We start from the raw sequence: 173,670 nt of genomic DNA on the forward strand, positions 1-173,670 counted from the left end.
CACCACGTTGCGGCAGGCATCGATGACGAGCGTATCAGAAGCAAGCAGCGCCTCGACCTCCTGAAGCTGCAACAGGCGTTGCGTGCCGCTATCGATCAGCCGGGCGGCGGGCGCTTCCAGAACCTTTGCGGCATCTCGCACCTCGACGGCAAGTGCCGGTATGTCTGCTTTCCGCGCCGCTTCGGCCGCATGAGCCAGTGCCTGGCGCGCCGGCTCCGTGCGCAGCCGGCGGATTGCGACACCGGCGACGGCAAGCTCATGGCCGGCGCGGGCGGCCGGCGGCAGCGGCGAGGGGTCGAGATCGGCGAGCAGCTTTTCGGCGGCATCGAGATGGCCGATCAGGAGCAGGCGGCGGATCTGCAGGTTGCGGGCATGGGCGGCGTTGATGCGGTCGCCGCGCCTTTCGAGCGTCAGGCGCGCGCCTTCCAGCGCCTTTTCCGGCCAGGTGAGATCGCGCGAAACGAGGGCAATTTCGGCCTCGGCCACAATGCAGCGGGCGCGGGCCACAGCCTCGCGCGGGCCGAAGGCATGAGCAGCGCTCTTCAGCAGTGCCTTGGCGCGGATGAGATCGCCGAGCTGGGCCATGGCGATGCCGCGAAGGGCGAGAGCCGGCGGGTCGTCGCGCAGCGCCACGCGCTTCATCGCGCCCAGCGCATCGCCCACGGCCAGCGCCTGTGCAGCAGCTGTTATCAGCGAGTCCATCGGAATCCCGTCACACTTGTAACTCCCACCCCTCGGGCATTCAGACCTAGTTTATTCCCCATCGGCAGGCAACGGCCCGCCGGCTTAGACGTTTCAATGCAAATGAGGAGAAGACCAATGATGATGCACAAAACCGGAACACGGGCGGAATGGCTGCAGGCGCGGCTGGCGCTCTTGGACGAGGAAAAGGATCTGACACGCCGCAGCGATGCACTGGCCGAGCGCCGCCAGGAGCTGCCGTGGGTGAAGATCGACAAGGACTACCGGTTCGAGACCGAAGCCGGCATCGTGCCGCTGTCGGCACTCTTCAAGGGCCGCTCGCAGCTGCTCGTCTATCACTTCATGTTCGGGCCAGACTATACGGCCGGCTGCCCATCCTGCTCGGCGATCGCCGATGGCTTCAACGGCGTCACCGTGCATCTGGAAAACCACGATGTCGCCTTTACCGCCATCTCCCGCGCGCCACTGGCCAAGCTCTTGGAATACAAGCGCCGTATGGGCTGGACCTTCGACTGGGCATCGTCGGCCGGCAGCGATTTCAACCATGATTTCAATGTCGTGTTCACGCTGCAGGAACAGCGCGACGGCAGCATCGACTATAACTACCGCCGCGAACCACCGATGCCGGATGCGCAGGCCGGCAAGAGGGTACAGCAATGGGAGCTGCGCGGCGGCGAGGGCCCGGTGGCGCAGATGGCCGCAACGACGGGCACCGATATCTCCACCTACACTCGCGACCGCCCAGGCCTCAGTGCCTTCGTCCTGCAGGACGGCGAGATCTACCACAGCTACTCTTCCTATGCCCGCGGGCTGGACGGGATCTGGGGCATGTACCAGCTGCTCGACCGTGCACCGCTGGGGCGCAACGAAACGGGTGTCTGGTGGCGTCACCACGACCGTTACGGGGCAGGGCAATGAGCACGCCTTCGAAGATGGGGGCCGGCAATAGCGCCGGCCCGCTTCTGCCCGGTATCGCGCGCGGGCTATCGCTTGCCGCGGCACCCACCTTTGCCGTGATGGCCGCGCTCTCGGCAAGCGACCCGGCGGCGGATATGATCTGCTCGATGGGCGGGATGCCGATGCATGGCGCATCGGCCTTCAGCGGCATGGCGGCCATGTATGGACTGATGAGCCTGTTCCATGTCGGGCCGTGGCTGAGGCTGATGGGCGGTGAGGGAGGCTTTCACCGCTCGTAAGGTGACACGGACTTGGGCTCCTGCGTCCGCTGCTGAAGACGCTAAGGCCTGCCGCGTGGCACCCCCTCTGGCCTGCCGGCCATCTCCCCCACAAGGGTGGAGATTGGCTGGGAGCACGGGCTTCCCCAAACAATCAACGTTGCAAATTGCACGACATTAGTGATGCGCGAAGGTCGCGCCGCTTGTCGATCTCCACCCTTGTGGGGGAGATGGCCGGCAGGCCAGAGGGGGGTATCCTACGCGCTAACGCTCAAAGCCACGCATCCCCAATCGCGCCGATGTGATGGAACCCAGTCAGCAACCCTGACGTTTCCGCACCGCTGTCTCCCGGCAGCGAATGCCCACCCTGGGCACCCCTTCCGACGGCATCCGGAATTGCCCCGCCTCGCCGCCGCTTTCGGACGGAGGAATGCTTATGTCCGCATTGGCAAGTCTGCGCGCGCTGACCCCGCAGCAGCGCAATACCGTCATCGCCAGCTATCTCGGCTGGACGCTCGACGCCTTTGATTTCTTCATTCTCGTTTTCGTTCTCAAATATATCGCCGAGGAGTTCCATACCGACGTTCCCGCGGTGTCCGTGGCGATCTTTCTGACCCTTGCCATGCGGGCGCTCGGTGCCCTGATCTTCGGGCTTGCGGCAGACCGTTACGGGCGGCGCATCACGCTGATGGTGGATGTGCTGCTCTATTCGCTCTTCGACTTCCTCACCGGTTTTTCGACCGGGCTCACCATGTTCCTGGTACTGCGCGCGCTTTACGGCATCGCCATGGGTGGGGAGTGGGGTGTCGGCGCCTCGCTCGTCATGGAGACGGTGCCGGAGGAAAGCCGCGGCATCGTTTCGGGCATCCTGCAGGCGGGTTATCCCTCCGGCTATCTGATCGCCTCGCTGCTGTTCTTCCTGCTCTTTCCTGTCATCGGATGGCGCAGCTGCTGCTTGCCGTCTCCGGCCTCGTCATTGCCGATATCGTCATCCGCAATGTGGTCTTCGTCTTCATCGTGCCATCCTATGGCGGCCACGAGGATTTCATTTCGTCGCAATATGCCTTCACCATGCAGGCGGCGGCTTCCATCCTGGTGCTGATGTTTGCGCTTTCGGCCCTTGCGGCAACGACGCTGGATACGATCGCCGCGCATCGCGATGCCGCAGAGCGCGATCCGATGACCGGCATGCTGAACCGGCGCGGCTTTGACCGCATGGTCGGGGAGCGCGGCCGGGTGGAAGGCGCAGTCATCATCTGCGACATCGACAATTTCAAATGGGTGAACGACACGTTTGGCCACGGGCCCGGCGACGAGGTGATCCGCGCCTTTGCCGAGATGCTGCAGGCGCGGATGCCGGAGGGCGGCTTTGCGGCGCGGTTCGGCGGCGAGGAATTCGTGATCTTCCTGCCGGCAACACCGCTGGCTTCGGCTGCCGATTTCGCCAACCGGGTGCGGCTTGCCTTTGCTGCTATCGACCGCAAGCCGATCGGTTTCGACGGCGAGCCGATCGGCTCCGACGGCAAGATCACCGCAAGCTTCGGTGTCGCCGGCGCCAATCCGGCCGATCATTCCCTCTATGAGCAGATCGCGCGGGCCGACAAGGCGCTCTATGCCGCCAAGGAGGCCGGGCGCAACAGGGTGATGGTCGAGGGCGAGCAGCCGCGCGACATGTCCAGCCCGCGGGTGGTGTCTGTCGCGCGCGGCTGCTGAGCCAAATGACAACGCGGTCAATGGTGCCGTTCCACAGGCAATTGACAAACCCACCCACAAGTAATGGCGTGACGCCACCGACAACTCGAATCCAACGATTTCAATAGATTACAAATCGTCCATGTCGGAAAATCGCCGCATTTCCTACACCTTGCCGTCGCAATTGGCTGAGACCTTGTCACCATCAGGTGATGAGGAGGTGAGTGGTCATGAGCCTGTCTTTTCCGACGATGGCGGCGATCCGTTTCGGTTACGGGCTGCGGCCGGGCGAGGCCTTGCCGCAGACCAAGGATGATCTGATCGGGCAGGTGACGCGCGGCGCGAATGGCGTGCCGGACTTTCCCGTGGGCGGCGTCGAGGCGCGGCATACTGCGATCCTCGACCTGCAAGACAGGCTGAAGCAGATCCGGCAGGCCGATGGCGACGATCTCGATCGCCGGCAGCAGCGTCGGCTTCTCCAGCGCCGGGCGCAGGTGCTCTTCCAGATGGATGCCAATGCGCGGCTGATGCAGGCGGTGCTTTCGCCCGATGGATTCAACGAGCGGCTGGCCGCTTTCTGGACTAATCATTTCTCCACGAGTGCTGCTAAAAGCCTGCCGATGCGGCTGATTGTGCCGCTCTACGAGGCCGAGGCGATCCGGCCTTACATGGGAGCCAAGTTTGCGACGCTGCTGCGCAGCGCCACCGAGCATCCCTCCATGCTGATCTATCTCGATCAGGCGCAGTCGCTGGGCCCGGATTCCAAAGGCGGCATGCAACGCAACAAAGGGCTCAACGAAAATCTCGGCCGTGAGCTCCTGGAGCTGCATACGCTCGGCGCGGGCAGCGGCTATACGCAGGCCGATGTGCGCTCGGCGGCGATGGTGCTGACCGGACTGACCGTCGACCAGCAGGCGATGGAGACGGCTTTTCGTCCGCAGATCTCGGAGCCCGGCGCACATGAGGTGCTCGGCGTCAGCTATGGCGGGGCCAAGCGCACGCGCAAGGATTATCTCGCGATGCTCGACGATCTCGCAGTCAATCCGAAGACGGCCGAGCATATCTGCCGCAAACTTGCGGTGCATTTCATCTCTGACCAGCCGCCGCAGGAGATGATCCGGGCCATGAGCGAGGCGTGGAAGAAGACGGATGGGGAACTGCCCGCCGTCTACCGCGCCATGCTCGACCATCCGGCCGCTTGGGCGGACGAGGGCGCCAAGGCGCGCCAGCCTTTCGATTTTATCGTCACGGGCCTGCGGGCGCTGAGCAGCGGCGCGGGGGCGGGCGATGTTGCGGCCTTCATGCAGGCCTATCAGCAGGACGATGCCGACAACGACGAGATGATGGCGATGCCGAAGAAGGATGCAGCGCCCGCTACCGACGGGCAAGCGATGATGCAGGCGCCGCCGAGCCCTGAAGACGAGGTGCGTATCAAGCGGCGCAAGGCGTTCCAGATGGCGCGCGCGCTCGGGCAGGGCGCTCTTCGCCGCATGGGCCAGCCGACATGGCTGCCGCCGAGCCCGGCCGGCTTCGAGGAGAGTTTTTCCGCCTGGATTACCGCAAGCCAGCTTTCCGAGCGGCTGTCCTGGGCGCGGCGCGCCAGCGCCCAGTTCGGCAAGGATGTCGATCCGCGCGAATTTCTGAAGGCGACGCTTGTGGACGCCGCCCGCGACGAGACGATCCGTGTCGTTTCCCAGGCGCCGAACAGGGTGAGCGGGCTGACGCTGGTTCTTGCGTCCCCCGAATTCAACCGTCGATAGCGAATATCCGTTTTCTTCGAAATACGAACATTCTCTATCTCTCTGTTTCACGCAATTCCGGACGCAAAACCGCTACTCACTTTTGCTGGAATTGCTTTAGGAGCCCGTCATGACAGAGTTTATGCTTTCGCGCCGTGGTTTTCTGACATCGGCTTGCTGCCTTGCCGCGGCCCCCATTTTCACACCGGTGACCTTTGCCGCCATGCCCGGTGACAAGCGCTTCGTGACGATCGTGCTGCGCGGGGCGATGGACGGGCTCGATCTGGTGCAGCCATATGCCGAGCCCGGCTTTGCGGCCCTGCGGCCGACCTTGGCGCTGACGCCGGACAGGGGGCTCATCGATCTCGATGGGCATTTCGGGCTCAATCCGGCGGCCGCCGATCTGATGCCGCTGTGGAGGACGAAAGAGCTTGCCTTCGTGCATGCGGTCTCCACGCCCTATCGCGACCAGCGCAGCCATTTCGACGGGCAGGACATGCTGGAATCCGGTGGCGAGCATGTGGCCGAGGAGAAGACCGGCTGGCTCAATCGGGCGCTTGCCGTCATCCCGCGTTCGGATGCGCGCAAGGCGATCGACGTCAACACCTCCACCGAGTTGATCCTGACCGGGCCGAACAATGTCGATGTCTGGGCATCGGACTCCAATCTCGGGCCAGCCAAGGACGAGATGCAGTTCCTGATGCGGCTTTATGCCGGCGATCCGCCCTTCGCCAAGGCAATGGACGAGGCGATGCGCGCGAACAGCGCTTCCATGATGGCGGAGCCCTCCGGCCAGCGCGGCGAGAAGATCACCGATGTTGCGGCGCTGGCCGGCAATATGCTGAAGGGCGATTACCGCATCGCCAGCTTCTCGATTACCGGCTGGGATACGCATGTCGGCCAGCTCGGTCAGTTCAAGCGGCCGGTGCAGGATCTGGCGCAGGCGATCACGACGCTGAAAGTCACGATGGGCGCCGATCTCTGGTCGAAGACGGTGGTGCTCGCCGTGACGGAATTCGGCCGCACGGTGCGTGAAAACGGCTCGGGCGGAACGGATCACGGCACGGGTGGCTGTGCGGTGCTGGCGGGCGGGGCGATCGATGGTGGGCGTATTCTCGGCAGATGGCCGGGGCTTGCCGATGGTGCGCTGCTTGATGACCGGGACCTGATGCCGACGGCGGATGTGCGGGAGCTGGCGGCGGCGATGCTCTACCGGCAGTTCGATGTATCGGCGGAGGATCTGACGGGGAAGATCTTTCCGGGGCTGAGCTTTGACAAGGGATCGCAGTTTTTGCGGGCTTGATGGCGCGGGCAGAGACCCTTGGGATGTGGTCCCGGACGCGGTCCAGTGGACGGCTTCGCATCAAAAGCAACCATTGCGAAGCCGTGCATTAATCGAGGTCGAAAACATTGCCGATAGGCGTCCCGCCACCCTTTTTCACAATATGCCAACTCAACCATGTTGGTTCGTTGATCGCGCCGCGGCTTCTTAAAGTATCAAATAAGTTTTGGGCCAGTCGCTTCGGTTCGGAAACAAATTTGACATTGGTTACAACGCAGTCGAGTCGTTGGTGGGGGAAGAAGCCTTCGGCTGGGACTCTTGCTTTCGTGATGAAGAAAAGCGCGACTTCATTGTTTATGGAACCGCCCCATTTGTTCCTTTTGATGTGGAAGATTTTGCCAGAACTGAAGTCCTGATTTGCGGACCATTCGATATAAAAGTCCGGCGACAGGTCTAGGTCGTTCATCTGAAATTTCCGATTCTCAAATGAAATCATACAGCCGGAAGATCCACGTGATCTGGTAGATGAGGCCAGCGCTGACGAACACCGCATGAAACCGCCGGTTCGCCGTCCAGGCCCCCACGATGCACAGCACGATATAGACGGCATTACGCACCGGATATTCCCATCCGAGTGCCGCCAGATACGCCTTGCCCTTCAACAGCGTATCCAGAAAATCCACCACATAGGTCACGGCCAGCATGCCGAAGAACCATCTGCGCCGCGAGATGAAATATTCCTCGTAGCCACCGTAATCCTCGATCGTCGTCGGGAAGATCAGCACGCAGAGGAAGAAGAACAGGCAGCAGAAACTGATGAGGAACAGGTAGACGCCGAAGGAGATGACGGCGAGCGACTGCAGGCGATATTCCCACCACCAGAAATGGATGATGAAGAGGAACATCGAGGCGACCCAGCCGAGATGCACCCAGTAGACCCTGAACTTGCCGGGCGACTGCACGATGCCGCCGAGGCCAGTCAGCAGGCGGGCGAGCGAGAGGCCGATCACCATCGACATCACGGTCCGGATGTAGACGTAGACTTCCGGTGTCGCGGCCGCCTGCATCATCTCACTCCTGCGGAACGACCTTGGGTTTGCCGTCTTCGTCGAGCGCCACCATGATGAAGGTGCCGGCGGTGACCTTTTCCTGCTGATTGTAGCGCGAGCGGTGCGCCCAGGCTTCCACGCGCAGCGTGATCGAAGTGCGCCCGACCCGCTCCACCTCGGTATAGATGGACAGCGTATCGCCGATCTTGACCGGCAGTTCGAAGGCCATTTCTTTCACCGCCGCGGTGACCACGCGGCCCCTGGCGCGCTCGGCGGCGCGGATGCCGCTTGCAAGATCCATCTGCGCCATGACCCAGCCGCCGAAGATATCGCCGGCCGGATTGGCGTCCCCGGGCATGGCGAGCGTACGTAGCGTCAGTTCGCCTGTCGGCTTGGCGGCATCGGTCATCAGGGGCTCTCCGTTTGGCCGGTGATTCATCTGGAATCACCCTAATGCAAAGGCCAGCCGGTGGGAAAGGGCGCAAAAACACAGGTTTGCGCAACGCCTGTAAAAAATATCAGGCGGCTGCAGAAGAATCTCAACCGTTAAAATTCGGTTCGAATTCAAATGCTTGATCTTGCAGCGGGGCTGCGCCCGATTGCCTCACGTAGCGTTATTTGATCACATTCTAATCAAGTTTTACCGTCCGGTAAGCGGCTCATATCAGTATCTGATGATTGTCACACATGAGAGCTGCCGGAACCCCATGCGCAACATCAGGATTTCAACCCGCCTCTACAGCCTCGTCGCGTTCGCGCTTGCCGTGCTTGCCGCGACGATGATCTTCTTCCTCAACTATTCCTATCGGGAGCTGGAAGCCGAGCGTAAAGCCGGGCTGGCGCAGATGGATGCGACGGCGCTTGCCATCTTCGACAAATATTACAAGCTGGAGCAGGCGGGCACGATGACCCGCGAGCAGGCGCAGACGGCGGCCAAGGAAGTGATCGCTTCCATGCGCTATGGCGGCGGCACCGGCTATTTCTGGATCAATGACATGCATCCGACGATGGTGATGCATCCGGTCAAGCCCGAGCTCAACGGCACGGACTTGACGCAGAACAAGGATCCGAACGGCAAGTTCCTGTTCGTCGAATTCGTCAATACGGTGAAGGTGAGCGGGCAGGGTTTCGTGGATTACTACTGGCCGAAGCCGGGCGCCGACCAGCCGGTACTGAAATACTCGCATGTGGCGGGCTTTCAGCCCTGGGGTTGGATCGTCGGCACCGGCGTCTATTCGGATGACCTTGCAGCGCTCTATCGCCAGAACGCGATCTGGACGGCCGTGGTCGGTCTCATCGGCGCGCTCGTTACCCTTGCCATCGCCTATGCGATCGTGCGCAGCGTGACGGCGCCGGTTGCGCGCCTGAAGGCGGCGATGAATGCGATTGCCGATGAGAATGCTTCGGTCGATATCACGGATGCCGACCGGCGCGACGAGATCGGCCAGATGGCGAAATCGCTGATCGTGCTGCGCGACTCCGTTGCCGAGCGCGCCGAACTGCGCGTTCGTGAAGACGAGCGCCAGCGGGAGATCGAAAGCGAACGGCGCGGCAACGAGGCGAGCCTGCGCTCGTCCTCCGAACGCCAGACGGCGGCGATGCACGTGCTCGGCGCCGGCCTGGAGCGGCTTGCGGCCGGCGATCTGACGGTCGCGATCGACGATCTCGGTCATGATTATGCGAAGCTCCGCTCCGATTTCAACGCGGCGGTCGATGCGCTCAACGGCGTCATCCATGCGATCGCGGAATCCAGCCATATCGTCAATGACAGCGCCCGGGACATCAGCGATGCGACCGGTAATCTTTCCAAGCGCACCGAGCAGCAGGCCGCAGCGCTCGAGGAAACCGCCGCTGCGCTCGACGAAATCACCGCGACGGTCCGCACCGCCTCCGAGCGTGCCAACGAGGCGCGCAGCATGGTGGCGGAGACGAAGACGAGTGCCGGCAAATCCGGCGAGATCGTTCGCAATGCCGTCTCGGCCATGAGCCGCATCGAGGATAGTTCGAGCCGCATCAACCAGATCATCGGCGTGATCGACGAGATCGCGTTCCAGACCAACCTCTTGGCTCTCAACGCCGGCGTGGAAGCAGCGCGTGCCGGCGAAGCCGGCCGCGGTTTTGCCGTCGTGGCGCAGGAAGTGCGCGAGCTTGCCCAACGCTCTGCCAATGCGGCCAAGGAGATCAAGACGCTGATTTCGAGTTCGGCAGCCGAAGTTGAAGGCGGCGTGGCGCTGGTGCGCTCCACGGGTGACGCGCTGGTCGAGATCGAGGCGCTGGTCAACCGCGTCAACGCCCATGTCGACTCCATCGCGACTGCCGCCCGCGAACAGGCAACCGGGCTGCATGAGATCAACACCTCCGTCAACCACATGGACCAGATGACCCAGCAGAATGCCGCGATGGTCGAGGAGACCACAGCTGCCAGCCAGACGCTGGCGGAGGAAAGCCAGCAGCTGCGGACGTTGTTGTCGAAATTCCGCCTGCGCGATCAGACGGGGCAGGGTGCGCGATACGGCCGGGCTGCTTGATAGGCTGGTGACGATCTGACGAGAAAGGGCCGCGGCATTGCGCGGCCCTTTGTTTTTCCTCCGAATGCAGATCAGGCCTGGCACCAGGCGTCAGCCAATACCGTGTTTGCTTCAAGAGCGCCTGCTCGTCACCTGAAACCCAGCCGAAGACTTTCGCCTCTCCATCCAAAACCTGCACGAGGTAGTGCACATCGAAGTCGATTTTCGCGTCCGGCTGGTTCTTGCGGGCGTAAGTCGCCCTCCAGGCGACATGCGCCACACAGTGCCTCTCATCGATTGGCGAGAGACGGATATGCCGAAGCGTCATCTCCTTGGTGCCAATGGCGCGATAGCGCTCATAACCCTGCGCCATCATCCGCTTGAGCTCATCGTCATTCTTGCCGAGACATGACCCCGGCAGGCGAGGCGGCGATGATGTCTGAGGCATAGAGGGAGGTGACCTCATCCATATCGGCTTTGCCGGCGAGAGCCTGCCGGAAAAGGCGTTCATAGCGCTCGAACAGTTTGCTTACCGCTGCTTCCATCGGCGACTTTCCAGAGTAAGGACCGGGCTCATGGTGCAGTAGTTATGGTGCTGGCTTGAGATGCCAATAGGTCCGAAAGCAACGACCAGCGTTTGCCGGATCGCCAGAGCTCAATCGGCAATCAGCTGCGACGCTATAGCCGGGTCGGCGTGCCCTGGTGGAAGAGCATCTGCCATCGCCGTCCATCGTGTTTCCAGATGGAGCTGCGCAGCACATGCCGCTCCGATCCATCCGCTTGTCGGCGCCAGGTGCGATAGGTCAGCAGGGCAGCATCGGCCGAAATCGGCGTCAAGGCATAGTCGTCGGAATGCAGTTCGTCGTTGTCGGCGCTGTCGTCTTCCTGCAGCAGAAGCCCGATCATAACGTCGCGGCGATAAACCGTTCCCGACGCGCCGAATTCGCCAAAGCGATCTGCCAGCAAGTCTTCCAGAGCTTCGCGGGAGCGACGTATCTCCGGCCGATGCAGGGATTCTTCAAGCGCGCGGAGGTCTTCTATGCGGATCTCGGGTGGGGTCATAGGGTCTGTGCCTCTCGAAGTTTGCCGGAAAGCTAGAGCAGGCCGGCTCATGGCAACAGCTCTTATGTGCTGGGATACGTTTTAATACCGCGGTGTGGAGATACCTCTCTAACGAGAGCAAACGCCCTTCGATCTTCCAATCTCCACACGTAAAGCTTTCATTCACCGTTTTTAATTAAATTTGAATCGAGGTTTTCCGATCACAGGCCGCATGCGGAAGCGATAAGTATGGCGTTTCTTTCCCTTCTCCGGCGTACTGCCCTGCCAATCCTGCTTTCCACGGCGTTGACGACCTGTTCGATCAGCGATGGGCTGGTGCCGCCTGAAAATGTCGATAGCAGCACGCGTGTCAGCTCCATTTCGCCGGTGCGGGGCGGGGCCATGCGTATGGCTCCGGTCCAGAGCCAGCAACCCTATCCCGTCGCCAGCGCGCCCGTCGGCAATACGCAGGGGCAGATCGATTATCTCGATACGCCAAACCTTGCCGGAACGGGCCAGCAGATGCGCGCGCCGGCACAGCAATCGGCGCCCATGGCCACGCCGCAGCAGGGGCAGAGGCGCCTGCCGATGATCGATAGCGATGAAGCCTTGGCGCAACAGCGTCAGCAACAGGCATCCAACGGCAACTGGGGCGGCGTGCAGCCGCTCGCCGTTCCCCAGGGCGGCGTCAACATGGATGAGGAGCTCGGCGCAGGGCCGGGCAATCAGCCGGTCGTCGGCCTGGCGCAAGAGCAACAGCAGCAGATCGCCGAGGGCAATGCCACCGAACCTGTCGTCGACGGCATCGGCACGGAAAATCCCACCCAGCTCAACCAGCGGAACATACCGCAGCCGGTCGCCGCCACGCAGATGAGCCGCGCACCGGTGCGCGCCGCGCGGGGCAATGGTCCCCGGACCTGGAGCGACGGCAGCCCGGTTCTGGCGCCGACGCGCGTGCCCGAGGAGGATGAGCCGGAAGAGGTCGCCATGCTGCGGCCGAACAACCCCATGATGAGCGAGCCGGCAGCGCCCATCGATCCCGGCGCCATGCCGGCCTCGGAACTCTCCTGCCGGCGCGAGCTGAAACGCATGGGGGTGATCTTCGAGGATCGCCCGCCGATCTCCAACGGGCCGGCCTGCCAGGTGCCATACCCGGTGTCGCTGAAGGGCCTCTCCGGCAACATCGGCGTCAAGCCGGCGGTGATCCTGAATTGCCAGGTGACACTCGCCTTCGCCAAATGGGTGAAGAACGAGCTCGCACCATCGGCCCGCTTCCGTTACTGGACCGGCATTCAGACCATCGAGCCGCTCGGCGGCTATTCCTGCCGGCGCATGAACAACAGCCGCCAGAGATACAATCCGATTTCGGAACATGCGAAGGGCAATGCCATCGATGTCGGCAAGTTCGTGCTGAAGAACGGCCACAAGATCGATGTGCGCAAGAAGGGGCTGTTCTCCTTCCGCGAAGGGCGCCTATTGAAGGCCGTGCGCAGCGATAGYTGCAATTATTTCACGACGGTACTTGGCCCGGGCTATAATCCCGAACACTGGAACCATTTCCACTTCGATCTCATGTCGCGCAGGGGCGGACGGGCCGTGTGCAAATAGGCGGAGATTACCGGAAGATCTGCGTCACTGCGATGGTCCCGACGATGGCGGCGTTGAAGCTGTCCATCTTTTCGGTCGGTATCCGGTATTCGAGATGCGCCCGGCCGCCGGCTTCCCGATGCCTTATGGCATCTTCGTGGTGGCGGTCGTTTGCGGTCCCCGCGACATCGAAAATTGGCTCGACTGACAACAAGCCCTTCGAAATTGAAGCGCTCGCTCAAGCCCCTTGCAGACGGCGGTGCAAGCGGTCAGATTGCCGGCATAGCTTAAGCAATATTATCGAAGTTGTGCTCTCATGATCGGCATTTTCCTCCTGCTCATCGGCTTTCCCGGTACCGGCAAGCTCACCATCGCCAAGCGGCTGAGCCCGCTCATTTCGGCAAAAATCATCGACAATCACTGGGTCAACAATCCGGTCCTCGGCGTTCTCGATCACGATCTGACAAAGCCGCTGCCAGAGGCTATCTGGGAGCAGACGGGAAGGGTGCGGCAGGCGGTGCTGGATACGATCGTCGCTTTCAGCACACCGTCAGTCAATTTCATCTTCACCCATGCCGGCATTCAGGGCGATGAGCGCAGCCACCGAACCTTCCGGCAGATTGCCGAAGCTGCCGAAGGGCGGGGCTCATTGCTGGTGCCAGTGCGATTGCTTTGCGAGGCGGAGGAGTTGGCGCGGCGGGTGGCGATACCGGAGCGGCGAGAGCGGCTGAAATCGGTCAATGCAGAGGCCTCGCTGGAGCGCAGCCGGACGCTGCAGGTGCTCGATCCCGAGCATGCGAATACGCTCAACCTAGATGTTACCTCGCTCTCAGCAGAGGAGGGTGCGGATGCCATTCATCGGCACGTGCAGGATCTCCTGAGTCTGCTGTGCGGCTGAAAGCGCGGAGCCGGAGGCTTCGGCAAGTGCTCACCGGAAGGCCCGGCTGGAAACCTGGATCGAGTTCTGGCAGGGGTCCTTTGCATTGGCGTAGACATAGCCGTCCGCCTTGTGGATCGGCCCGAATGTCAGGCCGTTGCGGACGCATTCGGCACAGAAGGATTCGACGTTCTCGACATCGAAGACCAGTTTGACGGTGGACTGGCCTCGGCGCTGCCCCTTGGCGGCCTGATGCAGCATGATATTGGCGCCGCCATCCTGCGCGACCAGCTCGACGATGCGGTCGCCGGTCAGCCGCATGGGCTTGAAGCCAAAATGTGTCTCGTAGAATGCGGCGGTTTCCTCGACATCGCCGGCGTAGATCACCAATCGGTTCAGTGGCAAGACAGCCTCCAGTGACGTCATGTTCGATGCGCCTGCACCGGCGCTCGCGGCGGAGTTTGCCATGGGCCGTCCTGCCGGAACAGACTGCTTTTGCCTGCTCTGCCGCAGGCCGGCCAGATATTTGCGCAGAAGACCATTGCCGCGGTGAGTAGGCACGGTCACTCAGCCTGATGGATTCGACCTTCCCATCCGTCGCCCCAGCTCCGAATCGGGGAGCCGATTGACTTGCTTCCGCGAAAGATTAAGCTTTGAGACGTAGCAACCACCATCTGCGCACGAATGTGAGCGGAAGGTGTGAGTGGCTGGGCGACCTTGAGGAGGATGAGGTTTGCCGTGTATTACCGTGTTGTTCTGCTGATCGCTGCATCCGTGTTTGCCCTTTCCCCTGGTAAGTCAGGGGCGCAGGAGGGCGATGCCAATGCGGGCGCCGTTGTTTTCAAAAAATGCGCGACCTGTCATATCGTCGATTCCGATACGAACAAGGTCGGTCCGTCGCTGAACGGGGTGCTTGGCAGGAAGGCCGGGACGCATCCCGATTTCGCCTATTCAGCTTCGATGAAGGCGGCCGGCGACGGCGGGCTCGTCTGGGACGAGGCGACGCTGCGCGATTATCTGCACAATCCGAGAGTGAAGGTGAAGGGCACGAAAATGGCCTTCGTCGGCCTCAAGGATGATCAGGAAATCACCGATCTCATCGCCTATCTCAAGCAATATTCCAAATGACGGGCAAGATTCCAGATGACGGCAATACTCCGAATGGCGGGTCGCGGACTATGTGGCCCCTGCCTAAATCGCCGTAATTGCCGATATTTTCTATCTGTGCGATAATAAATACGGACTTTTGCGGAATACGGTTTCACGGTCGACTGCTCAGGGAGGAGCGGAAATGGCTGTCGTGCTGATCCTCGTCCTTGTTGTCGTCGGCTCCGTGCTGTTTCATGTGCTGAGCCCGTGGTGGTGGACGCCGATCGCGTCCAACTGGAGCTATATCGACAGCACGCTCGTCATCACCTTCTGGATCACCGGTATCGTCTTCGTGGCGGTGATTTCCTTCATGGCCTATTGCGTGTTCCGCTTCCGGCACAAGCCAGGCAACCGGGCGCATTACGAGCCCGAGAACCGCAGGCTGGAAGTCTTGCTCGCCTCGGGAACGGCGGTCGGCGTCGCCGCCATGCTGGCGCCCGGCCTCATCGTGTGGAAACAGTTCATCACGGTGCCCCCAGATGCCGCATCGGTGGAGGTCGTCAGCCAGCAATGGCTGTGGAGCTTCCGCCTGCCGGGCGCTGACGGAAAGCTCGGCCGCGCCGAGACGCGCGATGTCACCGCCGAAAATCCACTCGGCCTCGACAAGAACGACGCAAGCGGCCTCGACGACGTCATCATCGAGGGCGGCGAGCTGCACCTGCCGATCGACAAGCCGGTGCACATATTGCTGCGCTCCGTCGATGTGCTCCACGATTTCTACGTGCCGGAATTCCGCGCCAAGATGGACATGATCCCCGGCATGGTCACCTATTTCTGGCTTACGCCGACACGGACGGGAACCTTCGAAATTCTCTGTGCCGAACTTTGCGGCGTCGGCCATCCGCAGATGCGCGGGACCGTCGTGGTCGACAACGCCGCAGACTATCAGACCTGGCTCGATCAGCAGCAGACATTCACCCAGCTTACGGCATCATCGGGAGATCCACCGCCGGCAAACTGAGCCGGCGAAGAGGGTTGGATGCCGCCGGCCGGTTAACCGGCGGAAGACGGCCGGAGGCCGCATCGGGAAGGAAAGGGAAGAGAGATCATGGTCGAGATTCCATCCGGCAGCATCCCCTCCGCCGAAGTCGAGGATGTCGAGCTTTATCATCCGCACAGCTGGTGGACCAAATATGTGTTCAGCCAGGATGCGAAGATCATCGCCGTGCAATATTCGATCACCGCCATCTCGATCGGCCTGGTGGCGCTGGTGCTCTCCTGGCTGATGCGGATTCAGCTCGCCTTTCCCGGCGCTCTCTCCTTCATCGATGCCGATCATTATTACCAGTTCATCACCATGCACGGCATGATCATGGTGATCTATCTCCTGACCGCGCTCTTCCTCGGCGGTTTTGGCAACTATCTCATTCCGCTGATGGTCGGCGCGCGCGACATGGTCTTCCCCTACGCGAACATGCTGAGCTACTGGATCTATCTGCTTGCGGTGCTGATCCTGGTCGCGGGCTTTTTCGTCCCCGGCGGCCCGACAGGGGCCGGCTGGACGCTTTATCCGCCGCAATCGGTTCTGTCAGGCACGCCAGGCGGCAAGGACTGGGGCATCCTCCTGATGCTCAGCTCACTGATCGTCTTCATCATCGGTTTCACCATGGGCGGCCTGAACTATGTGGTGACGGTGCTGCAGGGACGGGCGCGCGGCATGACGCTGATGCGGATGCCACTCACCGTCTGGGGCATCTTCACCGCGACCGTGATGGCGCTGCTCGCCTTTCCAGCGCTCTTCGTCGCCTGCGTCATGATGCTCTTCGACCGCGTGCTTGGCACCAGCTTCTTCATGCCCGCCATCGTCGAGATGGGCACGCAGCTCCAGCATGGCGGCGGTAGCCCGATCCTCTTCCAGCACCTGTTCTGGTTCTTCGGCCATCCCGAGGTCTATATCGTGGCGCTGCCTGCCTTCGGCATCGTTTCGGACCTGATCAGCACGCATGCGCGCAAGAACATCTTCGGCTACCGCATGATGGTGTGGGCGATCGTCATCATCGGCGCGCTGAGTTTCGTCGTCTGGGCCCACCATATGTATGTCAGCGGCATGAACCCGGCCTTCGGCTTCTTCTTCGCCACCACGACGCTGATCATCGCCGTCCCAACGGCGATCAAGGTCTATAACTGGGTGCTGACGCTGTGGCGCGGCGACATCCACCTGACGCTGCCGATGCTCTTTGCGCTCGCCTTCATCGTCACCTTCGTCAATGGCGGGCTCACCGGTCTCTTCCTCGGCAACGTCGTCGTCGACGTGCCGCTGTCGGATACGATGTTCGTCGTCGCGCATTTCCACATGGTCATGGGGGTCGCGCCGATCCTCGTCATCTTCGGGGCGATCTATCACTGGTATCCGAAGGTGACGGGACGCATGCTGGACGAGACGCTCGGCCAGATCCACTTCTGGATCACCTTCCTCGGCACCTATGCCATCTTCTTTCCGATGCATTATCTCGGCCTGCTCGGCGTGCCGCGCCGCTATTTCGAGATGGGAGAGACGGCTTTCGTTCCTCCCTCGGCCCATACGCTGAACATATTCATCACCATCATGGCTCTGGTCGTCGGGGCGGCACAGATCGTCTTCCTGTTCAATCTGGCCTGGAGCCTTTTCCGGGGCAGGGAGGCAGGCGGCAATCCGTGGCGGGCAACGACGCTCGAATGGCAGACGCCGCAGACGCCGCCTGCGCACGGCAACTGGGGCAAGGATCTGCCTGTCGTCTATCGCTGGGCCTATGACTATAGCGTGCCGGGCGCGGCGGAAGATTTCATCCCGCAGAATGTGCCGGCAAGCGATGGCGTCACCCGCGAGGTTCCGGCATGAACGTCATCCTGCTTTTCCTCGCCGCCATCGCCGCCATCATCATCTGGTGGCTGGCCGGGCAGCGGCTGACCTCGAAGCCGTGGCTCGAAACCGGCTCGGTGCAACTGCCGGATCGTCATGGCGTCGACCGGCCGCCGGTGCCGGCGGTGAAGATCGGCCTCTTCGTGTTTCTCGGCGTCGTCGGCGCGATCTTCAGCCTTGCCGTCAGCGCCTATTTCATGCGCATGGCCTCTGCCGACTGGTGGGGGATGCCGGTTCCCCGCCTGCTCTGGGTAAACACCGCAGCACTCGCCTTGAGCAGTGCCGCGCTGCAATGGGCCAAACGCGAAGCCCGGCACGGCCGCCTGGAAAGCCTGCGGCCGGCGCTTGTGACAGGCCTTGCGCTTGCGGTCTTCTTTCTCGTCGGGCAGATCCAGGCATGGCGGGAGCTTGCGGCAGCCGGCTATGTGCTTGCCGACAATCCCGCCAACAGCTTCTTCTACATGCTGACCGGCCTGCACGGCCTGCATATTCTGGGCGGGCTTGCCGTGCTCACGCACACGACGGTCAGGGCATTTTCAGCCGACGTTCAACCGGAAAGGCTGCGGCTCAGCGTCGACCTCTCGGCCATCTATTCGCATTTCATGCTCGCCGTCTGGCTCCTGCTCTTCGCGCTCTTTGCCGGCTGGGCGAATGATTTCGTCGATCTCTGCCGCACATTACTGAACTAGGAGATTTGCAGATGGCACATCCTGTCCAGACACACGGCGAGCCCGGCCTCAGGCCGGCGGGTCTTCGCGGTGTCGCGGCCGATTTCAGTTCGGATCAGCGCGCCTTCAAGACAGCCTCCTGGGGCAAGGCGATGATGTGGATCTTTCTGCTCAGCGACACCTTCGTCTTCGGCTGCTTCCTGATCGCCTATATGACGGCCCGCATGTCGACGCCGGTCCCGTGGCCCAATCCGAGCGAGGTCTTTGCGCTGCATATCGGCGGCCAGGACGTTCCGCTGATCCTGATCGCGATCATGACCTTCGTGCTGATCTCGAGCAGCGGCACCATGGCGATGGCGGTCAATTTCGGCTATCGCCGCGACCGCCGCACGACCGCGATCCTGATGCTGCTGACGGCGGTTCTGGGCGCATGCTTCGTCGGCATGCAGGCCTTCGAATGGACGAAGCTTATCACCGAAGGCGTGCGCCCCTGGGAAAACCCGTGGGGGGCGGCGCAATTCGGCTCGACCTTCTTCATGATCACGGGCTTTCACGGCACGCACGTGACGATCGGCGTCATCTTCCTCCTCATCGTCGCCCGCAAGGTTTGGCGCGGCGATTTCGACGTGGAACGGCGCGGCTTCTTCACCAGCCGCAAAGGCCGCTACGAGGCCGTCGAGATCATGGGCCTCTACTGGCACTTCGTCGACCTTGTCTGGGTCTTCATCTTCGCATTTTTCTATCTGTGGTGAGGTCGTCATGAGCGAGACAACGGCGCATGCACAAGTCCAAACGGCGCATGCACAGGCACATACCGGACAGCAGCACCCGATCCGGCTCTATCTCCTCGTCTGGGGCCTGCTCTTCGTGCTCAGCGCGGCCTCCTACATGGTCGATTATCTCGGCATCCAGGGCTATCTGAGGTGGACGCTGATCCTGCTGTTCATGATGCTGAAGGCCGGCCTGATCGTCGCCGTCTTCATGCACATGGCCTGGGAGCGGCTGGCGCTCGTTTACGCCATCCTGCTGCCGCCGCTGCTGGTGCTGGTTTTCGTGGCGCTCATGGTATCGGAAGCGGACTATACGATCTTCACCCGGCTCGCCTTTTTTGGCGCCGGGCCGTAGAACACGCGGGTCCGAACTGCTGTCCTGACAGCAATAGTGAAATGCATTTGTTTTCCCTTAAAGGCGACTGCAGGGTCGCTTGCAGGCCCTGAAACGGGGCATAATGACAGGCTCCCAGGAAAATTTTTGCGTCCTGTATTTTGTGTGGAACTCTCTGCCTCTCTGCGCGTTTGGCAGCATCTTTATGGAGCGATCAGGAGGAGATCATGCAACCGAAGATCGGGGCGGATGCGCCTGCGGACCGCTGGATTGGTGCTGTGGAGCTTGCGATCGTGCAGAAGGCTTTCGACAAGCTTTGCGCGGAGCGCGGCTGGTCACGCGACTGCGCAGAGGCGCGCGAACTCGCTCGTATAACAATCGACCTTTACCGGCAGGGTGCTGACAGCGAATACAAGCTGCACACCATGCTGTCAGGCTCCGATTTCAAGACACCGGCCCTGTGAGGGGCCCATGAGCAATGTCGTAACATTCCCGCGCCGCAACCTCCGACCGCAGCGGCCATCCTATGTCGGCTCGGCAAGGCAGGTGGAGGGAAGGATCGCCATTCTGGAGACGATCGCGAAGATCACCGTTCGCGACAGCGCCTTCACGCCCTATGAACAGGCTGCCCTGCTGGCGAAGCTGAGAACCGCCATCCGGGCGGAATGCGTTGCGCACAAGCTGTCGCCGGAAGAACAGTTCGAGACGATGCGCTATGCCGAGCGGCTTCTCGACGATATCCTCGAAAGCGTCAACGACTGAACCGGCTGCCTTCACGTCATCTTGTTCCGCCGCACCCTTCCAGGCACCATGCCGCAGTTGCAGAGCGCCATCTCCTCATGCCAACATTCGATCATGCTGATCCGACCTGCCAGAGCGGAAGACCGCAGCGCCATCTGGATTATCCTGGAGCCTGTCATCCGGGCGGGTGAAACCTATACGCTCGACCGCGACATGAGCGAGGCCGATGCGCTCGGCTACTGGCTCGGTTCCGACAAGGAAACCTTCGTCGCCGATGACGGCGGCAGCATCATCGGCACCTATTATATCAAGGCCAATCAGGCAGGCGGCGGCAATCACGTCTGCAATTGCGGCTATATGACCGCGCCCGAAGCGGCGGGCCAGGGTGTGGCGCGCATCATGCATCAGCACTCGCTTGCCCATGCGCGCCAGCGCGGCTTCCGGGCCATGCAATTCAATTTCGTCGTCAGTTCGAACGAGCGGGCAGTGCGGCTGTGGCAGTCGCTCGATTTTCAGGTGGTCGGCCGGCTTCCGGGTGCGTTTCGCCATCCCACACTTGGGTTTGTCGATGCGCTTGTCATGTACAGGGATCTCTGAGGGCGGGAGCCCTTTGTTACAGCGACGATATCGATCATGGAAGCGTCTGTCCGCCGCGTTGCGACGCATTGCGCCCAATGATCGCGGCGATCACCACGAAGAGCACTGCCGTGCCGAGGTTCCAGCCGAGCACCATCACGGTCGCGTCCAGCGGATGAAACATCGAGAGTGCCGAGGAGGTGATGCCCGAGACGGCGAGGCTGCCGATGAGTGCGACGGAGACCGGCCGCAGGAAGGCGACGTAGCGCAGCATGATCAGCATCAGCAGAGAGAGTGGAATGCTGGTGACGATGAGCGTCAGCAGGCAGCTCGTGGCGGCCTCGACGGTGACGGCGGCCGGCGGTAGCGCCACCCAACCGGCAAAGCACTGATAGCCGATATTGGCCATCCAGATGACGAGCGTGGGAAGCGGAAGCAGCATCCACAGACGGGATTTGTCGGGCAGGCTCATCATGAATGTGGCGATTGCCGCGAGAATGCCGGTCGCGAGCGAGGACAGCATGCCCGTCAGGAAGACGGGATCGGCCATGCGTTCGGCAAATTGCGGGCGCAGGCCATGGATCATCGTCAGGATGCCCATCAGCGCGAAGGCGAGCGCCAGCCAGAGGGCGGCGCGCAGCAGCGGCGGCCGCAGCCGCCTGACGGGTGTGACATTGTCCGCGAGAGACCGGATGAGATCGGAGGTCTCCATCACGGCTCACCATGATCGAGAAGGATCTTGCGAAGGCTTTTCAGCGCCCTATGAGTGGCTACCTTCAGCGACGTGACGGACATCCCGCTCTCTCTGGCAGCCTCCTTCAGCGACATTTCCTTCAGTTTCAGCATGTTGATCGCCTGCTGTTGCGCCGGCGGCAGGTCGCTGATTGCGCCTTCGAGATGAACCCGGTTGGCAGCTTCCTCGATATCGTTACTGGTTGCAACCGCGTCATGTTCGCTCGACAGCGGAAATTCATGGGCGCGCTGGCGTCCCTGCCGGCGCAGCCGGTCGAAGGCGCGCCGGTTTGCAATGCCGACGAGCCAGGGGCCGAAGGGCCGGGTCGGGTCGTAGGTTTCGCGGATCGAATGAATGGTCAGCAGGATATCCTGAACCGTGTCCTCCACGTCTCTCGGGTCGCGGTGATAGCGCACCGCCAGCGAGCGCAAATAGGGCGTGATCTCCTGCAGCAGGCGAAGATACGCGGCAGCATCGCCATCCTGGGCGCGGGCCATCAGGATCGTCCAGTCGAGCTCGCGATGGCGTGCGCGCCTGATGTCAGAGCCCGCCGGCCGGGAGGAGACGAGTTTCAGTCGGTCGCCGCGCTCCTCGCTCATGCGGGCGCGCTCCTTTTCCGCGGGCGGGCAAACAGGCGTGACATGAGATAGTCGAGCGACAGCGGGCCGGGGCCGAGCGCCATGACGGCGAGCGCAAGGGCAGCCCAGTAGAGGTGAAAATTCACCCAGCCGTCTGGAAAGACCAGCTGGATGATGCCGCTCATGATCAGCAGAGCAAGGCCGACAAGGCGCGTGGCAAAGCCTGCCAGCAGCAGGACCGGCAGCGCGATCTCCGCACAGCCGACGAGAAGGGCGACCGTATCGGGGGCGGGGAAACCGTAGAGATTGCCGAATATATGCAGCTTGAACTGGTCTTCGAACAGGAATTGCGTGCCGACCGAGAGCTGCAGGAAGCCGTCCCAGCGGGTCAGCCCCGAGCGCAGGAAGGGCAGCGCAAGCGCAATGCGCACGACCGGCGGGGCGACGGCGAGGCCGATCAGGCTGACGATGTCGAGAAGCCGCAGATAAAGTGCGGCAGGCGTAAAGCGGGTGTCCGTCATTTGCTGCCGCTCCCGAATGCGGTGAAAGCGCGTGCCGTCATCAAGCCAGAGAGGCAGGCAGGCAGGTCGAAACGGGGACTGTCCTCCAGCGCCTGTTTCATCGCGTCGATCATCGTCCGCCCCTTGCCGAGTGCGATGATGAAGGCGGCCGCACCCGGCGGCAGCGCGCGCGCTTCGACATCTGCGCCGGGGCGCAGCAGCAATATGTCTTCGCCGCCGGCGGATATATCCACTTCGGCCGGCTGCCCGTCCGCAAGGTTCATCCGCCAGATTGTCAGCGCCGGGAAGGGCGAGCGCACGATGCGCAGCGAGGGATGCAGCACGACGCTGAGATGCGGCAGGTCATCGGCCTTGATTGCGGCAAAGGCCCCGGACGCGATCGGCTCTGCCTCGGCGGCATGGTAAGCCTCCACCCAGGCCCGTTCGATGCGCGCCACGTCGGCGAGATAGGGAAGGCTTGCCGCGGGTTCGAAAGTCTCGATGAAATCGGCAAAGCCCCGGCCATAATCGAGCATGATCGGGGAGGTGGGCGGATCGAGCGCGACATAGATCCGCCCCATGGCAAGGAAGAACTCGTCGCCAACGATGCGCGCCACGGCCGGAAACGCATCCTTCAACGTCGCCGTCAGTCCGGCGATGACGTTGTTGCGGTAAACGTTGAAGCGCCTCAGGCTGGGCCGGCCATCCGGCCCGACCAGACCTTCGGGCAAGGGTTGCGCGGGGTCCAGAAGGGCTTTGGCGAAATCATGCTGGCGTTTGGCGGTCGAAGGTGCCGTCGGCATCAGCCGATCCCCCGTGTGACGACATTGCGCCAGAACCGGCGCAGACTATCGAGACCGCCGGCGGTCGAACTCCAGAGTGTGGCAACGCTGCCCATCGGGGCGGCAATTTCCCGCGATCGATCCCAGGCATAGTAGATGGCAACTCTGTGGCCGGTCATCTGGGGCTCCTCATTCGGCGGCCGCGCGTGGATGGTGCAAGGCCGCCTCGCGCATCAGCCTTTCGGCGCGCGCCGCTTCCTCGGCCAGAACAGGCCATTCCGGAAGATCGGCATCCCATTCGATCAGCGTCGCCACCGGTCCGGCACGGGAGAGCGCATGGGCGTAGAGATCCCAGACGATGGCATCGACCGGGCGATCATGCGTGTCGATGAGCAGCGGCCGGTCTCCCTCGTCAGCTTCGCCCGCGTGGCCGGCCAGATGGATTTCGCGGACATACTCCAGCGGATAGGCGTCGATATAGGCGACGGCGTCCCAGCGCTGGTTGGTGGAGGCGACGTAGACATTGTTGACATCGAGCAGCAGGCCGCAGTCGGTGCGCTGCACGATCTCGGCGATGAAGTCGATCTCAGACCAGGTGCTTTCGGAGAAGGCCAGATAGGTCGAGGGGTTTTCGAGCAGCATCTGCCGGCAGAGCGCCTGCTGCACCTCGTCTACGTGATCGGCGACGCGAGACAGCGTCTCGTCTGTGTATGGCAGCGGCAGGAGATCGTTGAAGAAACCGGCATCATGCGACGACCAGGCGAGATGTTCGGAAAAGAGTGCGGGCCGGTAGCGCTCGTTCAGCGCCTTCAGCCGGGAAAGATGCTGCCTGTCGAGCGGCCGGTCGGCGCCGATCGACAGGCCGACGCCATGCAGCGACAGCGGATAATGTTCGCGCACGGCGGCGAGATAACGATGCGGCGGGCCGCCTTCGCCCATGTAATTTTCCGCATGCACCTCGAAGAAACCGATATCCGGCAGGGTCTCGATGATGTGGCTGTAATGCTCCGCCTTGAGGCCGACACCGGCGCGGGCCGGCATGTCTTGATCAGTGAAGGCAATGTCTGGATTTTGCATGGGGCACCTGGCATCGGTCGGGTGGGACCGGCCCGCGCAGGAGCGGGCCGGTCTTTTCGGGAGGCAAGTCTTCGGAGGATGTCGGTCCTCGGGGCAGTCTTCCGGCGGGCGGTCATCCGGTTCTGCCCGGAGCAAGCCTCCCGAATCGGCGTCGGATCAGGCCTTGGGAGTGAGGCTGCCGGTGCCCTTTGGCGTGGACATGGTGGTGCAGGTGCCCGTCGGAACGAGCTTGAAGGCATTGCCCTGGTAATCGACGGTGCTCGTGCCTGCGCAGGTCGTGCCGGCGCCGGCATAGCAATCGTTCTGGCCCTTCAGCGCCGTGCCGAAGCAGGGCTCGACCTTGCCGGATTTCACCAGGGCCGTATGTTCCGCCTGGATCTTCTTCTGCGCGTCGGTGAATTCTTCCGCACCGGCCGGCAGGGCCGTGAGGGCACCGATGGCGCTGGCGAAGGCTCCGACGACAAGCGTGGACAAGATGCGATTGGACATTGTTATTCTCCGGTTTTCGATGATGGCCAGAAGACTGTTCAGTCGCCTGGGGCGGTGCGATCCGCCTGTCTTGAAGTTCGCTGCAGCGGTCGAAAGGTTACCTGCTCCTGCTGCCTCTTTTGTTCTGCGCAAGACGCTCACATCCTGCCTTTGCCGGGCGCGGGTTTGCGCGTAACGATCGTTGCGGGATGGATGGAGGGCGGCTCGGCGAGCAGCGGCGGAACACTCCCAAAGATCAGCTTTGCCGCTTCGCCGCTCATATGCGCATTGCGGCTTTCGTGATCGGTGAAGAGATCGATGAGGAAGATCAGGTCGGGATCGGCTTCAGAGCGCAGCACGAGCCAGGTCGTCGTGCCGGCCTCGCTTTCGACGTGCGGCAGCGCGCCTGCAATCAGGCGCGCGACATCCTCTCCGTTTCCGGTCCTGGCGCGGAACGGAATGACGGCGACAAGTTCGTTCATCATAAATTGCCCTCAATGGTCTGTCCGAGCCATTAAGGGTGAAAAATCCGGGCCAGTATTGAAGGGTGTTGCGGCTCTTGGTACCGCCTTGCTACCGCCCGACGTTCAGCTCAGGCGGGAATCCCGTAAACCGGTATTTCGCCGCTGAGCCCCCGCAGGAAGGCCGTGGTGCCGTGCAGGCTGCGGCCGCGCGCGGCAAGCAGCGCACGCGCGTCCTCGTCCTCGACCACTGGTGTCGTTGCAAAGATCATGTCCGGGGTGGCGATCGTCTGCAAGCGCGAGGCGACATTGACCGTCTGGCCGAAATAATCCTGCCGCTCGTTCATCAGCACAGCAAGGCAGGGGCCGCTATGCAGGCCGACCTTCAGGAACAGGTCGTCGCGGCTGTCGCGCCGGTTGAGTTCATCGATCACCTTGCGAATGTCGAGCGCGGCGGCCACGCCCTGCGCCGGGCTCGGAAAGGTTGCCATGATCGCATCGCCGATCGTCTTGACCACTGCGCCGCCATGGGCGGAAACGACCTGATGCATGAGCTGGAAATGCGAGCGCACCAGATCGAAGGCCGCAAGGTCGCCGATCCGCTCGTAGAGTTCGGTCGATCCCTTCAGGTCCGTGAACAGGAAGGTCAGGCTGGTGATCCTGAAGCGCTGATTGATATCGAGAACATTGGTGCGGTAGATATCCCGGAAGGTCTGGTGGGTGAGCAGCCGCTTGGCGGTCAGGACAGGCACGCGCCGCGTAAGGATCGCCTCCAGCGCCTCGCCGGCGATCCAGAGGATCGGTATTATCCTGCGGTTCGTCCGATTTTCCAGATCGAGCGTCAGAAGGCCGGGCGCCACCTGCAACGTTTCGCCGGCCTGGTGCGCGTCATCGATCTCGATCGACAGGCGCTGGCCGTCGGTTGGTTCGCCGGTCACCTCCAGGAAACGCGAGCTGTGCGTCACGGGATCGAAGAGGATGGCCACACCCTCACTCATCTCAACCTGGCGGCCCATGCGCGCACCCGGCGCAATCTCAAACGCGTCGAGAACGACTTCGCCGACGATGGGGGCAAGATGTTCGGGCAGATCGCTGCCGGAACTCCAGAAAATCTGGCGCGTATAATCCCAGAGCGGCAGGCTGTCGGGATCGTGGGCGGCGATGTGGCGGATGCGCGGGTCGACGGTGAAGGTGATCTCTACGGTTTCGTCGAGCGTCGGTTCGCAATCGAGCGAACAGAAGGAACAATTATAGTGATGCTGGTCGATGCCCTGCAGCGATTCCGCCTGATAGAGCACACCGCCGCAGCTTTGACAGACGACGTTCCAGGAGAGTTCGAAAAGGCCGAACTGGGTGGCATGCAGGAAGGCTGCGATACTCTCCTGTTCGCCGAGCCCGTTCGCCCGCGCAAAGGCCAGCGGATTGACGCGGTTCAGGCGAAAATCCGGCGCGTCTTCGATTAGATGCGCCATCGCGCTGGCAACGGTTTCGTCGACATGCTGGCGCACGGCCATGACGCGGTTGGTTATATCGGGCATCGCTCATCCCATCAGATAGGGCTCAAAAACAGGGCCGAGAGGAACAAAATAGGGCGGTGGCGGCAGGCAGGCGAGCCGTTTATTTTTTCGCCTTAAAGTAACCTTTTGCGTACCGGAGCGAAACAGCTGATCGCTCCGTGCAGGCGGCCGCTTGCTTCGCGCAAAACCTGGCCCTAATTCGGCGGGCGCCGCCGCAGCCGACGTCCGTGCTCGCGTGCAAAAGCGGCGGGCGTGCCACCCGTCAGGCGGTGGAAACGCCGGGTGAAATGGCTCTGGTCCGAATAGCCGGTCGCAAGGGCCACTTCCGCCAGCGACGTATCGGTTTCGGCAATCAACACCCGGGCGCGCTCGATCCGGCGCTGTTCGACGAAATTGATCGGGCTTACGCCGGTGCTCTGCTTGAAAAGCCGGGCGAAATGAAAGCGGCTGACATCGACGAGGGCCGCCAGTTCCGCAAGCCCGATCATCCGGTCGAGATTGTCCTCGATATAGTCGGTGATGCGCTTGATTTCGGCCTTGCCGAGGCCGGGCAGCGTGCGGCGCTCCGCAATGCCGAAGGCGTTATAGGCCCTCAGGAGATGCGCGGCGAGGGCGGCAGAGACCTGGTCGACGATCAGCGCCTGGGCGGGATGGGCCTGCTGCTCCAGTTCAGCGAGCAGCACGAGCGCCATATTTTCGATCAGCCTGTCGCGGGTTTCGAATATATTCCTGATTTCGATGCTTGCCGCGCGCGACCCAAGCTCTTCGCCCGCGGCTGCCACCAGCCGGGCCGGAACACGCAGCCGCGCCGATGTTGGCGTGCGGCCCTCCCACGTCGATACGCAGCCCGCCGGCATCAGAAGCGACATGCCGGCCGAAATCGTGCCCTCGTGGACGACCCCGTCGCGCCGCTGGATCAGCCGGGCGCGGCCGGAGGGGCAATAAGAAATCAGGTGGTGATCGAGGGCCGGATAGGTCTGCGAACAATCGAGCCGCGGCCGATAAAGATCGACAGTCACTCCGCTCCATCCCCGATCCCGCGTCGTCGCCATCGGCCGTCGCGGCTTGATGTCGACGATCTCTTCGATGGAGACGAGCTTTTGTCCTGACGGCGAAATGGAGTGCAACTCGTTCATGACAGTTCGGCCAATCCAGGTTGTGCTGATATCAGGGTAGAGGTTTTTGGCGGCGGGTTGAAGTGTTCCGGTGGTTGAAATGAGGCTGCTGCAGGCAGAATGCTGCACGCTGGAGACCTTGTTTCGTTCTATCGGTTCTCGTCTGCAGGGCAAAAAGAAAGCCGGCACAGGGCCGGCTTAGACGAACGCGGCTGAACAGGGGATACTGAGCCGGTTCCTTGCATTTCGTGACTGACAATAAATTTCACTACAATGCCGAGGTCAGCAGAGAAGGCGTAACGAGATCGCCATAAGGGCGGCTCCGCAAAGGGGTGGGCGGCGGGCGGAGACCGGTGCTGTCCTCAGGTGTGTTTATGAGGGAGGAACATCACCGATTGATGACATCGCAAACCGGGCGGTGATTTTCTTTTCATAGGCCCGATCTGTCCTGTGGATGGACGTCCGAGCCTGACATTTTAGGCGGATACCCGGATCGTGTGAATGCTGTGTTCAGGCCCTTGCGGATGTCAAAGCTTCACAAAGGGGCTATATAGCGGGCGAATTCGATCTGATATCCGCAAAGAGCCCCATGGCACCGATCATTTCCATCCAAAATCTCACCAAGACCTATGCAAATGGCTTCCAGGCGCTGAAGGGCATCAACCTCGAAATCGAACGCGGCGAAATCCTGGCGCTGCTTGGGCCGAATGGGGCGGGCAAGACGACGCTGATCTCGATCATCTGCGGCATCGCCAATCCAAGCGGCGGCGCGGTCATCGTCGACGGGCATGATGTGGTGAAGGATTTCCGCGCCACACGCACGCTGATCGGGCTCGTGCCGCAGGAGCTCACGACCGACCAGTTCGAGACGGTGTGGAATACGGTGAGCTTTTCGCGCGGGCTGCACGGCAAGAAGGCCAACCCCGCCCATATCGAAAAGGTGCTGCGCGACCTGTCGCTCTGGGACAAGAAGGACAACACGCTGCGCCAGCTCTCTGGTGGCATGAAGCGGCGCGTACTGATCGCCAAGGCGCTGTCGCACGAACCCTCGATCCTCTTCCTGGACGAGCCAACGGCGGGCGTGGACGTGACGCTGCGCAAGGACATGTGGCATGTCGTCGAGCGGCTGCGGGCCTCCGGTGTGACCATCATCCTGACGACGCACTATATCGAAGAGGCCGAAGAGATCGCCGACCGCGTCGGCGTCATCAATGGCGGCGAACTGCTGCTCGTCGAAGACAAGCAGGCGCTGATGGCCAAGCTCGGCCGCAAGCAGCTCATCCTCGAACTCAACGAACCGCTGGAGAAGCTTCCGGACTGCTTTGCCGGCAACGGCCTGTCGGTCGAGGCCGAGGGCAACCGCCTCGTCTATGAATTCGATACGCACAACGAGCACGAGAGCGTGGCATCGCTTCTGACGCGGCTTGGCGAAAACAATATCCATTTCCGGGATCTCTCGACGCGCCAGAGCTCGCTCGAAGATATCTTCGTATCGCTGGTAGGAGGCGCAAGATGAACTTCGAAGCGATCAAGTCGATCTATTACTTCGAGATGGCGCGCACCCGGCGCACGCTGCTTCAGAGCGTAATTTCGCCCGTCATTTCCACCTCGCTCTATTTCATCGTCTTCGGGGCGGCCGTCGGCTCGCGCATCCAGCAGGTGGAGGGCGTTTCCTACGGCGCCTTCATCACGCCCGGCCTCATCATGCTGACGCTGCTCGGCCAGTGCATCGGCAACGGCTCCTTCGGCATCTATTTTCCGAAATTCACCGGCACGATCTACGAGATCCTGTCGGCCCCCGTCGCCATGACGGAAATCCTGATCGGCTATGTGGGGGCGGCCGCAACCAAGGGGCTGCTCATCGGCGTCATCATCCTGGTAACGGCCAATATCTTCGTCGATGTTCGGATCGAGCATCCGTTCATGATGGTGCTGTTCTTCCTGCTGACGGCGATCAGCTTCAGCCTGTTCGGCTTCATGATCGGCATCTGGGCGACGAATTTCGAGCAACTGAATCTCATCCCCATGCTGGTCGTGCCGCCGCTGACCTTCCTCGGCGGCAGCTTCTACTCGATCAACATGCTGCCGCCCTTCTGGCAGGCGGTCAGCCATTTCAACCCGGTGCTCTATCTGGTCAGCGGCTTCCGCTGGAGCTTCTACGGGATTGCCGACGTCAACCCGCTGGTCAGCCTCGGGATGATCTCGCTGTTTCTGGTGATTTGCCTCAGCACGCTCGGCTGGATCTTCAAGACGGGGTATCGGCTGCGCAACTGATGAGTGGCCGCCGCCACCGGCAAAATCCGAGTAGGCGGCCACAAAAATCGTTCACATTTTGTTCGCAATTGCTAGTCTGGCCTCGCTGTCATTTGCGGAGGAGGAGAGTCGTGGCGGAGCAACAGGCGAAGTTCGAGCGGTTTAAGGCATTGCATCAGCGGGATGCGGCATTCGTTATACCGAACCCGTGGGATGCCGGCTCGGCCCGGATTTTGACGAGCCTCGGTTTCGAGGCCTTGGCGACCACTAGCGCCGGCTATGCCTTTTCCAAGGGCAAGCGGGATTCCTTTGCGAGCCTGAAGCGCGGCGAGATCCTCGACAATGCCGCCGAGATCGTCGGAGCGACCGATCTTCCCGTATCGGCCGATCTCGAGGACGGGTTTGGTGCGGCGCCCGAGATCTGCGCCGAAACGATCCGGCTGGCCTCTGCGATTGGGCTGGTCGGCGGATCGATCGAAGATGCCACCGGCAATCCGGCAAGGCCGATCTATGATCTCTCGCAGGCCGTCGAGCGCGTACAGGCCGCGGCGGAGGCGGCGCGGAAGCTGCCTTTCCTGCTGACGGCGAGGGCGGAGAATTTTCTCTGGGAGCGGCCCGATCTCGATGACACGATCAAGCGGCTGCAGGCTTTCTCGGCAGCCGGTGCCGATGTGCTCTATGCGCCCGGTCTGCCTGATATCGACGCCATCCGAACCGTCTGCACCGCCGTCGACAAGCCCGTCAATGTGGTGATGGGCCTGAAGGGGCCGCGCTATAGCGTTGCCGAACTCTCGGCGGCAGGCGTGCGCCGGGTGAGTGTGGGCGGGTCCTTTGCGCGCGCTGCACTTGGCGCACTGCTGCGGGCGGCCGAGGAGGTAAAATCATCGGGGACCTTCACCTACGCCGCCGATGCAATGCCGGCAGCCACGCTCAGCCAGCTCATGTCGCAGGAGAAACGGGGCGACCGGCAGTAAGGCAGGAAGCCGGTGGGGGGCGGGTTCGATATAGCCTGCGGTCTGTGCTCCTCACTTCCCCGCCGGCTGCGGTTCCGGAAATGTCCAGCTTCCATCGAGGATCGGCTGGCGTGGGCGGTAGAGGCGGACGGTGTAATTCCAGCCCTTCATTACGGGCAAGCAATTGGCGATCTTGCCGTCGCAGCCGCCGAATTGCACCTTGACCGCGCCGTCTGCTTCCTTGTCAGCGGTGATATTGTTTAGCGTATAGGCATTGAGCTTGTTCTTCTCGTAGTAGCCTTTGCCATTGTAGACGCTGACCGACCAGAAGCCGTCGACGGGAACATCCATGACGGAGAGCCGGTAGACCATCTTGCCGTCGTTCTTCGGTGGTGTCTCGTTCAGGTAGATCGCGTCCTTCTCGGGATTTCCGCCCCAGCCGACGGCGCTGCCGATGAGATGGCGGATCGGGTCGACCTGATCTTTCGCCCCGAAGGCGCCCTTGAAATCCGGAATGGTCGTGCCCAGCACGATCAGCGCGTCACGGACCTTCTTCTGGCTCGCCTTGTCCCAGTCCGGGATCTCGAACGTTCCCGCATTTGCCTGGCTGATGGTGAGAGCGTTCTGGAGATTATGGACCTGCTTGACATCATCGGGGTCGTTGGGATCGACGAGGGTCCTGATGCCGACGAGGATGTAGCGCGTGCCGGCCGCTGCCCGATCATAGGTGTAACTGCCGGCGTCATATTTCACATCGCCGACTACGTAATGGTCTTCGTTGATGATCTGCATCGAGCGGAAGCGTTTGCCGGCGTCCGGAAGCGTGATGGTGACCGGCCCGGCATCGAGATCGATGACAGCGGATGAATAGAGCGTATCGCGGTTGGCCCGGATCACGGACTGATGATCGATGTCCATCGGTTCGCGATGATGGTTGAAGATACCGGTCTTGCCGCCGCCGTCCTTCACGGCATTGCTGAAATAGAGATCGGATTCGGCGCGGGCGAAATTGTCGACGGTGACCGGCTTGGCCGTCTGCGCCCCGGCCTGTGAGGCGAGCGCAAGTGCCAGCGTGGCGATGGCGGCACGGCAGGCAATGCGGACAGGCACTAATGCAGGTGCAGGCTTTGACCACCTCATGGCTCTCTCCCGTTTCGGTCAATTTTCCGAGGAAAAGCCTTTCACAGGCCCGATTTCGGGAGAAGTACGTTACCGTAAACCACGCCGTAAATGGCGGGCAGCAACACCTGCGGCTCAGGCCTTTTTCCTGCGCTGCCGCTTGCCGTGCCGCGGGTGAAAATCGACGAGCAGGGATTTCAATTCGAGTTCGCGCACGCGCCGTGCCGCTTCGTCAGGGCTCACCCAATCCAGCATGCGCTGGCCGGTTTCGCGAAACTGCCCGTGTGTATGCTCGACTTCGATCTGGAAGATATCGACGATGCAGGGCGCGACGTCGCCGTCATCCAGCTCCTTCAGATAGGTGTAGCGGCCGACCGGCTGCTTGCTCACCGTTCCGCGCACGCCGGCTTCCTCCCAGGCCTCGATGGCGGCTGCCTCATGCGGCTTCTTCTTTTTCATCGGCCAGCCCTTGGGAATGATCCAGCGGCCGCTGTCGCGCGTGGTGACGACGAGGACTTCGATTTCGGGGTGATCAGTCTCGGGACCGCCGTTTCGGTAACGGAAGCAGAGCGCGCCATATTGCTGGCGAAAGGCGCCTGAGAAAAGCTTCTCGGGTCTTTCTGCAAGCTGCTTCAGCAGGGGCTTTGAGGGTCCGGCGTAGGATTTTGCGCCTTTTTTGCGGGATTTCATGACATCTAGCATTGTCAGATTTTACTTTTTCGATCAATTGCCTGCGACGCTTTATGACAGATTTATGACAGTCTTCTACGACAGTCCCCGGTTCAGGAAGGATCGCCCGAGATGATGAGCGTGTTTCGCAAGATGATGCCGCGGGAGGACCGCTTCTTCGATATGTTCTGCAGGCATTCGGAAACGGTCGTCGCAGCCGCCCATGCTATGGAAAAGCTGTTGAAGGGCGAGGCGGTTCAGGAGAATTGCGACAAGATCATCGCACTGGAAGACCAGGCTGACGACATCACCCGCGAAGTGCTGGTTGCTGTCCGGCGCAGCTTCATCACGCCCTTTGACCGCGGCGACATCAAGGATCTGATCCAGTCCATGGATGATGCGATCGACATGATGCACAAGACGGTGAAGATCATCCGCCTGTTCGAGCAGACGAGTTTCGACCCGCTGATGCAGGAGATGGGCGGGGAGATCGTCAAGGCGGCGGCCCTGATGGAGGAAGCAATCCCGCTTCTTAACAAGATGGGTGCGAATGCGCAGCGGCTGGCTGTCATCGCCGAAGAGATCACCCGGGTCGAAGGCCGCTCCGACGAACTGCATGACGAGGGGCTCAAGGACCTCTATCGCCGGCATGGCGCCAGCGGCAATGCCATGGCCTACATGATCGGCAGCGAGATCTACTCCAATCTGGAAAAGATCGTCGACCGGTTCGAGGACGTGGCCAATGAAATCAGCGGCGTCGTCATCGAGAACGTCTGATGGAAGCCTCTCTTTCCCTTCCGCTGCTGATCGGGTTGATCGGTGTGGCGCTATTCTTCGATTTCCTGAACGGGCTGCATGATGCGGCAAACTCGATTGCGACCATCGTTTCCACCCGGGTTCTCAGGCCGCAATATGCCGTCGGCTGGGCGGCCTTCTTCAATTTTATCGCCTTCCTGTTTTTCGGCCTGCATGTTGCCGAAACGCTCGGCACCGGCATTATCGATCCGGCCATCGTCTCGCCGCAGGTGATCTTTGCTGCACTGATGGGGGCGATCGTCTGGAACATCGTCACCTGGCTGTTTGGCATTCCCTCTTCGTCTTCGCATGCGCTGGTCGGCGGGCTTGTCGGGGCAGGATGGGCGAAGGTCGGTTTCAGCTCCATCGTCTGGGGCGGCTTGTTGAAGACGGTTGGCGCGATCTTCATGTCGCCGGCGATCGGCTTCCTGCTTGCGCTGTTCTTCGTCCTCGTCGTCTCCTGGCTCTTCGTGCGCCAGACGCCCTTTGCTGTCGACCGCACCTTCCGCTTCATGCAGTTCGTGTCGGCCTCGCTCTATTCGCTCGGACATGGCGGCAACGATGCGCAGAAGACCATGGGCATCATCGCCGTTCTTCTCTTCAGCCAGGGGCAGCTCGGCCCGAGTTTCCATGTGCCGCTCTGGGTGGTCATCTCCTGCCAGTCGGCCATGGCGCTCGGCACGCTCTTCGGCGGCTGGCGGATCGTGCATACGATGGGCTCGAAAATCACCAGGCTCAACCCGATGCAGGGGTTCTGCGCCGAGACCGGCGGGGCGCTGACGCTGTTTGCCGCGACCTGGCTCGGCATTCCCGTGTCGACGACGCATACGATCACCGGAGCGATCATCGGTGTCGGCGCCGCGCGACGCTTGTCGGCCGTGCGCTGGGGTGTTGCGGGCAACATCGTCATCGCCTGGGTGATCACCATGCCGGCTGCCGCTGCCATCGCGGCCGCCTGCTATGGGATTGCAAGCCTGTTTGCCTAAGGGCAGGGGTCCGCTCGATGTATCGGATACCCTAATTTTAGGGGTCGCCATTTTCGATCGGATGTTGYGCTCTATTCTCCATGCAAGGAGAAGGAGACAACGAGCGGACCATGCATTTATCCAGGCATTTATCTGAATTGAATGAGGAAACCCCGGCAAAGACAGGCCGCCGCGAGATCGACCAGTGCCGCGCCATTTGTTGCCGCGTCGAGAGAGGCGGAAGGCTGAGCGTATTGCTCGTCACCAGCCGCGATACCGGACGATGGGTGATCCCGAAGGGCACTCTCGGAAGAAAGGAAAGGCCCTATCGCTGCGCCCAGCGCGAGGCTTTCGAAGAGGCTGGCATCATCGGCAGGGTCAGGAAGAAGCCGCTCGGCTTTTACACCTATCTGAAGGATCACGAGACGCCGCTGACGGTTTCTGTTCATCTGCTGCGGCTGGAGAGCGAGGCCGCGCATTTTCGCGAATATGCCGAGAGGCAGAAGATCTGGATTTCTCCGGCGGAAGCAGCGTTACTTGTCGAGGAGCCGGAGCTGCAGGCGCTCTTCCGGTCCATCGATGCGGATAATCCCCTGACATCGCAGGACCGGCTGAAGCCGCGCCGGATTGCCGGGCGGCGGCCGGTGCATGAGGCGGCGGTATCGCTCGCCACGTCGCCGGCATCGCACTGACGTCCGTCAGTTGCGCGGAATGGACTTTGAAATGACGAAGGCCCGGTATACGGGCCTTCGCGTTACAGGCTATCGGGGACTGCCGGTCGCCAGGGGTCCCCAGGAGAGCTCGCGATCCGCGATGGTCGCAAGATCGATCACCACTTCGATGCCGGTCCTGATACGCCGCCGCAGGATGTCGGCGCGATCGGAATTCGTCCGGAGCAGACCTTTCTCGTGCAGTGTCTGGAGCCGCGTGCGCGAAAGCTTGAGCTCGGATGCCAGCAGACGGTCGAGACGTATGCCCGCAGGCAAGGGCACCGCCAGTTCGATCTCCAGCCGCGTCCAGTCGGCGGCCTCGCGCAGCACCTGCTTGCCGATCTCGAATTCAGGGAATTCGTCGACGCGCTGCGACTTGCGTTTCAATGCGTCGAGGTTGAAACTTTCGGCGCGGATCCATTTGACATCGTTGGACTGGAGTGCGTCGAGCGTTGCTGGATCGATGTCGCGGACATTCTTGCGCTCGAAGAGCGGCCGGTTCCAGGTCTTGTCGCAGGCCAGGCATTTATAGATCAGCCAGGCATCCAGCTTGCGGCCATTGGCGTTCAGCCGGATCTTGCCGCTCGATTGAAAGGCTCTCAATCCGCCGCATCCGCCACAGGCAATCCAGGGCTGGGGGGCGGTTTTCGGGGTAATGGTCCATCGGACCCGAAGTGCACAGCACATAGTATCTTGGTCTTCCGTTCGGAAGTCCACCAAGATGGCGCGTGAGAAAACCCATGAGGGCGCGGCGTGGCGATGCTTTCGGGTGGGTGAAGAGCAGAGACAGCGGAGCTGCACTGGCGTTCGGAACAATGCCAAACCGGTCTCTTGCCGCCACCCGATGAACGTGTTCAACCGCCGATAGCCCGCGGCTATCCGGCGATAGGGGTGAAACTGGATTGAGACCGGTACTTACTTAGGCAAAGTCTACCTCGATACGCCTACGCTCTTCGCGGATACGGATAGCAAATGATCGGCGCAAAGGGGAGAGCGACGCCGCAGCCCGATGATATCGGCTGCGGCATTGCGGCATTTATGCAACTTTGTGCTGAAGGTTGCTTCGTCTGCCGTCAGAGTTCCTGCGCCGTCGGCCGGAACAGGATCTCGTTGATATCGACATCGTCAGGCTGGGCGATCGCGAAGGCGACCACCCTTGCGAAGCTCTCGGCCGGGATGGCGTAGCGTTCGTAGAAATCGGCAATGCCGGCCGCGACATCGGCCTCGGTAATGCTCTGCGGCAGCTCGGACTCCACCGCGCCGGGCGAGACGATCGTCGTGCGGATATTGTAGGGCTTCACCTCCTGGCGCAGGCCTTCCGAGATGACGCGGACGGCTGTCTTGGTCGCCGCGTAAACGGCACTGCCGGGGCGGACCTTGTGGCCGGCGACGGAGGAGACGTTGATGATATGGCCGCTCTTCTGTTCCTTCATATGGGGAAGGGCGGCGGCAATGCCGTAGAGCACGCCTTTGAGGTTCACGTCGATCATCCGGTCCCAGTCGTCGATCTTGCCGCGCTCCAGGGGCGAGTGCGGCATGAGGCCGGCATTGTTGACGATGACGTCGATGCGACCATGCAGGCGGACGGCCTGATCGACGAGGTGCTTGACTTGATCGGCCTGCGTCACGTCGGTTTCGATGGTGGAACTTTCGGGCAGCCCAAGCTCGGAGGCCAGCGTCTTGAGACGGTCGATCCGGCGGGCGCCAAGCACGACCTTGGCGCCGGCATTGGCAAGATGACGGGCGGTCGCTTCGCCGAGGCCGCTGCTTGCGCCTGTGATGACAACCGTCTTTCCCTTGATATTGTCGGTCATGACAACTCCTTTCAAGGCCGGCAACTTAGCGGCCGACGCGGGCCTGCAGGTGCGCCGGATAGCGATCTCCCTGCACGGTGACATCAGCTAGGGCGGCCTCGATCTCTTGTAGGTCCTCAGCGGTGAGTTCGATTGCCGAGCCCCCGATATTCTCCTCCAGCCGGTGCAGCTTGGTGGTTCCGGGGATCGGGGCGATCCACGGTTTCTGGGCGAGCAGCCAAGCGAGGGCGATCTGCGCCGGGGTGGCCTGTTTGCTCGCAGCGATCCCGCTCAGCACTGCGACGAGGCCTTGATTGGCCTTGCGGTTTTCTTCCGAAAAGCGCGGCACGACACTACGGAAATCCGTCTTGTCGAAACTGGTGCTCTCGGTGATCGCGCCTGTCAGGAACCCCTTGCCGAGTGGGCTGAAGGGCACGAAGCCGATGCCGAGTTCTTCGAGCAGCGGCAGGATTTCCTTCTCGGGCTCGCGCCACCAGAGAGAATATTCGCTCTGCAGGGCGGCAACGGGCTGCACCGCATGCGCCCGGCGGATCGAGCCGGCGCCGGCCTCGGACATGCCGAAATGCTTGACCTTGCCTGCGGCGATCAGGTCCTTCACCGCACCCGCGACATCCTCCATCGGTACTTCGGTATCGACGCGATGCTGGTAGAAGAGATCGATGCAATCCGTGCGCAGCCGCTTCAGAGCAGCATCGGCGACCTCACGGATGCGCTCGGGGCGGCTGTCCTGGCCCTTGCTGACATCACCGTCGCGAAAGCCGAATTTGGTGGCGATCACCACCTGATCGCGGAAGGGTTCGAGGGCTTCGCCGAGCAGTTCCTCGTTGGCGCCCTGGGCATAGGCCTCCGCCGTATCGAAGAAGGTCACACCGCGGTCGAAAGCGGTGCGGATGAGGGTGATGGCGGCCTGCTTTTCCGTTGCCGGGCCGTAGCCATAGCTCAGCCCCATGCAGCCGAGGCCGAGGGCCGAGACTTCGGGGCCATGCGTTCCGAGTTTGCGCTTCTGCATTATCGTGTCTCCATCAGGTGATATTGTTCGTCCGTGACCTTCTCCATCCAGTCGACCGGACTGCCGTTGAGCTTTTCAGCGATGGCGATATGGCTCATGGCCGTGCTTGCCGTGGCGCCGTGCCAGTGTTTTTCGCCGGGTGCGAACCAGACGATGTCGCCCGGCCGGATTTCTTCGATCGGGCCGCCTTCGCGCTGCGCCCAGCCGAGGCCGGAGGTGACGATCAGCGTCTGGCCGAGCGGATGGGTGTGCCAGGCGGTGCGTGAGCCCGGCTCGAACGTCACCGTGGCGCCGCCGACGCGGTCGGGATCATCGCTGTCGAAACGGGAGTCGAGACGCACGGTTCCGGTGAAATAGGCTTCCGGACCGGGAACGGAGGGTGCGAAGCCGCTTCGCTTGATCTGCATGTCTGATGTCCTTGCCTGCGGATAATTTCTGCCGATCTTCATTTAGCGGCTACGCAGTTCTGCGATTAGACGCTAAAACCGGCATGAACCTATTAGGGCAACTTATGAATGAGCCGGACCAACCTTGACGATATTGCCGCCTTCCTGACCGTCGCGCGCGAGGGAAGTTTTACACGGGCTGCCGCCATGCTCGGTGTGTCCCAGTCGGCGCTCAGCCAGACGGTGCGCGGCCTCGAGGAGCGGATGGGGCTGCGTCTGCTCACGCGCACAACACGCAAGGTTTCGCCGACCGATGCCGGCGAGCGGCTGATCCAGTCGGTCGGGCCGCGGCTGGATGAGATCAACGCGGAGCTCGCGCAACTATCGGCGCTGCGCGACAAGCCCTCGGGCACAGTGCGCATTTCGGCAGGCGAACAGGCGGCAGAACTGATCCTCCTGCCGGCCGTGGAGAGGCTGCTGTCGCAATATCCCGATATTGCCATCGAAATCCTCGTCGATAACGGCCTGACCGATATCGTCGCCGAACGCCTCGATGCCGGCGTGCGGCTCGGCGAACAGGTTGCGAAGGACATGGTGGCCGTCCGCATCGGCCCGGATGTCAGGATGGCTGTCGTCGGCTCCCCCGGTTATTTCGCGGGGCGAGATCGCCCGCACACGCCGCATGACCTGACGGAGCATAATTGCATCAATCTGCGGCTGCCGACGGCTGGCGGTTTCTATGCTTGGGAATTCGAGCAGGGTGGCCGAGAGCTGCGCGTGCGGGTGGAGGGTCAGCTCGCGGTCAATACCGGTGCGCTGGCCGTCAAGGCGGCTCTTGCCGGCGCGGGTCTTGCCTTCGTGCTGGAAGACCGCATTGGCGACGATCTCGAGGCGGGCCGGCTGACTCGCGTGCTCTCGGACTGGTGCCCGCCTTTTTCAGGTTTCCATCTCTATTATCCCAGCCGGCGCCAACCGACGCCGGCCTTCGCTGTTGTGGTGGATGCGCTGCGCTATCGCGGCTGAACAGTCGCGGTGCTCAGAAGCCCAAGCGCTTAAGATCTTCGGGCAGGAAATTCTGGCCGCTGCGGTTCCTGACGGCGGGCAGATCAGCCATGCGTGCCTGCCACTGCGCCAGCGCATCGAGGCCTGACGGGACGATGCCGGCAACTTCGGCAAAGGCGAGGCCGGCGAGCAGCGTGATGTCGGCCATCGAATAGGTCTCGCCTGTCAGGAAGGGCTGCCTGGTGAGGATCTCGTTGAAATAGCGCAGACCCTCCTTTGCCTTCTCGCCCTCGCGCTCGCCCATTTCGGTGCGGCCCGGCCAATGCGGGCTCTTGAAGGCCTGCAATGCCGCGCCGAGGCCGGGTGTGGCGTGATGGAAGTAGATGCCGACGGGATCGAGCACATAGGCCTCGGCGCGGCGCTGCATCATGTGGATGAGCGCCTTTTCCCGCGGGGTGCGGCCGGTAAGCTCCGGCTTGCCATCGAGATTGTCGAGATATTCGGTAATCGCCGTGCTTTCGGAAATCAGCGTGCCGTCATCCAGCTCCAGCACCGGCAGGACGCCCGACGGATTCTTCGCGAGGAAGGCGGGCTGCTTGTGCTCGGCGGCGATCAGGTCGACCGGCACGAATTCGATTTCGGAATCCAGGCCCTTTTGCGCCAGCACGATGCGGATGCGCATGGGGTTGGGAAAGCCCGGTCTGTCATAGATTTTCATGGAATTCTCTTTCGTTTGGGCAGGCGTGAAGGCGCGCCTCTTCGATCGAGAGGACACCGAGCCCGAGGGATTGCCGATCAAGGTTTGGAAGGGCGGAGAGCTGTTGGCCGCGCTTCTTGCCAAGATATGGCATGCGGCCTATTGTTTGATAATAATCCCCTATCTGATCACGCTGTAAAGCAAGGCTACACAATGGATCGAGCGGAACTGGACGGCCTTGCGATATTTCTGGCGGTGGCCGAGCAGAACGGATTTCGCGCAGCGGCACGCCAGCTGGGGCTGACCCCATCGGCAATCAGCCAGGGCATCCAGACGCTGGAACGGCGGGTGGGCGCTGCGCTGTTTGCGCGAACGACCCGCAGCGTGCGGCTGACGGAAGCGGGCCAGAAGCTGCTTGCGCATGCCAAGCCGGCAGCGGCGATGTTTCAGGCCGGCGTGAACGCCGCCCGCGATCTCGGCGAACAGCCGAGTGGCAATTTACGCATCAATGCGCCGCGCCCGGCGGTTTCACTGCTGATCAACAGCCTCCTGCCTGACTTCCACGAGGCCTATCCCGGTATCACCCTGGAGCTTGTCGGCGACGACGAGTTCACCAACATCGTCGAGCAAGGGTTCGATGCCGGTATCCGGCTCGGGCATACGATCGAGCTCGACATGGTCTCGACCTGGCTGACGCCGCCGGACAAGTTCGTTGTCGTCGGCGCGCCGAGCCTGCTCAAGAAATATCCACGGCCCGGCCATCCACGAGAGTTGCAGGGGTTGCCCGCTCTCTTGACCCGGAGAGGCGGGCAGGTGTCGCGGACCTGGGAATTCGTCGATGGCGGCGAAAGCCTGAAGGTTGCTGTCGATGGTCCGCTCATTCTCAACGATTACGAGGCCTCGATCCGGGCTGCCCTTCGCGGCGTCGGCTTCCTCTACACGGTCGGCTCTGTTGTCAGGCACTATATCGAGCAGGGAAGTCTCATCCCGGTGCTGGAGGATCACGCCCGCGATGTGCCGGGGCTCTGCCTCTACTACCCGAGCCGCAGCCAATCGCTGCCCAAGCTCAGGGCCTTCGTCGATTTCGCGACGAAGCGCATGCGGCAGGGAATGACGTCGGACGCGTTCTCGGTGCAGCCGCAGCGGCCGCCAGAAAGCTGAGGGCCGGCGCCCAATCGACACCGGCCCTGGCTTTACGATTTAAGCCACGTGCTGAAGCTGGACTTCGCGATTGTGGAGAAAGCAGGCTTTGCTGAACAGCGTGAGGTCAAGCCGGTTGGGCAGGCGCACATCCGACAGATCCGGCAAGCCCTTGCCGTCAGCCTCGAAGGATCGGTCGATCTGCGAGATGAAGGCCAGCACGATACCGGTTTCGTGAGCGAAGGTCTGGAGTGCAGACACTTGTTCCGAAAGGCCGGGCTTGCTGCGCTGCTGATCGAGGATCTGCAGATAGTCGATGACAGCCACCGTTCCGCGCGGCGCACCCGCGAGATGCCGCATGACATAATCGGCGCTGATCTCGTCCGAGGTTACGATCTCGATCTTCTCGCCAAGCGCTTCGCCTTCCGGCAGAGCATGAATACGCTTCATGGTCTGCTGTTCGGTATATTCGAGCGTGAAGAAGGTGGCCTTACGGCTTTCCCTGACGGCATCGAGCAGAAGCTGCAGGCCGAGCAGGGTCTTGCCGTGGCCCGGACGGGCGGCGATCAAAAGCAGATCGCCTTCGGCAAGCTGCGACAGCATGGGTGTGGCCGGTAGCAGCGTCTCATGCTGGGAAGCAAGCAGGCTCCAGGCCGTAAAACCTTCCTCCTGCGCGATACGGTCCAATGCCTGGTGAAGCGGGATCGTATCCGTACGCGCCAGCAATTTCGCACGACGCTTCAGCTGATAGATGGGTGCAGACAGTTTCATTCAAACCTCCATTGCGAGCCGGAAACGCAACCCCTCCTTATGCGGTGCTCGAACAGATGGTTCGATGGTGGATAAACCCCGCATGGACGATGCTTTCCCGGCTGGAGGGAGGAGGCCTGGGTCGGGCCTTGTCCAAGAGGTAGCGGGCGTTGCGATTCGCGACAAGTGGGAAGTTGTGGGGTCGTTCGGATCACGCCAGGCCCGCAACCAACTTAACCTGCTGAACAGGTGCGAGCGTCCGGTAATCCCTTGATGAAGGCGAACTCTTGAAGAGTTGCGGCTGTGTCTTGCTCATTATCTCGCTGTCCTCTTGCCGCCCTAACAGCGTGTAGGTCGAGCAATAAATAACGGAGGACAGGCATGCTGATCAGACGCTATAATCCGCATAAACTTAGAAATGGGATTTATGAATGAGAAAAGGTGATTTCAGCGAGCTGGCGGCATTTATTATGGTTGTGGAGGAGGGAAGTTTCACGCGCGCGGCCGCGAAGCTTGGCCTCTCTCAGTCTGCACTGAGCTATGCTGTTCGAATGCTCGAGCGACGTCTGGATGTGCGGTTGATTTCACGGACGACGCGCAGCCTTTCGACGACAGAGGCCGGAGAACGGCTGTTTCACAGCCTGCGTCCGGCATTTGATCATATCGACAGTGAAATCGCCGCGCTCACTGCCCTTCGGGATAAGCCCGCAGGCACGATTCGTATCACTACCTTTCGGCACGCCGCACGAATGGTGCTCTGGCCCGCACTGCTGAAGCTCGTGCCTGAGTATCCGGACATCGTCGTTGAGATCAATGTCGACGAAGGACTTACCGATATCGTCGCCGGCCGATTTGACGCTGGCATACGCCTCGGCGAGCAGGTCGAGAAGGACATGGTAGCAGTGCGGGTGAGCCCTGATGTTCGAATGGCGGTTGTTGGGTCGCCCGCTTACTTTGCCAACCGTAAGCGCCCGGAAACGCCACGTGACCTGCACAACCACGCTTGCGTAAGCTATAGGCAGAGCAGGGGAGGTGGTCTCTATGCTTGGGAGTTCGAACGTGACGGCGTTGAGCTGGAGGCGCGCGTCAGCGGATCGCTCATCCTCAATGATAACGAGATGCTGGAAAACGCAGCCCTTGATGGATTCGGGCTGGTTTATGTCTTCGAAAGCCAGGTTTCCCATCATGTGGCCGAGGGACGGTTGATCCGAGTTCTGGAAGACTGGTGCCCACCATTCCCAGGCTATCACCTCTACTATCCAAGCAGGCGACAACACACACCGGCCTTTTCCCTTCTGGTGGAGGCACTCCGTTACAGGGGACCGTAGCGGTCGATTTGCGTCGTAGATATGCTGGTGCGGAACCACTGCCTCAAGTCGATCAGAAGTTCTAAACCTCCATTCACCGCCAGTATTTATCAATCCCATTTCTAACCCCATGCAGAAAATGGGGCCTAATCGCTCATTGCTGCGCTGCTTATCTCCCTCCACGAGGACGGGCATCAAACCATTGTGCCGTCGGAGTGATCGAGCTCGCTTGAGTGCAAGGTGAACTGACACGGATCGTCCTCCTTAAATGAAACGACGGCTTCGCCGCCAAATTTCAGGAGACAAGGCATGGACAAAAACAATCAAAAGGCGCGCCCGAATGCTGCCAAGCACTTCGGCCTTGATCGCCGTGATTTTTTGATTAACGCCGCGCTCGCCGGTGCGGTGTTGCCCGCCGTATCGGCGGCCTGGGCGGCCTCACCGGATCAACGGCAGGGATACCAAAGCGTTCTCCATACAGGACAGGGGCAGATGAAAACGCGAAAACTCGGAACGCTGGAAGTCTCGGAAATAGGAGCTGGGTGCATGAGCATCAGCGCCAACTATGGCCCACCCGCCGATAGAGCCCAGGGTATCAACACTATTCGCACCGCCCACGAAAACGGCGTCACATTCTTTGATACCGCCGAAGTCTATGGTCCGTATACGAGCGAAGATCTCGTTGGAGAAGCATTGGCACCCATTCGCGACCAAGTGAAAATCGCCACCAAGTTCGGCTTTGCAATTGACGGGACGATAGGCCTAAACAGCCGCCCAGAGCGGATCAAGCAGGTGGCAGAAGCCTCGCTCAAACGGCTGAAGACCGATCGCATCGACCTCTTTTACCAACACCGCGTCGACCCCAAGGTGCCGATCGAAGATGTGGCTGGTGCGGTCACAGACCTGATCCAGGAAGGCAAGGTTCTGCATTTCGGTCTATCGGAGCCAAGCGCCAGGACAATTCGCAGGGCGCATGCTGTCCAGCCTGTAACGGCGGTCCAGACCGAATACTCCGTGATGGAGAGAAGCCCTGAGCGCAATGGCGTTCTTGCCGCATGTGAAGAGCTTGGCATCGGCTTCGTCCCTTGGGGTCCAGTAGGAATGGGATATCTCACAGGGAAAATGGACGCGAGCACAAGGTTCGACACGAAAACCGATCTTCGACCGACATTCGATCGTTTCAGCCCTGACAACCTGGCGGCCAATATGCCGTATGTTGAATTGCTGAAGCAGTTCGCCGAAAAGAACAGTTCAACACCCTCGCAGATCGCCTTGGCGTGGCTGCTGGCGCAGAAGCCGTTCATAGTTCCCATCCCAGGCACGCGCAACATCGATCACCTGAGTGAGAATCTGGGTGCGCTTCGGGTTGAGCTGACGCCTGAAGACCTTCGCGAGCTCGGAACTGCCCTCTCGGCACTGACCGTGCACGGGGGCCGCATGAATGAAATGCAAATGGGGCTCGTTGACCAGACAGCCTAAGCACCAAAGCGATCGCGGCCGCAGTTCTTTGGCTCTGCAGCCCCGCTGCCAGCTTTGCGCTCGGGTTGCTCTGCTGGTGGATGGTGGTTTTACAGCGCACTGAGGCTTTGCCACGTTCGACATCGGAACGGGGATACTTCGCTCCGATGCCTCACAGAAATTGCGCGAAATCTATGGCTACCCAAAGCTGATCTGAGACCGCTCAAGCACTCTGCCGGCGCTCTTCGATGATTGCCGGATTTAGAAGTCCGCTTTCTAAGCCCATGCAAATACCCCCACCTACTCTGATCGGGTTCGCCAGAATACGGTGATCTCGATTACGTGTGCCAAATCCTGCCCGGCGGGCAAACGAAGGGAATCCTAAATGGCCAAGGCCAGACCCGAAAAGACTAATGTACCATCCGCTTCGATCGTGCGTCTTGTGTTTATCGTGGCCGCTTTCGTCTCTTTCGCCTGCCTGTTCGGCTCTTCGGCAGTGGCGCAAGCAACCGGAAATCGGGCCACGTTCCCTAAAAACTTCGACGAGTATGTGCTCTATGCGACCTACGACCGCGGCTCTTCCAAGGAGGAAGCGTTTGCAACCCGCGAAACCCTGGAGATCGCGAAATCTGGCCGACCGCTTCCACCTGGTACGCAATTGGTCCTGGGCATCTGGGCGGACTACAAACTCACTGGCTATTTCGTTATGGAGAAAGGTGTGGGCTGGGGTCTCAGCGTCCCTCAGGAGCAGCGCACCGGCGACTGGCATTTTCAGCAGTTCGATACCAACATGCAGGTCAAGCGGACGGCGTTCGCTGAGCGGTGCCAATCGTGCCACGGGTCCCAGACAGACAATGACTTCATGTTCACAACCGACAGAATGCGGGCTTACATCCCTTGAAGCCGCTGTTTTTCTTGCGGTTGATCCTCGATTTCTTGGCGGCCGGCTTCTTGCTGGCCGCCTTGGCTTACGACTGGCTCGGCAATGCGGTGCACGAGATCATCGGCACGGGCATGTTCCTGCTGTTGATCAGCCATAACATTTTCAACCGCCGTTGGTACGGCATGATCACGAAGGGTTGGCGCGAGCCGCGCAGCTTTATCACCAAGATGATCAATCTCCCGCTTCTAGTCACCATGCTGTCTCTGCTGGTGACCAGCGTAATCATCTCGCAGACCGTCTTCAGCTTCCTGCCGTTGACCAGCACCTTCACCGTGCGCCAGATCCACGCTCTGACGGCTTATCTGGCGCTGCTGATAGCAGCCATCCATCTCGGTCTGCACTGGTCGATGATCATGGATGTGGTGCGCGGCAGGTTCGGCATCACGACCAAGAGCAGACTGCGTACCTTTGTCTTACGAACGGCAGCTATCGTGATCGCTGCCTGCGGCGTTCGGAGCCTGTTCGTGGTCAATATCGGGCCAAAGCTGTTCATGCAAACGAGCTTGGAATTCTGGGATTTCCAGAAGGCGGCGCTAGCCTTCTTCCTGCATCACACCGCGATCATCGGACTGGGCGTGTTTCTCGCTCACTACGGCTTGAGATTGATCAGAGACCTGAGGCACCGGGCAGCATAGCCCCGGCCGCAAATCCGGCGTCTATTTAGAAATGCGCTTTCTAGCTTCATGCAAATTATGCATTCTAATCAAATAGACTGAGCCAGCCTATCTTCCTGTCTATCGAAACAGGAAGTTCAGCATGAGCAAGGCTTGGTGCGAGCAGCGGCATCGAAAACTGCCCCAGCGGCATACGAGCCCATAGCGAACTGTCCAGATCGACGGATCGGCTCTCCAATCCATCTCAACTCAAAACCAAAGGACCTCAGACAATGAAGAAATTCATTTTCGGCGCGGCCGCTGCCATGGCGCTGGCTCTCGCCTCAACCGGTCATGCCCAGGATTCCCAGGCTCCCGGCTACATGATYGCCAACTACACGATCAAGGATCAGGCCGGCTATAGCAAATACATGGAAGAGGCCGGTCCGCTCGCGCCGAAATTCGGCGGCAGGATCATCGTATTCAACCTGAATGCCACCGCGGTGGAAGGCGAGCCGAAAAAGGTCATGGCCATAGCCGAGTTCCCAAGCATGGCCGACGCGCAACGCTTCTACAATTCTCCGGAGTACACGGCCGCCCGGAAGTTCCGCGTCGCCTCTACCGAAGGCTCGGTCATCATCACCGAAGGTTTTGTTCCTCCCAAGCAGTGAAGACCGGATGGGGCGAGGCGCGATGATATGTGCGTCTCGCCCCCGAATTCCAGCTGAAATCAACGTCCCAACATCTCCCAAGGAGCCTGACATGGGCAATCAGCATGACACTACCGTTCAGCATGAAGGTGCAGCCTCAAATAGCCGGCGCCAACTTCTGAAAGCCGGCGCGGCACTCGCCGCTCTCCCGATCATGGCGGCCACCTCCGCGAGCGTACAGGCCGCGGACAACCAAACAACAACAGGTGCGATTGTGACCGACGCGAAAACCGAAGAATTCATCAACGGCATGGCCGACCTGATGGCACACTCTACCCGCACGCCTATCTTGCGGTGGCCGAACGAATACGGCATGGAATACGAAGAGATCTTCTTTCCCGCGATGGACGGCGTGACGATCGAGGGCTGGTTCATTCCCGCCGATTCTGACAGGTTGCTCATCTTCAACCACCCCATGCCCTGCAACCGCTATGGTTATCCCGGCCATCTTGATCCTTGGAAGAATTTCGGTGGCTTCGAGGCGAACTTCCTGCCGGAATACAAGATCCTGCATGACGCGGGCTACAACATCATTACCTACGACATGCGCAACCATGGCCGCAGCGGCACCGGCAGCGGTGGCGTCAACGCGCATGGTACGCTGGAATATCGCGACGTCATCGGTTCTTTGCGTTACGCCAAGTCGCGGCCCGACACCAAGGACATGAAGACCGCCCTTTACAGCCGTTGCCTGGGCGCCAACGCCACGATCGTTGGTATGTACAAGCACCCGGCGGAATTCACCCACATCAAGGCGATGATTGCACTGCAGCCCGTGACGCCGGCGGTCTTCGTCCAAACAGCGATGGAAAATCAGAAAATCGCAAATGGCGTCGAATTGTTCGACGCCGCTTACTGGAAGCGGACCGGCTATCACCTCGCGGACGTCTGGCCGATGGAATATGCCAAAGCCGTGACGGTTCCGACACTGGTGGCGCAGGTCCGCAATGATTTCCTGACCAAGCCGTCCAATGTGCAGGAGATCTACGACACCCTTTCCTCAAAGGACAAGAAACTCTTCTGGATCGAAGGCACTGACCAGCGTTTCGAGGGATACAACTACTTCGGACGAAATCCGCAGCTGGTGCTCGACTGGTTCGCCACGCACATCAATGTTGCCTAGCCAAAGAAGTCGCACGCCATAAACACGGACTTGAAGATCCAATCCTCCTGATAAAGGAGGATTGGATCTGGCGCGATTTACACTCAGCGACAGGAGGGTGACGGCCGGCGCATTCATAAATCCCATTTCTAAGTTCATGCAGATAGTATCATCTAATACTGCCCTGGCAGGTGATCTATCTTCGGTTCATCAAGAACAGGAGTTAGACATGAGCAAGGTTTGGTTTATCACAGGTGCAGGCAGCGGTATCGGCGCTGCAAGTGCCAGAGCGGCCCTGAAGGCTGGCGACAGCGTCGTCGCGACCGGCCGCAACCTCGGCAAGGTAACGAAGGCCCTCAGCGATATCGCGAGCGAGAACCTCGCGTTCGTGCAGCTGGATGTCACCAACGAGGCCGAAGCGAAAGCCGCCGCCGCCGAGGCAGCGAAAGCCTTCGGCCGCATCGACGTTCTATTGAACAATGCAGGCTATAGTCTGCTTGGTAACTTCGAGGAGCTGACCACGGCCGAAATCGACGGACTGATTGCCACCAATCTTTACGGCGTGGTCCACGTCATGCGCGCGGTGCTTCCCGTCATGCGCAAGCAACGTTCGGGCCGGATCATCAATATCAGCTCGCTTGCCGGCGTCATTGGTTTCAAGCATTGCAGTGCCTACAGCGCTGCCAAGTTCGCGGTCGAAGGACTGTCACAGGCTGTGGCCCAGGAAGTCGAACAATTCGGGATAAAGGTCACGGCCGTCGCGCCCGGCTTTTTCCGGACGGACCTGCTCGACTCGCAGAACGCCAAATACGCGACCAGCTCGATTGAGGACTATGCCGCCGAAGGCACGGCGGAAGCCATGTGGTCTGGCTATGACGGCAAGCAGCAGGGCGATCCGGCCAAGCTTGGCGATGCTCTCGTCAAGATCGCCGCCGTGGACAATCCCCCAAGACAGTTCCTGGCGGGAAGCGACGCCTTTGAGGCATACAAGCCCGCCCTCGAGGGCCAGCTCGAAGAGCTGCGCGCGTATGAGGCCTTGTCCAGGTCGACAGATGGTGCCTTCTGAAAATCGACCGGGCGACTTCGAGCCATGAGCTGAACGGCGCGCTGCAACAATATGCTGGCGCGACCGATAGGCGGGCTTGTTTCCGGCACGACCGGCTGGGCGGCGCGCTCGGTCGTGCTGGATGTTCCGGCCGACGCGGCCAGCATCCATTACGGTTTCCTGTTGAGGGGACACGGAAAGATATATGCACGGGGCTTCCGGCTCGAGAGGATTGCCGATAGTGTCGGCACGACCGAGGTCGCGCCCGATGTCACCGAACGGAAACATTTGCCGAAGCAGCCGGTCAATCTGGATTTCAGGCCTGTCGTGGGCTGATGCCACAGGATCGGCCCGAAAATCGGAATCGATTTTCGGAAAGCCTGATGAGTAAAATCAAAAGTTAAAACGTCTTTTGTGCGTCCGAACGGACGCACGGCTCTCTAACCCCCAGGGAGCCGATGTCGCGGCGTCGGCTCCCAACCCCGGACAAAGGCCATGTTTCACCTCAATCAATGCGCCCCTGACCATCTTCCTCAATGAAGTTGATCAGCATGAGACCAGCGCATTGGCTGAGCAGCCTGTCGCGCTCATCGCCAAGATCGTCTTGGAAGCGCCGATAAAGACGCTCATAGCTCAAGCGGAACGGGGAGCTGGGCAGATATTTGGCTTCCATGCGCAGGCACGTTTCCTGCAATCCGGCGATGTGCGCATGGCTGGCATCCTCTTCATGCGTTAAGGAAATGAGAAGGACATTCACGATGTCAAATACACCGGTTACATGCGAGGTGCGCTATCGCCTCGATCCGCAAAAGCTCGCGGAATTCGAAGCCTATGCGCAGATCTGGATGGGGCTGATCGAACGCTGTGGCGGAAAGCATCACGGCTATTTCCTGCCGCGCGAAAGGCCCGATGGCACCGGCATGAGCTTTCCCGCTGCCGGGTCGGATGGAGCGGGCGATATTGCAATCGCACTCTTCACCTTTCCGGATGAGGAGAGCTATCTCAACTACCGCAGCAGCGTCGCCGCCGATCCTGAGGGTATCGCGGCCAATGCGCGCTTCGGAGACAATCCGCCCTTCAAGAGCTATGAACGCCTGTTTCTGCAGCCGCTGCCGCGCGAAGATTAGGCAAACTGAAGCTACAGTCGCCGACAGCAAACAGACAGCTTTGCCGCGCTACCCGATTGTTCGTCGCCCGCAAGGGGCAACAGCAAAAGGGTAAAATCATGAAGCTGAAACTAATCACTGCTATCGCAATCCTGTCATTCACGCCGGCTTTGGCGCTTGCAAGTCCAAGCTGCACCGGCGAGCCGAAATCCAAATGGATGCCCGAGGCGGCCATGAAGGCGAAGATCGAAGCCATGGGCTATAAGATCAAGACCCTCGAAATCACCGGCAATTGCTACGAAATCTACGGCCGCGACAAGAACGGCGAACGCGCCGAAGTCTATTTCAATCCGGTCTCCGGCGAGATCGTCCAGAAGGGCGATTGAGCGATGACGGCTATCTCGTCGAAGAAGGAGGGCGCTGAGCCCTCCGATACCGCCCGCCAGACGATCCGGGTCTGGGACCCGGTCGTCAGGCTATTTCACTGGACCATCGTTACCGCCTGCACGCTCAACCTCTTCATTCTCGAAGAGGGCAAATACTGGCACCGCTTCACGGGTTATGTCGTTGCTGCGGCAATCGTCATTCGTATTCTCTGGGGTTTCGTCGGTACAAAACACGCTCGCTTTTCCGATTTCCTGCCGACGCCGCGCAGGGTCATGGAGCAGATCCTCGATATGATCGATGGCAATGATAAACGTTACCTTGGTCACAATCCGCTGGCATCGGTTATGATGCTGCTCCTGATGGCACTGCTGGCGGCAACGGCGCTGACCGGCTGGATGACCACCCTCGACGCCTTCTGGGGCGAAAAGTGGCTGGAGAAACTGCACGGCACCATCGCAAACGGCATCATGGTGCTTGCCTTCGTCCATGCCGGTGCGGCCATCGTCGAAAGCTGGAGGCACAGGGAAAATCTCGTCTGGTCGATGGTCACGGGTCGAAAGAAGGCATGAGGATACTGCTGATCGAGGATAGTCCCAGGCTTCGCGAACTGCTTTGCGAGGCCATCCGCGATGCCGGCTGGAAGATCGATGCCTTCGCGCTCGCGCAGGAGGGGCGGCTTGCGTTGCAGGAAGCGGAATACGACCTGCTGCTTCTCGATCTCGGCCTGCCTGATGAGGACGGGATCGCCTTCCTGAGGTCGCTCCGGGCGACAAGGGTGCAGATGCCGGTTCTGGTGCTGACTGCGCGCGGGGCGATCGACGAACGCATTGCCGGGCTCGATGCCGGCGCTGACGACTATCTCGTAAAGCCGTTTCACAATGGCGAGCTGATCGCCCGCATCCGCGCGCTGACGCGGCGCGCGCCGGCAACCATTATGCCGGTCCTGGAATATGCCGCACTTCAATATGATGTCGCCTCGCGCCGGGTGATCTGTGCCGGCGCCGAGATTGCGCTTGCGCCTTCGGAAAAGGGGCTGCTCGAACTGCTGATGCGCCATGGCGGCAGGGTGGTGCCAAAGCCGAAGATCGAGCACGCCTTCTCGGAATTCGGCGACGAGCGCAGCAGCAATGCCGTCGAGCTTGCCGTTTCGAGACTGCGCAAGAAGCTGGAGGGGCACCCGACGAAGGCGCTGATCGAGACCGTCAGGGGTGTCGGCTACATGATGCGGGAGGCGCGCGCGTGAAGCAGATGTCGCCGACATTGGGCGCGATCCTGGCGCGGCGGATCGCCTTCTTTGCGGTGCTGGCCATGGTGCTGCAGCTCGCCGTGATCTTTTCCGACTATTACTGGAATGTCGGGGAGCTTTCGCGGCTCTTCGTTGAGCAGGAGACCGAGCGGCTCGCCTCCGGCATTGCGGTGGAGGATGGCACCATCCACTACCGGCTTCCCGAAAGTGTCGAGGGGCGCTACAGCGAGGCGCAGACCGGCTATGTGGCCCGCATCCGCGAGGCCGATGGCGGGCTGGTTTTCCAATCCTGCGATGCCGCCTGCGAGAGCCGCTTCCTGCCGCCTGACGTCAATCCTCCGGATTTCTGGCTGCGGTCGCTCAAGCCCGGCAAGCCATTGACGCTCGTGGGCGGGCGGGCCTTTACGGTCGGCGAGYGGCGCTTCGTTGTTGATGTCGCGACGACGGGCGATCCGCAGGACGTGCTGTCGGATGTCTTCTGGAATGAGGTGATCGAACACATGATCGTGCCGATGAGCATTCTGCTGGTGCTCGTGCTCGGCGCCACCCTGCTTTCCGTGCGCCAGGCGCTGAAGCCGGTACGGATTGCGGCCGAGGCGGCCGAACGGATCGACCCGATGGATTCCCGCTCGCATCTGCAATTTCAGGAAATGCCGCGGGAAATCGCTCATCTTGCAGTGGCCGTCAACCGGGCCTTCGAGCGTGTCGGCGAGCTGATGAAATCCCAGAAGATCCTGACATCGGGCATCGCGCATGAGGTGCGCACGCCGCTTGCGGCAATCAAGCTGGAGCTCGGCCATATCGACCATCCACGGGCGCGAAAGGCCGAAGCCGATCTCGACGACCTCGTGCGCTTCGTCGGCCAGATCACCGCGCTCGCGAGGCTCGATACATTCGATCACGGCATGTTCGAGGAGGTCGACCTCGTGGCGCTTTCATCCAGCGTGGTGGAGCAGCTGGCGCCCTGGGTCTACGAGAACGATCACTCGCTGGAATTCTCCGCGCAGGTGGATGCCGCCATCGTGCAGGGTGTGCCGGCCTTGCTGAAGGATGCCGTGCGCAACCTGATCGACAATGCCGTCCGCCACACGCCCGCGCATACCGATATCGTCGTGCGGGTCAGCCGCAATCTGATCCGCGTCGAGGATCGGCATCTCGCCGGTATCCGGCAGGCGTGCGATGTCACAGCCCATGCGGACGGCCTTGGGATCGGCCTGAAGATCGTGGAGCGCATTGCCGCGATCCACCGGGGTTCGCTTCGCCGCTCTGCCGGCAGACAGGGCCACATCTTCGATCTGGAAGTCGGCACATAGCCGCATCTGCACCACGCTTCCTTTACATCATCTGTTTTTCGAGGGTTCCATGATCAAATCCGTCGTTATTTCCGGCTGTTCGGGTGGCGGGAAATCAACATTGCTCGAAGAGCTTTCCCGGCGCGGTTATGCCACCGTCGAAGAGCCCGGACGCCGGATCGTGAGAGAGGAGCTGGCCGGGCAGGGCGCAGCCTTGCCCTGGGTCGATCCGGTGGCTTTTGCCCGGCGGGCGATCGCGATGGCACTCGAGGATCAGAAACTGGCGGAGGCGCAGGCGGGCTGGACGTTTTTCGATCGCGGCCTGATCGATGCCGCCGCCGCGCTCCAGGCCGCTACCGGAGAAGCGGTGCTGGAGACGCTGCGGGACCGGCATCGTTATCACCAGACGGTGTTCCTGACGCCACCGTGGCCGGAGATCTATGTCAATGACCCGGAGCGACGGCACGGTTTTGAAGAGGCCGTTGCCGAATATGATCGACTGACCGTGGCCTATCCTGGAATCGGCTATGAGGTCGTCACTCTCCCGAGGGTCGATGTCGCCGCACGGGCGGATTTTCTGCTGAGCCAGCTGCAGGTCGTGTAATTTCCGGGAACCAAATTCGATGCAGCTTGTTCCTTATCCAACGCGGCAACCTAATTCCCCTCCCAAAGGTTGATCGTTCCCAGCGATCGCTGCGTTGATCCTGCAAATGAAGACCCTCGGTTCCACTCCCGGACCGAGGGTTTCTTCTTGAAATTACCCGCTGTCCGATGCGGTTCTGAGATAGCCGATGACGGCGCGTTTGACGCGTAGCGCCAGCCCGTTCCTGTCCTCCTCGCCATGTTCGCCGGCGGCATCGATCATGCCCTTGATGATCGCCACCACATCGCGCGCAGCGACATCGATATCGGGCTGCGGCGGCATATCCGGCCGCAGCAGCGTATCGCGGGTGAGCTCGAAGAAGCGTTGCTTGATCTGCTCGGTCTCGGCATCGAGCGGCAGGCGCGCCTCTTCATAATCCAGCAGGCGGGCAAGGGCAGGGCGTTCAAGCTGGAGGTGGACGCATGGGTTGATGAGGGCAGAGAGCGCCTCTTGGCCCGTCGGCCGATCGGCAGCACTTTCCGCATCTCCGACCAGTGACATCGTCTGCCGCAGGATCAGCGCGCCGATCAGCGCATCCTTGCGCGGGAAATATTGGTAGAGCGAACCGACGCTTACGCCGGCCCTTTCCGCGACCGCATTGGTGGAAAAACCCTCATGACCGCGCTCCTCCAGAATGCGAGCCGCGGCCTCGATGATCGCGCTCACCGTGACAAGCGAGCGAGCCTGTTTGGGCGCTTTTCTGGGCGAGGAGCGGCTCTCGTATGGGCTTTCGGACATTGCTGGAAACGGGGCCTGAAATGCGAGTAGCGGGAAAGCGAATTATCGCTCACATTACCGGCGTCAGATCAAGCGCACAAGCGATCGGGCAACACAGCAGGATCTGAGATCTTCGAGCGCCTTACCGGGACCGGTGACCCGCATGCGACTTGCTGTGCCTGCGATCACTCGCGCTGCAGGAACAGGAGAGTCACACATGTCAAACGAGATCAAGACCGCCATCGTCACCGGCGCATCCAGGGGCATCGGTGCGGCGATTGCCAGGCAGCTCGCAACCGATGGCTTCCAGACCGTTGTCAATTATGCGACAAATGCCGCGCAGGCCGAAGAGGTGGTTGCGGCCATCGCAGCGGCCGGCGGCCGGGCGCTGGCGCTCCGCGCCGATGTCTCCGACCCACAGGCAGTCGTCGACCTCTTCGAGCGCACCGAAGCGGAATTCGGAACCGTCGACGTGCTCGTCAACAATGCCGGCGTCACCACCTTCGGCCCGCTCTCCGATGCGAGCGACGAAGACTACCAGCGGCTGATCGCCGTGAACCTGACCGGCACCTTCAATGGCATGCGGGAAGGCGCCAGGCGGGTGCGCGATGGCGGCCGTATCATCAATTTCTCCACCAGCATCATCGGCCATTATTCGCCGGGCAATGCCGTCTACGCGGCGACCAAGGCGGCTGTGGAAGCGATGACGCATATCCTCGCAAAGGAGCTCGGCTCCCGCCGTATCACCGTCAATGCCGTGGCGCCCGGGCCGGTTGCGACCGAGTTGCTGCTCGCCGGCCGCTCCCCGGAGCTGATCCAGCGCCTGACCAACGATATCCCTCTCGGCCGGCTCGGGGAGCCGGAGGATATTGCCCGGATCGTGTCGTTTCTGGCGAGCGCTGAGAGCGGCTGGGTCAACGGGCAGGTGATTCGCGCGAATGGCGGGCGGAACTGATGGGAGGGCGGGGCTTCCTGCAGCGCGCGGCGAGCAGTTGCGCGCACAGTGTCTCCGGCCAGTGATATGGGTTGCTACTGGGTGGAGTGAGAAGAGGAATTCCAATCGTGCGCGAGGGTAAAACGGATCAGAAGCAACCTGAATTGTTCTGCTTTGAATCAGACGTTGCCGCCGCATACGATGACCCAGAATTTGCGATGCCGTCTCGGAATCTCGTTTTCGGAGAGCGCCGCCAAGGCCAAAGCCCCGCTTGGCTCTGCGACTAGGTCACATTCGCGTTGCATTCGCGCCTGTGCCTCCAGAACGGCATCATCTGAGGACAGCAAGGTGCGCACTCCGATTTTCTCAATGATCTGAAATGGAAGTGCACCGATCTCGGTCGCCCGCAAAGCATCACAAATTGTTTGCCCTTTGGGCATGATCTCGACAGGATGGGACACACCGATTGCGGCTTGCAAACGCGGGTAGTTACCTGGTTCAACCACATAAATGTCGTTTGCTGACCCGCTGACCCTAAGTCCCAATGCGGTACCAGCAGCCAGTCCACCGCCGCCGCAAGCGACGACAACAGCATCATCTGGAGATCCATTGGCTCGAATGGCATGGGCCAGTTCAACACCAAGGGAGCTGCTGCCAATCAGCATGGTTGCATCCCGGAACGGATGCAGAAACGGCAAGCCACGTGCCCTTGCTTCCTGCTCCGCGGTGCCAACAAAGTCAGCCCTTGGAACGAACAAAACTTCAGAACCGGAATTGCGAGCCAACTCTTTTTTGGAGGGCGGCGCATCCTCCGGCATCACTAATATCGCTGGAATTCCAAGATTGGTGGCCGCCAGACCCACCGCAATTGGAAAGTTTCCGGAGCCACAGGCGATGACGCCTTGCGGGTGTTTACTCACCCCGAGCACGGCTCCCCTGTATTTGAAAGAGCCTGCAAGCTGTCGTGTTTCATCAACTAATCGAATTGCACTGGAATTGTCTCCCGCTATAGCCAATTCGCAGACCTTTAGGGGCGCCGCATGATTTAAGATGAATTCGATATCACTCTCAAAAGTAGTTGATAGGGTTTGGCCAATCAGCGGATAATGATCCATATTTCCTCGCAGCAGCACTTCACCTAGAACGCGCGATCTCTACGCGCATCCAGCTCGAATCGCCCCAGGTCGACAGCCAGATCATCAGATCGGTGAGAGCGCCAATGACGGGCAGAAGCAGCGCGTGGCCAAGCCCGCGCCCTGTCTGCTTTTCTTCGGCCTCGCGCAGATGCGCCAGTTCTTCGTCCTGGATCGAGGCGATGAGGGCATGAAGCTCAGGGTCTCGGGTGTGCAGGAAGGCCAGCTGATCCTCGAGATGGCGATGAACGGTGCCTTCCACCGCCTCGGTGCAGATCCAAACCATGTTGCGCCCACCAAGGGCAGTGAAGAAGCCTAGCGCGAAACCACCGAGGCTCCAGAAGGCCATCACACGGCAAGGTTTGGCGCTCCTAGCAGGCATGGCCTCACGAAACAGGCGGCAATGCTTGATCTCGTCTTCCCGCATGTCCTGAAGGGCCGGCACGATATCCGGAAACAGCCGGCGGGCTATCCAGATCTGTGCACCGTAGATGCGGATAGCACCGAACTCGCCAGCATGATTGACCTTGAGAATACGTCTGACGGTGATCGCCGGATCGCGCTTGCTGACGATATCAGGCAGGTTGTCCATGATGCATGCGCGCCCCAAGTCTCGGTGTCTGCAATAGGCAATACGACCACCGCGATCGTCAATGGCTAGACACAGCCTATGAGGCGTATTTCGACGCCGGGCTCCCGTTCAACGACCTTATATGAAGGTCTGACGGAAGCGAACGGCGTGCTCCTCGCGAAGCTTGACACGAAAAACGGCGGCGCGCATAAAAACCATATGGGGTTGCGATCACCCCACGAGGCGACATGCCGAAGAATCGCGTCCATCGAAACCGAACAACGGAGGGACGCGTCATGCCTTCATTTCTCGAAATATCTTCAGATAAGCTCGCCCGTATCGTCGGCACACCCAATGCGCCTGTCATCGTCGATGTGCGCACCGAGGAGGATTTTGCCCGGGATCCGCGGTTCGTGCCGGGCTCGATCCGGAAATCTCACACCGATGTCACTGAATGGGTTGCTGGCTTCACCGGCCCGGTCATCGTCGTCTGCCAGGCGGGCGGCAAGCTCAGCCATGGGGTGGCCGCCTATATCAGGCATGCCGGGGGTGCTGCAGAGGTGCTGGAAGGCGGCTTCGAAGCCTGGATAGGCTCCGGCGGCGTGGCTGTGCCCATCGACATGCTGCCGCCGCGCGATCGGCAGGGACGGACTGTCTGGGTCACGCGCGCGCGTCCGAAGATCGACCGCATCGCCTGTCCTTGGCTTATCCGGCGTTTCGTCGATCCCTCGGCGGTCTTTCTTTTCGTGCCGACATCAGACGTCGCCCTGATTGCCGACCGCTTCGGCGCCATGCCGTTCGATATCGAGGAGGTCTTCTGGAGCCACCGCGGCGAGCTCTGCACCTTCGATGTAATGATCGAGGAATTCGGCCTTGCTTCGGGGCCGATGTCGAGGCTCGCAACGATCGTCCGCGGCGCCGATACCGCCCGGCCGGACCTTGCCCCTGAAGTGGCCGGCCTGCTGGCCGCATCGCTCGGCCTGTCGCGCATGTTTGTTGACGATCTCAAGCAGCTGGATGCCGGCATGCTGCTCTATGATGCCTTCTACCGCTGGTGCCGCGATGCCACGGACGAAACGCACAACTGGCCTTCCGCGAAAAAGGGAGGCTAACGTGACCAGTGCCGTCACCCATGCGACGCCCGATACAGGCGCGTCGCCAAACCCTCATGGCGTTACCTTCGGCGAGGCCTTTCGCGTCTGGCTGCGCGTTGCAGCCCTCAGCTTCGGCGGACCGGCCGGGCAGATCGCCGTCATGCATCGCATCGTCGTCGATGAGAAGAAGTGGATCGGCGAACAGCGCTTCCTGCATGCGCTGAACTATTGCATGCTGCTTCCGGGACCGGAGGCGCAGCAGCTTGCCATTTATATCGGCTGGCTGATGCACCGGACTGCCGGCGGTCTGGTTGCGGGCATCCTGTTCGTGCTTCCGGGCTTCCTGTCCATTCTGGCCCTGAGCTACCTCTACGTGACCCTCGGCAGCGTCGATGCCGTCGAGGGGCTGTTCTTCGGCCTGAAGGCGGCCGTGCTTGCCGTCGTCATTCAGGCGGTCGTCAGGGTTGGCGGCCGCGCGCTGAAGAACAGGGCGATGATCGGGATAGCGGCAGCCGCCTTCCTGGCGATCTTCGTCCTCCATGTGCCTTTTCCGGTTATCATCCTTTCAGCCGCCATCATCGGCTTCCTGGGATCGAAGTCGGGCTCCCGCCTGTTCCAGAGCGGCGGCGGGCACAGGTCGGCGGGCGGCGCGGTTCTGTCCGACGCCGACGCGCTGCTCGGAGAGGAGATACCTGATCACGCGCGACCGAACCTCCGCTGGTCGCTGAGGATCTCGTCGGTGCTGCTGGTGCTCTGGCTGCTGCCGCTGCTGCTGCTCTATCTCTTCCTCGGACCCGACGATATCTTTACGCAGATCGGCGTGTTCTTCAGCAAGATGGCGATGGTGACTTTCGGTGGCGCATATGCCGTGCTTGCCTATGTCGCGCAGGAAGCCGTCCAGCATTTCGGGTGGCTGAAGCCCACCGAGATGCTCGATGGTCTGGGCATGGCGGAAACGACGCCCGGGCCGCTGATAATGGTTCTCCAGTTCGTCGGCTTCATGGGAGCCTATCGTGATCCCGGCAGTCTGAATCCGATGACCGCCGCCACGATCGCCGCCGTCCTGACGACATGGGTGACCTTCGTTCCCTGCTTTCTCTGGATCTTCCTCGGCGCTCCCTTCATCGAGAAGCTGCGCGGCAATGCTGCGCTGGCAGGCGCGATGTCGGCCATCACGGCGGCCGTCGTCGGCGTCATCCTCAATCTCGCGATCTGGTTCGGCCTGCACTTCCTGTTCCGGAGCGCCGAGGTTCACAGCCTTGGACCCTTCTCGATCGAGTTGCCCGTCTGGGCGTCGCTATCGCTGCCATCGCTATTGCTGAGCCTTGCGGCAGCTATCGCGATTTTCAGGTTCAAGCTGGCGGTCATTCCGGTCCTGCTAGGCTGCGCAGTGGCCGGGATGGTCTGGCCGGCCTGAGGTTCACCGGCAGCCGCATCATCGGAAGAACCGATGGCACCATCGGTTTCTTCCGTTTTTCTTCCGGCCCGGCGCACGGCATCTGCTCTCCCAGCCAAGAAGGAGATGCAGATGACGGACATCAAAATAGAAGGCGCAGAGATTATCGTCGTGGGCGGCAGTTCCGGCATGGGGCTGGCGCTGGCGCAGCGGCTGCTGGCCGAAGGGGCGCGGGTGACGATTGCCGGGCGCAGTGCCGAGAGGCTTGAGGCGGCGCGGCGGGAGCTCGGCGATCCTGCTGATCTTAAGACCACGGTCCTCGACCTCACGCGGGAGGAGGAGGTTGCCGTCTTCTTCCGCGATTGCGGGCCGGTCGATCATATCGTCAGCACGGCGGCGGATATCGAGGGGGCTTACCAGCTTCTGCCGGATCTGCAGCTTTCGGCGGCTCAGCGGGTTGTCGAGAGCAAGTTCTACGGGCCGCTGCTGCTCGCCAAATACGGCGCGCCGTGCCTGCCGCCGTCTGGCTCGATCACCTATACGTCAGGCGTGGCGGCCTACCGGCCGGCGGCGCGGGGTTCGGTCGTCGCTGCCGTCAATGCGGCGCTGGAAGGGCTGGTGCGGGCGCTTGCCGTGGAGCTTGCGCCTCTGCGCATCAACGCGGTATCGCCAGGATGGGTGGATACGCCGATCTGGAGTTTCGTTGCCGGTGACGCCAAGCAGGCGACGTTGGACGCGATGGCGAAGCGCTTGCCGGCGGGCCGTGTCGGCCGTCCAGAGGATATCGCCGATGCGATCCGCTTCCTGATCGGCAACGGCTTTACGACAGGCACTATCCTGCACGTCGAAGGCGGGCATCGGCTGGCCTGACCGGCCGGAAATCCTCGTTCACCGACGCGAGTAATATGGAAAGCGCCGGCGGCTGCACCCGCCGGCGCCGCCACAGCATGATGAGCGAGGCGGTGGGCGTATCGCCCGGCCAGGGCAGTTCCGCGACACCGCAGCGCTCGACAGCCGGATTGGCGGCCAGACGCGGGACAAGACCGTAACCAGCGCCAGAGGCAACGAGGCGGATGATCGTCTGGATGCTGTCGGCCTGGGTGACGATATCGGGCGCGGCAATGCCTGCTTCGGTAAAGGCCGTATCGAACAGGCGGCGATAGACACAACCGGTTTCCGTAGCGATGAAGGGTAGCTGGCTCAGGTCCGCAAGGTTCCCGGGCGGCATCGCCCCGGCATTGCGGCTTGCAATCAGCATCAGCGGTTCGCGCGAGAGGAGGCGGGTCACGAACCGCTCGTCCTGCTCTCCGCGATCGAAGGTGAAGGCGATGTCGATCGAGCCGTCTTCCAGCCGTCGTTGTAATTCACCGCTGCCAGCGATCTTCAGCGTCAGGCCGATATCGGCATGGACCGCGCGAAAGTGCGTCAGGAAGGGCGCGAGCTTCTCCGCCGCGATGGTTTCTAGCGTGCCAATCACAAGTGTCTGGCCGCCAAGACCGGCGGCGGCACGGATCGCCGCTTTCGCCTCGTCGTTCAGCGCCAAGATCTCCTCGGCATAGGCTTTCAGTGTGTCACCGGCCGGTGTCAGCGTCACGCCATGCCGGGAGCGCTCGAAAAGCTGCACGCCCAACTCCTCTTCGAGCACCTGTATCTGGTCGCTGAGGCTCGACTGGGCGAGATTCGCCTCGCCGGCGGCGCGGGTGAAATTGCCGTGCCTCGCGACCGCAAGGAAGGTTTTCAATTGTCGTAGGTTCATATCGGGCTCCGTGCTCCCCAGCAAGGATGGGCACTCCCTGCCTATATCAGGCGGCGGTGCGAAGAGGGAGTCTCTCCGCTTGGCCGCCACCTTCGCGCCGGGTCCAGTAATGTTGACGGCAGCCGTCGGTTTGGCCAAGCTGCGGCGGTATTTGCAAGCAAAAGGGAGCCTTGCCGATGCCGCCCTCAGAGACATCCGTGATTGACTGGTTGCTCGCCTCCGACCCGGCCATCCGCTGGCAGGTGCTGCGCGATCTGCTGGATGCGCCCGAACCCGTCTGGTCCGCCGAACGGCAGAAGGTCGAGCGCGAAGGGTGGGGTGCCAGACTATTGTCCTTTCAGGATGCCGATGGGCAATGGGCGGGCGGCTCGTTCCTTCCCAGCGATTGCACGCGCGAGGAATGGCAGGCGACCGGCCAGCCCTGGACGGCGACGAATTTTTCGCTGACGCAGCTTCGCGAATTCGGGCTCGATCCGCGCTCCCAGAGCGCAAGGAGAACTGTCGCGCTCATCGGCGCCAATTGCCGCTGGGACGAAGGCGGGCAGCCCTTCTGGGAGGGCGAGGTGGAGGAATGCATCAATGGCCGCACGGTTGGCGACGGCGCCTATTTCGGTGTCGATGTTTCGCCCATCGTAGAAAGATTACTCGGCGAGCGGCAGTCGGATGGCGGCTGGAACTGCGAGCGGGCGAATGGCTCGATGCGCTCGTCCTTCCACACAACGATCAATGTGCTGGAAGGGTTGCTGGAACATGAGCGGGCAACCGGCGGCACGGAGCAATCGCGCGAGGCAAGACGGTCGGGAGAGGATTATCTGTTGGCGCGGCACCTGATGCGGCGGCTCAGCACCAGCGAACCGGTCGACGAGAAGTTCATGCAGTTCCTGCACCCGAACCGCTGGCGCTTCGATGTGCTGCGGGCGCTAGATTACTTTCGCGCCTCAAGCCTGCTGACAGGGGCTGCGCCCGATATGCGGCTGAAGGAGGCAGTCGAATACCTCCGCTTACGGCGACTGGAGGATGGACGCTGGCCGCTCGACTGGCGTGTGTCCGGCAGGGCCTGGTTCGTGATGGATGACGGAGAGGGAGAGCCCTCACGCTGGGTGACGCTCAGGGCGCTCAGGGTGTTGAAATGGTGGGATGGCCGGCAGGCTGAACATGCGGTTGCGTGAAGCCGTTGCGACATCCGGCGTTGTCCAGCGAAATAAGTGGTTTAGGCCGGTGTGCTGAAGGCCGAAAGCCTGGCCTCGAACTCTTCCATCGTATCGAGAAACCAGCAGGTCGTGCCGCGATTGGCTTCAAGGACGAAGCTTTGCAGGGCGTTGCTGCCGGCAAGGTCCGCGTCGATGCTGCCGATAATGGCAATACGAACCTTGTAGTTGACGAATTTCTGGATCGCAGCACCTGCAATGCCTGAGCGGAGCGTCAGGAAACCCTCGGGCAGGCGGGCGACCGGCAGCACCACCCAATCGACGGCTTCGCCAAGTGCGTGGCCGATCAGATCGTTGATGCCGCTTTCAGCCGATAACGGCTTGCCATCGGGATTGCGGAGGAGCACGCGAAAGCCGTGCGAGAGCCTGATATCATTGCTCACGGAATGTCCTTTCTGGTCAGCGGAGCGCCTTCAGATAAGCGTCCAGGCTGTTCAACAGTTCCGCCGTATCCGACGGCGTGCCGATCAGGATGAATTTCTGGAGCTGCCGTTCCGCATCATAGGCGGCGTTGAACTGCATGGCGTGCGGATGACGATGCCGCGAGATCAGCATGGCCTGCATCAACACCGTCAGGCGGTTCGACATTTCGGCGGAGAGATCGGGCACCTCGACGACGCTGGTGACATAGACCTCGGCCTGCGGGGCCGAGGCGTTGTTGCTGACACCGGCGAAGGTTTCGAGGTCGGAGCGCAGGATGCGGTAGGATTTGCCGATGCGCTTGGCGCGCAAACGCTCCTCGCGGATGAGCCGCAGCACGGTCTTCGGGTGCAGTTTCAGGCGTTCGGCCGCCTGTTCAGCAGTGTAGAACTCTTCCGACATGATCCGTATTATTCTCTATTATGATTTTCATTTCGGATAATAAGGAATATTTCGGAATAATCCAGATCGATATTCGCCTTGATGCGGATCAATGCGGAATATCCTGCAGCCGCACATGCTTCAGCGATCAAACCGAACGGAGAGAGCCATGGACGAGGCGATCAGGAAGACGATCCAGGCGATATTGGATGGGCAACGGATCATGAGCGTTGCAACGCTCCGGCCAGACGGCTGGCCGCAGGCGACAACGGTCGGCTACGTGAATGACGGGCTGACCCTCTATTTCCTCTGCGGCCGGGACAGCCAGAAGGCCGCCAATCTGGCGCAGGACAACAGGTTGTCGCTGACGATCAACCCGGATGCCGGCCAGCTGATGCAGATCACCGGCCTGTCGATGGCTGCGCATGCCGAGAAGGTGGAAGACCCTGCCGAGGCCGACAGGGTGCTCCAACTGATGCCGGCCAAATATCCGGTTCAGGAGGGTCTAGCGATCGCCATGCCGACGCGGGATCAGATCCGCATCTTCCGCGTCGTGCCGAAGGTGATTTCGGTGCTCGATTATTCCAAGGGGTTCGGGCACACCGATCTCGTCACGCTCTGATGCGGCCTGCCGCACAGAGGCGCGGCAGCCTGGTGTTGACGGCGTGAAGGTCAGGCGCCCTTGGCGACTTTGGCAGCGCCCCAGAGCGAGCCGGGATTGGCCCGGTTGGGATGGAGCGCCAGCATGGCGTCGAACAGTTCTCGCGCCGTCGTCGTTCCCAGCTCAAGCCTGTTGAAATCGCGCAGATATTGCTGGGTCTCGTCGATGATATGAGGATCGTCGTCATTTTCGGGGATCTTGTGGCCGGCGACGACGGCCTTCGGTTTCAGCTCTTTCAGCCGGTCCAGTGTTTCGATCCAGTGCAGCCGGCTCTCGCGCGTGGTTTCGCCGAGGTAGCAGTGGATACCGTTGTAGACGACGTCTCCGCCGACGATCAGCCCGATCGAGGGAACGTGGAGGGCGGTCGAGTGCGACATGTCGGTATGGCCGGCATCGATCGGGATCAGCTTGTGGCCTTCGAGATCCAGGTCCGGTGCTTCAAGGACATCGGCGACAGCCATGTTCTCGGCGATCTCGCCGGGGAAGAGTTTGCGCCAGAAGCCGTCGAGCATGTCGGGTGCGCTCTGGCGGCGCATCGCCTCCACCACATCCGATATGGCATAGGCCTTCGCATCCGGGAAGCGTTTCAGCAGAGCACCGATGCCGAAGAAATGGTCGCCGTGACCATGGGTGATGTAGATCGCCTTCAGCCGCTTGCCGCTCGCTTCCACCCAGTCGGCGAGGGTCTTTGTCTGCGGTTCGGTCAGGAAGGTATCGACGAGCACGGCATCGCGTTCGCCCGAGATCAGCGTGGCGGAATTGGCGACCCACTGAAGGGATGGATCTCCAGCCGGCACATCGCGGCTGAGGCCGGGGCGGCGGATTGTCAGGACATCATAGCGCAAGCTGGGAGTGGGGCTTGAGGTCATGGTGGCAATTCCTTGAAAAGTTGGAGTTAAGCCGGCTGAGCGGGCGGGAAAGCCCTTGATTTTTGTGGTCAAGCAATAAATATATGACCGGTCGTCTTTAATTATTCAAGAGGTAACGAACGTGGAAAAGTCGGCCCGCCGCGGCCCCAAGCCGAATATGCAAATGCGGGAAAGAATCATCGAGGCGGGTCTGAAGGAGATCCATGCCAATGGGTTTGCCGCGACCGGCATCCAGAAGATCGTCGATGACATCAAGGTCCCGAAGGGCTCCTTTTACAATTATTTCGACAGCAAGGAGGCCTTCGGCGCAGAGGTTTCCGATCGCTATTCCGAGCAGGCGCTTGCCCGGCTCGTGGGCTTTCTTGCCGATGCCGACAAACCGCCCCTTCGCCGCCTCAAGGCCTATTTCGACGATCGCGCTGCATCCTTCACCTTGAGAGGTCATACGCAGGGCTGCGTGCTCGGCAATTTCAGCGCCGAGACGGTTGACCATAGCGAGTTGATCCGCCAGCGCGTCGCAGCGCATTTCAGCCGCTGGAGCGAGGTGATTGCGGCCTGCCTGGCCGAAGCGCAGAGAGACGGCACACTGACCAGCGAGCTGCCGGCCGGGACACTTGCCGATTTCATTCTGAACAGCTGGGAAGGGGCGCTTCTGCGCATGCGCGCCGAGCGCAGCGGGGCGCCGCTCGAGAATTTCAAGCAGATGGTCTTTGACGTGCTGCTCCACGGCAAGGCGCATTGAAGCCCATTTACGTCGATTAAGGAGAAATTTCCCTTCCGGTTCGGGCATTTACCATCTTTGCCGACGTCACAGATCGGCAATAGTTCCAGCTTAATTCCGACATGTTCGGGCTGAAGTTTCCGGCATCGATATGCGGGCGAGGGATCAGATGCCGGGCATTCTCATTGCAACCCTGTTGGCGACTGTTTCGGCCAAGGCGCCGATGGAATATGCCAGCGGCGATCTTCTCTTTTCGGATTGTGGCGGTTCGCGGCAGTTCGTCACCGGCTATGTTTCCGGCTGGCTCGACAAATGGAACCGTGATGAGTTTTTTGCGCGGCGTGCATTCGCCGATGCGGCCCCGGATCCGCAGGCGATGGTCAGCATAACCCGTCTCGGCCATTCGGTCGGGTGGAATATCTGCCTGCCGCCGGGCACGACACCCATAGTGATCGGCGAGATGCTCTGCCACTTCCTGCAGGAGAACCCAGGTGTTCGCAGTGCCGAGGGCGACGATCTGGTGATGACCGTCATTACCCGCAGCTACAGCTGCCGGTAAGGCAGGCGTCAGGCGTTGCTGACAAGGATGGCGCCGCCGATGATAAGCAGGGTGCCGGCAGAGAGTTTCATGAGATCGACCTCAGCAGCCTCTCCCAGAAACACCGCGCCGACGGCCAGCGTCACCAGCACGTTGCAGCTCCAGATCGGTGCGAGTTTGGAGACCGGCACGCCGTAGGCAAAGAGCGCGAAGCTGATGAGGCCGGCGCCGAGGGCGAAACAGAGGCCGGCGATGGCGGCAAAGCCGAAGCCTTCTGCCGTCCAGGGCGCGGGCCGCCAGATCAGGGCGGAGATCCCGCCCGCAACTGCAAGCGTCAGGCCGAAGGCGATGAGATAGGCGGAGGAGCCTGCGCCCGATACGGCGCTCTGCTTCTGGAAAATAGCGGTAATGCCCCAGAGAATGGCGGGGGCCACGCCGCCGACGAACAAGGGCCAGAATGCAGTCATGATAAAACTCCTGTCGCACCGGACACGCTGAGGCCTTCAGGGAAGGCGATCGGGATGTGGTGCCACCAGACTAGGAGTTTCTTCTTGTTCTTTGTGGTCTTGTTGTTTTGCTGAAAGTTGGCAGATTCACGCGCCGTCAGCAAGCAGCCGGATGGCTGTCACGCTCTCTTTTCTGCCTGGGCGGTGGCCATGGCGATCTCGCCGACCTCGGCCAGCGTCACCTTCTGGAATTCCCGCTGCAGCGCCTGCTCGGCGCTTTGATAGCCAAGCTGCAGCTTGGCATTGGCGGCGCGTTCGACCGGGCAGGAAGGGTGATCGTTGGAGAGCGGCGCATCCAGAATGGTTTCGCCCTGCAGGGCGCGCTGCACATCCAGAATGGTGATCTCGGAAAGCGGTCTCGTCAGCGACCAGCCGCCGCCACGGCCGCCCTCGGATTCGACGATGCCGTGCTGGCGCAGCGACGCCATGGTACGACGAACGACGACGGGATTGGTGTTGAGCATCTGGGCGATGCGCTCGCTTGTTTCCCGGCCGCCAAGCAGCCCCATATGGACGAGGACATGGATCATCCGCGCCAGTCTTCCGTCTTGCCGCATCTGCGCTTCCCTCCATAGCGTAACAAATAGTGTTACGGTATATTGACTCCTGTTTTCTGTAACGTAAAAAGATACGGAATTAAAGATTCGATGTCGCCCGGAAGCGTTTTTCCGAAGGCGACGGGCTTATTATCGAGGAGGCAGCGATGCAGCAGCGCATGATTGAAACCGCAACCTTGAGAATGAACATTGCCGAAGCCGGCGAGGGGCCGCTGGTGCTGCTCTGCCATGGGTTTCCGGAGACCTCGCATGCCTGGCGCCATCAGATTACTGCACTTGCCGGGGCGGGCTTCCATGCCGTGGCGCCCGATATGCGCGGTTATGGCCGAACGGAAAGCCCTGATGAGACCGGCGCCTATACAGTCTTCGATCTCGTGGCCGACATGGTTGCGCTCGTCGATGCGCTTGGTGAGGAAAAGGCTGTTATCGTCGGCAACGACTGGGGTGCGACGGTTGCCTGGCAGGCCGCACTGATGCGGCCGGACAGGTTCCGGGGCATTGTCGCGATGAGCGTGCCTCTCATGGGCCAGCCGCCCGTGCCACCGACGAAGATCTTTCCGGCGACAGGGGATCACCTGCTCTATGTGCTCTATTTCCAGGAGCCTGGATTGGCGGAAGCCGAGTTCGAGCGGAATGTGGATGTCACGCTGCGCAAGATCTATGGCGCCGCCTGCGGCGAGGCGGGTCCAAGACTGCCAGGCGACGGAACGCCCAATCCGTTTGGCATGGTCTCGCGCGCATCCGGTCTGCTTGCTGATCTGCCCAACGGGGAAACGCTGCCTGAATGGCTGCCGCAAGCCGACCTCGATGTCTTTGCCGATGCATTCAAGGCGTCAGGTTTTCGCGGCGGGTTGAATTATTACAGGAACCTCGACCGGAACTGGGAATTGCAGAAAGCTTTGGCGGGGCTGAAAGTCGAGGTTCCCGCGCTGTTCATGGCCGGTGAACGCGACACGGCCCTTGCCATCCCCGGTATGCGGGAGATTATCGATGCGATGCCAGCGCTCGCGCCTGGCCTCAGGGCGACGCAGTTTGTGGCCGGTGCGGGCCATTGGCTGCCGCAGGAACGGCCGGAGATCGTCAGCCGCGCGATTATCGATTTCGTGCAGGCTTTGTGACCAGTTTAATGCCCGTCATCCAGCACGGCCTCGAGCGTGGCGATCAGTTCGCGGCTGCCATTGCGATCATCGGCAATGGTCTGGAAGACGCCGGCCATGCCCTTGAAGATGAGGGCAGCGGGATCGTCGGCTCCGAGGAACTCGGAGATTTCTTCCATTTCCGCCACCCAGCGATAGGCTTTCGGAAACATGTCCGGGATGGACTGGCGCAGCCGCTTCAGATGCTCGGCCTGGCTTTCGGCCAGTTCCACCTTCAGCGCCTCACTGGCGCCGGAGCGTGCGGCCGCAAGCAGCATGGCGGCGGAGAGGCCGGTGATGCCCTTGTTGATGCCGGCATAACACATCTTTAAGGCGGAGGCGGCTCCAACAGGGCCTTTCACGCGGCGGATCTTCAGGCCGAAGCCGGAGAGGAGATCGGGTTCGCCCGCGAGATCACCGCTGAGGCAGACAACCGGGCCGGCCTTGCCGGGAACCGGCGGGCCGCCGATGATCGAGCCGTCGATTACCTTGGCTCCCGTGGAAGCAAGGCCTGCGGCCAGCTTTTCCATGGTCTTCGGGCTGATGGCATTGAGATCGACGAAGGGTGGTTTTTTGCCGCTGTCGCGAAGCACCGGAGCAATGAGATCCGCGACCCTCTGCGCTTCGGCCGGCGGAACGATGGAGAGGATGATATCGGCCTCGGCGAATGCCGAAATCGGAGCGGCGATGAGGCCCGTTGCGCGGGCGCGTTCGATCGTCGCTTCACTGCGGCCATCGAGAAAAGTGATGACCTTGGCGCCGGATTCGGCGAGGCGACGGCCAACGGCGCTGCCCATGGCGCCGGCGCCGAACAATGCAATGGTATTGGACATTGACGGATGTGACCTCTTTGGCGGGGATGCGGAGAGACTAGGGCGGGATGGTCGATGCCGCAAGGCAGGTGCGGCCTTCAGTCCGCAGCTTCGAGGCCACTCAGATCTTCGAGTTCGCCCTGGGTTCGAGCGTTTCGGCACTGGTGAATTTCAGGATGTCGGAGAAGGGGTAGCGCTCAGTTCCGTACTATCGCGCAAGTAATTCGCACGTTGAAGCATTCATAATCCGGGCGGGTCGCCTTAGCTTGGCATGCCGTCGATTGACGGTTTCGCACAGACATCGCATCGAGAGAGAGGTTTCATGACATTGAGCAGACGAAAACTTGGCAGTCAGGGACTGGAAGTCGGAGCAATCGGCCTCGGTTGCATGGGCATGAGCCAATCCTACGGGCCAGCCGACGAGGCGGAATCGATCGCGACCCTGCACCGCGCCATCGAGCTTGGTTGCGATTTCTTCGACACGGCCGAAAACTACGGCCCATTCAAGAACGAGGCTCTTCTTGGCAAGGCGTTCAGGGATCGGCGCGAGAAGGTGGTGATCGCGACCAAATTCGGCTCACGCTTCGACGGCGACAGGATCGTCGGCACAGATAGCAGGCCGGAGAACATCATCCGGGTTGTCGAGGGCTGCCTCAGCCGGCTACAGACCGATCATATCGACCTGCTTTACCAGCACCGCCTCGACAGGAGCGTGCCGATCGAGGACGTGGCCGGCACGGTCAGGGATCTGGTCATTGCGGGCAAGGTGCGCTTCTTCGGGCTTTCGGAGGTCGGTATCGCCAATCTTCGTCGCGCCCATGCCGTCCATCCTGTTTCGGCGTTGCAAAGCGAATATTCGCTCTGGGAGCGGAATCTGGAGCCTGAGATCATTCCGGTTCTGCGCGAGCTTGGGATCGGTCTTGTGCCGTTCTGCCCTCTGGGACGCGGTTTCCTCGCCGGTGGCGTGAAGCGGGCAGAGGACTATCCGGAAGGCGATACGCGGCGGATCGATCCGCGTTACCAAGGTGCAAATTACGATGCCAATATGCAGGCGGCGCAGATCGTCTTCGACATAGCGGCGAGCAAGGCCGTGAAGCCCGGACAGATCGCGCTCGCCTGGCTGCTGCACAAGGGCGACGATATCGTGCCGATCCCCGGCACCAAGCGCAGATCCTATCTGGAAGAGAATGTTGCTGCTGCCTCTATCCGCCTGGATGCTGAGGAGATGCAGAGGCTTGATGCAGCGCTGGTGACCGGGACGATATCCGGGAACCGTTATGCGGACTGGATCATGGCGACCATTGACCGTTAATCCCGCATCCTGAGCTCATCCGTCTGCATCTGCAGGGAGCCGAGTGTCTCAAGAAAACTCATGCCGAGCAGGCTCTGGTCGAGCCTGCCGTCTTCGGCAACGGACGCGGCGACATTGCTGCGCACGATCGGGCCGATCGCGACCTGATCAAGAGTAACAGGGGCGGCGCGGGCGCGGCCATTGGCGGTCATCACTGTCATGGAATAGGTGAGCTGCTTCGGATCGATGCCGATGCGCAGCGCGTCGGCATGCGAGAGCGCCACCATGCTGGCGCCGGTATCGACCAGCATCGGTACCGACTGGCCGTTGACCGAGACCTCGGCCTCGAAATGGCCATTCAGCATCTTGTGGACGATGACTTCCTGCCCGCCTTCGCTCGTCGTAACCACCACGGCGCGGCCGGGCACGAGGCCGGCGAGCAGGCGGTTGCCGACGGCCATTGCGTCCTGGCGGTAGAGGTAGGCGGTGGCGAGCGCCAGGATGATGACGAGCCAGATCATCAACTGGCGCAGGGTCTGGCCGATATTCTGGCGGCTGCCCCAGATGCCGGCTGCTAGCATGAGAGCGATTGGCAACAGGTAGACGAAACGGCCGAAATCGTCGCTTTCGAGGCCCATGATGCGGCTCTGGTCATTGTTGAGGAGCAGGACGGCAAGGCCGATGACAATGACGGCAAGCAGGAGGATGAGGCGCATCAGCCGATGGCCTCCAGCAGTTTGGTCGATTCGGGAGCGAGTGCCGTGAGCCGCGCGGGCAGGTCTTCCATGATGGTTTCGCGTTCTTCATCGGAAAAGCGCATCCAGCCGGCGATCTCATCCGTTGTGCGGCCGCATCCGGCGCAGAGACCGGTGAGAGGATCCAGGGAGCATACGCGGATGCAGGGTGTTCGCATGGGCGATATATCGGGATTTCAGAGGGCCATGGCAAGAGCGCAGAAGCCTGCGACCTCGCAAATCTGCTGGTTGGCGCCGAGCGTGTCGCCGGTGTGGCCGCCAAGCCTGCGGCGGATGAACCAGGTGAAGGCAAGCGTCGCGAGACCGGCGGCGAGAAGGGCCGAGACGAAGGGCAACAGACCGAGTGTCGGCCAGACGAGGATGGCGGTGATAAAGCCCGCGGTGACGAGGGCGATCTGCATCGTCACCTCGGCGGGGCTGCCGGCCGAGGCTGCGAGCCCATCCGGCTTTGCAGCGGGAAGACGCTGCCAGTGCCAGGCAATGGCCCCGCGGCTGAGTGCTGCGACGGCGGGAATGGCAAGTGCTGCGGCAAAAGGCGATGCTTCACGCGCAATGGCGGCAAGTGCCGAGGCCCGCAGGGCGAAAGAGAGGATGAGGGCGATCGCGCCGTAACTGCCGATGCGGCTGTCCTTCATGATGAGCAGGCTCTGCTCGCGGGATTTGCCGCCGCCGATACCGTCAGCCGTATCGGCAAGCCCGTCCTCGTGCAGCGCGCCGGTCAGGATCGTCTGCGCAGCGAGCGCTACCAGTGCGGCCATCAGCCGGTCGGCGCGAAATGCCAGCATCAGCAGGAAGACGAGAGCGGGCAGGGCGCCGATGACGAGCCCGGCCAAGGGGAAGACACGGACCAGCCGGCCAAGCTTGCCGTCATAGCCGGTAAAGAGCCATGGCGGCACGGGAATGCGGCTCAAGAAAGCCACCGCGCGCGCGGCATCGACCACGATGTCCTTTATCATTCCTGGGATCATTCTCTGCTGCCCCCGCCTCTCCGCAGCGTCTTTGTCTCCCTGCGGCTTTTGGCGCCGTGTGCTTTTTCACATTGTTCGCCTGGGCCGCTCGCTTTAAGAGAGTCGCCACGCAAAGAACCCGATTTGCCGGGAAAAGACAAGAATACAAGGAAAGCCATTCAGATGAGCGTTTCAGGCCTGCCGTTCGACGATTTTCGCGCCCTTCTTCGTGACCTGCCGGGACCGGATGCCCGCGCGCTGGTCGCCGCCCGCGAACGCGACGCGCAGCTGACGAAGCCGCCAGGCGCGCTTGGACGACTGGAAGAGATCGCTTTCTGGCTCGCCGCATGGACGGGCAAGCCGCCCGCCGTCAACCGGCCGCTGGTGGCGATCTTCGCTGGCAATCATGGTGTCGTGCGGCAGGGGATCACGCCTTTCCCGCCTGAAGTGACCCAGCAGATGGTGGAGAATTTCGCCGCCGGTGGGGCGGCGATCAACCAGATCTGCGTCGCCTATGATCTGGGGCTCAAGGTCTTCGACCTGGCGCTCGATTATCCGACCGGCGACATCACCCAGGAAGCAGCGCTGACCGAGCGCGATTGCGCCGCCACAATGGCCTTTGGCATGGAGGCGATTGCCGGTGGCACGGATCTGCTCTGCATCGGCGAAATGGGTATCGGCAACACGACGATCGCGGCTGCCATCAATTATGCGCTTTATGGCGGCACGGCGCGTGACTGGGTCGGCCCCGGCACCGGTTCGGAAGGCGAGATGCTGGAGCGCAAGATCGATGCCGTCGAGCGCGCCGTGGAACTGCACAGCGATCACCTCGACGATCCCCTGGAAATCATGCGCCGGCTCGGCGGTCGCGAGATTGCGGCGATGGCGGGCGCGATCCTTGCGGCACGCATGGAGCGTATTCCGGTGCTGATCGACGGTTACACGGCAACCGCTGCCGGCGCGATCCTGCGGGCGGCCAACCCTTCCGCGCTCGATCACTGCCTGATCGGCCACGTTTCTGCCGAGCCGGGCCATCTGCGGGCCATCGAACAACTCGGCAAGACGCCGCTTCTGGCGCTCGGCATGCGGCTTGGCGAGGGCACGGGTGCAGCGCTCGCTGCCGGCATCGTCAAGGCGGCTGCGGCCTGCCATTCCGGCATGGCGACCTTCAGTCAGGCCGGCGTTTCCGGCAAGCATTGATGCGGTCGGAGCCGCAACCCGACCAGCGCATTGCTTGCGCTGGGATCGGGGAAACGGTATCTGCGTATCCGCTCATGAATGGAAGCGTCGGCAAAAAGACCGGCGTGGAGGAAACGAGGCGCCTTTGACGAAACCTGCCGTGACCAAGGAAACGGGATTTCGCCATTTCGTGGCAGCGGCCAGCTATTCCTGGGCTGGCTTCCTGCGGGTCTTCAGGGAAGCGGCTTTCCGGCAGGAGCTCGGCTTCTTCGCCGTGGCGCTGATTGCGCTTTTTCTCGTCGGTGCCGATGCCACGGAATTCGTCGTCACGACGCTGCTTTTCCTCGGGCTGTTTTCCATGGAGGCGATGAATACGGCGGTCGAGGAAGTGATCGACCGGATTTCACCGGAGATTTCGATCGTCGGAAAACATGCGAAGGATCTCGGCTCCTTCGCCGTCACCTGCATGATCGCCGCCTGTTGCCTTTATCTCGGCTTCGTCGTCGTCAGGCATCTGTTCTTTTAACTTATGGGGGAAGACTAGGCGAAGCTGCGGCGCTTCTTGATGACCGGCTGGGCTTCTTCTACCGCCGGGATGCTCTGCAGCACGCGCTTGGCCGGTAGGATGGCGATGACTTCGGTGCCTTCGCGCAGCCTGGATTTCAGGATGAATTGGCCGTCATGCTTCGCGAGGATCGCCTGGACGATCGGCAGGCCGAGGCCGGTGCCCTGTTCGGCGCTCTTGATGGCGATAGAGCCCTGGCCGAAAGCGGAGAGCACGACCGGGATTTCGTCTTCGGGAATGCCGGGGCCATTGTCCCTGATGGAGATGTACTGGCCGCCGCCGGCCGTCCAGCCGACCTTGACGTTGATTTCTCCACCCTGAGGCGTGAATTTCACCGCATTGGAAAGCAGATTAAGCACGACCTGGCGCATGGATTTCTCATCCGCCCAGATCGCCGGAAGCTGGCGCTCGACCTGATCGTGGATGGAGATGTTCTTGGCGCGGGCGCGAAGTTGCACCATGCCGATGCAGTCCTCTGTTATATCGAGCAGAGAAATCGCCTCTTCGCTCAACTCATACTTGCCGGCTTCGATGCGCGAGAGATCGAGGATTTCGTTGATGAGATCGAGCAGATGCTGGCCGGAGCGATGGATATCGCCGGCATATTCCTTATAGGTCGGATTTGCGAGCGGACCCATGACCTCCGCCGACATGACCTCGGAGAAGCCGAGGATGGCATTCAGCGGCGTGCGCAGCTCATGCGACATGGAGGCGAGGAAGCGCGACTTGGCGAGGTTTGCCTCCTCGGCACGGCGGCGAGCCTCGTCCGACATGGATTTGGCCACTTCCAGCTCGGCGATCAGATCATCCTTTTCCGACTGGAAGGACAGGATCCTCAGGCTGAACTGGAAAAGCCGGTCGCTGATGTAGTTGAAGAAGACCACCGTCATGGTGAAGACGCCGGTCAGAGAGAGTTCCAAAATATCGCGCGACAGGCCGCTTTTTGCGGCAAGCGCGACGACAGCCGGCGCAAAGCCGACGAGCACGGCGCGCGTCAGCATGAAATTCGACATGGTCGTGACCGACAGCGCGATCAGCAGGGTAGCACCCTTATAGAGCGTGAAGCTCGAAGGTTCGCAGGCCGAACAGTCCTGCAGGGCAAAGACCGCCCAACAGCAGCCGCTCAGGAACTGGCCTGCCAGCAACAGGTTGCGCCAGCGGCGTACGGTCTCTGCGGTAATTTCCTGCTTCCTGGCGCGGCGGGCGAGAAGAATATTGGCGGCATGGCATGTCAGCGTCAGCAACGCCCAGAAGAACAGGCTCGCATCCTCGGTGAAATAGGTGCCGAGTGCTGCAACGATGATGACGAAAAGCGGCATGATCGCCGCGCCCTGCAGCACGGCAGTGATATACATCTGCAGTACGTCACGATCGAAGGCGGAGCTGGAGGCATGGCCGGACTGCAGGCGTTCACGCGTCTGCCGCACGGCCTTTGAAACCGCCTTATTGCGGTGGCCGCGCGATTTATCGACAATGATCTTGTCGGTTGATGTGCTGACGCCGGTACTCATGTGCACGTTGAAATTTGTCCCGCAGATGAATAAGAGCTTAACCGGAAAGTCTTAAGAAGATGTTTGCCATCTTTGCCAAGGGTTTGTTTTGCAAGGAGGCAAAAGCGTGGCACGGCTTCTGGTGTTGACCCGAGACGGTGCAACCGCCCTCGCTTTTCTTGTTCTCGTTGCATTAATTGCGGCCAAGCTCAACGACGGGCCCGACATCCAGCACCAGGGCCCTTTTCACGCCGCTGATGGCGATAGCCTCGTTCTCAATGGCGAGCGCATGCGCCTGAAGGGTATCGATGCACCAGAACTGTCGCAGACTTGCGAGCGGCTGGAGCAGGGCTGGGCCTGCGGCAGGCAGGCGCAACAGGCGCTGCAGCAGCTGGTTTCGGACAACGCTACGCAATGCGGCGGAAACGAGCGCGATCGCTACGACCGACTGCTGGTCACTTGCCGAAATAGTGCCGGCAATATTAATGCGCGCATGGTGGCTTCCGGGATGGCGGTTTCCTACGGCGGCTATCAGCACGAGGAAGGGCAGGCGAGGGCGCAAAAGCTAGGGCTCTGGGCCGGCCATTTCGAAATGCCGCGCGATGTCAGGGATCAGGCCCGGCATGAAAGCTCCGGCCTGAGGCGGCTAATCGGCGGATGGACGGGATGGTAATGAATAGTGCGTTGAGCGAGGACCGACTGGATGGGCTGCGCGCCGAGATTGCCGCCTGCCGGATCTGTCGCGATGCGCCGCTGCGCGGCATCGAGGATCAACTGCCGCACGAGCCGCGGCCGGTTGCCGTGCTCTCGTCGCGCGCCCGTGTGCTGATCGCGGGCCAGGCGCCGGGGCTGCGCGTGAATGAAAGCGGTCTGCCATTCGACGATGCTTCTGGCGACCGGCTGCGGCAGTGGCTGCAGGTGGACCGGCCGACCTTCTACGACCGGGATCGATTCGCGATCGTGCCGATGGGCTTCTGTTTTCCCGGCTATGATGCCAAAGGCAGCGACCTGCCGCCGCGGCGTGAATGCGCGCCGATCTGGCGGGATCGCGTGCTTTCGGCCATGCCGCAGATCGAGCTGGTGCTTGCCGTCGGCGGTTATGCGCAGGCCTGGCATATGGGAGCCATGAGGCGCGAGAACATGACCGAGACGGTGCGGGCATGGCATGACAGCCTAGCAGCGCCGGGCAAGCCCTTGATTCTTCCGTTGCCGCATCCGAGTTGGCGCAATACCGGCTGGATCAAGCGGCACCAGTGGTTCGAAGAAGAACTGCTTCCCGAGCTGCGCCGGCGAATCAAAATGCTTGCCTTCTGAAACAAAATTCTTTTCGTCGGCCGGAATCGCGCTATACAAAGAAAATAATTCGAAAAGGACTTAGTTTCGCATGGATCGCCTCGACCGAAAGATACTGCGCCTGCTCCAGGAAGATTCGACGCTCGCCGTTGCCGACCTCGCCAAAAAGGTCGGGCTTTCGACGACGCCATGCTGGCGGCGTATCCAGAAGATGGAGGAAGACGGTGTCATCAAGCGCCGGGTGGCGATCCTCGATCCCGAAAAGGTCAACACCAAGGTTACGGTCTTCGTGTCGATCCGCACTGCAACCCATTCCATCGAGTGGCTGCGCCGTTTCTCCGAGGTCGTGGCGGAATTCCCCGAAGTGGTCGAATTCTACCGCATGAGCGGTGATGTAGACTATCTGCTGCGCGTCGTCGTGCCCGATATCGCCGCCTATGACGCCTTCTACAAGCGGATGATCGCCAAGATCGAGATTCGCGACGTCTCATCCGCCTTCGCGATGGAGCAGATCAAGTATTCGACGCAGCTGCCGCTCGACTACATGCTCCTCGAAAACGCCAAGTCCAACGAGGACTGAGTCGGGCAGGCGCTTTCAAGACAGCGCATACGATTTAAGGCGGGCGCGAACGAATCGCGCCCGCCGGCGAGGAAGCAGAAGCTCCTCTGGAGACTGCTCAGGCAAGCTGGGCGGGGAGAATCAGGAGTTCATCTGTGACTTCTGAGGGTGTTCGTCGAACACCAGCCACTTGACGGCGAGGCGAAACCTTTCCAAATTGTAATCTTCCTGTCATGGAACTATGCGAAGCCACACAAGCCATGAATTGGCCCAGGCGTTGGGAGGCACGGGTGTCGATTCAGAAGGGTGGTCCGGGGGTATCTGGAACACTTTTATAATGTCCGTGCAGCGCAATATCGCGCTTTGCACGATTTTTTATGTTGTTGGCGAAACGTTTAAGCGACGCCAAAAATGCGTGCCTATGGTTGCTTCTGCAACAAAAAGTAGGCCTCAAATCGATTGATGGTCGCTTTCTGCACCATTAGGTTCGATTTCAGGACACTATGTCCTAATCTCCCATCTTTATATAGTCCTTAGCCGGCGCTACAGTTCGGTTGCTTCGCGAAAACGTTCGAGCTCTGCTCCATTTTTGCGGTGCCTTGGGAGGAGCATTTCAGCCGCTTGCGGTAGCCACTGGTTACCGCGGCGGCATTTGTGCGTTAGCTATTTATCCACTTGAAATTGTTGTATAAAAACCACGCTTGGTGCAGAAAGCATGCTCAGGCTGCGGGTTGGCGCCCTTCACGAATTGCTACAGTCAGATGTCTGTGGGATGAACGTTCGGCGGTTCGATCGATCCGCACGCCGTGAGGCTGTTCAAACGGGTCGGCTTTGGATCTTCGGAGACAGGGTAAAGCCCCGATCGACAAAGGAGTGGAATTCTACAATGAACATCAAGATGGTATTGCTTGCGTCGGCAGCAGCATTTGCTGCATCGACCCCGGTACTCGCAGCAGACGCAATCGTTGCTGCCGAGCCGGAGCCGGTTGAGTACGTTCGCGTCTGCGACGCTTACGGCACCGGCTACTTCTACATCCCGGGCACGGAAACCTGCCTGAAGATCGAAGGCTACATTCGTTTCCAGGTTAACGTCGGCCCGAACGCCGGCGGCGACAGCTCCACCAACGACTCGAGCTGGGATGCTGTAACCCGTGGTCAGGTTCAGTTCACGGCCAAGAGCGACACCGAATACGGTCCGCTCACCGGCGTGATCGTTCTCCAGGCCAATGCTGACAACGCATCCAGCCAGGAAACGATCCTTGACTCCGCTTACCTCGACGTCGCGGGCTTCCGCGCTGGTCTCTTCTACTCCTGGTGGGACGATGGTCTCTCCGGCGAAACGGACGATATCGGTTCTGTCGTAACGCTGCATAACTCCATCCGTTATCAGTACGAAACCGGTTCCTTCTACGCTGGCCTCAGCGTTGACGAACTGGAAGACGGCGTCTTCAAGGCTGACGAAGCTCCGAACAATGTCGGCGTTGCCTTCGGCATCGGCGGCACGGCTGGCGCCTTCAGCTACCAGGTTACTGGCGGCTGGGACTTCGACAACGAAGACGGCGCAATCCGCGCAATGGGTACGGCTGAAATTGGTCCGGGCACGCTCGGCCTCGCTGCTGTCTACTCCAGCGGCCCGAACTCCTACTACTCGTCTGCTGAATGGGCAGTTGCTGCCGAATACGCCATCAAGGCAACGGACAAGCTGAAGATCACCCCTGGTGTTCAGTACTACGGCAACTACTTCGGCGGCAGCAAGGCTGTTCCGGATGACTTCGACGGTCTCGGCGATGCTTGGAAGGCCGGTCTGACGGTCGACTACCAGATCGTCGACAACTTCTACGCCAAGGCTTCCGTCCAGTACCTGGATCCGGAAGATGGCGACGACGTCACGACCGGCTACTTCCGTCTGCAGCGCTCGTTCTAATCTGAGCGACGGAACCCCCGGCCTTGCGCCGGGGGTCTCCTAACCCCACGAGTTTCTGATCAGAATGACCTCCGATCAGTAACGAGGGACTGGTCCGGTTTTCCCTGCTGGGCCAGTCCTTTGCAGTTAAAGTCGTTATGAAGCCAGGAGCGCCGCCACGCTTACCTGTTTCATCTTGCCGGAAGGCTTTCCTCCGGATTTTTCCCGACGTCGAGCACATTTAAAAACTATCAGTGTATTCGCTGCCCTTGATCAATCGCGCCCTATTTTGTTGCGCGATATGCACCTTTTGGTTGAAAAAATTCATCCGATGAACTACGCGTCTGGACAGGTTCTATTCCTCGGGAATCGATGCCAATAATGTGACTGTAACGTGACAGGTGAGGCGCTATAAGCATTTCAGAGGCTGGCATTCACTACTACTCTCGGGTAGGTTTCGATAATGGACGATCTTAACGACTACTTCTATTTTGCTGCCGTCGTCTCCAGCGGTGGTTTTGCATCCGCAAGTCGAACATTGAAAATACCCCGCTCCAAGTTGAGCAGGCGCGTCAGCCGTCTGGAGGATTGCCTCGGCGCCAGGCTGATCGAGCGCTCCACACGTCACTTCCGGGTGACGGAGATCGGGCAGGCCTTCTATGAGCAATGCCAGACGATTCTGAGAGAAGCCGATCGCGCCAAGTCAATCGTCACGGAGGCCCAGTCCGATCCGCAGGGGATCGTGCGCATGGGCTGCCCGCTCGGTCTCATCGATATTTCACTCGGAGCCGTGCTGCCGGAATTCCTGGAGCGCTACCCCAAGATCAAGCTGCAGATCATCGGTTCCGACCGGCGCACGGACCTCATCAACGAGCGCATCGACGTCGAAGTCCGCGCGGCGAGCGAGCCGGAAACACAGACGAGCCTGATGATGCGCAAGCTCGACCGGGCACGGCGCATCCTGGTCGCCAGCCCCTCGCTCGTCGAGCGCATGGGCGAACTCGGCGGCGTTGACGACCTCGGCAATGCGCCGACGCTTGCCATGACCACCTGGATGTCCTTCCACACCTGGGAGCTGGTTGGGCCTGATGGCGAGAAGAAGGTCGTACGCCATCAACCGCGGCTCACCTGCCGCAGCATGACGGCTATCCTCGATGCTGCTCGGGCAGGTGTGGGCTACGGTCTCATCCTGGAAAATGCCTGCGCGTCGGATCTCCAGTCCGGCCGGCTGGTTCGCGTGCTGCCGGAGTGGCAGACGGTGGAGAGCCAGTTCTATCTGGTCTTCACGACAACCAAGGGCATGCCGCCGGCGGTGCGGGCGCTGATCGATTTCCTCGTCGAGAAATCCAAGCAGCATCAGATCGTTACGACAGGGGCTGCGATCGCAGCACAGTAAAGCTCTGTTCCATGCAGGTGTTATTGCGAAACCGCGGCACAATTTTGCTGAAATTGCTCCGGGCGCTTTAGCCGAGCCGCGCCAACAGCTTTTCGCTCGTCAGTTCCCGGACCGCGTCCTTGCCGATCCATCGAGCCGTCTTGTCCATGCTTGCGGCGAGGCGTTCGGCGAGGGCGAGCGCCTGACCATGGCAGGCGCGGCTGCGCTTGCCGATGTTGCGGAGTGCCCAGTTGGCAGCCTTGCGGACGAAGTTTCTGTTATCGGTGGAATGCGCTTCGATCAGCGGCAGGTAGGCAAGCAGACTTTCATCCGGGTCCTTTTTCCGGTGTACGGCCGCACCGGCGATCATGGCGAAGGCGGTTCGCCTGACGAATTCACGCTCATCGGCGGCAAAGTCCGGGATCAGTGCGTCGAGTTTCGCCTCGGTGAAGAGATCGGCGGCGCAATCGACGATTTCCCAGGAGTTGAAGTCGGCGGCAAGTATGCAGGCCTCGGCTTCCGTAAGACTTTTCGGATCGAACGTGTAGAGCGCCAGCAAACGCGCTTCGCGGATGCCGCTTGCCCAGAGCGCTTTCGCTCTGGTGTGATCCTTCTTTGCGAGCCGGGCGATCCTCTGCAGATCAGGATTGGAAATGCCGATGGCCGTCTCGGTAACGATGCCGAAACGCGCCATGCCGGCGATATTGTCTTCAGAGCGCAGCGTCTGAAGATGCGCGATCAGTTCTGCTGCACTCGAAGATGGGGAGATCATTGATGGGGCTTGGTCATTTTTCGAGGCGCGCGAGCAGAGAAGACGTATCCCACCTGTTACCGCCGAGCGCCTGGACATCGCCGTAGAACTGGTCGACGAGGGCCGTCAGCGGCAGCTTGGCGCCATTGTTGCGAGCTTCGGTCAGCACAATGCCGAGATCCTTGCGCATCCAGTCGACGGCAAAGCCGAAATCGTATTTGCCCTGGTTCATGGTCTTGTGACGGTTTTCCATCTGCCAGGAGCCGGCCGCCCCCTTGGAGATGACGTCGACCACCTTTTCGATATCGAGACCGGCGCGCTTGCCGAAATGCACGGCTTCGGCAAGGCCCTGGACGATGCCGGCGATGCAGATCTGGTTCATCATCTTGGTCAGTTGGCCGGAGCCGGCTGGCCCCATCAGGCCGACCATGCGGGCATAGGCGTCGATAACAGGTTTTGCCTTTTCGAAGACGGCCTCGTCGCCGCCGCACATGACGGTCAGCACGCCATTCTCAGCACCCGCCTGACCGCCGGAGACGGGAGCGTCGATGAAATCGACGCCCTTTGCCTTGGCGGCTTCATAGAGTTCGCGGGCGACTTCGGCGCTGGCCGTGGTGTTGTCGATCAGCACCGCGCCGCGCTTCATGGTCTTCAGCACGCCGTTTTCACCTGTAGTCACCTGGCGGAGATCGTCGTCATTGCCGACGCAGACGAAGACGAAATCGCAGCCGTCGGCGGCTTCCGCAGGGGTAGGGGCGGACTTGCCCGAGAACTTTTCCGCCCAGGCGGCGGCTTTTTCGGCCGTGCGGTTGTAGACGGTGACATCGTGGCCGCCCTTTGTCTTCAGATGTCCCGCCATCGGGAAACCCATGACGCCGAGACCGATGAAAGCGACTTTCGCCATATGCTGTTCTCCATGACCGCTTGCAAACTGGTTTCGAGAATTAGCGGAAACGGGGGGCGGCGGAAAGCCAAGAGGACGGGTTAGAAGGCCCTACCTTGGAACAAAATTTCTCCGAGCCTGACAAAACGGGGTCGGGAAAGTTTCAGATATCACGAATATGATAAATTTCTTTGTCGATCTAATTTATAGACTAAATCATCATCAATCTATCGAAACGGACCGGCCAGCGCAGCAGGAGCGCGGGCCTGCCAGAAATAGGGGATAGCGATGATCACACGTCGACAGACGCTCGGGCTTTTCGGAGCCGCAGCCGCCACGGCCATTCTGCCGTCCGTCAAGCCGGCCCGTGCCGCAGCAACGGAATTTCGCATCGGCTGGCAGAAGAACGGCGTGCTGGCACTCGCCAAGCGTCGCGGCGCCTTGGAAAAGCGGCTTGCCGATCAGGGGATTACTGTGAGCTGGTCGGAATTCACCTCCGGTCCGCCGCTGCTCGAAGCGCTCGGCGCCGGCGCACTCGATTTTGGCGCGACGGGTGACGTGCCGCCGCTCTTTGCGCAGGCGGCAGGCGGTGCGCTCTATTATGTCGGCATCTATCGCGGCAGCCCGGCGGGCTCGGCCATCCTCGTTCGCAAGGATTCGCCGATCAAGACGCTGGAAGACCTAAAGGGCAGGAAGGTTGCCTTCAAGCGCGGTTCAAGCGCTCATAACGTAACGGTCAAAGCCTTGCGTAAGGCGGGGCTGGCGCCGCAAGATGTGCAGCAGATCGATCTCGCGCCGCCGGATGCGGCAGCGGCCTTCAAGAATGGCAGCATCGATGCCTGGTCGATCTGGGATCCCTATCTCGCCATCGCGGAAGCCGATCCCGATACGCGCATCCTGACGACGGCGGAAGGTATCGTCGATTCCTACAGCTTCTTCCTCGCCAACAAGGATTTCACCGACGAGAACGGCACGGTCATCGTCAACGTGCTGGACGAGCTCGCCAAGGTCGGCCGCTCGGCGCAGGACAATCTCGATGCGACGGTCAAGGAGCTTTCGGAAATAACAGGTGTTCCCGCCGAAGTGACGCGGGTGACGCTGCAGCGCCCCGGCGCCGATCTCGGCAGCGTGACGACGGTGAGCGATGCGGCAGCGGCCTATCAGCAGGCGCTGGCCGACGAGTTCTACAATCTTGGTATCGTGCCGAAGAAGCTGACCACCGCCGATATCGTCTGGCGCCCGAAGGCGAGCTGATAGCCGCCGGGCGAGCTGGCCAAGGCAGCCGCCGAGGTAGCTGACTTCGTCAGCACCCGGGCGATCTGATAGCCGCCGGACGGAGGATCTCTCCTGCAGTTTGGAGTGGGCGCTGGGGCAGGGTCCTGCGACCGCGGCATGGGAGCGTACCCATGCCGCGGAACCGGGGAAAATTATTCTCCTGACCGAGTTAGAATAGCAAATTGATATTGTCGATCTAATTGGTCGTCTATGTCAGTATCTCCGCATGATCAGGCGCGACCGGTTCGCGACATTGGTTCGCAGCAGGGAACGGCCGAAAGCCACCAGAACGGAGAAGAGATTTCATGTTCACTCGCAGACAGACGCTCGGCCTTTTCGGCGCTGCGGCCGCCGCCACCATCCTGCCGCAGGTTCGCTCCGCAAAGGCTGCGGCCACGACGCTTCGCATCGGCTGGCAGAAGTTCGGCGTGCTGCCACTCGCCAAGGCCTCGGGCGCGCTGGAAAAGCGGCTTGAGGCCAAGGGCGTCAGCGTCGAGTGGAATGAGTTCACGTCAGGCCCGCCGCTGCTCGAGGCTGTCGGCGCCGGCGCACTGGATTTCGGCGTCTCTGGCGATGTGCCGCCGCTCTTCGCACAGGCGGCCGGTGGCGATCTTCTCTATGTCGGCGCCTATCGGGGACCTGCCGCCTTCCACGGGCTTCTCGTCCAGAAGGATTCGCCTATCCAGAAACTCGAGGATCTGAAGGGTAAGAAAATTGCGTATAAGCGTGGCTCCAGCGCTCATAATTTTGCGCTCAAGGTGCTCGCCAAGGCCGGGCTTTCGCTTGCCGATATTACCGAAGTCGATCTGCCGCCGCCGGATGCGGGAGCGGCCTTCAAGACCGGCAGCATCGATGCCTGGGCGATCTGGGACCCGTTCTTTGCGGTGGCCGAAGCCGATCCGCAGACGCGGGTGCTGACGACCTCCGAAGGCCTGCTCGACAACTGGGGCTATTTCCTCGGCAACGGTACCTTTACCGGCGCCAATCCTGAAGTGATCGTCGATGTGATCGACGAGCTCGCCAAGGTCGGCGCGGCCGCCCAGGCCAATCTTGACGACACGGTGAAGGCGCTGGCCCAGATCACCGGCGTACCCGCCGATATCACCCGCGTCACGCTCACCCGCAGCCAGGCCGACCTCGGCAAGATCTCTCTCGTGCCGGATGCCGCGCTCACCTATCAGCAGGCGCTCGCCGATGATTTCTACAAGCTCAAGATCGTGCCGAAGCAGCTCAAGGTCAGCGATATCGTCTGGCACCCGAAGGCGAGCTGACAGCCGCCGGGCGAGCTGACAGCCGCACCGCCGATTTCAGACAGTTATAAGAAAGGAATGCGCTCATGACCGCTTCATCCGACCCGATCAATTTCCTCTGGTTCATCCCGACTTCAGGTGACGGCACCTATCTCGGTTCCACCGATCTCAACCGCGCACCGGAGATCGGCTATCTGACGCAAATCGCCCAGGCGGTCGACCGTCTCGGCTATTCCGGCGTGCTGCTGCCGACCGGTGTCGCCTGCGAGGAATCCTTCGTCATGGCCTCGGCGCTGGCAGCGCAGACCGAGAAGCTGCAGTTCCTGGTGGCGATCCGCCCGGGTACTGCGTCACCCGCCTATTATGCCCGCCTTGCCACCACGCTCGACCGCATCTCCAACGGCCGCCTGCTGCTCAATATCGTCGTTGGTGGCAGCCCCGCCGAGCTTGCCGGCGACGGCATCCATCTGGAGCACGACGAGCGCTACGCCCATGCCGACGAGTTCTTTCATGTCTTCGAAGAACTGCTCGAAAAGGGTGTCGCCAGCTATGACGGCAAGTACATCAAGGCGACCGATGCCCGCCTCGGCTTCCCCTCGGTGCAGTCGCCGCGCCCGCCGCTCTATTTCGGCGGTTCTTCGGATGCCGGCATCGATTTCGCCGTCGGCCGCGTCGACAAGTACCTGACCTGGGGTGAACCGCCGGCACAGGTTGCCGAAAAGGTTCAGAAGGTGCGCGCTGCCGCTGCCGGCAAGGGCCGCGACGTCTCCTTCGGCATCCGCCTGCACTTCATCGTTCGCGAGACGGACGAAGAGGCATGGGAAGCCGCTGACCGCCTGATCCGCCATCTCGATGACGAGACGATCGCCGAAGCGCAGGAGCGTTTCGTCAAGGAATCCGACTCCGTCGGCCAGAAGCGCATGGCAGCCCTCCATGGCGGGCGCCGCGACAAGCTTGAAGTGTCACCGAACCTCTGGGCCGGTATCGGCCTGGTGCGCGCCGGTGCGGGTACTGCGCTCGTCGGCTCACCGAAAACGGTGGCTGCTCGTCTCAGGGAATATCAGGACGTTGGCATCGATACGGTCATCGGCTCCGGCTATCCGCACCTGGAAGAGGCCTATCGCGTCGCCGAACTGCTCTTCCCGGAACTCGGCATCAGCAGGGACGAACAGCGCCTGAGCTTCAACAACGAGTTCGGCCGCAAGAAGGTTTTTGCCGGCGGTAGCCATGGCGGCAACCTGAAGGTCGTTTCCGGCTCCTGATAGGGGCCGCTTTTCCCAACGCAGTTCCGGACACGAAGCCCCGCACAGCTTTGCCGGAATTGTTCAGAACCGAAGCGCGAGGAAGATATCCATGTCGACTTTCGATACGCCGTTTGCGCGGGCTGCCGCCGAGACGCGCAAGGGTAGGGCGGGTTTCCGCCTGCCGCTGCCCGGCCGCGACAAGCTGCTGCCCTATCTGGTGCCGGTTGCGATCGTCGCACTCTGGCAGCTTGGCTGTTCTGTCGGCTGGATTTCCTCGCGCATCATGCCGTCTCCGGCCGATGTCGCCTCTGCCTTCTGGACGACGACGATCTCGGGGCAATTGCCTGAGGACGTTATGGTCAGCGCGGCGCGGGCCTTTGCCGGCCTTCTGGTCGGCGGCTCGATCGGCTTCCTGCTCGGCATTGCCAATGGCGTGTCGAAACTCTCGGAGCAGCTGACGGATACGACGCTGCAGATGCTACGCACCATTCCGCATCTGGCGATGATCCCGCTCGTCATCCTCTGGTTCGGCATCGGTGAGGAATCGAAGCTGTTCCTCACCTCGCTCGGCGTGCTCTTTCCCGTCTATCTCAACACCTATCATGGCGTGCGCAATGTCGATCGCGACCTGATCGAGATGGGCAAGGTCTATGGCATGAGCGGCTGGACGCTGTTCCGCAAGGTGATCTTCCCCGGCGCGCTGCCGTCGATCTTCGTCGGGCTGCGTTATGCGCTCGGCATCATGTGGCTGACGCTGATCGTCTCGGAATCGATTGCCGCATCCTCGGGCATCGGCCACATGGCCAACAATGCCCGCGAATTCATGATGACCGATGTCGTGGTGCTGGCGCTCGTCATCTATGCCGTGCTCGGCAAGCTCGCCGATGTCGTCGCCCGCGCGCTGGAGCGTCAGACGCTCAAGTGGAACCCGGCTTACGCCAAGTAGGAGTTGAAGCCATGACCGTTGTCACGCACGAACGTTTTCATGCCGCCGAAGCTGTAGAATTCTCCGAGAACCATCCGGTTGCCGCCGGTGAAGGCGCTGCTGCCATCACACTTTCCGGTCTCGAAAAGAGCTTTGGCGCCAACCGGGTGCTGCGCGGCATCAATCTGCATATTCCGGCCGGCCAGTTCGTCGCCGTTATCGGCAAGAGCGGCTGTGGCAAGAGCACGCTGCTGCGCATCCTGATGGGCCTCGATGAACCTACGTCGGGCGATCTACACTTCGAAGGTGCTGATGGCAGCGAGACGCATCCGAATGCTCGCATTGTCTTCCAGGAACCGCGGCTCTTGCCCTGGCTCAGCGTCGCCGACAATGTCGTCGTCGGTCTCGGCGAAGGCGTCGAAAAGAAGCGTGCGCGTGAGGAAGCCCGGGCTGTGCTTGATGAAGTGCAGCTTGCCGAAAAGGCAGGCGAATGGCCGGCACGCCTCTCCGGCGGCCAGCGTCAGCGCGTGGCGCTCGCCCGTGCGCTCGTCAGCAAGCCGGGCATTCTGGCGCTCGATGAACCGCTCGGCGCGCTGGATGCGCTCACTCGCATCAGCATGCAGCAATTGCTGAACCGCGTCTGGCGCGAACTCGGATGCACCACTGTGCTCGTCACCCATGATGTCAGCGAAGCCGTGCATCTCGCCGACCGGGTGATCGTACTGGAAGAGGGCCGCATCGCGCTTGATCTCGCCATTCCCTATCCGCACCCGCGCCGCCACGGCAATCCGGCGTTGGCGGAGCTCGAAGGGCGGCTGCTGTCGGCGATTCTCGGTAGCGATGGCGGGCATTAGGCTCGCCATTCGTCGCCTTCCGGAAGGCAGGCACCTGAATGCCGGCAAGTGACATTGCGTCGCTGCGATGGCGCGAGGCGAGACGCGAGGGCGGATCATCCGCTAGATTAAGAGCAGGTTCGCATCATCGCGAGACCTGGCATTCAATCAGAGCGGATCACTCCCATGACCATTCAACTCTACGGCTTCTGGCGCTCAAACGCGGCTTTTCGTGTCCGCGTCGCGCTTGCCCTGAAGAAACTGCCTTTCGAGGAAATCGAAATCGATATTCTCTCCGGGCGTCAGTTCGATGCTGCTTATGCCGAAGTGAACGCCGAACATGTCGTGCCCACCCTGGTTCACGATGGCCATCGCTTCTTTCAATCGCTGGCGATCATGGAATATCTCGACGATATCCATCCGCAGCCGCGCCTGATGCCCGAGGATGCCAGGGAGAAAGCCTATGCTCGGTCGCTGGCGCTGGTCGCCGTCGCCGATGCCCACCCGCTGATCGTGCCGCGCGTGCGCAAACATCTCGGCCAGGCATTCGGCGCAGATGCATCCGCGATCGAGACATGGTGCCGGCATTGGACGACGGAGGGACTTGCGACCTACGAGCGCCTGCTCACCCGGCGCCCGCCGGCACCGTTTGCGCTCGGAGAGGCCCCCGGCATTGCCGATATCTGCATCGCCGGCCAGATCGTCATGGCCGATCTCAACAAGATCGACCTCTCGGCCTTTCCGTCCCTGGCGGCTCTCGGGAGGCGCTGTTTCGACCTTCCGGAATTTGCGCAGGCCCATCCTTCTCGGCAGGCCGGCTACTCGAACGCTCACTAGCAAGGCGGGCGCCCGCTATTCCTGCGGCCTGAATTCGTCCGGCAGGTTTTCCTTGTAGGGGTAGAACTTGAAATAGGGCAGCGCCTCCTTCAGCACGCGGGCGAAGGAGGGGCGCTCCAGCAGGCGGCGGTAATAGGCTTCGATGCCCGGGCGCTTCTCGGTGAAGGGCACCAGCGTGCGGGCGTAGAAGAGGGCGGGTGCCGCGGCGCAGTCGGCCATGGTGAAGGCGTCGCCGGTGATCCAGGCTTTGCCGTCGATCTGCTTTTCCACCATGTCATAGGCGAGAGACAGCATGGCGCGCGCTTCATTGACGCCGTGCGGATCGGCCGAGCCTTCCGGGCGTATCCGGTCTATGACGATCTTCTGCATCGGCACCTGCACATAGAGATCGAAGAAACGGTCCCAGAGGCGGACCTGCAGGCCGGCATTGGTTTCCTCCGGCACGAGTGAAACAGGGCCGGGATAGTGCCGGTCCAGATATTCGATGATGATGCTGGTTTCGGGAATCGTGCTGTCGCGCGTCTCGTCGCGCAGGATGGGGATCTTGCCGACGGGCCAGAAACGCAGAAGGTCGGCGCTCGATTGCTCGTCGGCGAGATCGACGAAGCGGTTTTCGAAGGGCGTCCCGTTCTCGTAAAGCGCGATCAGCACCTTGTGGCAGAAGGAGGCAAGCGGATGCTGGTAGAGAACGAGCGCCATGCATTGACCTTTCCTGAAGAGATCAGGTCAAGAAATTAGCAAGGCGCCCGCAAAATGCCAGATGGCACGTTCAGCCGTTATAACGCGCCGTCACCAGATGGCCGGGGCTCGGCCTCCCCTCCTGCATGCGCACGTTGATCTCCATCATCTCGATGAGCTCGAAGCCTGTGGCGGCCAGGCGCTCGCGGATATAGGTCTCGGTGTGGATGAAGCGCTGGTGCGGGCCGACCATATAGGGGCGGCCGTCTGCCAGCCTTTCGGGCAGGGTTTCCGAGGAGAAGATGAAGATGCCGCCGGCATTCATGTTCTCTGCAGCGCCGAAGAACAGCGGCTCCAGCGCGCCGAGATAGGGCAGCACGTCAGTCGCGGTGATCAGATCGAAAGGATCCTCTTCATTGTCGTCGAGGAAATCCTCGACCTCGGCAACGAAGAGCGTCTCATAGACTTCCTTCTCATCGGCGATGACGACCATATTCTCGGAGATATCGATGCCGATCATCTCCTCGCAGAGGTCATTCAGCGCGCTGCCGGTCAGGCCCGTGCCGCAACCAAGATCAAGCATGCGCTTGAAAGGGCCGAGCTTCAGGTCCTGCAGGCGCTGGCGCACGAGCATCGGCACATGGTAGCCGAGCTGTTCCACCAGCACATCCTCGAAGACTTCGGCATGCTGATCGAAGAGAGTTTCCACATAGGCGTCCGGCGCTCGAACAGGCGTTTCGCCGCGGCCCATGGAGGCAATACGCACAGCCGCACCGCCGTGATCGTCGGGATCGATGGCCAGGACCTCCTGATAGGCTTCCACGGCCGCATCGATGTCACCGGCTTTTTCAAGCGCAAGAGCGCGGTTATAGGCTTCCGCGAGAGCCTCTTCGTCGATCTTCTTTTTGTTCATGCGGGCGTTTTAGAGCCCACAGCTTACCATCGCAACTGCAATTTCAGTGCAATATGAATTCGCCCTTAAGGGAGCGCCACTCCGTTGCCGAAATGAGCCTGCGGTGAATGTAACGCACCGAATGCAGCGGCCCATCCAGTTTCTCCTGCCAGAACTTCAGGAAACCATGCATTTCCGGAAAGTCCGGTGCGAGGTCGTAGTCCTGCCAGATATAGGTCTGAAGAAAGGCCGGATGATCCGGCATGCGGTAGAGGATCTGGGCCGTCGTCAGCCCGTAACCCTTAAGCTGCTTTTCCATGTCCTTGTGCATATTGTCTCACTTCTTCTTGTTCCCACTCTGCGCTTATTAGCGCTGCATGATATGAGATCATGCCGTGGTTAACGGAAGCTTGACAGATATCGCATAAAAGCGCTATTTGTTTTTGATTTCAATAACTTGGCAGCAGCAATAGGAGAGTGCTGCCAAGTCTCTTCAGCGCTTCAGGTGGCGCGTCAGGCGGCGCTCGATCCAGCCCCAGAGGTGGCGCAAGGCTTCCACGATCGTGAGATAGAAGATCRCCGCCCACAGATAGGTCTGGTAGTCGAAGGTACGCGAGAAGGCATAACGCGTCTCGCCCATCAGGTCGAGCACGGTGATGATGGCAACGACCGCCGAGCCCTTGATCAGCAGGATGATCTCGTTGCCATAGGGGCGCAGCGCCACGATGAAGGCCTGCGGCAGGATGATCTTGCGGAAAGCGATGATGCGGTGGATGCCGAGTGCATCGGCCGCTTCGCGCTGGCCATACGGCACGCTTTCAATGGCGCCGCGCAGGATTTCCGCCTGATAGGCGGCGGTATTGATGGTCATGGCGAAGACGCCGCAAAACCAGGCATCGCGGAAGAACCACCAGAGACCGACCGCTTCCAGCTGCGGCCGGAACGCACCGAGGCCGTAATAGACCAGGAATAGCTGGGCCAGCAGCGGCGTGCCGCGGAAGAAATAGATGTAGCCGTAGGCGAGCCAGTTCAGCACGCGATTTTTTGACATGCGCGCCATGGCGAGCGGCAGAGACAGCACGGCGCCGCAGACGACCGAAATGCCCACAATGCTGAGCGTCATCCACAGGCCGTGCAGATAACGCGGCCCGTAGCGGGTGAACTTCTCCGGATCCCAGCCATTGATGACGGTGTAGATCAGGAGTGCGGCAAGCAGCGCCCAGAAGGCCACGAATATATTGCCGGCGAGGCGTGAGGCCGTCATCGGCTTTGCCACGGCGCGGGGTGCCGGCTGCGGGGGGATCAATGTTTCAGCGTAGCTCATCGACGGACCTCCGAGCGCTTGGCCCAGCGGTCGACATAGACGAGCAGGAAGGAGGAAAGGATGGCCAGCGCCAGATAGAGACAGCAGGCCAGGCCATAGAAGAAGAAGGGCTCCTTGGTCACGCGCACGGCGACACTCGTCTGGCGCAGGATATCGGCAAGGCTGATGATCGACACATAGGACGTGTCCTTCAGCAGCACCATCCAGAGATTCGTCAGGCCCGGCAGGGCGATGCGAACGAGCTGCGGCAAGACGATGAGGCGCAGCGTGCGGCCGCGATGCAGGCCGAGCGCGTCTCCCGCTTCATATTGCCCCTTGGGAATGGCGCGGAACGCCGAGAGCAGCACTTCCGAGCAATAGGCGGAAAAGACGACCGACAGCGCGATGACGCCAGCAAAGAAGGCGTTGATTTCGACCGGCGGGCCATTATAGCCGGCGAGATCCAGCAGATACTGGATGAGGATCTGCATGCCGTAATAGATGATGAAGAGCGTCAGAAGCTCCGGCAGGCCGCGGAAGATCGTGGTGTAGACGCCGGCGGCGAGCCGCAGCGACTTTTCTTCCGATTGCTGGCCGAGCGCGACCAGAAAACCGATGACGAGACCGATCGGCAAGGTGACGACCGCCACCGAAACGGTGACCTGCAGGCCGAGTGCGATCTCGTCGCCCCAGCCGGTATCGCCACAGGCAAGAATCGTCGACGGCGCTAACCAGGTGAAGATGCCAACGGGCCCGCACAGTGGATCGACGATGTGCACAATCAGGCTCCAGAAGGAGCCAAGCGCGGAAAATAATCCGCCCATGCCAGAATTCCCCTCACGGCTTTTGCCGTTTTGATATTGCCACCTTTGTCAAACAAAAATGGCGGAAGAGCAAGCCTTCCGCCATCATCTTCATCGGCCAGATAGCGAATTTATCATTCGCCGTAAACGTCGAAATCGAAGTACTTTTCCTGGATCTTCTTGTACTCACCGCTGGCGCGGATCGCGGCGATTGCGGTGTTCAGCTTTTCCTTCAGCGGATCGCCCTTGCGGATGGCGATACCTGCGCCGTTGCCGTTGATTTCCTTGTCGACCGGCAGGGTCGTCAGGATCTTGCAGCAGGAGCCGGCATCGGACTTGACCCATTCGGAGAGAACGACGACGTCGTCGATGACGGCATCAACGCGGCCGCTGGAGACGTCGAGCTTGTACTCGTCAGCCGTCGGGTAGAGCTTCAGTTCGGTGTCGGCGAGATGCTTCTCGGCGTAGTTGGCATGGGTCGTGGAGGTCTGCGCGCCGATCACCTTGCCCTTGAGGCCGGCAACATCGGTGATCGTGGAGTCCTTCGGCACGGCGATTGCCGGCGGGGTGTTGTAGTACTTGTTGGAGAAGTCGACGAGCTTGAGGCGCTCAGGCGTGATCGACATGGAAGAGACGATCATGTCGAACTTCTTGGCGTTCAGAGCCGGGATGATGCCGTCCCAGTCAGTGGACACGAAGGAGCATTCGGCCTTCATTTGGGCGCAGAGTGCCTTGGCGACATCGATGTCGAAGCCCTGAATGGTGCCACTGGCGTCGACGAATTCGAAAGGCGGATAGGTCGAGTCCGTGCCGATCACATATTTTTCGCCGTCGGCAAGCGCCGCGCCGGCGAAGAGAGACATTGCCGCCATCGAGGCAGCAGCAAGGAGCTTGGTGGAAATGCGCATGAGGATCCTCTCTGTTGGTGGCTCCGGGCCTTTTTGTTGTTCGCCGGAGGCCGCACACTTCGACGGTGCCACCACCGTCTTGCGGCGATAATCAAACCTTTTCTCACAAAATTGCAACAGGAATCCCGCCGCAATTGTGCGCTGCAACCGGCAGCCAACGTGCGAGCCGACATGAACGGGGACCGACCGCCACGTTCAGGCGAGGTTAATGCGTGCCTTCCTAGCTTCCGGAACAAATCGGCACTTTAGCGCTTTGAGTTTCGCCTGGTGCACAAAAAGCCGTGATTGCGGGGCAGTGAGCCCCGGTCGAAGTCAAAACAAGGACGAGGAAACCCCATATGGGCATGAAATCCAGACTGTTTGCGAGCGCGGCCTTTCCGCTGCTTTCCCTTGCCTTCGTAGTGCCGCCGGTAGGCGCTTACGCCGCAGTCGGCGGGGTTCAGCATGGCGCTGCCGGCACTGTTGCCAATACCGTCGTTGGGGGCAGCTACGAGGTGGCGCAGGACGCACCTTCCGAAGAGGAGCTCCTGAAAAAGAAGAAGCAGGCAGAAGAGCAGCAACAGCAGCAGGAGGCGCCCGCCGAGAAGCCGCAGAAGCGCGAGGCGCCCGCCGAAAGCGCTCCGGAACCGGAACAGAAGCCCAAGCGCCAGCGCGAGCCCGAACCGCAGGCAGAGCCGCAAGCCCAGGCACCCGCGGCCGAGGAGCCCGCACGTCCACGCCGCCAGCGCGAAGCCCAGCCCGAACAGGCAACACCCGACCAGCAGGCTCCTGCCGCCGAGGAACCGCAGCGGCCGCGCCGCCAGAAGCAGGCACAGCCGGAACAGCAGGCCGAGCCGCAAGCTCAGCAGCCGCAGGCGGAACAGCCCCCGGCAGAGCAGCCGAAGCGCCAGCGCGATCGCAAGCAGAATGCCGAGCAGGCCGCTCCTGACTCGCAGCAGCCCGCTGTCGAAGCTCCGGCCGCCGGCGAGGCGAATCAGCCTGCTGAAAAACCGCGCCAGCGCCCGCAGCGCCAGAAGACGGAAACGACAGAGCAGCCGGCGGAGCAGCAGGGCGGCAAGCGGCCAGCCGGCGGCAAGCGTCCCGCGACAACCGAGCAGCAGGCAGCACCTTCTGGTGAGGCACCCGTCCCAGCCGGAAAGCCCGCAACGGCCGAACAGCCGACAGGCGAGAAGCCCGTCCCGGCGGAAAAGCCTGCGACAGCCGAAAAGCCCGCTGCAACTGAAACGCCGGCAACCGCTGAAAAGCCGGCAACCGCTGAAAAGCCTACCGCTGGCGAACAGCCCGCCAATGGTCAGCAGGCTGTCCAGCCCGTACCCGGCCAGCAGCCTGAACAGCCTGCCGCCATCGTGCCGCAGCCTGGCGAACAGCCGGCAGCCGGTGCGCCGCAGCAGGCCGAACAGGCCATTCCGGCGCCTGAAAAGGTCACCCCGCAGGAGCTGGAGCGCCGCAAGCAGATCGCCCAGGACCCGGCCAAGAGCAGCGAGACCATCGTCCTGCCGGTTGAGAATGGTGCCGCCGTTCTCGACAGCGACAAGGATGCCGACCGCAGCCAGGGCCGGCAGGGTCGCCGCGACCGCGACCGCCAGCGCGCCGACAGCCAGGATTTCAAGCTACCGACCTCGGATGCCGAGGCCCAGTCGCTGAGCCGCGGCCAGCAGCGCGCGCCGGTCGAGATGGAAGCCGTGACCCGCGAGCAGGGCCGCCGCATGGACCGCCGCCCGCAGTTCGACCGGCAGGAAGGTGCAAACTACGGCGAGAGCACGGACGACAGCCGTATCATCATTCAGTTCGGCGACCGCACCGTGGTGCGCAGCGATGACGACCGCCGGTTCCTGCGTGACGGCGAACGGCCGAGCTACGAGGAGCTTTCGGGCGACCGCTACCGCGAGACGATCATGCGGCCAGAGGGCTATCGCATCGTGACGATCCGCAACCGGTACGGCGACATCATCCAGCGCTCGCGCGTCGATGCCCGCGGCCGGGAAGAAGTGCTCTATTATTCTCCCGAGCTCTATGAGGATCCGGACCGCGATTACTTCGAGGATGCGGGTGCCGACCTGCCGCCGATGCGCCTGCGCGTGCCGCTGAACGACTATATCATCGACACCAGCACCGATCCGGACCGTGACTATTACGAGTTCCTGAGCGAGCCGCCTGTCGAGCCGGTCGAACGCGTATATTCGCTGAACGAGGTGAAATATTCCGCCCGTATCCGCGACAAGGTGCGCCGCATCGACCTGGATACGGTGACCTTTGCGACCGGCAGTGCGGAAATCCCGATGACCCAGGCCCGCACGCTGCGCAAGGTGGCCGATGCGATCAACGAAGTGCTCGACAAGAACAAGAGCGAGACCTTCCTGATCGAAGGCCACACGGATGCGGTGGGTTCTGACCAGAGCAACCTGATTCTGTCTGACCAGCGCGCGGAATCGGTCGCCAACGTACTGACGGATGTCTATGGCATCCCGCCGGAGAACCTTGCGACTCAGGGTTATGGCGAGCGCTATCTGAAGGTGAATACAGCAGGACCGAACCAGGAGAATCGGCGTGTGACCATTCGCCGTGTGACGCCGCTGGTGCGGCCGGTGGCACAGAACAGGTAAGCGAATACCTGGAATCTTATGAGGAGGGCGGGGTCCGTGAGGGCCTCGCCCTTTTTATTTTGTGATGGCGATGATGGGAGGAGCCCGAAGGGTCGGATGAGGGGTCGCAGGTAAAACAAATGCGGTCTTCGCTATCCGCTCAGACGTTCGCTCACGCCGGTTGGGGAGACGGAGGAGCCCCAAGATCAACCGTGCGCGCAACAAAATCCGCAATCGCGATCGTATCATTGAGATCAAACAAGGCGAGCCCTGCAGCATCCTCGACCTCGTGATCCGCCGCAATCGCCACGATATGCGGATCCTCAGGCGCCAGCGGATCGCGCCTTGCGGCCTCCAGCCGCCGCGCCTCGATCTTCGGGATCGGCTCGCGCTTGTAGCCCTCGATCAGCACCAGATCGCAAGGCGCAAGCCGCGCCAATATCTCCTCGAATGTCGGTTCCGGGGCGCCGCGCAACTCGTGCATGATGGCGTAGCGGGTGCCCGAGACGATCGTCACCTCATGGGCGCCGGCCTGGCGGTGGCGGTAGCTGTCGGCGCCGACCTTGTCGATGTCGAAATCGTGGTGGGCGTGTTTGATGGTGGAGATGCGATAGCCGCGGCGGGTGAATTCCTCGACGAGGCGCACCGCAAGGCCCGTCTTGCCGGAATTCTTCCAGCCGGCGATGCCGAAGATTTTCTGTGTCATCCGCCCATTTTCTTTCATGTGCCCATCTTTTTCATGCACGAAGTGCCTCCAGCCAGCGTTCGGCCTCTATTAAATCATCCGGCGTGTTGATGTTAAAGAAGGGATCGAGAACGCTGGCGCGGGTCGGATGCAGCGGGAAGGAGACTTCCGTAACGTCATGACGCAAGAGGAAGTCGCGAACACGGCGCTTCTCGTCGATCCTGACCCATTCTTCCAGATCCCCGGCGAGGGCCGTCGGCCAAAGGCCGAAGACCGGATGGCTGCGGCCTTCCGAGGCAGCAATGGCGATCTGTTTGGGATGGCTTACCGCGCCCGCAAGCCGGCTAACAAGATCGGCCGGAAGGAAGGGACAATCGACGGAGACGGTGACGACATGGGTGGAAGGCAGGCCGGCGCCATAGACCATGGCCGCATGAATGCCGGCCATCGGCCCCGCCTTGCCGGGAATACGGTCGGAAACAACGGGCAGGTCGTGTCCGTCGGCCGCATCGGCATTGACGGCTATCTGTGCCGTCTGCGGCGAGAGGCGGGCCAGAACATGGGAGAGCAGGCTGCGGCCGCCGAGCGTGACGCCCGCCTTGTCTCGGCCCATGCGCGATGAGCGCCCGCCGGCCAGCACGACGCCGGGAATGGTCGATTGGTCGAGCACGAAGTCAGTCATGGCGATACCTCGGACTATCACACGGGCGAGCGGGGCGCCGATTCCTGCGCGACCGGCGGCACGTGGCGCTTGGCCTCACGATAGAACGTATAGAGGCCGGAGGCGATAACGATGGCGGCACCCACCAGCGTCCAGAAATCAGGCACTTCGGCAAAGAAGAAGAAGCCGAGCAAAGAAGAGAAGATCAGGCTCGTATAACGGAAGGGTGCCACGAAGGAGATCTCGCCGGTACGCATGGCGAGGATGACCGACTGGTAGCCGACGAGCACCAGCACGGAGGCAAGCAGCAGATGCGTGAGCGAGGTGACGCTGACCGGTTCCCAGCCGCCGAGGAAGGGGATCATCAGCGCGCCGAAGATTGCTACCGAAACCGCCGTCACCGTCGTGATCATCAGCGAGGGAATATCCTTGCTGATGCTGCGGGTGGCGAGATCGCGGCCGGCGGTGGAGGCGACGCTGCCGACGCAGAGGAGGGCGGCGGCGGTAAAGCCTTCCGGGCCGGGGCGGATGATGATCATCACGCCGATGAGGCCGACAAGGATCGCCATCCAGCGCCGCCAGCCGACCGGCTCCTTGAAGAAGAGTGCCGCGCCGAAGGTGACGACGAGCGGCAGAGACTGCAGGATCGCCGAGGCATTGGCGATCGGCATCATGCCGAGAGCGGTAATGTAGGTGACGGCGGCGATGATCTCACAGGCAATGCGCAGAGCGATAACGGGTTTGAGCATGACCCGCCAGGGCCGCAGCGCGCCCAGCTTCCAGGCGATCAGATAGACGAGGATGCTGGTGAAGAGGCCACGCAGGAACATGATCTCGCCGGCATTCATGTAGGAAATGACCGATTTGGAGAGTGCGTCGCTTGAGGAAAAGCCCGCCATCGCCATGCTCATATAGATGGCGCCTTCGGTATTGCGTGATCGCGGCATGCTGGAGATTCCCTTACCTTACAAGCCCTTTTAGAAGGGAACCGACAGCAAGGGAATCGGAGGAATGCCACACCTGCAATAATTCGATGCTGCAGCGCAGCGCAACCTAGCGTAAGGGAAGGCAAATCCTTGTGCAGTTGCGGCAAATATTAGAAATATAAGGATAATTCCCAAATCTTCCGGTTGCGGATTAAGGTTGTATCAACCGATTCAGCGAAACATGCGACCACTCTTCATGATGGAGGAGGCCGCCGAACCATCCGGAATGATTGCGGAGTGGACGGTACCATCAGCTTCAAGGCGCCGCGTCCCATGCACTTCATCGACCGACTTCTGCAAAGCCGTCGCATCGTCACCAAGGTCCTGCTGTTCGTCATCCCGCTCGTCGTGCTGATCGCCGGTGTCGGCATCCTCGGTTACCACACGGCCAATATCCTGAACGGCCACATGACGGTGACGCGCGCGACGATCGAAAACATCTCCGATTTCGAGAACCTGCAGGCCGCACTCCAGGAGTTCGTCTCAGACCCTTCGGATGCGAGCAAAGCCGGTTTCGGCAAGGCGATCGATGCGCAGGAGAGCGGCGTCGCGCGCCTGAACGGCTTGCTGAAGACCGGCGACCAGCGCAGCCAGCTGACCGAAGTCAGCGGCCTGGCGTCAGCCATGCGCAAGCAGCAGGAGACGTTGTGGGGCCTGCGCCAGACGGAAGATGCGAGCGTCGCGGCCATCAACAAGACGGTGCAGGCGATCCGGGCTGCGGCGGATGAAGCCGGCAGCCAGACCGATCTCGTGCGCAAGGATTTCACCGACAAGGAAGTCTTCGCCAAGGCGCTGCTCTACAATTCTGCCGCCTTCAAGTCGCTGACCGATATCATGGGCGCGATGCGCGTCGACATCCAGATGGGCTTTACGCCCGAGGAGCAGATTGAGGCCGCCCAGCAGCATATTGCCGAGATCCTGAAGCAACTCGATGTCGCCAAGGCCATGGTGTCCCAGGATGGCCAGCCATTGATCGGACAGGTCGCCGAGACAGCCGGCAAGCTCGATGCGCTCCTGAAGGGCAGCGGCACACCGGATGAGAAAGCCTCCGGCATGGCGCCGCTACTGACCGGCTTCGTCAATACCGAGGGTCAGATGACGCTGCAGTCGGCCAAGAACAGCGACACGGCATCCGCCCGTTTCGTCAGCCTCGACAAGAGCATTGCCGAACAGCGCGAGCTTTTGACCTCGGTCGACCAGGTGCGCGACAGCGCCGACCGGTTGCAGGTGCATGTGAGCCAGATGCTGAGCGCGCGCGATGCCGCCGCGCGGGACGTGGTTCTTGCCGACCTCAAGGTGCTGACCGAAACCGCCAAGAAGATCTCTGCGCTCGGCGCCAATGATGCCGTCATGAAGGCTTTCGCAGACAAGGTCGCCCCGGCTGCCGTTTCGCTGACCGCTGCTTCTGCAGACATGCTGAAGGCGGCTGCAGATTGGAAGGCGGCACGCCAGCAGTCATCCGAAATCCTCTCCGGCGCAATGGCCTCGCTTCGCCAGTTCGTCAGCCAGGCGCAGGAACTCGGCAAGGAAGACAGCGAGCGTTCGGCCAATGTTTCTGTCTTTGCGATGATCCTCGGGACGCTGCTGGCGATCATCGGCGGGCTGATGCTGGTCGAAACCCTGCGCGGCCCGCTGAAGCGCGTTTCAGACGTGATGACCCGGCTTGCTAATGGCGATCTCGAAGTTGCCATCGAAGGCCGTAACCGCGGCGACGAGATCGGCGACATGGTTCGCTCGGTCGCTGTCTTCCGTGATGCGGCTGTCGAAAACGTCCGGCTCGAGAAGGAGGCCGAAAGCGCGCGGGTGCTCTCAGCCGACGAGGCGAGCCGCCGCACCGCCGAGCGCGCTCGCATCGAGGCCGAACAGAAGCAGGCGCTGAATGCTCTCTCCGACGTGCTGCAGCAGCTGGCACAAGGCAATCTAGAAATCGGCATGCGTCGCGATCTCGCCAGCGATTTCGTCGATATGGCCGATACCTACAATCATGCCGTCGAGGCACTCCGCCAGACGTTGGCCGATGTGCGCGGCGCCACCGTCGAGATCAAGGGCGGCACGGGCAACCTCGCCTCCTCGGCCGACGATCTCGCGCGCCGCACCGAACAGCAGGCGGCCGCACTCGAGGAGAGCTCGCGGGCGCTGCGGCACTTGAGCAATGTCGTGCGCTCGACCGCCGACCGTGCCAAGCAGACGGCGCAATCCGTCAACGAGACGCAGGTTTTTGCGACCCGTTCCGGTGAAGTCGTTGCCAAGGCCGTCGATGCGATGGGCGAAATCAACCGGTCGTCCGAAAAGATCGCCACCATCATCGGCGTGATCGACGAGATCGCCTTCCAGACCAACCTCCTGGCGCTGAATGCGGGCGTCGAAGCAGCACGTGCAGGCGAGGCGGGTCGCGGCTTTGCGGTCGTGGCGCAGGAAGTGCGTGAACTTGCCCAGCGCTGCGCCAAGGCCGCCCGCGAGATCAAGGAACTGATCTCGGCGAGTTCCGGCCAGGTGCAGAGCGGCGTAGAGCTTGTCGAGGAAACCGGCCAGGCGCTCGCCGAAATCATCGCCCATGTCGGCGGCGTGCAGCGCCTCGTCGCCGAGATTTCGGCTGCGACAGGCGAACAGTCGACAGGCCTCCACGAGGTCAGCAAGGCGGTGCATGACGTGGAGCTCATCACCCAGCAGAATGCGGCGATGGTGGAAGAGAACAATGCCGAAATCCAGGGCCTGCGCCAGCGTGTGGACATGCTCTCGGACAAGGTCAACCGCTTCCGCACCGGTGACGAAGGCGAGGTGCATGGATATGGCCGCGCCGAGGGTCGCTGGACGGGCCGTGCTGCATAAGTCAATGCATCGGCTTGAGATCAGAAAGGGCCCGCGGTTTTCCAACCGCGGGTTTTTCTTTTGAACAATTTGGCGCCTGCGTCGTTTTCCAACCATGTCCAACAAAGGAGAACCGTGATGGATTGGAACCGTGTTGAAGGTAACTGGAAGCAGGTGAAGGGCAAGGTCAAGGAACAGTGGGGCAAGCTCACCGACGACGACCTCGACCAGATCAACGGCCGCCGCGAACAGCTTGAAGGCAAGCTGCAGGAACGCTACGGCCTCGCCAAGGACCGCATCCGCAGCGACGTCGATACCTGGTACAACGGCCAGACCTGGCACTGATAACAATCCGACATCAGAGTATTCCACTCAGAAAGACTTGGCCCCGCTGATGCGGGGCTTTTTTCGTGCTGGTTATCAGCCGCGGCAAAGCGGGTTGAGTCGATAGCCGAATCCTGATCTCCATTGGACATCTTGAAACGGCGCACAACGGATAGACGAGACATGAGTACCGCGGAAAAATCGGACCACTCGAACCCCGAACTGCCCATGGGATATTCTCCGGTTCCCAGGGGCAAGCTTGCAAACGCCGTCACCTGTCTGGAAATGACCGAGAAGCCGCTGCCGAGGGAGATCGGCAACACTGCGGGGCTTTCCCTGGAGAGGATGCTGGCGCCCGATCCGCAGACTTATCGGCAGCTCTTCCGGGCGATCGGTGAGGACTGGCTTTGGGTTTCCCGGTTGGTCATGGCCGATGAGGCGCTGAAAGCCGTCATCGGCGACCCCTTGGTGGAAATCTATGTGCTGCTCTCGAATGGCCTGCAAGCCGGAATGCTGGAGCTTGATTTCCGGCAGCCCGGCCAATGTGAACTGGTCTTCTTCGGGGTCGGAGAAAGCGCCATCGGAACAGGGGCGGGGCGCTATCTGATGAATCATGCTTTGTCCATCGCCTGGGCGCATCCGATCGAGCGACTCTGGGTCCACACCTGCCATTTCGACCACCCGAACGCGCTGCCCTTCTATCAGCGGTCCGGCTTCAGCCCCTATGCCTTCATGGTCGAAGTCACGGATGATCCGCGGCTGACCGGAGTCTTGCCGCGGTCGGCGGCGCCGCATGTGCCCATCCTCGAGTAAGGCAATGCCAGGCGGAGAGGGCTCTTCGAAAGTTTCAGGATAGAAGGCTGTAAAGGTTCGTCGGCGCACCGTGGAGCATGACCTGGCCTTCGAAGCCGAAGCCGCATTTCTCTAGAACGCGGCGAGATGCGGGATTGGCCGGGCGCACCAGCCCGATGATGCGGCGGGCACTCAGCTCTTCGAAGGCAAAGGCCAGTATGCCGCGAACGAGTTCGGTTGCGTAACCGTGTCCCCAGCTTCCGGGATCGAGATGATAGGAGAGGTTGAGACCCTCGAACTCATTCGACACGGTGACACCGCCAAAGCCGATCAGCTCACCATTGACGATGACTGCAAAGCGGCCGAAGCTGTGTTGTTCCCAATGCGCCATGTCCTTCGCCAGCCGCGCGGCGCTTTCTTCAGGGCTGTCCGGCAGAGGCACGGGCCTGTGCGCGACCAGTTCAGGCTTTGCGAACAGCTCCGTCAGAAAATGAAGATCCTCCATCGTCGGTGGGCGCAGCAGTAGCCTGTCGGTGCGGCGCGTCTCATTCATTGGAATATCATTGCCGTCAGTCATTCATGCTCCGCTTGGCAAAGGAAAGGCACGGGGACAGGGAATAGCGATAACGATGTCCCGCCAGATAGCCTCTTCCTGTTCTCTCGTGCGGCGAAACATAGTCTCTCAACTCATGTAGCCGCCATCCAGCACCAGCGGACTTCCAAGCATGAAGGAAGAGGCATCCGAGCAGAGCCACAGCACGCCCTCTGCAATCTCCTGCGGCGTGGCGACCCTGCCGATCGGCGTCTGGGCGATGATGGCGGCCGCAATATCGGCGCTCTTTTTCATAAAGGATTCGACGGGCGGGGTGCCGACCCAGCCGGGGCAGATCGCGGTAATGCGGATACCCTCGCGGGCATATTCGAGTGCGGCACTCTTCGTCAGCCCGATGACGCCGTGTTTTGCGGCTGCATAGGCCGCACCGCCCGGAAAGGGATAGCCGCGCAGGCCATCAACGGATGAGTTGTTGATGATGACACCGCCACCGTTCTTCTGCATGGCCGGGATCTGATAGCGCATGCAGAGGAAGACCGAGGTCAGGTAGCCGTCGATGGTCTTGCGCCAGGCATCCTCGCCGAGGCTTCCAAGCGGTGCGCCGCGTCCGCCGCTGCCGCCATTGTTGAAGGCGTAGTCGATCCGACCATATTGCTTGACGATGCCGGAGATCAGCCTTTCCACAGACTTGCCATTGGCCACGTCGCATTCGACCCAACTGGCGCTGCCATCCGGCAGGCTGGCAAGCGCCTGTTTTGCGCGTTTCTCGTTGCGACTGGCGATGATGACGGTGGCACCCTCGCGGGCAAAAGCCTGTGCGGTCGCAAGGCCGATGCCGGCCGATCCGCCGGTGACGAGGGCTATCTTGCCCTGCATTTCGGGATAACGTTTTGGGCTGGTGTCAGTGGGCATTCGGCGATTCCATGTTCACACAGTCATGCCATATGAGCGTGCCTTGCGGCTCACTGCAAGATCAGGTGCTCGATGGCTGAAGGGAGGGCGCCATGCATGGCTCAGGGCGTTCAACGCTGCAATCGATTGCTCCCGCTTCGCGGGACCGCATCTCAGCCCCCGGTGACACTCATATGCCGGGCAACGGCCGGGCGCTTGTGGGTGCGGTCGATGATGAAATCGTGGCCCTTGGGCTTGCGCGTGATTGCCTCGTCGATGGCCGCATGGAGCAGGCCGTCGTCTTCGGTGGCGCGCAATGCCGCGCGCAGGTCGGCGGCGTCGTTCTGGCCGAGGCACATATAGAGCGTGCCGGTGCAGGTGAGGCGCACGCGGTTGCAGCTCTCGCAAAAATTATGGGTGAGCGGCGTGATGAAGCCGAGGCGGCCGCCGGTTTCCGCGACCCGGACATAGCGGGCAGGGCCGCCGGTCTGGTAATCGATATCGGCAAGCGTGAATTGCCGTTCCAGATCGGCGCGCAGTTTTGAGAGCGGCAGGTACTGGTCGGTGCGGTCTTCTTCGATCTCGCCCATTGGCATGGTTTCGATGACGGTGAGATCCATGCCGCGGCCATGCGCGAAGCGCAGCATGTCGGGCATTTCCGCTTCGTTGAAATCCTTCAACGCCACGGCATTGAGCTTGATCTTCAGCCCGGCCTTCTGGGCGGCGTCGATGCCTTCCATGACCTTGGCGAAATCGCCCCAGCGGGTGATCTTGCGGAATTTCTCCTGATCGAGCGTATCGAGGGAAACATTGATGCGGCGCACGCCGCAGTCATAGAGCTCCTCGGCGTGGCGGGCGAGCTGCGAGCCGTTGGTGGTGATCGTCAACTCGTCGAGACCGGAGCCGACCTGGCGGCCAAGCTGGCGTACCAGGTACATGATGTTCTTGCGCACAAGCGGCTCGCCACCGGTCAGGCGAATCTTGCGCACGCCCTTAGCGATGAAGGCGGAACAGAGCCGGTCGAGCTCTTCCAGCGTCAAGAGGTCCTTCTTCGGCAGGAAGGTCATGTTTTCCGCCATGCAATAGGTGCAGCGGAAGTCGCAGCGGTCGGTGACGGAAACGCGTAGATAGGTGACGGCACGCCCGAAGGGGTCAATCATCGGCGCTGCATCCGCTACCAGCGGCGAGGCATTGCCTATCGTTCCGACTATGGTGTTCACGTCAATCTCCGTACTCTCCTTAATGTGGGCATATGCTATTGTGGCGTCAAGGGAAACAGCTTTCGGCGCCACGGCAAATTACGCTTGCGCCGAAAAAGATCAGCGCCTACTCCTCGCAGAAGAAGAGGACATAACGATGAGCGATATCTGGCCCACCGAACTCCGGGTTTCGAAAGACCGCCAGAGGCTGGTGGTAAGCTTCAATGACGGGCAGAGCTTCGATCTCTCGGCCGAGCTTCTGCGCGTGCTGTCGCCGTCGGCCGAGGTTCAGGGGCATGGGCCGGGGCAGAAGGTCACGGTGCCGGGCAAGCGCAATGTCGCCATCATCTCAATGATCCCGACGGGCAATTATGCCGTGCGCATCGGCTTCGACGACATGCACGATACCGGCATATATACCTGGACCTATCTGCGCGAACTCGGCGAGCGCGGCTTTGAGCTTTTCTCGGCCTACGAGGAGGAGCTGAAGGAAAAGGGAATGAGCCGCGACGCAGCGGAAAAACCAAGATAATCTTTAGTATCAGGCGAAGGGGCGACGAGGGGGCACATGACGGAAACGCATAAAAAGAGCTGGCTGCGAGCCCACGGGCATACCGGCAGCAGGGTTACATTCCTGGAACTCTTCTTCGATCTCGTTTTCGTCTTTTCCATTTCACAGCTGTCGCATGCGCTCTTTGCGCATTACACGCTGCTGGGCGCCGCCGAAGCCGCACTGATGATGTTTGCCGTCTGGTGGGTGTGGATCTTCACTGCCTGGGCGACGAACTGGCTCGACCCCGAGCGCATGCCGGTGCGATCCATGCTGATCGTGATGATGATGCTCGGCCTCATTCTTTCGGCCTCCATTCCCGAAGCATTCGGCGAAAAAGGCCTGCTCTTCGCCTCAGCCTACTTACTGATGCAGGTCGGCCGCTCGGCCTTCACTGCCTATGCGATGCGGGCTGCAGGCCGTTCGGCCACGCTCAACTTCGTGCGCATTACCGCCTATTTTGCCGTTTCCGGCATATTCTGGATCGCTGGCGGGCTGCTGGAGCATGAAGCACGGCTGATCTGCTGGGTCATCGCGCTCGCCATCGAATATTGCGGGCCGGCGCTCTCCTTTGTCGTGCCTGGCCTCGGCAGATCGAATGCGGCGGAGTGGGATGTTTCCGGCGCGCATATGGCGGAGCGTTGCGCGCTTTTCATCATCATCTGCCTCGGCGAAGCGATCCTCGTATCCGGCCGCACCTTCTCCGAAATGGAATTCTCCGCCATGACCGGCGTGGTCTTTCTGATCGGTTTCATCGGCACGGTCGCCATGTGGTGGCTCTATTTCCGCTTCGGCCATGAGCGCGCGGCACACCGCATCGAGCACACGGATACGCCTGGCAGTATCGCACGGCAGGCCTTCACCTATGCGCATATTCCTGTTCTCGCAGGCATCATCGTGCACGCCGTGGCGGTGGAATTCATGTTCGAACATCCACATGAGACGGGCAGCCTCGCCATTGCCGCTTCCGTGCTCGGCGGCTGCGGCCTCTTCCTGATCGGCAATCTCTGGTTCAAGGGCGCCACCAGCGGCCGTCTGCCGCTCTCCCATCTCGCCGGCATCGTCATCCTGATCCTCTGCGCCTTCTTTGCGCCGTTCATACAGGTCTATGTAATGGGCATTCTGGCGGCGCTGGTGCTGATTATCGTGGCGGCCTGGGAGTACAAGTCGCTGACGCGGGCGCCGGCCGGGCCGGTGTTGCATTAGAGAGTCCGGCATCGCAAAAGGTCATGCATCACGCAGAAACTCCTGCGGTGTAACGGAAAGCCCTTCCAGCCAGCGATTGCCGCGCTCGTATAGAGCTTCCACCTGTTTGCCCTTCAGGCCCGGCATATCGCGCTTTACTCGATATCCGATCTGCTCCTGTATATAGGCGAGATGCCGATATCCTTCCGGAAATGCCTGCAGCACCTCTCGGTCGATCCCGAGTATATCGGCGGGCGAAAGAGGATCGATCCTGTCTTTCTCATAGATCGGCTGCCGGATGACGATTGCCCAGCGGTCATTTCTCTTTTCGAGGAAGTCGTAGAAGCGCCCGGTGCAAACCACGTCGCAAGGGCAACCGTGAACCGATGCCCGCTGGGAGATCGTCATCTTGGTCTGAGCTATCGCCCGATGCGCTCTGATGTCGATCGAACTGCCGCCGAGAAAATGGAGGATGCTTACGCCTTTGTTCCAGCCATCCCGGCTGACACGGATAAACTCCGTTGCAGGCCCTTGGAACCAAGTCGCCATCATCCAGGCGTCGTCGTGCCATACGGTCTGGAAACGCTCCCAATGACCGGCATCCCGCCAGATCGCCCAGTTCTGAAGAAGCTCGTTTATTGCAAGCTTGTCATCCCATGCCGGCATCGTCACTACCCCCACTTGTGTGCTGCAAGCCTCGAAGATAGCTCCGGGCTCAATCCTCGTCACGCAGATCCTGCAGCAGCACGGTGATGATGCGCTCCATCGAGTCGGCGGTCGCCATGCATTGCTCGATCGGCTCGTCCGAGAGCACACGGTCGATGAGGCTGGTCTGGATGGCCATGGCTTCCTCGCTCAGCTTTCGCCCCTCCGGCGTCAGATAGAGGCGCAGCACGCGCTTGTCGCGCTCGTCGTCGCGGCGAAGGATCAGGCCGCGCTTTTCCATCTGTGGCAGGAGCATGCTCATATTGGAGCGGCCGACCAGCAGCTTACGGGCCAGCTCCTGCTGCGAAATGCCTTCGAAGCGGTAGAGATTGACGAGAATATCGAGATGCGGCGGCTTGATATCGAGATCGGAAAGCGAGCGCGCCAGGGATTGTTGCATGAGCTGGCAGGCGCGAGCCACCGCGATCCAGCTGCGAAAACGCGGATGATCCCAGGGTAGGGATTGATTTTTGTTCATCGTTGTACTTTATTGTTCAGTGTTGAACATTATTGGAATCCCATCATGGCAAAATTTGCGCTTGAGGTCACCCGCCTCGGATTTTCGCTCATGCAATCCGTTTCTCCGCGTCTTGCCGGCGAAGCGGCCTTCCGGCTGTTCTGCCGAACGCCATCCGTCAAGCCAAAAGGCGAGAAGGCGAAGGCGGCGCATGCGGCAGGTGTTGCCAGGCTTGCGGGCGCGGAACGCTTCCTGCTGCCGGTCGAGGGTAAGCGCGCCCATGCCTACCGGCTGAACGGCGGGGCGCTCGGGCGGCGCAAGCGTTACCTCGTCACCCATGGCTGGGGCTCCGGCATGGCCTATATGGCCGATCTGGTAACGATGCTGGCGGATACCGGCGCGGAAGTGATCGCGCTCGATTTTCCCGGCCACGGTCGCGCTGGCGGACGCTTCCTGCATATGGGGCTGGCGGTCAAGGCGATTGCTGCTGCGGAAGCGCGTTTCGGCCGCTTCGATGCCGTCGTCGGCCATTCCTTCGGTGGTGCTGCGCTCATGGTCTCGGCCTCCGCCATACTGCCGGATGTAAAACCCGTCTCGACCGAGCGCATGGTGCTGATCGGCTCGCCCAGCGAGATGCAATGGCTGTTTACCGATTTCGGCCGGATGCTGCGGCTGAAGCCGGCCGCGCAGGCAGCGCTCGAGGATGTCGTGCAGCGTGTCACCGGTCGCAGACTTGAGGATTTCGACGCGGGAAAAACGGCCGCAGGCATCGGCAAGCCGGTGCTGGTCATCCACGCCGAGGACGACAAGGAAGTCGGTGCCTCCCATGCGCGGCGTTATGCGGCCTCGGGCGGGCAGGTGCGGCTGTCCTGGGCGAACGGTTTTGGCCACCGGCGCATCATCTCGGCCGCCCCAGTTCTTGACGAAGTCGCGGCATTTCTGGCTGAGGGAGACATCAAGAAACCTGCTGAGATCATTCCGATTTTTGAGCTTCCGGCGCGCCGCGCATCGGTGTAGCGTCCGGCCGGTCGCGGGGCAGGCGGCCGCCAACCGGACGGGGTAGCGATGAAGATCATCAGCAGTATCGAAGAGCTCAACGAAATCTATGGCGCGGGCCTGTCGCAGGCATCCGTCGACAAGGTGACGAAACGGCTGACACCGCTCTATCGGCATATGATCGAGATCTCGCCCTTTACGGCGCTTGCCACAGTCGGCCCGGAAGGGCTCGACTGCTCGCCGCGCGGCGATATCGGCGGCGTGGTGCGCATCATCGACGACACGACACTGCATCTTCCCGACTGGCGCGGCAACAACCGCGTCGATTCGCTTTCCAACATCGTGCGCGATCCACGCCTGTCGCTGATGCTCCTCATTCCCGGCTCGAATACGGTGATGCGCATCAACGGCCGCGGCGTGGTCTCCAACGACGAGGCGCTGCTTTCGAGTTTCGAGATGGATGGCAAACATCCGCGCACGGTCATCGTCATCAGCATCGTCGAGGTCTATTTCCAGTGCGCGCGTGCGGTGATGCGCGCCGAGCTGTGGAATGCGGAGCACTTCGTCGACCCCGCGAATCTGCCGACGCCTGGGCAGATGCTGAAGGATGCGGTGGGGGATTTCGATCATGAGACTTATGATCGGGAATGGCCGGTGCGGGCTGCCAAGACGATGTGGTGAGGTGAGGGTAAGGCGGGGTTTTTAGAGGGTCCGAACCGGCCAAGCGATAGCACCGAATTGGGCAGCCTCTAAGCCGCCACTCTCCTCGGAAAGAGCACAGCGTCCGGCGCCGTCCTGACCCCATCGACGACAAGCGGCGTCCCATAGACATCAGGCACCTCAATCCCAAGCCTTGAATGCAGTGCCTCCGCCGAGCGCGGCAGAAACGGCAGGAGGCAGCGCGCAACGACTGCCAACCCATAAACCTGCTCCGCGAGGCAACCACCAAGACGATCAACTGTCGCCTGCCGTTCTTCGGGCGTGATGTCACCAAGTAGCGCCTTCGCATCCGCCCATGGGGCACGCTTCGCAAAACGACGGTTCGCCTCGCCGACAAAAGCGAAGATATCAGCAAGACCGACATGCAGCTCATAGGTATCGAAAGCCGCAGCCACCTTCGCTGGAAGCCGCGCCGCCTCCTGTGTAAAATCGCTCTCCTGCAGCGGAGGAACGACCCCACCGAAGGCAGATGAGACAAGCGCCAGCACCCGGTTGGCGAGATTGCCGAGCTGGCCGCCGAGCTCTCCTGTCCAGGCGGCTTCCAGACGCTCAGCCGAGAAGTCGCCATCATCGCCCGAGCGAATATGCCGGAGCAGGTAATAGCGCAGGGCATCCGGCGTGCCATAAGCATCGATGACGCTATTGGGGTCGATGCCATTGCCGGCGGATTTGCCGATCTTTCTGCCGTCGACCGTCACATAGCCATGCACCAGGGTCGACGACGGCGGCGGCAGGCCTGCCGAGAGCAGGATGGCCGGCCAGTAGATGGTATGGAATTTCGAGATGCCCTTGCCGACGACGTGGATGCGCTCACCGCTGGCGGTCCAATAGCGATTGAAGAGCTCCTCATAGGTGCCGTAGCCGAGCCCCGTCAGGTAGTTGGCCAGCGCATCGAACCAGACATAGACGACTTCATCGCTATCAGGCACGGGAACGCCCCAACCGCGCGCCCGCTCGGTGCTGCGCGAGACGCTGATGTCGTCAAGGCCTCGACGCAGCAGCGCCAGCACCTCGTTGCGCCGGTGGGCCGGAACGATGGAGAGTTCACCGGTTTCGATCAGTTGCAGGATGCGGTCGCCATAGCGCGAGAGGCGGAAGAACCAGTTCTCTTCCCGGACGAGTTCAAGCGGGACGCCGTGCTCAGGGCAGCGGCCGTCAACGAGGTCCGAGGGCTCGTAGAACTGCTCGCAGCCGACGCAATAGAGGCCTTCGTAGGCTTTGCGATAGAGGTCGCCATTGTCGGCGCAGGCGTTCCACAAGGCATGCACGCAGGCGACATGCCTCGGGTCGCGCGAGGTACGCACGAACTCGTCGTTGGAAATATCGAGGCGTGTCCCGAGCCGCTCGAAGCGGTCGGCGTTGGCGTTGACGAAATCCGCCACGGGCAGACCGGCGGCTTCGGCCGAGCGGACATTCTTCAGGCTGTTGTCATCGGTGCCGCACTGGAAGCGCACATTGCGGCCGAGCAGGCGGAAATGGCGCGCATAGGCATCGGCCTGCACGAGTTCGAGCGCAAAGCCCACATGCGGGGCGGCGTTCACATAAGGGATCGAGGTGGTGATATAGGTGTCCGGCTTGTTCATCGGTTGATCCTTTCGAGGCTGTTTGCCCGCGAGACGGATCGCCAAATGAAAAGACCGCCTCAAGGGCGGTCGCTGGTGCATTCTGGACGCACGAAACCCGCCACGCTATGAGCGCGGCATCATCATCGCTGAGGTGCTGATTGCGGTTCTGTCCATGGAGAAGTGGTATCATTTGGGGCCGGTTTGGACAAGCGGGCTGTTTTCGGCGCGTTGTCAGCTATGCTGCGCTGGCTTGATGGGATTGCGTAGAGGACGCGATGGCGATGGAAAGCGTGAGAACCGGTGGCTGCGCGTGTGGCGCAGTCAGGTACGAAGTCGAAGGCGAGCCGTATCAGTCCGGGCTCTGCCACTGCACAAAATGCCGGAAGCTGACCGGTTCCATCTTTTCGGCAACGGCGAACTGGCATGGCTCGAAGTTCAAGATGGACGGCGAGATCAGCATCTACGACAAACGGTCGTTCTGCCCGATCTGCGGCTCGCGGCTGTTCTTCATGCTCGATGACGCCGTCGAAGTCTTTATCGGCACCCTGGATCAGGCACCGAACGACATCCACCCCATGGTCGAGGTCTGGACCATCCGCCGCGAACCCTGGCTGCCACAGGTTCCAGGTGTCCGGCTTTATGATGAAGACGAGCACGCGGCGTCAGATTGGTAGGCACGCTGGTCGTCAGTAAAACGTCGATTTGAAGGGAACGATCGCCGAGCCCATCGCAGCGGCGTCGCCTGATATGTCTGACACGATGAGCTTGGGGTGTGGGCGGGCGACGCCGTAGCGCGGGCGGCCGAAAAGTTCGGTGCGTTCGCTCAACATCTGCGCCAGTCCCGGTGGTACCTGGCCGCCGAAGACGATCGCCTGCGGGTCGTAGATCGCCCAAATGGCGTTGACGAGACGGTTATAGGCGGGCGTGATCTCGTCGACCCATTCCACCACGCCCGGCCATTTCGGATCGAAATTCCTGCGCAGATACGGGATCGACGGCACGTCAATATTGTGGCGCTTGAGCCTCTCCAGAAGCAGCTGCAGGGCGGGGCGGCGGCCAGTCTCTTCGTCGTCAAACATCCCCGAGAATTCCCCGGCATTGCCATTGCCGCCGAGTAGCAGTTCGCCGTCATGTATCAAGCCGCCGCCGAAACCGTAATTGAAGCTCAGATAGGCGAAGTGCTTGATGAAGCGGCCGGCGCCGAACATCGCCTCGGCGACAGCGCCGGCGCTGCCGCCGTTCAACAGCCAGACGGGCTTTTTGAAGCGATCGCTCAGAAGCGGCCCAAGCTCGATCAGCGACCATTCATGCAGCGGCATCGAGGCATTGTATTTTGTCCCGGAGATCAGAGCGCCGGCAATACCGAAGCCGATGCCGAAGAAAGTCTCGTCATCGAGGCCGTTCAGCTGCTGCAGTTCGGCAATGCGTGCTTGCACGCGATCCAGCGCCTGGTTCATGCCCAGCTCCCTCAGCGAGATGTCGCTTTCGCCGAGCACATTGCCTGACAGGTCCACCAGGCAGATGTCGACCACGTCGGAATTGACGGAAATGCCGATCGAATAGGCGTGGCGGCCGTTGAGCCTGAGCATCGGGCTCGGCTGGCCGCGGCCGAGGCCGGGCTTCGGGGACCCCAGAGAAACGATGCCGCGCTCGACGAGCTGGTCGATGATGCGATGGACCGATTGCTGGGTCAGATCCGTATGGCCGGTGATCTCGGATCGTGACAGGCCGGGATTGCGCCAGATGAGCTTCAGCAGGCTGCGTTCATTCGCGGAAACGACAATTTCCTCTCCCGGACGCCGGAATCGGGATGCAATCAACGGTTCTGGAAAATAAGGCATGACGCACCTCGAATATACCACAAAAGTGTAACTGTAACGCAGATGGCAACCGCAGGTGCTTGCATAAAGGGCTTCTCGCCCTCAATCAAGTCGGACCACGTCATCGATTTGTTACACATAAAGTGTATTAAGCCGGCCGTTCACGATCCGGACGCTGATCCGGCGGGTCTTAAATTCAGGCGAGGGCAAAATGAAGATTTCCATTCTGGTGGCTGCGGCCGCCCTGATGACGGCTGCGTGCTCTTCTGCGCAGGCTGCCAATTTCGAATTCTGGTACGGCAATACGGGGAGCGTCGAGAAGGCGATTCTGGCACAATGCGACGCCTTCAATGCGTCGCAGTCGGCCAATCACGTCACCTGCGTCGGGCAGGGCAGCTACGAAGTTTCCATGCAGAAGGCGATTGCCGCCTACCGTTCCAACAAGCATCCGGTGCTGATCCAGTTCTTCGATGCCGGCACGCTCGACCTGCTGCTGTCGGACGCCGTCGTTCCGGTTCAGGACGTGCTGCCCGATGTCGACTGGAACAATTACATCAAGGGCGCGCGCTCCTATTACGAAACGTCAGGTGGCAAGCTCTATTCGCAGCCCTACAATTCCTCGACGCTGCTCTTCTACGTCAACAAGACCGAACTCGAAAAAGCCGGCGTCACCGAGATGCCGAAGACCTGGGAAGACATTATCGAGGCTGCCCGCAAGCTGAAAGCTGCCGGCAACGAGTGCCCCTATGTCACCAATGGCGAGCCGTGGTCGATGTTCGAGCAGTTCTCCGCCCGTCACGGCCTGCCGATCGCTTCCAAACACAATGGCTATGACGGTCTCGATGCCGAATATGTCTTCAACACCACTTTCTTTGCCAAGCACCTGCAGAACCTGATCGACTGGCGCAAGGAAGGCCTGGTGAAGATCGCCAGCGATACCAAGGCCGGCAATTACACCGCCGCCTTCAATTCCGGCGAATGCGCCATGATGGAAAATTCCTCCGGCTCCTACACGGACTCGTCCAAGGCCTTTGCCGGCGAGTATGAACTCTCCGTCAGCCTGACGCCGATGTACAAGGGTTACGAGCGCCACAACACCTTCGTCGGCGGCGCCTCCATCTACATCATGAAGGGCCATGACCAGGCCGAGATCGATGGCGCCAAGGCCTTCCTCGATTTCCTGCGCAAGCCCGAACAGCAGATGTTCATGACGGCTTCGACCGGCTACGTACCGGTCACCAACGACGTGCTCGATGCCATCGCCAAGAGCCCTGATGCCGGCACCACCAAATATGCGACGGCGGGCGTCGGCATCGAATCCATGAACGAGCCCGGCACCCCCGACACCCGCGGCATCCGCCTCGGCTTCTACGTGCAGTTCCGCTCGATCCTAATCGAAGAAACGCAGAAGGCGTTTGCCGGCACGCAGACCGCACAGGCATCGCTCGACAGTGCCAAGAAGCGTGGCGACGAGCTGCTGCGCCGCTTCGAGCAGACCTACAAGACGGCAAAGCTGCCCTGATCTATCTCCGGTGCGGCGCTCCCCCGTCGCCGCACCGGCTTTTCTCGAAATGGACATGCGTGATGTCGTCGGAATCCTCGCTTTTCAGCCATCGCTGGCTGCCGCTGCTGCTTGCCGCACCCTTGCTGCTGCTGATCCTCATCTTCTTCTACGCGCCGATCATCCAGGCCTTCTACTGGTCCTTCTTCCTGGAAAGGCCGTTCGGCGGCGGGTCGGAGTTCGTCGGCTGGGATAATTTCCGCCGGGTGCTTGCCGATCCGGAATTCTGGGATGCCGGCTGGCGCACGATCCTCTTCATGGTCTTCGCCTCGTCGCTGGCGGTCGCTCTGCCGCTGATCCTGGCGGTGGCTGCCGACCGGAAGATCCGCCTGTCGCTGACGGCCCGCAACGTGCTGGTCTGGCCGAAGGGTGTGGCGGGCGCCTCGATCGGCGTCGTCTTCGCCTTCATCTTCAATCCCTTCGTCGGTGTCCTGGCACCACTCAATCATTTCTTTCCGGGCGCCTGGGCGCCGGGCCTCAATGGCACCGATGCTTTCATCACGCTGATCGTCGCCCACGTGTGGGGCGGCATTCCCTTTAATTTCGTCATCCTGCTCGCCGGGCTGCAATCCATTCCGCGCACCATGTTTCAGGCAGCCGCCATGGATGGCGCTGGGCCATGGCGGCGCATCTTCGATGTGCAGCTGCCGCTGATCATGCCGCAGCTCTTTCTGACGCTGGTGCTGGAATTCACAGAGAGCGTCACCTCGGCCTTCGCGCTGATCGACACGATTACCAAGGGCGGACCGGGCGGCTCCACCAATCTGCTCGTCTACAAGATCTATACCGACGGCTTCAGCGGTTACGATCTCTCCGGCGCGTCCACCCAGACGGCCATCCTGATGGTCTTCGTCGTCATCCTCACCGCCGCGCAGTTCCTGCTTCTCGGCCGCAGCATCAATTACGAACGGTAAGGGCCAGCCATGATCGAAAACGCTCGCTCGCTCAATTTCGCCGCCAGCGCCATCCTGGCTGTCGGTATCACCTTCATTCTCGGGCCGCTCTACCTGACGCTCGCCAATGCCTCGCAACCTTATGAGTTCCTGCTGCGCAACGGGCTTGCCTGGTATCCGGGCGACCAGTTCATCGCCAATGTGATGCGCGTCTTCACCGAGACCCGCATCCCGATCCAGATGCTGAACAGCATGCTGGTGGCCTTTTACGATGCCTTCTTTACCTGCGCGCTTTCCTTTCTCGCTGCCTATGCGCTCGTCTATTTCCGCATCCGCTGGGCAGGTATCGCCTTCGCGGTGATCCTCGCGACGATCATGCTGCCGATCGATATCCGCGTCATCACCACCTATCAGGTGGCAGCCAATATCTTTTCGCCGCTGAATGCGCTGCTTGATATCACCGGCGCCAATGCGCTGATCCAAAGCTTGTTCGGTGCGCCCGTTCATCTCGAACTCAGTGTGCTCGATACGCATTTCGGTCTCGTCGCACCACTGGTTGCGCATGGAACCGGCACCTTCCTGTTCCGGCAGTTCTTCCGCACGCTGCCAGCCGATCTCTTCAAGGCGGCGCGCATGGATGGGGCAGGGCCGATCCGCTTCCTCTTCCATATCCTGCTGCCGATCTCGCTCAGCAGCTTTGCAGCGCTCTTCGTGCTGACCTTCCTCAGCGGCTGGACACAATATCTCTGGCCGCTGGTTGCCGCCTCCAAGCCTGACATGACGACCGCCGTCGTCGGTCTGGCGCGGCTGGCGCCCGATATGGAAGGCGAAATTCCTGACTTTCCGATGATCATGGCCGGTGTCGTGGTCGTCTCGGTCATACCCCTTGCGATGATTGCGCTTCTGCAGCGCTACCTTGTGCAAGGCCTTGTTCTTTCGGAGAAATGACGTGAACGCCATCGATACCGCCATCCGCACCGCGGCCACCAACATCACGCTTGCAGGCGTCACCAAGGCCTATGACACAAAGGCTGTCGTCATTCCGCCGCTCGATGTCGAGCTTCGCGCCGGCGAATTCACCGTCGTGCTCGGTCCCTCCGGCTGCGGGAAATCCACGCTGTTGCAGATGATTGCAGGGCTCGAAGCCGTCAGCGGCGGCAAGATCCTGTTCGGCAATCGCGAGGTGCAGGGCCTGGAGCCGAAGCAGCGCGGTTGCGCCATGGTTTTTCAGAATTATGCGCTCTATCCGCATATGACCGTGTTCCAGAACATGGCTTATAGTCTGAGGGTCGCCGGCCTGCCGAAAGCCGAGCGTCAGGAGCGCGTCGGTGCCGTTGCCGAGATGCTCGGGCTTGCCGCCTATCTCGATCGCAAGCCGGGGCAGCTCTCGGGCGGGCAGCGCCAGCGCGTGGCGATCGGCCGGGCAATCGTGCGTGAACCCGGCGTGCTTCTCTTCGACGAGCCGCTCTCGAACCTCGATGCGCAGCTGCGCCACGACATGCGCGTCGAGCTTGCCGATCTGCACCGGCGCATCGGTGCCACGACCGTCTTCGTTACCCATGATCAGGTCGAGGCCATGACACTTGCCGACAGGATCCTGATCCTCAACAAGGGCAGCGTCGAGCAGTTCGATACGCCAAAGGCGATCTATCATCGCCCGGCCTCGGTCTTCGTCGCAAAATTCATCGGCGCACCGCCCATGAATATCCTGCCGGTGACATCAGACGGCTCTGTGCTGCGCCTGGCGGACGGGCAGGCGGTTGCAGGATACCACAATGCCGGTAATTTCCAACTCGGCATCCGCCCCGAAGATATCGCTGTCGCAGCGGATGGCGCGATCAAAGGCCGGCTACGGCATTTCGAAGATCTCGGCTCGCATGCGGTGCTTGCCGCCGATCTCGCAGGCACTTCCATCCGTGTCGCCACACCCTTCGGCGCCGATATCGATCCCGCCACAGAGCTTTCCTTCTCCTTCCCACGATCCCGGTTGCACCTGTTTGACGGCGAGACAGGTCGCGCCATTGCGGACGCATTCGCCGACCATTGAAAGACCTCCCCATGAATTACACTGACTATGTGCGGGACTCGGGCAGGGCCTGCGCAGTCGTGGCGCATCGCGGCATATGGCGCGATGCGCCCGAAAACAGCCTCGTTGCCATCGAGGCTGCGATCCACGCTGGCTGCGATGTCGTCGAGATCGACGTGCGCCGCAGTGCGGATGGCGGCCTCTTCCTGCTGCATGACAAGACGCTGCAACGCATGGCCGGCATTGACGAGGCGCCGGAGGCTCTGAGTTCGGCGCGGCTCGCCAGCCTCACGCTCAGAAACCGCGACGGCGGCGAGAGCAATGAGATGACGGCCGAAAGACTGCCGAGCCTGCAGCAACTCTTCGACCTGACACGGGATCGCATTTTCGTGCATCTCGACGTGAAGGACCGGGCCATCATTCCTCAGGTGATCGCCTGCGCCCGCGACCTTGATGTGGCGGGCCAAGTGGATTTCTGGGGCAACCTCCGCTCGACCGACGATCTTGCCTGGATACGCGAGACGGTCAGCCCGCACGGCGTGCTGTTCATGGCCAAGTCACGGATCGGCGCTACGCATGCTGAAGCCGAGCTGGGTCTGCTGTTCCAGCTTGCGCCTGATGTCTGTGAAGTCTGTTTCGACCAGATCGAGGATATCGCTGGTCTCCACGCCCGCGCCCGTCAGGCGGGCATGGCGCTCTGGGCGAACACGCTCGATTCCGTCGCCTTTGCCGGCTTCACCGATACGGCTGCCATGCAGAATCCCGACGCCATCTGGGGCCGGCTTATCGAAGCTGGCATTTCCCTTATCCAGACCGATGAACCGGTCGCACTGAAATCATATCTCGCCAGCCGCTGTGGCTGACACATAAGGAAAGACCATGAGCTACAAAGACTTCATCGCCGACCCGAACCGCAGCTGCGCCATCGTCGCCCATCGCGGCGCCTGGCATGGCGCGCCGGAAAACAGCCTGGCCTCCATCGAAAAGGCCATCGCCGTCGGCGCCGATATCGTTGAAATCGATGTGCGCAAGAGCGCCGACGGCGAGCTTTTCCTGATGCATGACGACACGCTGCTGCGCATGGCCGGCATCGACCGCGACGCCGAGACCTTCACCATGGCCGAACTGCAGGCGATCGCGCTGCGCGAAGACAATGGCGGCGCGGACCGCGCCATTTCCGACCAGCGCATTCCGACCCTGAAACAGGTTTTTGAAACCATTCGCGGCCGCATCTTCGCCGATCTCGACCTGAAGGATCGCGGTCTGTTTTCGGAAGTCGCAGCCTGCGCCCGCGAGATGGGCGTGGCCTCCTCCGTCGACCTGAAGACAACAGTCATGACCCGCGAAGATCTCGCATGGGTACGAGCCCAGCACATCGAGGGCGTGCCCTTCATGGCGATGGCGCATTTCACCGCCGCCGGTATCCATGAGACGCTTTCGCTGCTCTCGGAAATCCGGCCCTTCATGTGCGAGCTGCGCTTCGATCAGCTCAACACGATCGCAAACAACCAGCAGCTCTTCCGGGATGCCAATATGGCGATCTGGTTCAACACGCTGGATATGGCGGCGAGCGGCGAATGGATCGACAGTAGAGCGCTCACCGAGCCCGACGCCATCTGGGGCCGCCTCATGGACGCCGGCATCAGCACTATCCAGACCGACGAGCCGGCCGCGCTGCGGGCCTATATCGAGAAGCGGAGAGCGGCGCAAAATCCCGTAGCAACCCGCGTCGCGGGTTGATCCTCTGCCGATCTGCGGGCCACCCGCCGACGCGTGGTGGCCCGCATCTTCCGCATTCGGGCCGCCCGACACAGTGAGTCTAGGAGTCCGTCCTGAAATTCAGATCTGCTGGTGACGTATCCTTTCGGCGCGATCGTCCGTCTTGGTTATTGTTGGCGGTCGTCCTCGACATCGCCCCCTAACAAATTGGAGCGTGACAATGGATAGCAAGCAGAGCTTGGCAAACAAGATATACTACGAAACGAACGCAGAGGCTTGGCGCAGCGGTCGAGAATTGCCGCCGGAAGCCTCCGAGTGGTCCGTTCTGACGGCGGAACCGGGCGGCGTCGATTACGTCGAGACGAACCTCGGCGACAAGACTGCGCTGTGGGTGCAGCCAAAACTGGCGGCCAGGGATCGGGTCATGCTTTACGTGCACGGCGGTGGATATGTCGGCGGATCGATCTGGACGCATCGCAAGATGGTCGGACACCTCGCCAAGGCGGTTGGCTGTTACGCTTTGATCGTCACTTACGACCACTCGTTTCAGAGCAAGTTCCCGCGGCAAATCGAACAGGTCGTGGCCGCGTTCGACTGGCTGGCCGGGCAGGGTATCGGGCCGAAGCATACTATAGGTGCAGGCGATTCCGCTGGCGCAGGCCTGATCATTGCAGCCGCGATGAGACTCCGTGATGCGGGACGTCCGCTGCCGGCCGCGCTCCTCAGCATCTCTGGCTGGCACGATCTGTCGGCGAGCGGCCTCTCTTACGATGCTAACCGCGAAAAGGACGCTTTCTTCCAGAAGGCGACCGTGGATATGCTGGCAGCACAAGTGCTCGGAGGTGCCGATGCTCGAAATCCATTCGCCAGCCCAATCTTTGCCGATCTCAAGGGCCTGCCGCCGATCTGTCTGCAAGCGGGCGAAGACGAAACCCTGCTTGACGACAGCCGAGTGCTCGCGGACCGCGCGAAGGCGGCCGGCGTCGAGGTGCGCTTAGAGGTATTTCCGGGGATGCTGCACTCGTTCCAGATGATGGCTGGCCGCGCTCCCGAAGCCGACGATGCGATAGAGCGGTTTGCACAGTGGGTTCGCCCCAAGCTCGGCCTGACCGAAGCCGCGGCAGCACGCGGTGAAAGTCACGAAGTCGCATGACTCGTATCTTCCTCAATGACGCCAGGATGTGACAGGTGAAGGACATGCGGGAGCGACCGGTCGGTTTATTTGACGTGCGATATCGAGCCTTCCTTGAGACGGTGTCAGACATTCGTGCCCAGTTGCATCGCTACTGCGCCCGCATGACCGGCTCACGGCTCGACGGTGAGGATCTCATGCAGGAAACGCTATTCGAGGCCTACATGAAGATCGAGACCCTCGATGAGGCCCGCAGGCTGAAACCCTGGTTGTTTCGCATCGCTCACAATCGCTGCATCGACTTTCTGAGGCGGCGCGATGCGCGCGAGCGCGCAGAGAGCGCCTATTCGGACGACATCGGCGTCGTCGCTGCGGAGCCGGCGACGACCGATGCACGTCGCGCCATCGAACGGCTGGTCGGCAGCCTGCCGCCCAAGGAGCGCGCCTGCGTCCTGCTAAAGGATGTGTTCGACTATTCGCTGGAGGAGACCGCAGAACTCGTGGATTCGACGGTTGGCGGCGTCAAAGCCGCGCTCTCCCGTGGACGGGCGAAGCTCGCCGGCTTGCCCGCTGAACCGACAGGCGAACCGAGCCGTCCGCTTGATCCCGACACCGCTCGGCTCCTGCAGCACTATGTTGACCTCTTCAACCGCCATGATTGGGATGGCGTGCGGGGTCTCACCAGCGCCGATGCCCGGTTGCGGGTCGCCGACTGCTTCGACGGTCTGCTCAGGAACTCTCCTTATTTCTTCGAATACGAGCGAAACCCGGAAACGTGGACCATGGAGTTGGGGGCGATCGACGGGGAGCCTGTCCTGCTCGTGCTCTTCCAGCGAGGAGGCCTGTGGCAGGTCGCGTGGCCGGTTCGCGTCCATGTCGCCGGTGGCATCATCGACCGCATCGAAGACTATTATGCCTGCCCGTGGGTCATTGGAAACGCCTCGGAGTCCGATCTAGAACTCATGACCGAATCGGCAGTATTGCGAGGAGCATGACGGAGGCGGGAAGTCTCGGCGGTGGCGATAGTGGTCTCGACGTCGTTGGCGAGGCGATGGTTTCGGGTGATCCAGGCGAAGAAGCACTCGACGAGCCGGCTGAAACCCGCGTCCGCGGGTTGATCCTCTGCCGGTAGGCCGGCCACCCGCCAGAGAGCGCGGTGGCCTGTATCTGCCGTTACTTCACAGGCACGACGAGCGGCGAACCCTTCGTGACGATATAGGTTGCCAGTTCCGAGGCCTTGCCGTCGCCGACATTCCGCGCCGAATGGGCAACGCCCGTGGGGATGAACAGCGACTGGCCGGCCTTCAGCGTTACCGGCTTCTGGCCATCGAGTTGATATTCCAGCACGCCCTTGATGACATAGGCGATTTCCTCGCCCGGATGATGGTGCTTGGGTGCAGAGGCGCCGGGTGCGAAATCGACGCGAACCTGGACGGCCTCATGGCCGGGCACATCGATGTCGTTCTGGACGAGATCGGTGCGCTGGATGGGCTCTTCCGCATTGGCCTTGGTCAGCTGCATTGCGCCGGCAATGACGAGAGCGCCTGCTGCCATGATCATGATGGTCCTCATCTGTCTATCCTTCCGTCAGATGGTTGAAGCCCGCAATCGGGCGACGGGTTCATTTGAGCAGAGGGATGAATTGGAAATGTTTCAGCAGAGAGGGCTTTTTGTATCGCTGTGTATCTGCGAAGCGCTCTGTCAAGGCTTTGTCTGCACTGCTTCAAGATGCTCATCGAGCGTTATCCTGCCCCAACGGCGACGGGCGGGCATTTCAAAGCCGGTGTCGATGGTGACTTCGGTCATCTTCGCATAACAACGGGCGGCAGCCCATGAGAAGCCGAGCCCGAGATAGTATTCCTCAAATTTTTCGCGAGGGATCGTCTCGGCCGTGACGGGGCGGCCGAGACGCGATGAAAACGCCTTGGCGACATCGGCAAAGGAATGGCGCTCCGGACCTTCGATATGGTCTATCCCGATGTCGCCGATCGGGCTCTTGAGGCGCGCGGCGGCGGCTTCTCCGAGATCCCTTGGCGAAACCATGGGCATCTTCATGTCCTCGGGGAAGGGCGTCGCCAGACGTCCGGTCTCTTTCGCGGGCTGCAGAAGCATGTCGAGATTGGTGAAGTAATATGCGCCGCGGTTGATGGCGGCCGGAATACCGTTTGCCTTCACGAGGCGTTCGAATTCGTACAGCACCGAGAGATCGCCGATGCCGGCGCCATCAAGCGCTCCGTAGGTCGAGGCCACGACCAGCTTCTCGAGCCCGGATCCTTCGAGTGCCGCGGCAATGCTCCTGGCGGTCTTCAACTCCTGGGCGTTCGTGTCGCCTTTGATATCGGCCGGCGGGTTCAGCAGAAAGGCTCGGCGCCCTTTTTGCAGAATGGAACGAAGCTGCCCGGTGTCGGCCACATCGGCAATGACGGGCTCAACGCCGTCTTGCTTGATTGCGGCAGCCTTTTGCGCGCTGTGAACGACGGCAATGATTTTCTCGCCCGACACCCGCAATGCGTCGATGACGGCAGAGCCTATGTTTCCGGATGCGCCGAGCACGACATACATGGTGAGACCTCGCAGACGCTCACATGCATAACTGCGCGCACCGGCCTAAGGTTCCGTCACTGATACCGCCGAGCAACACGGGTGAGGACGCGCCGCGACAGCAATCATGAAATGTCGTAAAATCCGCAGCGGTTAGCTCCTACGAGGAGAGGGAGCTTGGGCAATCTTGGAGAAACGCCTTCGGGCGTCCCGTCGCTTTCCGCAGCCTCGGCTTGGCGATCCTTCTGATCGCCGTCCATGCGCTCGGCATGTTGTTTTCGCTGCGCCCGCACCGGGAGCTTCTTGCCAGGGTCAGCCACGCTGCCGAGGAAGAAAAACCCTCGCTGCTTGCTTTGCGCATCGGCGCGCTAGTGAGCGAGATTTTTACCGCCGCCAGTGTGCAGGCGCTCGATGCGGCACCCGAACCGAGCAGGGTGATCTCACCGATACCAGATCGTAAGGCGTCACGCGGGTTGCATCACCCGTTTTCGGTGCGCGATCAAATACAATAGTGTTGACTTATTGATTAGTGTTGGCTATTTGATTTTCCATGATCGAAGCCGAAACCATAACTGCTGTCATGCGTGCCCTTGCCGATCCCACGCGGCGGGCCGTGTTCGAGCGCATCGTCAATTCCAAAGAGATCACGGTGGTCGAGTTGACCCGCGGCAGCAATGTCACGCAGGGCGCCATCTCCCAGCATCTCAAGTCCCTGAAACAGGCCGGCCTCGTCAGCGAGCGCCCGGAGGGGCGCAATGTCTATTACCGCGCCGAGCCCAGCGGTCTGGAGCCGCTGGCCGACTGGATGGACCATTACGGCACCTTCTGGCGCGAACGCTTCACCGATCTCAGAAAGCTCTTGAAGGAAATCGACCCATGAACCAAGCCATGAATCCCGAGAGACACGTCTCCGACACGCAGGCCGTCGTGGTCGACGAAGTCTTCCCGCATGCGCCTGACATCATCTGGAAGGCGCTGACCAGCGGCGAGCTGATCGGCCGCTGGTTGATGCCGCCTGATGGATTTGCGCCTGTGGCCGGCAAGTGTTTCACATTTCAGACCAAACCGGCCGGCGAATGGGACGGGACCATCCATTGCGAGGTGCTCGAGGTCGTGCCGAACGAGCGGCTGTCCTATGCGTGGAAGGGCGGCCATGAGAGCAATGCTGACGGTTATGGCTCGAAACTGGAGACGGTCGTCACCTTCACCCTCGCCAGGACCGATACAGGCACACGCCTTCGCCTCGTTCATTCCGGCTTCGTGCTTCCGAAGAACGAAACCGCCTATCGCAACATGGGCGAGGGCTGGAAGAAGGTCGTCGAACGGCTCGACGCAGTCGTCGCCGAAGAGGCGTCTTCGCAGACGCGGCATTGAAAGAGGAGGAGAGCGAAATGACCAAGTCCTATACCGGTAGCTGCGCCTGTGGCGCGATCCGCTACGAGATATCAGGCGAACCGGCCGTCATGGTCGATTGCCAGTGCCGGCAATGTCAGCGCTCCAGCGGCACTGGACATCAATCGCATCTGACTTTCGTGGCAGTGGAGGTGAAAGTCGAGGGAGAGGCATCCCTGTGGCAGACGGTCGGCGAAGGAGGGACCGTCAAGCAGCGCGGCTTCTGCCCGACATGCGGTTCGGCCGTCTACATGACGTTCCCCGATATGCCCGAGGTCTTCATCGTCACGCCGGCAAGCCTCGACGACCCAAGCCGCTACCAGCCGCAACTGGTGTCCTGGACCGCAGCCGGCTTTGCTTGGGATCACCTCGACCCGGCCGTGCCGAAATTCGAGAGGATGCCGCCGGCGTGAAAGCGGACGTCCTGACTTCGCGTCGAGGATGCGCCGGTACAGGGATTGTTGCTCTCGGCTTCGCCTGACATAGTACTGCAAACACAGCAGGTGATGTCTTGCCTTTTGCCGTCTACATGGAGCTGGACCCGTACGGCGCCGCAGAGCTTCAGCCGATCGTCGAGCATGTGGAGCGTGTTTCGCCCAATGCCGTGACCCCAGGCCGTTTGAACATGGAGCCGCACATAACGCTCGCCGTCTATGACGGGCTGGACCCCGAGCCTATCGCAAAGGCGCTCGACCGCTTCAGCGCGGATATCAGCACTCCCAGCGTCAAACTTTCGAGCATCGGTCTTTTTCCCGGACCGGCCTCGGTTCTGTTCGCCGCGCCTGTCGTCTCCGCAGAATTGCTCGCCCTTCATCGGGACTTTCATGCCGCGGCCGCCTCGGCAGGGGTGGCGTGCTGGCCGCATTATCTGCCGGGAAACTGGGTGCCGCATATTACGCTCGGTGAGCAGCTAAGCCCCGAGGAGGCCGGAGCGGCAATCAGCGGTGCGATAGGCCTCTGGCAACCGGTGGCCGCAAGCCTGCACCGGATTTCACTCGTGCACTTCCATCCGGTCGAGCTGTTGTGGCACCGGCAGTTGCCGGGCTGAACCTTTCGGTGGCTTACGCACGCCAGAAGGGCCGGTGGCTCTGCTGGTAGGCGATTTCGCGTGTCATGCCGAAATCCCGGAGCGTTTCGTCGGGCAGGGTATCCAGTTCGCGAGCGAAGAGGCGGCGTTCGGTCCAGCGTTCGCGCCACAGGCGGAGTGTATCTGTCATGTGCATGATGAAGTTTCCCTTCTCTGTTGGCAAAGCTCACCTATTGTGAACGGAGATTTAAGCAGAAATTTCCGCTTGTTTGCTTGAATGTCATGATTTTATGGTAGTCTCAGAGACTGCGAAAGCGCGTTATCTTGACGACATCCGTTAGTAAAACTCACATAAGAGTAAACCATGGCCCGCAATCTGCCACCACTCTCCTATCTCCGGGCCTTCGAAGCCACCGCGCGTCTCGGCTCGGTGACACGGGCAGCCGATGAGCTGGGGCGCACGCATGGAGCCATCTCCAAGCAGCTGCAGCTTCTGCAGGAGCAACTTGGGCTTCCGGTGTTCGAGAAGTCAGGCACGGGCCTTCGGCTGAATGAGGATGGCGCTGCCTTCTTCACCACGGTGTCGCGGGCCTTCGATCTTCTGGAGGAGCGCTATCAGGACCTGAAGGCGAGCCGGAACGAGGCGAGCGTGCACCTTTCCTGCAGCGCCACCTTCGCCATGGTCTGGCTGGTGCCGCGTCTGGCGGAATTCTACAGCCTCTATCCGAATTGCCGCGTGCAGCTGACCATGTCATCGAGCGCGCGTGACGGCGGCACGAACCGGGCGAGGGACGGGGTGGATATCATGCTGAGCTGGGATCGCCTGTCGCGGCCGCAGCTCAGGCGCGAGCATATCCCGCTCGCCTCCGTTTCCTTTGGCCTGGTATCCGCACCGGATTATCCATTCAGTGCCGATGGCGATGATTTCAGTTTCCCGACCCGTATTTCGCCCGACCATATGAGCGAACAATGGACAAACTGGCAGGCGGCGACCGGGCACGGCATCTCGGCGCAGTCGGAGCTTTATTTCCCGCATATGTATCTTTGTGTCAGCGCCGCCGTGACCGGGCTCGGCGTGGCGCTGGTGGAGCGGCGTTTTGCGCTGAACGAGCTGAAAAGCGGCAAGCTGGTAGAGCGGTCGGAATTCCTGACTTACGAAAATGGTTTCGTGGCTGTCATTCAGCCCGGCCGGGCGCTCTCGCCAGCCGCAAGCCATTTCCTCGACTGGCTGCGGAGCGCCTTCGTGCGGGAATAGGCCGGCGAAAGCTCGCTTCAGCGTAGAAGAAGCAGATCCGATGCAAGCCAGATGCAGAGGGCGGCTGCGAGCAGCCAGATGATCACGACCGCCACAATGCCCGCACGGCTGACCGGGCGCTGCGCGCGCTCGGTGGCCATGCCCCTGAACTCCGACATCAGAGGCGCGGGAACGAGGCGGATGGCGATGAGGATGCCCAGCGGGACGATGATGAGATCATCGAGATAGCCAAGCACCGGCACGAAGTCCGGGATGAGATCGACTGGCGAAAGCGCATAGGCAGCAACCGCGCCGGCGACAATCTTGGCCAGCATAGGCGTGCGGCCGTCGCGCGCCGCAATCCAGAGCGCGACCACATCGCGTTTCACGCTCCGCGCCCATTGTTTCGCCGCCTTCAACCATTCGCCCATTGTTGCGCTGCCTCTCTGTTTGAGCATTCGGTCCGGATCGTTGCAGGCGTGGTTTATAATTTGATCTATTGAGTGAGAGCGGAGCCCAAATGTTTTCTGTTTGTTCTTTTTCATCGCTCAGTTACATTGCACTCATACGCGACGCCGATTTTCGCGAAAAGGGAGTTTGCATGAAGGCGGTTTTGTTTGGGTTTTTCTTGTTGGCCGCCGGGAATGCGTCTGCTTCCTGCGAGCTGGTTTCGGCTCCATGCTCCACTGACAGTTCAGGCAATACCTATATCAGAGAGCAGAATCTCGGCGGCGGCTACAATACTTATCGAAACGGAGATCTCTACTCCCAGACACATCAGCAGCTCAATGGCAGCTATCGGGAGACCTATTCGGGCGGCGGCTACCGGACGTATTACAGCGAGCCCAATCGCAGCGACCCTTATCGGACCAATCCGCAAGGCATGGTCGGCCACTGAGCGAGGCCTATCTTCCTGCAGCACACTGAGCAGTGGTGACAGCGACAGCACTATCGCTGCAGAGGCCGGCCAGAGCATTTCCGGCCTTCCTCGAATGCCGGAAATGCTCCAGCTCTTTGTTATCACGTAATTCCGGACGCTAAACCGCTGCGCACTTTTGCTGGAATTGCGCTAGTGATGCTTGAAGTACTGCACCTCACGCTCGTGCTTCTCAGCCGCTTCCCGGGTCTTGAAAGTGCCCAGGTTCTTGCGTTTGTGCGTCTTCGCGTCAGGCTTGCGGGAATAGAGACGATATTCGCCTGACTTCAGTTTGCGGATCATCGGAACCTCCTGTGCTGAGGGGTAAATCCCCCTCAGCCTCATCCGGTTCCCGCTTGCGAGAACAATCTCTCTCAAAGTCACCGTGCAGCGACAATAGGCCTGAGCGCGTCGATCAACTCGGTGGGGCCTTTGCGGACATCGCGTGCATTCGGCTCGACGTCGATGAGGCCACCCCTGCTATGCACGTCGTAGAGCTCGGTCAGAAGATCGGCAGCGCTGGCGCTCATCACCCGGCCCAGGCTTTCCCGCCATTGCGAGCGGGGCAGGGCTTGAGCAGTAATCGTGCTGCCGAGCAGCTCGCTCAGCGCGGCAGCCACGTCGCTCGCGCTATAGCGGCGCGGGCCTTCTGCGTGAACGATCTGCTCGCGCGTTTCGATGTCGGGCCGAAGCAGGAAACCGGCGGCAATCCGGCCGACATCCTGCGCCGAGACGTTGGGGATCGGCTTTTCGACCGGGTCATGAAAGCTCGGCAGAATGCCGGTTGCGATCGCTGCCGGCGCAACGCGACCCCAGCCTTCCATATGCTCGGCCGACCGCAGGAATATCCGGCGCATATCCAGTTGGCGAAGGCGCTGTTCGAATATGTGGAACATGCTCGGCATGGCGAAACCCTCGCCGAGATGGGCGCCATAGTCGGAAATGGCAAGCACGAGGGCGGGGCGCGCCTCTTCCAATGCCTCGGCAATGCTTTCCATCGAGCGGCGCATATCGCCTTTTATGTCTTCGGCCCGCGGGTCGGCCGGCAGGATGACCTGAACGCTGTCCGCACCTGATATCGCTCCGGCAAGCGCCTTGGCGTCCTGCAGATCGGCAAATGCGACATCGCAGCCGATGGCGGTCAGGCGGTCAGCCTTTGCCGGATCGCGCAGGATAGCGCGCACGGGCACACCTGCCTCGCGCAGCGCCTTGGCGGTCGAATAGCCGATCTTTCCGGCGGCTCCGAGTATTGCAATCATGTGTTTCTCCTTGCTGATGACGCGCAAGGACTAAAGGGCGAGCCCGAAGGCGTCGCACAAATTCAGGCCGGTCTTTGCAGTTTCGGGCGGAATTCGCCGACTTCGCGCAGGATCTCGCCGGGTGTCTGGCCCGTGAGCCGGCGCATGGTCGTTGCCATATGGCTCTGATGGGCAAAGCCCGCGGCAAGCGCGATCTCGCTTGCGGCCATATCCGTCGTCGTCATCAGGGCGCGGGCATATTCGACGCGGCGGCGGATGACATATTGGTGCACGGAAACGCCGGTGCTCTTGCGAAACAGACTCTTCAGCCGTGTGATGCTGACACCGGCAACGACCGCAAGGTCGGCCAGATGCAGCTTCCGGTCCAGATGGGTCTCGATGAATTCCATCAGCATCCGCAATTGCCGCGGCGAGAGTTTCGGTTCGCCGTTGATCTCGGGCCGCGGCGCGGCGGCGCTCGACGTCTCGATCAGCCGGATGGCGAGCGCGTTGGCGAGAAGATCGATGTAGAGCGGGTCGGAGGGCGTATCGGCTTCCAGATCCGCCTTGATCGCCCGGCAGATCGCCTCGATGCCGGCGTCACGCAGCTGAAATCGCGGCTGCAATTCGATCTTGCCGGCATCCCGTCCGAGATCTTCCGCGACCTGTTCCAGCCGCGAGGGATCGAGACTCACGCGCAGGATCCGGCAATCGGCATCATCCTCCCAGGACCCGTCGAGGCCGGCCGGGATGACATCGATATCGCCGGGCTTCTGCACGCGGCGCATGCGCCGGCCACCGCAGTGGCAATCGGCATTGACGGGCGGGCCGAAGTGGATGCCCAGACGATGCATGTCACCACCCGGAACACGAGAGATGCCGCGCGGAATATGCAGGAAGTCGGCCGCGAGCCCACTCCACGCCCGTCCCGCGCTGGTCAGCAGGATCTGCGGTGAGGTCTGCAGGGATGAAGCTGTCATGATCTGTCTTTGCTTTTAGCTTGGGGCTTTCGGCTTAAGGCCGGATGCTACGTCTCAATCGCCGCCTTGCCAACCGGCCATGCCTGAAAGCTCAGATGATCGCCTCGATGAGAAATGGTCCGCGGCGCCTGAGCGCGCTTTCGAAGAGATCGGCAAATTGCTCGCAGCTATGCGCACCCGCGGCATCGACGCCCATTCCCTTGGCGACCAACACCCAATCCCAGGCCGGGTGATCGAGGTTCATCATCCGCCGGGCGTTCTCGCCGATGCCGTCGACGCCGACATTGCGCATCTCGGCATGCAGCACGGCATAGGCGCGGTTGGCGAAGATGATCGTGATCACGTCTAGATTTTCCCGCGCCTGCGTCCACAGGCCCTGCACCGTATACATGCCGCTGCCATCCGCCTGCAGATTGATGACCTTGCGGTCGGGGCAGGCGACCGCCGCACCCGTCGCAAGCGGGATACCGCAGCCGATCGAGCCGCCGGTGTTCATCAGGTAGTCGTGTGGCGCCGAGCCGGCCGAAAGTTCGAAGAAGCGGCGGGCCGAGGTGACCCCCTCGTCGCAGATAATGGCATTGTCGGGAAGTCTTGCCGCCACCATCACTGCGATCGCATCCTCGGTCAGATGCCCGAACGGAACGATATCGTCGGAAAGGCCTGATGATCGCGACGGAGGTAGTGACTGCCTGACGCCGAGTTCGTCCCTGAGTGCTTCCAGCGCGCCTTTCAGATCTTCGCCATGCCTTGCAAGGGTCAGAACCTTGCAGCCTTTGCGCACCAGCCGTCCAGGCTTGCCCGGATAGGCAAAGAAGGCGACGGGCTCTGGCGCGCCTGCCAATACCAGCACATCAATATCGGCCAGCAGATCAAGGGCGGCGTCGATCGGATAGGGGATGCGGGTCAGAGCGACACGGCCACGGCCGCGCTCGACCCTCGGCAATTGCATCTCGCTGAAGAGACGCACATCCTTGGCGGCCGCAATTGCACCCGCAATCTCCAGGCAGTCGGCACGGGCAGCCGCACCGCTGACGAGGATTCCGGCCTCGCCGGGCGTATCTCTGATAGCGGCGGCAACCTCGCGCACGACGTCCATGTTCACTGCCGATGGTACCGGCCGGGACAGCCTAACCGGCTGATCCGTTTCGACATGGCCCCAGGCGGCATCTGCCGGCAGGATGAGCGTTGCCACACCAGGAGGTGACAATGAGGCACGGAAGGCAGCCTCCGTCGCGTCTGCCACATCCTCGGGGCCGCTGATGCGACGCACCCAGTTTGACATCGGTGCGGCAAGGCTTTCGATATCAGATGTCAGCGGCGCATCGAGGGCAAGATGATAGGAGGCGTGGTCGCCGACGATGTTGATGACGGGAACCCTTGCCCGGCGGGCATTGTGGAGATTGGCAAGGCCGTTCGCCAGCCCCGGTCCGGTGTGGAGCAAGGTCGCTGCCGGTCGGTCGGTCATGCGCGCATAACCATCGGCCGCTCCAGTGACAACGCCCTCGGAGAGGCCGAGAACGCAGCGCATCTGGGGCTTGCGGTCGAGCGCCGCCACAAAATGCATTTCCGATGTGCCGGGATTGGCAAAGCACACCCTGACATCGTTTGCCAGCAGCGTATCACACAGGCTGTCTGCACCATTCATGGCCGTTTCCTCCTGTTTACAACAGCCTTGCACGGGAAGAATATAAGAACAACCTTGAATATTGCATCCGGCCGGCGTGAGCTTTTGTGATGGGGCTTCAAGCCGCCTTTATAATCATCGCGGCGGCGGCAGCCATTAGGGAAATTGGCGATGAGCATGCTGTTCAGGAACACGTTGCATGAGGATTTCGGCAGCTGGCCGATTGCCTATATTCCCTATGGCGGGGCGGATTTCGGCGAGATCCGGGCTGTAGCGGAAACCGTAGGGGATGGTGATGACGGCGCATTTTACGAGGCATGGGTTGCGGCCGGCGACCGGCTGAAAGGCGAAGCCGAAGCTGCGCTTTCCGCGGGGCATAAGGTCAGCGCGCGTGAGCTTTATCTGCGAGCAAGCGTCTTCTACGCCACCTCCTATCATCCGCTCTACGGCGCGCCTGTCGACCCGCGTCTGCTTGCCGCCTTCCGCAAGCAGACGGATGCGCTGGAGATGGGGCTTGCGCTCTCGGCGCCGACGATCGAGCGGCTTTCCATTCCGCTCGGCGAGACGCCGATGCCTGGATATTTCATTCCGGCGCAGGGTCTCGAGCATGAGATGCGGCCGCTCATCATCTTCAACAACGGCTATGACTGCACCATCACCGACACTTATTTTGCCTGCGCCGTCGCAGCCTCGCGGCGCGGCTATCACAGCCTGCTCTTCGACGGCCCCGGCCAGGGCTCCATGCTCTACGAGCACGGCATCCCGCTGCGGCCGGACTGGGACGTGGTCATCAGGGCGGTGGTGGATTTTGCGGTGAACTATCCGCTCGTCGACGCCGATCGTATCGCGCTCAGCGGCTGGAGCCTCGGCGGGCTTCTGGCGCCGCGCGGGGCGGCGGACGAGCCGCGCATTGCCGCGCTGATTGCCGATCCCGGCACCTGGAGCATTGCCGATGGCTTTCGCAGGGTCATCATCCAAAAATTCGGCGTGCCTGCGGAAGCGGTGGCTGATCTCGGTGCTCTCGACCAGAAACTGATCGATACGATGGATGCCTTCATCCGTAGCAATCCAGTGCTGAACTGGAAGGTGGTGCAGCGGGGTTTCTGGGTGCATGGGGTGGATAGTCTGAGCGCTTTCCTCGCCTCGGCCGAGCTCTTCACCATGCGGGGACATGCGGAACGCATTCAATGCCCCACATTGATCACCCAGGCGGAGAATGACGGGCTCGCCGCCGATGCCGGCTTTTTCTTCGATACGTTGCGCTGCCCCAAGACGCTGATGCGGTTCACTGCCGCAGAGGGCGCGGATGGCCATTGCGAGATGAAGAACCGGTCACTGCTCAACAGGCGGGTTCTGGACTGGCTCGACGCGCAATTCGGGCCGGGCAGCAGCTAGATGGTCCAGAAGTCTGCGGGCATGGACGGGCAGTTCCGCCCCTTGCGCCGTGCAGACGACCAGTTGCCGTGTCGCCCAATCATCCGACAAGCGGATGATGGCAATCCCGGACGATCGTTTTTGGCGGCGGACCGCCGTATCAGGCACGATGCCGATACCGACGCCAGCACCGGCCAGCCGGCAGATGGCCTCGAAATCGCGCAGCCTCACGCGGATCTTCAGCCGAATGCCGATGCGGCTGGCCTGCGCATCGATATGATCCTGCAGGGCGCCGCCGGCGAGGCCGATGAAATGCTCATCGACGAGATCGGCGAAGCGGATGCTGCTCTCCAGGGCCAGAGGATGGCTGTTGCTTGCAACGACGACGAGCCGGTCGGTCGCGAAAGGTCGCACCGTCAGCCCGGCCATGTCAGCCGCGGCAGAGAGGATACCGATCTCGGCATGGCCAGCCGCCACGCTTCGGGCAATCTCGACGCTCTGCCGTTCTTTCAATCGCAGATCTACCTGCGGGTTGGTGGCCATCCAGTCCGCCAGCTTTTCAGGCAGGTGTTCCGATATGGCGGCCGTGTTGGCGAGGATGCTGATCGTCGAGCGCAAGCCCCGCGCATATTCGCCGAGCTCGCCATGCATCTGCCTGATCTGGCCGAGGATCACGCGGGCATGGTGAGCCAGCGCTTCTCCGGCCTCTGTCGGAGAGACGCCACGCCGGCCGCGTTCCAGCAGGGTGACTTCGCCGAGCGCCTCCATGTCGCGCAGGCGTTCGCTCGCAGCGGCCAGCGAAAGCCCCACGTCTGCCGCCCCATGAGTGATGCTGCCGGCATCGACGACGGCCAGGAACAGGCGAAGGTCGGTGAGATCAMAACGCATTTTGCCACGATAGGCCATTTCGTGCCTTCGGGCCAGCCGAAGGCAGGCGCGGGAACTTCCGCATTGTGCCGATATCGGAAGCTGCTAGCGACGCGTCATGTCCGATCTTTCCATCATTTTCATGTCAGCCGTCACCGCCACCTTCTTTGCCGCCGGCATCGTCAAGGGTGTCACCGGCATGGGACTTCCGACTGTCGCAATGGGCGTATTGGGGATTTTGACCTCACCGCTGACCGCAGCAAGCCTTCTCATCGCGCCGTCCTTCGTCACCAATATCTGGCAGTTGTTCGCTGGTCCGGGTTTCGGTCCGCTTCTGCGGCGGTTCTGGCCGATGATGACAGCCATTATTGCGGGAACGATGCTTGGTTCGTCATGGCTTGCGGGCAGCGATACCAGCTTCACGACGCGGGGGCTCGGCGCAACGCTTGTGCTCTACGCGGCCAATGCGCTGTTTGCGCGTCAGCTCCGGGTGCCGGAGGCGATGGAGCCATGGCTTTCGCCTGTCATCGGTGCGGCGACGGGACTGGTGACGGGCAGCACAGGCGTCTTTGTCATTCCGGCCGTGCCCTATCTGCAGGCGCTGGGGCTTGCGAAGGATGATCTCGTGCAGGCGCTCGGCCTGTCCTTCACGGTTTCCACCATTGCGCTTGCAGCGTCCCTCGGCATACGCGGCGCCTTTGACAACGGCAATCTTGCGCTTTCGGTGCTTGCGATCTTGCCTGCGCTCGCGGGCATGTGGGCGGGGCAGGTGCTGCGCGGTCGGATCGCACCGGCAACCTTCCGCCGCTGGTTTCTCATCTGCCTCCTGCTGCTCGGCGCGGAAATGTGCCTCGGGCCGCATTGAGACTTCATTAGGGCTCCACACCCGTTACATTGCCCTCGGCGTCGGTCGTGAACGTGCCCTTGCTCTGGTCGAGCATGGTCAGAACGTTGCCGAAGGGATCGCGCACGACAGCCGCCATGCCGATCGGCAGTTCGAACGGCTCGCAGACCCGCTCTCCGCCGGCCGCCTCGAAACGCGCGAGGGCAGGGGCAAGCTCGGGCACCAGAAGATCCACCTCCGGGCCGGTTTTGGTGTGCAGCACGAGTTCGGCGTCCGTATCCGCCATGGCAAGGCCTGCGGCATCGGGCGTGCGCCAGAGCAGTTTGTGGCCGAGGGTGTGGGAATAAAAGGCCAGGCCTTCGTCCAAGTCGGAGACCCTGAGGATGACGCAGTCGATTTTCTGGAACACGAGTATCTCCTGGCCGTTACGGCACGTCCCGCCGTGCCCCTGGAAATAGAGGGTGGCGGGTGGCGGGCAACGTGAAAAGTTATCACGAACAAGGAGCCTTGGGAGATAGGTGAAGGCATTGTGCCCCGGCACACCATCTCCACGCGATGCATCCACCGCCTTCTTTTGGCCCCGCTCGCTCATCACTAAACTGGCCCCACGCGATGCGCGATTCCTTTCCGTTCAACGAGGGTTTGAGAATGATCAAGACAATGACGATTGCGGCAACCGCCATGCTGGCTTCGGCTCACTATGCCAGCGCCTCCAGTGATGCCGCGTGGAATGCACTCTTCGCCAAGGTGAACGGCACCTGCATCGGCCAGTCGGGCATGGATACGCCTGAGGCGACCGCTCCTGTTGTCTTCGACGATGCGACAGGCAAGGTCGCCGTGCTGCTGCGCGGCTCGATGGGCAAGGGCAAGAGCAAGGTCAAGAACGTCAACCTGATCTGCCTCTACGACAAGAAGACCGGCAAGGCGTCGATCGAGGAATATCGCTGGCTCGGCCGCTAACAGGGCACCAGACCCGTGACCATCATGTGCAAGCATGATGGTCCGTTAGGCTGGCCCCGGCCGGACGATCGTTGCTCGTTTCACTCGCGCATCTCACGGACTGGACGAATTCCCGGCAAAACGAGATCGATGAAGCCTCCGCGCGATACGACGAGCGGTAGCGGCGGGCTCCGCGCGCTGCAGCCGCATCTACCCGGCCAACCGGATGGCGATTGCGCCCGCCAGCAGGACAAGCAGCACGCCTGCGGTCATCACGCTCACCAGAAAGTGCCGATAGATCTTCCGGCTTCGGGTGCGGCCGGCCATGATTTCGCGTTCACGCGCCAGATAAGTTACGCCGCTGCGGCCGAACATGGGTTTCTTCCTTGATGTCATCGACAGGATTGCAGGGAGATTTTGCCGAAAAGCCCATATGAAATCGATATTGCTGCGGGGCAGGGAATATAAGAGCTGCGTAAACGCTGAAGCGCCCTTGCGGGCACCAGTTGCGCCCGAATTCTCGAACTAGAGCCTTTCCTGGTTAGATTGCAGCTTTCTGTTGGCTCAAACGGAGTCGGATGGCCGACCGGCCGGCGCGCGTCGTAGCCCAGATCTACGGCCAAGCCGGCCGGTCGATCAGGCGGCCCGTTTCAGCCAACCCCGGTGGTTTGCTTGCAAACCAGCTAGGGCCGGGCATCTTTCCGCCAGGATCAAAGGCGATCGGCTCGGACGTACCGAGGGGTATGCCTTTCGCCAATCGCCTTTGCCCTGACGAAAACCTGCTCCGGCAGAATGCTTCAATCTAACCAGGAAAGGCTCTAGGCCCGGTAGCGATCGATCGCGGTGCCGAAGACGAGGGCGACGATATCCATCATGCCATCAGGGTTTGCGGGGCGCCGGTCCGGATCGAAGGCGACGCCGATGATGGCTTGCTGGCCGGAGGCCGTCGCAACCGGCCAGAAGTCGAAGCGGGATTCGTCATAGGGATAGACGCCGCCGGTGACGGCGAGGCGAGAGTTCCATGCCGATTTTGCCGCCTCGATCTCGATCGCGGAAAGCTTTTCTGCGCCTTGCACCTCCGGCTCACCATCCGCCCGACCCGGGAAGACGACGACGGCCGGCGAGTGGAAGAAGCCGGTGACGGCAGCAAGCGTCAGCTTCGTGGATTCCTCCATCGAGCGGCTTGCCACCATCTTTCCCGCATAGGTCTTCAGCGCGGCCTGCATGCGGCGGGTACGCTCCAGATCGATCCCCTTGCGATGTCCCCAGGCGGTGATGGCGCTGATGATGCAGGCGATGACGAAGAGCAGGACGATCGCCCAGATATTAGCCGTATCGGCCACGGCAAGCGAAAAACGCGGCTCGGTGAAGAAGAAATTATAGGCGAGCGCACCGAGTACAGCGGAAAACAGCGACGGCCCGAGGCCGAACAAGACGCTGCCGATGACGACGGGAATGACATAGATGAGCGACAGGTTCGGAATGGCTTCGTAACGGTCGAAGCCCGCCGCAACGGCCGTCGCCATCGCCGTCATGACGAGGCAGATAACATAACGGGCGACCGGCGGCACTTCCGAGAAGTCCAGGCCCTCTTCGATATTGTAGTCGGCGATCGCCGCTTCGGTGTGCGGCGCAGTGAAATTCTTCCCAGGGGACATGATCGAATCCTCCTGGAAAGAAATTGGATTGCCTCGCATTTGAATTCCATGCGGAAAGAGGCGGAATTTTATAAGGGCCGTATAAAGGCCGATGCGGGATGAGCGATCGTCGTGGTCTTTATACGAAGCTTATGCCGCTGCCTGTCTCCTCCAATCGAAAACATATGCCCGAACCGATAGCTTTGCATGGATGCGGACGGATCTTCGCCCGCTCGGACAAGTGTGAAAGGAAATGGCGATGTACGGTCGTTGGTGGGCTTATTACATGCAGGCGCGCATGCGCCATGTGGCTCCGTCTCATCCGTCCTTGAACGCGCAGCAGCGCAGGACCGAGGTGATGTTCGATCACACGGACGATCTCTGGATATTCCTGAGGCTCACCTTGGTTCTCGCCGTCTTCTTTGCCGGCCTTGCCTGCGTCCTCTGGGTCGCGGGCTGACGGCACGATGAAGTCAATCGAGCTGGACGATATATCGAAGGCGACGGTCGGGCGCTTCGTCTGGAAGTGTTATATTGCTTTGGCCATCGCCCTCCTTGTGCGGTCGAACACGCTGGAAACAGTATCCAAGTGCCTGCTTCTTTACGCCGCCCTGATGATCATCGTCGCGTCCTTCACACGGCAGCGCTACTACGCCGGCAGCTTCAACCACTGGAGCGAAGCGCTCTGGCTTGCCTTTGTCGCGGCCGGCCTGCATCTGCTGCAGTGAGCCACTGTCCGCCGTCACAGGCTGACGGCGGCTTCCACTGATACCGTCAGGCCTTGAGCTCAGGTGCGCCCTTCATTCACCTGCCGGCGCGATCCGAAATAAGGCCGGCGCTCCGTCTCGGTGGCCCGCAGTGAATGGCGCAGCCGCAGCAGATCCTTGCGCGCGACGAGGCCGCGCAACTCTCCGTTTTCTGCATCGACGATCGGAATGCGGCCGGCATCGGTCGCCAGCATCAGATCGGCGACATAACCGACCGTATCGTCGGGATGGGCTGTTGGCAGTGAGCTGTCGGAGACGAGATCGCCGAGCGTCTGGTCGGCAAGCGTGCCATCTTGCTGCCAGCGGAGCGCATCGCCGCGCGAGACCAGGCCTTTCACGATGCCTTTGCCATCGACGACAGGATAGACGCGGTGGGTCTTCGGCGTCGCCATGAAGAAATGGGTCACGTCACCGACCGTCATATCCGCCGGGAAAGTATCGACCTCCTTGATCATGATGTCGCGGGCGCGGGAGAACTCGAAGGGATCGATGCCGTATTCACGGGTGATGTGCTGGCCGCGGCGGGCGATCTTCTCCGTCAGGATCGAGCGGCGCAGCAGCAGGACCGTGACCGCATAAGCAGAGACGGTCGCCGCCAGTAGCGGCAACAGCGCCGAGACGTCGCCCGTGAGCTCGACGGCGAAGAAGGTGCCCGTCAGCGGCGCGCGCATCGTGCCGCCCATCATGGCGGCCATGCCGAGCAGCGCCCAGAAGCCGGGATCGCCGGGAAGGAAGAGGCCGAGCAGCCAGCCGAGTGCGCCGCCGAAGATGAGCAGCGGCGCCAGCACACCGCCCGAAGTGCCCGATGACAGGGCAACCAGCCAGATCGCGGCTTTCACCAAGAGGATCGTCAGCACGGATGCCGGCAGGACGCTGCCGTTCAGCAGGCCGTCGATGATATCGTAACCGACACCAAGCACCCGCGGCTCGATCAGGCCGCCGAGACCGATGACGAGGCCACCGAGCGCCGGGCACCACATCCAGTGGATCGGCAGCGCCTCGAACAGATCCTCGATCTTGTAGAGCAGCGTCGTCAGGATGCCGGATTGCAGTCCGGCGATGATACCGACAGCGGCGCAGAGCAGGATGCCCCACCACGGCAGGTCCATGTGGAACTGTTTCGGGAAGAGCGGCCCGGCCTGAAACAGGAAGGGGCGCCAGCAGATCGACACGCAGGCCGCGACCGCGACCGGGATGAAGCTGCGCGGCTTCCATTCGAACAGCAGCAGTTCGACGGCGAGCATGATCGCGGCGATCGGCGAGCCGAAGATTGCCGTCATGCCGGCGGCGGCACCGGCCACCAGCAGCGTCTTGCGCTCGGCCGAACTCAGATGAAAGCATTGGGCAAAGAGCGAGCCGATCGCGCCGCCTGTCATGATGATCGGGCCCTCCGCGCCGAAGGGGCCACCGGTGCCGATCGAGATCGCCGAGGAGAGCGGCTTCAGGATCGCCACTTTCGGCGACATGCGGCTGCCGCCGATCAGGATAGCCTCGATCGCCTCGGGAATGCCGTGGCCGCGGATCTTTTCGGAGCCGAAGCGGGCCATCAGCCCGATGACGAGGCCGCCGATGACGGGAATGATAACCATCCACACGGAGCGCGGCGCCTGCGCCATCGAAACGGCCGCAATGCTGAAGCGGTGGAACCAGACGAGGTTCGTCACCAGCGAGATGAGGCTGACCAGAACCCAGGCGGCAAAAGCGCCGCCAGTGCCGACGATCAGCGCCATGCCGACGAGGGCCAAGACACGCTTGTCCGTGGTGAAATCCCCGGCCTCGCGCCGGGAGAGGCCACCCATGAAATCATGGGGGCGATGTGGGATTTTCTGGGGAGGCATTGCAGGTCCTGTTGACGGTTTCGTTCTTGTGGCAAATATATCGTAGTACGATATAAATCAACAGCCAAAATCAGGAGTTGGAACCATGCCGAACGTAGACCGCGCTCTATCGGAAATCGAATATGAGGCGCTCGCCAATCTGAGATACAGGATCCGCAAGTTTCGCCAGTTCAGCGGGAAGGCGGCCGAAAAACTCGGCCTGACGCGGCAGCAGCATCCGGCGCTGCTCGCGATCAAGGGGCTCGGCGTCGGCGGCCGCATGAGCCTGTCCGGTCTTGCGGAGAAGCTCTTCCTTTCGCCGGCCGAGGCCGCAGAACTTGCAGCTTCGCTGCAGGAGGCCGGCCATGTCACGATCGACGCGAAACAGAAGCGCCGGCCGGCAGTCATGTTGACAGCACAGGCAGAAGAGCTATTGCGTCGTCTAACGCCCGCTCATCTCTATGAGATCCGCGAGATGGCGCCAGAACTCATGCAGGCGCTGCGCATGCTGCAGGATCACCGGCAGATGGAGGTGGCCGCATGGATGCAATGATCGCAGGGGACGCAAGGTGAAGACGCCAAAAAACGATTTGACGGATGCCGATTACGAGGCGCTCTCCAACCTGCGCTACACGCTGCGCCGCTTCATGGATTTCAGCGCCTCGGCCGCTCAGGAGGAGGGCCTGCCGGCGCAGCAGCATCAGGCGCTGCTTGCGATCCGCGGCCACCGCGGCGAAGACGCCATGACGATCGGCATTCTGGCCGAACGGCTGCTGATCGCGCCGCATTCGGCCACCGAACTCGTCGGCAGGCTGGTTGCCGCAGGCTATGTCTTGCGCCAAACGGACCCGGCCGACAAACGCCGCCAGACGCTGGAGCTGACCGCAAAGGCTGAAAGCATTCTGAAGCGGCTGACGGCCATTCATCTGACCGAAATCAGGGAAATGGCGCCCAAACTCATCGATATGCTGCAGAGCCTGCAGGCGGGTGGCGAACTCAAGTCCGATCCCTGGCCGAGCTAGCGTGAGGTCATCGGGCAGTCAGGCCCGCCGGTTGTTCGCCTGCTTCAGGCGATGGCGAATGCCGTGACCGGCAAGCGGCTCGTCGGCAAAACGACCGATGACATGGAGATGGGCGTGCTGGACAGTCTGCCCCGCGACCTCGCCGACATTCCAGCCGATATTATAGCCGTGCGGCTCGGCACGATCGAGATGGGTGCGAGCGTTCTCCAGAAGGTCGAAAGTGTCAAACCATTCCTCTGATGTGAGCTCGAACGGCGTTTCCACATGCCGGAAGGGTACGATGATGCCGGAGCATTGCAGCACCGGATCGTTGGTTTCCAGGAAATAGCAGCTGTTGTTGGAAAAAAGCGGCGGGGCTTTTTCCGCACGGTTTGCGGCACAGAAGGGGCACATAGGCATCATTCCTGACCAATTTCAGTCATTGCGTCGAGCAGGGCAATAGCGCGCGGCGGCGACGTATATGTGACAGGCTGATATCCGAGCACGGAAGCCGGCAGGGCTGTCCAGAAATAGCCGTGCTGCCGGCTGTTAGAGCCGACAGCACGCTGGGTCTCTTCCTCATGGCTGCTTCGTGAAGACGCCGAGATTGTAGAGCTGGACGCGCCGGTTATTGGCCGCCTCCGATTTCGAGCCCTCGATCGGGAAATATTCGCCGACACCGACGGCATATAGACGGCTGGCATCGACGGCGAATGTGGTCGACAGGATCTCCTTGATCGCCTCGGCCCGCTGCTGGCTGAGATCGAGATTGTGCTTGTCGCTGCCGGTCGAACTCGTATGGCCGACGACGAGGAATTTGTAGGCCCAGAGGTTCGGGTGGTGCAGCGCATCGGCGATCATGCCGAGCGTGCGGTAGGATTCGGGCTCGATGGCGACGGAGTCGTTCGCAAAGGCGATTTCGACCACCATCTGCGGCAGGCGCGCCACCTTGCTCCAGTTCGGCAGGCCGGACATCTGCTTGCCCGATCCGTTCATGGCCTCCTGCCGCAACAGTTCGACATCGACGATCGGAGCGGCGCCCTGCAGCTTGCCGAGACCGTTGATGATGCGTTGTTCGGAGACCTGCTGCGCAAGCGCAAGCGCAGGGATCGCCAATGTTGCGACAAAGACGGCGAGGGCGGTTTTTCTCATCCTCATGGCCTTATCTCCAGCCTGCATCTGATATTGCCTGATTGCATTGGGCTCCGACATATTTCGTCGTCTTGATCAGACAGGCAAGAATATAGCCATCGCCTTTGACGCCATTGCAGCGCCGCGCCATGTCACCAGCGCAGACCTTGCTATAGGAGGCCTGCGCCTGTTCCCGTTTCTGAATGGATGCTGCGACGCTCGCAAGCGTAGACGTGCAGGTCGGCGAGACCTTGCCCGCATTCTGTGCAAGACAATCGGCAATCCTGTTATTGCCGAGGTTCAGCCCCTTGCAGAGTTTCTTGATATCGGCGCCGCAATCCTTTGCGAGCACGGTCACCGCATCGGCATAGCTGATCGTGTCGGCCTTGGCGGCACAAGTCCAGGCGATGACGATCGCCGCCGCGCCAATCAGTCTCCATCCTCTCGGCATGCGTGAACCCTCCTGCTACGGCCGCCGGAATGGCGTCCTCTCGGGAGCTATTGAATGCAGATCGGGAGTGCTCGGATAAGTACGTTACCGTAAATCGGGTTGTAAATCGGAGGGCAGCTACGCGCTCGCCCGCCGATAGAGCGCAAGAGAGCCGGCAAGCGTCAGCAAGGCGCCGCCGCAGATCCGGTCGAGCCAGAGCGCACCCGATTTCCGCAACAGCCGGACGGCCTGCGAGCCGAGCAAAGCGTAGCCGAACATGACCATGAAATCGATGGCGGCAAAGACGAGAGCAAGCACGGCATATTGCTCGACCTGCGCGCCCGCGGGGTCGATGAATTGCGGCAGAAAGGCCGAGAAGAAGAGATAGCCCTTGGGATTGGTGACGGCGACGAGGAAGCTCTTCAGGAAAATCGTCACCGCCGACGCGGATGCGTTCCCGTTTTCAGAGCGCAGCGATACATCCAGCATTCCCTTCGAGCGCAGCAGCATGACGCCGAGGAAGGCGAGGTAGCAGACGCCGACCCATTTGACGACAGTGAACCAGAATTCCGAGGCAGCCAGCAGCGCACCGAGGCCGAGAGCAACGGCGCCGATCAGCACGAAGTCGGACATGACAGCGCCGATCATGCCTGATATCGCCCGGCGCACCCCGAATTTCGAACCGTTGGTCAGGGCGAGAAGCACCGTCGGGCCGGGTGTGGCGATGCCGATGAATGCCACAAGCGCAAATGCAAGAACCGTCATTTCAGTCACGTCGTCCTCCACCGTCGTCGGAATCGAGTTATGGCATTCAGCGGATATTTGCGGAAGGGCCTTTGGTCAAATCCAATATCCTGCTCCGGATCAAAACACAGACCTATGTATCCGGACCATTTACGGCGCCGTTTACTGTAACGTACTTCCGGATATACGCCCGGTATGTTTCGCTTTGCATGAAAGGGTCGCTCAGCAGGTCGCCGGTATCTTGGCCATCTTGTCTTGCCAAAGATGCGCCGGCGTCAATCGAGTCCTGCTGGGTTCTTCATTTCGTTCGGGGGGAAACGCACATGACAATTCAGATCGGGATCAGACGCCTGTTGCGAACGCCTATGTCGTTCGCTTTCCTGGCAATTGCTTCGATGGCCATTCCGGCCGCACCTGAGGCCAGGGCCGCTGCCGCTTCTCTGACGGAAGAGGAAGCGCGTGAGATCGGCATCGAAGCCTATGTCTATTTTTATCCGCTGATAACGATGGACGTCACGCGCAAGCAGCTGACCAATATGGAACCGAAGGAGGGGTCGATCGGCGGTCCGGCCAACCGGTTCGCCAATGTCCGCGAATTTCCGGCTGCAGACATGAAGGCCGTGGTCCGGCCGAATTTCGACACGCTCTATTCGAGCGGCTGGCTTGATCTCACCAAGGAACCGGTGGTGGTTACCGCGCCGGATACCGGAGGCCGCTATTACCTCCTGCCGATGCTGGATATGTGGACGGATGTGTTTGCCGCGCCGGGCTGGCGAACGACCGGAACATCAGTCGGAAACTTCCTGATCGCCTCGCCCGGCTGGAGGCCCGAGCTTCGCGACACGTTCGGCGAATTCAAGCTGCCGGAGGGAACTGAACGGATCGACGCTCCGACGCCTTATGTCTGGATCATCGGCCGCACCAAAACCGATGGCCCTGATGACTACAATGCCGTTCACAAGATCCAGGACGGTTACAAGATCACGCCGCTGTCGCAATGGGGCAAAGGCGCCAAGCAGGCCGAGGTCAAAATAAACCCTTCCATCGACATGAAGACGCCACCGAAGACGCAGGCCGATACAGCTTCGGCGGAACATTATTTTGCTTACGCTGCCGAACTCTTGAAACTTCATCCGCCGCACAGCACCGATCAGCCGATCATTGCCCGCATGAAGCAGATCGGCATCGAGCCCGGCAAGAGCTTTGACCTGTCCAAGGCCGATCCCGTCGTCCAGAAAGCGCTGAAGACAGCGCCGCAGGATGCGCAGGCGCTCATGGGTTGGAAGCTGAAGACATTGGCACGGGTGGTCAATGGCTGGTCGATGAATACCGACACGATGGGCGTCTACGGCAATTACTACCTGAAACGGGCGATCGTGGCGCAACAGGGGCTTGGCGCCAATCTGCCTGAGGACGCCATCTATCCGCTGAACCTTGCGGATGAAAGCGGCAACGCGCTCAATGGACAAAGCAATTACACGCTCCATTTCGAAAAGGAGAATATTCCGCCGGTCAACGCCTTCTGGTCGGTCACTCTCTATGACAATGATGGGTTCCAGGTCGCCAATCCGCTCAATCGGTTCGCTGTCAGCAGCTGGATGCCGTTCGAGTTCAACGCCGACGGCTCGCTCGACCTCTATTTCCAGACGGAAAGTCCCGGCAATGACAGGGAATGGAACTGGCTGCCGGCGCCGAACGGCCCGTACAATCTGACGATGAGGCTCTATGCGCCGAAGGGCAGCGCGCTGATCGGCAAGTGGAACCCGCCGCCGGTGACGCGTGCGGCGCCAGCAGCTCCGCTCGCGGCTCAGTGACAAAGCTAAGTGTGTCGGGCGCGCCATGATCCAAGCGCGCCCCGCCAAGCCTTTCTTTTCCATCGACAGTTCGGCTCGCATCGAAGCATTTCACGCCCGCAGCCGTTAAACAGGCGGTCGGTTTTGTACGCTGAGGAACGGTACTGCGATGGAAAAGACGGCGACGATGACAACAGAGCTGGCGCTGCTGCTGGCGCTTTCGACGCTCTGGGGAGCCTCCTACACCTTCATCAAGATCGGCGTCGAAACCATCCCGCCTGTGACGCTGGTGGCAGCACGGACGCTTGTCGCCGGCCTGCTGCTTCTCGCTATCATCCGCTGGCGCGGCCTCAAGATGCCGCGCGACCGGCAGATGTGGGTCTACTTTCTGGTCCAGGCCTGCCTGAACAGTGTTCTGCCTTTTACGCTGATCGCCTGGGCCGAGCGGACGACCGATGCCGGCCTTGCAGCAATCCTGAATTCCACGACGCCGATCTTTGCCTTTCTGATCACGGCGCTGATCACACGGCACGAGGTCCTCACAGGCCGCAAGCTGTTCGGTGTATCGGCGGGATTGATCGGAACCGCGCTGATCATCGGTATCGGAGCGCTTGACAGCATGGGAGATGCTCTCTGGGCGCAGCTCGCGATCGTGACCGCCACGATCTGCTATGCAGGCGCCGCGGTCTTCGGCCGGAATTTCAGGGGGCTCGATCCTATGATGCCAGCTGCCGGCTCGCTGATATCGGGGGCGGTAATCCTGATCCCGGTCAGCGTCATCGCCGATCGTCCCTGGACGTTGCAGCCGAGCCTGCATTCCGTCCTCGCTCTCCTTGCCCTCTCTGTCTTTTCGACGGCGCTTGCCTTTGTGATCTATTTCCGCCTCGTGCAGACGCTCGGTTCGGTCGGCGCCACGGCTCAGGCCTATCTGAGGGTACCGATCGGCGTTGCAATCGGTGTCGTCTTCCTCGGCGAAACGCTGTCCTCCACGGCAGGCATTGGGCTTGCCTGCGTCATGGCCGGTGTCATCGCAATGACACTGCCCACCCGAGCGCGGGTCCGTCAGGCGGTCTAATCCGCGCCGCCATCTTCATGATGGCCCCGCCAGCTACGAGCGCGGGATCCGCAATCGCTTGTTCGACAAAAATCGAAAATCGCCTGTTGTCATCGCGCTGTCATTAATGATGAGGATACGGGTCGGCGCAGCGGGGGAATATTGGCGTGGATGCAAAAGAAATGACCGAGGAGAAGACGGCGGCTCCACCGGCAGGTACGCCTGCGGAAGTCTTCGGCGCCTTCCTGAAGCTTGGCCTCACCTCGTTCGGCGGACCGGTCGCGCATCTCGGCTATTTCCGCAACGAGCTCGTGACGCGTCGCAAATGGATCGACGAGAAGGGTTATGCCGATCTCGTCGCCCTCTGTCAGTTTCTTCCCGGTCCCGCATCGAGCCAGGTCGGCTTCGCCATGGGTCTGCTGCGCGGCGGGCCGCTGGGGGCGCTTGCGGCGTGGAGCGCATTCACGCTTCCGTCCGCGCTGATCCTCATCATATTCGCAACTGCCGCCACCGCGCTCGACAATCCTCTCGGACAGGGCCTGCTGCACGGATTGAAGCTCGTTGCCGTCGCGGTCGTGGCACAAGCCGTCTGGGGTATGGCACGATCGCTGACGCCCGACAAGCCGCGCGCAGGCATCGCGCTGGCCRCGATTTTCATCGTGACATTGGGGGGAGCGTTCGGCCAGCTCGCAGCCATCGTGCTGGGTGCGGTTTCCGGGCTCGTGCTTTGTCGCGAGGCCGCCATCGAGCACAAGGCAAGTTTTTCGTTCGGTATATCGCGATCATCAGGCGTCACCTGCCTGCTGGCGTTCCTGCTCCTTCTGTTCGGACTGCCGCTTATCGTTTCCATCATGGATTGGCAGGGGCTGCGCCTCTTCGATGCCTTTTATCGCTCGGGCGCGCTGGTGTTTGGCGGCGGCCATGTTGTCCTGCCGCTGCTCGAGGCGGAGGTCGTGAGGCCAGGTTGGGTTTCGGAAAACGCCTTTCTCGCCGGCTACGGTGTCGCACAGGCCGTGCCTGGTCCGCTTTTCACGTTTTCGGCCTATCTCGGGGCGGTGATGGGGCCGGCTCCCAACGGTATCGCGGGCGCAGCCATCGCTCTGGCCGCCATCTTTCTGCCGGGCTTTCTGCTGCTCGTCGGCACCCTGCCTTTCTGGGACAGGCTCAGCACTTATCCGCTGGCGCAGGCGGCCATGCGGGGTGCAAATGCCGCCGTGGTCGGCGTGCTGGGTGCCGCACTCTACAATCCGGTATGGACAAGCGCGGTCCTTACATCGGCTGATTTTGCTCTTGCCCTGTCCGGCTTCCTTCTGCTGGTGGTCTGGAAGGCGCCGCCATGGATCGTCGTGGTGCTGATGGCAGCAAGTGCGATCCTGCTGCAGCTTTCCGCCTGAACCGTATCGGGCCAGTCAATCCTTTGGCGACAAGGCGGCTTCTATCGCCTCCCATGCCATCAGGCCAAGCCTAGCATCCGCCGCGTCGTTGCCGCCATGGGCGCGAAGGCTGGAGCGGGGCGTCGTCTCGCCTGGAAGCAGCACCCGATGACCCGCCTCGGGGTCAACGAGCAGTGACAGCGGCCTGCCGCCTTTTTCGCGCCGGCTGGCAAGCTCACGCGCAAAGCTCTCTGACGGCCAGAGTGCATCGTCTCCGCCGGCCACGAGGACTAGGTCTGCGGTGGCTTTCTCGATGGGAATCTGCGCTCGCCGCAGCGTTTGCTCGTCGGTCCCCAGGCATTTTTCGAAGAAGGAACGATAGGACACCAACCCATCGCGATAGTCCCGCTCCCAGGTGGGATCGGCGGGGACGAATTCCAACGGCTCTCCCTTCCAGGTCCAGGATGAACGTTCGGGCCATTCTCTGCCGTCCTTGCCGGGCCCGATATTGCCCCAGACAACCGAGCTCGGGCTGATCGCTATAACAGCGTTCACGCGCGGGTCCAGGGTGGCGACAAGCAAGGCCGCCTCTGCGCCTTTCGATGTCCCGACGAAGACGATGCGCCGGCATCCCCGCGAAATCAGGTAGTCCGTGGCGTCACAGAAGGTTTCCAGCGGGATTTCGCAAATGCCGGGCGATTGCCCCGTTGCGCCGAACCATTGCAGCGCCAGTGCTTTCGCGCCGGCCCCGGCAAACAATCTCGCACGATCGATATCGACCCTGCCGCTGGAACCGCTGAGCACGGCGACACCGGTCTCATTCGCATCGGGCCGGGAGACGAATGCGCCGTTTACCCGGCCTTCGAGCCGTTCGATTTTGCAGCTGTCCATCGCGCTTGTTACCATGCTGACATCTTGTTGAATTATCGGATGGTTCTCGACTGTCACTGAGGACGGAGCCTATCATGGTCGAGCATGCGCGTGCAGGGGCCTCTTTCGAGGATGCCGATGTCGTCAGCAACTATCCTTACCGTCCGCCATATCCCGAGGCGATCTACGGGAAGTTGCTTGCCATCGCGCCTAAGCGCAGCTGTCTGCTGGATATAGGCTGCGGCCCCGGCAAGATTTCACGGCCGCTCTCGCGGCATTTCGAAAAGGTCATAGCCGTCGATCCCTCCCGCCACATGGTCGAGCTCGGTCAGAGCCTGGAGGAGGGGCGCGCACGCAATCTTCACTGGATCGTCGGTTTCGCCGAAGATGTCGATATCCCCGATCGTCCCGATCTCATCGTTGCCGCTGCCAGCATCCACTGGATGGATCACAAGCGCCTTTTCGCACGGCTGAAAACCTACGCCGCCGCCGATCACCGGGTGGCCGTCGTATCAGGAGATGCGCCTTTCCAACCGGCCTGGGAGGCGGGCTGGCAGTCTTTTCTCACCAGATGGGTTCCTGCCATAACGGGCGAGGCGTTCGATCCCATTGGCAAGCGAGAGGACTGGTCGGCCYACAAGGCGTTCCTCGACGTCGAAGGCTCCGAGCATTTCCACTCCGCTCCATTCGAGCAAAGCGTGGAAGACTTCATTCGCTGCCAGCATTCGCGCGATACGTTCGCGCCATCCCGTCTGGCCGGCAGGATGAACGAGTTCGACGGAGAGCTCGGCGAGATGCTGGCTCCCTATGCTCGCGAACGAAAACTGAGTTTCATCGTCCGGACGAAACTGGTCTGGGGCTCGATCAGGTTGTGATCTGCCTGTGCCCAAAACCGCAATCCGGCCGGTCAAGATGTTGAACCTCTAGGCCACTGCCATGATGACATGGGCCTGAATTTTGGCGGCAATCTCACCGTCGCCATGCCGGTCGGCAATCGCGGATGCGGCACAATCGGTCGCAACGTCCAGTTTTCCCGGGGCTCTGGCTTCGATTTCGCTCCGAAGGACTGTCCCGTGGCAATAGGCGAGGGCAGGAATCCGGGGCGAGGATGCGCGGCTTTGTTCGGCTTTCGTTTCGATCACCACATGGGAGAAACCTGCCTCTTCCAGCTCGGCGCGGATCAGCGCCTTGTCATGATAGCCGTGCGGCGTGCGGACCAGGAAGCGCGGCGGATCATCCGGAAACATCGTCGCAAGGGCATTCGTCACATCGTCGGCAAAAACATTCTCCTCGATGCGGTCCCATACGTTGAACAGGAAATGTCCGCCGGGCTTCAAGACACGCTTTGCTTCGCGGTAGCCGGATATGCGGTTCGGGAAGAACATCGCGCCGAACTGACAGCAGACGAGATCGAAGGCGGCATTTTCAAAGGGCAGCGCCAGAGCATCCGCCTGGCGCCATTCCAGGCGACTATCGAAGCCTTGCTGCGAAGCGGCGTAGTCGAGCATCGGCTGGTTGAGATCGCTGATGATATAGCGTGCGCCCGACGACAGTTTCGGCGCCAGTGCGCGGGTGACGACCCCGGTGCCTGCTGCGGTTTCCAGAACGACGCCGGGAGACAGGGAAGCCGCTCTCCGGGCAAGATCCACGGCGAAGGGCTCGAAAATCAGCGGCACCATATAGTGGTCGTAGTTTTCCGGGATCGAGCCGACGAACAGCTTGTCCTTTTCCAGCATTGTCGTCACCTTCCGCCGCCCAATAGGGCTTCAATCACATCGGGTTCACTGCCGCTCACAGCCGCAGGCTTTCGTCCAGCCAGACCCGGAAGCCGCCGCGGAAGGCGTTGTCGTTGCTGCCACGCCGGCATTTGGGCGGCAGATCCTTCAGCTTTTCGACGTTGCCGCCACCGATGACGATATAGTCAGGCAGCAGGGCGGCAGCCAGGCGGTCGGCGACGTCGAAGACCGATTTTCGCCATCTTCCCTTACCGCGACCTTCCAGGCCTCGTTCGCCGACATAGTCCTCGAATGTCGCCTTCTTGTAGGGCATGTGCGCCAGTTCGAGCGGCATGCAGACGTTCTCGGCGATCATCGCCGAGCCTAGGCCCGTGCCGAGGCCAAGAAAGAGCATACGGCCGGCCTCGTAGCTGCCGATCGCCTGCATCAGCGCGTCGTTTACCATGCGCACGGGCTTGCCGAGGGCTTTTTCGAAATCGAAGCCCTTCCATCCCGGGCCGAGGTTGAACGGTTCAGCCGCGGGGCGGTGGGCAGCGACGGGGCCAGGATAACCCATGGCGACGACATCATAGTGCCAGTCGGCGGTCAGATCGGTGAGGGCTGTCACCATCTTCGCCGCCGTCATCGCGCGCCCCGATACGACCGCACGTCTCTCGCTGCCGCTGCTGAGTTCCGCCTTCACATGCGAGCCGCCGATATCGACGGCGAGCACGATGCGGCCGGCCGGCGCCGCAACCTTCGGCTTGGCTCGCTCACGCGTCTGCTTTTCTTCCATTGTGTCAGCCATGGTTGGCGCTCCTCTCCGGCTGTACGCTTATTCCTTCCCGCACTATTCTATAGGGCCTGCGCTATTCTATCGGGCGCAAGATCGTAGCCGGCTGTCAAGCCGGTATATTGCGGATCGCTTAATTTCATCTCAGGATGGCAGGGAAGACGAGCAAATAGAGCAGAGGAACAGCACTTGGCCTTTCCGACACGACCACCCGGTTCCGTCGAGCCGCCAGGTGCGCCGGGCATCGAGCCCCGATGGACGTCCAGCGACAAGAGCGCTGTTGGTACCGCCGTCAGTTCGGCGAGCTGCGTCTGGTTCACGGCAAGCCACGGCATCCTCAATGAGATCTACGCCCCACGGCTCGATATGGCCTGCGTGCGCGATTTCGGTTTCATTGTCACCGCCGAGGGTTACTTCTCCGAGGAGAAGCGCGACGCCGATCACAGCGTACAGGCAATCGAGGACGGCGTTCCTGCCTTTCGTCTCGTCAATACCGCCCGCGACGGGCGTTATTGCATCACCAAGACCATCTTTTCAGACCCCGAGCGCGAGGTGGTGCTGCAGGACATCCGCTTCGAAGCGCTGATAGGCAATCTCTCGGACTACCGGCTGCATGCGCTTGTCGCCCCGCATCTCGTCAACGGCGGCGCCGACAACAACGGCTGGTATGATGATTTCAAGGGCAGGCAGATGCTCTTTGCCGAGGGGTCCGGGCGGTCGCTCGCCATTGCCGCTTCGGTGCCCTGGCTTGCGCGTTCAGTGGGCTATGTCGGCATTTCCGACGGTTGGCAGACGCTGTCGCGCGGCGAGGGGCTGAATGAGGAGTACAGCTGCGCCACATCAGGGAATGTCGCGCTGTCAGGAACACTGGATATGCAGGCAGGTGAGGGCCAAGCTGGCCAGGGAAGGGCGCTGATCGCCATCGGTTTCGGCACGCAGCCGGAGGAAGCTGCCCTGCGCACGCTGCTCAGCCTGGAACAGGGCACGGAACCGGCGCTGAAACATTATCGCAGCGGCTGGCGGGAGTGGCAGGCCGGCTTGCTTGCGCTCGACGAACCGCATGATCCTGACAAGCTCAACCGCTACCGCGTCAGCACCGGCGTGCTTGCCACGCACCGCGACGACGCCTCCGGCGCCATCATCGCCAGCCTTTCCATCCCCTGGGGCTTCAGCAAGGGCGATGACGACCTTGGCGGCTATCATCTGGTGTGGACGCGCGATCTGGTGGAAACGGCGGGCGGTCTGCTTGCGGCCGGGGCCACAGCGGATGCACGCTCCGTGCTCGACTATCTCGCCGTCATCCAGGAAGCGGACGGCCATTGGGTGCAGAATGCCTGGCTCGACGGCAGGCCCTACTGGTACGGCATCCAGATGGATGAGACGGCCTTTCCGATCCTGCTCTATGACATGCTGCTGCGCTCAGGCGCGATCGACGCCTCGGAGAGAGGACGCTATCTGCCCATGGTCGAGGCGGCTGCGGGCTATATCGTCAGAAACGGCCCCGCCACGCAGGAGGATCGCTGGGAGGAGGATGCCGGCTACTCGCCGTTTACGCTCGCCGTCGAGATCGCCGGCCTGCTTGCGGCGGCCGATGCCGTGGAAGCGGCCGGGCGGCTGGATGCGGCGCACTATCTACGCGAGGTCGCCGACGGCTGGAACGAGCGCATCGAGGAATGGACCTACGCCACCGATACCGAACTGTCGCGCCGTCTCGGCGTCGAAGGCTATTATGTGCGCATCGCCTCGGCGACCGACGGCAGCCTGTCACTGCGGCGTGACTTCATTCCGATCCGCAATCGGGACGATCTCGGCGAGGTGCTTGAAGCGGACCTGCTGATAAGCCCGGATGCGCTGGCGCTGGTGCGCTTCGGCCTCCGCGCCGCCGACGATCCGCGCATGCTCGGCACAGTCGCGGCAATCGATGCGGAGCTGCGCCGCGACCTTCCAGCCGGTCCCTACTGGTATCGCTACAATGACGACGGCTATGGCGAGCGCATCGGCGGTGCGCCCTTTGCCGGCAGCGGTGTCGGCAGGCTCTGGCCGCTGTTGACCGGCGAGCGCGCCCATTATGAACTCGCCGCCGGGCGAGCGGACGAAGCGCAGCGGATGCTTGCTGCGCTGGAAGCTTCGGCAAGCGAAGGTGGGCTCTTGCCTGAACAGATCTGGGACAGCGAAGACGTGCCGCAGCGCGAGCTTTTCCTCGGCCGACCCTCGGGCAGCGCCATGCCGCTCGTCTGGGCGCATGCCGAACATATCAAGCTGCTGCGCTCGCTGCGCGACGGCGTGATCTTCGACATGCCGCCCCAGACCTTTGCCCGCTATGTCGCAGCAAAGCCGGCGCCGGCACCGTTCTCCTGGCGGCTGACGGCCCGACGCGACCAGATGCAGGCGGGCCGGCGGCTCCGCATCGAACTGCCCGAGCCTGCTCTGGTACGCTGGTCCACCGACGGCTGGGCAAGCGCCGCCGACAGCCCATGCCACGACACCGGCTTCGGCACTCATGTCTTCGACCTGCCGACGCAGGCGCTCGACCCCGGCATGATGGACTTCACGATCTTCTGGAAGGATGCGCAGCGCTGGGAGGGTGTGGATTTTCAAATTGAGGTGGTTTGAGGCGGGACCCATTTCCGCCAGTCTCGCGGAATTCCAGCCAATAAGAAAAGCGGCCGTTTCCGGCCGCTAAAGGGATTTGTTCCAATTTCTCTGTATTTCCGGAAGTATTTCCGAAAAACCTTGGGATCAGACCAAAAGCCAGACCCAGGGGATCAGGACTAAAGTCCAGACCCAGGGATCAGGACTTGTAGATCAGCCAGCTCTTGGTGAATTCTTTCTGCATTCCGTCCTCATAGACGACGGTGCAGTTGCGGCCGGCGTTTTTGGCGCTGTAAAGCGCGATATCGCTCTTGGAGTAGAGTTCGCCGGCGTCGTCGGCGTGCGAGGCCATGCAGATACCGATGGAGACAGTGACCGGGCCGTAATTGACTCGGGTGCGGGAATTCTTGAAGGGGGTGGATTCCAGCGTCCGGCGAATGCGCTCGGCGACTGCTGTCACTTCGTCCAGCGTGTTGCCGTCGATGATGAGCGCGAATTCCTCGCCGCCGGTGCGGGCGACGAAGACATCGCGGCGGACATTGGTGCGGATGACGGAGGCGACCGTCGCCAGAACCTTGTCRCCGACCGGRTGGCCGTAGGTGTCGTTGATCTTCTTGAAATTGTCGATGTCGGCCAAGAGCAGGGCGGTCACCGGGCGCAAAGCCGGATTGTTGAAGACGGCGGCCAGCCGGTCGTCGAAGGCGCGGCGGTTGGATAGGCGCGTCAGAGAGTCGGTATTGGCGATGCGCTTGTATTCGTCGAGTTCCTTGCGGACCTGATCCATCTCCTGCGAGCGCTGGACCATGTCTTCGACGGTCTTTTCGCCGTGAGTGATCGTATCGCCGGTTGCCTGGGTGAGCAGGTCGATGGCGTTTTCGATGAGATCGGCGCTCGTCGTGCTCTTGGAGCTGATGCGCTTGCAGGTTTCGTTCAGCAGCCGGTTATAGCTTTCGAGCGAGGTCTGCTCCTGGCGCAGCAYGCGCAGCAGGCCTTCCAGCTCGCCGGCAATGCGACTGTGGGCATCATCGAAGATCTTGGCTGGTGCAGTGTGGGAGCAATGCTGGGTGCCGAGAGCGTCGAGCTCGGCCTGCGTCGCCTGGCTGCCGAGCGCAGCAAGGTCACGGGTGAGCGCCGGGTTGGAGCCAATATAGGCTTCGTAGAAGAGTTCGTAATTGCGGGGAATTGGTGCAACGCCCATGGAGCGCATGGCATAGGTGATCTGACCCGCCACATCGGGAACCTGCACCTTGGGCGCAACGGCCGTATTCATTCCGGCAACTCCTCATCCAATTCTTAAGCAATCTTCTATTTGTTATCTTAGATTTCTTGGGAAATGATTAAAGCGACATATACCAAAGATTACATACGATAAGTTTGATGGGGATCAATACTACGATCAGCCCTATGATTTTTCTGAAATATTTGTAAGTTCGACTGTAACGGAGACACCTCTTATGCGCGAGGTGCCCCAAAAAAGTTCAATCGTTTTCTCTTTTCAGGGATTGTTTTCGTTTTGTTGACGGTCGGTATCTTTGGTCTGGTCTACTGGCGGGCAGGGCGAGGCGACAGATTCTGTCTCAAGAGACCGGATTTATGGGGATCGGATCGCGGTCCCCTGTCGAAGGCATGAAGATCATGGAATCGCCTCGCCACACGTCGCCCGCCATACTTGCGCTCGCCATCATTGCCGGCTGCGCTTTTCTTTTACAGCAGACTGGCTTCTTCAACGGCATCTTCAGCACGGATATCCTCGCCAGCGTAGAGGCGGAGGATATTCTCAGCGCATCCGATATCGCCGCCATGGAAAGACCCGTAATCCAGCCCATGACGGCGGCCCATATCGATCCGGCCGAGACGGTCTCTGTGCGATAGCTAGCAGCCTTAGTCTCAGCCGAGGTTCAGCTCCTGGAAGAAGTCGTTGCCCTTGTCGTCGATGACGATGAAGGCCGGGAAGTCTTCCACCTCTATCTTCCAGACCGCTTCCATGCCGAGTTCGGGATATTCCAGCACATCGACCTTGCGAATACAGTCCTGCGCCAGACGGGCGGCCGGGCCGCCGATGGAACCGAGATAGAAGCCCTGATGCTTCTTGCAGGCTTCGCGCACGGCGCGTGAGCGGTTGCCCTTGGCGAGCATCACCATGGAGCCGCCGAAGGACTGGAACTGGTCGACATAGGAATCCATGCGGCCGGCGGTCGTCGGGCCGAAGGAGCCGGAGGCATAACCGGCGGGCGTCTTGGCCGGGCCGGCATAATAGACCGGGTGGTTCTTCATATAGTCGGGCATGCCTTCGCCCTTTTCGAGCAGTTCGCGGATCTTTGCATGTGCGAGATCGCGGGCGACGATGATCGTGCCCGATAGCGACAGGCGCGTCTTGACCGGATGCTTTGAAAGCTCGGCGAGAATATCGGCCATCGGCTGGTTCAGATCGACACGCACGACGGATTCGGACAGCTTCGCCTCGTCAATGTCGGGCATGTACTTGGACGGATCGGTTTCCAGCTGCTCGATGAAGATGCCATCGCGGGTGATCTTGCCCTTGGCCTGGCGGTCGGCGGAACAGGAGACGCCGAGGCCGATCGGCAGCGAGGCACCATGGCGGGGCAGGCGGATGACGCGCACGTCATGACAGAAATACTTGCCGCCGAACTGGGCGCCGACGCCGAGGCTCTGCGTCAGCTTGTGGATCTCCTTTTCCATCTCGATGTCGCGGAAGGCGTGTCCATTTTCGGAGCCTTCGGTCGGCAGCTCGTCGAGGTAGCGGGTGGAGGCGAGCTTGACGGTCTTCAGGTTCATCTCGGCCGAGGTGCCACCGATGACGATTGCCAAATGGTAGGGGGGACAGGCTGCCGTACCTAACGTGAGGATCTTCTCCTTGAGGAAGTCCAGCATGCGGTCATGCGACAGGAGTGAGGGCGTGCCCTGGAAGAGGAAGGTCTTGTTGGCCGAGCCGCCGCCCTTGGCGACGAAGAGGAAGTCGTAGCCATCGGTGCCTTCCTCATAGATATCGATCTGCGCCGGCAGATTGTTCTTGGTGTTCTTCTCCTCGAACATCTTGATGGGGGCGAGCTGCGAATAGCGCAGGTTCTTCTTCTCATAGGCGTCGAGCACGCCCTTAGAGAGAGCAGCCGTATCGCCGCCTTCGGTCCACACGCGACGGCCCTTCTTGCCCATGATGATCGCCGTGCCCGTATCCTGGCACATGGGCAGCACACCACCGGCGGCGATATTGGCATTCTTCAAGAGGTCGTAGGCAACGAAACGGTCATTGTCGGTCGCTTCCGGATCGTCGAGGATCGAGGCGAGCTGCTTCAGATGGCCGGGGCGCAGCAGATGGTTGATGTCGGCAAAGGCGGTTTCGGCGAGCAGGCGGATGCCCTCAGGGTCGACCATCAGAATCTCCTGACCCTTGAAGCTGTCGACCGAGACATAGTCGCTGCTGATCTTGCGGTAAGGGGTGGTGTCGGCGCCGAGGGGGAAGAGATCGTCAGCCATCGAAGTGACCTTTCTGGTGGGATATTTTTGGAACCGGTCTAAAACTGGCTGGGGGTAAAAGCAATCGCGGAAGGCGCCGGATTGTTGTCAAAAATGCCGCGGCAGGAGTGGCGTTTCTGAGAATTGACGGCGACGTGTCGAGGCGAGAGGTCTCTTGTTCACGCGGCGTCATCCTCGGCCTTGTTGTAAAGCCCGCAGACATACCTGACGGATGTTCGGAGACAGCCTGACAGTCAGTCGGGGCTTTTAAGGTCGATTTCTGCGACCTGAGTTGCACCGAAGAAGACGCCGTAGAGGCCGTCCTGCTGGAGTGGTCGGATGGCGAGATATTCGGTTCTGAAGGCATTAGGCACGCGCCAGAAGCAGAAGCTATCCCACAAACAGCCAGTATCCGCTCTCGGACTCGTATAGGACATTGGATTGCAAGTTCGCCTTGGTATGTCCTTGATATGCTGCCTTGGCCGGCTTCAAGCAATCCCGCCGCCCGCATACCCCGGCGGTCTGATCTGCCAGCGCCGCATGGCCAGTGACCGATGCTGCTTGATCGGGCCGCCATAGCTTTGTGAGCTTGCGGGTGGCCCGACTGGGGTCTCTGAATGTCGCCGCTCGACGGTGACCAGGCAGCCTACATGCGATGCGAGATGCAACGTCAGGATGGCTATTCAATGAGCCTCACGGACGATTGCTACAGCCTGGGGAAAACTACCTGCCTTGGCCATCGTCACGTCGCTCAGTCGAGGCTGGCCGGCGAGGAAAACGGCCGATTGGCGTCCACCACGAAGATGGCCAGCTCATCGAGATCGGTTGTGCCGGCGTTGAACACCTCCATCGGCGTATCGGCCCCGTGTCCGGTCATGGTCATGCCGGCTTCAGTGTAGGTCACGCCGTGGGGCGTTTTCTGACCGAGCTTGCCAGTCAGCACATAGAATGCCTCGGATCCCGGATGCGTATGGATTGGCGTCTTAGTGCCGGGCGCTCCGCCAGCGCGATTGACGCGCAGCAAATACTCGCTCGCGCTGATCGGCGGAAGGGGGCCGATCTCGACGACCTTGGTTCCGCCTGTTGTGGATCCATTCTTCGGTCCGAGCGTGAACAGCCAGATCTTGTCCGCAACTTCCGCCGCAAGCGAGGTCGGACCCGCCGCGCCCTGGGCATCCTTCAGCGTCGGGAAATTCTCCAGCCGCCAGTACAATGGCCCAGACGGCAGCTCTGTGACCTTCTTCTCAGCCACCGGCTTGATGAAGAACTTGTTTTCTTCGGACAATGTGGCTGAAGTCATCAGCCCGAAAGCAGATAGGGAAATCATAAGCGCGCCGATATGGCGTACGCTGAGGGATCGCAGCTTCATGGTTGGTCCTCCTACTGATGCTTCGTTGGCGGGCCGCTCGACGGTGAGTGCGATGTCGTGCAATCAGGCGACCGTAGGCGATGCGCCGCCCTCCAGTCTCTCACTGTCAAGGCATGGCGATGGCCGCAAGAAGCGCAAATATCGTTGCTCGAATGTCGTGGAGAAGTGACGAGCGGCAATCGCGCCGTTGATGGCAAACACCTAACCCGCCCGCATATCCATGCGGCTTCCCCCTTCGATTGCATTTCTGATCGGTCATTCTACCACAGTTTGGAGGCTGAGGGATCATGTCCAGAACGGTTCCGTTCGCAAAATTTCGGCAGATTTGAGAAATGATCGGATGGTGGGAGGCGTGTGATCGAAATCTATGCGCATGGCCGGTTCTCCGCTCTGCGCCTGAAGCCATGAAATGGATCGCGACGCCGCTCCGCCTGCCCGAATGCGTGGCATTGGAGCCGAGTGGGCGGCCCGTGCATGCAGTCCCGACGTTACGAGGTGGTTGGTTGGATGGCATGGTTCCACCCATTGCGGTCCTTCCGGATCGTGGGATGTGGGGAGGCTTCGGGACCAAAAGAGGTCGTGGTTCAAAAATGTGAGATCTGTAAAGCTTGAGCGATTCCACATTTAGGTCAGGGGCTGGGGCAGAGCCGGCCCTTTCACTATATTATCGGCGATCGGCTCACATCGGGCTGATCATCGTCTCCGGGCGCACGATCGCGTCATATTCCTCCGATGTCACCAGCCCACTCGCTAGCGCCTCTTCCTTCAGCGTCGTACCATTCTTGTGTGCCGTCTTGGCGATCTTGGCGGCGGCATCGTAGCCGATCTTGGGGGCAAGGGCGGTCACCAGCATCAGCGAGCGTTCGAGGCCGGCCTTGATATTGTCTTCGCGGGCCTCGATGCCGACGACGCAATTGTCGGTGAAGGAGACGGCTGCATCGCCGAGAAGCTGCACCGACTGCAGGAAGTTATAGGCCATCATCGGATTGTAGACGTTGAGCTCGAAATGGCCCTGGCTGTCGGCAAAGGTGAGGGCCGCGTGGTTGCCGAAGACATGGATGCAGACTTGTGTGAGCGCCTCGCACTGGGTGGGGTTCACCTTGCCGGGCATGATCGAGGAGCCGGGCTCGTTTTCAGGCAGCGCCAGTTCGCCGAGGCCGGCGCGCGGGCCGGAGCCGAGAAGGCGGATGTCGTTGGCGATCTTGAAGAGGGCAGCCGCTGCCGCGTTGATCGCGCCATGGGCGAAGACCATCGAATCATGCGAGGCGAGCGCCTCGAACTTGTTCGGCGCCGTCACGAAGGGCATGTGGGTGATGGCGGCGATCTCTTCGGCGACCTTTTCGGCAAAACCGACCGGCGCGTTGAGACCGGTGCCGACGGCGGTGCCGCCCTGGGCGAGTTCGCAAAGGCCGGGCAGGGTCATTTCGATACGCTTGATGGCGGAGCCCACCTGCGCGGCATAACCGGAAAATTCCTGGCCCAGCGTCAGCGGCGTCGCATCCTGCGTATGCGTGCGCCCGATTTTGATGATGTGGCTGAATTCCGTAACCTTCATGTCGAGGGCGGCATGCAGGTGCTTCAGCGAAGGCAGCAGGTGATGGGCGATCTGTTCGGCGCAAGCGATGTGCATGGCCGTCGGGTAGGTATCGTTCGACGACTGGCTCATATTAACGTGATCGTTCGGGTGCACCGGCTTCTTGGAACCCATGACCCCGCCGAGCATTTCTATGGCACGATTGGAGATCACCTCATTGGCGTTCATGTTGGATTGCGTGCCGGAACCGGTCTGCCAGACGACCAGCGGGAAATGGTCGTTCAGCTTGCCGTCGATCACTTCCTGGGCGGCATCCACGATGGACTTGCCGATGTTGGAATCGAGCTGGCCGAGCGCCATGTTGGCACGCGCCGCCGCCTGCTTGACGATGCCGAGCGCCCGCACGATCGAGAGCGGCTGCTTTTCCCAGCCGATCTTGAAATTGCCGAGCGAACGCTGCGCCTGCGCGCCCCAGTAACGGTCGCTGGCGACTTCGATCGGGCCAAATGTATCGGTTTCGGTGCGGGTGGAACTCATGGCTTCGTGCCTTCCTGTCACATGCTGTTAAGAGCAGTCTTTGAAGATGAGGGACTTATAGGGTGGAAAGCTTTTCAAGAAAACCGGAGCTTATGCGAAATATTGAAGACGGATCTCATGTTTTGCATCGCCATTCAGGCGCTGTATGGCCGTGTTTTTTCGGCCACGCCGGGAAATTAATGCAAGGAGTGGCAGAAAGTGCCCTTTCTCGCGGTGGAAAATTCGGTAAAAAATTAACTAATAATTTCATAATTTTGTGTGAACTGGCGCACGGCGCTTGCGTTCGACCCCGTCACACAAAGTTGAGCCTGAAAGCGCTGGCGGCACAGTCCGATTTCTGATGAATGGGCCGCAGCTGCCGGGGAAATTCTGGAAGAATTGATCAGAGCCTTTTTGCTCGACAACAGCATGGTACTGGGACTGGAAAACAAGATGAAATTCGTTTTGAAAAGCGCGGTTTCCGCATTGGCACTTTCCTGCGTGATGGGCGCGGTTCCTGCGCATGCCTATACGCTGATGGACATGCTGCGCGGCGACCGGGCAAGAAGCGGCCAGAGCACAATCATCATGGACCCTTCGGCTCCGGTTCGCGGCAATCCCGGCAATCGTAACGGCCTTGGCGGCGATATCGATCCGGAAGCCGCGATGCCGAAGGTTTCCAGCCCGCGCTACTACACCTACAAGGCTGAAACGCTGCAGTTCGTCGATACGACGAAGTTTGCCGATCCTGTTGTCACCGGCGCGGTCGCCGACGTCTCGGGCGCGGCCACGACCGACGGTGCTCCACAGCGCCACTTCCTGACGGAAGCCAAGGTTCGCGCCAATGCCGATGTCGCCAAGGCCCTGCAGGCCTATTACGGTGACGGCAAGAACCCGCTGGTCTGGGTTTCCAACGATGGCATTAATGATCACGRCAAGGCGGCCCTCAGCGTGCTCGCCGATGCTGCAAGCGTCGGCCTCGAACCGGCCGATTATGCCGTGTCCGAACCGACCATCGATCCGGCCAATCCGGATCCCGATGTCCGCGACCGGGCGCTGACGCAGTTCGAACTGGCGCTTTCCTCCAAGGTTCTTGCCTATGTGCAGGACACGACGCGCGGCCGCGTCGACCCCAACAAGCTCTCCGGCTACCATGATTTCCAGCGCAAGGTCGTCAAGCTCGATCCGGTGCTGAAGCTCTCCCGCATGAGCCCTGACGTCGCCGCCTATCTCAACAGCCGCAACCCCGACAGCACGCAGTTCCTGGCGCTGAAGGCCGAGCTTGCCAAGCTGCGCGCCGTCGACGGTGGCAATGAAGCGCCGATCACCATTTCGCTCACTTCCCTGCTGCGCCCGGGCGACAGCTCGCCGGAAGTCGCCAACATCGTCAAGGCGATCCAGAAGAATGGTTCGGAAGAGCTGAAGACAGCACATGCTGCCACCTTCTCGGCCTATACCGGCAGCAGCGATTATTCGCCCGAGATCGTGTCACTGGTCGAGGACTTCCAGAAGGAACATGGCCTGAAGCCTGATGGTGTCATCGGCCAGGCGACCGTGCGCACCATGACCGGCGGCGACAGCAACGGCTCCAAGATCGACAAGCTCGTCGTTGCCATGGAGCAGGCGCGCTGGTTGCCTGATGATCTCGGCCCGCGCTATGTGATGATCAACCAGCCGGCCTTCATGGCCTACTACTATAACGACTCCAAGCAGCAGCTTGCGATGCGCACGGTCGTCGGCGGCAAGAACAACCAGACCTATTTCTTCGACGACGAAATCGAGAMGGTCGAGTTCAACCCGTTCTGGGGCGTGCCGCAGTCGATCATCATCAACGAGATGCTGCCGAAGCTGCGCTCCGACCCGAACTATCTGGACCAGATGGGCTACGAGGTCGAAGTCGGCGGCCGTGCCGTTCCGTCTTCCAGCGTCGATTGGTATGGCTCGACGCAGAACATCTCGGTCCGCCAGCCGCCGAGCAGCGACAATGCGCTGGGTGAACTGAAGATCCTGTTCCCGAACAGCCATGCCATCTACATGCACGACACGCCCTCGAAGAGCTTCTTCAAGCGTGACATGCGTGCGCTGAGCCACGGCTGCGTGCGCCTGGCAGACCCGCGCGCCATGGCGGCCGCCGTTCTCGGCACGACCGTCGATGATGTGGCGAAGCAAATTGCTACCGGCCAGAACCATGCCGTGAAGGTGCCGCAGAAGATCCCGGTCTATGTATCCTATTTCACCGCCTGGCCGAACAAGGACGGCGTGATCGAATATTTCGACGACGTCTATGGTCGCGATGCCTATGTCGACAAGGCGTTCGACGTGACGACGAAGTCGCGTGAGGCGCAGATCTGACGCCAAGCGTTTGATGGGTAAATTGAACGGGCGGTCTTTGGGTCGCCCGTTTTGTTTTTGGGTGTTTGCCTACGGGAAATATTGAGGAGAGGGGTCGTGACTGCAGATGCATCAACCCGATCGCCAACCCTCAGACAATAGCAACCTTCGCCGCAGAACCGTTCAGCAGACTCTCCACCAGTTCCGGCGTCAGTTCATCGAAATGCGTGATGATCACGTCAGGATCGAGAGCTGACACCGGCACATCCGAATAGCCGAAGGGTACGGCGATCGCCGGCACACCGGCATTCTTCGCCACCGCAATATCATTGACACTGTCACCGATCATCACGGCGCGGGCAACATCGCCGCCGGCGCGTTCAATCGTGCCGGTCAGATGCCGCGCGTCGGGCTTGCGGTATTCGAACGTATCACCGCCGGTGATCGCGTCGAAATAATGCGTCAGCCCGAGCTTCTCCAGGAGTACGGTCGCGAGCCCTTCCATCTTGTTGGTGCAGACGGCGAGCGCATAGCCCGATGCCTTCAGGCTATCCATCGCGGCGACGACACCGGGGTAGGGCTCGGTATGGCCCGGCATGTTTGCACTATAATGGGCCACGAAACGCTCCACCAGTGCCGGCAGCTCTTCCTGCGAGATCGGGCGGCCCTGCAGCTTGCAGGCGCGCTCGATCATCACACGGGCGCCCTGGCCGACCAGATGCGTCAGGTCGTCATAGGTGACGGGCTCAAGATTGAGCGCTGCGATCGTGTAGTTCAGGCTTTCGACCAGATCGACATGGGTGTCGAGCAGCGTACCGTCGAGATCGAAGATAACAAGGGCCCTATTCTGGGGAAGAGCTTGGCGGGCATTTTCGGGAGCGGGGGTCAAAGTGATGCCTCTTTGCAGGGTAGGATCATCCGGGAGTAGGCGATGAACAGGCGAAAAGCAACGCCAGGACGGCTGATAGAAAACTCGCAGCCGAAACGCGTGGCTTTCAATCGCAGGACGATGATTTTGGCTTTCGTTTGCAATACGAGCCGTGTAAACAGCACATCCAACGCAATATCAGGAGCTGGCGGCGCATGGATGCCCGCGAAATGAAGATCAAGGCCGCTGAGGCCGCGCTTGTCCATGTTGAGTACGGCATGCGTCTTGGAATCGGGACCGGAAGCACGGCGGAGGAATTCGTTCGCGTGCTCGCTGAAAAGGTTGCAGCCGGTTTCAAGGTCGAAGGCGTTCCGACGTCCGAGCGCACCGCGCGGCTCTGCGTCGAACTCGGCGTTCCCCTGAAATCGCTGGATGAGCTGCCACAACTGGATCTCACCATCGACGGCGCTGACGAGGTCGATGCAGACTTGCGGCTCATCAAGGGTGGCGGCGGTGCGCTGTTGCGCGAAAAGATCGTCGCTGCAGCCTCGACTCGGATGATCGTCATTGCCGACGAAAGCAAGCTGGTGCAGACGCTCGGCGCTTTCGCATTGCCGATCGAGGTCAATCCCTTCGGCCTCGTTTCGACGCGCATCGCGATCGAAAGGACCGCCTCACGCCTTGGTCTCTCCGGCGAACTGACGTTACGTCAGTCCGGTGACGGAGAGTTTATGACTGATGGCGGACATCACATCATCGATGCATCTTTTGGCCGCATTCCTGATGCAGAGGCGCTTTCGAGGGAACTGAATTCCATACCCGGTGTCGTGGAGCACGGGCTTTTCATCAACATGGCGGCGCTTGCGATCATTGCCGGTCCTGCAGGCGCCCGCACGCTGCAGGCAAACAGATAACAGGAGCATAGAAACTCATGATGAACATTGCAGGTCTTGGCCGTCTTGCCGCTGCGACCATCGTTCTTTCCGGGCTTGCCTTTGGCTCTGCCGCAAGAGCGCAGGAAGTGTCCGAAGAGCAGCTGAAGGCTGCCCGCGCAGCCATGGACGCCATCGGCGCAACCACCCAGTATGACAACATCCTGCCGGGTCTGGCCGAGCGTCTGAAGGCTGGCCTCATCCAGGATTCGCCGAACTATCAGGATGTCATCTCCGCGACCGTCGATGCGCAGGCACTGGCTCTGGCACCGCGCCGTGCCGACCTCGAAAAGGAAGCGGCTCTGACCTATGCCAAGGCCTTCTCGGTCGAAGAGCTTAAGGCGATTGCCGACTTCTACAATTCCGACGTCGGCAAGAAGCTGCTGCGCGACGGCCCGGTTGCCTCGCGCGAAACCGCCAAGGCTGCCGACATCTGGGCGCAGGGCATTTCCCGCGACCTCGAAAAGCAGAGCAATGTCCAGCTCTCCAAGGTCATCAAGGCTCCGCCGCCGCCGACCGACAGCCCGGCGACGCCGGCTCCGACCGCAGCACCGGCACCGGCCAAGCCGTAAGGCCGCCTTCACCTTTCGCAAAAGCCCGGCATCGTCCGGGCTTTTGTTTTTCTAATCCTCMCTCCTATATGTGAACCACCCATCCAGCGATTCCCTCCGGAGATCATCATGCCTTCCTTCGACTACGACCTCTTCGTCATCGGCGGCGGTTCTGGTGGCGTGCGCAGCGCGCGCGTCGCGGCCTCGCTCGGCAAGAAGGTGGCGATCGCCGAGGAATACCGCTATGGCGGCACCTGCGTGATCCGCGGCTGCGTGCCGAAGAAGCTCTTCGTTTACGCCTCGCAGTTCCACGAGCATTTCGAGGATGCAGCCGGCTTCGGCTGGACGGTCGGCGAAAGCTCGTTCGACTGGAAGAAGCTGATTGCCGCCAAGGATGGCGAGATCGCGCGGCTGGAAGGGCTCTACAAGAAGGGACTTGCCGGCGCCAATGCCGAAATCCTGGAGACGCGCGCCGAACTTGTCGATGCGCATACGATCAGGCTGCTGAAAACAGGCGAAACGGTCACCGCCAAGACCATCGTGATTGCGACCGGCGGCAGGCCGAACCCGCATGAGGCACTGCCCGGCCACGAGCTCTGCATTTCCTCCAACGAGGCTTTCCATCTGGAAGAACTGCCGAAATCGATCCTGATTGCCGGCGGCGGCTACATCGCCGTCGAATTTGCGAATATCTTCCACGGACTCGGCGTCGAGACGACGCTGATCTACCGCGGCACCGAAATCCTTTCGCGCTTCGACGAAGACCTGCGGCGCGGGCTGCATGAGGCGATGGCTGCCAAGGGCATCCGCATCCTCTGCCAGGATGTGATGCAGAAGGTGACGAAGGGCGAAGACGGCCTCGTCATCGAGACGCTGAAGAACGGCACGCTCAACGCCGGTGTCGTCATGCTGGCGCTCGGCCGTGATCCGAATACGAAAGGGCTCGGGCTCGAAAAGGCGGGTGTTGCGCTGAACGAGCGCGGCGCCATCATCGTCGACGACTATTCGCGTACCAATGTCGACGGTATCTATGCACTTGGCGATGTCACCGACCGGGTGCAGCTGACACCGGTGGCGATCCATGAGGCCATGTGCTTCATCGAGACGGAATACAAGGACAATCCGACCAAGCCGGATTACGACCTGATCCCGACGGCGGTGTTCTCGCAGCCGGAGATCGGCACGGTTGGCCTTTCCGAGGAAGAGGCGGCTAAGCGCTACAAGGAGCTGGAAGTCTACCGCGCCCAGTTCCGGCCGCTGAAGGCCACACTTTCGGGCCGGGCCGAAAAGATGATGATGAAGCTGATCGTCGATGCCGCAAGCCGCAAGGTTGTCGGCGCCCATATCCTCGGTCACGACGCCGGCGAGATGGCGCAGATCCTCGGCATCACGCTGAAGGCCGGCTGCACCAAGGATGATTTCGACCGCACCATGGCGCTGCATCCGACGGCCGCCGAAGAGCTGGTGACCATGTATGCGCCGAGCTACCGTATCCGTGACGGCCAGCGCGTCTGATCTGTTCTCATGAAATGATGCCTGCCGCACGAGCGGCAGGTAAGGGTGGTTAGCTGGTTAGCCGCGGAGCGCGGATGACCTTCAGGAACAGTGCCTTCATGGCATCGGCAATGCCTTCGGTCGGCGACACCTCGAAATAGAGGCCGGGCGAGGCGCAGGCGGCCATGCGCGTGGGTATCTCGTTCTGGAAGGGCTTGATCCAGGTATTGTACCAGGCGTTGCTCGGCAGCGGCAGGTAGGTCGTATAGAGCACGGCGATCTTGACGCCGCGATCCTTCAGCGGCTTGCAGAAGGACGTATCGATGGGCTCCTGGCAGCGGCCACCCGTCGTCTTCTTGGTGCAGGTCGAAGGCTTGTAGCTGTCGCCGACGCCATCCGACACGAAGAACAGGATCTTTTCCGGGTTGACGTTCGACGTTCCGTCGCCGGCCGGATCGATGATGGTGTTCATCTGCGTCATGGCGCTGTCGAAGCTGGTGAGCTGGTCCTGATTGTAGTTCTGATAGGGAATGGTCATCAGGTCGACGGCGTTCGTATAGTTCTTCACCTGCGTCAGATCCGAGGTGAGGCCTGATATCGTCGTCAGCTTGGCATCCTCGGCCTTGGTGCCGAAGGTGTAGACGCCCATGCGGAACTGATCGGCACTGACGCGCTCGGTCTTGGCCGTGTCGGTCAGCGCCTGGGTTGCCTGGCGCACCACATCGATGCGCATGGCGACGCCGAGGCTCTTGGCGATCGTGTAATTATTGCTGGCCTGGTCCATCTGGTGGCAGGCAAAGGCGCAGCCGGTCTTGGCCTCCAGCTTGGAAACATCGGTCGGGGTCGCGGCGACACCCATAGATGGCGTATTATCGAGCAGGATGTAGAAATCCATGAAGGAGGCGGTCTGATATTCCGCCGTCGCCGTGCCCGATATCGTGATTGAGTCCTGGCCGAGGACATGCATGAAGGTGGTGGGCACGGAGGCGCTGAAGGAGACGAACGAATTGATCTTGTTTGCCGTCTTGGTGACATCGATGCTGAGCTCTACAGGCACCGAGGTCAGTTCACCGGACATCTGTGAAAAGAAGATACTGCGGGCATCCGTCTTGGCAACGGAGATGGTGCCGTTGCCCTTCATGGTCATGGCGGCTGCCACCGCATCCGATTTTTCGGAAACGGCGCCGACGGCTGCGGCATCAGCGGCGGCATAGAGCTGGGTGCGCAGGCTCAGCGCATGGGCATAGTCCAGCGCCAAACCGGCAGAGCCGACCAGCGGCACCATCAGCAGTGCCGTCATGATGCCGAAATTGCCAGACCGGTCCGAAAGGAAAGCGGACGAAAGGATACCCATGCTGAACCCCTATTTTATTAGGGTATTCTGTACATTCGAAATCTAAATTAGCCGGAAAATAGCATGGTATATATCGTCTTAACGCCAGTTTCGATGTCATATTGGCGCAGCCAGAGTGACGCTGCGAGCCGCCGATCGAAACTCTCCCGGGGCGCCGAATGCGCTAGGCAAGGGGAGCCGAAAGGTTTATAAGCCGCCGCATTCTTTAACGGGCAGGCATCCGGGGCAAACTGGATGGGGAAGCAGATGAGTGACATGGCACAGAATTGGACCCCGAGCAGCTGGCGGAGCAAGCCAATCCAGCAGGTTCCGGAATATCCTGACGCGGCTGCGCTGGCCGCGACGGAAGCCGTGCTTTCCACCTATCCGCCGCTCGTTTTTGCCGGGGAAGCCCGCCGCCTGAAGAGCGCGCTTGCCAATGTGGCCGAAGGCAATGCCTTCCTGCTGCAGGGTGGCGACTGCGCCGAGAGCTTCCTGGAGCATGGCGCCGACAATATCAGAGACTTCTTCCGCGCCTTCCTGCAGATGGCCGTCGTGCTGACTTTTGGCGCCCAGCTTCCCGTCGTGAAGGTTGGCCGCATCGCCGGCCAGTTCGCCAAGCCGCGCTCGGCACCGATGGAAACGCAGAACGGCGTGTCGCTGCCGAGCTACCGCGGCGATATCGTCAACGGCATCGAATTCACGCCGGAATCCCGTATCCCGAGCCCGGAGCGCCAGCTCGACGCTTACCGCCAGTCGGCCGCGACGCTGAACCTGCTGCGCGCCTTCGCGATGGGCGGCTATGCCAATCTCGACAACGTGCACAAGTGGATGCTCGGCTTCGTCAAGGACAGCCCGCAGGGCGAGCGCTACCGCAAGCTTGCCGACCGCATCAGCGAAACCATGGATTTCATGAAGGCGATCGGCATCACCCCGGACAACAATCCGAGCCTGCGCGAGACGGATTTCTTCACCAGCCACGAAGCGCTGCTGCTTGGCTATGAAGAAGCGCTGACCCGCGTCGACTCCACCTCGGGCGACTGGTACGCGACGTCAGGCCATATGATCTGGATCGGCGACCGCACACGCCAGCTCGACCATGCGCATGTGGAATATTTCCGCGGCATCAAGAACCCTGTTGGTCTCAAGTGCGGCCCGTCGCTGCAGCCAGACAACCTGATCGAACTGATCGACGCGCTGAACCCTGCCAACGAAGCCGGCCGCCTGACGCTGATCTGCCGCTTCGGCCACGATAAGGTGGCCGACAGCCTGCCGAAGCTCATTCGTGCCGTCGAACGTGAGGGCAAGAAGGTCGTCTGGTCCTGCGACCCGATGCACGGCAACACGATCACGCTCAACAGCTACAAGACGCGCCCCTTCGAGCGCATCCTCTCGGAAGTCGAAAGCTTCTTCCAGATCCACCGCGCCGAAGGCACGCATCCGGGCGGCATCCACATCGAGATGACCGGCAAGGACGTGACCGAATGCACCGGCGGCGCCCGCGCCGTGACGGCCGAGGACCTGCAGGACCGCTACCACACCCATTGCGACCCGCGCCTCAACGCCGACCAGGCACTGGAGCTGGCATTCCTGCTGGCCGAGCGCATGAAAGGCGGCCGGGATGAGAAGCGGATGGCTGCCAACGCTTAAGGCGAGTAGTGAGCAGCGAATTAAGTTGAAAGGCCCGGCCCAGCGCCGGGCCTTTTGTTTGTGGAGAAGCGCTCGTCCACGCTCCCTCATCTCTGTGCCTGTCACGGAAATACGACGACTGCGAAGAGGAAGGCGAAGCGAACTATTTGATGTTTTTCTAAACCGGAAGCTGTAGTTATCTTCCATTGCCATTCTGATGAGCGATGACACAAGAGGGTAAGTTTGATGCGAACACGTCCGTCTGCGCGGCTGCTTCTGCTCGACCAGTTCGACTGCGTCCTGCTGTTCAAGTTCGTCTTCAGGTCCGGCGCCCTTGCGGGCAGCCAATATTGGGCGACACCGGGCGGCGGGCTCGAGGAGGGGGAAACGTTTGAGGAGGCGGCTCTACGCGAACTGCGGGAAGAGACAGGCCTTCATGCGGAGCAGGTAGGAACATCGATCGGCAGCCGGTCCTTCGATCTGCGGCTGCCCGATGGCGAGACAGTGTGGGCCGAGGAGCAGTTCTTCGCCGTGCGCGCCGAACGCGGCGCGATCTCCGACAGCGGTTGGACGGATTTGGAGCGGGAAGTCATGGCCGATCATCACTGGTGGTCGGCCGCGGAACTGGTCGGCAGTACCGAGATCATTTTTCCCGACGGAATCCTCGATCTGATGGAGGCCGCCGTCGCGCAGCCGGCCTTGCCTAGTGCCGTGCGTCGTTGATCAGCCCTCTTGTGGTCGGGTCACAGGTCCTGTATGCAGGCTGCATGACCCGTGTACCGACCCTTTCCGGCCTGTATTACGCGCTGCTCCCATAGAGCGGCGACGGTCATCTACGACACCCGAAACGCCGCACGGTCGGCGGCGCGTGTTTCAGCAGAAGGTCTCCGGCCTGATTGGCCCCCATGGAGACCCTTGTGACCCTCAATTTCCAACCATTCACCAGACCCCGGTCGGAGTTCCTGCGTGTTCTCTCGGAGCGCGGATTCATCCAGCAATGCACCGACCTCGAGGCGCTCGATAGCTGGCTCGGTGCCGGGAGCGGTACAGCCTATAACGGCTTCGATCTGACGGCCGACAGCCTGCATGTCGGCCATCTCATCCCCATCATGATGCTGCGCTGGTTTCAGAAGACCGGTAACAGGCCGATCGCACTGATGGGCGGGGCGACGACCCGGCTCGGCGATCCGAGCTTTCGCGATACGTCGCGCCCCTTGCTCAGCGAAGAGCAGATCGCCGGCAATCTTGCCGGCATCCGACGCATCTTCGAACGGTTCCTCACCTTCGGCGACGGGCCGACCGATGCGCTCATGGTCAACAATGCCGATTGGCTGGGCAATCTGAAATACCTGGATTTCCTGCGCGACGTCGGCCCGCATTTTTCTGTCAACCGCATGCTGACATCCGAAAGCGTGCGCCAGCGGCTGGAGCGGGAGCAGTCGCTCTCGCTGCTCGAATTCAACTACATGGTCATGCAGGGCTATGACTTTCGTGTGCTTGCCGAAACGCATGCCTGCCTGCTGCAGCTCGGCGGTTCGGACCAATGGGGCAATATCCTCAGCGGCGTGGAATTCGGGCGCCGGGCCGGCGGGCGAACGCTGTTCGGATTGACGGCGCCGCTCTTGACGACCGCCTCGGGCGCGAAAATGGGCAAGAGTGCTGCGGGCGCGGTGTGGCTGAATGCCGACCGGCTTTCGCCTTATGAGTTCTGGCAATTCTGGCGCAATACCGAGGATGCTGATGTCGGCCGCTTCATGCGGCTCTTCACCGAGTTGCCGCTTGACGAGATCGCCCGGCTGGAAATGCTGAGCGGCTCCGAAATCAACGTGGCGAAGAAGGTGCTGGCGGATGAGGTGACACAGCTCTGCCATGGCGTAGATGCCGCGGCAGAGGCCTCCGAAACGTCTCGCCGCATGTTCGAAGACGGCGAAGCTGCCGCGGGGCTGCCTACTGTCATGGTGACCGGCGAAGGGCTTCGTGAAGGCCTGCCACTGCCGGACGCGCTTGTGACCGCCGGGCTTGTTAAGTCGAAAAGCGAGGCGCGCCGGCTGATCCTTGGTGGCGGGGTTCGGGTCAATAGCCGCAGCGTCAGCGATGAAACCATGCGGCTCGGCTATGCGGATATGGAGGGTGGCGTCATCCGCTTGTCGGTCGGCCGGAAGAAGCACGTGCTGTTGCGGCCGAAACCGTGATGCGATCGGGGGCGGGCGCCTATGTCACATAGGCGACCGCTCCCCGATGTTACAGGGCATTGCGCGCGCGGAAATGCTGCTGCAGGAAAGCCTGGGCCTTGAGGAAGCTCCACGTTTTGGCAGAGCCGGGCATGAAATCCTCGTTGTTCAGGATGTCACTCAGCGGTGATGCGAAGAGTTCGGCTGCCTCGTTACGGTCGGGCGCATGGCGGGCGCCGCCGAGGATTTCGGCGGCGGTAGAGCGGCTTGATGCCATCAGGAAAAGCTCCGGATGGCAGTAGACCGGATCGTAGGCGAGGCCGATGGCGAAGGCTGAGGAGCGCGCGAGATCGGTAACGGCAACCTCCTCGGCAAGCTCACGGGCCGCCTCGTCGAAGAGATCGATCTCTTCACCTTTCGCTGGCTCCGCGTAGCCGCCGATCAGATAGAGAGCGCCGGGATTTTGCTCGGCAGTGAGGCTTCGCCTGGTGACGATCACCTGCTGGTCTGCGGTGACAAGAACGACGGTAAGCCCGAGCGGGTCGGCGCGCTCGGCCTGCGGATGCTCCTCGGCAAAGCCGGCATGGCGGGTCGCCACATAGGCGGAAAAGCAAGTGCTCTGCGCTGTGATGGTCAGCCTGTTATCTTCGATGCGATGCTCTGCCATGCGCAGAAGCTGTCCGTCGAAGGCGGCTGGGTGTTTGGCGAGGAAGCGATCCCAGCCAGCCTTCCGCAGCGCCTCGACCGGATCGGAGAGGTGGAAGCTCCCGGCAAGGCGGCAATGGATATGATCGGCCGATATCGTGAATGCCTGGTCTGCAAATGTCATGCGCGCAATATCTTTCTCAGCAATTCGATGGTTTCGGTAATGGATGGCCCCTTTATCGGCGGCGGATCGGCCCGCTCGCAGAATTCCCGCCAGACGAAGAAGGTCAGCTCGGCACCATCGGTCGGCGTTTCGCCGGGGCCTTCGGCGAAGGTCTGGAGCAGGCGATAGCGCTCGTCCTGCCAGAAGAGGTCTTCCACCCATTGATAGATCGGGATGATATGGAAATGGATGGGGTAGCCCGGCGCGTGGCCATAGCGACCAATGTAGACGCGTTTTGCGCCGAGCACCGTGCCGAGAGCGGTCTGCGCCCTTGCGATTAGCGGGCCGAGTTCGGCGAGGGCTTCGGGCGAGAGTTCCGACAGGTCGTTGGTGAAGCTTCGCGAGCTGACCATGAGATAGCCGGGCAGGGCGGAATTGATGCGATGGTTCACCAGCCAGCCTGATGTTTCGGATACATGAAACTGTTCGGGAATTTCCAAGGACTGTTTCTCCATCGCGTGGCGCCTGCGCGGATTCGCACAGTGGCCGACGATGACAAGCTTCGGCAAGGCAAGGGGACGTGACTTCACCTGTTGTCGAGACAGATTGCGGACGCATCGAAGGGAATGTCTTTGACTGATATTGCATGCGCCATCTTCTGGCGGGACGGCCGGGTTCTGATGGTCCTGCGAGCAGGGCACAAAGAGCGCTTTCCGGATTGCTGGGATCTGATCGGCGGCCATGTTGAAACCGGCGAAAGCCCCGAGGCGGCGATGGTGCGCGAGGCAAAAGAGGAGATCGGCCTGACCCCGTTGCGGTTTCGAAAGGTCGCCAAGCATGTCGAACACGGTACCACCTACCATCTCTTTCTGGTGAGCGAATGGCAGGGCGAAGAGCCTGTATTGCTTGGTGATGAACATACGGCGATGCAATGGGTCACGCCTGGTGAGGCCGAGGTCCTTCACGATATGGAGCACCCGCAATGGTGTTCGATCTTCCGCGAGCTTCAGGGACGGTCTCTGCCTGGCGACATGGGTTGATAGCTGAAGCCGTCGTTTAGGGCGACAATACATATAAATAAAACCATATTTAAAATGCGAGCCGGATCCCCTAATGGACCCCGGCCCGCATTCCCTTACAGACTGGTTGCCACGTTCCAGTTGTAGACGCAGCGATCAAGGCCGATGGCGATTTCGAGGACGAGAACGTCGTGCTCGACGGCCGGACCCTTTTTCGGCTGCGTCCTGTAGCGTTCGGGAAAATCCGTGCGGCGGGAGATCGAGCAGACTTCCATCCATTTGTCGCCGTTATCCACTTCCACATCGACTGTCGTCTGCGAATAGGCAGGCAAGCGGTCGGAGGGCACGATGCGGGTCGGCAGCGGAATGAGCGAGGCAATCATGCGGCGCACGGGCTCCAGCGAAGCGGCGTGGTAATCGTTGCCGCTGTCGGCCGTGTAGGCGCACTGGAATTCCAGCTGCCAGAATTCCTTCAGGCGCATGTGCTTGGTCGGCTGCTCCTGCTCGCGCCGGTAGGATCGACCGGCCTGCCAGACGCAGAGAGGCAGGCGCGTTCTGGAATGATTGCCGAGAATGTGCTGCATGTAGACGTAGCTAGAGGGCGTCGTTTCCGGCCGCAGTACGAGCGGTGGATCGGTTTCGGAAAGCTGTTCCTGCACCCAGATATCGGCATTGCTATAGGCATCCGAGATGAGGGCGCGCGGCGTCAGCGCCGGCGCCTCGACCCGTCTGATAT

Annotated in this window: 196 protein-coding genes and 4 pseudogenes; 110 read left to right on the forward strand and 90 right to left on the reverse strand. The window is 61.2% G+C overall.

Annotation, left to right across the window (positions count from 1 at the left end; all coding sequences use genetic code 11):
- Window positions 1-702: pseudogene (locus tag AC1DTN_RS19045) on the reverse strand (helix-turn-helix domain-containing protein); the annotation flags it as partial.
- 117 nt (window positions 703-819) lie between these two features.
- On the opposite strand from AC1DTN_RS19045, the gene AC1DTN_RS19050 reads away from it, so the two are divergent.
- The 6 genes and pseudogenes from AC1DTN_RS19050 (at window position 820) to AC1DTN_RS19075 (ending at window position 6,611) form a co-directional block, all read left to right on the forward strand.
- Entirely contained in the window at window positions 820-1,620 is an 801-nt protein-coding gene (locus AC1DTN_RS19050) for a DUF899 domain-containing protein (protein WP_477922085.1), read from the forward strand.
- The gene (locus AC1DTN_RS19055) at window positions 1,617-1,898 is read left to right on the forward strand and encodes a hypothetical protein (RefSeq protein WP_477922086.1); all 282 of its coding nucleotides are present in this window, start codon (window positions 1,617-1,619) and stop codon (window positions 1,896-1,898) included. The genes AC1DTN_RS19050 and AC1DTN_RS19055 overlap by 4 nt, the downstream gene beginning before the upstream one ends.
- A 415-nt stretch (window positions 1,899-2,313) precedes the next feature.
- Window positions 2,314-2,823: pseudogene (locus AC1DTN_RS19060) on the forward strand (MFS transporter); the annotation flags it as partial.
- Window positions 2,824-2,825: 2 nt separating this feature from the next.
- Entirely contained in the window at window positions 2,826-3,590 is a 765-nt protein-coding gene (locus AC1DTN_RS19065) for a GGDEF domain-containing protein (protein WP_477922272.1), read from the forward strand.
- Window positions 3,591-3,799: 209 nt separating this feature from the next.
- Window positions 3,800-5,329: a DUF1800 domain-containing protein gene (locus AC1DTN_RS19070; protein ID WP_477922088.1), complete on the forward strand. Its 1,530-nt coding sequence runs from the start codon at window positions 3,800-3,802 to the stop codon at window positions 5,327-5,329.
- Between the two features lie 109 nt (window positions 5,330-5,438).
- A complete protein-coding gene (locus AC1DTN_RS19075; protein WP_477922089.1) occupies window positions 5,439-6,611 on the forward strand; it encodes a DUF1501 domain-containing protein in 1,173 nt (390 codons plus the stop codon).
- An 88-nt stretch (window positions 6,612-6,699) separates the two neighbouring features.
- Here AC1DTN_RS19075 and AC1DTN_RS19080 read toward each other — a convergent pair whose 3' ends face one another.
- The 3 genes from AC1DTN_RS19080 to AC1DTN_RS19090 are packed head-to-tail and all read right to left on the reverse strand — an operon-like array spanning window position 6,700 to window position 8,048.
- Entirely contained in the window at window positions 6,700-7,056 is a 357-nt protein-coding gene (locus AC1DTN_RS19080) for a hypothetical protein (protein WP_477922091.1), read from the reverse strand.
- Between the two features lie 16 nt (window positions 7,057-7,072).
- On the reverse strand, window positions 7,073-7,657 hold the full coding sequence (locus AC1DTN_RS19085; RefSeq protein WP_477922093.1) for a hypothetical protein: 585 nt from the start codon (window positions 7,655-7,657) through the stop codon (window positions 7,073-7,075).
- A gap of 4 nt (window positions 7,658-7,661) precedes the next feature.
- Window positions 7,662-8,048 carry an acyl-CoA thioesterase gene (locus AC1DTN_RS19090; RefSeq protein ID WP_007816464.1) on the reverse strand — a complete coding sequence of 129 codons (387 nt, stop codon included), beginning with the start codon at window positions 8,046-8,048 and terminating at the stop codon, window positions 7,662-7,664.
- A gap of 298 nt (window positions 8,049-8,346) precedes the next feature.
- Here AC1DTN_RS19090 and AC1DTN_RS19095 point away from each other — a divergent pair, with 298 nt between their 5' ends.
- Window positions 8,347-10,167 (forward strand): methyl-accepting chemotaxis protein, encoded by a 1,821-nt coding sequence (locus AC1DTN_RS19095; protein WP_477922095.1) that lies wholly within the window; start codon window positions 8,347-8,349, stop codon window positions 10,165-10,167.
- 106 nt (window positions 10,168-10,273) lie between these two features.
- Here AC1DTN_RS19095 and AC1DTN_RS19100 read toward each other — a convergent pair.
- Both AC1DTN_RS19100 and AC1DTN_RS19105 read right to left on the reverse strand, forming a co-directional pair.
- Window positions 10,274-10,691: pseudogene (locus AC1DTN_RS19100) on the reverse strand (nuclear transport factor 2 family protein); the annotation flags it as partial.
- Window positions 10,692-10,824: 133 nt separating this feature from the next.
- The gene (locus tag AC1DTN_RS19105) at window positions 10,825-11,208 is read right to left on the reverse strand and encodes a nuclear transport factor 2 family protein (RefSeq protein WP_477922097.1); all 384 of its coding nucleotides are present in this window, start codon (window positions 11,206-11,208) and stop codon (window positions 10,825-10,827) included.
- 228 nt (window positions 11,209-11,436) lie between these two features.
- Between AC1DTN_RS19105 and AC1DTN_RS19110 the strand changes: the two genes are divergently transcribed.
- Entirely contained in the window at window positions 11,437-12,795 is a 1,359-nt protein-coding gene (locus tag AC1DTN_RS19110) for an extensin-like domain-containing protein (RefSeq protein WP_477922098.1), read from the forward strand.
- A gap of 7 nt (window positions 12,796-12,802) precedes the next feature.
- Here AC1DTN_RS19110 and AC1DTN_RS19115 read toward each other — a convergent pair whose 3' ends face one another.
- On the reverse strand, window positions 12,803-12,985 hold the full coding sequence (locus tag AC1DTN_RS19115) for a hypothetical protein (protein WP_442205693.1): 183 nt from the start codon (window positions 12,983-12,985) through the stop codon (window positions 12,803-12,805).
- A gap of 108 nt (window positions 12,986-13,093) precedes the next feature.
- On the opposite strand from AC1DTN_RS19115, the gene AC1DTN_RS19120 reads away from it, so the two are divergent.
- Window positions 13,094-13,672: a chloramphenicol phosphotransferase gene (locus AC1DTN_RS19120; RefSeq protein ID WP_477922274.1), complete on the forward strand. Its 579-nt coding sequence runs from the start codon at window positions 13,094-13,096 to the stop codon at window positions 13,670-13,672.
- 30 nt (window positions 13,673-13,702) lie between these two features.
- Here AC1DTN_RS19120 and AC1DTN_RS19125 read toward each other — a convergent pair whose 3' ends face one another.
- Window positions 13,703-14,056 (reverse strand): VOC family protein, encoded by a 354-nt coding sequence (locus tag AC1DTN_RS19125; protein WP_477922276.1) that lies wholly within the window; start codon window positions 14,054-14,056, stop codon window positions 13,703-13,705.
- A 333-nt stretch (window positions 14,057-14,389) separates the two neighbouring features.
- Between AC1DTN_RS19125 and AC1DTN_RS19130 the strand changes: the two genes are divergently transcribed.
- From AC1DTN_RS19130 to AC1DTN_RS19170, 9 genes are all read left to right on the forward strand, one after another.
- A complete protein-coding gene (locus AC1DTN_RS19130; RefSeq protein WP_477922099.1) occupies window positions 14,390-14,779 on the forward strand; it encodes a c-type cytochrome in 390 nt (129 codons plus the stop codon).
- Window positions 14,780-14,942: 163 nt separating this feature from the next.
- Entirely contained in the window at window positions 14,943-15,761 is an 819-nt protein-coding gene (locus AC1DTN_RS19135) for a cytochrome c oxidase subunit II (protein WP_477922101.1), read from the forward strand.
- Between the two features lie 87 nt (window positions 15,762-15,848).
- Window positions 15,849-17,618 carry a cytochrome c oxidase subunit I gene (gene ctaD, locus AC1DTN_RS19140; protein ID WP_113321569.1) on the forward strand — a complete coding sequence of 590 codons (1,770 nt, stop codon included), beginning with the start codon at window positions 15,849-15,851 and terminating at the stop codon, window positions 17,616-17,618.
- The gene (locus tag AC1DTN_RS19145) at window positions 17,615-18,328 is read left to right on the forward strand and encodes a cytochrome c oxidase subunit 3 (RefSeq protein ID WP_477922103.1); all 714 of its coding nucleotides are present in this window, start codon (window positions 17,615-17,617) and stop codon (window positions 18,326-18,328) included. Before ctaD ends, AC1DTN_RS19145 begins: the two co-directional genes overlap by 4 nt.
- 11 nt (window positions 18,329-18,339) lie before the next feature.
- Window positions 18,340-19,059, forward strand: a complete 720-nt coding sequence (locus AC1DTN_RS19150; RefSeq protein ID WP_113321567.1) for a heme-copper oxidase subunit III family protein — start codon at window positions 18,340-18,342, stop codon at window positions 19,057-19,059.
- Between the two features lie 7 nt (window positions 19,060-19,066).
- Window positions 19,067-19,432, forward strand: coding sequence for a cytochrome C oxidase subunit IV family protein (locus AC1DTN_RS19155; protein WP_113321566.1), 366 nt, complete (start codon window positions 19,067-19,069; stop codon window positions 19,430-19,432).
- Window positions 19,433-19,638: 206 nt separating this feature from the next.
- Complete coding sequence (locus tag AC1DTN_RS19160; protein ID WP_037103012.1) at window positions 19,639-19,875, forward strand: hypothetical protein; 237 nt, start codon at window positions 19,639-19,641, stop codon at window positions 19,873-19,875.
- Window positions 19,876-19,882: 7 nt separating this feature from the next.
- Window positions 19,883-20,173: a hypothetical protein gene (locus tag AC1DTN_RS19165; RefSeq protein WP_113321565.1), complete on the forward strand. Its 291-nt coding sequence runs from the start codon at window positions 19,883-19,885 to the stop codon at window positions 20,171-20,173.
- Window positions 20,174-20,266: 93 nt separating this feature from the next.
- Window positions 20,267-20,749 (forward strand): N-acetyltransferase family protein, encoded by a 483-nt coding sequence (locus AC1DTN_RS19170; protein WP_477922106.1) that lies wholly within the window; start codon window positions 20,267-20,269, stop codon window positions 20,747-20,749.
- A gap of 34 nt (window positions 20,750-20,783) precedes the next feature.
- Here AC1DTN_RS19170 and AC1DTN_RS19175 read toward each other — a convergent pair whose 3' ends face one another.
- The 10 genes from AC1DTN_RS19175 to AC1DTN_RS19220 all read right to left on the reverse strand — a co-directional run bounded on the left by AC1DTN_RS19175 (window position 20,784) and on the right by AC1DTN_RS19220 (window position 27,980).
- The gene (locus AC1DTN_RS19175) at window positions 20,784-21,440 is read right to left on the reverse strand and encodes an NrsF family protein (protein WP_439015269.1); all 657 of its coding nucleotides are present in this window, start codon (window positions 21,438-21,440) and stop codon (window positions 20,784-20,786) included.
- On the reverse strand, window positions 21,440-22,060 hold the full coding sequence (locus tag AC1DTN_RS19180) for a sigma-70 family RNA polymerase sigma factor (RefSeq protein ID WP_113321563.1): 621 nt from the start codon (window positions 22,058-22,060) through the stop codon (window positions 21,440-21,442). The genes AC1DTN_RS19175 and AC1DTN_RS19180 overlap by 1 nt, the downstream gene beginning before the upstream one ends.
- Complete coding sequence (locus AC1DTN_RS19185; protein WP_439015266.1) at window positions 22,057-22,560, reverse strand: DoxX family protein; 504 nt, start codon at window positions 22,558-22,560, stop codon at window positions 22,057-22,059. Before AC1DTN_RS19185 ends, AC1DTN_RS19180 begins: the two co-directional genes overlap by 4 nt.
- Entirely contained in the window at window positions 22,557-23,342 is a 786-nt protein-coding gene (locus tag AC1DTN_RS19190; RefSeq protein WP_439015265.1) for an HvfC/BufC N-terminal domain-containing protein, read from the reverse strand. The genes AC1DTN_RS19185 and AC1DTN_RS19190 overlap by 4 nt, the downstream gene beginning before the upstream one ends.
- Window positions 23,342-23,500: a hypothetical protein gene (locus AC1DTN_RS19195; protein ID WP_439015264.1), complete on the reverse strand. Its 159-nt coding sequence runs from the start codon at window positions 23,498-23,500 to the stop codon at window positions 23,342-23,344. The genes AC1DTN_RS19190 and AC1DTN_RS19195 overlap by 1 nt, the downstream gene beginning before the upstream one ends.
- A gap of 10 nt (window positions 23,501-23,510) precedes the next feature.
- Window positions 23,511-24,398, reverse strand: coding sequence for an MNIO family bufferin maturase (gene bufB / locus AC1DTN_RS19200; protein WP_439015262.1), 888 nt, complete (start codon window positions 24,396-24,398; stop codon window positions 23,511-23,513).
- 156 nt (window positions 24,399-24,554) lie between these two features.
- On the reverse strand, window positions 24,555-24,887 hold the full coding sequence (locus AC1DTN_RS19205) for a BufA1 family periplasmic bufferin-type metallophore (protein WP_439015260.1): 333 nt from the start codon (window positions 24,885-24,887) through the stop codon (window positions 24,555-24,557).
- Between the two features lie 137 nt (window positions 24,888-25,024).
- Window positions 25,025-25,348, reverse strand: coding sequence for a putative quinol monooxygenase (locus AC1DTN_RS19210; protein WP_439015258.1), 324 nt, complete (start codon window positions 25,346-25,348; stop codon window positions 25,025-25,027).
- Window positions 25,349-25,458: 110 nt separating this feature from the next.
- On the reverse strand, window positions 25,459-26,865 hold the full coding sequence (locus AC1DTN_RS19215) for a DUF5939 domain-containing protein (RefSeq protein WP_477922110.1): 1,407 nt from the start codon (window positions 26,863-26,865) through the stop codon (window positions 25,459-25,461).
- 173 nt (window positions 26,866-27,038) lie between these two features.
- Window positions 27,039-27,980: a helix-turn-helix domain-containing protein gene (locus AC1DTN_RS19220; protein WP_477922111.1), complete on the reverse strand. Its 942-nt coding sequence runs from the start codon at window positions 27,978-27,980 to the stop codon at window positions 27,039-27,041.
- 568 nt (window positions 27,981-28,548) lie between these two features.
- On the opposite strand from AC1DTN_RS19220, the gene AC1DTN_RS19225 reads away from it, so the two are divergent.
- From AC1DTN_RS19225 to AC1DTN_RS19235, 3 genes are all read left to right on the forward strand, one after another.
- Window positions 28,549-29,475 (forward strand): ABC transporter ATP-binding protein, encoded by a 927-nt coding sequence (locus AC1DTN_RS19225; protein WP_113321555.1) that lies wholly within the window; start codon window positions 28,549-28,551, stop codon window positions 29,473-29,475.
- Entirely contained in the window at window positions 29,472-30,233 is a 762-nt protein-coding gene (locus AC1DTN_RS19230; RefSeq protein ID WP_113321554.1) for an ABC transporter permease, read from the forward strand. Before AC1DTN_RS19225 ends, AC1DTN_RS19230 begins: the two co-directional genes overlap by 4 nt.
- Window positions 30,234-30,343: 110 nt before the next feature.
- Window positions 30,344-31,186, forward strand: coding sequence for an isocitrate lyase/PEP mutase family protein (locus tag AC1DTN_RS19235; RefSeq protein WP_477922114.1), 843 nt, complete (start codon window positions 30,344-30,346; stop codon window positions 31,184-31,186).
- Window positions 31,187-31,237: 51 nt separating this feature from the next.
- Here AC1DTN_RS19235 and AC1DTN_RS19240 read toward each other — a convergent pair whose 3' ends face one another.
- Together AC1DTN_RS19240 and AC1DTN_RS19245 are read right to left on the reverse strand one after the other, a co-directional pair.
- Complete coding sequence (locus tag AC1DTN_RS19240; RefSeq protein ID WP_477922278.1) at window positions 31,238-32,263, reverse strand: DUF1254 domain-containing protein; 1,026 nt, start codon at window positions 32,261-32,263, stop codon at window positions 31,238-31,240.
- Window positions 32,264-32,419: 156 nt separating this feature from the next.
- Complete coding sequence (locus AC1DTN_RS19245) at window positions 32,420-32,974, reverse strand: NUDIX hydrolase (RefSeq protein ID WP_477922116.1); 555 nt, start codon at window positions 32,972-32,974, stop codon at window positions 32,420-32,422.
- Window positions 32,975-33,085: 111 nt separating this feature from the next.
- On the opposite strand from AC1DTN_RS19245, the gene AC1DTN_RS19250 reads away from it, so the two are divergent.
- The 3 genes from AC1DTN_RS19250 to AC1DTN_RS19260 all read left to right on the forward strand — a co-directional run bounded on the left by AC1DTN_RS19250 (window position 33,086) and on the right by AC1DTN_RS19260 (window position 35,405).
- Complete coding sequence (locus AC1DTN_RS19250) at window positions 33,086-33,730, forward strand: DUF47 domain-containing protein (RefSeq protein ID WP_113321550.1); 645 nt, start codon at window positions 33,086-33,088, stop codon at window positions 33,728-33,730.
- Window positions 33,730-34,734 (forward strand): inorganic phosphate transporter, encoded by a 1,005-nt coding sequence (locus AC1DTN_RS19255; RefSeq protein WP_310387881.1) that lies wholly within the window; start codon window positions 33,730-33,732, stop codon window positions 34,732-34,734. Before AC1DTN_RS19250 ends, AC1DTN_RS19255 begins: the two co-directional genes overlap by 1 nt.
- 137 nt (window positions 34,735-34,871) lie before the next feature.
- Window positions 34,872-35,405 carry an NUDIX hydrolase gene (locus AC1DTN_RS19260; protein ID WP_477922118.1) on the forward strand — a complete coding sequence of 178 codons (534 nt, stop codon included), beginning with the start codon at window positions 34,872-34,874 and terminating at the stop codon, window positions 35,403-35,405.
- A gap of 69 nt (window positions 35,406-35,474) precedes the next feature.
- Here the strand turns inward: AC1DTN_RS19260 and AC1DTN_RS19265 are convergent, their stop codons facing one another.
- The 4 genes from AC1DTN_RS19265 to AC1DTN_RS19280 form a co-directional block, all read right to left on the reverse strand.
- Window positions 35,475-36,110 (reverse strand): DUF1062 domain-containing protein, encoded by a 636-nt coding sequence (locus AC1DTN_RS19265; RefSeq protein WP_477922120.1) that lies wholly within the window; start codon window positions 36,108-36,110, stop codon window positions 35,475-35,477.
- 386 nt (window positions 36,111-36,496) lie between these two features.
- Window positions 36,497-37,237, reverse strand: a complete 741-nt coding sequence (locus AC1DTN_RS19270; RefSeq protein ID WP_113321546.1) for an SDR family oxidoreductase — start codon at window positions 37,235-37,237, stop codon at window positions 36,497-36,499.
- 25 nt (window positions 37,238-37,262) lie between these two features.
- Complete coding sequence (locus AC1DTN_RS19275; protein WP_477922122.1) at window positions 37,263-38,246, reverse strand: aldo/keto reductase; 984 nt, start codon at window positions 38,244-38,246, stop codon at window positions 37,263-37,265.
- The gene (locus tag AC1DTN_RS19280; RefSeq protein ID WP_113321583.1) at window positions 38,246-38,653 is read right to left on the reverse strand and encodes a (R)-mandelonitrile lyase; all 408 of its coding nucleotides are present in this window, start codon (window positions 38,651-38,653) and stop codon (window positions 38,246-38,248) included. Before AC1DTN_RS19280 ends, AC1DTN_RS19275 begins: the two co-directional genes overlap by 1 nt.
- A gap of 108 nt (window positions 38,654-38,761) precedes the next feature.
- On the opposite strand from AC1DTN_RS19280, the gene AC1DTN_RS19285 reads away from it, so the two are divergent.
- Window positions 38,762-39,655 carry a LysR family transcriptional regulator gene (locus AC1DTN_RS19285; RefSeq protein WP_113321544.1) on the forward strand — a complete coding sequence of 298 codons (894 nt, stop codon included), beginning with the start codon at window positions 38,762-38,764 and terminating at the stop codon, window positions 39,653-39,655.
- A 13-nt stretch (window positions 39,656-39,668) separates the two neighbouring features.
- Here the strand turns inward: AC1DTN_RS19285 and AC1DTN_RS19290 are convergent, their stop codons facing one another.
- Window positions 39,669-40,352 carry a glutathione S-transferase family protein gene (locus AC1DTN_RS19290; RefSeq protein WP_442205712.1) on the reverse strand — a complete coding sequence of 228 codons (684 nt, stop codon included), beginning with the start codon at window positions 40,350-40,352 and terminating at the stop codon, window positions 39,669-39,671.
- A 192-nt stretch (window positions 40,353-40,544) separates the two neighbouring features.
- On the opposite strand from AC1DTN_RS19290, the gene AC1DTN_RS19295 reads away from it, so the two are divergent.
- Window positions 40,545-41,492 carry a LysR family transcriptional regulator gene (locus AC1DTN_RS19295; RefSeq protein WP_439015241.1) on the forward strand — a complete coding sequence of 316 codons (948 nt, stop codon included), beginning with the start codon at window positions 40,545-40,547 and terminating at the stop codon, window positions 41,490-41,492.
- 39 nt (window positions 41,493-41,531) lie between these two features.
- Here the strand turns inward: AC1DTN_RS19295 and AC1DTN_RS19300 are convergent, their stop codons facing one another.
- On the reverse strand, window positions 41,532-42,242 hold the full coding sequence (locus AC1DTN_RS19300; protein ID WP_477922124.1) for a DNA helicase: 711 nt from the start codon (window positions 42,240-42,242) through the stop codon (window positions 41,532-41,534).
- A 410-nt stretch (window positions 42,243-42,652) separates the two neighbouring features.
- On the opposite strand from AC1DTN_RS19300, the gene AC1DTN_RS19305 reads away from it, so the two are divergent.
- The 8 genes from AC1DTN_RS19305 (at window position 42,653) to AC1DTN_RS19340 (ending at window position 49,715) form a co-directional block, all read left to right on the forward strand.
- A complete protein-coding gene (locus tag AC1DTN_RS19305; RefSeq protein WP_442205715.1) occupies window positions 42,653-43,549 on the forward strand; it encodes a LysR family transcriptional regulator in 897 nt (298 codons plus the stop codon).
- A 288-nt stretch (window positions 43,550-43,837) separates the two neighbouring features.
- Window positions 43,838-45,007, forward strand: coding sequence for an aldo/keto reductase (locus AC1DTN_RS19310; protein ID WP_477922126.1), 1,170 nt, complete (start codon window positions 43,838-43,840; stop codon window positions 45,005-45,007).
- 364 nt (window positions 45,008-45,371) lie between these two features.
- Window positions 45,372-45,887 carry a cytochrome P460 family protein gene (locus AC1DTN_RS19315; RefSeq protein WP_477922127.1) on the forward strand — a complete coding sequence of 172 codons (516 nt, stop codon included), beginning with the start codon at window positions 45,372-45,374 and terminating at the stop codon, window positions 45,885-45,887.
- Complete coding sequence (locus AC1DTN_RS19320; RefSeq protein WP_477922128.1) at window positions 45,884-46,564, forward strand: DUF4405 domain-containing protein; 681 nt, start codon at window positions 45,884-45,886, stop codon at window positions 46,562-46,564. Before AC1DTN_RS19315 ends, AC1DTN_RS19320 begins: the two co-directional genes overlap by 4 nt.
- 251 nt (window positions 46,565-46,815) lie before the next feature.
- Window positions 46,816-47,193, forward strand: coding sequence for a DUF1330 domain-containing protein (locus AC1DTN_RS19325; RefSeq protein ID WP_477922130.1), 378 nt, complete (start codon window positions 46,816-46,818; stop codon window positions 47,191-47,193).
- Window positions 47,194-47,200: 7 nt separating this feature from the next.
- Entirely contained in the window at window positions 47,201-48,355 is a 1,155-nt protein-coding gene (locus AC1DTN_RS19330) for an alpha/beta hydrolase family protein (protein ID WP_439015234.1), read from the forward strand.
- Between the two features lie 208 nt (window positions 48,356-48,563).
- Entirely contained in the window at window positions 48,564-49,400 is an 837-nt protein-coding gene (locus AC1DTN_RS19335) for an SDR family NAD(P)-dependent oxidoreductase (RefSeq protein ID WP_477922132.1), read from the forward strand.
- A gap of 51 nt (window positions 49,401-49,451) precedes the next feature.
- Window positions 49,452-49,715: a hypothetical protein gene (locus tag AC1DTN_RS19340; RefSeq protein ID WP_477922134.1), complete on the forward strand. Its 264-nt coding sequence runs from the start codon at window positions 49,452-49,454 to the stop codon at window positions 49,713-49,715.
- Window positions 49,716-49,884: 169 nt separating this feature from the next.
- Here the strand turns inward: AC1DTN_RS19340 and AC1DTN_RS19345 are convergent, their stop codons facing one another.
- Window positions 49,885-50,136: a hypothetical protein gene (locus tag AC1DTN_RS19345; protein WP_477922136.1), complete on the reverse strand. Its 252-nt coding sequence runs from the start codon at window positions 50,134-50,136 to the stop codon at window positions 49,885-49,887.
- A gap of 1 nt (window position 50,137) precedes the next feature.
- On the opposite strand from AC1DTN_RS19345, the gene AC1DTN_RS19350 reads away from it, so the two are divergent.
- The 6 genes from AC1DTN_RS19350 to AC1DTN_RS19375 all read left to right on the forward strand — a co-directional run bounded on the left by AC1DTN_RS19350 (window position 50,138) and on the right by AC1DTN_RS19375 (window position 54,014).
- Window positions 50,138-50,506: an NIPSNAP family protein gene (locus tag AC1DTN_RS19350; RefSeq protein ID WP_477922138.1), complete on the forward strand. Its 369-nt coding sequence runs from the start codon at window positions 50,138-50,140 to the stop codon at window positions 50,504-50,506.
- Between the two features lie 98 nt (window positions 50,507-50,604).
- A complete protein-coding gene (locus AC1DTN_RS19355) occupies window positions 50,605-50,871 on the forward strand; it encodes a PepSY domain-containing protein (RefSeq protein WP_477922140.1) in 267 nt (88 codons plus the stop codon).
- Between the two features lie 3 nt (window positions 50,872-50,874).
- The gene (locus tag AC1DTN_RS19360) at window positions 50,875-51,441 is read left to right on the forward strand and encodes a cytochrome b/b6 domain-containing protein (protein WP_477922142.1); all 567 of its coding nucleotides are present in this window, start codon (window positions 50,875-50,877) and stop codon (window positions 51,439-51,441) included.
- Window positions 51,438-52,115: a response regulator transcription factor gene (locus AC1DTN_RS19365; RefSeq protein WP_477922144.1), complete on the forward strand. Its 678-nt coding sequence runs from the start codon at window positions 51,438-51,440 to the stop codon at window positions 52,113-52,115. The genes AC1DTN_RS19360 and AC1DTN_RS19365 overlap by 4 nt, the downstream gene beginning before the upstream one ends.
- Entirely contained in the window at window positions 52,112-53,431 is a 1,320-nt protein-coding gene (locus tag AC1DTN_RS19370; RefSeq protein WP_477922145.1) for an ATP-binding protein, read from the forward strand. Before AC1DTN_RS19365 ends, AC1DTN_RS19370 begins: the two co-directional genes overlap by 4 nt.
- A gap of 49 nt (window positions 53,432-53,480) precedes the next feature.
- Window positions 53,481-54,014 (forward strand): AAA family ATPase, encoded by a 534-nt coding sequence (locus AC1DTN_RS19375; protein ID WP_477922147.1) that lies wholly within the window; start codon window positions 53,481-53,483, stop codon window positions 54,012-54,014.
- 153 nt (window positions 54,015-54,167) lie between these two features.
- On the opposite strand, the gene AC1DTN_RS19380 is transcribed toward AC1DTN_RS19375, so the two are convergent.
- Complete coding sequence (locus tag AC1DTN_RS19380; protein WP_477922149.1) at window positions 54,168-54,791, reverse strand: TetR/AcrR family transcriptional regulator; 624 nt, start codon at window positions 54,789-54,791, stop codon at window positions 54,168-54,170.
- Window positions 54,792-54,987: 196 nt separating this feature from the next.
- Here AC1DTN_RS19380 and AC1DTN_RS19385 point away from each other — a divergent pair, with 196 nt between their 5' ends.
- Window positions 54,988-55,725, forward strand: coding sequence for an SDR family oxidoreductase (locus tag AC1DTN_RS19385; protein WP_477922151.1), 738 nt, complete (start codon window positions 54,988-54,990; stop codon window positions 55,723-55,725).
- Window positions 55,726-55,883: 158 nt separating this feature from the next.
- On the opposite strand, the gene AC1DTN_RS19390 is transcribed toward AC1DTN_RS19385, so the two are convergent.
- Both AC1DTN_RS19390 and AC1DTN_RS19395 read right to left on the reverse strand, forming a co-directional pair.
- Window positions 55,884-56,819: a pyridoxal-phosphate dependent enzyme gene (locus AC1DTN_RS19390; protein WP_477922153.1), complete on the reverse strand. Its 936-nt coding sequence runs from the start codon at window positions 56,817-56,819 to the stop codon at window positions 55,884-55,886.
- 19 nt (window positions 56,820-56,838) lie between these two features.
- Window positions 56,839-57,429 carry a demethoxyubiquinone hydroxylase family protein gene (locus AC1DTN_RS19395; protein ID WP_477922154.1) on the reverse strand — a complete coding sequence of 197 codons (591 nt, stop codon included), beginning with the start codon at window positions 57,427-57,429 and terminating at the stop codon, window positions 56,839-56,841.
- Between the two features lie 275 nt (window positions 57,430-57,704).
- On the opposite strand from AC1DTN_RS19395, the gene AC1DTN_RS19400 reads away from it, so the two are divergent.
- The 3 genes from AC1DTN_RS19400 to AC1DTN_RS19410 all read left to right on the forward strand — a co-directional run bounded on the left by AC1DTN_RS19400 (window position 57,705) and on the right by AC1DTN_RS19410 (window position 60,768).
- Entirely contained in the window at window positions 57,705-58,520 is an 816-nt protein-coding gene (locus tag AC1DTN_RS19400; protein ID WP_477922156.1) for a chromate resistance protein ChrB domain-containing protein, read from the forward strand.
- 1 nt (window position 58,521) lies between these two features.
- Window positions 58,522-59,919 (forward strand): chromate efflux transporter, encoded by a 1,398-nt coding sequence (gene chrA, locus AC1DTN_RS19405; protein WP_477922158.1) that lies wholly within the window; start codon window positions 58,522-58,524, stop codon window positions 59,917-59,919.
- Window positions 59,920-60,030: 111 nt separating this feature from the next.
- Window positions 60,031-60,768, forward strand: a complete 738-nt coding sequence (locus tag AC1DTN_RS19410; protein WP_477922160.1) for an SDR family oxidoreductase — start codon at window positions 60,031-60,033, stop codon at window positions 60,766-60,768.
- On the opposite strand, the gene AC1DTN_RS19415 is transcribed toward AC1DTN_RS19410, so the two are convergent.
- On the reverse strand, window positions 60,731-61,654 hold the full coding sequence (locus AC1DTN_RS19415) for a LysR family transcriptional regulator (protein ID WP_477922162.1): 924 nt from the start codon (window positions 61,652-61,654) through the stop codon (window positions 60,731-60,733). The genes AC1DTN_RS19410 and AC1DTN_RS19415 overlap by 38 nt on opposite strands.
- 176 nt (window positions 61,655-61,830) lie before the next feature.
- On the opposite strand from AC1DTN_RS19415, the gene AC1DTN_RS19420 reads away from it, so the two are divergent.
- Window positions 61,831-62,823 carry a squalene cyclase gene (locus AC1DTN_RS19420; RefSeq protein WP_477922163.1) on the forward strand — a complete coding sequence of 331 codons (993 nt, stop codon included), beginning with the start codon at window positions 61,831-61,833 and terminating at the stop codon, window positions 62,821-62,823.
- 41 nt (window positions 62,824-62,864) lie between these two features.
- On the opposite strand, the gene AC1DTN_RS19425 is transcribed toward AC1DTN_RS19420, so the two are convergent.
- Window positions 62,865-63,245 (reverse strand): DUF4180 domain-containing protein, encoded by a 381-nt coding sequence (locus AC1DTN_RS19425; RefSeq protein WP_477922165.1) that lies wholly within the window; start codon window positions 63,243-63,245, stop codon window positions 62,865-62,867.
- 16 nt (window positions 63,246-63,261) lie between these two features.
- The gene (locus AC1DTN_RS19430) at window positions 63,262-63,684 is read right to left on the reverse strand and encodes a helix-turn-helix domain-containing protein (protein WP_477922167.1); all 423 of its coding nucleotides are present in this window, start codon (window positions 63,682-63,684) and stop codon (window positions 63,262-63,264) included.
- Window positions 63,685-63,832: 148 nt separating this feature from the next.
- Here AC1DTN_RS19430 and AC1DTN_RS19435 point away from each other — a divergent pair, with 148 nt between their 5' ends.
- Window positions 63,833-64,285 carry a pyridoxamine 5'-phosphate oxidase family protein gene (locus AC1DTN_RS19435; RefSeq protein WP_477922169.1) on the forward strand — a complete coding sequence of 151 codons (453 nt, stop codon included), beginning with the start codon at window positions 63,833-63,835 and terminating at the stop codon, window positions 64,283-64,285.
- Window positions 64,286-64,335: 50 nt separating this feature from the next.
- Here the strand turns inward: AC1DTN_RS19435 and AC1DTN_RS19440 are convergent, their stop codons facing one another.
- Window positions 64,336-65,193: an MBL fold metallo-hydrolase gene (locus tag AC1DTN_RS19440; RefSeq protein ID WP_477922171.1), complete on the reverse strand. Its 858-nt coding sequence runs from the start codon at window positions 65,191-65,193 to the stop codon at window positions 64,336-64,338.
- Window positions 65,194-65,356: 163 nt separating this feature from the next.
- Here AC1DTN_RS19440 and AC1DTN_RS19445 point away from each other — a divergent pair, with 163 nt between their 5' ends.
- Both AC1DTN_RS19445 and AC1DTN_RS19450 read left to right on the forward strand, forming a co-directional pair.
- Window positions 65,357-65,935, forward strand: a complete 579-nt coding sequence (locus tag AC1DTN_RS19445) for a TetR/AcrR family transcriptional regulator (protein WP_477922172.1) — start codon at window positions 65,357-65,359, stop codon at window positions 65,933-65,935.
- A gap of 148 nt (window positions 65,936-66,083) precedes the next feature.
- Entirely contained in the window at window positions 66,084-66,473 is a 390-nt protein-coding gene (locus AC1DTN_RS19450; protein WP_477922174.1) for a Rap1a/Tai family immunity protein, read from the forward strand.
- 8 nt (window positions 66,474-66,481) lie between these two features.
- Here AC1DTN_RS19450 and AC1DTN_RS19455 read toward each other — a convergent pair whose 3' ends face one another.
- Both AC1DTN_RS19455 and AC1DTN_RS19460 read right to left on the reverse strand, forming a co-directional pair.
- A complete protein-coding gene (locus tag AC1DTN_RS19455) occupies window positions 66,482-66,919 on the reverse strand; it encodes a hypothetical protein (protein ID WP_477922176.1) in 438 nt (145 codons plus the stop codon).
- 158 nt (window positions 66,920-67,077) lie between these two features.
- Entirely contained in the window at window positions 67,078-67,515 is a 438-nt protein-coding gene (locus tag AC1DTN_RS19460; protein WP_477922178.1) for an Rrf2 family transcriptional regulator, read from the reverse strand.
- A gap of 146 nt (window positions 67,516-67,661) precedes the next feature.
- Here AC1DTN_RS19460 and AC1DTN_RS19465 point away from each other — a divergent pair, with 146 nt between their 5' ends.
- Window positions 67,662-68,633, forward strand: coding sequence for an alpha/beta fold hydrolase (locus AC1DTN_RS19465; protein ID WP_477922180.1), 972 nt, complete (start codon window positions 67,662-67,664; stop codon window positions 68,631-68,633).
- A gap of 5 nt (window positions 68,634-68,638) precedes the next feature.
- On the opposite strand, the gene AC1DTN_RS19470 is transcribed toward AC1DTN_RS19465, so the two are convergent.
- Entirely contained in the window at window positions 68,639-69,484 is an 846-nt protein-coding gene (locus AC1DTN_RS19470; protein WP_477922181.1) for an NAD(P)-dependent oxidoreductase, read from the reverse strand.
- A gap of 301 nt (window positions 69,485-69,785) precedes the next feature.
- On the opposite strand from AC1DTN_RS19470, the gene AC1DTN_RS19475 reads away from it, so the two are divergent.
- Complete coding sequence (locus AC1DTN_RS19475; RefSeq protein WP_477922183.1) at window positions 69,786-70,775, forward strand: aldo/keto reductase; 990 nt, start codon at window positions 69,786-69,788, stop codon at window positions 70,773-70,775.
- On the opposite strand, the gene AC1DTN_RS19480 is transcribed toward AC1DTN_RS19475, so the two are convergent.
- Genes AC1DTN_RS19480 through AC1DTN_RS19490 form a run of 3 tightly spaced genes read right to left on the reverse strand, consistent with a single transcriptional unit; the run spans window position 70,772 to window position 72,465 of the window.
- Window positions 70,772-71,470, reverse strand: a complete 699-nt coding sequence (locus AC1DTN_RS19480; RefSeq protein WP_405049769.1) for a TIGR02281 family clan AA aspartic protease — start codon at window positions 71,468-71,470, stop codon at window positions 70,772-70,774. The genes AC1DTN_RS19475 and AC1DTN_RS19480 overlap by 4 nt on opposite strands.
- Entirely contained in the window at window positions 71,470-71,667 is a 198-nt protein-coding gene (locus AC1DTN_RS19485; RefSeq protein ID WP_439015209.1) for a DUF1289 domain-containing protein, read from the reverse strand. The genes AC1DTN_RS19480 and AC1DTN_RS19485 overlap by 1 nt, the downstream gene beginning before the upstream one ends.
- A gap of 18 nt (window positions 71,668-71,685) precedes the next feature.
- Complete coding sequence (locus tag AC1DTN_RS19490) at window positions 71,686-72,465, reverse strand: adenosylcobinamide-GDP ribazoletransferase (protein WP_442205741.1); 780 nt, start codon at window positions 72,463-72,465, stop codon at window positions 71,686-71,688.
- Between the two features lie 174 nt (window positions 72,466-72,639).
- Here AC1DTN_RS19490 and cobT point away from each other — a divergent pair, with 174 nt between their 5' ends.
- Entirely contained in the window at window positions 72,640-73,656 is a 1,017-nt protein-coding gene (gene cobT, locus AC1DTN_RS19495; RefSeq protein ID WP_183734779.1) for a nicotinate-nucleotide--dimethylbenzimidazole phosphoribosyltransferase, read from the forward strand.
- A gap of 124 nt (window positions 73,657-73,780) precedes the next feature.
- Complete coding sequence (locus tag AC1DTN_RS19500; RefSeq protein WP_442205743.1) at window positions 73,781-74,161, forward strand: diacylglycerol kinase; 381 nt, start codon at window positions 73,781-73,783, stop codon at window positions 74,159-74,161.
- A 14-nt stretch (window positions 74,162-74,175) separates the two neighbouring features.
- Here AC1DTN_RS19500 and AC1DTN_RS19505 read toward each other — a convergent pair whose 3' ends face one another.
- Window positions 74,176-75,711: a sensor histidine kinase gene (locus AC1DTN_RS19505; RefSeq protein WP_477922280.1), complete on the reverse strand. Its 1,536-nt coding sequence runs from the start codon at window positions 75,709-75,711 to the stop codon at window positions 74,176-74,178.
- A 106-nt stretch (window positions 75,712-75,817) separates the two neighbouring features.
- Between AC1DTN_RS19505 and AC1DTN_RS19510 the strand changes: the two genes are divergently transcribed.
- The 5 genes from AC1DTN_RS19510 (at window position 75,818) to AC1DTN_RS19530 (ending at window position 80,841) form a co-directional block, all read left to right on the forward strand.
- Complete coding sequence (locus AC1DTN_RS19510) at window positions 75,818-76,363, forward strand: thermonuclease family protein (protein ID WP_477922186.1); 546 nt, start codon at window positions 75,818-75,820, stop codon at window positions 76,361-76,363.
- Window positions 76,363-77,004, forward strand: a complete 642-nt coding sequence (locus AC1DTN_RS19515) for a uracil-DNA glycosylase family protein (RefSeq protein ID WP_477922282.1) — start codon at window positions 76,363-76,365, stop codon at window positions 77,002-77,004. Before AC1DTN_RS19510 ends, AC1DTN_RS19515 begins: the two co-directional genes overlap by 1 nt.
- 70 nt (window positions 77,005-77,074) lie before the next feature.
- Window positions 77,075-77,563 carry an Lrp/AsnC family transcriptional regulator gene (locus AC1DTN_RS19520; protein WP_007816294.1) on the forward strand — a complete coding sequence of 163 codons (489 nt, stop codon included), beginning with the start codon at window positions 77,075-77,077 and terminating at the stop codon, window positions 77,561-77,563.
- An 865-nt stretch (window positions 77,564-78,428) separates the two neighbouring features.
- A complete protein-coding gene (locus AC1DTN_RS19525; RefSeq protein ID WP_183884997.1) occupies window positions 78,429-79,466 on the forward strand; it encodes a porin in 1,038 nt (345 codons plus the stop codon).
- A gap of 442 nt (window positions 79,467-79,908) precedes the next feature.
- A complete protein-coding gene (locus AC1DTN_RS19530; protein WP_113321587.1) occupies window positions 79,909-80,841 on the forward strand; it encodes a LysR substrate-binding domain-containing protein in 933 nt (310 codons plus the stop codon).
- Window positions 80,842-80,908: 67 nt separating this feature from the next.
- On the opposite strand, the gene AC1DTN_RS19535 is transcribed toward AC1DTN_RS19530, so the two are convergent.
- Both AC1DTN_RS19535 and AC1DTN_RS19540 read right to left on the reverse strand, forming a co-directional pair.
- Window positions 80,909-81,592: a DNA alkylation repair protein gene (locus tag AC1DTN_RS19535; RefSeq protein ID WP_477922188.1), complete on the reverse strand. Its 684-nt coding sequence runs from the start codon at window positions 81,590-81,592 to the stop codon at window positions 80,909-80,911.
- A gap of 13 nt (window positions 81,593-81,605) precedes the next feature.
- A complete protein-coding gene (locus AC1DTN_RS19540) occupies window positions 81,606-82,475 on the reverse strand; it encodes an NAD(P)-dependent oxidoreductase (RefSeq protein ID WP_439015204.1) in 870 nt (289 codons plus the stop codon).
- 267 nt (window positions 82,476-82,742) lie between these two features.
- On the opposite strand from AC1DTN_RS19540, the gene AC1DTN_RS19545 reads away from it, so the two are divergent.
- The 6 genes from AC1DTN_RS19545 (at window position 82,743) to maiA (ending at window position 88,818) form a co-directional block, all read left to right on the forward strand.
- Window positions 82,743-83,708: an aliphatic sulfonate ABC transporter substrate-binding protein gene (locus tag AC1DTN_RS19545; RefSeq protein WP_477922190.1), complete on the forward strand. Its 966-nt coding sequence runs from the start codon at window positions 82,743-82,745 to the stop codon at window positions 83,706-83,708.
- Between the two features lie 326 nt (window positions 83,709-84,034).
- Window positions 84,035-85,000 carry an aliphatic sulfonate ABC transporter substrate-binding protein gene (locus tag AC1DTN_RS19550; protein WP_113321591.1) on the forward strand — a complete coding sequence of 322 codons (966 nt, stop codon included), beginning with the start codon at window positions 84,035-84,037 and terminating at the stop codon, window positions 84,998-85,000.
- Window positions 85,001-85,065: 65 nt separating this feature from the next.
- Window positions 85,066-86,241 (forward strand): FMNH2-dependent alkanesulfonate monooxygenase, encoded by a 1,176-nt coding sequence (gene ssuD, locus AC1DTN_RS19555; RefSeq protein WP_477922193.1) that lies wholly within the window; start codon window positions 85,066-85,068, stop codon window positions 86,239-86,241.
- Between the two features lie 91 nt (window positions 86,242-86,332).
- Window positions 86,333-87,169, forward strand: a complete 837-nt coding sequence (ssuC, locus tag AC1DTN_RS19560) for an aliphatic sulfonate ABC transporter permease SsuC (protein ID WP_310387790.1) — start codon at window positions 86,333-86,335, stop codon at window positions 87,167-87,169.
- An 11-nt stretch (window positions 87,170-87,180) separates the two neighbouring features.
- Window positions 87,181-88,002, forward strand: a complete 822-nt coding sequence (locus AC1DTN_RS19565; protein ID WP_477922194.1) for an ABC transporter ATP-binding protein — start codon at window positions 87,181-87,183, stop codon at window positions 88,000-88,002.
- Between the two features lie 165 nt (window positions 88,003-88,167).
- Window positions 88,168-88,818 (forward strand): maleylacetoacetate isomerase, encoded by a 651-nt coding sequence (gene maiA, locus AC1DTN_RS19570; protein ID WP_477922196.1) that lies wholly within the window; start codon window positions 88,168-88,170, stop codon window positions 88,816-88,818.
- A gap of 15 nt (window positions 88,819-88,833) precedes the next feature.
- Here the strand turns inward: maiA and AC1DTN_RS19575 are convergent, their stop codons facing one another.
- The 6 genes from AC1DTN_RS19575 to AC1DTN_RS19600 form a co-directional block, all read right to left on the reverse strand.
- Window positions 88,834-89,517 (reverse strand): glutathione S-transferase family protein, encoded by a 684-nt coding sequence (locus AC1DTN_RS19575; RefSeq protein ID WP_477922197.1) that lies wholly within the window; start codon window positions 89,515-89,517, stop codon window positions 88,834-88,836.
- A gap of 70 nt (window positions 89,518-89,587) precedes the next feature.
- A complete protein-coding gene (locus AC1DTN_RS19580; protein WP_439015197.1) occupies window positions 89,588-90,409 on the reverse strand; it encodes a class I SAM-dependent methyltransferase in 822 nt (273 codons plus the stop codon).
- Window positions 90,410-90,452: 43 nt separating this feature from the next.
- The gene (locus tag AC1DTN_RS19585) at window positions 90,453-90,719 is read right to left on the reverse strand and encodes an usg protein (protein WP_007816277.1); all 267 of its coding nucleotides are present in this window, start codon (window positions 90,717-90,719) and stop codon (window positions 90,453-90,455) included.
- A gap of 162 nt (window positions 90,720-90,881) precedes the next feature.
- Window positions 90,882-91,712, reverse strand: coding sequence for an ABC transporter permease (locus AC1DTN_RS19590; RefSeq protein ID WP_477922198.1), 831 nt, complete (start codon window positions 91,710-91,712; stop codon window positions 90,882-90,884).
- The gene (locus AC1DTN_RS19595) at window positions 91,709-92,515 is read right to left on the reverse strand and encodes an ABC transporter permease (RefSeq protein ID WP_113321599.1); all 807 of its coding nucleotides are present in this window, start codon (window positions 92,513-92,515) and stop codon (window positions 91,709-91,711) included. The genes AC1DTN_RS19590 and AC1DTN_RS19595 overlap by 4 nt, the downstream gene beginning before the upstream one ends.
- Before the next feature lie 113 nt (window positions 92,516-92,628).
- Window positions 92,629-93,402, reverse strand: a complete 774-nt coding sequence (locus AC1DTN_RS19600) for a transporter substrate-binding domain-containing protein (RefSeq protein ID WP_007819184.1) — start codon at window positions 93,400-93,402, stop codon at window positions 92,629-92,631.
- A gap of 338 nt (window positions 93,403-93,740) precedes the next feature.
- Here AC1DTN_RS19600 and AC1DTN_RS19605 point away from each other — a divergent pair, with 338 nt between their 5' ends.
- Window positions 93,741-96,005 carry an OmpA family protein gene (locus AC1DTN_RS19605; RefSeq protein WP_477922200.1) on the forward strand — a complete coding sequence of 755 codons (2,265 nt, stop codon included), beginning with the start codon at window positions 93,741-93,743 and terminating at the stop codon, window positions 96,003-96,005.
- Between the two features lie 151 nt (window positions 96,006-96,156).
- Here the strand turns inward: AC1DTN_RS19605 and mobB are convergent, their stop codons facing one another.
- From mobB to AC1DTN_RS19620, 3 genes are read right to left on the reverse strand one after another with little or no spacing between them, the layout of a single operon-like run.
- Complete coding sequence (gene mobB, locus AC1DTN_RS19610) at window positions 96,157-96,690, reverse strand: molybdopterin-guanine dinucleotide biosynthesis protein B (protein ID WP_477922201.1); 534 nt, start codon at window positions 96,688-96,690, stop codon at window positions 96,157-96,159.
- A gap of 31 nt (window positions 96,691-96,721) precedes the next feature.
- The gene (mobA, locus tag AC1DTN_RS19615; protein ID WP_477922203.1) at window positions 96,722-97,351 is read right to left on the reverse strand and encodes a molybdenum cofactor guanylyltransferase MobA; all 630 of its coding nucleotides are present in this window, start codon (window positions 97,349-97,351) and stop codon (window positions 96,722-96,724) included.
- 17 nt (window positions 97,352-97,368) lie between these two features.
- Complete coding sequence (locus tag AC1DTN_RS19620) at window positions 97,369-98,277, reverse strand: DMT family transporter (protein WP_113321601.1); 909 nt, start codon at window positions 98,275-98,277, stop codon at window positions 97,369-97,371.
- A gap of 312 nt (window positions 98,278-98,589) precedes the next feature.
- On the opposite strand from AC1DTN_RS19620, the gene AC1DTN_RS19625 reads away from it, so the two are divergent.
- From AC1DTN_RS19625 to AC1DTN_RS19635, 3 genes are all read left to right on the forward strand, one after another.
- On the forward strand, window positions 98,590-101,145 hold the full coding sequence (locus tag AC1DTN_RS19625) for a methyl-accepting chemotaxis protein (RefSeq protein WP_477922284.1): 2,556 nt from the start codon (window positions 98,590-98,592) through the stop codon (window positions 101,143-101,145).
- Window positions 101,146-101,262: 117 nt separating this feature from the next.
- The gene (locus tag AC1DTN_RS19630; RefSeq protein WP_113321602.1) at window positions 101,263-101,469 is read left to right on the forward strand and encodes a CsbD family protein; all 207 of its coding nucleotides are present in this window, start codon (window positions 101,263-101,265) and stop codon (window positions 101,467-101,469) included.
- A 162-nt stretch (window positions 101,470-101,631) separates the two neighbouring features.
- A complete protein-coding gene (locus AC1DTN_RS19635) occupies window positions 101,632-102,261 on the forward strand; it encodes a GNAT family N-acetyltransferase (protein ID WP_442205758.1) in 630 nt (209 codons plus the stop codon).
- A gap of 34 nt (window positions 102,262-102,295) precedes the next feature.
- Here the strand turns inward: AC1DTN_RS19635 and AC1DTN_RS19640 are convergent, their stop codons facing one another.
- The 3 genes from AC1DTN_RS19640 to moaA form a co-directional block, all read right to left on the reverse strand.
- Window positions 102,296-102,817: a GNAT family N-acetyltransferase gene (locus tag AC1DTN_RS19640; protein WP_477922204.1), complete on the reverse strand. Its 522-nt coding sequence runs from the start codon at window positions 102,815-102,817 to the stop codon at window positions 102,296-102,298.
- A gap of 105 nt (window positions 102,818-102,922) precedes the next feature.
- Window positions 102,923-103,705, reverse strand: a complete 783-nt coding sequence (locus AC1DTN_RS19645) for an SDR family NAD(P)-dependent oxidoreductase (protein WP_477922205.1) — start codon at window positions 103,703-103,705, stop codon at window positions 102,923-102,925.
- A gap of 152 nt (window positions 103,706-103,857) precedes the next feature.
- Window positions 103,858-104,904: a GTP 3',8-cyclase MoaA gene (moaA, locus tag AC1DTN_RS19650; RefSeq protein WP_439015187.1), complete on the reverse strand. Its 1,047-nt coding sequence runs from the start codon at window positions 104,902-104,904 to the stop codon at window positions 103,858-103,860.
- A gap of 136 nt (window positions 104,905-105,040) precedes the next feature.
- Here moaA and AC1DTN_RS19655 point away from each other — a divergent pair, with 136 nt between their 5' ends.
- Together AC1DTN_RS19655 and AC1DTN_RS19660 are read left to right on the forward strand one after the other, a co-directional pair.
- Entirely contained in the window at window positions 105,041-105,415 is a 375-nt protein-coding gene (locus AC1DTN_RS19655; RefSeq protein ID WP_439015186.1) for a gamma-butyrobetaine hydroxylase family protein, read from the forward strand.
- 36 nt (window positions 105,416-105,451) lie between these two features.
- Window positions 105,452-106,639, forward strand: a complete 1,188-nt coding sequence (locus AC1DTN_RS19660; RefSeq protein ID WP_477922207.1) for a low temperature requirement protein A — start codon at window positions 105,452-105,454, stop codon at window positions 106,637-106,639.
- A gap of 21 nt (window positions 106,640-106,660) precedes the next feature.
- On the opposite strand, the gene AC1DTN_RS19665 is transcribed toward AC1DTN_RS19660, so the two are convergent.
- Together AC1DTN_RS19665 and AC1DTN_RS19670 are read right to left on the reverse strand one after the other, a co-directional pair.
- Window positions 106,661-107,284, reverse strand: coding sequence for a nuclear transport factor 2 family protein (locus AC1DTN_RS19665; protein ID WP_477922208.1), 624 nt, complete (start codon window positions 107,282-107,284; stop codon window positions 106,661-106,663).
- A 49-nt stretch (window positions 107,285-107,333) separates the two neighbouring features.
- A complete protein-coding gene (locus AC1DTN_RS19670) occupies window positions 107,334-107,801 on the reverse strand; it encodes a MarR family winged helix-turn-helix transcriptional regulator (RefSeq protein WP_439015184.1) in 468 nt (155 codons plus the stop codon).
- A 45-nt stretch (window positions 107,802-107,846) separates the two neighbouring features.
- Here AC1DTN_RS19670 and AC1DTN_RS19675 point away from each other — a divergent pair, with 45 nt between their 5' ends.
- The gene (locus AC1DTN_RS19675; protein WP_113321610.1) at window positions 107,847-108,797 is read left to right on the forward strand and encodes an alpha/beta fold hydrolase; all 951 of its coding nucleotides are present in this window, start codon (window positions 107,847-107,849) and stop codon (window positions 108,795-108,797) included.
- Window positions 108,798-108,845: 48 nt separating this feature from the next.
- Window positions 108,846-109,457 (forward strand): pyridoxamine 5'-phosphate oxidase family protein, encoded by a 612-nt coding sequence (locus AC1DTN_RS19680; RefSeq protein WP_477922210.1) that lies wholly within the window; start codon window positions 108,846-108,848, stop codon window positions 109,455-109,457.
- A 68-nt stretch (window positions 109,458-109,525) separates the two neighbouring features.
- On the opposite strand, the gene metG is transcribed toward AC1DTN_RS19680, so the two are convergent.
- Window positions 109,526-111,079 carry a methionine--tRNA ligase gene (gene metG / locus AC1DTN_RS19685; RefSeq protein ID WP_477922212.1) on the reverse strand — a complete coding sequence of 518 codons (1,554 nt, stop codon included), beginning with the start codon at window positions 111,077-111,079 and terminating at the stop codon, window positions 109,526-109,528.
- A gap of 257 nt (window positions 111,080-111,336) precedes the next feature.
- Between metG and AC1DTN_RS19690 the strand changes: the two genes are divergently transcribed.
- The gene (locus tag AC1DTN_RS19690; RefSeq protein WP_439015180.1) at window positions 111,337-111,735 is read left to right on the forward strand and encodes a GFA family protein; all 399 of its coding nucleotides are present in this window, start codon (window positions 111,337-111,339) and stop codon (window positions 111,733-111,735) included.
- A 12-nt stretch (window positions 111,736-111,747) separates the two neighbouring features.
- On the opposite strand, the gene AC1DTN_RS19695 is transcribed toward AC1DTN_RS19690, so the two are convergent.
- Window positions 111,748-112,902, reverse strand: coding sequence for an ROK family transcriptional regulator (locus AC1DTN_RS19695; protein ID WP_439015179.1), 1,155 nt, complete (start codon window positions 112,900-112,902; stop codon window positions 111,748-111,750).
- Between the two features lie 190 nt (window positions 112,903-113,092).
- Between AC1DTN_RS19695 and AC1DTN_RS19700 the strand changes: the two genes are divergently transcribed.
- From AC1DTN_RS19700 to AC1DTN_RS19740, 9 genes are all read left to right on the forward strand, one after another.
- The gene (locus tag AC1DTN_RS19700) at window positions 113,093-114,403 is read left to right on the forward strand and encodes an extracellular solute-binding protein (protein ID WP_477922213.1); all 1,311 of its coding nucleotides are present in this window, start codon (window positions 113,093-113,095) and stop codon (window positions 114,401-114,403) included.
- Between the two features lie 62 nt (window positions 114,404-114,465).
- Window positions 114,466-115,356, forward strand: coding sequence for a carbohydrate ABC transporter permease (locus AC1DTN_RS19705; protein ID WP_477922215.1), 891 nt, complete (start codon window positions 114,466-114,468; stop codon window positions 115,354-115,356).
- Window positions 115,357-115,365: 9 nt separating this feature from the next.
- The gene (locus tag AC1DTN_RS19710; protein ID WP_477922216.1) at window positions 115,366-116,283 is read left to right on the forward strand and encodes a carbohydrate ABC transporter permease; all 918 of its coding nucleotides are present in this window, start codon (window positions 115,366-115,368) and stop codon (window positions 116,281-116,283) included.
- 1 nt (window position 116,284) lies between these two features.
- Window positions 116,285-117,382, forward strand: a complete 1,098-nt coding sequence (locus AC1DTN_RS19715; RefSeq protein WP_477922217.1) for an ABC transporter ATP-binding protein — start codon at window positions 116,285-116,287, stop codon at window positions 117,380-117,382.
- Between the two features lie 11 nt (window positions 117,383-117,393).
- The gene (locus tag AC1DTN_RS19720; protein ID WP_477922218.1) at window positions 117,394-118,224 is read left to right on the forward strand and encodes a glycerophosphodiester phosphodiesterase family protein; all 831 of its coding nucleotides are present in this window, start codon (window positions 117,394-117,396) and stop codon (window positions 118,222-118,224) included.
- Between the two features lie 16 nt (window positions 118,225-118,240).
- Complete coding sequence (locus AC1DTN_RS19725; protein WP_477922219.1) at window positions 118,241-119,101, forward strand: glycerophosphodiester phosphodiesterase family protein; 861 nt, start codon at window positions 118,241-118,243, stop codon at window positions 119,099-119,101.
- Between the two features lie 199 nt (window positions 119,102-119,300).
- Window positions 119,301-120,233, forward strand: coding sequence for an alpha/beta hydrolase fold domain-containing protein (locus AC1DTN_RS19730; RefSeq protein WP_477922220.1), 933 nt, complete (start codon window positions 119,301-119,303; stop codon window positions 120,231-120,233).
- A 101-nt stretch (window positions 120,234-120,334) separates the two neighbouring features.
- Window positions 120,335-121,207 (forward strand): RNA polymerase sigma factor, encoded by an 873-nt coding sequence (locus AC1DTN_RS19735; RefSeq protein WP_477922221.1) that lies wholly within the window; start codon window positions 120,335-120,337, stop codon window positions 121,205-121,207.
- Complete coding sequence (locus AC1DTN_RS19740; protein ID WP_439015170.1) at window positions 121,204-121,344, forward strand: hypothetical protein; 141 nt, start codon at window positions 121,204-121,206, stop codon at window positions 121,342-121,344. The genes AC1DTN_RS19735 and AC1DTN_RS19740 overlap by 4 nt, the downstream gene beginning before the upstream one ends.
- Window positions 121,345-121,385: 41 nt before the next feature.
- On the opposite strand, the gene AC1DTN_RS19745 is transcribed toward AC1DTN_RS19740, so the two are convergent.
- Together AC1DTN_RS19745 and AC1DTN_RS19750 are read right to left on the reverse strand one after the other, a co-directional pair.
- A complete protein-coding gene (locus AC1DTN_RS19745) occupies window positions 121,386-121,784 on the reverse strand; it encodes a cupin domain-containing protein (RefSeq protein WP_439015169.1) in 399 nt (132 codons plus the stop codon).
- A gap of 129 nt (window positions 121,785-121,913) precedes the next feature.
- Window positions 121,914-122,774: an NmrA family NAD(P)-binding protein gene (locus AC1DTN_RS19750; protein ID WP_477922222.1), complete on the reverse strand. Its 861-nt coding sequence runs from the start codon at window positions 122,772-122,774 to the stop codon at window positions 121,914-121,916.
- A 212-nt stretch (window positions 122,775-122,986) separates the two neighbouring features.
- On the opposite strand from AC1DTN_RS19750, the gene AC1DTN_RS19755 reads away from it, so the two are divergent.
- The 5 genes from AC1DTN_RS19755 to AC1DTN_RS19775 all read left to right on the forward strand — a co-directional run bounded on the left by AC1DTN_RS19755 (window position 122,987) and on the right by AC1DTN_RS19775 (window position 125,193).
- Window positions 122,987-123,265, forward strand: a complete 279-nt coding sequence (locus AC1DTN_RS19755) for a hypothetical protein (protein WP_477922224.1) — start codon at window positions 122,987-122,989, stop codon at window positions 123,263-123,265.
- 38 nt (window positions 123,266-123,303) lie between these two features.
- Window positions 123,304-123,633, forward strand: a complete 330-nt coding sequence (locus AC1DTN_RS19760; RefSeq protein ID WP_477922226.1) for an ArsR/SmtB family transcription factor — start codon at window positions 123,304-123,306, stop codon at window positions 123,631-123,633.
- Entirely contained in the window at window positions 123,630-124,127 is a 498-nt protein-coding gene (locus AC1DTN_RS19765) for an SRPBCC family protein (protein WP_477922227.1), read from the forward strand. The genes AC1DTN_RS19760 and AC1DTN_RS19765 overlap by 4 nt, the downstream gene beginning before the upstream one ends.
- A gap of 17 nt (window positions 124,128-124,144) precedes the next feature.
- On the forward strand, window positions 124,145-124,558 hold the full coding sequence (locus AC1DTN_RS19770) for a GFA family protein (protein WP_113325169.1): 414 nt from the start codon (window positions 124,145-124,147) through the stop codon (window positions 124,556-124,558).
- Window positions 124,559-124,656: 98 nt separating this feature from the next.
- Entirely contained in the window at window positions 124,657-125,193 is a 537-nt protein-coding gene (locus AC1DTN_RS19775) for a 2'-5' RNA ligase family protein (RefSeq protein ID WP_439015165.1), read from the forward strand.
- Window positions 125,194-125,206: 13 nt separating this feature from the next.
- Here the strand turns inward: AC1DTN_RS19775 and AC1DTN_RS19780 are convergent, their stop codons facing one another.
- A complete protein-coding gene (locus AC1DTN_RS19780) occupies window positions 125,207-125,368 on the reverse strand; it encodes a YjiS-like domain-containing protein (RefSeq protein WP_081928581.1) in 162 nt (53 codons plus the stop codon).
- Between the two features lie 168 nt (window positions 125,369-125,536).
- Between AC1DTN_RS19780 and AC1DTN_RS19785 the strand changes: the two genes are divergently transcribed.
- Complete coding sequence (locus tag AC1DTN_RS19785; RefSeq protein WP_439015164.1) at window positions 125,537-126,427, forward strand: LysR substrate-binding domain-containing protein; 891 nt, start codon at window positions 125,537-125,539, stop codon at window positions 126,425-126,427.
- Window positions 126,428-126,444: 17 nt separating this feature from the next.
- Here the strand turns inward: AC1DTN_RS19785 and AC1DTN_RS19790 are convergent, their stop codons facing one another.
- On the reverse strand, window positions 126,445-126,837 hold the full coding sequence (locus AC1DTN_RS19790; RefSeq protein WP_477922286.1) for a YkvA family protein: 393 nt from the start codon (window positions 126,835-126,837) through the stop codon (window positions 126,445-126,447).
- A gap of 170 nt (window positions 126,838-127,007) precedes the next feature.
- On the opposite strand from AC1DTN_RS19790, the gene AC1DTN_RS19795 reads away from it, so the two are divergent.
- The gene (locus AC1DTN_RS19795) at window positions 127,008-127,304 is read left to right on the forward strand and encodes a hypothetical protein (RefSeq protein WP_439015163.1); all 297 of its coding nucleotides are present in this window, start codon (window positions 127,008-127,010) and stop codon (window positions 127,302-127,304) included.
- Window positions 127,305-127,475: 171 nt separating this feature from the next.
- Here AC1DTN_RS19795 and AC1DTN_RS19800 read toward each other — a convergent pair whose 3' ends face one another.
- The 4 genes from AC1DTN_RS19800 to AC1DTN_RS19815 form a co-directional block, all read right to left on the reverse strand.
- Window positions 127,476-127,625, reverse strand: a complete 150-nt coding sequence (locus AC1DTN_RS19800; RefSeq protein WP_113308362.1) for a hypothetical protein — start codon at window positions 127,623-127,625, stop codon at window positions 127,476-127,478.
- A gap of 77 nt (window positions 127,626-127,702) precedes the next feature.
- Window positions 127,703-128,581: an NmrA family NAD(P)-binding protein gene (locus AC1DTN_RS19805; RefSeq protein ID WP_477922229.1), complete on the reverse strand. Its 879-nt coding sequence runs from the start codon at window positions 128,579-128,581 to the stop codon at window positions 127,703-127,705.
- Window positions 128,582-128,643: 62 nt separating this feature from the next.
- Window positions 128,644-129,540, reverse strand: coding sequence for a helix-turn-helix domain-containing protein (locus tag AC1DTN_RS19810; RefSeq protein ID WP_477922230.1), 897 nt, complete (start codon window positions 129,538-129,540; stop codon window positions 128,644-128,646).
- A gap of 91 nt (window positions 129,541-129,631) precedes the next feature.
- Window positions 129,632-131,185: an acetolactate synthase large subunit gene (locus AC1DTN_RS19815; protein ID WP_310387720.1), complete on the reverse strand. Its 1,554-nt coding sequence runs from the start codon at window positions 131,183-131,185 to the stop codon at window positions 129,632-129,634.
- Between the two features lie 150 nt (window positions 131,186-131,335).
- Here AC1DTN_RS19815 and AC1DTN_RS19820 point away from each other — a divergent pair, with 150 nt between their 5' ends.
- Window positions 131,336-132,559 carry an alpha/beta hydrolase family protein gene (locus tag AC1DTN_RS19820; protein ID WP_477922232.1) on the forward strand — a complete coding sequence of 408 codons (1,224 nt, stop codon included), beginning with the start codon at window positions 131,336-131,338 and terminating at the stop codon, window positions 132,557-132,559.
- On the opposite strand, the gene AC1DTN_RS19825 is transcribed toward AC1DTN_RS19820, so the two are convergent.
- The gene (locus AC1DTN_RS19825; RefSeq protein ID WP_477922288.1) at window positions 132,497-133,426 is read right to left on the reverse strand and encodes a LysR family transcriptional regulator; all 930 of its coding nucleotides are present in this window, start codon (window positions 133,424-133,426) and stop codon (window positions 132,497-132,499) included. The two genes, AC1DTN_RS19820 and AC1DTN_RS19825, sit on opposite strands and share 63 nt — an antisense overlap.
- Window positions 133,427-133,523: 97 nt before the next feature.
- Here AC1DTN_RS19825 and AC1DTN_RS19830 point away from each other — a divergent pair, with 97 nt between their 5' ends.
- Entirely contained in the window at window positions 133,524-134,270 is a 747-nt protein-coding gene (locus AC1DTN_RS19830; protein WP_477922233.1) for a sulfite exporter TauE/SafE family protein, read from the forward strand.
- Between the two features lie 7 nt (window positions 134,271-134,277).
- Here AC1DTN_RS19830 and AC1DTN_RS19835 read toward each other — a convergent pair whose 3' ends face one another.
- Window positions 134,278-134,658, reverse strand: coding sequence for a VOC family protein (locus AC1DTN_RS19835; RefSeq protein WP_477922234.1), 381 nt, complete (start codon window positions 134,656-134,658; stop codon window positions 134,278-134,280).
- Between the two features lie 239 nt (window positions 134,659-134,897).
- On the opposite strand from AC1DTN_RS19835, the gene AC1DTN_RS19840 reads away from it, so the two are divergent.
- Window positions 134,898-135,209, forward strand: coding sequence for a hypothetical protein (locus AC1DTN_RS19840; protein ID WP_477922235.1), 312 nt, complete (start codon window positions 134,898-134,900; stop codon window positions 135,207-135,209).
- Between the two features lie 189 nt (window positions 135,210-135,398).
- Here the strand turns inward: AC1DTN_RS19840 and AC1DTN_RS19845 are convergent, their stop codons facing one another.
- Window positions 135,399-135,563 (reverse strand): hypothetical protein, encoded by a 165-nt coding sequence (locus tag AC1DTN_RS19845; protein WP_439015157.1) that lies wholly within the window; start codon window positions 135,561-135,563, stop codon window positions 135,399-135,401.
- A 203-nt stretch (window positions 135,564-135,766) separates the two neighbouring features.
- On the opposite strand from AC1DTN_RS19845, the gene AC1DTN_RS19850 reads away from it, so the two are divergent.
- Window positions 135,767-135,994: a hypothetical protein gene (locus AC1DTN_RS19850; RefSeq protein ID WP_477922237.1), complete on the forward strand. Its 228-nt coding sequence runs from the start codon at window positions 135,767-135,769 to the stop codon at window positions 135,992-135,994.
- A gap of 12 nt (window positions 135,995-136,006) precedes the next feature.
- Here the strand turns inward: AC1DTN_RS19850 and AC1DTN_RS19855 are convergent, their stop codons facing one another.
- Window positions 136,007-136,846 carry a DUF4118 domain-containing protein gene (locus AC1DTN_RS19855; protein WP_477922238.1) on the reverse strand — a complete coding sequence of 280 codons (840 nt, stop codon included), beginning with the start codon at window positions 136,844-136,846 and terminating at the stop codon, window positions 136,007-136,009.
- A gap of 238 nt (window positions 136,847-137,084) precedes the next feature.
- On the opposite strand from AC1DTN_RS19855, the gene AC1DTN_RS19860 reads away from it, so the two are divergent.
- Entirely contained in the window at window positions 137,085-137,285 is a 201-nt protein-coding gene (locus AC1DTN_RS19860; RefSeq protein ID WP_477922239.1) for a hypothetical protein, read from the forward strand.
- A gap of 7 nt (window positions 137,286-137,292) precedes the next feature.
- Window positions 137,293-137,553 (forward strand): hypothetical protein, encoded by a 261-nt coding sequence (locus AC1DTN_RS19865; RefSeq protein ID WP_477922240.1) that lies wholly within the window; start codon window positions 137,293-137,295, stop codon window positions 137,551-137,553.
- A 59-nt stretch (window positions 137,554-137,612) separates the two neighbouring features.
- Here AC1DTN_RS19865 and AC1DTN_RS19870 read toward each other — a convergent pair whose 3' ends face one another.
- Window positions 137,613-139,430, reverse strand: coding sequence for a chloride channel protein (locus AC1DTN_RS19870; RefSeq protein WP_477922241.1), 1,818 nt, complete (start codon window positions 139,428-139,430; stop codon window positions 137,613-137,615).
- A gap of 85 nt (window positions 139,431-139,515) precedes the next feature.
- On the opposite strand from AC1DTN_RS19870, the gene AC1DTN_RS19875 reads away from it, so the two are divergent.
- On the forward strand, window positions 139,516-139,962 hold the full coding sequence (locus AC1DTN_RS19875) for a MarR family transcriptional regulator (protein WP_477922243.1): 447 nt from the start codon (window positions 139,516-139,518) through the stop codon (window positions 139,960-139,962).
- A 94-nt stretch (window positions 139,963-140,056) separates the two neighbouring features.
- Window positions 140,057-140,431: a MarR family winged helix-turn-helix transcriptional regulator gene (locus tag AC1DTN_RS19880; RefSeq protein WP_477922290.1), complete on the forward strand. Its 375-nt coding sequence runs from the start codon at window positions 140,057-140,059 to the stop codon at window positions 140,429-140,431.
- Between the two features lie 18 nt (window positions 140,432-140,449).
- Here AC1DTN_RS19880 and AC1DTN_RS19885 read toward each other — a convergent pair whose 3' ends face one another.
- The 4 genes from AC1DTN_RS19885 to AC1DTN_RS19900 all read right to left on the reverse strand — a co-directional run bounded on the left by AC1DTN_RS19885 (window position 140,450) and on the right by AC1DTN_RS19900 (window position 142,736).
- Window positions 140,450-140,824, reverse strand: a complete 375-nt coding sequence (locus AC1DTN_RS19885) for an HIT family protein (RefSeq protein WP_477922245.1) — start codon at window positions 140,822-140,824, stop codon at window positions 140,450-140,452.
- 165 nt (window positions 140,825-140,989) lie between these two features.
- Complete coding sequence (locus AC1DTN_RS19890; RefSeq protein WP_442205916.1) at window positions 140,990-141,562, reverse strand: OmpA family protein; 573 nt, start codon at window positions 141,560-141,562, stop codon at window positions 140,990-140,992.
- Window positions 141,563-141,572: 10 nt separating this feature from the next.
- A complete protein-coding gene (locus AC1DTN_RS19895; RefSeq protein ID WP_113323476.1) occupies window positions 141,573-141,992 on the reverse strand; it encodes a hypothetical protein in 420 nt (139 codons plus the stop codon).
- Between the two features lie 117 nt (window positions 141,993-142,109).
- Complete coding sequence (locus AC1DTN_RS19900; RefSeq protein WP_477922292.1) at window positions 142,110-142,736, reverse strand: LysE family translocator; 627 nt, start codon at window positions 142,734-142,736, stop codon at window positions 142,110-142,112.
- Between the two features lie 302 nt (window positions 142,737-143,038).
- On the opposite strand from AC1DTN_RS19900, the gene AC1DTN_RS19905 reads away from it, so the two are divergent.
- From AC1DTN_RS19905 to chrA (AC1DTN_RS19915), 3 genes are all read left to right on the forward strand, one after another.
- Window positions 143,039-144,529, forward strand: a complete 1,491-nt coding sequence (locus AC1DTN_RS19905) for a DUF1254 domain-containing protein (protein ID WP_477922247.1) — start codon at window positions 143,039-143,041, stop codon at window positions 144,527-144,529.
- Between the two features lie 148 nt (window positions 144,530-144,677).
- Entirely contained in the window at window positions 144,678-145,583 is a 906-nt protein-coding gene (locus AC1DTN_RS19910) for a DMT family transporter (RefSeq protein WP_477922248.1), read from the forward strand.
- A gap of 161 nt (window positions 145,584-145,744) precedes the next feature.
- Window positions 145,745-146,956 carry a chromate efflux transporter gene (chrA, locus tag AC1DTN_RS19915; protein ID WP_477922294.1) on the forward strand — a complete coding sequence of 404 codons (1,212 nt, stop codon included), beginning with the start codon at window positions 145,745-145,747 and terminating at the stop codon, window positions 146,954-146,956.
- 15 nt (window positions 146,957-146,971) lie between these two features.
- Here the strand turns inward: chrA (AC1DTN_RS19915) and AC1DTN_RS19920 are convergent, their stop codons facing one another.
- Window positions 146,972-147,826: an acyl-CoA thioester hydrolase/BAAT C-terminal domain-containing protein gene (locus AC1DTN_RS19920; protein ID WP_477922296.1), complete on the reverse strand. Its 855-nt coding sequence runs from the start codon at window positions 147,824-147,826 to the stop codon at window positions 146,972-146,974.
- A gap of 74 nt (window positions 147,827-147,900) precedes the next feature.
- On the opposite strand from AC1DTN_RS19920, the gene AC1DTN_RS19925 reads away from it, so the two are divergent.
- Entirely contained in the window at window positions 147,901-148,680 is a 780-nt protein-coding gene (locus AC1DTN_RS19925; RefSeq protein ID WP_477922249.1) for a class I SAM-dependent methyltransferase, read from the forward strand.
- A 48-nt stretch (window positions 148,681-148,728) separates the two neighbouring features.
- On the opposite strand, the gene AC1DTN_RS19930 is transcribed toward AC1DTN_RS19925, so the two are convergent.
- Both AC1DTN_RS19930 and AC1DTN_RS19935 read right to left on the reverse strand, forming a co-directional pair.
- The gene (locus AC1DTN_RS19930) at window positions 148,729-149,541 is read right to left on the reverse strand and encodes a class I SAM-dependent methyltransferase (protein WP_113323471.1); all 813 of its coding nucleotides are present in this window, start codon (window positions 149,539-149,541) and stop codon (window positions 148,729-148,731) included.
- Window positions 149,542-149,596: 55 nt separating this feature from the next.
- Window positions 149,597-150,328 (reverse strand): ROK family protein, encoded by a 732-nt coding sequence (locus tag AC1DTN_RS19935; RefSeq protein ID WP_477922250.1) that lies wholly within the window; start codon window positions 150,326-150,328, stop codon window positions 149,597-149,599.
- Window positions 150,329-150,502: 174 nt separating this feature from the next.
- Here AC1DTN_RS19935 and AC1DTN_RS19940 point away from each other — a divergent pair, with 174 nt between their 5' ends.
- Window positions 150,503-152,926, forward strand: a complete 2,424-nt coding sequence (locus AC1DTN_RS19940) for a glucan 1,4-alpha-glucosidase (RefSeq protein WP_477922251.1) — start codon at window positions 150,503-150,505, stop codon at window positions 152,924-152,926.
- A gap of 178 nt (window positions 152,927-153,104) precedes the next feature.
- Here AC1DTN_RS19940 and AC1DTN_RS19945 read toward each other — a convergent pair whose 3' ends face one another.
- Window positions 153,105-154,175, reverse strand: a complete 1,071-nt coding sequence (locus AC1DTN_RS19945) for a GGDEF domain-containing protein (protein WP_477922252.1) — start codon at window positions 154,173-154,175, stop codon at window positions 153,105-153,107.
- 323 nt (window positions 154,176-154,498) lie between these two features.
- Between AC1DTN_RS19945 and AC1DTN_RS19950 the strand changes: the two genes are divergently transcribed.
- Window positions 154,499-154,777: a hypothetical protein gene (locus AC1DTN_RS19950; protein ID WP_477922253.1), complete on the forward strand. Its 279-nt coding sequence runs from the start codon at window positions 154,499-154,501 to the stop codon at window positions 154,775-154,777.
- A 15-nt stretch (window positions 154,778-154,792) separates the two neighbouring features.
- Here AC1DTN_RS19950 and AC1DTN_RS19955 read toward each other — a convergent pair whose 3' ends face one another.
- From AC1DTN_RS19955 to fumC, 4 genes and pseudogenes are all read right to left on the reverse strand, one after another.
- A complete protein-coding gene (locus tag AC1DTN_RS19955; protein ID WP_477922254.1) occupies window positions 154,793-156,400 on the reverse strand; it encodes a fumarate hydratase in 1,608 nt (535 codons plus the stop codon).
- Window positions 156,401-156,633: 233 nt separating this feature from the next.
- Window positions 156,634-156,759: pseudogene (locus AC1DTN_RS19960) on the reverse strand (IS481 family transposase); the annotation flags it as partial.
- Window positions 156,760-157,130: 371 nt separating this feature from the next.
- Entirely contained in the window at window positions 157,131-157,811 is a 681-nt protein-coding gene (locus AC1DTN_RS19965) for a cupin domain-containing protein (RefSeq protein ID WP_477922255.1), read from the reverse strand.
- Window positions 157,812-158,427: 616 nt separating this feature from the next.
- Complete coding sequence (fumC, locus tag AC1DTN_RS19970) at window positions 158,428-159,819, reverse strand: class II fumarate hydratase (RefSeq protein ID WP_439015144.1); 1,392 nt, start codon at window positions 159,817-159,819, stop codon at window positions 158,428-158,430.
- A 432-nt stretch (window positions 159,820-160,251) separates the two neighbouring features.
- On the opposite strand from fumC, the gene AC1DTN_RS19975 reads away from it, so the two are divergent.
- Window positions 160,252-162,150, forward strand: a complete 1,899-nt coding sequence (locus tag AC1DTN_RS19975; RefSeq protein WP_477922257.1) for a L,D-transpeptidase family protein — start codon at window positions 160,252-160,254, stop codon at window positions 162,148-162,150.
- Between the two features lie 130 nt (window positions 162,151-162,280).
- Here AC1DTN_RS19975 and AC1DTN_RS19980 read toward each other — a convergent pair whose 3' ends face one another.
- Together AC1DTN_RS19980 and AC1DTN_RS19985 are read right to left on the reverse strand one after the other, a co-directional pair.
- Window positions 162,281-163,018: an HAD family hydrolase gene (locus AC1DTN_RS19980; RefSeq protein WP_477922258.1), complete on the reverse strand. Its 738-nt coding sequence runs from the start codon at window positions 163,016-163,018 to the stop codon at window positions 162,281-162,283.
- Entirely contained in the window at window positions 163,015-163,263 is a 249-nt protein-coding gene (locus tag AC1DTN_RS19985; protein ID WP_442205924.1) for a hypothetical protein, read from the reverse strand. The genes AC1DTN_RS19980 and AC1DTN_RS19985 overlap by 4 nt, the downstream gene beginning before the upstream one ends.
- On the opposite strand from AC1DTN_RS19985, the gene rpiA reads away from it, so the two are divergent.
- The 3 genes from rpiA (at window position 163,213) to gor (ending at window position 165,995) form a co-directional block, all read left to right on the forward strand.
- Window positions 163,213-163,911: a ribose-5-phosphate isomerase RpiA gene (gene rpiA / locus AC1DTN_RS19990; protein WP_442205792.1), complete on the forward strand. Its 699-nt coding sequence runs from the start codon at window positions 163,213-163,215 to the stop codon at window positions 163,909-163,911. The two genes, AC1DTN_RS19985 and rpiA, sit on opposite strands and share 51 nt — an antisense overlap.
- A 17-nt stretch (window positions 163,912-163,928) precedes the next feature.
- On the forward strand, window positions 163,929-164,501 hold the full coding sequence (locus AC1DTN_RS19995) for a DUF2059 domain-containing protein (protein WP_113325576.1): 573 nt from the start codon (window positions 163,929-163,931) through the stop codon (window positions 164,499-164,501).
- Window positions 164,502-164,609: 108 nt separating this feature from the next.
- The gene (gene gor, locus AC1DTN_RS20000) at window positions 164,610-165,995 is read left to right on the forward strand and encodes a glutathione-disulfide reductase (protein WP_477922259.1); all 1,386 of its coding nucleotides are present in this window, start codon (window positions 164,610-164,612) and stop codon (window positions 165,993-165,995) included.
- A 49-nt stretch (window positions 165,996-166,044) separates the two neighbouring features.
- Here gor and AC1DTN_RS20005 read toward each other — a convergent pair whose 3' ends face one another.
- A complete protein-coding gene (locus AC1DTN_RS20005) occupies window positions 166,045-167,328 on the reverse strand; it encodes a pilus assembly protein TadG-related protein (protein ID WP_477922260.1) in 1,284 nt (427 codons plus the stop codon).
- A 255-nt stretch (window positions 167,329-167,583) separates the two neighbouring features.
- Here AC1DTN_RS20005 and AC1DTN_RS20010 point away from each other — a divergent pair, with 255 nt between their 5' ends.
- The 3 genes from AC1DTN_RS20010 (at window position 167,584) to tyrS (ending at window position 171,128) form a co-directional block, all read left to right on the forward strand.
- Window positions 167,584-168,957: a class II 3-deoxy-7-phosphoheptulonate synthase gene (locus AC1DTN_RS20010; protein WP_439017210.1), complete on the forward strand. Its 1,374-nt coding sequence runs from the start codon at window positions 167,584-167,586 to the stop codon at window positions 168,955-168,957.
- 225 nt (window positions 168,958-169,182) lie between these two features.
- A complete protein-coding gene (locus AC1DTN_RS20015; RefSeq protein ID WP_477922262.1) occupies window positions 169,183-169,659 on the forward strand; it encodes an NUDIX hydrolase in 477 nt (158 codons plus the stop codon).
- 194 nt (window positions 169,660-169,853) lie between these two features.
- The gene (tyrS, locus tag AC1DTN_RS20020; RefSeq protein ID WP_477922263.1) at window positions 169,854-171,128 is read left to right on the forward strand and encodes a tyrosine--tRNA ligase; all 1,275 of its coding nucleotides are present in this window, start codon (window positions 169,854-169,856) and stop codon (window positions 171,126-171,128) included.
- A 49-nt stretch (window positions 171,129-171,177) separates the two neighbouring features.
- Here the strand turns inward: tyrS and AC1DTN_RS20025 are convergent, their stop codons facing one another.
- Both AC1DTN_RS20025 and AC1DTN_RS20030 read right to left on the reverse strand, forming a co-directional pair.
- Entirely contained in the window at window positions 171,178-171,936 is a 759-nt protein-coding gene (locus AC1DTN_RS20025) for an NUDIX hydrolase (protein ID WP_477922264.1), read from the reverse strand.
- Window positions 171,933-172,415: an HIT family protein gene (locus tag AC1DTN_RS20030; RefSeq protein WP_477922265.1), complete on the reverse strand. Its 483-nt coding sequence runs from the start codon at window positions 172,413-172,415 to the stop codon at window positions 171,933-171,935. The genes AC1DTN_RS20025 and AC1DTN_RS20030 overlap by 4 nt, the downstream gene beginning before the upstream one ends.
- Window positions 172,416-172,547: 132 nt before the next feature.
- Here AC1DTN_RS20030 and AC1DTN_RS20035 point away from each other — a divergent pair, with 132 nt between their 5' ends.
- Window positions 172,548-172,955 (forward strand): NUDIX hydrolase, encoded by a 408-nt coding sequence (locus AC1DTN_RS20035; protein ID WP_477922268.1) that lies wholly within the window; start codon window positions 172,548-172,550, stop codon window positions 172,953-172,955.
- A gap of 95 nt (window positions 172,956-173,050) precedes the next feature.
- On the opposite strand, the gene AC1DTN_RS20040 is transcribed toward AC1DTN_RS20035, so the two are convergent.
- A partial coding sequence (locus tag AC1DTN_RS20040; protein ID WP_477922270.1) for an aminoacyl--tRNA ligase-related protein occupies window positions 173,051-173,670 on the reverse strand: 620 nt, incomplete at its 5' end.

This window comes from Rhizobium sp. 01T444, assembly GCF_056398305.1.

What these genes read in the sequence shown, in the direction of transcription:
- AC1DTN_RS19050 (WP_477922085.1), top strand. Translation starts at nt 820, where the DNA reads ATGATGATGCACAAAACCGGAACACGGGCGGAATGGCTGCAGGCGCGG.
- AC1DTN_RS19055 (WP_477922086.1), top strand. Translation starts at nt 1,617, where the DNA reads ATGAGCACGCCTTCGAAGATGGGGGCCGGCAATAGCGCCGGCCCGCTT.
- AC1DTN_RS19070 (WP_477922088.1), top strand. Translation starts at nt 3,800, where the DNA reads ATGAGCCTGTCTTTTCCGACGATGGCGGCGATCCGTTTCGGTTACGGG.
- AC1DTN_RS19075 (WP_477922089.1), top strand. Translation starts at nt 5,439, where the DNA reads ATGACAGAGTTTATGCTTTCGCGCCGTGGTTTTCTGACATCGGCTTGC.
- AC1DTN_RS19080 (WP_477922091.1), bottom strand. Translation starts at nt 7,056, where the DNA reads ATGAACGACCTAGACCTGTCGCCGGACTTTTATATCGAATGGTCCGCA.
- AC1DTN_RS19085 (WP_477922093.1), bottom strand. Translation starts at nt 7,657, where the DNA reads ATGCAGGCGGCCGCGACACCGGAAGTCTACGTCTACATCCGGACCGTG.
- AC1DTN_RS19090 (WP_007816464.1), bottom strand. Translation starts at nt 8,048, where the DNA reads ATGACCGATGCCGCCAAGCCGACAGGCGAACTGACGCTACGTACGCTC.
- AC1DTN_RS19095 (WP_477922095.1), top strand. Translation starts at nt 8,347, where the DNA reads ATGCGCAACATCAGGATTTCAACCCGCCTCTACAGCCTCGTCGCGTTC.
- AC1DTN_RS19105 (WP_477922097.1), bottom strand. Translation starts at nt 11,208, where the DNA reads ATGACCCCACCCGAGATCCGCATAGAAGACCTCCGCGCGCTTGAAGAA.
- AC1DTN_RS19135 (WP_477922101.1), top strand. Translation starts at nt 14,943, where the DNA reads ATGGCTGTCGTGCTGATCCTCGTCCTTGTTGTCGTCGGCTCCGTGCTG.
- ctaD (WP_113321569.1), top strand. Translation starts at nt 15,849, where the DNA reads ATGGTCGAGATTCCATCCGGCAGCATCCCCTCCGCCGAAGTCGAGGAT.
- AC1DTN_RS19145 (WP_477922103.1), top strand. Translation starts at nt 17,615, where the DNA reads ATGAACGTCATCCTGCTTTTCCTCGCCGCCATCGCCGCCATCATCATC.
- AC1DTN_RS19150 (WP_113321567.1), top strand. Translation starts at nt 18,340, where the DNA reads ATGGCACATCCTGTCCAGACACACGGCGAGCCCGGCCTCAGGCCGGCG.
- AC1DTN_RS19155 (WP_113321566.1), top strand. Translation starts at nt 19,067, where the DNA reads ATGAGCGAGACAACGGCGCATGCACAAGTCCAAACGGCGCATGCACAG.
- AC1DTN_RS19160 (WP_037103012.1), top strand. Translation starts at nt 19,639, where the DNA reads ATGCAACCGAAGATCGGGGCGGATGCGCCTGCGGACCGCTGGATTGGT.
- AC1DTN_RS19165 (WP_113321565.1), top strand. Translation starts at nt 19,883, where the DNA reads ATGAGCAATGTCGTAACATTCCCGCGCCGCAACCTCCGACCGCAGCGG.
- AC1DTN_RS19170 (WP_477922106.1), top strand. Translation starts at nt 20,267, where the DNA reads ATGCTGATCCGACCTGCCAGAGCGGAAGACCGCAGCGCCATCTGGATT.
- AC1DTN_RS19175 (WP_439015269.1), bottom strand. Translation starts at nt 21,440, where the DNA reads ATGGAGACCTCCGATCTCATCCGGTCTCTCGCGGACAATGTCACACCC.
- AC1DTN_RS19180 (WP_113321563.1), bottom strand. Translation starts at nt 22,060, where the DNA reads ATGAGCGAGGAGCGCGGCGACCGACTGAAACTCGTCTCCTCCCGGCCG.
- AC1DTN_RS19185 (WP_439015266.1), bottom strand. Translation starts at nt 22,560, where the DNA reads ATGACGGACACCCGCTTTACGCCTGCCGCACTTTATCTGCGGCTTCTC.
- AC1DTN_RS19190 (WP_439015265.1), bottom strand. Translation starts at nt 23,342, where the DNA reads ATGCCGACGGCACCTTCGACCGCCAAACGCCAGCATGATTTCGCCAAA.
- AC1DTN_RS19195 (WP_439015264.1), bottom strand. Translation starts at nt 23,500, where the DNA reads ATGACCGGCCACAGAGTTGCCATCTACTATGCCTGGGATCGATCGCGG.
- bufB (WP_439015262.1), bottom strand. Translation starts at nt 24,398, where the DNA reads ATGCAAAATCCAGACATTGCCTTCACTGATCAAGACATGCCGGCCCGC.
- AC1DTN_RS19205 (WP_439015260.1), bottom strand. Translation starts at nt 24,887, where the DNA reads ATGTCCAATCGCATCTTGTCCACGCTTGTCGTCGGAGCCTTCGCCAGC.
- AC1DTN_RS19210 (WP_439015258.1), bottom strand. Translation starts at nt 25,348, where the DNA reads ATGAACGAACTTGTCGCCGTCATTCCGTTCCGCGCCAGGACCGGAAAC.
- AC1DTN_RS19215 (WP_477922110.1), bottom strand. Translation starts at nt 26,865, where the DNA reads ATGCCCGATATAACCAACCGCGTCATGGCCGTGCGCCAGCATGTCGAC.
- AC1DTN_RS19220 (WP_477922111.1), bottom strand. Translation starts at nt 27,980, where the DNA reads ATGAACGAGTTGCACTCCATTTCGCCGTCAGGACAAAAGCTCGTCTCC.
- AC1DTN_RS19225 (WP_113321555.1), top strand. Translation starts at nt 28,549, where the DNA reads ATGGCACCGATCATTTCCATCCAAAATCTCACCAAGACCTATGCAAAT.
- AC1DTN_RS19230 (WP_113321554.1), top strand. Translation starts at nt 29,472, where the DNA reads ATGAACTTCGAAGCGATCAAGTCGATCTATTACTTCGAGATGGCGCGC.
- AC1DTN_RS19245 (WP_477922116.1), bottom strand. Translation starts at nt 32,974, where the DNA reads ATGAAATCCCGCAAAAAAGGCGCAAAATCCTACGCCGGACCCTCAAAG.
- AC1DTN_RS19250 (WP_113321550.1), top strand. Translation starts at nt 33,086, where the DNA reads ATGATGAGCGTGTTTCGCAAGATGATGCCGCGGGAGGACCGCTTCTTC.
- AC1DTN_RS19255 (WP_310387881.1), top strand. Translation starts at nt 33,730, where the DNA reads ATGGAAGCCTCTCTTTCCCTTCCGCTGCTGATCGGGTTGATCGGTGTG.
- AC1DTN_RS19265 (WP_477922120.1), bottom strand. Translation starts at nt 36,110, where the DNA reads ATGTGCTGTGCACTTCGGGTCCGATGGACCATTACCCCGAAAACCGCC.
- AC1DTN_RS19270 (WP_113321546.1), bottom strand. Translation starts at nt 37,237, where the DNA reads ATGACCGACAATATCAAGGGAAAGACGGTTGTCATCACAGGCGCAAGC.
- AC1DTN_RS19275 (WP_477922122.1), bottom strand. Translation starts at nt 38,246, where the DNA reads ATGCAGAAGCGCAAACTCGGAACGCATGGCCCCGAAGTCTCGGCCCTC.
- AC1DTN_RS19280 (WP_113321583.1), bottom strand. Translation starts at nt 38,653, where the DNA reads ATGCAGATCAAGCGAAGCGGCTTCGCACCCTCCGTTCCCGGTCCGGAA.
- AC1DTN_RS19285 (WP_113321544.1), top strand. Translation starts at nt 38,762, where the DNA reads ATGAGCCGGACCAACCTTGACGATATTGCCGCCTTCCTGACCGTCGCG.
- AC1DTN_RS19290 (WP_442205712.1), bottom strand. Translation starts at nt 40,352, where the DNA reads ATGAAAATCTATGACAGACCGGGCTTTCCCAACCCCATGCGCATCCGC.
- AC1DTN_RS19295 (WP_439015241.1), top strand. Translation starts at nt 40,545, where the DNA reads ATGGATCGAGCGGAACTGGACGGCCTTGCGATATTTCTGGCGGTGGCC.
- AC1DTN_RS19300 (WP_477922124.1), bottom strand. Translation starts at nt 42,242, where the DNA reads ATGAAACTGTCTGCACCCATCTATCAGCTGAAGCGTCGTGCGAAATTG.
- AC1DTN_RS19305 (WP_442205715.1), top strand. Translation starts at nt 42,653, where the DNA reads ATGAGAAAAGGTGATTTCAGCGAGCTGGCGGCATTTATTATGGTTGTG.
- AC1DTN_RS19310 (WP_477922126.1), top strand. Translation starts at nt 43,838, where the DNA reads ATGGACAAAAACAATCAAAAGGCGCGCCCGAATGCTGCCAAGCACTTC.
- AC1DTN_RS19315 (WP_477922127.1), top strand. Translation starts at nt 45,372, where the DNA reads ATGGCCAAGGCCAGACCCGAAAAGACTAATGTACCATCCGCTTCGATC.
- AC1DTN_RS19330 (WP_439015234.1), top strand. Translation starts at nt 47,201, where the DNA reads ATGGGGCGAGGCGCGATGATATGTGCGTCTCGCCCCCGAATTCCAGCT.
- AC1DTN_RS19335 (WP_477922132.1), top strand. Translation starts at nt 48,564, where the DNA reads ATGAGCAAGGTTTGGTTTATCACAGGTGCAGGCAGCGGTATCGGCGCT.
- AC1DTN_RS19340 (WP_477922134.1), top strand. Translation starts at nt 49,452, where the DNA reads ATGCTGGCGCGACCGATAGGCGGGCTTGTTTCCGGCACGACCGGCTGG.
- AC1DTN_RS19350 (WP_477922138.1), top strand. Translation starts at nt 50,138, where the DNA reads ATGTCAAATACACCGGTTACATGCGAGGTGCGCTATCGCCTCGATCCG.
- AC1DTN_RS19355 (WP_477922140.1), top strand. Translation starts at nt 50,605, where the DNA reads ATGAAGCTGAAACTAATCACTGCTATCGCAATCCTGTCATTCACGCCG.
- AC1DTN_RS19360 (WP_477922142.1), top strand. Translation starts at nt 50,875, where the DNA reads ATGACGGCTATCTCGTCGAAGAAGGAGGGCGCTGAGCCCTCCGATACC.
- AC1DTN_RS19365 (WP_477922144.1), top strand. Translation starts at nt 51,438, where the DNA reads ATGAGGATACTGCTGATCGAGGATAGTCCCAGGCTTCGCGAACTGCTT.
- AC1DTN_RS19375 (WP_477922147.1), top strand. Translation starts at nt 53,481, where the DNA reads ATGATCAAATCCGTCGTTATTTCCGGCTGTTCGGGTGGCGGGAAATCA.
- AC1DTN_RS19380 (WP_477922149.1), bottom strand. Translation starts at nt 54,791, where the DNA reads ATGTCCGAAAGCCCATACGAGAGCCGCTCCTCGCCCAGAAAAGCGCCC.
- AC1DTN_RS19385 (WP_477922151.1), top strand. Translation starts at nt 54,988, where the DNA reads ATGTCAAACGAGATCAAGACCGCCATCGTCACCGGCGCATCCAGGGGC.
- AC1DTN_RS19390 (WP_477922153.1), bottom strand. Translation starts at nt 56,819, where the DNA reads ATGGATCATTATCCGCTGATTGGCCAAACCCTATCAACTACTTTTGAG.
- AC1DTN_RS19395 (WP_477922154.1), bottom strand. Translation starts at nt 57,429, where the DNA reads ATGGACAACCTGCCTGATATCGTCAGCAAGCGCGATCCGGCGATCACC.
- AC1DTN_RS19400 (WP_477922156.1), top strand. Translation starts at nt 57,705, where the DNA reads ATGCCTTCATTTCTCGAAATATCTTCAGATAAGCTCGCCCGTATCGTC.
- AC1DTN_RS19410 (WP_477922160.1), top strand. Translation starts at nt 60,031, where the DNA reads ATGACGGACATCAAAATAGAAGGCGCAGAGATTATCGTCGTGGGCGGC.
- AC1DTN_RS19415 (WP_477922162.1), bottom strand. Translation starts at nt 61,654, where the DNA reads ATGAACCTACGACAATTGAAAACCTTCCTTGCGGTCGCGAGGCACGGC.
- AC1DTN_RS19420 (WP_477922163.1), top strand. Translation starts at nt 61,831, where the DNA reads ATGCCGCCCTCAGAGACATCCGTGATTGACTGGTTGCTCGCCTCCGAC.
- AC1DTN_RS19430 (WP_477922167.1), bottom strand. Translation starts at nt 63,684, where the DNA reads ATGTCGGAAGAGTTCTACACTGCTGAACAGGCGGCCGAACGCCTGAAA.
- AC1DTN_RS19435 (WP_477922169.1), top strand. Translation starts at nt 63,833, where the DNA reads ATGGACGAGGCGATCAGGAAGACGATCCAGGCGATATTGGATGGGCAA.
- AC1DTN_RS19440 (WP_477922171.1), bottom strand. Translation starts at nt 65,193, where the DNA reads ATGACCTCAAGCCCCACTCCCAGCTTGCGCTATGATGTCCTGACAATC.
- AC1DTN_RS19445 (WP_477922172.1), top strand. Translation starts at nt 65,357, where the DNA reads ATGCGGGAAAGAATCATCGAGGCGGGTCTGAAGGAGATCCATGCCAAT.
- AC1DTN_RS19450 (WP_477922174.1), top strand. Translation starts at nt 66,084, where the DNA reads ATGCCGGGCATTCTCATTGCAACCCTGTTGGCGACTGTTTCGGCCAAG.
- AC1DTN_RS19455 (WP_477922176.1), bottom strand. Translation starts at nt 66,919, where the DNA reads ATGACTGCATTCTGGCCCTTGTTCGTCGGCGGCGTGGCCCCCGCCATT.
- AC1DTN_RS19460 (WP_477922178.1), bottom strand. Translation starts at nt 67,515, where the DNA reads ATGCGGCAAGACGGAAGACTGGCGCGGATGATCCATGTCCTCGTCCAT.
- AC1DTN_RS19465 (WP_477922180.1), top strand. Translation starts at nt 67,662, where the DNA reads ATGCAGCAGCGCATGATTGAAACCGCAACCTTGAGAATGAACATTGCC.
- AC1DTN_RS19470 (WP_477922181.1), bottom strand. Translation starts at nt 69,484, where the DNA reads ATGTCCAATACCATTGCATTGTTCGGCGCCGGCGCCATGGGCAGCGCC.
- AC1DTN_RS19475 (WP_477922183.1), top strand. Translation starts at nt 69,786, where the DNA reads ATGACATTGAGCAGACGAAAACTTGGCAGTCAGGGACTGGAAGTCGGA.
- AC1DTN_RS19480 (WP_405049769.1), bottom strand. Translation starts at nt 71,470, where the DNA reads ATGCGCCTCATCCTCCTGCTTGCCGTCATTGTCATCGGCCTTGCCGTC.
- AC1DTN_RS19485 (WP_439015209.1), bottom strand. Translation starts at nt 71,667, where the DNA reads ATGCGAACACCCTGCATCCGCGTATGCTCCCTGGATCCTCTCACCGGT.
- AC1DTN_RS19490 (WP_442205741.1), bottom strand. Translation starts at nt 72,465, where the DNA reads ATGATAAAGGACATCGTGGTCGATGCCGCGCGCGCGGTGGCTTTCTTG.
- cobT (WP_183734779.1), top strand. Translation starts at nt 72,640, where the DNA reads ATGAGCGTTTCAGGCCTGCCGTTCGACGATTTTCGCGCCCTTCTTCGT.
- AC1DTN_RS19505 (WP_477922280.1), bottom strand. Translation starts at nt 75,711, where the DNA reads ATGAGTACCGGCGTCAGCACATCAACCGACAAGATCATTGTCGATAAA.
- AC1DTN_RS19515 (WP_477922282.1), top strand. Translation starts at nt 76,363, where the DNA reads ATGAATAGTGCGTTGAGCGAGGACCGACTGGATGGGCTGCGCGCCGAG.
- AC1DTN_RS19520 (WP_007816294.1), top strand. Translation starts at nt 77,075, where the DNA reads ATGGATCGCCTCGACCGAAAGATACTGCGCCTGCTCCAGGAAGATTCG.
- AC1DTN_RS19525 (WP_183884997.1), top strand. Translation starts at nt 78,429, where the DNA reads ATGAACATCAAGATGGTATTGCTTGCGTCGGCAGCAGCATTTGCTGCA.
- AC1DTN_RS19530 (WP_113321587.1), top strand. Translation starts at nt 79,909, where the DNA reads ATGGACGATCTTAACGACTACTTCTATTTTGCTGCCGTCGTCTCCAGC.
- AC1DTN_RS19535 (WP_477922188.1), bottom strand. Translation starts at nt 81,592, where the DNA reads ATGATCTCCCCATCTTCGAGTGCAGCAGAACTGATCGCGCATCTTCAG.
- AC1DTN_RS19540 (WP_439015204.1), bottom strand. Translation starts at nt 82,475, where the DNA reads ATGGCGAAAGTCGCTTTCATCGGTCTCGGCGTCATGGGTTTCCCGATG.
- AC1DTN_RS19545 (WP_477922190.1), top strand. Translation starts at nt 82,743, where the DNA reads ATGATCACACGTCGACAGACGCTCGGGCTTTTCGGAGCCGCAGCCGCC.
- AC1DTN_RS19550 (WP_113321591.1), top strand. Translation starts at nt 84,035, where the DNA reads ATGTTCACTCGCAGACAGACGCTCGGCCTTTTCGGCGCTGCGGCCGCC.
- ssuD (WP_477922193.1), top strand. Translation starts at nt 85,066, where the DNA reads ATGACCGCTTCATCCGACCCGATCAATTTCCTCTGGTTCATCCCGACT.
- ssuC (WP_310387790.1), top strand. Translation starts at nt 86,333, where the DNA reads ATGTCGACTTTCGATACGCCGTTTGCGCGGGCTGCCGCCGAGACGCGC.
- AC1DTN_RS19565 (WP_477922194.1), top strand. Translation starts at nt 87,181, where the DNA reads ATGACCGTTGTCACGCACGAACGTTTTCATGCCGCCGAAGCTGTAGAA.
- maiA (WP_477922196.1), top strand. Translation starts at nt 88,168, where the DNA reads ATGACCATTCAACTCTACGGCTTCTGGCGCTCAAACGCGGCTTTTCGT.
- AC1DTN_RS19575 (WP_477922197.1), bottom strand. Translation starts at nt 89,517, where the DNA reads ATGGCGCTCGTTCTCTACCAGCATCCGCTTGCCTCCTTCTGCCACAAG.
- AC1DTN_RS19580 (WP_439015197.1), bottom strand. Translation starts at nt 90,409, where the DNA reads ATGAACAAAAAGAAGATCGACGAAGAGGCTCTCGCGGAAGCCTATAAC.
- AC1DTN_RS19585 (WP_007816277.1), bottom strand. Translation starts at nt 90,719, where the DNA reads ATGCACAAGGACATGGAAAAGCAGCTTAAGGGTTACGGGCTGACGACG.
- AC1DTN_RS19595 (WP_113321599.1), bottom strand. Translation starts at nt 92,515, where the DNA reads ATGGGCGGATTATTTTCCGCGCTTGGCTCCTTCTGGAGCCTGATTGTG.
- AC1DTN_RS19600 (WP_007819184.1), bottom strand. Translation starts at nt 93,402, where the DNA reads ATGCGCATTTCCACCAAGCTCCTTGCTGCTGCCTCGATGGCGGCAATG.
- AC1DTN_RS19605 (WP_477922200.1), top strand. Translation starts at nt 93,741, where the DNA reads ATGGGCATGAAATCCAGACTGTTTGCGAGCGCGGCCTTTCCGCTGCTT.
- mobB (WP_477922201.1), bottom strand. Translation starts at nt 96,690, where the DNA reads ATGACACAGAAAATCTTCGGCATCGCCGGCTGGAAGAATTCCGGCAAG.
- mobA (WP_477922203.1), bottom strand. Translation starts at nt 97,351, where the DNA reads ATGACTGACTTCGTGCTCGACCAATCGACCATTCCCGGCGTCGTGCTG.
- AC1DTN_RS19620 (WP_113321601.1), bottom strand. Translation starts at nt 98,277, where the DNA reads ATGCCGCGATCACGCAATACCGAAGGCGCCATCTATATGAGCATGGCG.
- AC1DTN_RS19625 (WP_477922284.1), top strand. Translation starts at nt 98,590, where the DNA reads ATGCACTTCATCGACCGACTTCTGCAAAGCCGTCGCATCGTCACCAAG.
- AC1DTN_RS19630 (WP_113321602.1), top strand. Translation starts at nt 101,263, where the DNA reads ATGGATTGGAACCGTGTTGAAGGTAACTGGAAGCAGGTGAAGGGCAAG.
- AC1DTN_RS19635 (WP_442205758.1), top strand. Translation starts at nt 101,632, where the DNA reads ATGAGTACCGCGGAAAAATCGGACCACTCGAACCCCGAACTGCCCATG.
- AC1DTN_RS19640 (WP_477922204.1), bottom strand. Translation starts at nt 102,817, where the DNA reads ATGACTGACGGCAATGATATTCCAATGAATGAGACGCGCCGCACCGAC.
- AC1DTN_RS19645 (WP_477922205.1), bottom strand. Translation starts at nt 103,705, where the DNA reads ATGCCCACTGACACCAGCCCAAAACGTTATCCCGAAATGCAGGGCAAG.
- AC1DTN_RS19655 (WP_439015186.1), top strand. Translation starts at nt 105,041, where the DNA reads ATGAGCGATATCTGGCCCACCGAACTCCGGGTTTCGAAAGACCGCCAG.
- AC1DTN_RS19660 (WP_477922207.1), top strand. Translation starts at nt 105,452, where the DNA reads ATGACGGAAACGCATAAAAAGAGCTGGCTGCGAGCCCACGGGCATACC.
- AC1DTN_RS19665 (WP_477922208.1), bottom strand. Translation starts at nt 107,284, where the DNA reads ATGCCGGCATGGGATGACAAGCTTGCAATAAACGAGCTTCTTCAGAAC.
- AC1DTN_RS19670 (WP_439015184.1), bottom strand. Translation starts at nt 107,801, where the DNA reads ATGAACAAAAATCAATCCCTACCCTGGGATCATCCGCGTTTTCGCAGC.
- AC1DTN_RS19675 (WP_113321610.1), top strand. Translation starts at nt 107,847, where the DNA reads ATGGCAAAATTTGCGCTTGAGGTCACCCGCCTCGGATTTTCGCTCATG.
- AC1DTN_RS19680 (WP_477922210.1), top strand. Translation starts at nt 108,846, where the DNA reads ATGAAGATCATCAGCAGTATCGAAGAGCTCAACGAAATCTATGGCGCG.
- metG (WP_477922212.1), bottom strand. Translation starts at nt 111,079, where the DNA reads ATGAACAAGCCGGACACCTATATCACCACCTCGATCCCTTATGTGAAC.
- AC1DTN_RS19690 (WP_439015180.1), top strand. Translation starts at nt 111,337, where the DNA reads ATGGCGATGGAAAGCGTGAGAACCGGTGGCTGCGCGTGTGGCGCAGTC.
- AC1DTN_RS19695 (WP_439015179.1), bottom strand. Translation starts at nt 112,902, where the DNA reads ATGCCTTATTTTCCAGAACCGTTGATTGCATCCCGATTCCGGCGTCCG.
- AC1DTN_RS19700 (WP_477922213.1), top strand. Translation starts at nt 113,093, where the DNA reads ATGAAGATTTCCATTCTGGTGGCTGCGGCCGCCCTGATGACGGCTGCG.
- AC1DTN_RS19705 (WP_477922215.1), top strand. Translation starts at nt 114,466, where the DNA reads ATGTCGTCGGAATCCTCGCTTTTCAGCCATCGCTGGCTGCCGCTGCTG.
- AC1DTN_RS19710 (WP_477922216.1), top strand. Translation starts at nt 115,366, where the DNA reads ATGATCGAAAACGCTCGCTCGCTCAATTTCGCCGCCAGCGCCATCCTG.
- AC1DTN_RS19720 (WP_477922218.1), top strand. Translation starts at nt 117,394, where the DNA reads ATGAATTACACTGACTATGTGCGGGACTCGGGCAGGGCCTGCGCAGTC.
- AC1DTN_RS19725 (WP_477922219.1), top strand. Translation starts at nt 118,241, where the DNA reads ATGAGCTACAAAGACTTCATCGCCGACCCGAACCGCAGCTGCGCCATC.
- AC1DTN_RS19730 (WP_477922220.1), top strand. Translation starts at nt 119,301, where the DNA reads ATGGATAGCAAGCAGAGCTTGGCAAACAAGATATACTACGAAACGAAC.
- AC1DTN_RS19740 (WP_439015170.1), top strand. Translation starts at nt 121,204, where the DNA reads ATGACGGAGGCGGGAAGTCTCGGCGGTGGCGATAGTGGTCTCGACGTC.
- AC1DTN_RS19745 (WP_439015169.1), bottom strand. Translation starts at nt 121,784, where the DNA reads ATGAGGACCATCATGATCATGGCAGCAGGCGCTCTCGTCATTGCCGGC.
- AC1DTN_RS19750 (WP_477922222.1), bottom strand. Translation starts at nt 122,774, where the DNA reads ATGTATGTCGTGCTCGGCGCATCCGGAAACATAGGCTCTGCCGTCATC.
- AC1DTN_RS19760 (WP_477922226.1), top strand. Translation starts at nt 123,304, where the DNA reads ATGATCGAAGCCGAAACCATAACTGCTGTCATGCGTGCCCTTGCCGAT.
- AC1DTN_RS19765 (WP_477922227.1), top strand. Translation starts at nt 123,630, where the DNA reads ATGAACCAAGCCATGAATCCCGAGAGACACGTCTCCGACACGCAGGCC.
- AC1DTN_RS19770 (WP_113325169.1), top strand. Translation starts at nt 124,145, where the DNA reads ATGACCAAGTCCTATACCGGTAGCTGCGCCTGTGGCGCGATCCGCTAC.
- AC1DTN_RS19780 (WP_081928581.1), bottom strand. Translation starts at nt 125,368, where the DNA reads ATGCACATGACAGATACACTCCGCCTGTGGCGCGAACGCTGGACCGAA.
- AC1DTN_RS19785 (WP_439015164.1), top strand. Translation starts at nt 125,537, where the DNA reads ATGGCCCGCAATCTGCCACCACTCTCCTATCTCCGGGCCTTCGAAGCC.
- AC1DTN_RS19790 (WP_477922286.1), bottom strand. Translation starts at nt 126,837, where the DNA reads ATGGGCGAATGGTTGAAGGCGGCGAAACAATGGGCGCGGAGCGTGAAA.
- AC1DTN_RS19795 (WP_439015163.1), top strand. Translation starts at nt 127,008, where the DNA reads ATGAAGGCGGTTTTGTTTGGGTTTTTCTTGTTGGCCGCCGGGAATGCG.
- AC1DTN_RS19800 (WP_113308362.1), bottom strand. Translation starts at nt 127,625, where the DNA reads ATGATCCGCAAACTGAAGTCAGGCGAATATCGTCTCTATTCCCGCAAG.
- AC1DTN_RS19805 (WP_477922229.1), bottom strand. Translation starts at nt 128,581, where the DNA reads ATGATTGCAATACTCGGAGCCGCCGGAAAGATCGGCTATTCGACCGCC.
- AC1DTN_RS19810 (WP_477922230.1), bottom strand. Translation starts at nt 129,540, where the DNA reads ATGACAGCTTCATCCCTGCAGACCTCACCGCAGATCCTGCTGACCAGC.
- AC1DTN_RS19815 (WP_310387720.1), bottom strand. Translation starts at nt 131,185, where the DNA reads ATGAATGGTGCAGACAGCCTGTGTGATACGCTGCTGGCAAACGATGTC.
- AC1DTN_RS19820 (WP_477922232.1), top strand. Translation starts at nt 131,336, where the DNA reads ATGAGCATGCTGTTCAGGAACACGTTGCATGAGGATTTCGGCAGCTGG.
- AC1DTN_RS19830 (WP_477922233.1), top strand. Translation starts at nt 133,524, where the DNA reads ATGTCCGATCTTTCCATCATTTTCATGTCAGCCGTCACCGCCACCTTC.
- AC1DTN_RS19840 (WP_477922235.1), top strand. Translation starts at nt 134,898, where the DNA reads ATGATCAAGACAATGACGATTGCGGCAACCGCCATGCTGGCTTCGGCT.
- AC1DTN_RS19845 (WP_439015157.1), bottom strand. Translation starts at nt 135,563, where the DNA reads ATGTTCGGCCGCAGCGGCGTAACTTATCTGGCGCGTGAACGCGAAATC.
- AC1DTN_RS19850 (WP_477922237.1), top strand. Translation starts at nt 135,767, where the DNA reads ATGGCCGACCGGCCGGCGCGCGTCGTAGCCCAGATCTACGGCCAAGCC.
- AC1DTN_RS19855 (WP_477922238.1), bottom strand. Translation starts at nt 136,846, where the DNA reads ATGTCCCCTGGGAAGAATTTCACTGCGCCGCACACCGAAGCGGCGATC.
- AC1DTN_RS19860 (WP_477922239.1), top strand. Translation starts at nt 137,085, where the DNA reads ATGTACGGTCGTTGGTGGGCTTATTACATGCAGGCGCGCATGCGCCAT.
- AC1DTN_RS19865 (WP_477922240.1), top strand. Translation starts at nt 137,293, where the DNA reads ATGAAGTCAATCGAGCTGGACGATATATCGAAGGCGACGGTCGGGCGC.
- AC1DTN_RS19870 (WP_477922241.1), bottom strand. Translation starts at nt 139,430, where the DNA reads ATGCCTCCCCAGAAAATCCCACATCGCCCCCATGATTTCATGGGTGGC.
- AC1DTN_RS19875 (WP_477922243.1), top strand. Translation starts at nt 139,516, where the DNA reads ATGCCGAACGTAGACCGCGCTCTATCGGAAATCGAATATGAGGCGCTC.
- AC1DTN_RS19880 (WP_477922290.1), top strand. Translation starts at nt 140,057, where the DNA reads ATGGATTTCAGCGCCTCGGCCGCTCAGGAGGAGGGCCTGCCGGCGCAG.
- AC1DTN_RS19885 (WP_477922245.1), bottom strand. Translation starts at nt 140,824, where the DNA reads ATGTGCCCCTTCTGTGCCGCAAACCGTGCGGAAAAAGCCCCGCCGCTT.
- AC1DTN_RS19890 (WP_442205916.1), bottom strand. Translation starts at nt 141,562, where the DNA reads ATGAGAAAAACCGCCCTCGCCGTCTTTGTCGCAACATTGGCGATCCCT.
- AC1DTN_RS19895 (WP_113323476.1), bottom strand. Translation starts at nt 141,992, where the DNA reads ATGCCGAGAGGATGGAGACTGATTGGCGCGGCGGCGATCGTCATCGCC.
- AC1DTN_RS19900 (WP_477922292.1), bottom strand. Translation starts at nt 142,736, where the DNA reads ATGACGGTTCTTGCATTTGCGCTTGTGGCATTCATCGGCATCGCCACA.
- AC1DTN_RS19905 (WP_477922247.1), top strand. Translation starts at nt 143,039, where the DNA reads ATGACAATTCAGATCGGGATCAGACGCCTGTTGCGAACGCCTATGTCG.
- AC1DTN_RS19910 (WP_477922248.1), top strand. Translation starts at nt 144,678, where the DNA reads ATGGAAAAGACGGCGACGATGACAACAGAGCTGGCGCTGCTGCTGGCG.
- AC1DTN_RS19920 (WP_477922296.1), bottom strand. Translation starts at nt 147,826, where the DNA reads ATGGACAGCTGCAAAATCGAACGGCTCGAAGGCCGGGTAAACGGCGCA.
- AC1DTN_RS19930 (WP_113323471.1), bottom strand. Translation starts at nt 149,541, where the DNA reads ATGCTGGAAAAGGACAAGCTGTTCGTCGGCTCGATCCCGGAAAACTAC.
- AC1DTN_RS19935 (WP_477922250.1), bottom strand. Translation starts at nt 150,328, where the DNA reads ATGGCTGACACAATGGAAGAAAAGCAGACGCGTGAGCGAGCCAAGCCG.
- AC1DTN_RS19950 (WP_477922253.1), top strand. Translation starts at nt 154,499, where the DNA reads ATGGGGATCGGATCGCGGTCCCCTGTCGAAGGCATGAAGATCATGGAA.
- AC1DTN_RS19955 (WP_477922254.1), bottom strand. Translation starts at nt 156,400, where the DNA reads ATGGCTGACGATCTCTTCCCCCTCGGCGCCGACACCACCCCTTACCGC.
- fumC (WP_439015144.1), bottom strand. Translation starts at nt 159,819, where the DNA reads ATGAGTTCCACCCGCACCGAAACCGATACATTTGGCCCGATCGAAGTC.
- rpiA (WP_442205792.1), top strand. Translation starts at nt 163,213, where the DNA reads ATGGATGCCCGCGAAATGAAGATCAAGGCCGCTGAGGCCGCGCTTGTC.
- AC1DTN_RS19985 (WP_442205924.1), bottom strand. Translation starts at nt 163,263, where the DNA reads ATGGACAAGCGCGGCCTCAGCGGCCTTGATCTTCATTTCGCGGGCATC.
- AC1DTN_RS19995 (WP_113325576.1), top strand. Translation starts at nt 163,929, where the DNA reads ATGATGAACATTGCAGGTCTTGGCCGTCTTGCCGCTGCGACCATCGTT.
- gor (WP_477922259.1), top strand. Translation starts at nt 164,610, where the DNA reads ATGCCTTCCTTCGACTACGACCTCTTCGTCATCGGCGGCGGTTCTGGT.
- AC1DTN_RS20005 (WP_477922260.1), bottom strand. Translation starts at nt 167,328, where the DNA reads ATGGGTATCCTTTCGTCCGCTTTCCTTTCGGACCGGTCTGGCAATTTC.
- AC1DTN_RS20010 (WP_439017210.1), top strand. Translation starts at nt 167,584, where the DNA reads ATGGCACAGAATTGGACCCCGAGCAGCTGGCGGAGCAAGCCAATCCAG.
- AC1DTN_RS20015 (WP_477922262.1), top strand. Translation starts at nt 169,183, where the DNA reads ATGCGAACACGTCCGTCTGCGCGGCTGCTTCTGCTCGACCAGTTCGAC.
- AC1DTN_RS20025 (WP_477922264.1), bottom strand. Translation starts at nt 171,936, where the DNA reads ATGACATTTGCAGACCAGGCATTCACGATATCGGCCGATCATATCCAT.